Here is a 230,686-nt window from a genome sequence, read left to right as displayed (position 1 = left end):
AGTTTGCTTAAGACAGGAAAAGAGGCAGTATTCTGTAAACTCAATGCAGTGCTTACTTTCAGAGAATGGCTTGATGACTTTGCCTCTGAGCAGACAAAGGAGGCAGGAGAGAAAGTTATTCAGAAGGAGCTTGACGAGTTAAAGGCAAAAGTGCCTCATAAAGTTTACAACAAGCTCATTGAATACTACGGGAGGATTAAAAATGGCGAAAGAGACCTATATTTCTAAGGAGACTCTTCATTCTGAGCCATCCATTTGTCATTCTGAGCCGAAGGCTAAGAATCTCCTTCTTGAATTAAACAAAATAGCAGAGTTTGTCAAAGAAAAATACAATGCCCACATTTGGTTTGTAGAAATAATGGGAAAGAGACACTCATACATAGCCGGACACAAAGAAGACTCATTTCTTCCACCAGAGTTAATTTATATCAATGACAGATACGCTGCTGTCTCCAATGAATGGGAGAGAATCACCGAGAAAGATGAAATCATATCAACCATAAAAATGCTGCTTTCAAAGGAGACAACTCCATGAGTGTGCCAAAAAGTCAGAGACTTCATATAGCTCTCTTTGGAAGGACAAATGCAGGAAAATCATCCCTTATAAACGCTCTCACTGGTCAGTCTCTCGCGATTGTATCTGATGTTCCCGGAACAACTACAGACCCTGTAGCAAAAGCCATGGAGATTCTTCCTCTTGGACCGGTTGTTCTTATTGATACAGCAGGAATTGATGATGTGGGAAAACTTGGTGAATTAAGAAAAAAGAAATCCTATGAAGTGCTTGATAAGACAGACCTTGTTTTACTTGTAATTGACCCTGAAAAAGGGTTTGGAGAGTTTGAAAGGGATATAGTGAAAAAAGCAGAAGAAACAGGAACTCCTTTGATTTATGTTGTAAATAAAATAGATATCCATCCAGAAGCTAAGAAGTATGAGTTACCTGAACCTAAGGTTTTTGTAAGTGCTCTGACAGCTGAAGGCATAGTTGAGCTTAAACAGGCGATAGTAAATTATGCTCCAAAAGACTGGACTCTTCCTACAGTCTTGGGAGACTTGATAAATCCCGGAGATGTAGTAATATGCGTAATTCCCGTTGACAAGGCTGCTCCAAAGGGAAGACTTATACTGCCCCAGCAGATTGTAATAAGAGACATTATTGACAACGAGGCAATCGCTATGGTTGTAAAAGAAAGAGAGTTGCTTTATGCCCTAAGTTTACTCAATAAAAGACCTTCACTTGTAGTTACTGATGCCTCTGTTTACAATAAAGTTGCAGCAGATACACCCGCAGACATAAGGCTTACATCATTTTCAATTCTTTTTGCCCGTTACAAAGGAGATTTGCAGACACTTGTTGAGGGTGTTCTAACTGTAAAAAAACTAAAGCCAGGAGATAAAGTGCTCATAGCAGAGGCATGCACCCATCATCCTGTGGAGGATGACATTGGAAGAGTAAAAATTCCCCGCTGGCTAAGGGCACAGGTTGGAGGTGAGCTTGAGATTGAGGTAAAAGCTGGTAGTGGTCCACTTCCTGATAATCTCACTGAATACAGTCTCATTGTTCATTGTGGTGCCTGCATGCTCAATCGAAAGGAGATGCTTAGTAGAATTCTACAGGCTAAGCGGGCTGGTGTTCCTATTGTCAATTATGGTGTGATAATGGCTCACATTCACGGAGTTCTTCATAGGGCACTTTCTCCTTTTCCACACCTTCAGGGAATGATAGATGAAGCAGAAAAGGAGGTAAAAGCAGAGATAGAAATTTTAAAGAAAATAACAGAAAGAGCAATTTATGAATAGCCATGAAATTTCGGCTCTAACATCAAGTAAAGATAAAACCTCTCTTAAAGACTGGATACTTTATCTTTTAAGAGAGCTTCCTTTTGAGGAATTGGCTCGGATGGCTGATGATGTGAGAAAGCAAGTTCACGGAGATACAGTCCATCTTAGAGCAATAATAGAGTTTTCAAACTACTGTAAGTGTAACTGTCTTTTCTGTGGAATAAGAAGGGAAAACAGGAAACTCCCTCGTTACAGGATGAAAGAAGAAGAAATAGTTAAGGTAGCTACAGAGGCTGTAAAGGAAGGCTTCAAAACTATTGTTTTACAATCTGGAGAAGAGCCCTTCTGGAATGCTGAAAGACTGAGTAAAGTTGTAAGAGAGATTAAAAAACTCAATGTGGCAGTAACTCTGTCTGTAGGTGAGTTAAGTTACAATGATTACGTGGTTCTCAGAGAGGCTGGCGCAGATAGATATCTACTTAAGTTTGAAACTTCCGATGAAAAACTATTCAGGAGACTCAAGCCCGATACAACCTTAGACAGAAGAATTCAATGTCTGAGATGGCTTAAAAAGCTCGGCTATGAAACAGGCTCAGGCATCATAGTAGGACTTCCGGGACAAAGCATTGAGTCCCTTGCAGAGGATATAGCTCTTATGAAGGAGCTTGAACTTGACATGATTGGCATAGGACCATTTATCCCTCATCCAGACACACCTTTAACCTCATATCCTTTTGGTGATCCCCTCTTAACTCTAAAAGTTTTAGCCATCACGAGGCTTATCCTTCCCAAAGCAAATTTACCAGCAACCACAGCACTTGGAAGTCTTTCCTCCAGTATGAGGATTAAGGCATTTTACTGTGGAGCAAATGTTATTATGCCTGATGTCACTTCTGAAATATATAGAAATCTCTATGAAATATATCCGGGCAAAACTCAAGGTAAAAACTCTTACTCATACTGGAAAGACACTCTTAAGAGCGTAGGAAGAGATGTTTCATAAGTATCATTTCCATTTTAAGCCTCTTCAAAAACTCTTGTAGTTTATTGATTTCCAATAAATCACAAGTTTTTGAGCAGTCTCGGTAATTTTAAAAGAGATAAGACAAAAGTAGATGGCATCTATGTATTAAAAGTATCAGAAGTATTTGCGTTGATAAACTAAGAAAGCATGGTTATATAGATATGTAGATATAGAATTTTATTTTTATTAAATCATCAAATCAATAACATTTATTCAAAATTGTATTTTCCTACAAAAAACTCCTTTATACTCTACAAAAATGTAGATAATTTTGTTCCATATATTCTGAGAAATGAATAATTTCAGACATTTATATGCTGGCATGGAGTTTGATCACCAAATCTAATAAAAAGTTATTTGGAGGTCAAAAATGAGACAGATAGCAATTTACGGAAAAGGTGGTATTGGTAAATCAACAACCACTCAAAATACTGTTGCTGCTTTAGCAGAAGCAGGATATAAATGCATGATTGTAGGTTGTGATCCTAAGGCAGATGCTACGAGGCTGATTCTTCACAAAAAAAGTCAGGCAACAGTGATGGATTTAGCACGAGAGAGAGGCTCAGTAGAAGATCTTGAACTTGATGAAGTATTACTTGAAGGATTTAAAGGGGTTAAATGCGTTGAATCAGGTGGACCTGAGCCAGGAGTTGGCTGTGCTGGTAGAGGAGTAATAACGGCAATTAATTTCCTTGAGGAAAATGGAGCATATACCCCCGAGCTTGACTTTGTCTTTTATGATGTTCTTGGTGATGTTGTTTGTGGAGGCTTTGCAATGCCCATAAGAGAGGGAAAGGCAAGGGAAATTTACATAGTCACATCAGGTGAGATGATGGCAATTTATGCAGCAAACAATATTTCAAGGGGTATTTTAAAGTATGCCCAGAGTGGAGGGGTAAGACTTGGAGGCATAATCTGTAATTCAAGAAAAGTAGATAAAGAATATGACCTCGTTTCTGAGTTCGCAGTGAAACTTGGAACTCGACTTCTTCATTTTATTCCAAGAGACAATATGGTTCAGAAGGCAGAACTTAACAGGATGACTGTAGTTGAGTATGCACCTGCCCATCCCCAAGCTGATGAATACAGAGATCTGGCAAAAAAAATTGCTGAAAATAAGAATCTGTACATTCCAACTCCTCTTACAATGGATCAACTTGAGGGGTTATTAGCAAAGTATGGATTTTTAGAATAGAAAAGTAGGAGGAGAAAATGCTAAGAGTAATTGAGCAGGATACAGAAAAATTAATAGAAAAAATTATTGAAAATTATCCTGAAAAAACAAAGAAAGAAAGGAAAAAACATCTAATCTATAACGATCCTGAATGTACCTCTTCTATTTGCCAGATAAAATCAAATGTAAAGAGCCGTCCTGGTGTAATGACCTCCCGTGGATGTGCCTATGCAGGCTCAAAGGGTGTTGTATGGGGTCCTATAAAGGACATGATTCACATAAGTCACGGTCCTGTTGGTTGCGGTCAGTATAGTTGGTGGTCAAGAAGAAATTATTACACAGGTAAAACAGGCATAAATGCCTTTGGTGCAATGCATATTACCTCTGATTTTCAGGAAAATGACATAGTCTTTGGAGGAGATAAAAAGCTTGAACAACTATGCAGAGAGATTAGGGAGATTTTTCCATTGGCTAAAGGTATTAGTATCCAATGCGAATGTCCTGTAGGTCTTATTGGAGATGACATTGAAAGTGTTGCCCGTAAAATGACAAAGGAACTTGGAATACCCGTGATTCCAGTAAGATGCGAAGGCTTCCGTGGTATAAGTCAGTCCCTTGGACATCACATTGCCAATGATAGCATTAGAGATTGGGTTTTGGGTAAGGTTAAGGGAATTCTTGAAAAGGAAACTCCCTATGATGTTCTTATTCTTGGAGACTACAACATTAGTGGTGAGGCATGGTCTTCAAGAAAGATTCTTGAGGAGATGGGTTTGAGAGTTATTGCCCAGATTCCAGGGGATTGCACTCTCAATGAGCTTACAAACATGCCAAGACCGAAGCTTATTCTGGTTCACTGCTACAGGTCAACAAACTACATTGCCAGATATCTTGAGGAGAATTTTGGAATTCCCTGGATGGAGTATAACTTCTTTGGTCCCACAAAGATATACGAAAGCATGAGAAAGATTGCCAAAAGATTTGACGACAAAATAGTTGAGCAGACTGAAAGGGTCATTGAAAGATATAAACCCCTAATGGATTCAGTTATTGAACAGTATAGACCACGCCTTGAAGGAAAAAGAGTCATGCTCTATGTGGGAGGACTCCGTCCAAGACACATTGTCGGTGCCTATGAGGACTTGGGAATGGTTGTTGTTGCCACAGGTTATGAGTTTGCCCACAGAGATGACTATGAAAGAACCTATCCAGAGCTTCCTAAGAACTCTCTCATATACGATGACCCTCCCCATTACGAACTTGAGAACTTTGCCGATGCATTGAAGCCTGACTTGGTAGGCTCGGGAATAAAGGAAAAATATGTCTACCATAAGATGGGAATTCCTTTCAGACAGATGCATTCTTGGGATTACTCTGGTCCCTATCACGGCTTTGATGGTTTTCCTGTTTTTGCCCGAGACATGGACATGGCAGTAAATAACCCCTCATGGAAGCTTATAAGGAGGAAAGGAAGATGAAAGTTCAAGACCATGTAAAACTATACAGGAGAGAAGACTATGAAAAACTCTTCAGAGACAAAAGGGAGTTTGAATGCCCTTACTCTGAAGAGGAGGTAAAGAAGGTTGACGAGTATACAAAGACAGAGGAATACAAAGAGAAAAACTTTAACCGTAAGGCGCTTACAATCAATCCAGCTAAGGCATGCCAACCCCTTGGTGCAGTGCTATGTGCCTTAGGATTTAAGGACACTATGCCCTTTGTTCATGGCTCCCAAGGATGTGTTGCCTACTTTAGAAGCCACTTAAGCAGACATTTTAAAGAGCCTGTGCCTGCAGTTTCTACGTCAATGACTGAGGATGCTGCCGTATTCGGCGGCTTAAGTAACATGATTGAGGGGCTTGAGAATGCCTATGCCCTATATAAACCAAAGATGTTTGCAATTTCTACAACCTGTATGGCTGAGGTAATAGGGGATGACCTTAATGCCTTCATAAAAAAGGCAAAGCAGCAGGGTATTATTCCCGAAGACTTACCAACTCCTTATGCAAATACTCCAAGTTTTACAGGCTCTCACATAAACGGCTATGATGCCATGCTTAAAGGGATATTGAGTTACGCCACACAGGGATTGAGGACTATAAAGGGAGAAAAAATTAACCTAATTCTTGGCTTTGACACCTATTCAGGAAACTACAGAGAAATAAGGAGAATGCTAAATTTAATGGAAGTTCCCCATATAATTCTTGCAGACATAAGCGATAGCCTTGATTCTCCAAACTACGGTGATTACGAAATGTATCCAGGTGGAACTTCTCTCGAAGAATTAAAGGATTCTATAAACTCAAAGGCGACCATCGCCCTTCAGAAGTATTCAACCCTTAAAACAGGTGAATTCATAAAGGAATCCTGGGGACAGTCCTTTGTAAACATTCCCTATCCTGTAGGAATTAGAAACACAGACCTATTTATTGATACAGTGAAAGAACTCACAGGAAAAGAGATTCCTCAGGAACTAATTGAGGAGAGAGGTAGAGTAGTTGATGCAATTATTGACTCCTATGCCTATATTCATGGAAAACGATTTGCCCTTATTGGAGACCCTGACTTACTTCTTGGACTCCTTAGCTTTATTCTTGAACTTGGAGGAATTCCTGTTCATATTGTTTGCACTAATGGAGACGAAGACTTTGAAAGGGAAGCCTATGAAATTCTTAAGAGAGAACCACTCTTTGGTTCAGAAGGAAAGGTTTACATAAAAAAGGACATGTGGCATCTTAGGTCTCTTCTTTTTACTGAACCTGTTGACCTTCTGATTGGTAATTCTTACTGTAAAGCTCTCTGGAAAGACACTGGAATACCATTAATCAGAGTAGGCTTTCCGATTTTTGACAGACATCATATGCATAGATATCCAATCCTCGGTTATCAGGGAGCCCTCAACCTTCTTACATTAATGGTAAACACTGTTCTTGATGAGCTCGACAGGGAAACAAAGGATTCACCAAGCTTTGATGTAATTAGATAGGAGGATACTGTGTATCTTGAGACAATAGAAAAAAAGAGCGAAGAAAAACAGCGGAAACACAAAGTATGTCGCTCAAGGGGTGGTGAGTCCTGTGCCTTTGATGGAGCAATGATTGTGCTACAGCCCATTGCCGATGCAGTCCATTTAGTTCACGGTCCCATATCCTGCTCAGCTAACTCATGGGAAGGAAGGGGAACTCTATCAGACAGGGGTTCTTTCCATAAAAGGGGATTTACCACAGACCTAAGGGAGCTTGACCTTATCGTAGGAAGTGAGCAGAGGCTTCTTAAAGTAATAGAGGAGATTATAGAAGAGACTAATCCTCAGGCAGTATTTGTTTACTCAACCTGTGTTACAGGTTTACTCGGTGAGGACTTAGAGAGAATTTGTAGAGATGCCGAGAAAAAATTTGGAGTAGACATAATCCCCGTCAATGCACCTGGTTTCATCGGACCTAAGAACTTGGGAAACCGTATTGCCGGAGAGGTTTTGCTCGATTACGTAATAGGCAGAGAAGAGCCATCCTTTACAACTGATAGAGACATTAACATAATTGGCGAGTATAACATTGCCGGAGACCAATACCTTATTGAACCCCTACTTGAGGAAGCTGGATTTAGGATTCTTTCAAGAATAACTGGTAACTCTACCTACAGAGAGATAAAATGGGCACATAGAGCAAAGCTAAATGTGATTGTCTGTAGCCGAGCCCTTGTAAACATTGGAATTGAAATGGAGAAAAAATATGGAATTCCCTATGTGGAAGTCTCCTTTTTCGGAAAAACCGAGACTACTCAGGCATTAAGAAAGATAGCGAGTTTTCTCGATAAAGAGGGAACTTTAACTGAAAAAGTAGAGAGACTGATTCAGAGGGAGGAGGAAAAGCTTGAAGAGGGCTTAAAGAGATATGGAAACCTGATTGGTAAAAGGGCAGTCCTATACACAGGTGGAGTTAAGTCCTGGTCTATGGTTTCAGCTTTAAAGGACATAGGTATAGAGGTTGTAGGAGTAGGCACAAAAAAGAGCACCTATGACGATGAAGAGAAGATAAAGGAACTTGTAAGTGAAGACTGCCTGCTCTTTGAGGATACTTCGCCGGCAAATATTTTGAAAATTATGAAAGATAAGAAGGCAGAGATTCTTGTTGCCGGTGGAAGAAACCTATATCTCGGCGTTAAAGAGGGAATTCCTTTTGTTGACGTCAATCAGGAACGTCATAGGGCATACGCAGGCTACAGAGGACTCCTTAATCTTGCCGAAGATATAAGTAGAGCCATTGAATTTTACTCAAAAGATAAAAGTAATAGGAGACCACTATCAATAAAGTTAAAGAAGGGCTTTATAGACCCCCTTAAGAACTCTCCTTTTGTTGGTGCTGCTATGGCTTTGCAGGGAATAGACAGGACGGTGCCACTTCTACATACTGCACAGGGATGTAACTTCATTGGAAAGGTATTGCTTATAAAGCATTTTCGGGAACCGATAGTGATGAACACAACAAAGCTCTTTACTGAAGAAGTGGTCATGGGAGGAGAGGAAAAGCTAAAGAGCAATATTCTGAACTTTAAAAATAAGGGTGCCCAATTAGTTGCTGTAATTACCGGAGCTCTATCCCACATGAAAGGAGAGGACATTGAGGCTGTAATAACTCCACTAAGGGATGAGACCTTTAAAGTCCCACACATACCAATTCCTGATTATGAGGGTTCTCTTGAGTATGGTTATGCAAAGGCAGTTGAAGGAATTTTGAGTCTTATTCCTGAGTGTGCTTGCAGAAAGAAAAGGGGACAGATAAACGTTGTTACAGGAGGACATCTTACACCTGCTGATTTTTCCGAATTAAGGGAGATTGTTGAACTTTTCGGCTTAAAACCTCTTATTTTACCAGACCTTTCTCAGCTTGATGGAAGCAGAGGCTTTTCAGGAATTACTAAGGGAGGTATAACTCTCTCAGAGATAGAAGATATGGCTTCCTCAGAATTTACCGTAGTAATAGGAAGAAGCTTGAAGGGTGCAGGAGAGATACTTAAAGAAAAATTTGGAATTGAATACAAAGTCTTCGATAGCCTTATGGGAGTAAACTCAAATGATGAATTTTTCGAGTTTCTTTCCTTTTTAATCGGCAGGGAGGTACCTGAGAAGATTAAAAGACAAAGAAGAATACTAATTGACGGTATGAGAGATGCCCAGTTTTATGTGGCAGGAAGGAAGGCTGCAGTAGCTACAGAGCCTGATTTGGCATTAGGGCTTTCTGAAATTCTAAATGAAGCAGGATTAGATTTAGAGCTTGTTGTGCTTCCAATAGGCGGTGAAATTTTAGAGAAAATTCAGTCTAAGGAAGTCCTAATTGGAAGTCTCTATGACCTTGAAGGTGATTTTGAACTCCTTCTTTCAAACAGTCATGCCGAGGAGAAAGCAAGGAAGTTGGAAGTAGTGCTACTTGAGATAGGTTTTCCTGTTTACAAGAGCTTGGGATTAACTCACAAGGTCACAATTGGTTACAGGGGTAGCCTGAATCTTATAAACGAAATGGCTAATTTGTTGCTAAGAAAGGAGGTGCACTGATGAAAGTAGCCTTTGCATCTACAGACGGAATAAGGGTGAATGAGCACTTTGGACGTTCTGGTCAGTTTGTGGTCTATGAAGTTGAGGAAGAGGGATATAAATTTATGGAGATAAGAAAGTTTTCAGAAGGTAGAGATAGGGCAATAGAGGAGAGCAAGGATACTCCAGAAGTTCACAATGACCTTGTATGGGATAAAGTGAAGGCTCTATCGGACTGTAAAATCATTTACATGACTGAGATAGGACCGCCTTCTGCTGCAAGGCTCTCTCAGAAGGGAATTATGCCCCTTAAAGTAAAGGAGGGAAGCTCAATTGAAGAATGCCTTGAAAAACTTTACGAAACAATAAAAACATCGCCGCCACCATGGCTAAAAAAATTACTCAATAAAAAGGAGGAATAACTATGAAAATGATTAGAGCATTCATAAGACCAGAGAAAGAGCAGGAAGTAGTCCTTGCCCTTGAAGGCGCAGGATATCCATCTCTAACAAAGATGCCAGTCTTTGGAAGAGGTAAGCAGAAGGGACTGCAGGTTGGACCAGTTCATTACGATGAACTTCCAAAAACGCTTCTAATGATGGTTGTAGACGATGAGGATGTCGATAAAGTAGTAAAAATTATTGAAGATAAGGCTCGCACAGGATTCATTGGTGATGGAAAGATTTTTATAAGCCCTGTTGAAAAAGCCTTTACAATAAGAACAGGAAAGGAGGGACTATGAAAGAGATTGTGGCAATAATAAGAAGAGATAAAACACCTGTAACAAAGAAGGCACTGGAGGAACTTGGCTTTCCATCTCTTACTCTTCAAGGTGTTGAAGGTAGAGGAAAACAGAAAGGTGATGCCTGCATAGAAGAGCTTGACTCTGATTTGCCTGAAAGCTACTGCACTGCTGTGAAACTGAAACCAACTCCCTCAACCTATGCCCTTGAACACAGTCTTCCTAAGGTAGCCCTTTTTGTGCCTAAGAGAATGCTTACAATAATTGCTCCAGATGAAGTTGTGGAACTAATCATAAAGAAAATAATTGAAGTTAATAGAACAGGAAAGCACGGAGATGGAAAAATATTTATATGTCCAATACAAAAGACAGTTAGAATAAGAACAGGGGAGGAAAATGAAAAAGCAATCTCTTGAGGAAGGAGTAATCAATACACATCCCTGCTTTTCAGAGAGAGGTCATGAAAGATATGGAAGATTGCATCTTCCTGTAGCACCAGTCTGTAACATAAGTTGCAATTACTGTAATAGAAATTATGATTGCGTAAATGAATCAAGACCTGGAGTATCAAGTAGAATTATTACACCATTGGAAGCTTTAAAAAGAGTGTTAGTAGCAACTGAGAGAGATAGAATCTCTGTTATTGGAGTAGCAGGTCCAGGGGATCCTCTTGCTAATGAGTCAACTTTTAATTTTTTTAAACTTGTAAGGAAAGAGTTTCCTAATATTTTTCTCTGTCTTTCAACCAATGGACTTCTTTTACCTAAGAAAGTAGAAGTTTTACAGGATTTAGGAATTTTTACGGTTACAGTGACAATTAATGCCATTAATCCTTCTACTGCAGAAAAGATTTATGCTTGGATTTTGTACGATGGGAAGTTAATGAAGGGCAGAGAAGCTTCTGAATATCTTCTTGAGAACCAATGGAATGGCTTGGAAATGCTTACGGACAGAGGTTTCTGTGTAAAGGTAAATTCTGTGTTAATTCCAGGAGTAAATGAGAGAGAGATTGAAAATATTGCCGAAAGAGCAAGAAGGCTTAAAGCTAAAGTGATGAACATCATTCCTCTTATACCAAACGGGAAAATGATTAATTTACAAAAGCCATCCTGTCAGGTATTAGAAGATATTAGAAAGGTTTGCGAAAAACATATAAGACAGATCAGACACTGCAGGCAATGCAGAGCAGATGCTTTTGGTAGTCTTGAAGAAGATAAAGATATTGAGCTTGAATTAATAAATAATGCTTTAGCTTTTGACTACTGTGAATCAGTTTAGTATTTTACCAGGCATAAAAGGATAAATTTTAAAACCTCTTCCCTCCAATCTTTTATCCTTTATGCCAGGTATTTAATTTTACAAAAATGCAAATTCATACAAAAATGTAGAATTTTTCACTACTAATCTTCTTGAATTTCTTAATTTTTTATATGGCATAACAATTGAAATAAAAAAAAGAAATATTTGAAGTTTTTAAAATGTATGAAATTTTAAAGGAGGGCTAAAATGTTTGGAACTTTATCAAAATTAATGAATAAAAGAAATGGAAAAAGCTATCAAAATCAACAAGGAAATAATAATGAATTAATGGAAAAAATTTTAAGTAAATCTATTGAACTTGTTGATCTTTCTCCTCTAATTGAAAAAGAAGCAGAGGTTTTAAAATCAGGCACAGAAAAAATTGATGGAGTAGTTAATCTTGTTTCAAAGGAGATGGATGCAGTCAGGACAGTATTAGAGGAAGTTTCCATTTCTGCTACCGAAAATTTAAAAAGAGTATTCAGGGTAAGTGAAAATATAACCCTTACTAAGGAGAGTTTTAAGGAAACAGAAACAAGCATGCTTTCAATTAAACAGGCTGTTGAAACTCTGGTATCTACTACATTGAGTGTATACGATGCTATTAAAATGATTTCATCTCTTGCCACAACAATAAAGGAAATCGCAGATAAAACCGAACTATTATCCCTTAATGCATCTATAGAAGCTGCTCGTGCTGGCGAACATGGTAGAGGCTTTGCAATCGTAGCAGAGGAAGTAGGAAAACTCGCCCATGCAACTATGTCAGCAACAAAAGATGTTTCATCAAAAACCAAAAATATATTCTCTCTTATTGAAAAAATAAAGATTGAAACTAATATTATTGAAAAACAGGTGCAGAAAACCTATGTTAAGGTTACTGAAAATAGAAAGAAATTTGAATCCATAGATACTCCTCTTGAAGAGCTTGTCCGAAATGCTGAAAAATTAGAAAATGTGTCAGATAATTTAAAAAATACAGTTGACAATGTGGAACAATCGTTATATGTATTGTCGAATTTCGTAAAAAATGCCGTGCTTTCCTCAAATAATCTAAAAGGATTTGCAAATAAACTCCATACATTATCGGAAGAACAGATTTTAGATATAGGAAAAGTAAGAAGCAGAATTCATAAATATGCCAGAGAGATTGTAGAAAACGCAACTCTTTCAAGGGAGCTTAAATCAATGTTTCATTTCACTATGGAGCAATATCTTAGAGAATTAATTTATCAATATGATATTTTTGAACTTCTCTATGTCACAGATGAAAAAGGTGTTCAAATAACTGAAAATGTGTCAAGAGGAGAGTTCAAAGCCCAATATGGTTCTACAGGATATGGTGAAGACTGGTCAAATAGAAAATGGTTTATAGAGGCAAAAAAAAGGCTTTCAACTTATATTTCCGATATTTATATTTCAGTTGCTACAAATTCTTACTGCTTTACAGTCTCTTCTCCCATATTTAATGAAAAAGGAGAGTTTATAGGAGTTTTAGGAGCAGATGTTGATTTAAGAAAAATAATTGAGTTTGGAAATCAGAGAATAGTTTAATAAAAGAATGCTTTCTCTATTATTATGAAAAGCGCCTGAATCTTCAATATTTTTTCATTTATCTTCCCTTTGTCATTCTGAACGAAGTGAAGAATCTCTTCACGTCCAAGGGAAAAGACCTTTCGCTTTACCTCAGTATGACTCTTTCAGGACAAGTTTTCGTATTCATCAAGGGGGACGAAATGGAATAGTTAATATAATTGAATAGCCTCTATGAAGATATTTACAAAATTGTAAAGTTCTACATAATTGTAATTTCTTTTGTTTTAAAAAATCTTTAAATTTCAAAGAGTTTTATCTGGCACGAATTTAGCTTTTATAAATAAAAAAACTCAATGGAGGTGCTGTTATGAGACATTTTAAGTATTTAGTATCGGTAGTCTTGGTTATTTTCTTTTCTTTTTCCTTGGCAATGGCAGAGGAAGTTAAAAAAGAAGAACCAAAACAGGAGGACAAAGTAACGGGTAGTGTTTCTGCAGGAATTTACAGCAGGTACATATTTCGTGGTTATGAACTTAGTTCAGGTAGCGTTGTAATTCAACCATCTGTTACAGTTTCTTACAAGGGTTTTTCTGTGAATTACTGGGGAAACATTGATACAAATGAAAGACAAACCCAGAGTTTTGTTCCAGACAGACCAAGCAGAAAAAGCTTTAATGAGTCTGACCTTACACTGAGTTATACTTATCCAATTGATAAACTTTCTTTGACAGGTGGTTATATCTACTATGGAACAAAATATACTGATGAAACAGAGGAAGTTTTTTTAAGTGCAAGTTATGATATTATTTCAAAACCTACACTTACAATTTACCGTGACATCTCTGCATATCCAGGCACCTATGTGAATCTGTCCTTTTCTCATTCTTTTGAGGTTTACAAAGACATAACCCTTGACCTTGCAGCATCCTTTGGCTATTTCAAGGGCGATGATTCTTACTGGAGAACCTATGACAGTAGCACAGGAGAATACACAGGCAAAAAATACAGTGCTTTTCACGATGGAAAGCTTCAGGCAGGCTTTACAATACCAGTTATGAAAAATGTAACTGTTCAGCCAGTGGTTCAATACTGGTTTCCTCTTTCAAACAAGGCAAAAAGAGTTGTTGATGGCAGTTCTTATAATCACAATGGACATCTTGATGACACATGGGTAGCAGGCGTAGGTATTACTTTTAGCTTTTAAAGGAGGGAAAAAATGAAACGATTGATTACAATATTTTTACTTATTTTGATGGTATTAGCGTTATCAACAAACATAATATTTGCTGAAGGAGATATTCCTCAGCCGCAAGCCCAACCTGGGCTAACAGGGCAGACAGCACAGCCTCAGCCAAAGCTTGATACAGGTGATACTGCATGGATGATTGTAGCAACAGCTCTTGTTATGCTGATGACAGTGCCAGGACTTGCACTGTTTTACGGTGGTTTGGCTAAAAGAAAGGATGTGCTTAACACTATTGCTATGAGCTTTGTAGCCTATTGCTTGGCAAGTTTCCTATGGATAGCCTATGGATACAGCTTAGCTTTCTCAGGTGATATTGGTGGAATAATTGGACAGTTTAATAAAGCTTTTTTGAGCGAGGTAAAGATTGATTCATTGCAGGGAACTATACCAGAGGTTTTGTTCTCAATATTTCAGCTTACCTTTGCTGCAATTACAGTAGCTTTGATTAGTGGAGCCTACATTGAAAGAATGAAGTTTTCAGCATGGGTGCTCTTTACAATTCTTTGGATGAGCCTTGTCTATGTTCCTATTGCTCACTGGGTATGGGGTGGAGGATTTCTTGCAAAGATGGGAGCTCTTGATTTTGCTGGTGGAACAGTTGTTCATATTAATGCAGGGGTCGCTGCTTTAGTTGGAGTTCTCATACTTGGTAAAAGAAAAAATACTCTGCTTGTTCCAAATAACCTTACTCTGGTTGCAATTGGTGCTGCGCTTCTTTGGTTTGGATGGTTTGGATTTAACGCGGGAAGTGCAGCTGCATCAAACGGGCTTGCTGCACAGGCATTCATAAACACAAATACAGCTACAGCAGTAGCAGCACTTGCTTGGATGTTTACAGAGTGGGCAGTGACAAAGAAACCTACTGTGCTTGGACTTGCATCAGGTATGATAGCAGGTCTTGTTGCAATTACTCCTGCTGCAGGCTTTGTAAATATCATTGGTTCAATAATAATTGGAGCTCTGGCAGGATTTATATGCTACTTCAGCGTAACAGCAATGAAACCAAAGCTTGGTTATGACGATGCCCTTGATGTATTTGGAATTCACGGTGTTGCAGGAATAATTGGTGCAATTTTAACAGGAGTTTTTGCAGACCCTGCAATTAATGAGGCTGGTAAAGGACTTCTTTACGGAAATCCAGAACAGCTATGGACACAGACAATTGCAGTGGTAGTAACAATAGTTTACACAGCAATAATGACTGCGTTAATATTCTTAGTGATTAGAATATTCATGAAGATTAGAGTTACTGAGGAAGAGGAAATTATAGGACTTGATTCATCTCAGCATAGTGAAAGGGCGTATAACCTATAAAAAGGAGGAATACGATGAAAAAGATTGAGGCAATAATTAAACCCTTTAAATTTGAAGAAGTAAAAGAAGCCCTTGTTCTCGCAGGTATTCAGGGAATGACAGTTACAGATGTAAAGGGTTTTGGTAGGCAGAAAGGACATGTAGAGATTTATAGAGGTAGTGAACTTGAGGTTTTATTTATACCCAAGATAAAGATTGAGGTTGTTGTGCCAGATAGCCTTGTAGAAAAGGTAGTTAAAGTCATACAGGAAAAAGCATACACTGGCAATGTGGGTGATGGTAAGATATTTATTATTCCTGTTGAAGATGCAGTAAGAATCAGAACAAAAGAAAAGGGTGAACAGGCAGTTTGATATTCGGTCTTTGCATTACAAGGCAGGCTCTACCATGCCTGCCTTTTTTATTGCTTTCTGCTTACAATTTTTTATTGTGCTATAATTTTATAGTATGGAGAAAATTAAAAAACTCTCAGGACTTTTTAGAAAATATAACGTAGCCCTTGCCTATGTGTTTGGTTCTCAAAAGAAAAGGGCTATAAATACTTTATTCAGATTTATATAATGAACTATCTGAATTTTTTAAGCCTTATACATTAGATTTAGTTTTTCTTTAGGAATGCCATAGCTTACTACAAATGGAAGCAATTGAAGGTGAGTGTATCTATAAGATTTCAGACCAATTCAAAGAAAATTACGAAATGCAGATTTTAAGGAAGTATCCAGATGTTAAATATTTATTTGATAAATATTTTGAAGAGGCTTTGGATGAATATTAAATAGATGGTAAATTGACTCCTATATCTATTGTCTCTTCCATTTCTTAACCGCAAATGTTATAATAGTTTATCGGCAATTGTTTGCCGTCCAATGTATGACCAGACATAAAAACATAGAATTGAAGGCACTTTTTGAGGTAAGCAGAGTTTTAACGTCTTCCTTTGACCTTGCGCAAAATCTATATTCTGTCCTTGAAATTTTATCAAAAGAGCTTGATATGAGAAGAGGTAGTATTTTTATCTTTGATAAAAAGACAGAAGAAATCAGTATTGTTGCTGCCTATGGATTAACTCAAGAAGAGATGAGCAGAGGAAGATATAGAATTGGTGAAGGTATTGTAGGCAAAGTTATAGAGACAGGGTTGCCGATGTTTATTCCAGATATAGAGAAAGAACCTCAGTTTCTTAATAAAACAGGAAGTAGACCTAATAAAAAAGGCATTTCTTTTCTTTGTGTTCCTATAAGAATAGAGGATGAAATACTTGGTGTTATATCTGCTGACAGAATTTATGCTGAAGAGCAAGGAGATGTGGATGATGACTTAAGAGTGCTTTCTGTGGTTGCCTCTTTAATTGGACAGTTTATCAAATTATGGGAAAGCTATAAAATCATGGAAGATGAAAATATTATTCTGAGAGCTCAGCTTAAGGACAGATACAATTTTCCCAATCTTGTTGGACAGTCACCTTCTTTTCAGGCAGTTCTTAAAACAGTAATGAAAGTTGCTTCAACAGATGCCACAGTGCTACTGTTTGGAGAATCTGGCACAGGTAAGGAGCTTATAGCAAAGACAATTCATTTTCAAAGTAAAAGAGCAAAGGGACCCTTTGTTGCAATAAACTGTGCAGCAATTCCAGAAAATCTTCTTGAGGCAGAACTTTTTGGTTCAGAAAAAGGTGCATTCACAGGTGCTGTAAAAAGAATTGGTAAATTTGAACAGGCAAATGGAGGCACTATTTTTCTTGATGAAATAGCAGAGTTACCACTCTCACTTCAGCCAAAGCTACTGAGGGTGCTTCAGGAAAGAACAGTTGAGCCTCTTGGTTCATCAAAAACTATTAGGGTAGATGTAAGACTCATATCAGCTACAAACAAAGACCTCTCAGAGGAAATAAGAAAGGGAAACTTCAGGGAAGACCTATTCTGGAGGCTTAATGTTATTCCAATTTATATTCCACCTCTAAGAGAAAGAAAAGAGGATATTCCTCTGCTTGTGGAGTACTATCTTAAGAGTTTCTGCAATATTTATAGAAAATCTGTTTCAATTGATGAAGAAGCCTTAAAAGTGCTTGTTTCCTATGATTGGCCCGGAAATGTAAGAGAACTTGCAAACACTATAGAAAGGCTTGTTGTCATGACAGAGAGTAGTAAAATAAAGGTCTACGACCTTCCTGATACTGTTAGAGGGGTTTTTAAATTAAAGCCCTATTCCTTAGGAGATTTAAAGCTTCCCACAGAGGTTGAGGAACTTGAAAGAATTAGAATAATGGATACGCTGCCAAAATTTAATTTCAATATAAGAAAAACCGCACAGGCTTTGGGTCTTACTGAAAGGCAGCTTAATTATAGAATAAAAAAATACGGAATTATTATAAAAAAGGGAGTAAATTTACATGATAGCGATAATTAAGAATATAAAGACAGAAGGTCCTGGCAGTATAGAGAATTATTTAGTTGAGAATTCCACGCCTTATAAAATTTTTGAATCAGAAGATGGCGATACACCCTCAACTCTTGAGGGCTATAGCGGTTTAATAGTAATGGGTGGACCTATGGGGGTTTATGAGATGGATAAATATCCCCATCTTAAGGTGGTTTCAAGGCTTATAAGAGAGGCAATAAATAGAAATCTAAAGGTGCTTGGAATATGTCTTGGCGCTCAGCTCATTGCCTATACACTCGGTGCAAAGGTATATAAAGGACATGGCGAAGAAATAGGCTGGCATGATATAGAACTTACCGGTGATGGTTTAAGGGACCCTGTAATGATTTCTCTTGCAAAGCATCCTTCTGTTGGTGATGTATGGAGAAAATTTAAAGTATTTCACTGGCACGGAGATACCTTTGATTTGCCTATTGGGGCAGTGCATCTTGCAAAGTCTTCAGTCTATGAAAATCAGGCATTTAGATACAAAGATAATGTCTATGCTTTGCAGTTTCATATTGAAGTAACAAAAGAGATGCTAATTGAATGGTTTGAAGACCATCCTTTAAAAGAGCAGATTCTTACTGAAGCAGAAAAAATGCTCTCCGAATACTCTCAGCGAGCAAAGAATTTTTATAAAGCTTTCTGGGGCGAATAAATTTTATTTGATTGAAAGCAGGTTATTGTCAAATGTGAGAATTTCTGCTTTAAGTTTGCCAGAATAATAAATTAATGAAGCATCTGTAAAACTTAAAAGAAATTGAGAATTTTCCATGATTTTTAATATTTCTTCCCTAGGTGGTATTTCATTAATTATCATTATTGTATTGAAAAAATCATTAATTATTCTGAATAAATTTGATGAGAGCATATTTTGTTCTCTTGCTCTTCTGCATATAACAGTTACTGTTTCTTGAAAAACTAAGAAATTAGAAGCAAATATACCTTCAGTTTGCACAAAAAGTTCTAAAGCTCTTTTATGGTGAACATCTTTTGAAGACAGAAAAGCAACAATAAAAGAGGTATCAAGAAGATAGAAATTTTCATTCATATATATTTTTCTTGTCCTCTATCGCATTCCCTTGAAGACTGAGGCTACCGATAAAGGATTTTAAAAGATTTTTGTTGCCTTTACCAACAACTATCGGAAACCCTAAGGCGCGAAAAATACGAACAGCATCATGTGTAACAAAATCAAGTATAGTAAAATCATGTCCTAAATCTTCTAAAACAAATAACAAAGCTTTTTTAATAGGAATAAGTTTTCCTTCTAAAACAAGATAATAATTGGAAGTTTGCCCTTTTTGCGGATAAGATTCTTCTTTGTATTTTGATAAAATTTTTAAAACATCATCTTTACATATAGTTATTTTTTTTCCCCGCAACGTAAACTCTTTTTTTTCTTCCACTATTAACAAATTAACACCTCCATAAAAGTTTTATTAATAAATATACTATATTTATTTTTGGAATGGCAAGATAAAACTTTAATGCCAGCCCGAGCCTAAAGAACTTCTGAAATAAAAAAAGAAATAAAATAATCTACTAACTAATAATTTTATCCAGCTCAAGTTCCTTTAATTTAGCCTCCGTAGGTTTGGTGGTTTCAGGATCCCAACCTCTTTCTTTGTAATATTGAGTTAGCATGTCACGGAACTTAGCCCTATCAAGTACAGCACCTTTTTTCGGTCCTATTGTGAAGGCATCTTCAAAAAAGCGGTCAGGTAACCAATCATCTTCTCTTCGGAAGCCCTCACAGTAGTTGAAGAGCTTTTCTAAGTTAAAGACTCTCTCTCCTGCCTTAAGAAACTGTGCTCTGTCATATTCAACTCCTGTTATTGCACTGAGCATGGAAATTATTGGTTCTTCATAGACTTTATCCATGGCAGCGAATAAACATACTCCTGTTGAGTCAATCATAGCCCTAAAATTCTGCGCTTCAACACTGTCACCATTTAAGTGACATCCACCCCTGTTTGCAGTAGCATAGCAGAGTGCTCTTGGCGGATTTGCTTGAATGTTGTGGGCAGCAAGCTCAAGTCCTTTTACATGTATGGCAAACTTTTCACTACCCTGACCAATTTTTTGAAATAATGCCTTTACACCCTTTGAGGCAAGGTCTCCGATCCCGTCTCTGTATGCAATTTTTTGTACTATGGCAAGGGTTGCATCAACGCTTCCCCATTTAAGCTCAATTCCGTCAAGGAATTTTCTATTAATCATTCCCTTTTCATAGGCTTCCATTAGAAATCCGATAACTGCTCCAGTTGAAATTGCGTCTAAACCAAGGTCATCAACATTATAGATTATCTTGAGTAAACCAGCCATGTCTGATATTAAAAGATTAGAGCCAAGCATTGTTCCGGTTTCATACTCTGGCCCATCATGAACAATACCACCATATTTACCCTTTGTGCGGCCGCTCTTTTTGCAGGCAAGTGGGCAATACATACAGGCAATATCCCTTACCCAGACATCCCTTCTTGCTGCCTCTGCACCAATTTTATATGCTTCCGGGAAAGTGCCTTCTCTGAAGTTACGCACTGTTTCTGTGCCTTGATCACTACTTTTTACAATATAGCCAGCTGTTCCATAGGATCTCCAGTTTTTTGTATTAGGAGAGTTGTTTAACACTAATCTGGCTTTTTCAAGAATTTCAATAAATTTTTTATGATGAGCAACATCGGGCTGCTTACTTCCCTTTACTGCAATAGCTTTTAAATTTTTTGAACCCATAACACATCCCACCCCGCCACGACCTGCTGCACGGGTAGAAGTGTGAAGTATGGAGGCATATCGGACAAGATTTTCACCAGCTGGTCCAATGTATACTGTTTTATATCTTCTGTCTTTGAGTTCTTCCAAAATTGCCTTGTCAAAGGCATCTGTCCGCATGCCTTTAAATTTCTTAGCATCACGAATTTCTACCTTATCGTCATCTATCACAATGTAGCAGAGAGAGTTTGCTTTACCAGTAATTACAATTCCATCATAACCTGCAAACCTAAGCTCAGGACCGAAGAATCCACCAATATTTGAGTATGTGAGAGTTGATGCATGTGGATAGGGAGAATGCACAGGAGATGTTATAGGTGATTTTGTAACCACACAGGTTCTTGATGAAGAAGGAACAGGAAATCCAGAAAAGGGACCTGTCATGAAAATGAGAGGATTTTCAGGGGAAAGTGGGTCAACTCCGGGTTTTTGCAGATGATTCCATAAAATTTTTACTCCTAAACCCCGTCCTCCGATAAATTTGGCAAGGTCTTCCTCAGGGATTTCCCTTTTTTCAATCTTGCCGGTCGTAAGGTTTATGTAAAGCAATTTACCATAATATCCCTTAATTGAACTCATTTTACGCCTCCTAAATTACTTTGCCATACCACTGTTTTGAAAGCTCAGTGGCAATCTTTTTGGGTGATTTACCGTAAAATTTGCTACTGGTTTTAACCTCAACAACAGAAAGAGCATTGAAGGGACAGTGTTTTACACATTGAGGCTCTCCTCCACAGAGGTTACATGTGGGGCGAGGTTTTCCTGTCTGAGGGTCAAGCTCAATAACACCAGTTCTTTGCTCAGCACAGGCTTTTGCACAGCTTCCGCAGGCAATACAGCGTTTGGGGTCATTCTGAATGGTTTGAGTTTTCTCATCCCTATAAATGGCTCTCCGCCCTGTCTTTGGCTCTGGCTCAACAGGACAGGCTTTAACGCAGGGTGCATCAGGACACATGTTGCACACATTGGGGATGTCCACGTCTGGATTAAAGCTATGCACACGTATTCTTGAATACACAGGGTTTCCAAGCCCTGGAAGACTTTTACCATTAACTATAACAGGATTGTGATAGGCTGAGCAGACTGCCTCACAGGTTCTACATCCAGTGCATTTAGTATAGTCAACAAGCACCATTTTTAAAGTTTTCTTTTTACTATCAGCCCATGCTAAAGAATGAATTCCAAATTTGTTAGCAAGCAAAAGAGTGGCACCAGCTCCAGCAGCCTTTATAAATTCCCTCCTTGTAAAGTTTTTTCCCTTCATCTTAGCCTCCTGAATGATGGAATCTATGATTAATTATACACTTTTTAGCATGAAATTAAATTAGAACACTTATTAGTTAACTAAATGTTCTGTTATAATGTTCATATGAAACTTTAAGGGAATGTTATGACGCCAGAACAACAGGCAAGAGAAAGGATTGATAATCTTCTTGAAAAAGCTGGTTGGGTTGTTCAGGATTATCGTAGAGTAAATCTTAGCGATTCCTTAGGTGTTGCTGTTCGTGAATTTCCCTTGAGTGAGGGCATCGCTGATTATCTACTCTTTGTAAATAGGGTTCCTGTTGGTGTCATTGAGGCAAAGCCTGAAGGGACAACCCTAAGCGGAGTTGCAGAACAAACTGCGAAATACATATTAAACCCTACCAACAATCTTCCGATAATATTAGAAACCCTGCCCTTTGCTTACGAAAGCACAGGTACAGAGACATTTTTCAGGAATTTAAAAGACCCTGAACCACGCTCAAGAAGAGTATTTGCCTTTCATCAACCAAAAACATTGCTTGAATGGTTTAATGAAAAAGATACCTTAAGAGGCAGACTGAAAAAGATGCCGCCACTATACACTCAAGGACTGAGAGAGTGTCAGATTGAAGCAATCAAAAATCTTGAGAAGTCTCTTTCAGAAGACAGACCAAGGGCACTTATACAGATGGCATCAGGTGGAGGGAAAACCTTTACAGCCGTGAGCTTCATCTATAGACTTATCAAGTTTGCAAACGCGAGAAGAGTTCTTTTCCTTGTTGACAGAAGCAATCTTGGCAGACAGACAAGAAATGAGTTTCAGCAATACATAACACCTGATGATGGACGAAAATTTACAGAACTCTACAATATTCAGCATCTTACCTCAAACACCATTGACCCTGTAAGCCGTGTATGCATCACTACCATTCAGAGACTCTATTCAATGCTCAAGGGAGAGACAGAGTTTTCCCCTGAACTTGAAGAATTTTCAGGTTTTGAATATCCTTCAGCAGATGAACCAAAGGAGATATCCTACAACCCTCAGATTCCTATAGAGACCTTTGATTTTATTGTTACAGATGAATGCCATAGGTCAATTTACCATATATGGCGACAGGTTCTTGAGTATTTTGATGCCTATATCATTGGACTTACAGCAACGCCCTCAAAACAGACGCTCGGATTTTTTAATCAGAATCTTGTTATGGAATACAGCCATGAAAGAGCAGTTGCCGATGGAGTGAATGTGGGATATGACGTTTATCGCATAAAGACAGAGATTACAGAGAAGGGGAGTAAAGTTGAAGCGGGCTTTTATGTTGACAAAAGAGATAAATTAACAAGGCAGCTTAGATGGGAACAGCTTGATGAAGACCTTGAATACACTCCCTCCCAATTAGACAGAGATATTGTTGCACCAGACCAGATAAGGACAATTATAAAAACCTTCAAGGAGAAATTATTTACAGAACTTTTTCCTGGAAGGACAGAAGTCCCAAAGACCCTTATCTTTGCAAAAGATGATTCCCATGCAGAAGACATTGTTCATATTGTGAGAGAGGAGTTTGGAAAGGGAAATGACTTCTGTAAAAAGATTACCTACAGGACAACAGGAGAAAAACCCGAAGACCTTATAGTAAGCTTCAGGAACTCCTATAATCCAAGGATTGCTGTGACAGTTGACATGATTTCCACTGGCACAGACATAAGACCCCTTGAATGCCTCATTTTCATGAGGGATGTAAAATCACGTGTTTATTTTGAACAGATGAAGGGAAGGGGTACGAGGGTTATTTCCCCTGATGACCTTCAGGCTGTTACACCCGATGCCCTTCATAAAACACATTTTATTATTGTAGATGCCGTTGGTGTATGTGAGAATGATAAGACAGACTCCCGCCCCCTTGAGAGAAAAAGAAGTATTCCCTTTGATAAGCTGATTCATTCAGTAGCTCTCGGAAACAGGGATGAAGATACCCTCAGCTCGCTTGTAGCCCGTTTGAGCAAGCTTGACAGAGAACTTAATGAAAAGGACAGAAGGGAGATTGAAGCTTTAGCAGGTGGAAGAAAAATAAAAGAGATTATTAACAGGCTTATTGATGCCATAGACCCTGACAAAAAGATTGAAAAGGCAAAGGAGATATTTAATACGGATAATCCCTCTAATGAGCAAATAAAGAATGCCTTAGAGAATCTTGTTGATGAGGCATGCAAGCCCTTTGATAACCCTGACCTAAGAGAGATACTCATTACAATAAAAAAGAGGAATGAACAGATTATTGATACAATAAGTAAAGACAGGGTCATACTTGCTGGATTTGATGATTCTGCTAAGGAGAAGGCAAAGACAATCATAGATACATTCAAGAGATTTATTGAAGAAAACAAAGACGAGCTTATTGCTATTGAACTTCTTTACAAAAAGCCCTATGGTAGAAGGCACATAACCTATGAAGAGATAAAGAGGCTTGCCGATGCAATTCAGAAACCACCCTATTACCTTACAACAGAGCTTGTATGGAAAGCCTATGAGCAACTTGAAAGGTCAAAGGTCAAAAAGGCAGGTCCTCAGAGACTGCTTACAGATATAATCTCCCTCCTCCGCTTTACTCTCGGCAGCACCGAGTTTCTTGAGCCCTTTCCAGAGATAGTTGAGGAGAGATTTAGCGATTGGCTAAGAGAACAGCAACGCTCTGGCAAAACCTTTACACCTGAACAACTTGAATGGCTCACAATGATAAAAGACCATATAGCCACCTCATGCTCCATAGAATTAGAAGACTTTGATTACGCCCCCTTTTACGAAAAGGGCGGACTCATGAGATTCCACTACCTCTTTGGGACAGAATCTGATATAATTTTAGAGGAATTAAATGAGGTATTGGTGGGATGAAAGTATATGATAGAAAGAGAAATTGAGAGATTAATAATAATGCCCAAAAGAATTATTGAGAGCTCTTCAAAGGAGTTTAGTGAAGAATATCAACACTTCAGAAGGGATTTTAAACTCCAATCTATTGATGGAAATTATAAATTCAGGATGTTCATAAGAAAACACAAGGAATTTCAGGAAAATTTTTCCATAGGACTTGATCTTCTTCCCTCTCCTGATAAAGGAATGCCTTTAATTAGGTGTAATGGACCTCATTATGTGACCGAAGACATCTTAAAACCTTCTCCTCATTATGATTATCACATTCATATGATAAAAAATGACGATATTGAAAAGGATATTCGTAAACTCTCTTTTGCTGAGATAACTGATAGATATAATTCTTATAAAGAGGCTCTTGATTATTTTATTAAAAGGACAAATATTATAAACGCTAATGATTATTTTGATTTTCAAAAGAGTTTATTTGGTGACTTATGAGAGAAATACTGGAGATACTTCAGAAACAATGTAGTCAGAAGATTGGTTTAAGAGAAAAAAGACCTAATGTCTGGCAGGTTTTGATACCTTTTTATCATGAAGATGGAGATATGGTTGAGGTCTTTATTACTCCACTTGGAAATAACCTCTTTAGGATATCAGATTATGGTTTAACATTAATGAGATTATCATATTCATATGACATTGATACACCGAATAAAGAACGTATATTTAACTCAATAATTTCATCATATAATATACAGAACGAGAGAGGAATTTTATTTCTTGATACAGAATTAGAACATCTTTATCCTGCATTAATGCAATTTATAGGCGTTATATTAAAAGTAAGTAATATGAAACTTTATAAAAGAGAGGTTATCCAGAGCCTCTTTTTTGAGATGCTTGATGATTTTGTTTTTACAAATCTTGCTCAATATGAACCGAAAAAAAACTTTCATCCTTTACCTGATATGCCTGAGTATGAAGTAAATTATTGTTTTAACCACAGTAGAGTTCCAGTTTATCTTTTTGGTGTGAATAATTCATCAACAGCGAGGTTAACAATAATCTCCTGTCAGAAATTTATTATAGAAAAGTTAAAGTTCAGAAGTGTTACTGTTTTGGAAAGCCTTGATTGTCTTAGCAGGAATGACCAGAAAAGACTAATGACTGCTGTTGATAAAGTTTTCCCAGAATTCACAGAGTTTGAGAAAAATGGGGTGGATTATATAAGGAGGGAGATGGAAATCTTGGGGTGAGGGGGGAGTAATATGTCATTTTTTAGATATCCCAAGGGCTCTGAATGGCGTAAGTGGGATTTGCATGTACATACTCCAGCATCTGTATTAAACAACCAATTTGACGGTATAAATGATGACGAAAAGTGGGAAAAGTATTTGGAAAAATTAGAATCTCTTACAGATATTTCTGTAATAGGATTAACTGATTATTTTTCCATAGAAGGATACAAAAAAGTAAAGGAATATAAAGATGCAGGCAATTTGAATAATATTGAGTGTTTACTGCCTAATGTAGAAATTAGAATCATTCCTGTAACCTCTACTGATTCTCCAATCAATTTGCATATAATTTTTTCGCCAGAAATTGTTGATGATCTTGACAGTAAATTTTTTTCAAGCCTTGAATTTAACTATCAAAATGAGGTCTATAAGTGTATCCGAAACGATCTAATAAAACTTGGAAGAAAATATAGAAATGACAACAGTCTTCAGGAAAATATTGCATATAAGATTGGAATTGAACAATTTAAGGTTTCTTTTGAGAAAGTAGAAGATATAATAAAGAAAGATAAGGCGTTGCGTGATAATTCAATAATTGTTGTATCAAACAGAAGTGGAGATGGTGCATCGGGAATTCAACATTCAAGCCTTGCTGCTACAAGAGAGAATATATACAGATTTGCTGACTGTATTTTTTCATCTAATCCAAATGATAGGGACTATTTTTTAGGGAAAAAAAGTGATAATTCAGACGTGATAACTAGAAAATATGGTAGATTGAAACCATGTATTCATGGATCAGATGCTCACAAAATCATTGAAATATGCTATCCTTGTATAAAGAGAAGTGAACCTGGTCATAATTGCAACAATCAATCGAATTGTTTATTAAGATATTGCTGGATTAAGGCTGATCCTACATTTGAAGGTTTAAAACAGATAATTTATGAGCCTGAGGAGAGGGTTTACATAGGCGAGGAGTCTCCACAAAAAATAGAAAGGAATAAAATAATTAAATCAATTACTATTTCTAATTCGAATAAGTGGTTTGACAGCAAACCTATTTTATTAAATGATGGTTTAGTCAGTATCATTGGAGGAAAGGGAACCGGTAAAACCGCTATTTTAGATTTAATTGCGTACGCAGCAGGAAGTTACAAGTGTTATGAGAAAGATGAGAATAAATCTAAGTCATTTTTGAAAAGAGCATTTAGAGATTTAAAAGGAACGAAAATAAAACTCGAGTGGGATGATGGAAGTTCTGTTGAAGAAGAGATTAAAGACAAATTGGAAGAATTCGATAAAGAAGGCAAAGTAAGATATTTGCCACAAGATTATGTTGAGCAACTATGTTCAGAAGTTGGTAAAAATGAACTTGAAAGGCAAATTGAAGATGTAATTTTTCAGAATATACCATCGGAACTTAAGGCAACATACGTAAATTTCAAAAGTTATAAAGATGCTCAATTGAAGATTATTCATAGCAATAAAGAAAGAGTCACTAAACAGATACAGAGCATAAATGTGCAAATATATAACTATAATGATTTAATTAACTCTAAGCCTTCCAAAGAGGAAAATATTAGAAAAGCTAAAGAAGAAATAGAAAACTTAGAGAATGAAATTAAGAAAATATCTGATGCTATAAAAGATTCTGATGAACAAAAACAAATTCTCCAAAAAATTCAATCTCTTACAGAACAAAAGTCAAACCTTGAGAAGACAATCTCAGAAATTGAAAGTAAGCTATTAAAAATAAAGGAGATAAATAATAAGGTATCTAACTTCCATGAGGATTCTAAAAAATTCTTAAATGAATTGAAACTTGACTTTTCGGCTGTAGGAGTTACTAAAGATCAAATTGATGAAATAAAGATTGTTTTATATCCTGAAGATTTAGAGCAGATACTGATTGCCAGGAAAAAACTTCTTGAAAATGATATAGAAGAAAAAAAAGAAGAATTAAAAGTAGTTAACACTAATTTTGAAAAAGAAAAAGATAAATTAGCACTTGAGAAATCAAAGCAGAATAAAATTGAAGAAATAAATAAGTCTTTATCAGAACTGAAAAAAAAGAGAGAATCTTTAATTTCTGATATACAAAAAATAGAAACTGCTGAACATCTTTTGCCACAATTATTAAAGGAAAGAGAAAATATTTTTATAAAGTTCTTTGAACTATTATTTGAGGAAAAAGATGTTCTTAAAAATATTTATTCGCCGTTAGAGAAAGTCTTAAAGGCAAGCGGAGAAATAAACGAAAAATTATTTGATTTTACAGTTAAATTTGATTTTGACTTAAACTCTATGTCAAGTGATGGGCATGAATTGATTGATTTAAGGGCAGATGGGGTGTTTCGCCAATCAAGACCTGAGGCGCTTAAAGAAAGATTAGAAGAGTTGAAGTTTAATTTAGATTTAGAAGGTGAAAAAATATCGGATAGCAATAAGGAATCTATCAGAAGATTTTTAAAAGAGGTTGAGGAGTTATTTACTAAAAATGATAGAACCCTTGCCTCTCAATTAAAAAAAAGAAGATATATTGAACTAGATTTTTATAATTGGCTCTATTCAACAAAATACTACAATATTAGTTATTCAATTAAGTTTAATGATATTGAGCTTAATCATTTATCGCCGGGCTTAAAAGGATTAGCACTTATTATCTTATTTTTAGAACTTGATCAGGAAGATAAAAGACCTATTCTAATAGATCAGCCGGAGGAGAATCTTGATAATAGGTCTGTTTATCATACGCTCGTTAGATATTTCAGGAATGCCAAGAAAAGAAGACAGGTAATTATTGCCACACATAATCCCAATCTTGTTGTGAATACAGACTCAGAACAAGTTATCGTGGCTAATTTTGATAGAGGTTTAGAAAGTCAGGAATCAAGAGTTTCCTATGTCAGTGGTTCTCTTGAAAATACATTTAAAGATGATGCATCAAATCTTCTATTAGAGAAACAGGGTATTAGAGAGCATGTCTGTGAAATATTAGAAGGTGGGAAGGATGCTTTCGAGAAAAGAGAACAGAAATATGGATTTGCATGATGAAGTTTCTAAAACTCTTCCAAATGGCTGGGTGTGGACGAGGTTGGGGGAGGTTGTAGAAATCTTAGATAATAAGAGGATACCTGTTAATACGGATGAGAGAGAAAAAAGAATTTCTGGTAAATCTCCGTCAGAATTAATACCTTACTATGGTGCTACAGGACAAGTTGGTTGGATTGATGATTATATATTTGATGAAGAACTTGTTTTATTAGGGGAAGATGGAGCTCCTTTTTTTGAGCCTACAAAAAACAAAGCATATATCATCAGAGGAAAAAGTTGGGTAAATAACCATGCACATGTTTTAAGAGGAATTAATGGAGTTATTTTGAATTCTTTTATATGTCATTACCTAAATATTTTTGATTATCATGGATATGTTACTGGTACAACAAGGCTTAAATTAAATCAATCATCAATGCAACAAATACCTATCCCTCTCCCTCCTCTCAATGAGCAAAAGCGGATTGTTGCGAAGATTGAGGAGTTGTTTACGAGGCTTGAGGCTGGAGTTGAGGCTTTGAAAAAGGTAAAGGCTCAGATTAGGCGTTATCGCCAGGCTGTCTTAAAGTATGCCTTTGAGGGCAAGTTGACTAATTCTTCATCCTGTCATTCCGAGCAAAGAAGTGGCGAAGGAATCTCAGAGATTGTCACGCAACCTTCAGTTGCTAACAATGACCTTCCTGAATTGCCTGAGGGGTGGAGATGGGTAAAGTTGGGGGAGGCAGCAGAAATTATCATGGGACAATCCCCTCCTTCCAAAACATACAATACTGTTAGAATTGGATTGCCATTTTATCAAGGGAAAGCCGAATTTGGTCTTATCTATCCAATTCCATCAAAATGGTGCTCAAAGCCCAAAAAGATTGCTGAGAAAAATGATATCTTACTATCTATCAGAGCACCAGTTGGTCCGACAAATATCTGTTTTGAAACTTCATGCATAGGCCGTGGATTAGCCGCAATTAGATTTGGAGGGCTTTATAAATTCCTTTTTTATTATCTGCGAAATGTTGAAAGAGAAATTAGTAAGATTGGAACAGGGAGCACATTTTCAGCAATCTCCAAATCCCAAATCTCAAATCTCAAATCTCAAATCTATTTATCCCCCTCCCCCTCTTCCAGAGCAGCAGCAGATTGTTTCAGAGATAGAGAGGCGATTTTCTGTGGTTGAGCAGATAGAAGGGATTGTTGACCAGAGTCTTAAGCAGGCAGAGAGGCTCAGGCAGAGCATCCTAAAGAAAGCCTTTGAGGGCAAGCTTGTGCCACAAGACCCTAATGACGAACCTGCTGAGAAATTGCTGGAAAGGATAAAAATTGATAAAGCAAAACAGACAAATAAAAATAAAATTAAATCTGTTAGAATAGGAATGTATGAATAAAAGAGCTTCAGAGTGGTTAAAACAAGCTGAGTATGACATAGATACAGCGAAATTTATGTTTAGTGGAGGCAGATATTTTTATGCTGTCTTCATGTGTCACCTATCTATTGAGAAGGCATTAAAGGGACTATATCAAGAAAAATTAAAAGAAATACCTCCAAAGGTTCATAATCTTGTTTATCTTTTAAACAAGATAGGTGTTAAACCACCTGAGGAAATTGGAAAATTTCTCGTAAAACTGAATGAAGCCCATGTGGTTACAAGGTATCCCGAGGATATAGAAAAACTTCAAAAACACTTCACCGAGCCTATTACAAAAGCTTTAATTGAGAAAAGTATTGAGGCACTTGAATGGAAAAAAAAGCAGTTTTAGAGATTATATATAGATTCAAAAAAGCCATAGAGTCTAAGGGAATAAAAGTGGATAGAATAATTCTTTTTGGTTCCTATGCTACAGGGACTTATCATGAAGGGAGTGACATTGATATAGTAGTTATATCTGAAGACTTTAGAGAAAAAAGTTACTGGGAAAGAATAGAGATTCTTTCCGATGCTATTTATGAGATATTTGAGCCAATTGAGGCTGTAGCTATGACACCTGAAGAGTGGGAAAGTAGGGATTCAATGATTGTTGATTATGCTGAAAAAGGAGAGGTAATTTAAAAGTAAACGACCAAAAAAGTCATGCCCAATGAATCTTCAACCATAGTACAACGATTATGGAATTACTGTAATGTCCTTCGAGATGATGGTGTAAGCTACGGAGATTATGTAGAACAGCTTACCTATCTACTCTTTTTAAAAATGGCTGATGAACAGACAAAGCCACCTTTTAATAAGCCTTCAATTATTCCAAAAGAGCTTGATTGGCAGAGCCTTATTGAGAGGGATGGAGACAGTCTTGAGGTTCACTACCGTCATATCCTTGAGAGTTTGGGAAAAGAAAAGGGCATGCTTGGAGTAATATTCAGAAAGGCTCAGAATAAGATTCAAGACCCTGCGAAACTAAAACGTCTCATAGAGCTTATTAATAATGAGACTTGGACTGGACTTGATATTGATATAAAGGGTGAGATATATGAGGGATTACTTCAGAAGAATGCAGAAGACGTCAAGGGTGGTGCTGGACAATACTTCACTCCGAGACCACTTATTAAGGCAATTGTAGAATGTATAAGTCCTGAGCCAGGACAGACCATTCATGACCCTGCCTGCGGGACAGGCGGTTTCTTGCTTGCTGCCCATGAGTACATCTCAAAGAATTATAGGCTGGACAAGGAACAAAAGAGATTTCTGAAATATAACACTTTTTCAGGTAGGGATATAGTTGATAGTGTTGTTAGACTCTGTGTGATGAATCTTTATCTCCATGGCATAGGTGGAGAGGAAAGCCCTATTGCTACAGGAGATTCCCTGATTTCTGATACAGGAGAGCGTTATGATATTATTCTTACAAATCCACCCTTTGGAAAGAAAAGCAGTATTACTATTGTAAATGGAGAGGGGAAGGCTGATAGAGAATCCCTCACTTATGAAAGGCGGGATTTTTGGGCAACTACATCAAATAAACAATTGAATTTTCTTCAGCATGTAAAAACTATCACAAAGATTAATGGAAAAGTTGCCATGGTTGTGCCTGACAATGTGCTTTTTGAGGGAGGTGCTGGAGAGACTATTAGAAGAAAGTTGCTTGCTGAATGCGATGTTCATACACTTTTGAGGCTTCCAACAGGAATATTTTATGCGCAAGGAGTAAAAGCAAATGTTCTTTTCTTTGACAGAAAACCTGCCAGTGAAAAGCCCTGGACAGAGAAACTCTGGATTTATGACCTGAGAACAAATATGCATTTTACACTAAAGACAAATCCATTGAGATATGAACATCTTGAGGATTTCATAAGGTGCTATAATCCTGAAAATAGAAGAAACAGAGAGGAGACAGAAAGATTTAGGGCATTTACCTATGAGGAATTAATTCAAAGGGATAAGGTGAGTCTTGACATTTTTTGGCTTAAAGATGAAAGCCTTGAAGACTCAGAAAACCTTCCTTCGCCAGATATACTCGCAAGGGAGATAACAGAAAATCTTCAATCCGCCCTTGAGCAGTTCAGCAGTATCTATGAGGAATTAGAAAACAGATAGTATTTTTAAATATTCTCTACCATCTCCCAGACGCCGCAGGGGCAGATTCCTACGCAGAAGCCGCAGGCAATGCATTTATTTTCATCTACTACGTATTCATATCTGCCATCGGGCTTTTCTACTCTGCTTATAGCACCCCAATAGCATGTCATCTCACACATGTGGCAGTCTCTACAAGAACCACAGGATAGACATCTTTCTGCTTCTTGTTCAAGGCTTGTTACAGCACGACATCTTTCATAGTAGTCAATTTTAACTTTTTCATAGGGTATTCTTGGTCTTAAATCTCTTGTTATTGGTGCATGCATGAGTTCTCCATGGAGATATTCTGCAAGAAGCCTTCCATGTCCTATTGCATGGGTTACAAGTCCAAGTCCTGTTACATCTCCTATGGCAAATACTTTTGGATTTGATGTCTGGAAAAACTCATTTATCACAACCCAGCCTCTCTCAGTATGAATCTGATGAGGAACAAAGTCTAAGTCAGGCATATCACCTATTGCAACTATAACGAAATCTGCATCTAAGCTTGTTCCATCAGTAAAATAGATTTTCTTTTCCTCGGGAACATATTTTTCTGTCACCTTAGGCCATATAATCTCTACTCCCCTTTGCTTTGCATATTGAAACTCAGCACCAAAGGCAGCTGGTTTTTGTATATCAACAGCGGTAACTGATGATGCACCACAAAGAAATGCTTCAACTCCTGTGTCCATTCCCACATTTCCAGCACCAATTATAACTACTTTTTTCCCCTTCAGGTCATAGGTCTTTCCTCTGTTTATATCTCTCATGAACTCATAGGCAGAAACTGTGTGCTCTGAGCCGGAGAAAGGTATTTTTCTTGGTTTGTGAGCTCCAACGGCAATTACTACAAACTCATATTCCTTTAAAATTTCTTCAAAAAGCTCTTTTGTCACTTTTGTGTTAAGCCTTATATCAGGAACAACTTCTTTGAATCTCTCTATTTCTTTATGAAGAATTTCTTTATTAAGTCTATGCTCTGGTATGCAAAGTTCTATTTTACCTCCAATTTTATCTGTTGCCTCATATATGGTAACCTCATGTCCCTTAAGGCTTAGTTGCCATGCCACAGACATTCCAGCAGGTCCTGCACCAATTACTGCTACTTTATGACCTGTAGGTTTTGGCTTCTTAGGTGCTGGAAGCTCCAGTGAAGCTTTACCGAACTCTTTGACCGATATTGGCATGTCAATTATGCCACGAGTGCATGCCTGCATGCATAGATTGGGGCATATCATTCCGCAGACAGTTGCAGGTAAGGGGCTATATTCAAGAACCATCTCAATGGCTTCTTTTACTTTTCCAAGCCTTATAAGTGCGGTTCTTTTATGAGTTGGTATGTGGGTTGGACAACTGTATGCACAGGGTGGTGCATACTTTTCATTTGCCCAAACTGGTTTATATCTACGATATTCACCTGTTACAATGTATGGGATTATCGTTGGTTCATGGTCAATGTATTCGGCAAAAATTCCTCCTTTGCCTACTTCCTTTTCCCAGTAGTTTTTTCTGAATTCTTCCATTGAGACTTTAAACCACCGTCTCTGTCTTCTTTCCTGAGGAGTATAGGGAATAAGCTTGTGCCATTCATTCGGGCTTTTTGTAAGTTCATCATAGAGTTCTACTCTCTCAATTGCTGTAAGATAGGGCTTTAAATGTTCACAGAGCCACTGCCAGTCCTGCTCAGTTATCTCAAGAAGTTTCACATCTCTTTCAGAATACCCGTCTATTCTCCCGCGGAAATAAATAACACCACCAACCATTCCAACACAGGGTCTGTATCCGAGAACACTTCTTGAATTACGGGGATTTACGCCGCACACTACAGCTATTCCTCCTGCCTTAAACTCAGCGAAAGAGTCTCCCACATCTCTTAGATACCATGACTGCGGTGGGTCAAAACGGGGATTGTGTTTTGTCATTGTGTCACAGCGGGCACCACCACTTCCCTGAACATATAGAATTCCCTGTGCAGCAGCATTCCATGCTCCGTTTGTAGCATCACCAAGCACTGTTATCTTAGCTCCACAGTTAAGCCATCCCACGTCATCGGAGACACCACCCTTTACAACTATCTCTGTTCCAAACATCCCCATTGAGCCGCATCTCTGCCCAACAGGACCTTCAATTGTAATCTTTATTGGCTCACCCTGAGGATATATTCTTCCGCCAATTCCGTGCTGTCCGTCTGCATATATATGAAGATTTCTTGCCCCATCCCTTACTGATTCCTGAATAAACTCCTCAAGAATTCGTGAGGGAACTCTTTTTCCGTTAATATTGCCGTATATGGTGACAGTTCTGTCATCAATCCATCTCACAGCATCTTGATAGGAAATCACTGATTCGTGTAAGCCAACTTTTGGCATTTCTTTTTGTTCTTTTTTCTTAGCAGGCATAGCTTATCTCCAACCTTTCTGCCATTGCTTTATCATCTATACTTAAACCATCAGACATTCCAATTGGAAGCTCTGTACTTCTTCCCATAGGTGCAAAAATTTTACGAAGCTCTACATCCGCAGCTTTGAATATCTCCACCACTCTTTCTGCTACTTTATCTGGGTCAAGACGTCTGTAAAGCTTAGGGTCTTGAGTTGTTATCCCTCTCGGACATTTACCAGTGTTGCATAGATTGCATCTATTATACTCATCTCCAAGACAATCAGCTGTTGCCTGCATTATGTATTTTCCTATTGCAACAGCTGATGCACCAAGCATTATAAGTGCTGCAGCATTTGCTGCAAGATTACCTTTTTTACCAATGCCTCCTGCAGCAATCAAAGGAAGTTCATTCTGTTTACCCTGCTTTACAAGGTCAAGGTAGCATTCTCTAATGTTTGATGCGATAGGATGTCCCATTTTATCAAGGGAGACATTGTATGCTGCACCAGTTCCACCGTCTTCTCCATCTATGCATAATGCAGCAGCATAAGGATTACGGGCTAAGTTGTTTAATACAGCTTTTGCTGTTTTTGTTCCTGAAATTTTTGGATATACTGGGATTCTGAATCCAAAAGCCATAGACATGGACTGAATCATCTTCATAACTGCCTCTTCAATAGAATACTTTGTCTGATGTGTTGGAGGAGAGGGAAGGTCAACATATTTGGGAACACCTCTTATTTCGGCAATAAGCTTAATTACTTTCGGTGCCATAAGAAGTCCACCATCACCTGGTTTTGCACCTTGACCGTACTTTATCTCTATTGCTGCTGGGTCTTCTGTCATGTAAGGCAATGTATGAATTATGCTATCCCATCCAAAATAACCTGAAGCAATCTGAAGGACAAAATATTTCACATATCTTGATTTAAGAAGTCTTGGAGGGAATCCTCCTTCACCAGAGCACATAACTACTGGAATTCCTTCAACTTCATTCAGATAAGCTACACCCATGGCAAGCCCTTCCCACATGTGAGGTGAGAGAGCTCCAATGGACATGCTACCAATCATTATGGGGAATATTTCTCTAACAGGTGGAATGAACTTACCTGAAGATTTATCAACAACAAGTTTACCATCTTCAACTTTGAGAGGTAACTCTTCTGGTGGTAAGATTCTTCCAATGTATGAGCGGACTCTAAATTCATGCCTTCCTGCATCTAAGGCAGGGTCAGTCAGCATGGATATTCTTGTAAATTTAATTCTGTCAAGAGTGGAAACTCCAGGGTCATTTCTTCTTCCACCCCTTTTGTATCCTTCACCGCCACGGTTTTTGTAAAAGAGAAATTTATTTTGAGGATTGTATTCAGGTTCAATGGCATTATTGGGACATACAAGGGCACACATGGCACAGCCTGTGCAATAGTTTTCCATGTTGTTAACCTGTTCAATCACATGAATGATTCTTCTTACAGGTCTTGGCTTAGGTGTGTCTCCCCCTGATTCAATAACCCTTGTGTATTTAACAGCAGGCTTTATTGCACCATTTGGACATACTGCTGTGCATTGACCGCAACGTTTGCAACGGTCTTCTCTCCATCTAACAATGTAAGGAAACTCTTTTATAGTTAATTTATGGTTATAGTCAAGCTTTAAGCCTGTAGCTGGTTCCATACCTTTACCTCCTTTGCATCAGGTGATACAATCACCATGTCATACTTCATTGGAAATATATCCTTTGATTTGTCTCTTTCAGGAATAACTTTATCAAGACCACAGAGTTCTGACATTAGGGCATATTTGCCCTTTACTCCTCCGACAACACCGGGTCTTAGCTTCTTTGCGTCCTGCACCATAAAGCATGTTCCATCAGGGATAAATCCTATAACCATGTTAGGTCCATCGATACATAAAGGTCTAAGTGATTGCTTTATTAGTGATAGTGCTTCTCTATCAGGTCTTTGTTCAATTTCCTGCCATTTGAGGGGGGTGATAACGTCTTTATAATATGTAAGCGGGAAACCGAGCCTCTTATTAGTGTAGTGAAGTATGTGGCAGAAAACTTCACTGTCTGAATTATATCCCATATAGCCCGGGAAACCTCTACTCATTAAGAATTCTCTTATGGGAACAAAGGCTGTATTTTCACCATTTGTCATTGTGCAGTAACCCTGTAAGAAAAAGGGATGACAGGCATAAAGATAAATTTGGTAGTTGGTGTTTTGTCTGCCCTGTGCAAAAATAACCTTTGCTTTAAGAATGTCTTTGTCAAGTCCAAAAAACTCGCCAATTTCAAGGGGGTCTCCCACTTCTTTAAGTGTGATCACATCAGGATAAAAAGAAAAAACGAAAATAGATTCATCAGCTTCACCCATTTTCCTAAGAGTTAATCTCGTGTTCATAAGAAGGTTTTCTTTTTCCCTAAACGATTTGTCCTTCCATTCATCAGGATAGTCATACACTGCTGCAAAATAATAATCTCTTTTTATAATTCCTTTCACAGGCTTAATTTTGGGTTTCCATTTATGGATGAGTTTAAAGCCTGTCTCTTCCATACAGGCATCAAGAATTTCTCTACCCTTTCTTGAACATATTCCTGAAAGGATAGGGTATTCCTTCAGGTCTTTAAACTCTCCTCCGAGATCTTTAAGAGTAAGCCCGAGCCCAGAGCCATCATGCCCTTCTTTCATTGTTTCAAGAGCAAGTATATTCTCCATCGGAGAAAAATATTTGGATGAAGTTATAGCTGCTAATCTACACATTCAAAATCTCCCTTCGGCAAATGGTTACCATATCATTAGAATATTACCAAAACAACATTTTTGTCAATGTTATTTTGCTTTGTATTAGGTTTGTTATCAGAATTTAATATTTATAATGTGTGAAATTTTGAAAATTACTATTCAAACTTTATCAAGTTTTTTCCTAATGTTTAAAATTTCATCCATGCCACTATTTGTCATTAAGTAAAATAATTGTTTTTTTAATTGGAAAAATTCAGATTTAAATCTAAGCTCTGATGTTCTTTCCCAAGTTTGCGGAAGATTGATTTCCTTTAATATTATCCCGGGATTTTTATCCAATACAATAATTCTATCGCATAAAAAAAGAACTTCTTCTATATTGTGAGAAACTATTATAAAACTTGTATTTTTTATTTCATAAATGTATCTCACAAGATGCCAACTTTTCAAAGCAGTTAAGGGATCAAGGGAACTAAAGGGTTCATCAAGCAACAGAATTTCTGGTTCTGGTATAAGCGCTCTACATAAAGCCACCTTTTGTTTAAGTCCTCCAGATAACTGATGGGGGAAATAATCTGTTTTATCTGACAGTTCCATTATATCCATTAAAGCATAGGCTTTATCAATAAAATTCATAATATTTGTGGTATTAATATTTTTCAATGCAAACATTATGTTCTCTTTTACTGTTAACCAGGGAAATATTCTATAATCTTGGAAAAGAAAACCAATTTTTAATGTTGGTTTTTTTATTTCCTCCCCATTAAGTTTTACCTTGCCTGTAGTAGGAGTTTCTAACCCAGCTATTATTTTCAAAAGAGTTGACTTTCCTGCTCCTGAGAAACCTATTAATCCAATAAATTCTTTTTTGTCTACTTTTATATTGATATCTCTTAAAATTTCTTTTTCTTCATATTTTTTGGATATATTTTCCAAAATCAGTTCCATTTAAGTTAACTCCCTTGAATTTTGTAAATATTTGAATAAACGAGGTTTTATAGATTTAAAAAGGAAATCTGAAAAAAGCCCAATGAGTCCAATAATAAACAAGTAACTAAATATTAAATCAGTCTGCAAAAATCTCTGTGCTTTTAAGATTCTAAATCCAAGTCCTTCATTAGCAGCAACAAGTTCTCCTACAATTAAATATGTCCATGCCCATCCAAGAGTAACTCTATAGATATCAAAAAGATTTGGTCTTATACCGCGTAAAATTATTTCAAATAGTATATCGTTTCTTGAATAGCCGAAAAGTTTGCCAACTTCAATGTAACCCCCAGGGAATCTTCTTATCTCATCTGAGACCATAACAAGAATTTGGACTATTGTACCTAAAAAAATTAAAAATATTTTCGAAAGTTCTCCAATTCCAAACCATGTTAGGGTCAGAGGTGTAAAAGCAGGTACTGGTAGATATCTGAAAAAATCATTAATAGGTTCAAGAAATTTAAAGTACTTATAATACCCAATTAATATACCCAATATTGTCCCAACAATTACAGCTATAGCCCATCCAATTAAGACTCTTATTACACTTACTGTAAAGTCTTTTAAGAAATAACCATGTATCCAGGATAATTTGAATGAAAGGAAGGTATTATATGGAGAAGGGAGAGCTATAGGGCTTACAAATAGGCTTAAAATTTTCCATATTATTACAAATATTGAGAAATATATAAAACACAATAAAAAATATTTGTAAAATTTTAAAAAGTTAATAGTCATTTTGTTTTACTCCTCTGAATAATTTCAGAGTCAATTGAGTTTGTTAAGTCTGGGATTTTTTCTATGCTTTTAATTTTTTGCAAGAATTCAGATATTAATTTTCCACTTATATAAAGAGAATAATTATTAGAATAATCGCTACTAAATGCTTTTATATTTTCATCATAGCCAAAGAGTTTAATTCCAGAGAGCATTTTTTTAAATTCTTCAGGCGGAACATTAACTACTTTAGCCATTATTGATGTAGCTTCATTCGGATTTTTATTAATAAAATCAACAATTTTAAACCAGCATTTACTTAATTTTACAAAAGCTTCTCTTTTTTTATTTAAACTTTCTGTCCGTGCTACAAGTAAATCAGGAACCAATCCTGGAGTATCCTTGCTGGAAGCAATTATATGCCCTTTTTTCTCGTTTAAAATTTTAGTAATCCATGGTTCCCAAATAGCAGCAGCATCAACTTTTTCTTGCATTAAAGCAACAGCAGCATCTTGAGTTGTCATGTTAATAATATTAATATCCTTGTCAGTTATTCCATTTTTGTTCAAAATATATAAAAGCAAAAAATGATCAATTGCTCCAACTTCAACTGCTATTCTTTTACCTTTTAAGTCACTGATATTTTTAATATCCTTTCTTGCAACAATTGCGTCATTCCCAAAAGAGTTATCATTTACGAGAATGATTTTTAGAGGAATTCCTTTTGCTAAAGAAGGTATGGTATCACTTAGAGTTTGGGAATTTGCATCAAGATTTCCTGTAGCTAATGCATTTATTGAATCACTATATGTATTAAACCAGACAAGTTCAACGTTTACACCTTCCTCATCAAAGAAACCTTTTTCTTTTCCAATATACCATGCCACCCATCCAGGCCAATCACTGACTCCGATTTTAATTTTTTCTGATTTTGAAGTTGATTTGCAGGATAAAGCTGTAAAAAGCAGTATTACGATTATCCCAATTATTAAATATATTCTTCTCATGATTTTCCTCCTATTTATAATGGTCTTACAGGATTTCCTTCTTTAAGTCCTATTTTTTTAATAGCCAGCCCACACATTACTTCTAATATTAATCTTGACGCAAATAATGACGTTATTCCTCCATTGTAAGAACTATTGTCACTGACATCATAAGTTGGAGCTACCTCAACAAGATCAAATCCAAATTTTTCTATATTTAATTCTTTTGATATGAGTCTTATCATGGCATAAACTTCTCTTGTTAATAATCCACCAGGTTCTGGTTCACCAGTTCCAGGGCATATGCTGGGATCCATTACATCAACATCAAATGTAAGCCAGATAGCATCTGTTCCATCCAACGCTCTTTCAATAGCTTCTTCAGCGACCTTTCTGTATCCAAGTTCCCATACATCAAAAGATGTAAACCATTTCATACCTATATCTCTCATCCATTCAAAAGTTTCTTTTTCAGGCCAGAATCCTCTTGGACCAATTAAAGTATAATTTTTGCCATCCAATATTCCTAAATCCCAAATTCTTCTAATATGTGCGCCATGGTCAAATTCAAAACCACATAAGCCTTTATCTGCAGTATCAGCATGACAATCAAAGTGAATTAATCCAACTTTTTTGTATCCTTTTGCTTCCGCCCATCCTTTTACATTTGCTGCTGTTATAGAGTGATCTCCTCCGATTATAAATGGACATATTCCATGTTTTGATATTTCAAATATCTTCTTTTCAAAGCTTTGTAGTGTGCCGAGTGTATCACCAGGAATTACCTGAATATCTCCATGATCCACTACTATAAATATTTCAAATGGATCAACTCCTACTTCTATGTTAAAATGCGAGTAAGGCGGAGATGGCACTGTTGAAGCAGTTCTTACTGCTCTTGGACCATATCTACTGCCAGGACGTATAGTTGTTGCCATATCCAGAGGTTCTCCAAGAATTACAATATCAGGTTTGATTTTTAAGAGTTCTTCCATAGATTGAATATACGGAAGTTTAAGAAAAGTAGGGATTCCCATAAAAATAGGTTCATTAATGTTTTTAAATTTTTCTCCATAAAAAAATTTCCCTCTACTTTCTGTCATCAGGCTTTCCTCCTAAAAAATTTTTTTAGACTGTTCAAAAACTTGTAATTTATTGAAAATCAATAAACTACAAGCACTTTTATTTTTCAATTACCTCCAATCTGTCATTCCAAGCCTTTCTCTAATGTCATTCCGAGCCGAAGGCGAAGAATCTCCTCTTTTCTAAATTAAGGAGGAGATCCTTCGGGCTCTGCCCTCAGGATGACCCTTTTCGGGTCAGATTCCTCAGGGTCATGGAGACCCCTCGGAATGACAGTTAGTAATTGAAGAACCTCAATTTTTTTATTTATTTTTTTTAACTGCAAAATATATGCCTAAAACAAAACATTTGAGATATAATGGTTTTTAGCTACCTTGTTAGAAACAAAAATTGTGTAGTACGACAAAAATGTAGAGTCTTAGTATTTTCTAATTTTTAAAGCAGGTCTATTTAGAAGGGTATTTCTGAGTATTGTCCAAATCTTCTGGATTGTTTCATTTATGTCTAAGTTATTAAAGCCAAGCATTCGGACTATAATTCCTATGTCATGAAAAAGGGAACTGCTTGCCTTTACAGAGTTACAATTTTGGAGAATAAAATGAATTTTATCACTTAGAGTTCTATCTATTTTTTCAGAGGTGCAAATAAGTTGCCCATAAAAGGAATATTTTTCAAAAATACAAATGTTGTTAAGATTATTCTCAGGTCTTAAAGCTACATTATCATAAAAAATCAATTTGTTTTCATAAAAAATTTTTGTTTTTCTTTCAAAATAATCATAAAGAAAGGTTTCTCCTCTTTCAAATCTTCCAGGGAAAATTATTTCACCCATAAATAAAGTAGCACCTTTTTCAATTTTAATATCTGTTTCAGTTCTAAACTTACTCCCAGCAAAGGGAATATAAGGATCAGGAAAGTACTCAAGTAAAGCATTTTTACCTAAATGAAAACTTTCCTTTAAATACGCTTCTTTCTCCCTCATTTTGTATATTTTTGTTGCCGACTGGGTTGTAATGAATGCCTCTGATTTTGATGAGAGATTTATTTTTATATCATAATTGTCATTCTGTAATAAACCTCCTGAAGGATTCATTATGAAGATAAAAGCCTCACCTGAATCATCAAGATATAGAGATTTAGCGATTTTAAGAGGTGATTTAGCATAGCAATCCTTTATATAGGTTTTACCATCTTTACATTCTAATTCCAAGTAAAGGAAACTCTTTTGGTCAATCATGTTTGTCGTAAGTCTTCAAATAGTGCATTTTTTTTAATCCATTTAATAATTTCTTCCAAGCCCTTTTCTTTCTTTAAATCTGTAAAGACAAAAGTACGGTCTCCCCTCATTTTTTTTGCATCGCGCTCCATTATTTTTAAATCCGCACCTACCATAGGAGCAAGGTCAATTTTATTTATAACAAGAAGATCTGATCTGGTTATTCCCGGTCCACCTTTTCTTGGAATTTTATCTCCTGCAGCTACATCAATAACATAGATGAAAAAATCTACAAGTTCGGGGCTGAAAGAGGCAGCTAAATTGTCCCCTCCACTTTCAATAAATATGATATCAAGAAAGGGAAATCTCTCTATTAGTGATTCTACTGCTTCCAAATTCATAGAGACATCCTCTCTAATAGCAGTATGAGGACATCCTCCCGTTTCAACTCCTATAACTCTCTCTGCCGGTAATTTCCCATTTTTTATTAAAAATTCTGCATCTTCCTTGGTGTATATATCGTTTGTTACAACAGCCATTTCATATTCATTAAGCATTCTTCTGGTTAATTTTTCAATTAACATGGTTTTTCCAGAACCCACAGGTCCTCCTACACCTATTTTTACTGGTTTCATAACCACCTCCTATGACATAAATAATCTGCTGTAAAGTCTCTCATGGCACATACATCTTATTTCATATGCAGGAGCAAAGGCTCCTATATCCTCTTCTGACAATTCCATAACTTCCTTAGCAGTTTTAATCATTATTTTATGAAGAGAACATACAATCTTTTGGGCTTCTTTTTGTCCTAAAGGTAAAAGTTTTAAGGCAACTGATATGAAATTAATAACTGTGTTATATATGAATAGAATCAATGAATGAAATTGAGGGATTTCTAAAACAGATGTTACCATTCCATACACAGAAGAATGATTTCCATGAGCCTCTCCATGTTTTACTCTTTTTGAGTATTGTTTTATAAATTTGTTTTCCCATAATTCAACTGCAACAGAGAGTAAAGTTTTCCCCATCTTTAGACTTGCTATTTTAGTCTCATAAGCTGACTTTGTAGCTGTTAAAGTTTGGTCAACTCTTATTACAGACTCAATATCTTCAATAGCTGTATATCTGTGAATTAGATATAGGGCAAGAAAATCTGAGTATTTTAAAATTTTTTCAACGATTGTAGTTAAAAATTCTCTCAAATCCTCTCCAGATTTTATGAGTCCTTCTTGTACATAGGTTTCAAGACCAAAAGAGTGATGGAATCCTCCTACAGGAAAAAAAGAATCACCTAATTGAAGAGAGAGGATAAAAGCTTTAGTGGTGATGATGTCCTGAGAGTTGCAAAGCATGTGGTGGTTTCCTCTTAACCTTTTCAATTTTGAAGTTAAATTTTTTCAGATAATTCCATAATAGAGATTCAAAAGGAGTAAAAACTATATTTTCTCTCTCATCAATGAAGATAGAAACATGTCTATTTCCAAGAATATAGCATATATGAGCCATCTCTTTCATATTGTCAGGTTTTATCGATATTAGTTCTATAGGTTGGATTTCGAGAATTATCACTTTATTTTCATCAATATAAATAATATCTCCATCTTTAATCTGCTCTCCTTTTTCAAAACAAATAGCGATTTCTGTACCCTTATCTGTTCTACCTCTTATCAATCTTTTCCCTCTATCAGTGTAATGAAGAAATAATCGCTCTAATGTCCTGCTTCCTATATCAAAGTCTTCTATGTTTCCTATTATTTTGTTTACTATCATGTTGTTTATTATCATGATTAAAATAAAAAGTATCTTTGAGCAAGGGGTAATTGTTTTGCAGGTTCTGATTTTATTAGTTCGCCATTAACTCTTACTTCATAGGTTTCAGGGTCAACTTCAATTTTATCAATTACGTCATTGTGAATCATGCTTTTTTTTGTTATATTTCTACAATTACTAACAGGTAGTATTTTTCTTTGCAGTTTTAGCTTTTCTGCTATTCCATTTTCAAAGGCAAATTTTGAGACAAAGGTAATACAAGTGGTATAATTAGCTTTTCCATATGCTCCAAACATTAATCTACTTATGAATGGCTGAGGAGTAGGAATGGATGCATTAGGATCACCCATCTGAGCTGCGATAATCATTCCTCCCTTGATTATTATCTCTGGTTTTACTCCGAAGAAAGCAGGTTTCCAAATAACTATGTCTGCTATTTTACCCCTCTCTAAGGAACCTACGTACTTTGAAATTCCATGAGTTATAGCGGGATTGATTGTATATTTTGCTATATATCTTTTAACTCTAAAATTATCATTATCTCCCTTCTCCTCAGGTAAATGTCCTCTTTCTTTTTTCATTTTATCTGCTGTTTGCCAAGTTCTCATTATAACTTCACCAACCCTTCCCATTGCCTGGGAGTCTGAACTCATCATACTTAAAATTCCCATGTCATGTAAGACATCCTCTGCTGCTATTGTTTCTGGTCTTATCCTGGAGTCTGCAAATGCAACATCTTCAGGAATTTTACTATTTAAATGGTGACATACCATTAGCATATCAAGATGTTCTTCAATAGTATTAACTGTATAAGGCATAGTTGGATTCGTAGATGAAGGAAGAACATTCATAAAGGAAGCTATTTTAATTATATCTGGAGCATGTCCTCCACCAGCACCTTCTGTGTGATAGGTATGTATTGTTCTTCCATTAATTGCAGCTATCGTATCCTCTACAAAACCTGATTCGTTTAAAGTATCTGTGTGAATTGAGACTTGCACATCAAAAGTATCAGCGACAGAAAGAGATGTATCAATTGTAGCTGGCGTTGTTCCCCAGTCTTCATGAAGTTTTAGTCCTATAGCTCCAGCTTTAATTTGTTCAATAAGAGGTTCTGGTGAGGAAGCATTACCTTTTCCAAGAAATCCCACATTAACAGGAAATTCTTCTGCAGCTTCAAGCATTCTGTGGATGTTCCAGGTGCCTGGAGTACAGGTTGTAGCTTTTGTGCCAGTAGCAGGTCCTGTTCCACCACCAATCATTGTAGTAATACCTGAAAAAAGAGCAGTTTTAATCTGTTGAGGACATATAAAATGAATATGAGTGTCTATTCCTCCAGCTGTTGCAATTAAACCCTCACCTGATATTACTTCAGTACCAGCACCAATTACTAAACAAGGATCGACTCCCTTCATTATGTCTGGATTACCAGATTTTCCAATTCCTGCAATTATTCCATCCTTTATTCCTATGTCGGCTTTAACTATTCCCCAGTAATCAATGATTATCACATTTGTTATAACAAGGTCTAATGTGCCTGTTATACTACTTACTTTTGAGCACTGTCCCATTCCATCCCGAACAACCTTTCCGCCACCAAATTTACATTCCTCTCCATAAACAGTATAATCTCTCTCTATCTCAATTATTAACTCTGTATCGGCAAGCCGAATTCTGTCTCCTATAGTAGGACCAAAAAGTTCAGCATATTCTTTTCTGCTAATTTTTAAACTCATAATTAATCCTCCTTTATAAAACCTTCATTTTTTGCTTTTTTTATACATTTTTCCTTTCTGCTTTTCCCTATAACGCTTCCTTCAGTAAGTCTGTTTAGACCATAAACAGATTTAAATCCTTCAATTGATACAAGGCTGATTTTCTTCTGTTCTCCCGGTTCAAATCTTACAGCTGTTCCAGCAGGAATATTCAGTCTCATTCCGAATGCTTTTTCTCTTTCAAATTTAAGACCTCTATTTACTTCAAAAAAATGGAAATGAGACCCAACCTGTATTGGTCTGTCACCAGTGTTACTTACAACTAGCTCTATAGTTTGTCTGTCAGTGTTGCAAATTACAGGATCATCTTTTAGAATATACTCTCCTGGTATCATCTCTTCCCTCCTATCTAATGGGATTATGTATTGTTACAAGCTTTGTTCCATCGGGAAATGTTGCTTCTACCTGAACTTCGTCAATCATCTCAGCTACTCCTGGCATTACATCTTCTTTACTTAAAATTTTAAACCCCATACTCATAAGTTCTGCTACTGTTTTTCCCTCTCTTGCACCCTCTAAAATCTCTGAGGTAATTAATGCTACAGCTTCAGGATAATTTAGCTTTAATCCTCTCTCTTTTCTTGACTTTGCCAATTGAGCAGCAACATAAATCAAAAGTTTTTCAATCTCTCCTGATGTTAAATGCATAAAAGCCCTCCCTTCTAATTAGAGACTGTTCAAAAACTTACAAATGCTTGAAAATCAAGCATCTGTAAGCTATCATTTTTTGTCTTTACCCCCAAATTAACAAACTCCTTATAAAGCATTCTTTCATGTATTCTCAATATGTTAAAATCCTTAAATCTCTCTTTGATGGAGGTCATTAAATGAGAAAAACCATTCAAAACTCCTTTGCTGACCTTACTATTGCAAGTATGATTTCTCCTGATGACCCTCTTAAAATTCTCTTTGACAGTATTGACTTTTCTTTTATCTACAAACTCTGCGAATCTAAGTATCACAGTGTGGGCAGACAGGGTTATAATCCTCAAAGTCTCTTTAAAGCACTTCTTCTTATTTATCTCGGTTATGCTTCCTCTGAAAGAGACCTTGCAAAACGCCTTGTATTTGATGGCAGACTCTGTTATCTCTGCGGTTTCTCCTATGGAAATACTCCTAAGCATAATACCTTCCATTACTTTAGAGAGAGACTTGGTGAGGATGCTTTTCATGAGATACTTCTTAATCTTATTGCTCAAGCTTTGTGTCTTGTTAAAAGCAAAAACCTTAAACTCTCTATAGATTCCTCTCACATAGAGGCTTTTCCTTCTGATAAAGATGCTCAGTGGGGATATAAGTCTAAGGATTTCAGCTTTTATGGATACAAAGTTCATCTTGAAGTTACAACAACACCTCTTCCTGTGGCTGTCTCTGTAAAAGTTACTGAGGCAAACAAGTGGGATGGACACTTTCTTGGTGAGCTTACAGATTCTGCCCGCAAAGAGATTGAAAATACAGGAAAAACTATAAAGGCAGTAATAGCAGATGCTGGTTATGATAGCACTGACAATGCTAAATATCTTCTTCAGCACAACATTACACCATATATAGCTGAAAATCCAAGAAATAGAAAAAATTCTATTTATACAGAACTGATAAAGGTTACTCCAGATGGAAAACTCCTGTGTCCTGGCAGTGTGGAGCTTTGTTACTGGGGAAGGGAACACAAAAGAGGAAGAGTTAAATTTCGTTGCGGACTTTTTAAACAAAAAGGTCAAGGGTGTCTTTTTAGACAGTGCTGTTTCCAAAAAAGTGAATATGGTCCTACTTTTTATTTTAAGGAAGACATAGATATTCAAAATGTACTGAAAGCAATTCGCAGTAAGAAAACTTTTAAGGAAATTTACAAAAGAAGAACTGTAGTAGAGAGATTTTTTAATGTTCTTAAGGGAGTGCATAAACTTACCAAGTTGAGATTTAGGGGAATCAGTAAGGTAAGCAGTCATGTTTTCATGAGTCTTTCTGCATATCTTAGCAGAGTTATTGCAGGATTGAAACTTAATGGGGAGTTGATACATATTTAATTGACTGACAGACAATAGAAAAGTTTCTACAAAACGGGATAATATTTTGTAAAAAAGTAGTAATACTTTATTTTTTAGATATGAAAGGAGCAATAAAGTATTCAACTTTTGATATAAAGATGAAAATTTTTTATTTATGACTTTCAAAACTGCCCCAAAAAATCTATAAGGTTTAAACTCTTTCATTTTTGAACAGCCTCCATTATATTGTCAGGTAATTTTTAATAACTTTTTCCTCAAGTTCTTTAACTTTTCCTTCAAAGACTATTCTCCCCACATCAATGACATATATGTAGTCTGCTACCTTAATTGCAAAGTCAAGATATTGCTCTACTAAAAGAATTGAAACTTTTTTCTCCTCATTTATTTTCTTTATGGCTTCCTGTATCTCAAAAACAACAGAGGGTTGAATTCCTTCTGTTGGTTCATCCATAAGTATAAGTTTTGGTCCTCTCAATAAAACTCTTGCGATAGCTAATTGCTGCTGTTGACCACCACTAAGGTTACCTCCTTGACGATTCATAATAGATTTAAGAGCAGGAAAAAAGCTTAAAACTTCATCCATCACTGTTTTCCCATAACTTCTTAGACCAACAGTCAGATTTTCAAATACAGTAAGATAAGGGAAAATCTCTCTTCCCTGAGGCACATAACCTATTCCTAAGTTTGCTCTTTCATTTGGCAAAAGATTGGTTATATCCTTTTCATGGAAGATAATCCTTCCACTACGAGCATTCAAAAGTCCCATCACAGTCTTAAGAAGTGTGGTTTTTCCAACTCCATTCTTTCCTATGAGTGCTATGATTTCACCGTCACTGACTTTCATGTTAATTTTTTTTAAAATTTCAGCTTCATTGTATGAAACTGTTAGATTTTCAATCAATAGCATTTCTAACCCTCGTTTCTTCCAAGGTAAACTTCTCTAACTTTTTCATCATTCTGCACTCTATCTATATTTCCTTCACATAGAATTTTGCCTTCATGCATAACAGTAATTCTTTTAGCAAATTGACGAACAAAGTTCATATCATGTTCAATAATTAAGATGGAGCAACTCTTGGTATCAAGGATATTCTTTAATAGTTGTCCCATTTGAAATCTCTCCTCTTTCGTTAATCCAGCCACAGGTTCATCAAGTAGAATTAGCTCTGGTTCTTGTACAAGAATCATTGCAATCTCTAAGAGTTGTTTTTCCCCATGCGATAAGAAGGCAGCCTTTAGATCTCTCTTTTTTCCCAACCCACAGAAATAAAGAATGTTCATGATTTTTTCTTCTTCTTTTTTGTCAACCTTTGAAAGAATTGATGTCCGTACGTTTTTCTTTCTCCTTAGCGATATGTCCATGTTGTCAAATACTGATAGGTCTGTAAATACAGAAGGGGTTTGAAATTTTCTTCCTATTCCTAATAAAACTAATTCATGTTCCTTTTTTCTCAGTATATCTATATTTTCTCTGAATATCACTCTTCCACTCTCTGGCTTTATTTTCCCACATATAACATCTAAGAGAGTTGTTTTACCTGCTCCGTTTGGACCAATAAGGAATCTCAGTTCGCCATAATCTACATAAAGGCTAAGTTTATCTATAGCTTTAAATCCATCAAAATCAACAGTGAGATCTTCAATATAAAGAAGTGTTGTCTGGCTCATTGCTGTCTCCTTCATTTCTCCTCACTTAACAAAATATTTTGTTCTTTTTTACTTTCCTTAAATAATTTTTTAATAAGACCAACTATACCTCCTGGAACAAATAGAACAACAACTATGAAGAGTAAGCCCTGAAAATATAGCCATAAATCAGGAAAAGATTCACTTAGGTATGTTTTTGCTACATTTACTAAAAGTGCTCCTGCACATGCTCCATAAAGATTAGATCTTCCTCCTACAGCAACCCAGATTACCATCTCTATAGATGGAACAATGCCTATCATAGCAGGAGAGATGATTCCAACCTGTGTAACAAAAAGTGCTCCTGCTAATCCTGTTAAAGTAGCTGAAAAGGCAAAAGCGAATGTTTTATACTTAACTGGGTCATATCCACAGAATCTAACTCTATCTTCCATATCTCTTATAGCAATTAATACCTTGCCAAATCTTGAATTGATTAATCTTTGAGAGATTAAGAAAGATAGAACGAGACAGATAGCAGTAATGAGATATAGAAAGAGTTGGGTATTTTTGTTAGAGAGTGAAAAACCCAAAATTGTAGAAAAATTAGTGATTCCATTTGTTCCACCAGTGTAAGGTTGCTGTCCAACAAGTAAAATAGCAGCAATCATTGCCATTGCTTGTGTTAATATGGAAAAGTAAACTCCCTTTATTCTACTTCTGAAAACCATATATCCAATCAATCCTGCAACAATTGCAGGAAGAATTAATGATGAAGTAAGGGCAAAAAAGAAATTTTGGAAAGGTTTCCATAAAAACGGAAGTTCTAACAGCCCACTCCACACCATAAAATCAGGTAGTTTTTCACCAGAGGCTTCCAATTTTAGATACATTGCAATTGAATATGCACCTAAGCCAAAGAAAATACCATGGCCGAGACTGAGCATTCCTCCAAATCCCCAGATAAAGTCCAGGGCGATAGCAACAATACAAAAAGTAAGAAATTTAGCAAGAAGATTGAGTCTAAAATCTGACAGGAATAGAGGCGCTAATGCAATAATTAAAAGAGATACTGTAATAAGTATTTTTTTTCTATTTACTTCCATTAAGTTCATTTTGTCTTCCTACTCAAGTGCTCTTGTTTTTAATGCTATAAGTCCTGATGGTTTCCATTGCAGAAAAATTATTACTATAATGAGAGCTAAGACCTTTCCCATTGTAGCTGTGCTGCTGAATTCAAAAGTTGTGTTCAAAAATCCTATTATAAAAGCAGCTAATATCGTGCCTGATATTTTACCTACTCCTCCGAGTACAACAACTAAAAAAGCATCAACTATGTAATAGGTGCCCAATGATGGACCTATAGGACCTAAAAGGCAGAGAACGCAGCCCGCAACTCCTGCTAAACCCGAACCAATGGCAAAATTAAAGGCATCAACTTTTTTTGTGTTTATTCCAATACATGAAGCCATCTGTCTATTCTGCATAACTGCTCTCATTGCACATCCTGATTTTGTTCTGTAAATATAAAGATAAATTCCACATACACTTAGAAATGCAATAAAGAGAATAAACAGTCTCGGAAAGGGTAACTGAAGAGAATCCATAATCTCAAGTCCTCCTTGAAGCCATGAAGGAGTTTTAACCTCTACATTTGGTGCTCCAAAAATATTACGCGCCATTTGTTGAAATATCAGACTTATACCCCATGTGACAAGAAGAGTATCAAGGGGTCGTCCGTAGAGAAATCTTATAATTCCCCTTTCTAATATAAAACCTGTAAATCCTGCTGCTATGAAGGAAGAGGGTAAGGCAAAAAAGTAAAAATAGTTCAAGTATTCAGGCATTGTTTTTAGAAACAGATTCTGGATTAAATAGGTCATATAGGCTCCTATCATTATTAATTCACCATGGGCCATATTAATTACCTTCATTATTCCAAATATTATTGACAGTCCTATTGCCACTAACAGAAGTATGGTGCCAACACTCAAACTGTTAAATATCTGTAGAATAAAGACTTCCATCATAACCTCCAAAGCCAGGTGGATAATCAACGGAGGTTATCCACCTGGTAATAAATATCCTTACTGGACTGATATTTCTTTTGCCCAGGGATAGCTCTTTAAATAAGGGTCTGGTTTAACAGGTTTCCCTGAGTTCCATATTTCCTTAAACTGTCCATCATCCATTACGACTCCTATTCTTACAGTTTTCCAAAGGTGTTGATTCTCTCCATCAATTTTTACATTTCCCTCTGGAGCTTTGAATTCAAGCTCTTTTGCTGCCTGTTTTACCTTTTCTATATCTGTTGAGCCTGCCTTTTCAACAGCTTTAGCCCAAAGATATACCTGGATGTATGCTGCTTCTATGGGGTCATCTGTAACTCTGTTCTGTCCGTATTGGTTTTTGAATTTCTGAACAAATTCTTTATTCTCTGGAGTATCTGTAGATTGGAAATAGTTCCAAACAGCGTAATGTCCTTTCATATACTCAGCACCAATTCCTCTAATTTCCTCTTCAGCAATACTTACAGACATTGTAGGAATATCCTTTGGTGTAATACCTGCTGCATGGAGTTGCTTGAAAAATGCCACATTACTGTCACCATTAAGGGTATTGAAAACCACATCTGGTTTTGTAGCCTTTATTTTATTTACAATCGTACTGTAATCAGTATGCCCAAGAGGAGTATACTCCTCTGCAACCACGCTACCTCCCATTGCTTTAAGCTGAGCCTTAATAATTTTATTTGCTGTTCTCGGGAAAACATAATCAGACCCTAAGAGGAAAAATTTCTTCTTACCCTGACTTATTAACCATTCAACTGCAGGAACAATCTGTTGATTAGCAGAGGCACCGGTGTAAAATATATTTGGAGAAGATTCAAATCCCTCGTACTGAACAGGATACCACAACAGTCCATTGTATTTTTCCACTACAGGCAAAACAGCCTTACGACTTGCCGATGTCCAGCATCCGAAAATTGTCGCAACTTTATCCTTTTCAAGCAACTTTTTAGCTTTTTCGGCAAAGGTTGGCCAGTCAGATGCTCCATCTTCAATTATAGGAACGATTTTTTTTCCTAATACGCCACCTTTACTATTTATCTCGTCAATTGCCATTAATTCAGCATCCTTAAGGGATGTTTCACTTATAGACATAGTTCCACTTAAAGAATGAAGAATACCCACTTTAATAACATCCTTTTGTTCCTCCTTTGCACCGCCCTTACAGCCAAATAGAATAAAGAGTGATACAAAAATAAGAACGAAACATTGATAAGAAATTTTCTGCCAGCTTCTTCTCATGATTTTCCTCCTATAAATCTTTTTTTGAGATTAAAAAGCAAACTTTATACCAAATATAAATCAAGAGAAATCAAAGGTAGAAAGAAAAAATATTAAGACAAAAATGTATTTTTATACAAAAATGTATTGATTTAGGTATTTTGTTTATTAAATTAAATATTATAAATGTCTGAATATTAAACAATTTTAAAATTGAAAAAAATTAGTAAGTTTTCAGGCATATATTTTGTTTAATGATTTTAAGGATTAACTTTTTAATAGTTCCTACAAAATTGTTGACAAAAATTTTTATTATTGCTATGATATGCTATATGGCAACCGTTAGCCGTTAAATTAAAAAATGATAGATTGAATAGAAGATATTTAGAAAAGTTTGTTAAAGTATATTTAGTTTAATTTTTGGGGTTAATCTTAAAGAGGCTTTGCCTCATAGAAAATAAAAAAATGGAGGATGTTATGACTTATTCAAAGCCAAGAGATGAAAAAGATGTTATGAAACTGGTCAAAGAAATGAATGTTAAATTTGTCAGGCTCTGGTTTACAGATATTCTTGGCCAGCTTAAAAGTTTTGCAGTTCCAGTGGAAGAGCTTGAGGTTGCTTTCTCTGAGGGGATGGGATTTGATGGTTCATCAATTCATGGATTTGCAAGAATTGATGAGTCTGATATGATTGCAAGACCTGATCCGACAACTTTTGCAGTTTTGCCATGGAGACCAAAAGAAAGTCCTGTTGCAAGAATGTTCTGCGACATCTATGAACCAGATGGAACACCATATAAAGGTGATCCAAGATATATTCTCAAGACAAATCTTGAAAAAGCAGCGAAGAAAGGCTTTACTTTCTATCTTGGTCCAGAACTTGAATTTTTCTATTTTAAAACCGATAAGGACCCAGAAATTTTAGATGAAGGGGGTTATTTTGATTATCCCTTAGATGCAGCTGAGGATCTTAGAAGAGATACTATCTTAGCACTTGAGCAGATGGGAATTAAGGTAGAATACTCACACCATGAAGTTGCACCCTCTCAGCATGAGATTGACCTTAGATACGCTGAAGCTTTGAATATGGCAGATATAGTGATGACTTACAGAGTAGTTGTTAAGGAAATAGCAAAAAGACACGGTGTCTATGCCACATTCATGCCAAAGCCTCTTTTTGGTGAGAATGGAAGCGGAATGCATACTCATCAGTCACTTTTTAAAGGTGATAAAAATGCTTTCTTCAATCCAAAGGATCCATATTATCTTTCAGATATAGCCAAGAGTTATATAGCAGGTGTCCTAACACATATTAAAGAAATTACGCTAGTGCTTAATCAATGGGTTAATTCCTATAAGAGACTTGTTCCAGGATATGAAGCTCCAGTTTATATTTGCTGGGCAAGAAGAAATAGATCAGCTCTTATAAGAGTGCCTCTTTACAAGCCCGGAAAAGAAAAAGCAACAAGGATTGAATTAAGAAGTCCTGACCCAGCATGTAATCCCTACCTTGCTTTTGCATGTATGCTTAATGCTGGATTAACTGGTGTTGAGAAGAAATATAAGTTACCTGAACCTATTGAAAAAGATGTTTATCATCTTGCTCCTGAAGAAAGAAAGTCTCTCGGTATTGATAGCCTTCCTGGTAGCCTTATTGAAGCTATTGAGTATGCTGAAAAGAGTACAATTTTAAAAGAGACGCTCGGAGAACATATTTTTACAAACCTAATTGAAAGTAAAAAGAAAGAATGGGATGATTATCGTATAAGAATTTTCCCCTATGAATTAGAAAGATATCTCCCAATTCTATAATTCTGAAGGATAGGGGTGACATAAACCGTCCCCCTATCTTCTACCATCTTCCCCATGCACAGTAGTAGTCAAAATGGTCATCATACATATGAAGTCTCTTTTTAATAACAAATAGCCTATGAAGGACTATACCAAAAATGAAGCCACCTACATGAGCCCACCAAGCAACTCCACCAACATCAGTTGGGCTAAGCAATGAACCGAGTCCTGAAAAAAGTTGAATGAAAAACCACATAAGTATATAAAAAATTGCAGGAAGTGCAAAAAAGAAGGGAAAAAATAAAATTGGGAATAGAGTTATAACTTTTGCATAAGGGAACATTATCATATAGGCACCTAAGACACCAGATATGGCGCCAGAAGCACCAACTGTTGGTATAGTTGATGTAGGATTAGTAAGACAGTGAATCCATCCAGCTCCAAATCCACATAGGAGATAAAATATTAAAAATCTAAAAGAACCCATTTTATCTTCCACATTGTCAGCAAAAATCCACATAATCCACATATTACTTATAAGATGGAACCACCCACCATGCAAAAACATACTTGTTAGAAAAGGAAGATAGTAAAGGGGATCAATAGGCAGAGTATCTATTAGCATATATCTTGCTGGAATTACACCGAATATATGGAAAAGATAGTCTAAATCTTCTTTGCTGAACATGAGCTCAAAAAGAAAAACAAAGCAGTTTAAAGATATAATTAGCCATGTCATATAAGGAGTATATCTTCTTGGAAGACAGTCTCTTATTGGTATCATGTTTTTTCACTCCTTTTAATCATCAAAGCTTTCCAGATAGTTGGTATAACTGAGATTATAATTATACCAAGTATGAACATTGAGAAATTTTGCTTTACAAAGGGAAGATTTCCAAAAAAGTATCCTGCAAAGATAAATGAACCACTCCAAAGCATGCTGCTAAAAATATTGTATATCTGAAATTTTGGATATCTCATTTTTCCTATACCTGCTACAAAAGGTGCAAAGGTTCTCAGAATAGGCAAAAATCTTGCAATTATTATTGTCTTTGCTCCATGCTTTTCATAAAAAAGCGCAGTTGTTTGCAGATGTTTTTTATTGAATAAAAGGGAGTTTTCTTTATGAAATATTTTCGGTCCTATAAACTTGCCAATGTGATAATTTAGAGTATTTCCTAAGACAGCAGCAATACTTATAAGAATAAAGGAACTCCATGGACAAATAAACTCTCTTGATGAAAGTGCTCCTACGGCAAACAAAAGAGAGTCTCCCGGAAGAAATGGTGTTATTACGAATCCTGTTTCTGAAAAAATAATGAAAAAAAGCACCACATATATCCAAATACCAATCTGGGAAAATAAAGCCTCAAGGTAAATATCAATATGAAGGAGAATATCTATTAAATCAGACATTGCCTTTAAGGAAAAAATCCATAAGCTTAAACCCTTCTTCTATTTTTATATCTGGAGAGTTTAGAATCTCTTCTGAAAAACCTCTTTTTATATCTGTAACTTCCTTTTTTCCATCATAAATGACAAAAGGCACAGGATCAGAGGTATGAGTTTTTAGTTTTATCGGTGTAGGATGGTCAGGAAGAAGTAATATTTTGAATTCTTTAAATCTCTCAGGAGCTTGTCTTAGAATTTTACCTACTACAATTTTATCAATATCCTCAATAGCTTTAATTTTGAGTTTATAATCTCCCTGATGCCCTGCTTCATCAGGAGCTTCTATATGAAGATAAACAAAATCAACACGCTCAAGAGCATTAAGTGCATATTCTGCTTTACCTTCATAATTGGTGTCAATCCAGCCAGTTGCCCCTGGAACATTTATTATATGAAAACCTGCAAGAATTCCCAGCCCTTTGGTAAGATCAACTGCTGAAATTAATGCACCACTGAGCTTATATTTATCCTGATAGGTTGGCAGATTTGGAGTTCTTCCCTGTCCCCATAACCATATACTGTTTGCAGATTTTTTCCCTTCAGCAATTCTTTTCTTATTTATAGGGTGGTCTTTCAATATTTCTACGGATTTAAAAATAAGCTCCTTGAGAAAATTAGCATTTTTCCCAATAGGAAGATATCTTGAAATCTCTTTGCCAGTAATATCATGTGGTGGAGTGCATTCCACATCCTCTGTGCCTCCTTTCCAAATCATGATATGCCTGTAGCTTACACCAGGATAAAATCTCAATAAATCATTTCCAAGCTTTTTATCAATTTCTTCTATTAAAATTTTTGCCTCATCACTTGTTATATGTCCTGCTGAGTAATCATCCATAATAATCTGCTTTTTGTCAGAGAATTTTAAAGTAACAAGATTGCATCTATAAGCTATATCATCCTTAGAAAGTGTAAGTCCCATGCTAACAGCTTCTAATGGTGCTCTGCCAGTATAGTAGACTCTCGGGTCATAGCCAAGAATGCTAAGATTGGCAACATCACTGCCGGGAGAAAATCCTTGAGGAATGTTTCTTACTGTTCCCACTATGCCCTTTGAAGCAAGAAAATCCATATTAGGTGTATGGGCAACCTGAAGGGGAGTTTTTCCTCCAAGTTCATCAATTGGATAATCTGCTGCACCATCGGGGATTATTACAATATATTTCATAAAATTTTCTCCACAAAGGCTTTAACACTTTCTAAATCAGCAGGCAATACAAGAGGCTCATCAGCAACTTTAAAAACAATGTCTGGATCTTTTAGTCCATTACCTGTAAGAGTGCATACTACTGTGCTTTGCTTTTTGAAATATCCTTGTTTATATAGTTTTATTACACCAGCTACGGAAGCAGCAGAGGCAGGTTCACAAAAGATTCCTTCACAAGAAGCAATCATTTTATAAGCATAAAGAATCTCTTCGTCTGTAACCATATCTATTGTTCCACCTGATTCATCCCTTGCTGCTACTGCTGTTTTCCAACTTGCTGGATTACCAATCCTTATAGCTGTTGCTACTGTTTCAGGCTTTTCAACAGGATGACCAAGCACAATTGGAGCTGCACCCGATGCCTGAAACCCGAGCATCTTTGGCAAGCTGTTTATTTTTCCCTTTTCTCTGTATTCTTTATATCCCTTCCAATAGGCAGATATGTTGCCTGCATTTCCTACAGGTAAAGCATGATAATCAGGAACTCTTCCTAACTGGTCACATACTTCAAATGCTGCTGATTTTTGCCCTTCAATTCTGTATGGATTTATGGAATTAACAAGAGTGATTGGATATTCATTAACTATAGCTCTTACAATGTTTAATGCCTGGTCAAAGTTTCCCTTTATCTGAATAACCTTAGCACCATGAATCATTGCTTGAACAAGCTTTCCTGTTGCAATTTTACCTTCTGGAATAAGCACTATTGCTTTAATTCCTGCCCTTGCTGCATAAGCAGAAGCACTGGCAGAGGTATTTCCTGTAGAAGCACATATAACTGCCTTTGAGCCTTCTTCAACTGCCTTAGAGATTGCTAAAGTCATACCTCTGTCTTTAAATGAGCCTGTAGGATTAGCACCATCAAATTTAAGATATAATTCCAAATCTATATTGAGTTTCTTTGTGAGATTGTTTACTTTTACAAGAGGAGTATTGCCCTCCAAAAGAGTAACTATAGGAGTTTTTTCGTTTACTGGGAAATGCTCAAAATACTCACTAATTATTCCTTTCCAATGTGATTTGGTATTCATGGCTATTCAATAATATCTCCTTCTATTAATTCAACAACAACTCCCTGCTCTCTGAGGGAGTTAATTCCTTTTTCAAGATTTTCTTCAAGTCCTTCAAGTTCAAGAATCATCTCTCCAAATGTATCTGTTACCCTTGCTCTGCGAATATTTGGCATAACATCATATTTTTTTGCCATTCTGAAAAGCACAGGCTCTTTGATTAATTCTTGTGGAAATGTGAGCCTTACTCTTAATTTTTTGACTTCAGACATGATGTCCTCCTTTAGAGTCTGCCTCCTGCTATTGCAGGAACAATTGAAACTTCATCGCCGTCTTTAACTATAGTTTCTTCTCCCTGAAGAAATCTTACATCTTCCTCATTTACATAAACATTGATAAACCTTCTTATCTTACCATCCTGACAGAGTCGCTCTGCAAGTCCGGGAAAACTTTTATCAAGAGCATTGATTATATCTATTATTTTACCCGGTTGTGTTTCAACAACATCCTTGCCACCAGTGATTTTTTGAAGTGGTGTTGGTATCAAAACTTTTACTGCCATTTTTATTTCTCCTCCTTTTGTTTGATTCTCTTTAAGGCTTCTTCAAAGGAAGCAAGATTTGGTTTAATCTGATAAACCTCAGCTGTTTTACCATTTAAAACCTCAGCTGTTTTAAGTCCATTGCCAGTGATACAGAGCACCGTGCAATCCTTTTTATCAATTTTGCCTTCCTTCAAAAGTTTAATATATGTTGCAAGTGTTACTCCTCCTGCAGTTTCTGCAAAAATTCCCTCAGTTCTGGAAAGTATTTTGATTGCTTCAATTATTTCATCATCAGATACATCTTCCATTGCTCCTCCGCTTTCTCTCACAGCCTGTAAAGCATAGTATCCATCTGCGGGATTACCAATAGCAAGAGACTTGGCTACTGTATTTGGTTTTACAGGTCTTATTACGTCTGTACCCTGCTTGAAGGCTGTTGATATGGGTGAACATCCAGTTGCTTGAGCACCGTATATTTTTGTGTCTACATCCTTAATAATGCCAATTTCTTTAAATTCCTTAAGAGCTTTCCATACTTTTGTAAGAAGTGAACCACTTGCACAGGGAACAACAATGCTATCAGGTGTGTCCCATCCAAGTTGTTCAACTATTTCAAATCCTATAGTTTTTGACCCTTCCGCATAAAAAGGACGAATATTTATATTTACAAATGCCCATCTGTATTTATTCGCAATTTCACTACATAGTCTGTTTACATCATCATAGTTTCCGTCTACAGCAACTAAATTTGGCTCATAAACAATGGATGCAAGAATTTTGCTCTGTTCAAGGGTAGCAGGAATAAAAATAAATCTATGAAAACCTGATTTTGCACCATGCGCAGATACAGCATGGGCAAGATTACCTGTTGAAGCACAGGCAACAGTATCAAAACCGAACTCCTTTGCCTTGGTGAGAGCAACTGCAACAACTCTGTCTTTGAAAGAAAGGGTTGGATGGGCAACTGTGTCATCCTTTATATAAAGTTCCTTTACACCAAGAAATTTTGCAAGATTTTCAGCTTTAACAAGAGGTGTAAATCCTGAATTAAGCCCCGCTTGTGGTTCTCCATCTATGGGTAGAAGTTCTTTATATCTCCAGAGTGTTTTTGGTCTTTTTTCTATAACTTTTCTTGATAAAGCTCTCTTTATTTTGGGATAATCATAGACTGCCTCAAGGGGTCCGAAACAGAATTCACATACGTATATGGGCTCAACAGGGTATTCTCTTCCACACTCCCTGCATTTAAGTCCCTTTACATATTTCATCTCCCACCTCCGATTTTAAAAATTAATTTTTTATTTTAAATCAAAAAGGTGAAATATGGCTATTGTTTTTGAATTAAATTATCTATTGACCTTGAAAAACAATTCCTTTATGAAATCTTTCACTGCAGGAATGTCTGTTAAAATTAACTCTTGTCTGTTACCATCAAATAAAATAGTCCCATCTTTGATGAAGATGAATCTATTACAGAGTTGCCATGCTACATATACAACATGGGTTATTATCATAAATCCTATGTTTTCTTTGTCTGCAAGGTCTTTTATTAATGCCATTATCCTTTCTGAATTTATGGGATCAAGACCTGCGGTTGGCTCATCATATAAAAACATCTTTGTTTTTCCTATAGCCAGAGCTCTTGCAATTGCCACTCTTCTGTGCATTCCCCCACTTAGCTCTTCTGGCATAAGTTCCTCTGCATCTGTTACCCCAACTCTATTAAGTAGTTCTCTTACCCGTTTATAAATTTGCTCATCAGGAAGCTTTAAAATCTCTCTCATGAAAAAAGCTACATTTTCCTTAACAGGCAATGAGTCAAAAAGTGCTCCTTCCTGAAAGACTATACTGAATTTTCTTCTTATCGGAATTAATTCTTCCTCGGTTAATTTGGTTATATCTACTCCATCAATAAAAATTTTCCCTCTATCTGGAGAAATCAAGCCTAAGATAAGTTTTAAAATGGTTGTTTTTCCCTCTCCGCTTTCTCCAAGAACTGCTATACGTTCATTAAATTTAGCGGAAAAACTAACTCCTTTTAGGACTTCTCTATCACCATATGAGAACCAAACATTGTCAAACACTATCATACGCTAAATCCCAATGCATAAAGCAGAATTCGTGTAAGCACAAAATCCATTGCAATAACAACCACAATTGATGTAACCACTGCCTTGGTTGTGGATGTTCTCAAACCCTTTGCTCCTCCTCGTGTTGTAAGTCCGTAAAAGCAACTTATGCATGAAATTAAATATCCAAAAATAAAAGGCTTTATTGAGCCTGAGAGCACATTTTGAAATGTAAGTTCCTTGATTATGCTTGACCAGTAAAAAGAGCCACTTTGATTACTTACAAATACTGCTATATAATAACCACCAAAAAGACATACTAAGTCACCTATAATTGTAAGACATGGCAACATAACAACAGAAGCAACTACTCTTGGAACTACCACTTTTTTTATCGGATCAATCCCATATACTCTTAGTGTATCTATCTGATGTCCCAGTATCATTGAGCCAATTTCTGCAGTCTGTCCAGCTCCGACTCGTCCAATGAAAACAAGTGCTGTCACAAGAGGACCTATTTCTCTGATTACTGCAATCCCGACAATTTTGCCTGTATACATTTTTAATCCGAGTCCACTGAGTTCAGCGCTTAGTTGAAGAGAAAGAGCCATCCCGACAAAAAGGCATACTAAAGAAACAATAAAAACTGAAGAAGAACCCGCATATTCCATTTGTTCTACAATATCATCAAAGTAAAGAGGTTTCCTAAAAAGTCTAATTATTGAATTTACACAGAGAATATAAAAATCCTGTAGGTCAGATATTATTTTTTGAATTTGTATTGTTGATTTCATATGAAACAAAAATATCTTACCATAAAATTAGGCTGTTCAATAAATAATAGGCTTTTGAAATGTCTTGTCTTAACTTATAATTTTTGACATTAAAGATGTGGTTTTGATAGTTTAAAGCATGAACAATTTTGGAAAACAAAAATTTGGGCATATAGATATTCCTCTTCAAAGAGTACATATTGAACTTACAAATATATGCGATTTTAACTGTATTTTTTGTCCAAAATCTGTTATGAAGAGAAATCGGGGATATATGGATAAAAAACTTGCAATGCAATTAATTTCAGAGATTCATGAAAATAATATCTGTGACAAAATAACATTCCATGTAATGGGCGAGCCTACACTCCATCCAGATTTTTTTGAGATTTTATCGTATTCAGATAAAACAGGAATAAAAGTAGGGCTTACAACTAATGGAGCAGGACTCGGAGGAGAAGTCGGTGAAAAGCTTCTTGATTATCCGCTTTATCAGATAGATATTTCACTTCAAACACCGGATGCAAAATCCTTTAATTTAAGAAAGGCTCACCTTACATTTGATGATTATTTAAAAGGAATTTTTAATTTTTTCACAGCATATTACTCAAAGCATAGTAATACTATTTTTAAGTTTCGTTTTTTAAATACAAGCTTTCGGAAAAAGGATATGGAAAGAAAAATAGGACCAATAAGAGTTATTTCATCTACAGATGAACTGAGAAATACTTTTAAATACTGGGCAGGAAAGATTTATGAAGCTTTGAATGTTAATACAAGCTTAATAGAAAATGCATACAAAAAAATAGATAAACTGGTCTCTTATAAATGGAATGTTGTAGAGGTTTATTCAAATGTTTTTTTTGAAACCTATATACTTGAAGACTGGGGAAATGCTTTTTATGATGGCAAAATATACAAAGCATGGGCAGGATACTGTTTTGGTATGAGAGACCATTTCAGTATTCTTTACAATGGTGATGTTACCCTGTGTTGTGTAGATTTTGATGGAAACACAAAAATCGGGAATGTTAAAGAATCGTCATTAAAAGAAATTCTCTCATCCGATTACTTAAGAGAAATAGTTGAAGGATTTAAAAAATTCAAAGTTATTCATCCTTACTGCAAAAGATGCATTGGAAGTAAATCATTACTTTCGTGGCTTCTAAAACCTTGTTTATCAATCTTAGCTTTGAAAACTCTTAAACCTTTCTTTTATAAAAAAATCAAACTTTACTGACTCTACAGTCTTAACTTTCAAGAAGTTGCAAATTTCAGGCTTTTGGGTTGGTTTGACATTTAGCTATTAATTCTTCTATATGAGTACAAAGTCCGTGAAGGAGTTTAAGTTCCCAGAATGTAAGTCCAGTTCGTCCGAAAAAATGCCTAAAATTATTTATTATTCTTTTTTCAATGTCAGGGTTATCAGGTATGTAGTCAATTTTTTTCAAAAGCTTAAAGAGCCTTTCATAAAGTTTATTAAGCTCTGTTTGACTTACATAAAACTGACGGTTCATATGAAAATCTTTCAACTCCTCGCACCTCATAAGTTCATATGCAACAATTAAAACTGCCTGTGCAAGATTTAAAGAGGGTTGTAACAGCGATGTAGGAATAGTTATAAGATATCCACATTTTTCAACTTCTTCATTGAAAAGCCCTTTGTCTTCTCTCCCAAAAAGTATAGCAACTTTATTATTCTGAGCTACTTCATAAACTCTTTTTACGCCATCTTTTACATCAATAATTGCTCCTCTTTTTGCTCCTCTTCTACGAGTTGTTCCAATGATTAATGCTTTATCTTTTAATGATTCATCAAGTTCTCTAAAAATCTGAGCTTTCTCAAGAACGTCTTTGCTTGCCCATGCCATCCAGTATGCTTCATCCTGAAGTGGGACAGGATTGATAAGTGTAAGATTTGTGAAACCCATATTTTTTATTGCTCTTGCAGAAGCGCCAATATTTCCTGATTCCTTTGGTTCAACTAAAACAAAATAAACATTTTCTTTCCAGGAATGATTTAGGGTAGGCATTTAAAATGGTTCTTCCTCCGTCAGATTAGAACCTTCAAGCTCAATAAGAGTTTTGTGAAGTTCCTCTTCAGCAGTTTTAAGTTTGCTTTTACAAAAACGAATAAGCTCAGTTGCTCTTTTTACTTTTTCAACAAGCACATCTACATCAACTTCTTGAGACTCTATGTACTTTAAAATTTCTTCTATTTCTTCAATAGCCTTAGAATAGCTTAGGTTCTCCATAATCTTCCTCCTTATTTATTACTTGTCCATATATTTTCCCTTTATAAAGTTGAATCTGAACTTTTGCGCCAATGGAAGCTTCTTGAGAGTTTTTCAAAACCTTTCCATTCAAATAAGTTATGCTGTAACCTCTTTTTAAAATATTTTCTGGGCTTAGAAGATGAAGTTTTTCCCGTAGTCTTTCTATCTCAATATTTTTTAATGCAAGAGTATTTTTTAATTTTGTAAAAAGCTTTTCTTTGTAAGATTTTATCGTGAAATTTCCTCGTGTAATATTCTCTCTCATTTTCATTTTTACTCTGTTACTGAGATTTGTGATTTCAACTTCTTTTGTTTTTAGTATATAATTCGTCTTTTTATGAAGATTCTGTTTAAGTGAGAATAAGAACTCCTTTTCGCTGTGAACTTTTTTCAAGATACCATTATGAATCTCGCTTACAATCAAGTTCATCTTTTGAGACAGTTTTTCTCCCGAGTTTCTCACAGCCAGTTTAAATCTTTCCTGAAGACTCTGATTTTTTGAAATTTCAGTATTCAGAAAAGCTTCAACTTTATGAAGAATTCTCTGTTTGAGATTGTCAATTTTTGAGTCAAAATCTAATGCTCTGTCAAGAATAAATTTTGCTACCTCAGAAGGTGTTTTAAAAGACATTGAAGCAACACAGTCCGCAACAGTTTCATCTCTTGTATGTCCTATCCCTGTAAACACTGGTATAGGCATTAAAGCCATTGTTTTTGCAAGTTCATAATCATTAAAAATTGCAAGGTCAGCAACAGAGCCTCCACCACGAATTAAAATAATAGCATCAAAATCTTTAAATTCAAGACTACATCTTTGAAAAGCGTTTATTAAGGAATTCACGGCAGTTTCTCCCTGAACAAAAGCATCAAAGAGTTTAGTATAAAATTTAAATCCGTATTTATTTTCTTTTAAAATCTTTAAAAAATCTTCGTATCCAGCCGCAGATTTACTTGATACAATTGCAATTTTTTGAATAATAAGTGGAATCTTAATAAACTTATTTTTATCAATAAGTCCTTCTTTGGTGAGTCTTTCAATTGTTTCTTTTTTCTTTAGAGCCATTTCCCCAATGGTGAAGGACGGGTCAATTTGAAGAATATTTAGTTTAAAACCATATTTCTCATGAAATGTAGCTTTTCCAATGAAAAGAATTTTTATACCCTTTTGAATTTCAATTCCTGTTTTAAGGTAAAAGTTAGAGATTGTTTCAACATTACCACGCCATATAACCGCACCACATTGGGCAATAATTTCATTGTCTTTTTTTTCAACAAGTTCAATCCAGTAATGTCCATTTTTATCGCAATCTATTTTTGCTATCTCAGCAATAATCCACTGATAATCAGAAACTTCCTGAATAAATTCTTTGATTTCGGTTAAATACTGGGAAAGAGTTTGATAAATTACATCTGTTTTAAGCATTAATACATGCCTCTTTGATGAGATTTTTCATCTCTCTTACAGCTTTCTCAATTCCTACAAGAACAGCTCTTGCAATTATACTGTGACCAATATAAAGTCCTCTTAGTCCTTTTATTGCTGCTATAGATTTTACATTATAATAGTTTAATCCATGTCCTGCATTTGTTTTGAGTCCAAGACTTATGGAGTAAGCTACTGCGTCTTTAATCCTTTCAAGTTCTTTAAGTTGAACATCTCCTCTGGATTCAGAGTAATATCCTGTGTGAATCTCAACCATATCTGCTCCGATATCCTTTGAACACTCTATGTCATTACGCTCTGGATTTATAAAAAGACTCACAGGAATTCCAGCGTCCTTTATTTTTTTTATTGCTTCTTTGAGAGAATCCTTAAGTTCAATTACATTGAGTCCTCCTTCAGTGGTAAGCTCTTGTCTTTTTTCAGGAACAATTGTGACCATATCAGGTTTAATATTTAAAGCAATATTAATCATCTCTTCTGTTGCAGCCATCTCTAAATTTAGCTCACAGGGAACTACTTCTCTAAGAATTTTTAAGTCTCTGTCTTGTATATGTCTTCTGTCTTCTCTCAAATGGATGGTTATGCCATCAGCACCACCAAGAATTGCCAGTGTTGCTGCCATTACAGGGTCTGGTTCAAAAGTTTTTCTTGCTTGTCTTACAGTTGCAATATGGTCAACATTTACGCCCAAAATAACCATACTTAACCTCCGGAGATTTGATTGATTTGATTATATCACTTTTTAAAAATAGTTGACAAAATCTGATTTGAGCCTGTTCAAAAACTTGTAATTTCTTATAAATCAAAGAATTACAACTCAGAATATTTTTCATTTACCTTCATTTGCCATTGTTCGCCTTTTTTCTGTTATTGCAAGCCGCAAACAAGGAATCTCCTCCGCTAAAAGGAGGAGACTCTTCCTTAAGCTCAGATTGACATAATAGGACTGTCATTCCAACCTCTCTTTCTGTTATTCTTACACCTTTTTTTGTCATTCCAAACAAAGTGAGGAATCTCATCCTTTAATGATGAGCAGGAAACCTTTCGGCTTTGCTTTAGTAATTCTCGCAGGGTAGATTTTTCGGAGTTGTTAAGACCCTTTGGAATGATAGTTAATAATTGAACAACTATGAAAAAACGTATAGCAATGGTAAATATAAAAACATCATGAATATAACTATTTGATTTATTTAGATTTTTTCGGGGGGGGGTAATAGATTTTTATTTGAATACCGAATTGGATCGGATTTAGTAATTTGAAACATTTAAAATAATATCAAAAAATTTTTTTAAAGTTCAAGAGGGTGGAACTTTGATTTAACATTTTTTACAGCGATGTTTAACAAAAATTTCCCATATTTATAGTTTTAAGTTCAGAGAATTCTCTAATTGTTTCATAATCATGATCTTTATGAATAATTGTAGCTCTATTTTCAATAGCTATAGAGGCAATAATGCAATCTATGGTTTTTCTTACTGTTTTACCCTTTTTCTTACAATTTCTAAAAATCTCTGATGCTCTAATATAGGTTTCTATTCCTTTTGGTTTCAATACTGGGAAATAAAGGAGATATTCCTTTATAAGATTGTAAAGTTTATCATCTTTAATGCCTTGAAGAATTTCAGTCAGTATTATTTCTGTAATATAAATCTCTTCTTCAGAATTAATAAGTTCACGCAGGGTTTCACAGGCTTTTGTTTTTTCTCCACGAAGAAAATCAATCCAGACACTTGTATCTACAATTAGCAAAATCTCCCCTTTCTCATTTCATCAAGATTCCCTTCCCATTGGACTTTACCTTCAAGTTCAAGTATTTTTTTTCTCTTGAGTTTTTTTACGAGTTCACTGATTGCAAAATTAACCACATCTTTTTTAGTTTTAATCTTTGTTAATTCCATCGCTTCTTTTAAAATGTCTTCGTCTAATTCAATATTGGTTCTACGCATAATTAAACCTCCTTTAATTTTATACACATATTATATCACTTTTTTGTGTATAAATTGCTGCTTTGAATCAACAAAAAAGTAGGCATTAGTCTGTCAGGGATTTTGGTCTGAAAATCAGGCTTGTGATTCAAAAAAGGAAACGAGGGCATTTTATTTCCAGTTTTTTCCTGGTTTTCCCCAGTCATATTTATCAAACTTACCAGAAGGATAGTCATAGGTGGCTTCAAGAGTTAAAAGTTCTTCATCGTCAGTTCCTTGGAGAGTATCTTTCCAATGAGAAAGTTTCTCCTCAGGATTAAGTCCCAGTTCAGCTTCAATATGGTCAGGTAGAGTATCTCCATCTTTGTCCTTTTCGGGATTGTATCCATCTGTCCAGAAAGTTAGTGCATTGTTGAAATGGGTAAACTCATGCATGATTATCACTGAAAAAGTATCTATGTGAGTATATGTGAGAAAATTTCTACTGGTTAAAGTTGATGAAATTGATAGTTTTATCGCTGGTAATCTAATAATAAAATTCTGCCGGTCTTGAGGTTCAAGATTTTTATTTAAATCGCAGACATTTATTGTTTTATGCTCAGAGTAATAGGGATTATATTGTCCTACCACTCCTCCATGCAAACAAACGCATTTATCAATTGGAATACTATCACAATGAAATGCCAATCTCACATTTTGTCCAAAGGGCATTGCTGCAGGAGTCTGCTTCCAGTAATAAAACCAGTTGGGATATCTGCCTTGAGGATTGTTTTTTTCGTCACGAGGATAAAAAATTAGAATCTCCCTTGTCTTCTCAAGTGAGCATCCTTCAATATTCAGACGAGCTTTAACTTTCTGTTTACCGAAGGATTCACTGTGTGTTGGTAATCCGTTATATGTTACCTTTACAGTCGGACCTTTTGGTTTGGACAAACCCGAAGATGGTTGAAATACCTTATGTGAGCCTTCCATCTCAGGAATTTCCCACTCTATTGATTCTTCATATTTAACAGGAGTAGTTTTTGCTCTAAGTTCAAGAGTAAGAGTTCCTGGATTTTGTTCTGTAAAAATATACCTTTCCCCCTCTGAAGGTGATAATATTTCTATATTAACGCTTTTGGGTTCTTTGCATTTTTCAGGTTCATCCTTTTTGACTTTGAGATACAGAGTGATGGTGGAACCAGTTATGCAGCTTGACGATTTGTCAACATTTCCAATATTTTTAGTTATTTTAAAGCTACCTATGTTTAATAATTTTTCAAGTTCATGATTAGTTAATTTCCACCTTCCACTTGTGCAACCTACTTTGGTAGAGTCTGAATAATGAAGTCCATCTTTTGTATAGAATATTATTTCTGGAGTATTGGCTACTATCTCTAATTGGTCTTTCTCTAATTGATCTATGCCCACCACTCCCGAGTAGAAATTAGGATAAATTTCTCCTTTATTGATTTCGTAGTGAATAAAATTTGCATATCTTGTGCAAAATTTTGGCACAAAATAACTCCATTTTATACAGGTTTTTCCATAAAAATTCTCCACTTTTATGTTTGTTGAAAGGCTATCAAGTTCATATTCTTTATTTTTCTCAAACTCTTTTTTATAAGTATTATATTTGCGAACAACTAATATATTACCTACAAAGGTCTCTTTAATTCGGTAAAATAGTTCTTTTTCTATATGACTACTGTCATAAAACCTTTTTTCTCCTCCGTTAATTACTATATAACCTTCAACTGGAATAGCTTCTACGATTTGAGGTTCTTCTTCCTGGTTTTCTAAATCTTCAAACCTTTGTTTTGCCTGTCCATACTGCATATTTAATATATCTCTCCGCCTCTTAATTTCCTTCTCCGGGGTGTCGGCAGGTCTTGATGTAATAACGGGAATTCCTAAAATTTCTTCAGTTTTTATATTAGCTTCATCAATAGTAATTATAGATTCCTTATATTTTTGCATGAGTTCATTAAAATCTATTGTTTCTTGAGCGAAAAGATTAAATTTGTTTTTTTCTTCAATGGGTGATTGAGCTGACGAGTTGCAATAAAAAGCGATTAGTAAAAAGAAAAGAGTTGAAAATAAAAAAATTTTCCTTTCTATCACTTTAACCTCAAGTTTCTCCTTTTCCCTCAAGTATAATGATTAACATAAATTTTTTCAATTGAAAGTTGAAAAAATAAAAGAATAAACCTTATTCAATAGAGAGTGGACACGGTCAATTAGTAGAGGTTAAACTTTCTGCATAAGCAGGAAGAAAAAATTTTATAGGGGCAGTATAAATAAAACAAAACAATGCAAAGCATTTTCCTGGGGACGAAGTCCGAAAGTATCAAACAGACCGCAGAAGAAAAAGTGGCAATAGTTTTGGAAGGAATTAAATGCGGTAAATCTGTAGCTGACATTTGCAGATAGCACAAAATTAGTCCACTTATTATCGTTGGAGACTCTTACACAGGAGTGAAACTCTGTAACCCCTTGAAAATACTTATCGGGGCGAGTGGATTTGAACCACCGACCCCCTGCTCCCAAGGCAGGTGCGCTATCCAAGCTGCGCTACGCCCCGATAAATTTTAATCTAATAGAAATCCTTGAAAAAAGTCAAATTGTTATCTGTGCTTAAAATTTAGTATTATATATCAAATACCTTTCCGGAGGTGTATTATGTTAGAAAATATTAAATGGTTTGGGCATGACAGCTTTAAAATTACAGGAGAAAAAGTTATCTATACGGATCCCTTTCAAATTAAAAAGCCTGATAAGGCTGATATTATTCTTGTTACTCATGAGCATTATGACCATTTCAGTCCTGATGATATAAAAAAACTTTTAGCTCCTCACACAGTTATTGTTCTTCCAAAGGATTGTTCAGGCAAGATTAAGGCAAAAGAAGTTATTGTTAAACCAGGAGATAAAATTAATATAGAAGGTGTGGAGATAGAGGTTGTTCCATCTTATAATTTGAACAAAAAGTTTCATCCAAAGGAGAAAGGTTGGGTTGGATATATTTTCAAAGTAATGGGGAAAAGAATTTATATTGCAGGAGACACTGATTATATTCCAGAAATGAAGTCTTTTAAAGATATTGATATTGCTTTGCTTCCAGTTTCAGGAACTTATGTAATGACTGCTGAAGAAGCGGTTCAGGCTGCGTTGGATATTAATCCTAAGATAGCAATTCCAATGCATTATGGAAGCATTGTTGGTTCTGAAAAGGATGCTCAGTATTTTGCTGAAAAACTCAAGGGCAAAATAGATGTTATAATACTTCAACCAGAGAGGTAAACTATGGAATTTACAGGAGAAGAGTTAAAAAAGTTATTGTCTTCAAAAATTCAGGAAATTGGTAAAGAAATTGTAGCTTATGATGAGGTTGAATCAACTAACAGCAAGGCAAATGAACTTTTAAAACAGGGATATCCCTCAGGAACAGTTGTTGTAGCAGATAGACAAATAAAAGGCAAAGGCAGATTGGGCAGAAAATGGATTTCGCCTTCAGGGAAAAATCTTTACATGAGCATTGGTATAAAACCGACTATTCCTCCAAAATATGCTACATTACTTACTTTAACCAGTGTTGTAGCATGCACAACAGCTTTGAGAAGATATGCAGATGTGCCTGTATTGATTAAATGGCCTAATGATATGCTTGTGGATGATAAAAAAGTTGGTGGAATTCTTACAGAAATGAAGATTGAAGGAGAAAAAATAAAGTCTGCCGTAGTAGGCATTGGTATTAATGTAAATATGACAGAAGAAGATATGCCAGAAGAGATTAAAGAAATAGCCTCTTCTCTTAAGATATGTAAAGGAGAAGATTTTTCAAGAAGTCTTCTTGCTGTGGAAATAATCAAAGAATTTGATAAGTGGTATCAATTACTTGAAAAGAGGCAGAGAAAAACAATTATTGACCGATGGATGCAGTTGAGTGGCACCATAGGAAGGCAAGTTAAAATTGTTTTATCTGACAGAGAGCTTATTGCTACAGCTGAAGCTATAGATGAGGAAGGTAGGCTAATTGTAAAGCTAACTGACGGAACATATGAAAAAATCTGCGCAGGGGATGTTACTTTACTCCGAGCAAAATAATGCTTGTTGCTGTTAAAATAGGAAATTCCACTATTAATCTTGCTTTTTTCAAAGATCCCTATCAATCTGATTTTAGAATTGTTTCATTTGATACACAGGAAGTATCAAGCTGGACTGATAATCAGAAACTCCTTAATTGTCCATTTCTCAGTGATAATTATAATTTTGACTGTATAATATGTTCTGTTGTACCTGAAATTACAGAGAAATTTCTGGATTTTTTTACAAATATCTCTCATAGAACAATTGTTATAGATTACAAAACTCCTTCAGGATTAAAGCTTAATCTTAATAAACCAGAAAGTTTTGGAGTTGACAGACTTGTTGCTTCTGTGGCTGCCTATGAATTATTCAAAGAAAATATCGCGGTTGTAGATGCTGGAACAGCTACTACAATCACAGTCGTTACCAGTGAAAAAGAGATTGTTGGTGGAGCAATAATGCCAGGAATAGGCACAATGAATTATGCTCTTAATGAAAAAACATCAAGTTTGCCACTGATTGATTTAAATAAGGATGTTGAAGTACTTGGCAAAGATACTCATTCAGCAATTCTAAGTGGAATAGTTTTAGGAACAATTTATGCAGTTGAAGGAATAATAAGCGAAATTGAGAAAAAAATAAACCGTGACCTTATAATTCTTTTAACAGGTGGATATTCTCAGTTACTATCAAAATACATGCATAAAAAACATTTATTGAATAAATATCTTGTAATTGAGGGTATGAGATTGATATACTTAAAAAACATTAAAAATTAGGAGGGTGTTATGAAATTTCAGAAGATTCTTTTACCAACAGATTTTTCAGATGAGTCTTTGTACGCTCTTTCTTATGCTGTAGATTTTGCGAAAATGTTTAATGCAAAATTATATCTTCTTCATGTTATCTATGATATTGAAAAAGCATCAAATCTTCATATTCCTCGTCCGTCAATAACCGAACTTTATAAGGACTTAGAATCTCATGCCAAAAGAAATCTTGATTCTTTTGGTATTGATATTCGTGAAGATTTCAAAAATGTTGAAACAGCTGTTTTAAGAGGAATTCCTTATGAGGAAATTATAAAGTTTGCTAAAGAAAATAGTGTTGATTTGATTATTATTGGAACGCTTCCAAGAAGTGGAGTAGAAAGATTTTTTGTTGGAAGCACAACACAAAGAGTTATAAGAAATGCTCCTTGTCCTGTTCTTGTTGTAACTAAAAAATAGTAAGAATGCAGTGTGAAGTTTTAGTTGTTGGTGGCGGACCCGCTGGTAGCACCGCTGCAAGATTACTTGCAGAAAAGGGAATAGAAACAGTTTTAATTGAAAAAGACCTTACATTTAATAAGCCCTGTGGAGGAGGGATTCCGTCCGCGGGGCTGAAAGAATTTAATATTTTAAATAAACTTCGGAATCAGATACCTTTTAACATAGTAACAAAGGTGAAAATATTCCCTCCTTTTTCAGAACCAATAGAGGTTTCACTCCAAGGTGGAGAAATACTGATTTTTAATCGTCAGAGCTTTGATTCATTTATGAGAAAGTTAGCTGAGAAAAGCGGAGTAAAAATTATTGAGGCAGAACTAATAAATATAGAAAATAGTGAGTTAACAGTTAGAAAAAAAACTGGTGAAGTTCTGGAAATTTATTCTAAATATATCATTGCTGCTGATGGAGTTAACTCAAGAGTATGCTCTATTAAAGGGTGGTCAAAACCTGAATACTACTGGACAGTTAGTCTACATATCCCTGAAAACTTTATAGATACAAAAGATACATGCGAATTCTGGTTTGGTAATTCTCATGCTTCATTTTTTTATTCTTGGGTTTTTCCTGGTTTTAACTATTTTTCAGTGGGAACAGGAGCAGAAGATATTAAAAAACTAAGAACTCTTATTAGTAACTTTGTTGAAAAAAGGTTTGCAGATAAGTTAAATATTAATTCTTTCAAGTTAAGAGCTTATAAAATACCAAAATGGAGTAGAAGGAGTTTTTTTAAAGAAAATGTTATTTTTTGCGGTGATGCTCTTGGAACTGTAATGCCTATTTCATTTGAAGGGATATATTATTCTATGAAATCTGCTCAATTTGCCTCTGAAGCAATAGTGCAAAAAGATTTAAATCTTTACAAAAGATTATGGGATGAAAATTTTCTAAAGCAATTTAGCATAATGAAAAAATTTCAGGATTACATGTTTGGCAATGATGAAAGAATAGACAACTGGCTTAATATTCATAGAAATCCTGCTATTCAGGAACTTGCGATGGCTTTATGGCTGAGGAAAGAACATGGTCGTAAACTTATTCCTCTTTATTTAAAAGCTTTTGGAAGTCTTATTTCAAGAATCACTACATTTAAGATAAAATAAAATTGTGAAGAAAGCTTTAATTTATTCTTTTATTTTCCATATTTTACTATTTATTTTTATACTGCTTTTACAGGATTATTTTAAGTCTCAACAGCCTTCAGAACCTGTTTCAGTTATAATTGTACCTTTGTCTCCGCAGGTGCCTAAAATACCACCTTCTGCCAAAGCTACCCCACCTAAGACATTAGAAAAACTTCCTCCTATAAGAGAATCAAAACAACCAAAATATTTAAGTGCTATTCCAAAAGGAAATCAAGGGCAGAAAGAAGAAAAACAGAAAGAAACTGCTTCTACAGGGAATTTAAAAACAGAGAAACATTTTACAGAGTTAACTCCTAAGCAGTCTCCTAATATTTTTGATAAAGATGTAATTGCCAGACTTTCAAGGAAATCTAAGGAGAAGCAAGAGTTAGAAACATCACGCGGTTTAAGTTTTTCTGCAAAAGAATTCAATGATTGGGGATACCTTGAAAGACTTAAGGAGAAAATAGAAAGAGTCTGGCAGTATCCTCCTCAGGCTGCTCAGAGAGGTATATATGGTGACCTTTATTTGAGATTTACAATTGATAAAAAAGGCAAACTCGTTTCTGTAGAACTTTTGAGAACATCTGGCTACAGAATGCTTGATGATGCAGCAATTAAAGCACTAAAAGATGCTGAACCATTCTGGCCATTACCTGATGACTGGCAGAAAAATACTCTTACAATAACAGGACATTTTATCTATACACTGCACGGCTTTTATCTGAGGTAATCTTTTCAATTTGAATTCTTGGTGCATCAAGCCATAATCTTTCAAGGTCATAGTAGCGTCTTGTTTCTTCAAGAAATATATGAACAATCACATCACCATAATCCATTAAAACCCAGTGAGCATGTGAAAAACCTTCTATTCCGTAAAGCTTATACCCTTCCTGTTGCATTATTTCTTGTAAATATTCTGCCAGTGCTTTCACTTGGGTTGTGCTTTCAGCAGAACAGATTACAAAGTAATCAGTTATTATGGTAAGCTCTTTCAGCTCAAGAATTTTTATATCCTGCGCCTTTTTGTCATGAAGGAATTCTGCTGTTTTTAAAGCCTTTTCTTTTGAATCCATTATTTTAATTATATCATAATTTATTTAGATTCGAAAATCACAATTTCCATTGAAGCAAAAAACTCACTAATGCAACTGAAACTATAGAAGCTGTTTCAGCTTTTAAAATTCTTTTGCCTAAAGAAGCTGTTTTTATATTCATTTTCTCTGCCTGGCTTACTTCTTCCTGACTGAATCCTCCCTCGGGTCCTATCAATAAAAATATGTTTTTATCATGATTTACTTCAGATATTGTTTGAATTAAAGGTGATGTAGCCTTTTCCCAGAAAAGAATTCCATTGTCTATGGTTTTAATCAATTCAGAGAAATTAATAACATTGTTTATCTCAGGAACGATGCTCCTATGTGATTGTTCTGAAGCTTCTTTAGCAATTTTTTCCCATCTTTCAATTTTACGAGTATGTCTTACAATACATCTGTCACTAACAAATGGGATAATTTTTTTTACACCAAGCTCTGTTGCTTTTTCTATAATCATATCCATTTTTTCACCTTTAAGTAGAGCTTGACATAAAATTATTGAAAATACATCTTCTGTATGAAGTTCTTCTTCCTGAAGAATCTCTATAGTTTTTAAGTCAACTATTTTTGCATGAAAGCTTTTTCCTTTACCATTAAAAATTGAGAGTGTATCTCCTGGATGACATCTTAAAACATTGAAAAGATATTTTCTGTCTTCATTTGAAAGTTCTAAAATTTTTCCCGGAAAAAATTCACAGTGTTGAACACAAAGTCTTATTTGACTCATTAGAAAATTAGTTCAGTGCCAATACCTTTTTGAGTAAAAATTTCAAGAAGTAAACTATGAGGAATCCTTCCATCTATTATGTGAGTTTTTCTGACATCTCCTTTAAGTGCATTAAGACAGGCATAAACCTTGGGAATCATTCCTCCGCTAATAATTTGTTGTTCTATCAATTTTAAAGCTTCCTCATTTTTAAGAGTAGGAATATGATTGTTGTTTTCATCGGTTATTCCTTTAACATCAGTAAGAAGTATAAGTTTTTCAGCTTTTACTGCTACAGCAATTGCAGAGGCTACTGTATCAGCATTTATGTTATAACTTTGACCTTTTTTGTCAAAGCCTATAGGTGCAACAACAGGAATAAAGCCTTTATCCTGCAAACTCTCCAACACATCCACACAGACTTCTTCTATTTCACCAACAAATCCGATATCTGTTTCTTCATTATTGATTTTTAAATATTTTTTCTTTGTTTTTAGAAGATTTCCATCTTTTCCTGTAAGTCCAACAGCTTTTCCACCATGAGAATTAATAAGTTGAACAATTTCTTTGTTTATTACTCCACCAAGAACCATCTCAACAATTTCCATGGTTTCTTTATCAGTTACCCTGTGCCCATGAATAAACTGAGGCTCTTTATCAAGTTTTTTCATAAATTCTGTAATTTTTGGTCCTCCTCCATGTACAACAATAGGTTTTATGCCTATAAAATTGAGCAAAACAATATCCTGAGCGAAAGCATCTTTAAGAAAAGGGTCTTTTTGAGCGGCGCCTCCGTACTTTATTACAAAAGTTTTCCCATAGAATTTTCTTATATACGGAAGTGCCTCAACAAGGATATTTGCCTTTTCAAGAAGTGTTTGTTCTATATCATTCATTTAGTTCTTCTCAGAAACTCTTCTATATCAAATGCAGTGCTAACAACTTCTTTTGCTTTTAGCGCTTTGTCTTTTTCTCTTATAACAGCCTTGCCCATAAGTTTTTCCATTTTGTCAACCGCTGTAAATGTATCCATACCAGTAACAATAATTGGGATACCTTTCGCTTTAGCAATTCCTGTTACAGTTTCATTAACATGCATTCCGCCGGTAAGTATTAAACACTTTGTGGAAGTTTCCATTGCAACTATCTGGATATCTGTTCTGTGGATGCCTGTTATAACCGCTTTGTTTGGAATTCTTAAGAAATAGGAAAGTGCTGTTTCAGGGTCCATTGCTCCGATGGATAGATTGTCAACAAATTCATCAAGTTTATCTTCGCAGCAGACAAGCCCGCCATTTACTGCTTCCATAAGTCTTCTTACTGTAACAGCTTCCAGAAATTTATCTTTTTTGAAAACTCCCAAGACTTTTATTCCCCTTCCTTCAATAAATGGAACTACCTTTTCTTTAACATGATGAAACTGTTCAGGAGGAACTTTATTTATAACTGCACCTATAAATTTTTCACTGCTTAACTGTCTTATACCGAATATGTCATCCATTGCAAGTTCGCTATCCCAGTGTTGAATGGCTATAACCTTCCCATTTGTCTCCTGTAGTAAACTTATAACATCAATTCCAAGTGTAAAGCCTTCAAATATGTTGTTAGGTCCGACAACTATTACAAAATCTTTATTACTTTGCTGTGAAAAGGAGTTAATAACTTTTTCTTTTATTTTTAAATCAGTGCCTTCAAGAAGTTTATACTGTGTTTCATAAGTAAAAACAAAAGGAGATATAACACTTAATGGTTCTTCAAGTCCTAATAACTCCTTTATAAAAACAGCTTCTTCATCAAATATTTCTTCACCTTTTTTTAAAGGAATTCTTCCGAGCGGTCTTATATAACCTGTTTTATAACCTCGTTCTTGAAGAGTGAGAGATAGTCCTAAAGCAAAAAAGTTTTTTCCTGTAAAGGCTCGATTTGATATTATAAAAATGGGTATCATGTTTGTCCTCCCTGTTTTTGCTACTAAATTATTATTCTTGCATCAAGTCCTATCCCACCATTATTGAATACCATATAAGGATTAATGTCAATCTCTTTAATTATAGGGAAATCCGTAACCAACTTGGAAAGTTTTCTTATACAGTTAGCTATATCAGTTTTATCGTAAGGTTTTTCACCTCTTACTCCATCAAGTATTTTGCTGCCTTTAATTTCAGTTATCATTTCAAGTGCTTCCTGTTCTGATACAGGAACTATTCTGAAAGAAACATCTTTCAGAACTTCCACATAAATTCCTCCCAGTCCAAACATAATCATGTGTCCAAATGTTCTATCATAACTTACGCCAAAAATAACTTCTTTGCCACCTGTAACCATTTCATAAATCATTATACCTTCTATGTATGCATCTGGCATAACTCTTTTGACATTTGTTGTTATTTCTACAAAAGCATTGTAAACAGCTTTATCATTGTTAAGATTGAGCTTAACTCCACCAACATCTGTTTTATGAAGAATATGAGGTGATGAAACCTTCATGACTACTGGATAGCCAATTCTTTCTGCAATTGCCACAGCTTCCATTGGTGTTTTTGCCAATGCTCTTTCTGGGAAAGAAAAACCATAAAGAGAGAGTATTTGCATTGCCTCTTCTCCACCAATTTCTGAAACTCCCTGGGATTGCAAACTTTGAATAATCTGTTTCACTTCTTCAATATTTTGTTCAGGTATTTTTATCTGAAGTTCGTCGGATATTTCTTTGCTTTTAAGTTGGACAAAATCAACAAGTTTTCTATAGGCATGAATTGCAATAGAAGGGTCAGTAAAACATGGAATTCTGAACCCTTTAAGTTTATTTATCGCATTTCTTACTCTCTGCCCACCAATAAAGGTTGCAAAAACAGGTTTATCTGTATTATTTGCTGAAGAAATTACAACATCTGCAATGTTATCAACGTCTGTTACTGCCTGAGGAGTAAGAATTACACAGATTCCTTCTACAGAATTATCTTTTATAGCTTGATCAAGAACAATTTTATACCTTTCTGAGGTAGCATCTCCAATTATATCAACAGGATTATAAAGAGAAGCAGTTGAAGGAAGTTTTTCAGCTATTGTATCTATTGATGTTCTGGTCATTGGATCAAGTTTTATCCCGAGTCTATCTGCTGTATCCGCTGCAATAATTCCAGGACCACCAGCATTTGTAATAATGAGAAGTTTTCTGCCCTTTGGGGTTTTTTTTGAAATAAACATCTCTGCTGTATCAAAAAGTTCCTGAATACCCGAAGTTCTGATTATTCCTGTTTTTCTAAAAGCTTCTGTAAAAGCTCTATCAGACCCTGCAAGTGCGCCTGTATGTGAAGAGGCAGCTCTTGCACCTGCTTCTGTTGCACCAGATTTGATTAATATTACAGGTTTTATTTTTGTAACTTCTTTAGCTATTTCAATAAATCTTTTGCCATCTATAACATCTTCAATATATCCCAGAATTACATCAGTGTCTGGGTCTTTTGCAAAGTATTCAAGGAAATCTGTTTCATTTAAGTCAGCTTTATTTCCGAAGCTTACAAATTTTGAAAAACCAAAGTTGTTCTCTATTGCCCAGTCTATGATTGCAACACCTAAAGCTCCTGATTGAGAAAAGAAAGCAACTCTTCCTTCAGGAGGCAACTCAGCAGCAAAAGAAGCATTCATCTTGTTTTTTGTATTCATAACACCAAGACAGTTTGGTCCAACCATTTTTATCCCTGCACTTCTTACAATCTCTACAATTTCTTTTTCTCTTGCAACCCCGTCTCCACCGACTTCTTTGAAACCTGCTGTAATAACAACAACACCTTTTACTCCTGCTTTCGCACAATCTTTTAAAGAGTCTGCAACAGCTTTAGCTGGAATTACTATTATAGCGAGGTCTACTCTGTCAGGTATTGCTGATACAGAAGGGTAGCAGGGCAGAGAAAGTATTTCAGTTCTTCCAGGATTTACAGGATATATTTTGCCTGTATAACCATTAATAAGATTTTTAAGGACAGCATTGCCCACTTTTTTTTCTTCTTGTGAAGCACCAACTACAGCAATGGAGGATGGATTAAAAATAAAATCAATCATATAATAATCTATCACAAAAAAATACTTGATGGAAAGAAAATTTATTTATTTTTATATAAGATTTTCTTTTACCTTTACAAGGTTTGTAATTGTTTCATTTACAGGTATGGATAAATTGCATTGCTTTGCAAGTTTTACAATTGCTCCGTTGAATGCATCTATCTCTGTTTTTTTACCGTTTTTTATATCATAATACATTGAAGGAAAATGTTTTGCTGTTGGCGGAACGAGTTTCTCATAGAAGTAATTAAGATATTCTTTATAATCTGCCCAGTTAAGTTTTATTTTCTTAAATTTTGCAACATTGAAAATTTCTTCAACTATTTTATTCATTATTTTTCTTGTCTCTTCATGTTTGGCAAGTGTACCATAATTGCATTCAAGAATTGCTCCTAAGGGATTTAATGCTGAATTATAAAGAATTTTATCCCAAAGTATTGCATAAACCTCCTTAGATACCCTTGTAGGAAGTCCTGCTTTGTTGAAAATGTCAGCAATTTCATTTAATTTTTTTTCTGGAATCATATTGTCAGGTTGTCCAATGACAATATCATCAGCAAAAACAGTTACTTCAGCTATTGCAGGTTCAACTATTTTTGCACCGAATATTATTCTTGAAAGTATAACTCTTTCTTTACCTATAACTGAGCTTGCTATTTCATAATTTCCATACCCATTCTGTGCAAGTAAAACAAGAGTATTTTGCCCGAGTAAGGGTTTAATTTGATTTATAACAATCTCAGTATCGTAGGCTTTAACTGAAACAATGATAAGGTCTAAATCTCTATCTTGAATTTGTTCAGAGCTTGTAAAAATATTATCCAGTTGTGCTCTTTTTTCTCCGAAAAGTCCTTTTATTTCTAATGTTTTATTTCTAATTTTTCCGATGTATTTATCTTTTGTTATTCCAAAAACAGTTTCACCTGATGCCTTTAGTGAAGTAGCAAAAACTGTTCCTAATGCACCCAAGCCAAAAATCAGTATTTTCATATTCAATTCCTTTTATCAATAGGATTAATCGTCTGATTAGAAGGATTTTTAGATGATTCAGGAGTTTTTAAATTATTTTTTGATTCTTCAGAGCCTGATGATAAAGTAAAATCTTGAGGTTCTTTATTTGAGAGAGCTTCTTTCATAAACTGTGCCCATATTGGTGCAGATACTCTTCCCCCTGCTTCTCCATGTCCGAGACTTTTTCTCATATCATCATAGCCAACCCATACTCCTGCGACAAGTTGAGGAGTATAACCAATGAACCAGGCATCTTTAAAATCATTGCTTGTTCCAGTTTTTCCTGCTACAGGCCTTCCGATGTTTGCTCTTGCTCCTGTACCGTAACTAATAACATCTTTAAGCATATCCGTGACTGTATAAGCAACCTCAGGTGAAATTACATTCTGAAGTTCAGGTTCATTTTGAAGCAAAATCTTCCCTGAAGCATCAGTTACATATTTTATTGCTATTGGTTTTATTTTTTTACCTCCATTTGCAAATATGGCAAATGCCGATGTTAGTTCCAATGGTGATACACTCAGACTACCAAGCGCTATAGTTAAGTCTGCTGGCATTTCTGATGTTATCCCAGCTCTTTTGGCAAGATTTATTATTGAATCAACTCCCAGCATTTCAGCTAATCTTACAGTAGGAACATTTCTTGAGAAAGCTAATGCTCTTCTTAAAGTTATTTCTCCCCAGAATTCTCCATCGTAGTTTGATGGTGACCATTCTTTAAGTCCTGTTTTATAACTAATTGGCTCATCAAGTATGGTATCCTCTGGTTTAAATCCTTTTTCAATGGCTGTGGCGTAGACAAAAGGTTTAAAAGAACTTCCTGGTTGTCTTTTGGCATAAACTGCTCTGTTGAACTCTCCTCTTTGAAAACTATATCCACCAACCATTGCTCTGATGTAACCTGTTTGAGGATCTACTGCAACTAATGCTCCTTCTATTTCAGGCTCCTGTTCAAGAGAGAATAAAATTTCTTTGCCAACAGATTTAACCCTCACCATTATTACATCGCCAGGTGATAGAATATCAGAGAGCTTAAAATTCTTGAATGTTTTAACTTTACCTGAAGAATCAACAACTTTATTTGCCCATTGAGCATCTTGTAAATTTAATTTACCTTTTAACCCTCTTGCCTTGATAATTGCTTGATTAGGTGTTACCGATAAAACCACTCCTTTTGCAATATCTCCTTGTGATGGAGTAAAAGATACTTTTTCTTCTTTTTCTTCATTTTTAATTGATATTTTTCCAACAGGTCCTCTCCATCCATTTCTTTTGTCAACATCTCTGAGCCCTTCCTGTAATGCTCTCTGCGCAGATACCTGAGCATGGGTATCAAGAGTAGTGTAAACTCTTAAGTTGCCTTTATAAATTTTTTCTATATCAAAGGTTTCTTCAAGCTGTTTTCTTACATATTCAAGAAAGTAATTATAGTTTTCAGTGGAAATTCTTAATGAACTTAAATGAATTGCCTGTAAGGAAGCTCTTTTTCTTTCCTGGGGAGTAATTAATTCTTCTTTTTCCATTCTTTCAAGAACAGTTTCCTGTCTTTGTTTTGCTTTAACTAAATCATTATAAGGAGAGTATGAATTAGGAGCTCTTATTAAGCCTGCAAGTAAAGCTGCTTCTGGAAGTGTTATATGAGTTATAGATTTACCAAAATAAATTCTTGATGCCATTTCAACTCCATAAGCTCCATGCCCAAAATAAACGTTATTAAGATAAAGTTCAAGTATTTTTTCTTTGCTAAGCTCTTTTTCTATTTTCATTGCTAAATAGGCTTCTTTAATTTTCCTTGAAATAGTTTTTTCTGGAGTAAGGAACATTATTTTAGCAAGCTGCTGAGTAATAGTACTTCCTCCTTCTTTAAGTTGCATATGAAGAACATCAGTAATTAGAGCTCTGCCTATTCCGATATAGTCAATTCCTTTGTGTTTCCAAAAACGCGAGTCTTCTACTGCTATAACCGCATCTATTAAATGTTTTGGTATTTGTTTTATGGGAATATAAATGCCTTTTTGAATTTTAAACTCTCCAATTAATGTTCCATCTTCAGCATAAACCTTTGTTCCATGAGGAGTTTTTACTTTATCAAAATCTTTTATTGAAGGAATATCTCTGAATAATGCAAAACCGGCACCTGCAACAAAAGCAATTATTACAATTACGGTAATTATGATTATCTTGAGTTTCATAAACTATATTATAACATGATAAGGTTTTTGATAAATTGAGACAAAATAATTTATAATAATTTTAATTTAATTTTAATTAAAGAGGGAGGATATTATGAAAAAGTACAAATGTAGTGTATGTGGTTATGTTTATGATCCTGCTCAGGGTGATCCTGACAATGGAGTGGCTCCGGGAACAGCCTTTGAAAATTTACCGGATAGTTGGAGTTGTCCAGTTTGTGGAGCTACCAAAGATATGTTTGAGCCAGAGGAGTAATTTAGGAGGATATTATGAAATCCGTTGAAATTGCCTTAAAGATGGAAACAGACGCTGTAAAATTTTACACAGAAGCATCTGAAAAAATTTCCCATCCTGTTGGCAAAAAAATGTTTCTTACCATCGCAGAGGATGAGAAGAATCATATAAAAATGATTGAAGAAGTTATTAAAGGACTTGACCTTACGATAAAAGAGGCTAATCCAATAAAAACAGTTAAAACAATATTTGAAGATATGAAAGACAAAATGATGGAAAGAATTAAAGCTCAGAGCGATGACCTTGAAGCATTTAGAATTGCAATGGAGATGGAAAAGGCAGGGATAGAGTTTTATAAAAAAGTTCAGAAGGAAGTTAATACGGAAAAGGAAAAAAAGCTTTTTGAAAGATTAATTTTTGAGGAAGAACAACATCACAAGATTTTTTCTGAAACATATAATTTCCTTAAGGATACAGGCAATTGGTTCATGTGGAAAGAGTTTTCAATTGTTGAAGGCTAAATTTGGGAGGGGACAACCCTCCCTTTTATTTAATTCCAAGAACATCTCCCATGTCATAAAACCCTGCAGGTTTTCCATAAAGCCATATAACCGCTCTTAAAGCACCTCTTGCGAAAGTATCTCTGCTGGATGCTTTATGAATTATCTCAATCCTTTCTCCTAATCCTCCGAAAATAACTGTATGCTCACCAACAATATCTCCTGCTCTGACGGTCTGGATTCCAATTTCTTTTTTTGTTCTTTCTCCGATAATTCCTTTCCTTGCATATACAGCCACGTCGTCAAAATTTCTATCCAATGCTTCAGCAATAACTTTTGCCATTTTTATAGCAGTTCCACTTGGTGCATCTTTTTTCATTCTGTGATGCGCCTCAACAATTTCAATATCATAGTCGTCTCCGAGAACTTTTGCCACATCTTTTAAGATTTTGAATAAAAGATTCACTCCAATACTCATATTAGGAGATAAGACTATAGGAATTTTCTTTGAAGCTTTCTGAATAATAGAAAGCTGTTCATTGCTAAAACCAGTTGTTCCTATGACCATTGATTTTTTGAATTTTTTAACTATTTCCAGATGCTCTAAGGTAGCTTCAGGAGATGTGAAATTAATAACTACATCGGCATTGGCAATAGCTTTTTCTAATCTATCGTCTATTCTTACACCTATTTCTCCTATGCCAGCTATTATTCCAGCGTCTATGCCTATCTTAGGATTTGTTTTTGATTCTATAGCTCCAGTAAGTTTTAATTCAGGGTAATCCCTTGAAAGTGCAACTATTCTACTGCCCATTCTTCCTGCTGCGCCACATACTGCTATTTTTATCATCTTTTCCCTCCTCTGTATTTATTTTTTCATCAACTTCCTCAACTTTTATTGAATAGTGCTCATGAAACCAATTCCATAAGTCAATAATTTTACAGTTTTTTGAACAGAAAGGTCTCCATGGATTGTTTTCATATTCTACAGCTTTTCCACATACAGGACATTTAATTTTCATGTTTAATTTTAATTTTTCATATCCTAAAGTTGCAACTTAATATGATAGACTATAATAAATGATTTTTACAGATAGAGCAAAAACAGTTCTTGAAATCAGGTATCTCTTAAAAAATGAAAAAGGAGAACCTATTGAAAATCCTGAACAACTTTTTCAGAGAGTCTCAAGTTATATTGCTCAGGCAGAAAAGATTTATAAAAAAAATTCTTTTGAGTGGGAAGAAAAGTTTCATGAACTTATAAGTTCCTTGAGATTTTTGCCTAATTCTCCTGCATTAATGAATGCAGGCAAACCAAAAGCTCAGCTTGCTGCATGCTTTGTCCTTCCCATAGAAGATTCAATAGAGTCCATTTTTAAGACACTTAAGGATGCTGCATTAATTCTTCAAAGCGGTGGTGGAACAGGATTTAATTTTTCCAGTTTAAGGCCTAAGGGTGATGTTGTTCGTTCCACAGGTGGAGTTGCAAGCGGTCCTGTGTCATTTATGAAGATATTTGATAAGGCTTCAGACATAATAAAGCAGGGTGGAGCAAGAAGAGGAGCAAATATGGGAGTTTTGAGAGTTGATCACCCTGATATTCTTGAATTTATAAGAATTAAAAGAATAGAAAGCCTTAGCAACTTTAATATATCTGTGGCTGTTACAGATTCATTTATGGAAGCTTTGTTTAAAAATGATTATTTTCCGTTGATAAATCCACGAACTAAAGAAGTTGTAAAAAAGGTGAAAGCAAAAGATATTTTTGATGAAATTGTTGAGTCTGCCTGGGAAACAGGGGACCCAGGAGTTATTTTTATAGATACCATAAACAGGTCTAATCCAACTCCTCATATTGGGCAGATAGATAGCACAAATCCTTGTGGAGAGCAGCCTCTACTTCCCTATGAGGCATGCATTCTTGGTTCACTTAATTTATCAAAGTATGTTAAAGAAGGTAAAATTGATTTTGAAAGACTTGAGCATGATGTAAAAACAGCTACGAGATTTCTTGATGACGCAATTGATGTTACTCATTATCCTGTACCTGAAGTTGAAAAAATGCACAAAGGAAACAGAAAAATAGGACTTGGAATAATGGGTTGGGCAGATTGCCTTGTTGAGCTTGGAATCCCATATAATCATAAAAAAGCTTTTATCTTAGCTGAACAAGTCATGCAATTTATCAGTGAAAAGTCTCACAAAGCATCTCAGGAACTTGTCCAAGAAAGAGGTGTTTTTCCTAATTTCAAAGGTTCTGTATGGGAGAAAAAAGGTATCCCAATGAGAAATGCTACCACAACAACAATTGCTCCAACAGGAACAATATCAATAATTGCAGACTGTTCAAGTGGAATAGAACCATATTTTTTACTTGCTTACAAGCAGAGAATACTTGATACAGAGTTTGAGATAATAAATAAATATCTTATAGAGATTGCACAAAAACAAGGCTTTTACAGTGAAAATTTTATAAATCAACTCAGACAAAAAGGGAACCTTAGAAGTATGAAAGAAGTTCCTTTGAAAATAAAAAAACTTTTTAAAACAGCCCTTGAAATCACTCCTGAAGAGCATATTCAGATGCAGGCAGCATTTCAGAAATATACAGATAATGCTGTATCAAAAACAATCAATCTTTCTCAAAGAACAAGAAAAGAAGATGTCGCAAGAATATTTCTTCTTGCCTATAAAAAGGGGCTTAAAGGAATTACGATATTCAGATATGGCTCAAAAAGGGGAACACTTCTTAAAATAAGCGATGCTCATCTTGCAGAATGCTGCGAAGTTAAAGGAAGAGCACCAAGAATAACCAAACTTCATGATGCAGTATGATAAAGATTGACAGTATCTCAAAAAGTTATGGAAAAGTAAAGGCATTGGATTTACTGAGTTTTGAGATAAAAAAAGGTGAAATATTTGGACTTCTCGGACCCAATGGTGCAGGTAAGACTACTACTGTAAAAATTCTCACCACTCTCACAAAGCCTGATAAAGGAACATGCTTTATTGATGAGGTAGATGTTATCAATAACCCTTTTGAGATAAAAAAAATCATAGGAGTTGTGCCACAGGAAAACAATCTTGAAAGGGAGCTTACGGTATATGAAAATCTTTTAATTTATGGAATGCTTCACAAAGTCAGGGATTTGAAAACGAAAATAGATGAAATACTTAAGATTATGGAACTTACAGAGAAAAAGCACTCTGTTGTATCAACTCTTTCAGGAGGACTTCAAAGAAGAACCCTTCTTGCAAGAGCTTTGTTGCCTGAACCAAAGGTATTGTTTCTTGATGAGCCATCTATAGGACTTGACCCTCATATAAGAAGGGAACTCTGGCAGATAATAAGAAAAATAAAGACTGAGGGTAGAACAGTCCTTCTTACAACACACTACATTGAAGAAGCAGAGGCATTGTGCGATAGAGTAGGGATTCTGTCTCACGGAAAATTAATTGCTCTTGGGACATCAGCAGAACTTAAAAAAGATGTTGGCGAATATGTTGTAGAGTTTATAGATAAAGAGGGAAGGTTAATTAGTGAAATATGTCATAGTAGAGAACAGGCATATGAAATTGCAAAACAGAGAAGTGATGGAGTGATAATTAGAAAATCCAATCTTGAAGATGTGTTTGTGAAGCTAACAGGAGAAAGAATTAAGGAGATTAAGGAAGAACAATGATAAGCTGGTATCCTGTTTTTCTCAAAGAGATGCTTCAGTTTAAACGAAAACTGCTGAGATTAGGATATATTTTCTCAGCAATGATGTCACCGATTATTTATCTTGTTACATTCGGACTTGGTTTAGGAAGAACAGTAAGATTGAGTGAAGGGATTGATTATTTAACATTTCTCTTGCCAGGGCTTGTTGCTATGAGTTCAATGAATAATTCATATTCTTGGGTTGCAAGCTCGCTCAATCTTAGCAGGCTCTATTTTAAGACATTTCAGGTTTATATTCAGTCACCGATAAAACCTTCTTCAATAATGATAGGAGAGGTTATGGCTGGTATGGTAAAGGGACTTTTTGCATCTTTGCTTATAATTGCTGTAGGTTTCGTAGTTCCATCAAGTTTTGCAATAACTCTGATTTTTGTCATAACTTTACTTTTAAACTGTTTTATGTTTGCCAGTCTTGGTGTGATAACAGGAATGATAACAAAATCACATGAAGATACTGCTACCTATTCTAATTTTTTTATAATGCCAATGGCTTTTTTCAGCGGAACTTTTTTTTCTATTGATAGAATTCCGATGATATTTAAACCAATTATTTATGTAATGCCTTTAACACATACAAACATTCTAATAAGGAAAAATTTTTTGGATATGGAGGCAATAGTTTCCTTGTTTGTTATAGTGTTTTACTGTTTTTGCTTTTTTCTTATTGGTTCAATTTTAATGAAAAAATATAATGAATGAAACAGTGGCTGTCAATTTCAGATTTATTTTATACTTAAAAAAATGGATATTCTTGAGTTAACGTTAATTTTGTCACAAAGGCTTGGCATTATAGCTACAGTGGCTTTTATTGTTTCAAGAATGCCTGTATTTGGAAGAGTTTTATCAAGAAAACCTACCATTAAAGATAAATTCATTCTTACATTTGTTTGTGGCGGTCTTGGCATTCTTGGAACTTTTGGAGCAGTGGAGATTCATGGAGCACTTGCTAATTCAAGAGTTGTTGGTGTTATGGTAGGAGGGCTGCTTGGTGGTCCTGTTGTAGGTGCTGGAGCTGGATTGATAGCAGGTATTCACAGATATTTTATAGGAGGATTTACAGCTTTTTCCTGTGGTTTAGCAGCGGTTGTTGAAGGTTTTTTAGGAGGAGTTGTTTACAGATACTGGAAAAAAGGTTTGATTCCATGGCATGTTGCATGGTTAGCAGGTTTTGTGGGTGAAATTGTTCAAATGCTTATTATTCTTACTTTTTCAAAACCTTTTTCAGAAGCTTTAGAGCTTGTAAAAATTATAGCTTTACCTATGATTACAGTCAACTCTATAGGAGTGGGAATATTTATGCTAATCATAAAATCCGCTGTTGAACATCAGGAAAGAGTGGCAGCAAATCAGGCAAGAGCTACTTTGAATATTACCAATCTTATCTTACCACATTTAAGACAAGGATTGAATGAATACTCTGCAAACAAGATTGCAACAATTATAATGGACAGTCTTGGTGTAGCAGCTGTGGCAATAACTGACAAGAAAAAAATACTTGCCCATGTTGGAATAGGTAGTGACCATCATCATGCAGGAAATCCTTTACTTACTAAAGCAACATTAAATGCGATTAGTTTAGGGGAAATACAGATTGCAAATAAAAAAGAAGAAATTGGCTGTAGAAATTCCAAATGTAAATTAAGCTCCGCGGTTATTGTTCCTCTGAAAAGAAGGGACGAAGTTATAGGCACATTAAAACTTTATCATGACAGAGAAAACAGTATCACCACTGTTAATCTTGAGGTAGCGAGAGGACTTGCTCATATATTTTCAACTCAGCTTGAAATAGTTGAACTTGAAACCCTTGCAAGACTTAAGACAGAGGCAGAGTTGAAATCACTTCAGGCACAAATTCATCCACATTTTATATTTAATGCTTTGAATACAATTATATCTCTTATAAGAATTGACTCTCTGAAAGCTAAGGATTTACTTCTTAATTTGGCGACATTTTTAAGATATAGTTTAAAAAAAGAAAAAGAAATTCCGTTGAGAGAGGAACTTTCATACGTAGAATCATATCTTGCAATAGAACAGGCTCGTTACAGGGATAAATTGACAGTTAATTATTATATAGAACCCACAGTAGATCTTAATGTAACCTTACCACCATTTACAATTCAACCCCTTGTGGAAAATGCTATAAAGCATGGATTAAAACCCAAACTTGAAGGTGGTGAGATTTTAATTAATATTCTGGATGATGAGGATAGCACAGTAATTTCAGTTGAAGACAATGGTATAGGAATAAATACTCATCCAAATAGAATGCCAGATAAAAAAGATTCTGGATTAGGATTATATCTTGTAAATGAGAGACTTAAAAAGTTTTATGGAGAAGAAAGCATGCTTCATATAGAAAGTTATCCCAATTTAGGCACAAAGGTGACATTTAAAATCCCTAAAAAATCTATTCTAAAAGATGTTGTTTTCAGCCATAGTAGTTGATGACGAACCATATGCAAGGGAAGAATTAATATATATTCTTTCCCATTTTCCTACATGCCAGATAATTGGAGAGGCTGGTAGCGCAAAAGATTGTATATTTTTATATTCAAAGGTTAAATCAGATGTAGTTTTTCTTGATATTGAAATGCCTGATATGTCAGGACTTGAAATTGCAAACATGCTTTCAACTTTTAATGAACCTCCTTTGATTGTATTTGCAACAGCTTATGATGATTATGCCATAGAAGCTTTTGAACTTGGAGCAATTGATTATATTCTCAAACCCTTTGAAGAAAAAAGAATTGCTAAAACAATTATGAGAATAGAAAATCTTAAAAATAATCAGACTGAATGGAATAACGCTGTAAATAAGCTTTCTCAGTTTCTTGGAAAGAAAAAAGTTTTTAAAAAACTTCCTGTTCAACAAAAGGCAGGTGTTATCAGTTTCATTCCTTATGTGGACATTCTTTACTGTGAGGCATACGAAGGAGGAGTAAAAATTTTTACATTAAAAGATGAGTATTATTTTGATGGAACTCTTTCAGAGCTTGAAATGAGGCTCAAAGAAGAGGGATTTATGAGAGTGCATAAAAGCTATATTGTAAATTTAAAAAGAATTGAGGCAGTATTACCATGGTTTAAAGGGACATACTGGCTTGTGATTGAAGGCAAAAAAATCCAACTCCCTGTAAGCAAATCAATTATTAAAGAACTCAAAGAAGTTCTTGGAATAAAATTTAGCAGTTAATTTCTATTCAACCTAAATATATTCAGTTCATCCCGAAATTATTTCTATTCATCAATTTTTTATTGTTGATAGCTTCATTTGCCTATAGAATTATTTCATAAAAATAGAGGCTGTTCAATTACTGAAGGTCATTCCGAGCACCCTCAATGGGTGCGAGGAATCTGACCCTTAGGGTCACCCTGAGCGTAAGCGAAGGGTCTCCTCCTTAAATCGGAAAGAGGAGATTCCTCGTCGCTAACGCTCCTCGGAATGACAGATGGAGGTAATTGAAAAATTTTAGGGCTTGTAATTTATTGAATTTCAATAGGTTACAAGTTTTTGAACAGTCTCAAAAATAAAAAAGGAGGTGTATTTTTATGCATGCATTGGTGCTGGTAATCATAGCAGCGTGCGTTTTTGTGCTTGCCTACAGGTTTTACAGCGCCTTTATTGCTGCAAAAGTTCTTGCCCTTGATCCTAATCGTCCAACTCCTGCAGTGAGACTTAATGATGGACGAGACTATGTTCCAACTAATAAATGGCTTATTTTTGGGCATCATTTTGCAGCAATAGCCGGTGCAGGACCGTTAATAGGACCTGTCCTTGCAGCTCAGTTTGGTTATCTCCCTGGTTTTCTATGGATTTTGATTGGAGGAGTTCTTGCTGGTGCTGTACATGATATGGTTGTTCTATTTGCATCTGTAAGACATAATGGTAAATCTCTTGCTGAAGTTGCCAAGGCTCAGATAGGACCTGTGTCTTACTGGCTTGTTCTTGTAGCAACTTTGTTTTTGTTGATTATTGTTCTTGCTGGCGCTTCTATTGCTGTTGTAAATGCACTTTTTAACAGTCCATGGGGAGCTTTTACGGTTGGTGTAACGATACCAATAGCGATTTTCATAGGAGCTTATCTTAAATGGTTAAGACCTGGTAAAATTGTTGAAGGTAGTATTATTGGTGTAGCACTTATTATTCTTGCCGTTGTTCTTGGTCCTGTCATTAAAGAATCAGCCCTTGCACCTTATTTTACATTCAGTAAAAAAGAGCTTTCAGTATTAATTCCTGTTTATGGCTTTTTTGCAGCTGTTTTACCTGTATGGTTACTTCTTGTCCCAAGAGACTATCTTAGTTCATATATGAAATTCGGAACGATGTTTTTACTTGCTATTGGTGTAATTCTTGTTAATCCTGTGCTTCAGATGCCTGCTGCAACGCAGTTTATTTCTGGTGGAGGTCCTGTGATACCAGGTAAGGTTTGGCCATTTATGTTTATTACAATTGCATGTGGTGCTATATCAGGTTTTCACTCTCTTGTGTCATCAGGAACAACACCAAAGATGGTATCAAACGAAAAAGATATAAGAACAATTGGCTATGGTGCTATGCTTACAGAAAGTTTTGTAGCACTTATGGCATTAATAGCAGCAACAGTGTTGCCTACAGCAGACTATTTTGCTATTAATAGTCCGCCTGCTGTGTTTCAGAAACTTGGTATGCAGGTTCAAGACCTTCCATATCTTTCTGCACTTGTAGGTGAAGAACTTGCAGGTCGTCCCGGTGGTGCAGTTTCTCTGGCAGTTGGTATGGCTGATATTTTCTCAAGAATTGGTGGATTAAGGCATTTAATGAGTTACTGGTATCATTTCGCAATCATGTTTGAAGCTTTATTTATTCTTACTCTTATTGATGCTGGCACAAGAGTTGGGAGATATCTTATGCAGGAAATAGGTGGAGCTTTTTATCCAAAACTTAGAGATTATAAATGGTGGCCCGGAGTAATTGCAACAAGTGGAATATTCACATTTTGTTGGGGATATCTCCTTTATACAGGAACAATATCCACAATTTGGCCTCTTTTTGGTGTAAATAACCAGCTTCTTGGAGGCATGGCTTTAGCAATAGCAACAACATTTCTTTTGAGGATGGGCAAAGCAAAATATATTTGGGTAACAATGGTACCTATGGTATTTCTCCTTGTGACTACGATTGTTGCTGGTTATCAAAATATTGTAAATAATTATCTTCCGAAGAATAACTATCTGCTTGCTGTAATCTCTGCAGTGATGATTGTAATGGTTGTATTGATTGTTGCAGATTCTGTAAGAGTATGGATAGGTATCCTGAGTGGTAGAACTCCATTAATTAAGGAGACAGAAGAGACATTTATGAAAGATGCGCCTACAAAATATCTATCAGAATAACGTTGGAGAAATTGGGTGGATTCAACAGCCACCCGATTTCAAATTTTTTAAAATAAACATTGAAAAATATGCAAACAATATGTAAAATATTCGCATGTTGTAATATTGATATGCCTTAAAAGGAGCATGATGGAAGAATTTCTTGAAGTTGTTGATAGAGACGGCAGAATTATATCTATAGCTCCAAGAAGTATTATTCATGGTAATCCATCAATGCTTCATAAAGTAGTTCATGTGCTTGTATTTAATTCAAAAGGCGAGTTACTTCTTCAAAAAAGGGCATCTCATAAAGATGTTGCACCAGGCAAATGGGATACATCTGTTGGTGGGCATATAATGCCTGGAGAGGATATTCTCACTGCAGCAAAACGAGAAATGCTTGAAGAATTGGGTATTGTTTCAGAAAATCTTCATTTTCTTTATACATATATTCATTCAAACAATTACGAAAGTGAATTGGTTTATACTTACTGCACAGTTCATGAAGGACCTTTTAGTTTCAATAAAAATGAGATTGAGGAGATTGCCTTCTGGAGCATTGAGAAAATGCAGCAATTGTTGAATTTTGATTTTTTTAGTGATAACTTCAAATATGAATTTTTGAGGTATCTTTCAATTTATGGATTCATGCCTTTCTGGTTTAGCAATTCGTTGAAGGAATTGACAGGGTCTCCCTTATTCTCAGGAGACCCGAATTTTTTAAAGAATTTCTAAGGTAGAAAAGAAATAGGGAATCTCATAGGCTGCTGACTGTTGGGAGTCAGAACCATGCACAGCATTTCTTTCAATGTTTTCTGCAAAATCTTTCCTAATTGTCCCTTCTTCTGCCTGAGCAGGATTCGTTGCTCCCATAATTTTTCTTACTTTTGTTATGGCATTTTCACCTTCCAAGACCATTACAACAATCGGTCCTTCAGACATAAAATCAGTTAAGGATTCGTAAAATGGTCTATCTTTATGAACAATATAAAAGCCTTTTGCCTCTTCTTTTGTCATTTTTATTTTTTTAACTGCTGCAACCCTTAATCCGTTTTTTTCAAATCTTGAGATTATTTCTCCAATAAGATTTTTCTTGACAGCATCTGGCTTGATAATAACAAGAGTTTTTTCCATTATATTCTGCCCTCCTCTTTAAGAATTTTTATCATATTTTTCACTTCTTCAGTAGAGTTTTCAAAGGCTTGTTTTTCTTCTTCTGTAAGCTCTAACTCAACTATTTTTTCAAGTCCCTGTTTGCCAAGCACAACAGGAACTCCGTTAAATACATCTTTTGCACCATATTCTCCATCAAGATAGACTGAGCATGGCAAAATTCTTTTTTCATCAAGTAATATAGCCTTGACCATCTCAAATGTGGACTGAGCAGGAGCATAATAGGCTGAGCCTGTTTTAAGAAGGGAAACAATTTCAGCACCACCTTCACGGGTTCTGTGAACAAGTGATTCAATCTTGTCCTGTGGAAGCCATTTTGAGAGAGGAATTCCTTTTACAGTGGTAAATCTTACAAGTGGAACCATGTAAAGTCCATGTCCTCCAAGAACAGTTGTTTCTATATCCTTAGGAGATACTCCCAATTCCATTGAGATAAATGTTTTGAATCTTGATGAATCAAGAATTCCTCCCATTCCAAGAACTTTTTGTCTTTTTGTGCCTGATATTACCATTGTTACATAAGCCATTACATCCATCGGATTAGTAACAACTATGTAATTTGTATCAGGACAGATTGGAGCAAGTTTATTTACAATATTCCCAACAATTTCAGCATTTGCCATGAGAAGGTCTTTTCTTCTCATCCCGGGTTTTCTTGCCAACCCTGCAGTAATTACAACAATATCAGAGCCTGCAAGGTCATCAAGATTGTTTGTCCCTGAAATGTTTGCCTTGATTCCAATTACAGCAGTATTTTGCAGGATATCAAGAGCTTTACCCTGAGGCATTCCTTCAACAATGTCATAAAGAACAACATCTGCTAATCCGCTATTTACAGCAAAAAGTGCAAGAGTTGCACCAACATTGCCAGCTCCTACAATCCCTAATTTTTTTCTCATTTTAGTCCTCCCGCATTATTATAATTCAACATTGTTCAAGATTTTTTCCAAATCATTCATATTTTCTACGTTGAAAACTTTAACAGTCTCATCAATTCTTCTTATAAGTCCTGCCAAAACTTTTCCTGGTCCAATCTCTATAAAGGTATTAACTCCCTTTGAAATCATATATTTTACAGAGTCCTGCCAGTAAACAGGGCTATAAAGTTGTTTTATAAGAGCATCAACAATTTCTGAAGCACCGGATTTTTCTTTTGCATCAACATTGGTGACAACTGGAATTTTTGCATCATTGAATTTAAATTGGGAAATAAACTCTTTCAATTTCTCAGAAGCTTCCTTCATAAGTAAACAATGACTTGGCACGCTTACTCCCAACATGATTACTCTCTTTGCACCCTTTTGTTTAGCTACCTCAGAAGCCTTTTTAACCGCTTCTGATTCACCTGAGATAACAACCTGTCCTGGACAGTTAAAATTTGCTACATCAACATATCCTGCGGTAACATTTTTACAAATTTCTTTAACAATATTATTGTCAAGTCCTAAAACAGCCGCCATTGCTCCTTTGCCTTCAGGTTGAGCTTGTGCCATCAGTAAGCCTCTCTGCCTTACAATTTTTACTGCGTCACCAAAATCTAAAACATTTGCTGCAACTGCTGCTGTATATTCTCCAAGAGAATGCCCTGCTACATACTGTGGATTGATACCAAATCTTAATGTTTCTCTTAACAAAGTATATGAAACCGTAAGAATTGCTGGTTGAGTATTTTCTGTCTTTTGTAACTCTTCAGCCGGTCCTTCATTGCAGAGTTTGTAAATATCAAATCCAGCAAACTCACTTGCTTTATCAAATAAGTCTTTTGCTATTGAAATAAGTTCCTTCCCCATTCCAACATACTGTGAACCCTGTCCAGGAAAAACAAAAGCTATCACAGTGACACTCCTTCCTGAATCTTTTTGATCAAAAGTGGCAGGATAATTTTAACATCACCAACTATTCCGTAGGTAGCAATATTGAATATAGGAGCATTTGGGTCCTTATTGATTGCTACGATTATATCAGAGGATTGCATTCCTACAAGATGTTGAACAGCACCTGAAATACCGCAGGCAATATAAAGCTTTGGACAGACAGTTTTTCCTGTTTGCCCAACCTGATGAGCATAGGGTATCCATCCTTCATCAACCGCTGCACGAGATGCTCCAACTGTTCCACCAAGTAGATTTGCAAGCTCCCATAGTGCTTTAAATCCTTCAGGACCACCGATACCTCTACCACCTGAGACAATGACTTTTGCATCCTGAAGATTAACTTTACAAAAAGAAGTGTCTTCAACTCTTTCAAGAATTTTAATCCTTCCAGAAGGTTTCAAAGGCTCTACTTCTATTATTTCTCCTTTACGCTCTGGATTATACTCACCGCGTTTCATGACTCGTGGTCTTACAGTTGCTATTTGAGGACGACTATTAGGAGAAACAATTGTTGCCATAATATTTCCGCCAAAGGCAGGACGAATCTGGAGCAAGTTCCCTGTTTCTTTGTCAATTTCAAGCCCTGTGCAGTCTGCTGTTAAGCCAACTCTTAGTTTTGCTGCAACTCTTGGAATAAATGAACGACCTATAGCAGTGGCACCAGCAAGCATTATTTCTGGTTTATAATCATTAACAAGTTTTACAAGTGTTTTTGAATAAAGTTCATCATCAAGACATATATAGTCTGGAGAGTTAACATAGTAAACTTTATCTGCTCCCCATTTAATAAGTTCCTGGACTTCATCTGAATTACCGAAAAGCACGGCACAGAGTTCTGATTTTAGTTCATCAGCAAGCTTTCTTCCTATTCCAAGAAGTTCATAAGCTACAGATGCAATCTTGCCCTGTGATTGTTCAGCAAATATCCAGACACCTTTAAAATCCTTAGGCTTTTCAACTTCTTTATCTCTTGCATCTATAATTGCTCCTTCAGAACATGACTCAACACAGGCACCGCAAAGTGTACAGCTTTCTGTAATAAAAGCTTTATCTTCTTTAATTATTATTGCTCCGAAAGGACATACATTTACACATGTTGCACAACCTGTGCATTTTTCTATGTTAATTTTTATAAGCATCCTAACCTCCTTAGTTCTTTGAGAAGTATATCAACTTGTTCTTCAGGAGAACCTTCTAAAATTCTTCTCTCACCTCTCGGTGGTGGAGCAAAGATATTTTTAACCATTGTGGGAGAGCCTTTAAGTCCGATTTTTTCTTCCTCTGCATTAATGTCATCAGCATTCCATCTTGGGATTACAGCTTTTTTAGCTGCCATTTTACCTCTTATTGAGGGTGGGCGGGGATTGTTTAATTCTTTTACTACTGTTATCAATGCTGGTAAACAGACCTGTATTTTTTCGTAACAGTCATCCATAAGTCTTTCAATGGTCATTTCTTGAGAGGAGACGTTATGAATCTTTCTTACATAAGAGACATGAGGGATATTGAGAAATTCAGCCATTTCAGGTCCTACTTGAGCAGTATCACCGTCAATTGCCTGTTTGCCACATATTATTAAATCAAAACCAATTTTTCGTGCTGCCATTGAAAGGGTATAAGCAGTTGCCCATGTATCTGCTCCCGCAAATCTTCTATCTGTAAGTAAAATAGCATCATCAACACCCATAGATATTGCTTCTCTCAGCACCTCTTCAGCCTGAGGAGGTCCCATTGTTATTGCTGTGACTTTACCAGCTGTGGCTTCTTTAAGCTCTAATGCGGCTTCAATAGCATGCAAATCATAGGGATTCATAATACTTGGAACGCCTTCTCTTATAAGGGTATTTGTTTTTGGATCAATTTTTACTTCCGTAACATCTGGAACTTGTTTAATACATACGATAATCCTCATTAGCACCTCCAATTTTTGGCAGATAAAGCTCTGCACAGAAGTTTAAATTAAAATTATACCTCACAAATCAGATAGCTTTCAATTTAAAATTACCGATATAAAAGTTAAGCTATGTTTCAAACTTTTATAAAAGACAAAATAAACTTTAAAAATAACTCAATTCAGATTAACAAGCTCAATGGTCGTTTGAGGTATAAAATAGCTTGACATAATTCTATCAAAACTATTTAGTATAAAAACATGATTTATAAAATACATCCAATTGTTATGGGTGCAAAGATATTTGATAAGGGTATGATGACTTATCAGCATGATTATGGAAAACCTTTTGTAATACCTATATTTTCATGGTATATAGAGGGTGGCGATAAAAATATTTTGATTGATACAGGAGAGTTCGCGCCCAGAAGTTCTACTGAAATTGAAAAAGCTATTGGCAAAGTTTACACCTTTGAAGAAGGGCTTGCAAAATATGGCTTAAAGCCTGAAGATATTGACATTGTGCTTCATACCCATCTACATAATGACCATTGTGAGAATGACTCAAAGTGCATTAATGCCAGATTTTATGTTCACGAAAAAGAATTAGAACAAATTCATAATCCTCATGCTCTTGATTTTAGATATAACGAAGACTTTATATCAGAAGTTGAAAACAATGAGCAGATTATTGCTTTAAAAGAAGATGCAGAGATTCTTCCTGGAATAAAAATGATTCAAGCACCCGCCCATACTCCAGGTGGAATGTCCATTCTTATAGATACTGAAAAAGGTAAGGCATTAATAACAGGATTTTGTGTAATTGAGGAAAATCTTAATCCACCACCTAAAATACTCGGGATGGGTATGGAGGTAATACCTCCTGGAACTCTGGTGAATTCCTATGAAGCCTATGATATCTTATTGAAAACTAAGGAACTGGCGGATATATTAATCCCTCTTCATGAACCAAAATATGCTTTTATTGAAACAATTCCATAATTGAATATGTCTGCGGCTTAGACAAATAGATAGCTATTTTCCTTGAAACAAGGACAAAAGAGTTCTAAATTTGACAAATAAATATTTTTTAAGGTAATTTATAATTTTAAGTCTTGGTTAATAATTTTTCTGAAGAGAGGGATAAATATGAAGACAGTTTTTGTAAAAAAGGAAGAAGTAAACAGACGTTGGTTTATTTTTGATGCTAATGGGCAAACGCTGGGAAGATTTGCCTCAAGAATTGCAAAGGTTTTAATGGGTAAAAATAAGCCAACCTACACTCCAAATGTAGACAATGGTGATTTTGTAGTGGTTATCAATGCAGAAAAAATTAAAGTAACAGGGAAAAAACTTACCGATAAGATTTATTATCATCATACCGGTTACATGGGTAATTTGAAAGCAGAAACTCTAAAGGAAAGACTTGAAAAAGAACCTGAAGAAGTTATAGTTGATGCTGTCTGGGGTATGCTTCCTAAAACAAGATTGGGTAGAAAAATGATAAAAAAACTAAAAGTTTACAGAGGTTCGGAACATCCTCATATTGCTCAAAAACCTGAACCTCTTAAATTAAGTTAAAGTTTGAGGTGATAGGAATGTCTGAGAATTTAGCCACAGGAAGAAGAAAAAGGTCAGTTGCCAGAGTTATTTTATTACCAGGCTCAGGTAAAATTACAGTAAATAACAAGCCAATTGAAGAGTATTTTTCAAGAGAAACATTAAGAATGCTTCTTTATCAACCATTTCATGTAGCTGGTGTAACAGGTAAATATGATGTAGTGGTTAATGTAAGTGGTGGTGGTTTGAGTGGGCAAGCAGGTGCTATAAGGCATGGCATTGCAAGAGCTCTTGTTAATCTTAATCCAGACCTCAAGCCAAAACTTAAAAAGGAAGGACTTCTTACAAGAGACCCAAGAGAGGTAGAGAGAAAGAAATACGGTCAACCAAAGGCAAGAAAGAGATTCCAGTTCTCCAAGAGATAAAATGCTTAAAGCTTTCATATGTGGTGGAAGTGGTTATACAGGAAGTGAACTCCTGAGAATTCTTGCAGGACATGATGAAGTTGAAATAGTAGGTGTTACAAGTGAAAAATCAGCAGGGTTAAGCGTTTCAGAGCTTTTCCCTGCTTTTTTTATCTATAAGAACCTTAAATTTGAAAACCTTCATATTGAAAAAATAAAAGATAGAGCTGACGTTTACTTTCTTGCTCTTCCTCATGGAAAATCTCAGGAAGTAGGAGCATTACTTGTAGAGGCTAACAAAAGAGTCATAGACCTTTCTGCTGACTTTAGGATAAAAGATTCAAAGGTTTATGAACAATGGTATAAAACTCCCCATTCCTATTCTGAACTCCTTAAAGAAGCAGTATATGGATTGCCAGAAATATACAGGGATAAAATAAAAAAAGCGAGACTTATTGCCAATCCTGGCTGTTATCCTACAAGCGCAATTTTACCCCTTTATCCTTTTTTGAAAAAAGAGTTGATTAACTTAGATACAATAGTGGTGGATTCAAAATCTGGAACTTCTGGGGCTGGGAGAAAAACGGAGGTAACTTTAAGCTACTGCGAAGTAAATGAGGATTTTAGAGCTTACAATGTGGCAAAACACAGACACACTCCTGAAATTGAACAAGAGTTAAGCTTTGCCTCTGGCAAAGACATAACAATAGATTTTACCACCCATCTTTTACCATTAAACAGAGGAATTTTATCAACTATCTACGGAAAATTAAACAAAAATATCACAACCAAAGAAGCCATAGAAGTATTGGAAGAAGCCTATCAAAATGAGCCCTTTATTAAAATTATGCCAGAGGGACAGGTTCCTGCTATAAAATATGTAAGAGGCACGAATTACTGCTATATAGGCGTTGTTGTTAATCAAAGAACAGGAAGAATAATTCTTATCTCTGCGATAGATAACCTTGTAAAAGGGGCTTCAGGGCAGGCAGTTCAAAACATGAATATCATGTTCGGAATTGATGAGACAAAAGCCCTTAAAAACCTTGCATTATCTCCTTAATTACTCCTCCCCCTAAAACAATATCCCCATTATAAAAAACTGCACTCTGACCAGGGGTAGGTGCAAATTGAGGTTTTTCAAAAACAACATTGGCTCTGTCTTTATTAATTAGGGTAACTGTAGCTTTTTCTGGATTCATTGCATAGCGAATTTTTACTTGGCAGCTAAATTCTTCTTTTTCTATATCACAAAGCCAGTTAAGCTCATTTACAACAAACTCTCTCATAAAAGCCTTTTCCTTAGAATCCACATAAACGGCATTTTCAGAAGGCTCTATCTTGACAACGTAAAGAGGATGGGGTGAGGCAATACCTAATCTTTTTCTTTGCCCAATAGTATAGAGATGAATCCCCCTGTGTTGCCCTATGATTTTTCCCGTAGACATTTCAATTATCGGACCTCCTTTTGTAGGTCTGATACTTTCGTAGTACCTTTTATCTCTAAGGAAGCATACCTCTGTGCTTTCTTCTGCTACCTTTGATGGAATCCCCACTTTTTCTGCTATTTCTCTTATCTTATATTTCGTGTATTCTCCCAATGGAAAAATAATATGAGATAACAAAGTCCTTTCAATTCCATATAGAAAATAGGACTGGTCTTTTTTGGGGTCAATTCCCTTCATTAAAAGGGGAATATTGTTTATTCTTACAATTCTTGCATAATGACCTGTTGCTATGTAATTCGCCTTAACTTTTTCTGCTAAGAATTTCAGCAGGGGAAATTTTATCTTTTTATTGCATATCACACAGGGATTTGGTGTAATTCCTTTTTTATAGCCTTCAAAAAAAGGTGTAATTACATCAGCTTTAAACTTTTCTCTTAAATCCTCTATATGAAGCTTTATATTGAGGAAATTAGCTGTCTGCTTTGCGAGTTCAATATTTGCAGGTTCATCAAAGAGAATAAAAAAAACTCCCTCCACAGCCATTCCCTTTTCTCTCAGTAAATAGGCTGCTACGGATGAATCAATGCCTCCACTCATTGCTAATAGAACTTTTTCCATAAGTCAGCTTTTGGTGATATAATTTATTATAAACTTTCTGGAGAGGTGCCAGAGTGGACGATTGGGGCGGTCTCGAAAACCGCTGTGGGGGTAACCTCACCGAGGGTTCGAATCCCTCCCTCTCCGTTATCCGATAAATTTTTGAAGTATTTTGTCTTCGTATTCTGGAAAATCCTCAAGATAAAAGGGACGCTTTCTGCCTATATTGAATTTGAGTAGTTTAAAATTGAGTTCTCTGATTTTTTTAATTCTCTCCTCATCGTTATCTATTGTTTTGAGTAAATCTTTTAAGTCTATTATCTCTTTTCTTATCTCCATCTCAGGAGGTATGCATCCTGCATTTTTAAGGATTTTATATGCGAGTCTTAAGTCTTCAGGAACAAAGCTCATGTCTTCAAATTTCAGGGGCTTTCCTTTATTTGGAAGGTCATCAAATAGCCCCTGTTCCATTGCTTCACGAATTTTTTCTTCAGCAATTTTTTCAAATATATTCATCATATTTTATGATGCCAGAAAAAACTCTATAAATGTCAAATCAGATTGAATTTCCGAAAAAACAATCTATATAATAAAAACAGTGAAAATTAATCTCAAAAAACTCTTAATAGTTTTTGTTATTTTGATTTTTATTTTTTCTTTAGTTTACATAGTCATAACAAAAACAACCAAATTTCCAGAAGGACTTATTATCCTAAGTGGACGAATAGAAGGCAGAGAAACAAATATATCCCCAAAAATTCAGGGTAGAATTACTAAACTTTACAAAGATGAAGGAGATACTGCCAGACAGGAAGAACTTCTTTGCGAGATTGACTCCGAACAACTTACAGCAAGATATAGAAATGCGGTTGAGACGGCTCAGGCTTATTATTCTTCAATTGCTCAGGCTCGAGCAAATCTTATAAAGGCTCAGGCTTCTTATGAGAAGGCAAAGAAGGATTATGACCGTTACAGTAGCCTTCTTAAAGAGGAACTTGTTTCAAAAAGCGATTTTGATAGAGTTAAAATGCAGTATGAATCAGCACAGGCTGAAGTTGAGGCAGCAGTTAAAGCTATAACTCAAGCAGAGTCAAGCTACAGAGCAGCTGAACAAAGAATAAAGGAAGCTCAGGCTGATTTGAATGAGACAAAGATTTACTCACCAGCTGGAGGAGTGATTTTAAGTAGACCTGTAGAGGTTGGCGAGGTTGTAAATCCAGGGACTGTGCTTTATGTAATGGTTGACCTAAACAAGCTTTATGTCAAGGTTTATATTCCTGAACCAGAAATAGGAAAGCTAAAGATAGGGCTACCAGCAAGAGTGTATATAGATGCCTATCCTGACAAATATTTCAATGGCAAAATCACAAAAATTTATGAGCAAGCAGAGTTTACTCCGAAAAATGTTGAAACAAAAGAAGAGCGAGTGAAACTTGTTTTTGGAGTTGAAGTTTCAGTTGAAAATCCTGAAGGATTGCTTAAGCCAGGAATGCCTGCTGATGTTGTAATAAAGTGGAAAGATGACGCACCTTGGATAAAGCCACGATAATATTTATCAAAAGCAAATGTCCACATCCTTTTTTGTCATTCCGAGGGACTAAATGTCCCGAGGAATCTCTAACAAAAAAAGAGCATCCTTTAAGTTTTTCATGCCATAAGAATAATAAAAAAGTGGCACATGATTGAGAAAAATTTTGTCATAAAAGTTGAAAATCTCTGTAAAAGCTATAAAAAAATCAAAGCAGTTGATAATGTTTCTTTTTCTGTTAACAAAGGCGAAGTTTTTGGTCTTATTGGTCCAGATGGTGCTGGAAAAACCTCAATAATACAGATTTTAGCGGGGGTGCTTAAGGCAGATGGTGGCAAAGCCTTTGTAAATGATATAGATGTTACAAAAAACCCAGAGAAAGTTAAAGCTCTTATTGGCTACATGCCTCAGGGATTGGGACTTAATCTTTATGACTCCCTTTCAATTGAGGAAAATATTGAGTTTTTCAGAGGACTTAGACTAATTCCTGATGAGGTATTTGAAAAAAACAAAAAAACATTACTTGAAATAACAAGGCTAACTCTATTTCTTCAAAGACAGGCAAAGGCACTTTCTGGTGGAATGAGACAAAAGCTTGCCCTTGTATGTACTCTGCTACATCTACCAGACATAATTCTTCTTGATGAACCAACAACAGGAGTTGACCCCCTTTCAAGGCAGGATTTCTGGAATATTATTCACGGACTTGTAAGACAAAGAGGTGTGACTGTTTTGCTTTCCACATCCTACATGGATGAGGCAGAGAGATGCCACAGGATTGCTTTAATGCATGAAGGAAGGATACTTCTTCAGGACAGACCTGAGGAACTGGGTAATCTGGAAAAGGTTTTCATAGAGAAAGTAGCAGAAGCAAAGCAAAAGGCTGAACTGAATATTAGTTATCCTTCATCATTCCGAGCCGAAGCGAAGCGTAGCCCTGAGCCGCAGGCGAAGGGTCTGCGAGGAATCTCCATAGAGGGTGGAAAAATTATCATTTCATGCCATTCAGTAACAAAAACATTTGGAAAGTTTAAGGCGGTTGACTCAGTTAACTTAGAAGTAGGGCAGGGAGAGATACTTGGACTTCTTGGACCAAATGGTGCAGGCAAAACAACTCTAATAAAGATGATGTGTGGACTACTTGAGCCAACAGAGGGAGAAATTAAAATTGCTGGCTATGATGTAAAAAAGGCCAGAAGCAAAGTCTGGGGTATTATCGGCTATATGTCTCAGAGATTCTCTCTTTACAGAGACCTTACAGTAAAGGAAAACATGAGGCTTTATGCAGGACTTTACAGTGTAAAAAATAATGACTTCAGCGGAGTAATTGAAATGCTTGGACTGAAAGGATTTGAGGAAAGACTAACCAAAGACCTTCCACTTGGAATAAGGCAGAGAGTTGCTCTTGCCTGTGCACTTTTACATGAACCACCTGTATTATTTCTTGATGAACCAACAAGCGGAGTTGACCCAGTTGCAAGGAGAAGTTTCTGGAAGATTATTTTTAAGCTTTCAAGAGACAAAAATGTAACAGTGATTGTTTCAACTCACTACATGGATGAAGCTGAAAACTGTGATAGCCTCTGTCTTATGCATCGGGGAAGAGTAATAGCAGAAGGAAGCCCTGAAGAAATAAAGAAAAACTCTGAAAAAATCTCTGGAAGCCTCATTCAGGTAAAGAGCGAAGAATTTATGGAAGTGTATGATTTACTCACGAAAAATTTTAAAGAAATCTCAATCTATGGTAGTAAAATATTCATAAGAAGTTTTGAACCTGAGGCTACCCAACAAAAGATAAATGAGATATTAAAAAATGCAGGGATTAAACAGTTTGAAACCACCCTTAGTCATGTTCCCCTTCAAGAAGCCTTTGTGGATTATATAAGGGAGAGTGAAAAAGATTAGGATTTTTGAATAAAATCCAGAATATGTTTGACATATTCAATAAAGTCGTCTTTATTTTTTCTGATTAAATTCAAGAGGAGATCCAGATCAATTTTTTCGTATCTGTGAACAAGCCTATTTCTCAATCCAACAACAGGTGCGATTTTTTTTGCGAAAGACTCTGGAAGAATATTATTTTCGGCAAGAATCAAGAAACTACTTTGAAAGTCAATGGATAATTTTAATGGCTGATATCTCATAATATGAGTATTAATATCAATAATTTCATCCACAATGAGCTGAATTAATCTTTCTATAGCTCTCAATCTTATGAAATCCTCTTTTATTTCTGAATCAGAGAAGGAAAGTATCTGTTCAAGCTCCTCGTAATATGATTTAATCAGAAAAAGTTTTGTTTTTATGAACTCCTTATCAATCACGGGCAAACTCCTTAACCCTTTCATTCAATATTTCACGGAGTATTTTACTTTCCTCATATTCATGTAAAGCGGACAGTTCAGCTTGATATAGTAGAAAACTATCTTTTACAAACAGGAGTTTATAATTATCAAAAATTTTCTTTTTAAGTAATGGTGAAGCAGTTTTTAAATCAACAAGATCAATTTTTTCAGTCCTTAGGATAGAGGAAAGTTCAAAGATAATATTTATTTTTTCCTCTTCAGAAAGCACATGGTCTGCATATACAGCAATATCAGTGTCACTTTCAGGGCTTTCCTTGCCTTCAGCCTTTGAGCCAAAAAGCAGGATAAAATGGATTCTGAATTTTTTTGCCAGTTCCTCAAATTTTTCCCTGTCTGAAGCATTCATATTTAAAGTATAGCATAGGACAACCCAATTTCAAGCATCCTTCTACTGTCCCCGATGATTATTTTAGTATGGGATTTCATGTATTTAAATTGATTTATTATATCAAAATTCATTACTCTAAAACCTATGAAAATGCCCAAACGTCTCCTTGCCATACTTAAAAAGGAATTCAGAGAGCTACTTCGCGACCCTCTTTATCTTAGTTTGGCTCTTTTTGTGCCTGTAGTAATAATGTTACTGATGGGATATGGATTGATTCTTGATGTAAAGAACATTCCTGTGACATTTCTTGATTTTGATCGTTCAGCTTTAAGCAGGGATTATAGATACTCATTTACAAACTCAGAGTATTTCAGGTTTTATGCACTTATAGATAGCTATGATGAAGCCTATGAATTAATTCAATCAGGTAAATGCAGGGTTGTCGTAGTGATACCTCCTGATTTTTCAAGGAAACTTTACAGCAGACAGAAAACTCAGGTGCAGTTTCTCATTGATGGCTCATTTCCATCACGTGCAGAAGTAATAAAAGGATATGTATCCGCAATTAAAAATCAGTTCAATCAAAGAATTCTTGAGGAGTATACTTCAATGAAAGGAGTATCAATACGATTTCCAATAGAAACTGAAATGAGAGCCTGGTATAATCCAGCACTTGAAAGTAAAAACTTTATACTTCCTGGAATGCTTGTCATAACTCTTATGTATTACCCTGTCTTGATTGCCTCATTGGTTGTTGTTAGGGAAAAGGAGTCAGGCAGTATTTTTAATCTTTACTGTTCACCTGTAAAAAAATGGGAGGTTGTCTTTGGTAAAGCAATACCTTACATAACTATATCTTTTATCACATACATTATTCTTTTCATAATCACAGTTGGGTTTTTTAAAGCCAAATTTATTGGAAACTTTTTTTTGCTTACTATTGCTACTCTGCTTTATCTTTCCTGCACAATTGGAATCGGGATATTTATATCAATGATAGCAAAGACTCAGATTTCAGCAATGCTTATTGCATTCTTGGGCACAATTACACCTTCATTTATGTATTCAGGATTTTTCTCACCAGTTACAAGCATGCCACTTACAGGTCAAATAATGAGCAAATTTATTACTGCAACATACTTTATCGGAGTTGTAAGAGGGGTGTATCTTAAAGGGCTTGGATTCAGTTATTACCTGCCTAATCTTCTATCACTTTTTCTCTATGCTGTTTTTGTATATTCTTTAACAATTCTATTTTTCAGGAAAAGAATAGGATGAGACTTCTTTCACTTATAAAAAAAGAGATGACCCATCTTATGCGCGACAGAGTCTTACTTTTTATTCTTCTATGGGGATTCACAGGCATGATATATACTGCGGGGCATGGAGTATCAATGGAAGTAAGAAATTTTCCAACAATTGTTTATGACATGAGCCATAGTCCTGAAAGTAGAGAACTGATTAGCAGGTTTCAAAAACCCTATTTTAAAATCCTTGCCTTTGTCCAGACTGACAGAGAAATCATTGATTGGCTTGACAGCGGGAAAGCCTCCATGGCTATTGTTATCCCTCCTGATTTTAAAAGAAAGATTGACAGCGGAGGAGCAAAAATTCAGGTAATTATTGATGGAACAATGTCTATGTCAGCAACTATGGCTGTTGCTTATGTATCATCAATAACATATAACTATGCCATAGAGGTTTTTGAAAGGAAATTGGGAGTAACTAATAGATTTTTCAATGAAATTCCATTTATAGATGAAAGAACAAGGGTTCATTTTAACCCAAATATTTTAACGGCATGGTTTATGAGCCTTCTTGAATTCTTTAATGTAACCACTATGGTTTCCCTTCTTGTAACTGCAGCAGCCCTTGTAAGAGAAAAGGAATATGGAACTATTGAGCAGCTTCTTGTAACACCTGCCAGGACATGGGAGATATTTTTTGCAAAGATAACTCCTACAATCTTTGCAGTGGGGGTTCTGTCTTTTTTAAGCATTTTTTTCGTGATTAAAGGAATTTTTAAAGTTCCAATAAGAGGTAGTTTATTTTTGTTTTATCCTGTGATGCTTTTTTATGTTTTCACCATGTCATCCTTAGGTATAGCCATTGCAACTGTGGCAAGAAATCTTGCTCAGTCAATGATGCTTATGCTTGTAATTCTTACACCGATGCTTATGCTTTCAGGTGCATGGACCCCTCCAGAGTCAATGCAGCCACTGATGCAGTATTTAAGCCTTATTTCACCAATGAGATATTTTATTGATTTTGGCTACAGTGTCCTTTTTAAAGGTAATGGAATAAAGTATGTCTGGCATGATATAGTGGGGATAATTCTTCTTGGTGCTGTTTTATTTGGTTTTTCAGTTTACCGTTTCAGAAAAACCTTTGCTAAGTAAATACTAAAAACTAAATGACAAAATCAGATAATGAGAGTTTAATCCTTCATTTGGCGAATATAATCCTCCATTAGAAAGATGCCTGAATCTATAAGAAATTTTTATTCCTGATTTAAACTCAACTCCTGCACCACCCATTAGACTAAATATAAAACAGCCACCGAATCTTTTATTTTCAACTCCATTGCGGGTTGTTATGTTTGCTCCAGCACCGGCCTCAATAAATGGTTTTATTTGTATACTTTCTGAAAAAATTTGTCTCAACATAGGTGCTACTCCTACCACCACTGTGGTGTTATTATCATTAATTATTTCAATATTTCCTTCAAGATGTAGCCAGAGATTTTTCATCTCAGGAATTTTGAAATTTACTGCTGGAGCAATAAGAAACTGATTTGTAGATAAACTTTCAAGAAGATTTCTTCCGTAACCAAATCCTAATTCAAAATTTTTATCCTGTGAATAAGAATAAAAGGGTAAAAATAGAATAGATGAAGATAAAAAAATGGCAAATAAATAAATTCTGCATATCATTTTTATACCTCCAAGAGAAAATATTATATTATCTATTTGTGAGTAGAATTCTATTAAATTTGAATTGTTTTCTAAAATAAAATCATAGGAGAGGGTATCAATAAATTTTTCCATAGGATGAACTGCTAATGGGTCAGGGGAGGGTTTAATAATTTTTATGAGTTTGCCATGAAATAGTTTTATTAACTCTACTTCATTTTCAAATTTCACATCTTCAATAACTATTTTTTTATGCCCATTAGACAACAACTCACCAATTTTCCGTAGCATTTTTTTTACAAGATAATTTTCATCAACATATTCTCTTAATATTTGCATTAATTTCAATGTAAGCCATCTTGAGTACATGGTTTTTTCAATATATAATTCATTTATACTGCACATTTTTGACATAACTAATATGTTTTTAATAAAAGTCTCAAAAGAATACTTTATAAATCCATGTTTCATTGCAAGATAATCTGCTGCTATCGTTTTTCCTGAACCTTCTTCCCCAATTAAGCCAATTACAGTTATTTTTTTCATGACTGCTTTATTGTTTACATATTTATAATTGCAACTGTTGGCTCAAGACATCTGTTTATTACTGCTGAACTTACACCACCAAAAATTAGACTTTTCAATGCAGAACGACCTTTTCTTCCCATGATTACAAGATTGTAATTATGTTCCTGTATATCTCTGACTATTTCTTCAGCAGGTAATCCAACGAGGATTTTAGTTTTAATCAATTCAGGAGAGATACCTTCTTTAAGAAAAACATTTTGGGCTTTTATGAGAATATCTTTTGCTTCTTCCTCTGGGTCTATACCCTGTCGTATTCTTTCAAGATATAAAGAAATATTGACTACTCGTAAAATGGTAATTTTTTTTATTCCTTTAACAAAGTTTGCAAGACATGCACCATGCTCAACTGCTTTCATAGAATATTCCGAGCCATCAACAGGAATAAGGATATAAGGAACTGGGCAATGATTTTCTTCATAAATTTTTTGTCCTACGATATATATATTTTGATTTTTTAGACTGCAGATAACTTTGTTTGAAACACCGCCAAGAATAAGACTTTTTATTTCTGACATACCCCTTCGGGACATCATGATAGCAGAGAATTTTTGTTCCTTTGTAATTTCAATTATTTTGTTTCCTGCATCTCCTTCTTCTATTTCTTGTTTTATTTCTCCTTTAAAACCTGCTTCTTTTAATATTTCTGCATATTCATGTAAAAAAGGCTCAATGAATTCTTTAATATATTTTTCTTTGCTTTTTTTAAAAAATTCATAATCCTTAATATCCTTTTCTTTCAAATGTATACTTTTTAAAATTTCACTTAAATGTTGACCTGTAATGACATGAAAAAGAGTTACTTCAGGGAGAATATTTTCCATTTTTGAAAGTAATAAGCCAGTAAAATTAACTGCCCTTCTTGAATGCTCACTTCTGTCCACAGGAAGTAAAATTTTTTCAAAAAAACATTTTTTCATTTTTATTCTCCTCCTCCAATAACTTTATATAAGGTTAATAGATTTGCATATTTTTGAAGCTTTACACTGTTAAGCTGCTGTTGTGCTTGAAACAATGACCTCTGCGCATCAAGGACACTCATGTAGCTGTCAATTCCGTTTTCATATCTTATTTTTGCAAGCCTGTAGGTTTCACTAAGAGAGTGCACAAGAGATTCAATTGCCTGTAGCTGTTCATCTACTGTGCCCTTTACTGCTAAAGCATCGGATACTTCTTTGAAAGCTGTCTGAATGGTCTTTTCATAATTAACAAGAGCAATCTGTCTTTCAACCTTTGCAGCTTCATGGGCTGCCCATACTCTTGCATCAAAGATTGGCATTATTGCCTGTGGTTGAATACTCCATGCCTTAGAACCTCCTTCAAATAGGCCTGAAAGTTCAGCAGATGCTGTCCCCAAGAGTGTTGTAAGTGAAATCCTTGGGAAAAAGGCTGCTCTTGCTGCACCTATCTGGGCATTGTATGCCTTGAGTGTGTGTTCTGCTGCCATAATATCAGGACGATTAAGGAGTATATCAGAAGAAAGACCCGGTGAAATATCCTTTGGAGAGGCTAAGCTGTCAAGCCCTTCTGGCAAGAGCTCTTCAGTAAGTATTTCCCCAGCAAGAAGGTCAAGGTTGTTTTTATCCTGAGCCAATGCCTGTGTATATCGTGCTAAAGCTTCACGGGCTGTATCTACCTGTGTCCTTACTCTGTGAAGGTCTATTTCTGAAATTACTCCCACTTCATATCGTTTTTTCATTAATTCATAGTATTCCTGTTGAGCTTTAAGGGTTTCCTTTGCCAGTTTGAGATTCTCTTTATCAGTTGCATAGGTATAGTAGGCAGTGGCAACAGCAGAGATTAAAGCAAGTCTTACTCCTCTATGCGTCTGTTCTTGGGCAAGATACTGCTCAAGTGCCATTTCTTTTAGACTCCGAAGCCTTCCAAATAAATCAATCTCCCATGCGGTAATACCAAGACTTACACTGTATTTTGAAGTTGTCTCTGCCTTGCCTGTGCGTGAAAGGTCTGCAGGGGTTCTCTCTCTATAACCTGTGCCTATTGCATCAACTGCTGGAAGAAGTTCTGCCCTTTGAATACCATAATAGGCAGCTGCTCTTTCAACATTAAGGGCTGAAAGTCTCAGGTCTCTATTGTTGGATAGAGCCTTTTCAATGATTTTCTTAAGTTTTGCATCGGTAAGAAACTCATTCCATTTAAGTTCTGTGGCTTTTGGTGATTTTTCATAATTAATGGAACTATAGGCATCACCATGAGGCCATTCTTTAGGCACAGGTGCATCAGGCCTTTTGTATTCGGGAATCATTGTGCAGGAAAGAAGTAACAGGGGCAGTATGAAAATTACAGTCTCTTTCGTCATTCTGAGCTTGCAAATCAGGCTAAGAATCTCTTCCTTTCTCTCTTTGAAAAAAAGAGAGATTCTTCGCACCCATTGAGGTTGCTCAGAATGACAGATTGGAGTAACTCTTTCGGTTAACACAATAGATTGGCAAAAGTGTTCCTTAATCTTTCTTAACCTCATTTCACTGTCCTTACCTTGTTTCTGTTCCCTTTGTCATTCCGAGCCGAGCTGAGCCTTAGGCGAAGGGTCTGCGAGGAATCTCCTCCTTTGTAAGAGATTCCTCGGGACATCGAGTCCCTCGGAATGACAGCAAAAAAACTGTCAATGCCTTCATAACGAAAAAAATGTTTCATGACCCTTTTTGTTTTCATTTCACTGTCCTTACTTTGAAAAACTTCAAAATAAGCACGAAGAACAGAGGAACAAAAACTATGCTTATGAATGTTCCTGCAAGAACTCCGCCTTCAATAGCAACTCCGATTGCATTCATCGCTCCTGAACCTGCGCCTCTTGCTATGGCAAGTGGAAGAATTCCAAAGAAAAGTGCAAGGGATGTCATGATTACCGGTCTGTATCTTATTGTTGCTGCCTCCACTGTTGCTCTCTGAAACTCCTCTCCCTGTTTGATTCTATCTCTTGCAAACTGAATTATAAGAATGGCATTCTTTGAAGAAAGCCCCATTGTTACAAGAAATCCTATCTGGAAATAAACATCATTATGAAGTCCCATAAGCCATGTTGCCAATGCAGAACCAAATATACCAAGAGGAAGCAGTATTAAGTTTGTAATAGGAATTGTCCATGACTCATAAAGGGCTGCAAGACAGAGAAATATGACAAAAACTGAGAAAGCATAGAGAATAGGTGCCTGTCCTGTGGCAAGTCTTTCCTGATAGGATGAACCTGTCCATGCATAACCCACACCCTTTGGAAGCTTTGAGACGATTTCTTCTACTGCCTTCATAGCCTCTCCTGAACTTGTTCCTGTAGCAGGCTCACCCCATATATTCATAGAGGGAAAGCCGTTGTATCGCTCAAGTCTTGGCGAGCCATAGATCCATCTGCCTGAGGCAAAGGAGGAAAAGGGAACCATTTTCCCATCGTTATTACGCACATAAAGGCGGTTCATGTCTTCTGGAAGCATCCTGTAGGGAGTGTCTGCCTGAACATAAACCCTTTTTACTCTACCACCTTTTATAAAATCGTTAACATAGCTACTTCCAAAGGCTGCGGATATGGTGTTATTGATTGAAGTAATAGGCACGCCAAGTGCTCCAGCCTTCTGCCAGTCTATATCAACCTTATACTCAGGGATATCATCCATACCATTGGGTCTTACATTTTTAAGTCTTCTGTCTTGATTGGCAAGATACAGGAACTGATTTCTTGCCTCCATAAGTTTCTGATGCCCAAGTCCACCCATATCCATGAGTTGAAGGTCAAAACCTGTTGCATTACCAAGCTCTATAATTGATGGTGGAGGGAAAACAAATATCATAGCTTTCTTATTCTGTGAAAAATGCATCATTGCCCTTGCCTGAAGAGCCTTAACCCTCAAAGCTGAACTATCTCTTAAATGCCAGTCTTTGAGTTTTATAAATGCTATTCCTACAGATTGAGCCCTGCCTGAAAAGCTTATTCCTCTTGCAGTCATTATGGAATCCACTGCATCCTTTTCTTTTTGAAGAAAATAGTCCTTTACCTCTGATAAAACTTCTTCTGTCTGCTCAAGAGTAGAACCTGAGGGTAGTATTACCTGAGCAAGCATTATTCCCTGGTCTTCTTCAGGAAGATAGGCAGTGGGAAGTTTCATTAAAATAAGCCCCAGTACTACAACGATAATTATATAGACGAATATATAAACAGGAACTTTTCTGAAAGAGTTTTCCACTACCTTTGTATAGACAAAGCGGGATTTGAAAAAGAAGCTATAAAATTTTTCATAAACTAAGTTAAAGTAGTAAAAAATATTTTTTCTTTCCCTCTGCTTTTCACTGTGAGGTCTAAGAAAGGTAACACAGAGTACTGGTGCAAGAGTGAGTGCAACAAAAACAGAAAGCAACATAGCTGAAATGATTGTGATGGCAAACTGCCTGTAAATTATTCCTGTTGAGCCCTTAAAAAATGCCATCGGTGCAAAAACAGCAGAGAGAACCACACCTATTCCAATAAGTGCACTTGTAATCTGATCCATTGATTTTATAACAGCCTCTCTTACAGGAAGCTTTTCTTCTCTCATTATTCTTTCCACATTCTCTACAACAACTATAGCGTCATCAACAAGAAGCCCAATTGCCAGCACCATGGCAAACATGGTAAGCATATTTATTGAATAACCCGCTAATCCCAGCACAGCAAAAGTGCCAAGAAGGACTACCGGAACAGTAATTGTAGGTATAAGAGTGGCTCTCAGGCTTCCTAAGAAAAGCCACATTATGAGAAAAACAAGAACTATCGCTTCTATGAGTGTTTTTACAACTTCATTTATAGCAACCTTCGTGAAAGGCGTTGTATCATAGGGATATACAACCTTTACTCCTGCTGGAAAATTTCTGCTTAACTCATCTATCTTTTTCTTTACTTTATCAGCCACATCAAGGGCATTTGCTCCTGGAAGTGGTCTTACAGCTAAGGCAGCAGCAGGTTTACCATTGTAAAAGGCCTCTATATCGTAATAGTCTGTGCCGAGCTCAACTCTTGCAACGTCCTTTATCTTTACTGATGAACCATCTGGATTAATTCTTACAGGGATTGCTGCAAACTCATCGGGCTCTTTGAGCATGCTCTGAACTATTATGGGAGCATTAAGTCTCTGTCCTTCCTTTGCTGGTGCACCTCCGAGCTGTCCACCTGAGACCTCCACATTGTAAGCTTTTATTGCTGAGACTACATCACTAATTGTGAGCCCATAGCTTACAAGTTTGTGAGGCTCTATCCATATTCGCATTGCATAGGGAAAGCCAAAGGTTTCAACCTCTCCAACCCCTTCTATCCTTGCAAGCACTTTTTCTACATTGGATTTGAGATAGTCCCTCAGGTCATAGGCATCAAGCCTTCCATCCTCTGAAATGAGTGAGACAATCAAAAGATAGTTTCTTGTTGCCTTCCCTACACTTATTCCTGTCTTCTGAACAGCCTCTGGCAGGCTTGGCATAGCAAGTTGAAGCTTGTTCTGAACCTTTGCCCATGCAAGGTCTGGGTCTGTGCCTGGTTCAAAGGTAAGCTCTATTCGGCAAGAACCTGAAGAGTCACTCACAGCAGACATATAGAGGAGTCTGTCAAGTCCTGTCATTTTCTCTTCAATAATCTGGGTGACACTGTTTTCAACAGTTTCAGCAGAAGCACCAGGATAGGTTGCTTGAATATAAATTGACGGAGGAGCTAAAGATGGATACTGGGCAATGGGAAGATTGTAAATGGCAAGGCAGCCAGCACCCATTATGGCAATTGCAATAACCCATGCAAAAACTGGTCTGTCAAGAAAGAATTTAGATAGCATTATCTACTCTGCTCCTTCTTTTGTTCGGCATAAGGCACAGGTTTAACAGTAGCACCAGGCATTATTCTCTGAACACCCTCAATAACAACCTGCTCACCCACCTCAAGTCCCTCTGAGACAAGCCATCTGTCACCTATTGCACGGTCAACTTGAATTGGTCTTATCTGAACCTTGTTTTCCTTGTCAACTATATACACAAATGGATTACCCTTTGTATCACGGAAAACAACCTGCTGAGGAACAAGAATAGCTTTTTTGTTAATACCTTCCCGTATAACTGCCCTTACAAACATTCCAGGCAACAAAACTCCCTTTGGATTTGGAAATATTGCCCTCAGAGTAACCGAGCCTGTTGTTGGATCAACTGTTACATCCTTGAACTGCAATGTTCCTTCAAGAGGATAGGCTGTTCCATCCTCAAGAATGAGCTTAACTTTATTCTGCTCTTTGCCAGCATATTTAAGCCTTCCCTGCTCAAGCCTTTTCTCAAGCTCTCTTAGTTCTTTTGTTGACTGAGGAATGTCAACGTAAATTGGGTCAAGTTGCTGAATCCTCGTGAGTTCCTGTGCCTGATAGGCAGTGACAAGAGCACCTTCTGTAACATTTGATTTGCCGATCCTGCCTGATATGGGCGCAGTTATCTTTGTATATCCGAGATTAATCTGAGCATTCCTTACCTGTGCTTTCAATGCCTCAATCTCAGAAAGGGTCTGCTCATACTGAGCTTTAACATCATCAAACTCCTGCTTGCTTATGGCATTTACCTTTATTAGTTCCTGATAACGCTCATATCTTGCCTTTACTGATTGAAGATTTGCCTCTGCTCGGGAGAGTGCTGCTTTAGCATTGTCATAGGCTGCTTTGTACTGAGCAGGGTCAATCTGATAGAGAACTTCTCCAGCCTTAACATTGCTTCCTTCAGTAAAGTATCTTTTAAGAATTATTCCGCTTACCTGAGGCCTAATCTCAGCAATCTTGTAGGGAGACGTTCTTCCGGGAAGTTCTGTAGTAAGAAGAATCTCCTCTGGGTCTATTTTAATAACCGATACTTCAGGTATCTGAGGCATAGGCTTTTTCTTTTCACATCCTAAAAGAAATAAGGCAAACAAAATAGGAAACAAAACTAACATTATCTTTATCCGCATTCTAACACCTCTTTATTTAAGCTTCAACTTTTTCTGTCATTCTAATCATAGTTTTTCATTTTCCTCATGTCATTCTGAGGGACTCAATGTCCCGAAGAATCTCTCTTTACTTTCAGTAACCCATTGAAAATAATCTTTACGCATTCATCGGGGTCAATGAGATTTTCAGGGTCAACGACAACAGAAAGCACATATCCTCTTAGAATATGCATAATTAACTTTGCAACCTCCTCTGAATTACATTCAGTAAAATCACCTGAGTTTATGCCTTCATTAATCAATTTTTTTAACAGCATTTTTTCCGTTTTAAAAAATTCTCTTTTAATCTCCACCCCAAAAGTAAATCCGTGCTCTTTGCTGTGCATCAATATAAGTTCCCTATTTTCTCCTGCAAATTCAATGACTTTTTTAATATATTCCTTCAATGCCTCCCCGGGGTTGGCAGTATCCTGAAGAATAGGAGAAATCCTATCGTGTAATTCTCTCATTTTCTCCTTAATCAGAAAAAGAGAAAGTTCTTCTTTATTCCTGAAATAAAGATAAACCCCTCCCACGCTTATACCTGCTTCTTTAGCAATCATTCTCATAGTAGCACCATTGTAGCCATATTGGGAGAATACCTTTATGGCTGCATCAATTATTCTCTTCTTTGATTCATATCCTGAACGCCTGCTTATGTTAACTACCTCCAATTTTAAAAATTATTTTTTAGATTTCTTTTATAAGATATTGCCATACATTTCTTTCAAAAAAACTTCCCTCAACATTTTCTTCCATCTCAAGAAACATTTTAAAAGGAACAGTAAAAGTAAGAAGATTATCTCCAAGCTGTTTTTTTACATGTTTTCTTGCTGAAAGGTCTGTAAGACCAATAACTGCTCTCTGGAAATCTGATTTTGCTTCTCTGTAGGCGTATATTCCTATTGTTTGACAGCCTGCACCCCATGGAACTACTACATTCTCAAAGCTTTCTCTTCCATAACCGGAAAGAACAACAAGGGCTGAAAGCTGAAGTGGATTAACAGGAAATACAACAACCACAGGTTCTTTTTCCTGTAGATTTACATCCTTTAAGGGTTTGAAAATCACATATCTTGCAGGAACTTCCATTATTGGAAGCTGTTCAACAAATTTTTTAACATTTTCAGGAGTTTTTAAATATCTCTCTCCTTCAAGAAACTCCTCATAGAATTCTTTAGTTACATGGGGTTTAATTTGTTCAGCTACATTTTTCCCAATCTCCCATTCTTTGTTACCTGAGGATAAAAAATAATAAAAACAATCTATGCCTCCCAAAAAATCTAAATATTTATTTCCGAAACCAAGACCAACCGCACCACCCCAGCAACCATATGTGTTTTTATCAAAAACAGCTACTTTACCCTTTACAGCATTTGCAAACAACCACATAACACAGCCCCATTTACCTTCTCTAAATTGCAAGGCATTTTCTGGTCTTTTATCTGACCATATGATTGCCACAGGATTTAATTCCATTTTTAAAGCCTTTGCTATTTTGCTTTCCATATTTCAGCCCTCCTTTTTTATTTTTGAGACTGTTCAAAAACTTGTAACCTATTGAAATTCAATAAATTACAAGCCCTAAAATTTTTCAATTACCTCCATCTGTCATTCCGATGAGCGTTAGCGACGAGGAATCTCCTCTTTCCGATTTAAGGAGGAGACCCTTTGCTTACGCTCAGGGTGACCCTAAGGGTCAGATTCCTCGCACCCATTGAGGGTGCTCGGAATGATCATTAGTAATTGAACATCCTCATTTATTTCAAAAATTTTAGTTCTTCATTTTGTATTTACAACTGAACATCTGTTCATGTGAACTGATGTTCAGTTTATCAGAAAAAAATTAATTATGTCAAGAAAGTATTGAACTCTTATTAAAAAATAGGTTACACTTCATTATAAATTGCTTTATAAATTTTAAGGAGGGCATTATGGATACAGCATTAGTAGTAAGCGAGAAAAAAACAGGCGGAGATATAAAAATTCTTCAACTTGTGACCTTTACTCTTGGTGGTGAAGAATATGCTGTTGACATCCTTAAAGTTCAGGAAATAAACAGAATGAAAGAAATAACAAGAGTTCCAAATGCTCCATACTATGTTGAAGGAGTGATTAATCTTAGAGGTAAAGTTATTCCTGTTATTAGCTTAAGAAAGAAATTTGGATTGCCTGAAGAAGAAGAAACTTCAAAACAGAGAATTATGATAATGGATATTCAGGGTATAACTATCGGACTTATTGTTGACTCAGTTTCTGAAGTTTTAAGAATATCAACTGATATAGTTGAGCCACCACCTCCGATGACTTATTCTGTAAGTTCAGAATTTATATGGGGTATTGCAAAACTTGAAGACAGGCTTATCATATTGCTTGATATGGATAAACTTATTGGAAGAGAAGAAACTGAAGGAATGGTTGAGGCTACAGAAAAAGCGGCTATTGAGGGATAAAGTTTCTATTTCCTTTGCCTCGCCAGCATGGTTTCATAAATTCGTCACGGAAAGAATATATTTTCCCGTTTGATATGTTATGAATTGACCTTGCGATGAGAAAAAGTTCTCCATTTTTTGAAAAAAACTTTGCACCATGCACTACTACTTCATCACCAAGTTTAAGTTCTATTTTTTCCTGCGCAATATACCAGCCTGGAGCTGTCAAAACATGATATATTTTATCTTGCTTTAAAATACCTATTACTATAGGTCCATGCTGTCTTTGAATAACTTCAGCAATTTTACCTTTAATAGTTATTTCTGTATTTAGATCATAGCTTTCCTCAAATTGCTGAGCCATTGCAAATTTTCCTATGGTTATTAAGAAAAACATTATGAATATACTCCATCTCATCATTTTAGCCCTTTAAAAGGGGGCTTTATGCCCCCTTTATTTTTACCATCCACAGATTCTTCTGATATTTAAGCCTTTTTTACCACCGGGTGCATATGGGAGACCCATTTCATAAGCCTTTTTGTGCATTTCAACTCTTAAGTTTGCTCTTTCTTGCTCTTTTTGCTTGATAGCATTCCAATCAGGATTTGGCTGTGCCCAGAGGGTTAAAAGCTCTCCTCTTAGTTGTAAGTCTTTCTGATAAAGTGGTTGAACTTCCTTGCAATATTGCTGTGCTTTAGCAGAGTCAATGCCAGGAGGATACTGAGGTCCCATCATTCCTTTCTGAGCAAAGGATACACCAACTGCAAATACTGTTAATATAGCCATTAGTGTAAATACTGTTAAAAACTTTTTCATCTTTAAGCCTCCTTAATTTTTAATAGAGGGGCAAAGCCCCTCTTATTTTACCAACATTTACCACAATTTCCAAATCCATGCATTCTACCAAATCCTGGTCCATATCCAATTCCGTATTCCTGTGCTTTCTTCTGAAACTCTGTCATAACTTTTGCCATTTCCTGTTTTTTCTGAGATATAGCATTCCAGTCAGGATTTGGCTGTGCATAAAGCTGCATCAACTCTCCTCTTAATTGGAGCTGCTTCTGTCTGAGAGGGAGAGTATCATTATAAAAATTTTGAGCTTTTTGAGGATCAACTGACGTATAAGCAGGACAGCCATATCCACCATAACCAGCACCTTTCCATGCGTAAGCTGCTCCACCTATCAGGGCAATTATAAATGCGACCACCATTATCATTGTAAGTGTTTTTTTCATCATCCTTCACCTCCTTTCATGAATTTTTTTATTTATTAAATAACAATTTATATGCCAGAATTGAAATGCTTTGAATTTAAAAGGATTTTTTAAAAATTATTAGTATAGAGAAGACTTTATTTTTGCAAAAATTGCATTATTTTTTGCAAATTTTGCAAAGCTCATTGGAAATAAAAGCAAAATCCTCAATTGAAAGTTCTTCGGGTCTTTTTATTGGGTTTATTCCAATTTTTATTAAAAACTCCTTAGGTTCATCAATAATTGATTTCAAAGAGTTGGATATCATTTTTCTTCTTTGCCCAAAAGCTGATTTTACAATTTTGAAAAAAAGTTTTTCATCTATCACTTCAACAGGTGATTTATCTCTTCTGTCCATTTTTATTACAGCAGATTCAACCTCAGGAGGAGGATTAAAAAAACTTGCAGGAATATAAAACTTTATCTCAGCCTGTGTATAATACTGAGCTATTATGCTTAAAGCAGAGTAAGCTTTTGTAGATGGTTTTGCTGCCAATCTCTCTGCGACTTCTTTCTGAATGGTAAGAGTCATAGATATTAGATTCTTTAGTTTTAGAAGTTTGAAAATTATAGGTTTTGTAATGTAATAAGGGATGTTAGCAACAACTTTAAATTGTCCAATTTCTTCGTATGGGAATTTTAAAGCATTCTCATTGATAAGCACAAGATTCTCTTTTCCATAAAATCTCTCTTTAAGAATTTTATAAAGAACAGGGTCAATTTCTATTGCAATTACTTCTTTAGCATTTTTTAATAGAATTTCTGTTAAATCTCCCATTCCAGCTCCAATTTCAACAACTTTGTCATTGCTATTGATTTCTGAAACTTTTACTATTTTTTCAAGAATCTCAGCATTTCTTAAAAAATGCTGTCCAAGTTTTGGTTTTTTCTTGCTTATAGTTTTATGCATTTTTGATCTTTATTTTCTCTATTTTTATTTTGAGAGTTCTATTTTTGTAATAAACAGATATGCTTGAAGGCATATTAAGTGTAGTGCCATCTTCAGTTTGAATTTTTTTATATTCATTATAGATGATTAATATTGTCTGATTATCAACAGTAAGGGTTTGTTTTAAAGGCATAAAGCCATCTTTTTTTAAAATAATAATTCTTTCTCCATCCTTTAAAAAAAAGTTTTCAGAGTCTTCACTTACTGTAAAATTACCATTCCACCATATAAAGCCTTTTCTGATTCCAATTGCGAGTTGCTTTAATCGGTCTTTTTCAATCAGAAGATTTGATGAAACTTCTCCATTTTCTTCATAAATCTCACCTGCTGGAAACCCCATATAGTAAACTCTTAGCAGAAGCTCATTCTTTGAAATCCTTAATGAGGCATCCCCATTTAACACACTGTTTTTTGTTTCATACTGAAGATTTAATACTCCCTCAAGAGAATCATAAATCTGCATTTTTTTAATGAAATCTGCAATATTTTCAGCATAAAATTCCTTGACTGTAATAGGCTTTTTTTCAGCACAGCCCCAAAATAGAAAGATAATCAGGCTAACTGCCAATAATTTCAATAAGTTCATTTATTGACCCTACACCTTTTATTTTTAAATTGAATTTTTCTTTAAGTCTTTCAAGATTACTCTTAGGTATTATGGCATGTTTCATTCCTATTCGTGAGGCTTCTTTTAGTCTCATTTCTGTCTGAGAGATTGCTCTAATCTCTCCACTTAATCCAACCTCACCAAAAATAACCATTCCTTCATGTAAAGGAATATCTCTGAAAGAAGAAACAATTGCTGAAATAACAGCTAAATCAGAAGACGGTTCTGTAATTTTAAGTCCACCGACAACATTTACAAATATGTCTGCTCCTGCGAGATTAATTCTGCCCCTTTTTTCTAAAACAGCTACAAGTAGATTAACTCTCTGATAATCAACTCCAATAAAATTTCTTCTTGGCATACCAAAGTTTGACGGAGCAACAAGTGCCTGTATTTCTGTAAGAATTGCTCTTGTTCCTTCTATAGTTGCTGTGATAGCAGAACCACTGTTTTGAGAATGCTCGGAAAGAAAAATTAGTGAAGGATTTTCCACCTCAATTAATCCTGTTCCTGTCATCTCAAATACACCTATTTCATTTGTTGGTCCGAATCTGTTTTTTACGCTTCTTAAAATTCTGTATGCATATCCTCTGTCCCCTTCAAAATAAAGAACTGTATCTACAAGATGCTCAAGCACTCTCGGACCTGCAATTGCTCCTTCTTTTGTTACATGTCCTATAAGAAAAACAGGAATACCTTTCTGTTTAGCAAAATTTATGAATTTTGTAGCAGACTCCCTTATCTGACTCACTGAACCCGGTGCTGACATAGCGTCTTCTGTATAAACTGTCTGAATTGAATCAACTACTAAAGCATTCAATTCTTCTTCTGAAGCCCAATCAAGAATTTTTTCCACAAGTGTTTCACTGAGAAGAAGAATATTTTCTGAAATAGCTCCAAGTCTTTCAGCCCTTAATTTAATTTGTGTGAGAGATTCCTCTCCTGAGACATAAAGAACCCTGCCATATTTTTTCGCAAGATTATCAGTTGCCTGTAGCAGTAGTGTGGATTTTCCAATTCCCGGATCCCCGCCAATTAAAACAAGAGAACCTCTTACAACTCCTCCTCCAAGAACTCTGTCAAGTTCTGAAATGCCTGTTGATAGTCTGTCTGAGAGAGTGATTTTGATTGAACTAATAGGAACAGGTTGAATATCTTCTAAAGTTTTCAATCTCGCTGTTTCTGCTTTCTTACTTATGCTTTCAGCTTCTATAACTTCTTCAACAAAACTGTTCCATGCTCCGCAATCAGGGCATTTGCCTATCCATTTAGGTGAAATATATCCGCAACTTTGGCATTGAAAAACTCTTTTTAATTTTGGCTTCATGAGTTAATGATAATTTATTTTATTTACTTTTTACAAAACTTGGAAAACCTTTTAGTTTTCTCTCCTTTGAAATTAAAAGTATATGTCATAAATATTTTCATTTAAATAAATGGTCATTCTGAGCATGGTTAAATGCTCAGAATGAATTCCGTGAGTAATTGTCCACCTCTGTTTGTTATTCTGAAGCTCTGAAAAAGGTGAGCAATCTATTTTTTAAGATGAATGAGCCTCTTTTATACTTGTTATAAATAGACAATTACCATAAGCATAGCTCCTGTAATAACACACATGAGCAAGACAGGTACTAAAACTGCTTTGATAAACTGCGCTTCTTCTTTTCCACCTACTCCTATTGTTGCAGCAGCATTTGTTATTTTGGACGGTGTTATAGCGGATGCTATACCTCCACCTACTGCATGAGCAGCATAAATCCACATAAAAGCATTTGCTCCAACTGTTGAAAGAGTTGCTTCCCATTGAATCTTTGCAAAAAGAACATTTGAAGCTGTCTCACTTCCACCAACAAAGGCTCCAAACAATCCCAAAAACGGAGCTATAAAGGGATAGGCAGGACCAAAAATATTTGCAAGTGTTATTCCTATTATTCTATCCATGTTATATTGGGCAAAATACTGTGATGGAACAAGTTTTCCATTAACCACCTCCATTGCAGACCATGCCATAATAAATGCTACAGCAAAGAAAAGAGAGTATGCAAGAAAAGGTCCCCATATTCTTGTTATCCAAAGTTTGAAAACATTGCCTAATTGTTTGCCTGTTGGTTTCAATATAAATATTGAAATAATTGAAACAACCATTATCCAGAACCATACATTTCCGAGAATATTCAAGTCTTCCTTTTTATCTGCTATGATTCTGATTACTTCTGTCTGACCTAAAATGTTTTCAAGATTCATTTTTAAAGAAGGGATATTCACAATGAGAGATATTATTATTAGCAAAATAAATGGTAGGCAAGCTTTGAACATTTCTTTATTAAAAGGAAGATTGGTATCTGTTGCTCTATTATTATGCTTGCGATAAATAAAATAAACTGTAATCATGGTGATTAATCCTGATATAATTCCTATTATCTCTACAGGAAGAATTCTGAAACCAGCAATTACTAAAGCAGAACCTGATAACACAAGCCCTGAAATCAATGCTGCTTTCCAGTTTTTCTTTATAGCTTGTTTCCCGCCAACAACTTTCAACATTAAAAAAGCAAATATTATGGATATAACAGGTAAAAGAACCGTTACTTTAAAAGTATAATCCCAAATAAATTCATTTAAATTTTCTATTCCTGGAGGTTTAATGCCAAATGCCATTGCAACTTTTGAAGGTAATGTTAAAGGAATTGTAAAAAGAGCAAATGAAGTAAGAGGGTCATAACAGAGTATGCTTACACCAATGGCTGCAATAGGAGAGAATCCTAGCAATAAAAAAATTGGTGGAAACATTGCAGGAGTTACCATACCCAATGATGTACTTAAAGAACCAAATCCCATACCAATGAAAAGAGTCTGCTCTTCTTTGTTTCGGGCAATTCCTTTTACGTATTCAATAATTTTCTTTAATGCTCCTGTTTCTCTCATTAAAAATATAAGAAACATTGTAAAAACAACAGCAAGAGAGATTCCAAATGCTTTAACAATTCCTGTTAGTGTGGCACCCATTATAACATTCCATGGAGTTTTAAAGTAGTAAGCAGCTACAATTACAGCAAGAATCCATCCAATAACAGAAACAAAACTGCCTGAACGATAAAAAACAAGCATACCGATCAGAACAACAAGAATCGGGAAAAGCGATAAAAAGAAATCCATTTTAACCTCCTACGAATAATTTTTGTTATAAACTTTATATGTATGGGTTTTACCCAGATAAGATGCTGGCAGAGAAGGACAGCTCCATTTCACCTGGACTTTTAAGTCCTTTCGGGAGTTTGTTGCCTCTCTGCCTAAATCATGATAAGTTGGTTGGGCTTTGTAGCCCTCGTCATCATGGAGGATTGGTAGGCAGATGCCCTTCTCTGCTTTATTACTTAAATTGGAGGTGCCCATATGAGCAATTTTAAAGTTTTTGTCGGTATTGATATCTCCAAAGAAAGTTTCTCTGCCTGTGCTATCCACTCCCCAGAGGAAATCATCTTTGAAGAAAAATTCCCTATGGACTCCCACGGATTTAAAGCTTTCATCCGCAAACTTAGTGCTTTCCCTAAGGAGTCTATTCTTATCGGTAAAGAATCCTCTGGCTGCTACTATGTTAATCTTTTTGTCTACCTTAGTCAAAAAAACTTCAACTGTGTCGTTCTTAATCCTCTTATCGTTAAAGGTGTTCAGAGTATGGAAATCAGAAAAACCAAGACTGACCGCTCCGATGCCCGTAGAATTGCCTTTGCTCTTTATACTGCTCAACATAGCCTTCCTCAGAAGTCCTTCCTGTCTCATGAGTTTCGTGAGCTTGCTCGTGAAAGAGAAAGACTCTCTCAGCAGATTGCAAGGCTTAAAAATGATATCGAAAAAGCTCTGGTTGTCCTCTTCCCTGAGCTTGAAAGAAGAGTAAATATCTACACTGAAGGCATCCTGAGGCTTCTTGAAAAATATCCTTCTGCATGGGCACTTAAAGCTGCTAAAACCTCTGATATAGAAAGACTCCTTTGCTTTAAGAGGGGTAGAGCACTGAGTGTTACTGCTCAACAGATTAAACAATGGGCTCAAGACTCTATTGCTCAGTTCTTCCCTGTAAGAGAGATACTTCTTCAGAGTAAGATTAAAGAGCTTTTCTTCCTTGAAGAGCAGCTTGAGGTAATTACTGAGCAACTTAAACGTTCCTGTGAGGAAGCAGCCCTCTGTCAGGATATTGAAATTCTTAAATCTATCAAAGGAATAGGTGACACTACTGCAATGCATTTTATTGCTGAAATTGAAAATATCAATAGATTTAGCTCTCCGAAGAAACTGATTGCCTACTGTGGAGTTGACCCCACGGTTTATGAATCTGGAAAGTTCAAAGGTAGTAGCAGACTTTCTAAAAGAGGGAATAGACATCTCAGAAGAGTGCTCTGGCTTATGGCTGTCTCTGTAGTGATGTATAACAGTTACTTCAGGGAGTACTTTAACCGTAGAAGGCAACAGGGACTTCCTTACAAGAAAGCAATCCTTGCTGTTGCTCATAAGCTTTTGAGAGTAATCTATGCCATGCTTAAGAAGAAAACTACCTTTAAAGTTTCTCATTTGCCTTCACCATGTATGTAAGGAGGTGCATTTTTCATAGTTGACTCCTGAAAAGTTTTGAGAAATTAAAAAACGTGATATTTTAAACAATTTTTTATAATAAAAATCAACCCATGTTATAATTTTAGATAAGTATAAAAGGGAGGAATTATGAATCGTACACTGCTTTCTATTTTAAAAATCCTTTCAAAAGAAAATAAAATTATTGGTTCAAAGGAAATTGCCAAAAAACTTAAAATGTATGGGGTAAATTTATCAGAAAGGACAGTAAGGTATCATTTAAAAATTCTTGATGAAAGAGGACTAACAAAAGTTTATGGAAAAGAAGGAAGAAGAATTACTGAGAGAGGCAGAAAGGAACTTGAAACAGCAAGTACAGTTGAAAAAGTTGGTTTTATAATAAATAAAATTGAGACCTTAAGCTATCTTTCAGATTTTGATATAAATGCTATGAAAGGCCGTCTTATTTTAAATATCACATATATACATAAAAATAAATTTAGAAAAGCTCTTAAAGCAATGGAGAATGTTTTTACTTCTCCTTATGTTATGAGTGATAGAATTCTTGTTCTTGAGAAAGACAGCGAAAACATACTTGTGCCAGAGGACCATGTATGCATTGGTACTGTTTGTAGTGTAACTTTAAATGCTATTTTATTAAAACATGGCATTCCTATAATATCAAGATTTGGAGGGGTACTTGAAATAAGAGAAGGTGAACCATATAGATTCGGAGCACTTATAAGTTATGATGGTACTTCATTAGACCCTCTTGAAATATTTATAAGAGGTAAGATGACAGATGTTTTAGGAACTATAAAAAATGGTTTTGGTCGAGTCCTTGCAAGTTTCAGAGAGGTGCCGATTGTATGTCTTGATAAAGTGAAAGAGATTTACTCAATTATGCAAAAAAGAGGCTTTCAGGGAATAATGATGTTTGGCGAACCAAATCAGCCTCTACTTGATATCCCTGTAGGAATGGATAGAGTAGGTATTATAGTTGTTGGAGGACTTAATCCAATTGCTGCAATTGAAGAGAATAATATTCAGACATATACAACTGCTATTTCAGTTCTTTATGATTGTAGAGAACTTGTTGTTTTTGAAGAAGTTTTAGAAAAATTTAAATAGATGCAGATAATTACTACTCATCTTAATGCAGACTTTGATGCTATCGCATCCTGTATGTCAGCTAAAAAACTTTATCCAGAGGCAGTTGTTGTACTGCCCGGTTCAATGGAAAGGAGAGTAAAGCTTTTTTTTGAAAGTTTCCATCCCTTTGAAATAAAAAAAATTAAAGAGATTGAGCCAGATAAAGTTAAAACTCTGATAGTTGTTGATACAAGAAGTATTCAGAGAATTGGAGAACTCTCTCAGTTTTTAAAAAAAGGAGTAAAGGTTCATCTTTATGACCATCATCCAAGGGGTGAGGATGATATAAAAGCAGACTTTGAAATAACAGAGCAAATCGGAGCGCTTGCATCACTTTTTACAGAGATTTTTCGGAAAAAAAATATATCAATAACACCTCTTGAGGCAACACTTTTATGTCTTGGAATATATGAGGAGACAGGTTGCCTTCTTTTCCCGTCTACAACATCAAGAGATGTAGAAGCGGTGGCATATTTACTTAAAAGAGGAGCAAATTTAAATATTGTTTCTCAATTTCTTAAAGAAGAACTTTCAAGAGAAGAAATATTCTTACTTAATGAATTACTCAACTCTTTACAGGAGCATCTAATCAATGGAGTAAGAATTAATATAGGATATGGTGTTCAGGAAGAGCCTCAGGATATTTCTCATATTGCACACAAAGTAATGGATATTATTGACACAGAAGCTCTTTTTCTTATCATTGAGATGCAGGATAAAATCTTAATAATTGGAAGAAGTAATACCCCTCAGGTTGATGTTGGTCTGATACTGAGTCAGTTTGGCGGTGGAGGACATTGGGCTGCTGGTAGTGCTACTTTGAAAGAGATGCCTGTAACTTTATTGATTGAGGAACTTTTGAAATTTATAAAGGGATATATAAAACCTCAGAGCATTGCCAGAGATTTGATGACAACTCCTGTAATATCTGTGCAATGGAACAGAACAATAAAAGAAGTTGAAGAAATGATGACAAAATACGGGATAAATGCTATACCTGTGCTTAAAGGAGAAAGTTTTATTGGAGTAATAACCAGAGGAGTGGTTGAAAAAGCTATATTTCATGGACTTAAAAATTCAAAGGTTGTAGATTTTGCTACAACAGATGCTTATACAGCGGAAGAGGATACACCTTTGTGGGAAATAGAAAAAAATATGGTTGAACTCAATCAGAGATTTGTTCCAATTTTAAAAGAACAAAAAGTAGTTGGAGTGATTACAAGAACTGATATATTACGAAATTTATATGAAGAACTTATAAGAAAATTTAAGATTTCAAAGCCTAAGGAAGAATCTGAAGAATCCAGAAGAAATGTGGCGAATTTAATGAAAGAATTTTTATCTGAGGAAGTTTATGAAATCCTGCGCATTGCTGGAAATCTTGCTGAAGAGATGGGATCTGGAGCTTATTTAGTAGGTGGAACAGTAAGAGATCTCCTTATGAGAAGACCCAGTCCAGATATAGATATTGTAGTTGAAGGAGATGGAATAGCTTTTGCGCATGAACTTGCAAAAAAAATAGATGGCAAGGTGACTCCACATCCAAGATTTGCTACAGCAAAAATTTTAAAGGAAATAAAAAAAGATGGTGAAATAAAAAGATTTTATATAGACATTGCAACTGCAAGAACAGAATACTATGAATCACCAGCGGCTTTGCCAAAAGTTGAAACATCATCAATAAAAAAGGATTTATACAGAAGAGATTTCACAATAAATGCTCTCGCAGTTAAACTCAATACAAAAGATTTTGGATTGCTCATAGATTTTTTTGGAGGGCAGAGAGACATAAAAGATAAAAAAATAAGAGTGCTTCACAATTTGAGTTTTGTTGAAGATCCCACCAGAGCTATAAGAGCTATAAGATTTTCAGAGAAATTAGGATTTAAAATATCAAAACATACTGAAAATCTTATAAAACTTGCGGTTAAAATGAACATTTTTGAAAAGCTTAAAGGACCAAGACTTTATGAAGAGCTTATTTTATTATTAAAAGAAACTTTACCGCATCATTCAATAAAGAGACTCGGAGATTATGGTTTGCTTAAATTAATCCATCCAGCTATTGAAGAAAGAACAATTTATAATGATCTTGCGAAGGCTTATGAAACAATACAAGGCATAGAACTTCTTTTCTTAAAAGAAGAATACAGGAAAGAATTTATTTATCTAATGGTTATTCTTTGGAATCTTAACTTATCTGAAAGAGAAGAACTCCTTCATAGAATATGCGCACCTGTTAATATTAAGAGAGAACTTATTGAAAATATTAGTTCTGCTCAGAAAGCTTTGCAATTGTTTACTGCAGAGAACTCTCAGGAGTTTAATGTGCAGATATATAATCTTTTAAAGCCTTTGAATATAGAAACAATTATTTTGATGATGATTTATGCGAAGGAGTGGCAAAAAAAAGCAATTTTCAATTATTTAACAAAACTTAAAGACATAAAACCTTTAATAACAGGAGAAGATTTAAAAAAACTTGGAATTCAACCAGGACCAGTTTATAGAAAAATTTTAGAAAGTATACTAAGAGAAAAACTTCAGGGAAGACTTTTATCAAAGGAAGAAGAGATAGAGTTTGCAAAAAAGATTGGAAGCTGACAGAATTGTATGATATTATAAGTTTATGGTTGAGATGAACATTGAAGAAGTCAAAAAAATAATTAAGAATGAGTTGCCTAAAATTTTAAAGAGTGATCCCTCTTTCCGCAGGTATATTCTGCAAGTAACAAAACTGTATTATCCTCCCAAGAAAAAAACAGAAGACAGAATAGAACAGATTTATCAGCAAATCTTGCAGGTTGAAGAAAGATTTGAGAAAAAATGGGAAGAGTGGAGCAAGAGATGGGAAGAGACACAAGCAGAGTGGAATAGAAAATGGGAAGAGAGTCAGAAGAGATGGGAAGAGACACAAGCAGAGTGGAATAGAAAGTGGGAAGAGAACCAAAAAACAATTAATCAAATTTTACTGAGACTGGAAAAAATTGATAGAAGACATCTCTATACAATTGGTGCACTTGGTGCAAGATGGGGACTTTACTCAGAAGAGTCCTTCCGCAACGGACTTAAAGCAATCATTGAGGAGTCTTTCGGTATAGAAGTTATGAGATACATTGATTATGATCATACGGGTGAAGTTTTCGGTCATCCTGATCAAATAGAGCTTGATTTAATAATAAGAAACGGAATGGTAATTGCATGTGAGATCAAATCTTCTATGAGCAAATCTGATATGTATACTTTATGGCGGAAAAAGGAGTTTTACGAGAGGAAACATCAAAGAAAAGTTGATAGAGTTATAGTAATTTCACCTATGGTAGATCCTCGTGCTAAACCTGTGGCAGAAAAGCTTGGAATAGAGATTTATACCCATTCAGATGAATTCGTAGAGACTGAAGAAAAAAACATAGAAGATATAACCAAATAAATTGATTCTCTACGACTCTATACCTGTTTTAATGTATCATCACGTAATGCCTGTTACAAGTTCACTCAATATTACTCCAGAGCTTTTTGAAGAACAGTTGAGTGGATTAAAAACAAATGGCTGGAAAACACTTGACAGTAAAGAGTTTTTATATTTCCTGCAAAATCCAAAAGAATCAAGAAAAAAATGCGTTCTTTTAACATTTGATGATGGGTTTGTGGACAACTATCTTTATGCATATCCAATTCTTAAGAAATATAGAATGAAAGCACTACTTTTTATAGCAACTGATTTTATAACTGACTTAGACATTAAACGAGAAAATTTTATAGCAATGCCTCACAAACAAATGTGGAAAATTGCTTTTTCAGAAAGAAACTATGAGGTTATGTGCACATGGAATGAACTTAAAGAGATGGAATCTGAAGGAGTTTTTGATATACAGAGTCACGGACACACTCATAAAATTCCTGATTTTATAGAAAAAGCGAATTATGCAGCAGTTGAAAATGATTTATTTTTGGGGCAAGAGTTTTTAATGAAGTATCTCAATAAGCAACCTCTTCATCTTGCATGGCCTAAAGGCGTTTATAATGATAAAGTAATGAGAATTGCAGTAAAACTTGGATTTAAGGCTCTTTATACAACTCAGAGAGGAGCTAATGTATATGACACATTCCATATAAAAAGATTAGCTGTAAAATGTAAAGGTAGAAGATGGCTCAATAAGAAGTTAATGATATACAACTCTTCACTGCTTACAAAAATATATTCTAAAATAAGATTTTGATGAAAATAGCTTTCATAAAAAGAAACTTTTCATATCATGGTGGTGCAGAGAGATATCTTGCTACACTTATAAAGTCTTTAAAAAAAAAGAAATGCGAAATTCATATTTATTCAAATAAGTGGATAAAAAATGAGGAGATTGTATTTCATAAAGTGCCAATTTTACAATTTGGTTCTTTATTAAAGGCTTATACATTTAACCATAATCTTAAAAAAGTTAATTTTAAGGATTTTGACTGTGTAATAAGTTTTGAAAGAACAACATCTCAGCATATTTATAGAGCTGGGGAGGGCTGTCATATCAGATGGCTTGAATTACGCTCTAAGATTGAACCTATGTTTAAACGGATTTCATTGAAGATAAATCCCTTACACAGATACTATCTCAAACTTGAAAAAGAAATTTTTGAGAAAACTCCCATAATTATTGCAAACTCCAGCATGGTAAAAAATGAAATAATTAATTATTATGGTGTTTCTCCAGAGAAAATTACAGTAATTTATAATGGGGTTGATGTTGAGAATTTTTCACCAAAAAATAGAAAAAAACAGGACTATTTTAAGCAAAAATTTAATTTACCACTTAAATCAAGGATTCTACTTTTTGTTGGCTCAGGATTTAAAAGAAAAGGAGTTGATACTCTTCTTAAAGCTTTGACAATTTTGAAAGATCAGGAAATTTTTCTTATTGTTATAGGAAAAGGTGATATAAAACAATATTTAAAAATGTGTAAAAATCTTGATATTGAAAAAAAAGTGTTATTTTTGGGTATTAGAAAAGATATTGAAAACTTTTATGCATTAGCTGATTTATTCATACTTCCCACAATTTATGATCCTTTTAGCAATGCGACTCTTGAGGCAATGGCAACAGGACTTCCTGTTATTACAACGAAAAATAATGGTGCTTCAGAATTAATTGAAGAAGGTAAAGAAGGGTTCAGTCTGGAAGATCCATTTAACCATTTAGAACTTGCAGATAAGATAAATCTCGCTTTAAAGGATATTGAAAGAATGGGAGATTTTGCAAGAAAAAAGGCAGAACAATTTCCAATTGAAAGAGCTACAGAGGAGTTTATGGAGTGTATAAAAAGATTCTTGTAATAAAACTTCGTCATATAGGAGATGTTTTGCTCACAACTCCGGTTTTCAAAGCCTTAAAAGAAAACTTCCCTGATTCATTTGTTGCCACTCTTGTAAACAAAGGAACAGAGGATGTGCTTGAAAATAATCCTTATTTAGATGAAATTATTACCTATGATAGAAGCATAAAAGAATTACCAGCTTTTAAAAGGTATTTAGAGGAAGTAAAATTTTTAAGGAAAATACGGAAAATGGGATTTGATACCAGCATAGACCTTACAGGAGGGGATAGAGCAACAGTGATATCATATTTATCAGGTGCTAAAATAAGAATCGGTATAAAATCCAGAGGGTTTTTAGGTAAACAATATTTTTATACTAAACTTTTTGAGATAGATGGATGTAAACATACTGTATTACAGAATCTTGAAGTACTTGCAAGGATTGGAATAAAAACTACAAGACCTGAAGTTATTCTTAATGTTACAGAAAATGAGAAAAAATGGGCAAGAGAATTGATTTTTTCTTGTCATTCTGAGACATATATTCAGCCTGTTCCAAGCAAACTTAATACCGAAAAATCTCCCTATATAAAAAAAGTTGTTCATATTCATCCCACATCCCGATGGCTTTTTAAATGCTGGAAAGATGAATACATGGCTGAGGTTATAAGATGGTTTATGGATAAAGGCTTTAACGTGGTAATCACCTCTGCTCACGCTGAAAAAGAGATAAATAAAGTTAATTCTATACTTAATTTTTTGAGGACATCTACTGAGTTCAATTCCTGTAATAACTCTCAAATAGTGAACACCCAAGATAACCTATGTCATTTTGAGTGTAGTAAGGAGTTTCCTTTTTTAATCAACCTTGCAGGCAAATTAACATTAAGACAACTAATAGCAGTCTCATCTGTCTGTGACATGTATTTTGGGATAGACACCGCACCAATGCATATAGCAGCAGCATTGGGAAAACCAGTAGTTGCTCTTTTTGGCCCAAGTGGAGCATTTCATTGGGGTCCATGGGATAATAGTGCTGAAAAGGATGCGTACCCAGAAAGAAATGGAATCCAGAAATTTGGTAAAAACATAGTTATCCAGAGAGACTGGCAGTGCATTCCATGTGGACAGGATGGCTGTAAAGGAAGTAAAATAAGCAACTGTCTTTTTGATATAAAACCTGAAGAAGTGATAAAAATACTATCAACAATAGAATTATGAGTGGAATGGTGTAATTTTTGATATTCTTCTTAATGCTGAGATTTTTTCTATTCTGCCAATCTTTGCATCTTCAATAGCTTTTTTCATTACATCAATTGTTTTGTCATAAAGTTTTCTGTTAACTGGATATGGAATTTTGTCTTTACCACCATGAGCAAAACTGTATCTGGCAGGGTCTTTAAAGGTGATAGGAGTTCCATATATAAGTTCTGATGTTAGTGCAATTGCTCTCAAAGCCTTTGCTCCAAGTCCTTTGATTTCAAGGAGTTCTTCAAAATTAGCAGGTTGTTTTTCATAAGTCCTTAAAAAAATCTTATAGAAATTTTCTGGGTTTACATCATTGATTATTATAGAATGTCTTCGCGGGAGTTTAAGTTCTCTGAACTTTTTAATTTCTCTTATTATTTTTTCAGGATTTTCTTGCGAAACCATCACTGAGGTTTTTCTAAGTTCTGATGCTTCCTTTGCTGTAAAGTTTAATGTTTTAGTTTTTATGTCACAGCAAACTGCTTCATGAGGCTCTTCAACAAAACTTTTAAGAGAAAAACTTAACCAGTGATATCTTCTTGCTGTTGAAAGATTTTCATTCATTCCCTGCTGAATAACACACCAGTGTCCTTCTTGAGTGAAGATGATTGTATGATGATATAAATTAAATCCGTCCTGCACAGCTACATTATCTACTTTTGCAGAGAGTCTGCTTGCATAAATGAAACTATCAGGATTAAAGCCAATTTTTTCAGCATATTGCATTATCTCATGAGGTGTGTTGAGTGCTCTTTTTGCTTTTCCTCCAGCAACAAATAAACCTAATTCGTGTTCAATGCCGCGCAATCCCTCTTTTATAGCACCAGTTACAGTTGTAGTAACTCCGCTACTATGCCAGTCAAACCCTAAAATACATCCAAAAGCCTGAAACCAGAAAGGGTCTGAAAGTCTTCTTAAAACTTCTTCTTTTCCAAGTTCAATAACCATTAATTCCATAATAGCTCTTGACAGTGCAATCATCCGTTTAAAAAGCCACTGAGGAGCTTTTCCACTATGAAGGGGAAGATTTGCAACGCCAGTTTTATACATTATTTAATTATAACTTATTAAACTTTTGTATCTCTAACAGCCTCAGAGTGACTCTTATGGGGCAGATTTTTCATGGCATCAACACCTCCAGATGACAGTAACAGTCAGCAATTGAACAGCTTTTTAAAACTGTTTAACCTGAGAGTGCCTTAATTAGCATTAAAAATTGATGTTATAATTTTAAACTATGGTAAACATTAAGATGACCATTCAGTATGATGGAACTAACTATTTTGGATGGCAGAGGCAAAGAAAAGGCCGGACTATTCAGGCGACTATAGAAGAATGTTTAAGAAAAATTTTTCAAAGAGAGATTAAAATTCGCGGTGCTGGAAGAACAGATGCAGGAGTTCATGCTTTAGGACAGGTTGCTACATTTAAAGCTGAGCTTAAAATGTCATTGGATATTCTTAAAAAGGTTTTAAATTCTTTGTTGCCTAATGATATAAAAATAATAAAACTTGAGAACGTTGAAGACAGTTTCCATCCTCAGCATTCAGTAAAAAGAAAGTCTTATATTTACTACTTATGCTTTGATGAAGAATGTTCCTGTTTTATCCAAAGATATGTATGGCATTATCCCTGGAAATTGGATTTGTCTTTAATGGAGGAGGCTTTGAGTTTATTTACAGGGACAAAGGATTTCACAGCTTTTTCAGGTAGCACTGATATTAAAAATAAAATAAGAACTGTGCATGATTTTACAATGCAACTACTTACCAAGCTTTGCTTTATGGATATGTGTCTGAATGGTAATTTTATCAAATTTCGCATAGAAGCAGATGGATTTTTAAGATACATGGTAAGAAACTTAGTTGGATGTATTATTGAAATTGGAAAAGGAAAATTAAGGATTGAATCAATTCAAGAGGCTTTTGAGTCAGGAAAGAGGCCATCTACTATGCAGACAGCCCCTTCAAATGGTCTTTTCTTAGAGAAAGTAATTTATTAACCTTCTTCACTTTCAAATTTTTCTATCATCTCTATCTTTTCCTGACAATCCCTACAATATATTGCAAAGGGAAGAATTTTCAGCCTTTCTTCGGGAATCTCATCTCCGCACATCTCGCATATTCCATATGTGCCTTCCTCAAGCTTTCTTAAAGCTTCTTCAATTTTTTTAAGAATATCTCTGTGCGTACTTAGTTGTTTTAAACTTATATCTTCTGAAAGATCAATTACGCTTAAATCAGCATCATCCATCACAGCTTCCACAATTTGTCTTTTTTCTCCTGTCTGAAATTTTTTTATCTCTTCACGGGCTTCTTTCAGAATCTGTTCTTTCATTTGATTGAGCATCTTTTTAAGTCTATTTTTTCTTTCCTGTTCTATATTCATTTAAACCTCCATAATTTCTTTCTCTTTCTGTTCAAGAGCATGGTCAATCTTTTCAATAAAGGAGTTTGTTATTTTCTGTATCTCTTCCTGTATTCTGCGAGACTCATCCTCACTCAATTTTTTTTCTTTTTCAGCTTTTTTTATTTCTTCAATTATGTCTCTACGAATATTTCGTATAGCTACTCTGGCTTCTTCAGTTCTCTTGCGGACAACTTTAACAAGCTGTTTTCTCCTTTCTTCTGTTAAGGGCGGAATAACTATTTTAATCATTTTTCCATCATTAATTGGTGTAAGTCCAAGATCTGATTTCATTATAGCTCTTTCTATCTCAGATATCATTTTTTGTTCCCATGGCTGAATTGTAATCATTCTTGGTTCAGGAATTCCAAGCGTTGCAACCTGATTAAGTGGTACTGTACTGCCATAATATTCAACTTTAATGTTGTCAAGAATTCCTAAGGAAGCCCTTCCTGTTCTAAATGTAGATAAATCTTTTTTAAATACTTCCAATGCTTGATTCATTTTTTCATTAGCTTTCTTCTTGAATTCCTGTATCATTTTTCACCTCTTTTAAAACAATACTCCCTATTTTTTGCCCTAAAATTATTTTCTTTAAATTGTCTGATTTTCGGATATTAAATACAATAATAGGAAGATTATTATCCATGCAAAGGGTAATTGCTGTAGAATCCATCACTTTAAGAGAATTTCTTATTACATCCATATAAGTAAGTATATCAAATTTTTTTGCCTTAGAATTCTTGACAGGATCTGATGAATAAATGCCATCTACCTTTGTTCCCTTCATAATAACGTCCGCACCGATTTCAATTGCTCTTAGGGCAGCTGCTGTATCAGTTGTAAAATAAGGATTGCCTGTGCCTGCAGCAAATATTACTACTCTACCTTTTTCAAGATGTCTGATAGCTTTTCTTCTTATGTAGGGTTCAGCAAGCTCTCGCATCTCAATTGCTGACTGAACTCGGGTATCAACTTCCTGCTTTTCAAGAGCATTTTGAAGTGCCAGTGCATTGATTACTGTTGCAAGCATTCCCATATAGTCTGCTGTTGCTCTTTCAATTCCCTGTGCCTGAGCTTCAGAGCCTCTCCAAATATTTCCTCCACCTATTACAACAGCTATTTCAACTCCCAGTTGATAAGCTTTTTTTATCTCTTCTGCCATGTAGTTTACAGTAAAGGGATCAATACCATATCCCTTTTCTCCCATAAGGGCTTCTCCACTGAGTTTTAAAAGCACTCTCTTGTAGAAAGGTTTATTCATCCTGTGTTTGTCCTACTTGAAATCTTACAAATCTTCTTACCATGATATTTTCACCAAATTTGGCAACTTTTTCAGTAATAAGGTCTTTTATCTTTTTTTCAGGTTCCTTGATAAAAGGTTGGTCAAGAAGGCACATTTCTTCAAAGAATTTTTCAAGTTTTCCTTCAACAATTTTTTCAATAACCTGGGGTGGTTTATTGCCTTTTATTTGAGATTTATAAATCTCTTTTTCTTTTTCTATGACCTCTTGAGGGATATCTTCTCTCTGTATATATTGAGGATTTGATGCTGCTATTTGCATTGCAATATCTTTAGCAAGTTGACGAAATTCCTCATTTCTTGCAACAAAATCTGTCTCACAGTTAAGTTCAAGCATTACCCCAATTTTATCCATATGAATATAAGAAGTTATGATTCCTTCCTTAGCTTCTCTTGATGCTTTTTTCTGCGCAGTTGCAAGCCCTTTTTGTCTTAAAATGTCAATTGCTTTATTAAAATCTCCTCCTGAGGTTTCAAGTGCTTTTTTACATTCCATCATTCCAGCACCTGTTTTTTCTCTGAGTTCTTTTACCATCTGAGCAGTTATTGCCATATAATTCCTCCTTTATTCTTCAATGTATTCATCCATTGATTTTTGATACTCCTCTTCCTGAAGTATCTTTTCTTTTATTGCTGCTTTTTCAGCTTCTTCTTCAAGTTTCTTCATAAAAATTTCTTTGCCCTCCAATATAGCATCAGCCATCTTTGATGTAATGAGCTTTATTGCTCTGATCGCATCATCATTGCCAGGTATTACATAATCAACAAGATCAGGGTCACAGTTTGTATCAACTATTGCAGCTATGGGAATTCCAAGTTTTATTGCTTCTTCAACAGCTATTTTTTCTTTTTTTATGTCTACAATAAAGATTGCCTTTGGAATCTCCATCATGTCTTTAATTCCGATCAGGTTTAATTCAAGTTTCTGTCTTTCTTTCTCATATTTTGCAATCTCTTTTTTAGTGTGTAAATATAATGTCCCGTCTTCTTTCATCTGTTCAATTCTTTGCCATTTTTCAACACTTTTTCTTACTGTGGCAAAATTAGTAAGCATTCCTCCAAGCCAGCGATGATTTACATAAAAAACTCCAGCTCTTTTAGCTTCCTCCTGAATTGCGTCTTGAGCCTGTTTTTTTGTGCCAACAAAAAGAATGCTTCCTCCTTCTGCTGAAACAGTTTTTAAAAATTCATAAGCCTCCTCAATGCCTTTAACAGTTTTTTGAAGGTCAATAATGTGAATACCATTTCTCTCTGCAAAAATATACTTTTTCATTTTCGGATTCCATCGTTTGACCTGATGTCCGAAATGAGCACCTGCTTCAAGAAGCTCTTTCATTGTGACTACTGACATAAAAACCTCCCAAAATGGTTTTTCCTCCGCCTTTTCTCCTTAACCCTGAAAGGACCATCGGAGAATTTTTAAGGCGTGTGTTTTATAAGAGTCAAAGACTCTTTACATTAAGTTTAAAATTTATCATATTTTTTTATTTTGTTTCAATTATTTCTATTGTATCTCTTGTTTTTTTTGCTTTAAACAATACTTTGTCTAATTCCTTAAAAAATTCTTTATAGTCTTTATAGAATCTGAAAAGCTCGCCCTTACCAATACAGCATAAAGCACCGCTAACACTAACAGGAGCTTTTTTATATCTTTTTTTAAGTTCTTCTTTTATTCTTTCCGCAGTTTTTTTTGCTCCTTCCAGAGAAGCTCCAATAAAGATGCATCCAAATTCATCTCCACCGATTCTTGCAGCAATATCCTCTTTTCTTTTATTGGTCTTTAAAATCTTAGCAAAAAGCTTGATAAGTCTATCTCCTTCAGGATGTCCGAATGTATCATTGATTTTTTTGAGATTATCAAGATCAAAGAGAATAAGGCAGAAACTGTTTCCATATCTTAAAGTCCTTGCATATTCTTCCTCAAGCCGTTGGAAAAAGAATCTTCTGTTGTATATTCCTGTAAGAGAATCTGTTATAGAGGCTTTATAAAGTTTTTTGTTTATTTTTTGCAACTCCAATGTCTTTCTGTTCACTTCTTTTTGTAGTTGTTCATTAAATGTTGAGTTTTCATGATAAAGCTTAAAAAGCGTTATTATGGCAGAGAATAATTGAACCATTGAAACAAAAAAGAAAATACAAAATTCATCAAAGGCATTAACTTCTGGATGGGAAAAGTTTATTACTCCAATGATTTTATTTTGTATTTTTACAGGAACTGCAAGAACTGACCTTATTGAAACTAATGTAGATAGCTTTGAATTATATTTTTCATCTTTTGTTATATCAGGGACATAAATAAAATTTCCTTCTTTAAAAACCTCTCCTGCAAGTGTGTTGTTAATATTAAATAATTTACTTTTGAAATCTTTTAGCTTAATCTTCCCTGAAGCAACCTTTAAAATAAGCCAATCCCATTCAGGATGTTTTTCCATAAATGATATATTTTCTGCTGGAAGTAGTTTTATGAACTCATCAAAACAGTACGAGATAAAATTATAGATATTTTTCTCATTATAAACCCTATCAATAATACGATTAATAGAAGACATAATTTTTATTGAGATTTCAGCCCCGCAGGAGAAATCTTCACTTAATTGAAAGAGAGAGTTTTCAAGCATAAGTCTTTTTTTAATATGTTGTAATATTAAATTGCTCAATTGCTCATCATCAAATTTTTCAAGATTCTTAAGTTCTAAAACATTACCGATTTTCAATAATAAATCTCTCATAAGTTTTCCACGTTTTTAATAATTTCTTTTAATTCTAAAATTAGTTCATCCACATCTGGAAGATTTAAAATTTTGTAAACTCTTTCTTTGTAAAATGGAGACTCTATCTTAATCTCAAAGGGATAATAACCCAGTTGATGAGCAATAAAATTTGAAAGATGAACCAAAGCAACAGTTTTTGAATATTTTACAGATTTCTGAGGTAAATCATTATGGTAAAGAATAACATCACATACTATCTCAGGTAACCCCCATATCTCAGCAAGCCATTTTCCTATTTCTGAATGAGTTGTTCCCAAAATTTTCTCTTCTGCTTTTTTTAAAGAATGTTCTTCTGTAAGAGTTTCTTCAATTTTTTTAAATTGGTCGTAGAAAGCATAATGAAGGGCAAAAAGACCTATATCATGAAGAACTCCAGTTGTAAAATTTTCATCTGAAGGTTCTTTCAAAAATTTTTCCGAAATAATCTGAGATATTGTTCCTGTAGCAATAGAGTGTTTAAAAAGGTTCATGTAACTTTTTTCTTTTTCTTCAGATGATTTAAAGAGGCTAAATATTGACACACTTAAAGCAATATTTTTTAAAGTTTTGAACCCTATTTTTAACAGCGCATCTTTAACAGTTGTAATAGGTTTATATAGCCCAAGATAAACTATATTGGCAACTCCTAAAACTTTTGACATGATTGGTGGGTCTTTTTCAATAATATTTACAAGCTCGTCAAGATGTGTAAGTTCTTTTGAAGTGAGATTAATTATTTTTTCAGCAGTATAAGAAAGCGTTGGAAGTTTTTTGAGTTTTTGAATATCAATTCTTATGTCATGAGTTGATGAATTCATTGTTATTTCTTGCTTTAAAATTATTCTAAATAATACAATATAAACTATGGAGTTTTCAATAGATTTAAATAATTTAATTGGAATCATAGCAGGAGCTATTACAACTTCTGCTCTTATTCCGCAGGCATTAAAAATTTATAAAACAAAATCTGCCAGAGATGTTTCTCTTGCAATGTTTATTTTTATGGCAATAGGAATAACACTTTGGTTTTTCTACGGAGTTTTGATTAAAGAGATTCCCGTAATTTTAGCAAACCTAATTTCTTTAATTTTAATTTTTTTAATTATTTTTATGAAAATCCGTTATGGCTAAATCTTTTCTGCTATTGAGGCAAACTGCCTTAACTTTTCAACCATTTTACCGAAAGAGTTAAAATTCAAAGATTGTGGACCATCTGAAAAAGCTTTCTCAGGTTGTGGATGAACCTCAATCATTAATCCATCTGTTCCAGCAGCAACCGCAGCATAAGCCATACAAGGAACATATTTTGCAAAACCTGTTGCATGAGATGGATCAACAATTACAGGAAGATGTGTTTCTTCTTTAAGTACAGCAATTGCTGATAAATCAAGAGTATTTCTTGTTGCAGTCTCAAAAGTTCTGATTCCTCTTTCGCACAAAATAACATTTCTATTGCCTTCGCTTAGGATATATTCAGCACTCATAAGCCATTCTTTAATAGTCATTGACATTCCTCTTTTTAAAATAACAGGTTTATCCGTCTGTCCAACTCTTTTTAGAAGCTCAAAATTTTGAGAATTACGTGTTCCTATCTGAAGAATATCAACATATTCACAAACAAGATCAACATGTTCAGGGTTTACGACTTCTGTCACCACAGGCATATTAGCTATCTCTCCTGCTTTTTTAAGAAGTTTTAGCCCTTCTTCTCCAAGTCCCTGGAAGGTATAGGGAGAGGTTCTTGGTTTGTATGCACCACCTCTTAAAATATGTGCACCCATTGATTTTACAGCTTTTGCAGTATTAATAATCTGTTCTTCATTTTCAATAGCACATGGACCGGCAATTATAATAAGTTCTTTTCCGCCTATTGATACATTTCCAACTTTGATAATACTTTTTTCCTTTTTTACTTCCTTTGAGGCTAATTTGTACGGCTTTAATATGGGGATAACAGATTCAACTCCGTCCATAACTTCAAGGCTTTGAAGAACAAACTTGCCTCTTTCATCGCCTACAGCTCCAATTACACTTCTTGTAGTGCCATAGATTACATGGGGTTTATACCCAAGTTCCTCAATTTTGGATATTACTTCTTGAAGCTGCTCTGCTGTTGCTTCTGGTTTCATTACAATTACCATCTTAAAACCTCCAGTTTTTTTATTATCAATGGTTTCAAATAAAAAGGCAGACAATACAGAGGCTAAATCCGCCCCTGTGTTGTCTGCCTTGAAATATTTAAGCCAGACTAAACTGCCAGAGGCAGATTAGTTAAAGTAAAAGCTAAAACAGAAATAATAATTTTTGTGTGGCATTCAATCTCCCTTTTTGATTCCTATCGGGGTGAGAGGATTTGAACCTCCGACACCACGGTCCCGAACCGTGCGCGCTACCAAACTGCGCTACACCCCGTTTTTTTTATTATAACATTCCTATTATTCCGTATTGTCTTCCTGCTTTTTTACCATGAAATCTGTAAGAGGCATATTCATCATGTTTGCAGTAAGTGCAGTCTTTTGAAATCCATATATTTTCTTTTTTTACTCCTGCTGATAGAGCCTGAATAAAATTTGCTATACCAATATCAATATGTTTTTTACCATTTATTCTAAAAATATATTCTTCCTCAGGGGTTTCTTTTTTTATTTCTTCAATTACTTCATCACCAACTTCATAACAGCATCCTTTAATGTGAGGTCCAAAAGCAATTAATAGATTTTTAGAATCACATCTGTAAATTTCCTTCATCTTGTTAATTGTTTTTTTTAAAATTCCTCTGGCTGTTCCTCTCCAGCCAGCATGAACTGCTCCAATCACTTTATTTATAGGATCAAAAATCAATACAGGTAAACAATCTGCGGTTTTTATAGCTATAAATAAATTTCTTTTATCTGTAATTACAGCATCTGCTATAACGGGCTCGGTATAATTATTAAGGATTTGTATATTGTCAGTATGTTTTTGAATTGGTATATAAAATTTAAAGGATAAGAGCTTTTTAAAATCTTCAAATTCTTTTATCTTTTTTGTGAAGAAAGCCTCTATTTGATGCCCTTTAAATATTTCTGGATGTTCTATCATGTCTTATTATACATAGTTAATAAAAACATATTCCATTTTATAGGCATTTTTTGAAATAATTAGATAGTGGCATATAAATCAAAAATAATAGAAGTTCCTGAAAAAGAGTTGTTTAAAATTGATGTTAACAGATTACAATTAAATAAACCCCTTCCATTTGATGTTTATATCCAGGAATCAGGGACATATAAAAAATTTTTTAATAAAGGGATTGTATTTTCAAATATTTTTCTTGAGATACTGAAAGAAAAGAATATAGACAGTGTTTATATATATGAGTCAGAGAAAAAACAATTAAAAGCTTACTCGTCAAAATTATTATCTGAAACAGCCTTAGAATCACCTATAGATTTTAAAAATTATTCTTTCTATAAAGAAAATCTATATCAGATAGAGAGAATGTTTCTAATACCAGGGATGGAAGTTGATTTTTCTATTTACCTATTAAAAAATTTTAAAATTACCAAGATTGTTGATGCTTCACCAGAAAAACTGTTTATGATTTATGAAGATACAATTCCTGAAGAAGGCGATATTTTAATTGAAAAAAAGGACTTGCCTTTATATAAGGAATACATTGAATTTTTAAGTAAAAAGCTTGATAAGATAGCTGAAGAAAATGATGAAGAAATCAGACACGTAGTAATAAGAGAATCTGCAAAAATTTTGATGACCGAAGTTTTAAATGAGCCAAGAAGCGGAGAAAATATAAAAAAAGTAGGTGAAGTTGTAAATAGTGTTATAGAAATTATGCTTAATAAGCCTGATTCAATTTATAATCTTTTAAATTTGAAAAACTATGATTATTATACCTATATTCACTCTGTTAATGTGGGAGTTTTATCAATAGGACTTGGAATACAGATAGGCATGGACAGAGATAATTTATATAAATTGGGAATTGGTGCGATGTTGCATGATATAGGAAAATCCCAGATTCCTCATGAAATACTCAATAAACAGGGTAAATTGACCGATACAGAATACAACATTATAAAACAGCATGTTGTATTAGGTCATGAACTTCTTGAGAAACAAAAAGAATTTCCTACAGAATCATTGCCAGCAGTGCTTCAACATCATGAAAAGCTTTCAGGTAGAGGATATCCTTTTGGGTTGAAGGCAGAAGAGATAAAGCTTTTGGGAAGGATTACAGCAATCGCAGACTGTTATGATGCTTTAACAACCAAGAGACCATATAAACCTGCATTAACTCCCTATTTTGCACTCTCTATAGTTGTCAGAGAAAAAGGAGACCATGACCCTGAACTTTTAAAAACTTTTATAAAAATGCTTGGTAAAATAAAATGAGTGATTTATTTGATAGTCCTTCAGAGACTTACAAAACAGAGCCTCTTGCTTATAGAATGGCACCAAGAAATCTTGACGAGTATGTTGGGCAGTCTCATATTATTTCAGAAGGAAAGCTTCTTCGTAGAGCAATTGATTCGGATAAAATAACATCGCTTATTCTATACGGACCTCCAGGAACTGGAAAAACAGCACTTGCAAGAATAATCGCTAATAAAACAAAAGCATATTTTCAATGGCTAAATGCAACAACACTGAATATTGAGGAAATAAGAAAGCAAGTTTCACTGGCAAAACAGAGACTTAGTAGAGGTGAAAAAACAATTCTTTTTATTGATGAGATTCATAGGCTTAACAGGATTTCTCAGGATGCTTTACTTCCAGATATTGAAGAGGGCACTATTATACTTATTGGAGCAACAATTGAAAATCCTTTTTTCTATCTTAATTCAGCTTTGCTATCACGTAGCCATGTATTTGAGCTTAAACCTTTGACTGAGCAAGAAATTATTACGATTCTCAAAAGAGCTATAGTTGATACAGAGCGTGGATTTGGAAGCTTAAAAGTTGAAATTACATCTGAAGCTCTATCACATCTTGCAAAATCTTCAGATGGTGATGCAAGAAAAGCTCTTTCAGCTCTTGAGATTGCTGTATTGACTACTGAGCCTGATAAAGAGGGTGTTATCAGAATTGATATTAAGGTTGCTGAAGAAAGCATTCAGAAAAAACATATTGTTTATGATAGAGCAGGAGATGAACATTATGATACTGCTTCAGCATTCATCAAGAGTATGAGAGGCAGTGATCCTGATGCAACAGTCTACTGGCTTGCAAAGATGATATATGCTGGAGAAGACCCCCGTTTTATTGCAAGGAGAATAATAATTGCAGCAAGTGAAGATGTTGGAAATGCTGACCCTATGGCTTTGATTTTGGCAACCTCTGCTGCAAGAGCTGTTGAAATTGTTGGAATGCCAGAGGCAAAAATAATTCTCTCTCATGCAGCAATTTATGTTGCTTTAGCACCTAAAAGCAATGCCTGTTACAGAGCAATTGAAGAAGCTCTAAAGGATGTAGAAAAAGAACGGACATTTGCTGTTCCAGAACATCTTAAGGATGCTCATTACCCAGGAGCTAAAAAGCTCGGTCATGGGAAAGGTTATAAATATCCACATGATTATGGAGGATATGTAGAACAGAATTATCTTCCTGAAAAGAAAAAATATTACAAACCCTAAACACCTCTTATATTACCAAAAATGTATTTATGAATCTGAAGATTTAACCTTACTGAAATTCCGTCATTAATTAGCCATTTTGCAAGCTCTGCTGGATTGAGTATTCCATAAGCAGGAGAAAATAGAATTTCATTAGCTTTTATTTGGTGATTTTTTATAAAATTCTTTGCCCATTCATAGTCATCCCTGTTTGTTAAGACAAACTTAACTTCATCAATATTTTTAAGAAATCTCAAATTTTCAATGTAATTTTTTTCACTCATTCCGCTTCCTGGAGTTTTTATATCCATAATTATTTTTACTTCAGGATTGACTTTTTCAATAGGGATAGAACCATTTGTTTCAATAAGGACATTATGACTTTTTACAAGTTCATTTATGAGCTTGTATGTTTCATCCTGTAAAAGAGGTTCTCCTCCGGTGATTTCAACATATTGAAAGGTAAAAGAGTGAATTTTTTCTAAAACTTTATTTACTGAAAGTTCTTCTCCTTCATAATAGGCATATTTTGTATCACAGTAACTGCATCTGAGATTGCATCCTGTCAGCCTTACAAAAACCATAGGAATTCCAGCAAGAGAACTCTCTCCTTGAATACTTGCAAAGATTTCGCAGACTTTCATATTCTTAGGTTAGCATTTATTATTTTATAACCTTGCGGAGATTCTTTCAGCCAGACCTTAGCAGTAAATCTGTCATCAGGTAAAAATCCATAGGATAGCTCTCGCCAAAGCACCACAGTTACGTCTCCTTCATGTTTAATTTCTGCCACTGGATGTTTTGCAAAGGAAAGCAATGCTTTTACAGATTCGGATTCTTTTGATTTTACAATTGCAGGGTCATTCTTAATTTTATATCTTTCATCAAAATACACTTTTTTTGTAAACAAGTCAACAAATCCTGTTATATATTCATCTGAATGTCTTGCTATAAACCACCATCTTAAAAAATCATTTGGAAGAGGATAAACTCTGTATTGATGGGCTTCTATTTTTTGTTTCAGAAAATTTTTTGCCTCTGTTTTAAGATATGCCTTAGTTCCTATGTATATGGCAATAAATATCATTGAGAATATATACAGAAATTTTGCCTGCTTTTTGAATTTGATTGAAAATACAACTGATAATAAAAGAGGCAGTAAAACATAGGGGTCAATTATGAAGGTTAAAGAAAGATTATAAGAGTTCCAATCAAAGGGAGAAAGAATTTTTGTTCCATATTGATTTGTAAGGTCAAAAAAAAGATGAAGTGCATAAGCTATGAAAGAGGTGATATATGCTTTAAAAAAACCTAACTTTCTGCGAAAAATTATTGCAGGTAAAAGAGGAAATAAAAATAAAGCTCCAATTCCGTGAGTAATTCCTCTATGATACATTAGAAAAAGCTCTTTACTATGTAATCTTAGAAGGATATCTAAATCAGGAATTAATGAAGTAACAAGAATGATGGCAAGAATTGTTTTATTTTTAGTTATAGTTTTACTCAAGACAAATCCAGAAAGAGTATGTGTAACAGGATCCATAAAAAATTGTAACAGAATTTGAAGAATTTTCTCGAGATGAAGCCGAAGAATAAGAAAATCAAATAAATAAAAGAAGTCTTATTTTATGCTTGACATTTGAAAAATTTTTATGTATTATAACTTAATCAAAAAATAAGAAAGGAGGCTTAAAGTGGAAGCACCAACTTTTTTAGGAATGTTAATACCCTCAATTCCTCCCTTTGTTAGTTATTCATGGTTAGCAATTATATTAATTATTATTGTGTCTTTAATTGTTAGAAGTAATCTTAAAATGGTTCCAGCAGGTCTGCAGAATTTGATGGAAGTTCTGGTAGAATTTCTTCAAGGACAGGCAAGAACAAGCATAGGACATCATTGGGGAGACAAATTTTTACCTCTTTTGGGGACTCTTTTTATTTATATTTTAGTCGGCAATCTTTTTGGTCTTATTCCTGGATTTGAGTCTCCGACTTCTAATGTTAATGTTACTTTTTCAATGGCTATTCCTGTATTTTTTATTTATCAGTATATGGGATTTAAAGTACATGGCATTCGTTATTTAGAATTTTTCTTTGGTCCAATAAGAAGTATTTATGCTATTCCATTTATGTTGTTTATGTTTGTTGTTGAGTGGATCACCCATTTAGCAAGACCTCTTACACTGGGTGTCCGACTTTTTGGTAACATGTTTGGAAAACATCTACTGTTAATGGTACTGGGAATTCTTGCTCCATTGATAGTGCCAGTTGCTTTTCTGTGTTTGGGAACACTGGTTAGCGTACTTCAGGCATATGTTTTCATGTTATTAACCGCTGTTTATATAGCAGGTGCAGTTGAAGAAGCTCACTAAATAATAAAAAGAAAGGAGGGAAGAAGCAATGAGAAAATTTTTCGTAATTCTTATGGTAGCTCTTGTGGTTGTTTTAACAGCCTCAGCAGTATTTGCAGCTGATTCTGATCCTGCAAAGCTTAACTATTATGGATATGCTACAGCCGGTGCATTGATTGGACTTGGTGCAGCAGCTGGTGGTGGTGGAGCTGGAATGGGACAGGGTCTTAGAGGTATTCTTGAGGGTTCTGCAAGAAATCCTGGAGTCACAGGAAAGCTCATGACACTCTTTATCGTAGGTCTTGCATTAATTGAGTCTCTGGTTATTTATGTTCTCGTATTTGTTCTTATTACCTTCTATGCAAATCCTTTTGTAAAGTAATTTTTCTTATTTTTTGCAGAGGGGAGCAAATTTGCTCCCCTTTTTTATTGAAAGCCTGAGGAATCCCCCTTTTTATTTAAAGGGCTAAGACTTTTAGCTACAGTTGTGAATTTCTTTGCTTTTTAACTTTCTTCTTCCTTATTTTTTCTATTTCTATTTGCTTTTTTGTAGGAATCCCTATGAATTCTTTTATTTTTTCCACCAACATTCTGCGCGCAAAAAAACGATTTAATCCCTGCGATCTTTCTTTTGTGCATTTTACTTCAATGGCAGAGGGTATGTGTTTTAAATAAACTCCTGTTGATGTTTTATTAAGTTTCTGCCCTCCATGTCCTGAACATTTGATAAATTTCTCTTCAATATCTGATTCCTTTATGCCCAGCTTTTGCATTTCTTCTAAAAGCTCTTTTTCTTTTTTTTCAGTTACAGGAAATTTCCCCATTTTAAGAAAGCAGTGTTAAAATTTTAGTGGTTTCCGATAGGCTTTCAACCACAATGTCTGCATCTGTTGTTTGTAAATCTTTTACACTATAAGGACCTGTAGCAACAGCTATCACCTTTGCTCCGTATGGCTTTGCACAGGCTACATCTCTTGGGGTATCGCCGATAACAATACATTGATGAAAATCTATGGAATATTTAAATTTTTTTGAAAATCTGTCAATTGCTATAGGTAAAAGCTGATTTCTATCTTCATGATCACTTCCAAAGGCACCCACAGGGAAAAATAAATTAAGTCCGAATGGTTCAAGTTTGATTCTCGCTCCTTTTTCAAGGTTGCCTGTAAGAAGTCCTAATGGATAATTTAATTCGTAATAAATAAACTCTATAAATTCTTTTACTCCAGGTTTTAGGTGTTTTGAGTTGTTATTAATTTCAACTTTGAGATTATTAAGATAGCTCTCAATTAGTTCATTAACCAAAGACATGGAAGGTTCAATTCCTGCAAACATGAGCCCTTCTTTTATTATCTGGATATCAGTTTTGCCTGCCATTTCAAAGTTTTTGAACGCGTCTTTAATTCCTAAAATTTCTTCAAAGGCTTTATTAAGCGAACGCGTTCCAGCGCCACCAGCGCTAATTAAAGTGCCATCAATATCAAAAAGAATTAGCTTCATATTTTACCTCGGTATAAGTTTTTCTTTTAAAAACTTTGCTGTTTTTGATGTAAATTCAAAATCTCTATCCCATTTGTTTGTAAGGGTTTCCTTCTGGACCGCCTCTTTCAGCAAAATGAGAAAAACTGAACGAGGTATTTCGTAAGCTCCAAGCCGAATGAGATGTTTATTTGTAATCTGGCAGTCAATAAAATAAAAATTATTTAAAATCAAATGCTCAACAAGACATGAGATAGCAACCTTTGAAGCATCTTTCATGAGTGTAAACATTGACTCTCCAAAAAAGGCTCTTCCAATAGAGATTCCGTAAAGTCCTCCAACAATTTTATCATTAAACCACACTTCTACTGAATGTGCAAATCCAAGCTTGTGAAGTAGTGTATAAGCTTCTATCATTTCCTCTGTAATCCATGTTCCTGTTGAATCTTTTCTTGGAGCAGTGGCGCATCCTTTAATAACAGTGACAAAGTCTTTATCAAAGCTTACTCTATAAATATCTTTTTTTAAAGTCTGATAAAGACTTCTTGACATCTTAAAGAGTCTCGGAAATATCAGTGGCCTTTTAGAGGGTGACCACCAGAGAATTGGTTTGTGATTATACCATGGGAAAATTCCTGATTTGTATGCAAGTATAAGTCTGTCGGGACTGAGGTCTCCTCCAATTGCAAGCAATCCATCAGGGTCTGCGTATTCTGGATGAGGAAAAATTAATTCATCATGAAGCAAATATGCTGTCATCTATCTCAAAGAAAAGCCTGTCTTCATGGATATTTACAAGAACTTTACCACCATTTTTAAGTTTTCCAAACAGAATCTCTTCAACCAAAGGTGCTTTTATCTCTTTTTGTATAAGTCTTTGAAGAGGTCTTGCTCCAAATTTTATGTCAAATCCTTTTTGAGCAAGCCACTTTCGCGTTTCGTCAGTAATTTCAACATAAATATTTTTTGATAAAAGCTGCTCATTAAGTTCATTTATAAACTTGTCAACTATTTTTAAAACAGTCTCTTCAGGCAATGAATTGAATGTCACTACTGCATCCAATCTATTACGAAATTCAGGACTAAAAAGTCTTTCTATTGCATCTTTAGTTTTTTGAAGTTGCTCAGAAGTTCTATCTCCAAAGCCTATTACAGCTTTTTCCATTTCTCTTGCTCCAACATTTGAAGTCATAATAAGGATAACATTTCTCATATCTGCTTTTCTTCCTGTGTTATCTGTTAGGGTTCCGTAATCCATAACCTGAAGTAATATATTGAATATTTCTTCATGAGCTTTTTCTATCTCATCAAGCAAAAGCACACAGTGAGGATTTTTCCTGATTTGTTCTGTAAGAAGCCCACCTTGTTCAAAACCAATATATCCTGGCGGAGCACCTATAAGCTTTGCAACGGAATGTTTTTCCATATACTCACTCATATCAAATCTTATAAAACCAATGCCAAGTATCTTTGCAAGTTGACGTGCCAGTTCTGTTTTACCAACACCTGTTGGACCTGTAAAAAGAAAACAACCTATTGGTCGCTGAGGTTCTTTTAGTCCAGCTTTGGCAAGTTTAATTACCCTTACAACTGCTTTGACTGCTTCATCCTGTCCAAAAATTACAGACTTTAATTCAGATTCAAGATTTTTTAAACGCTCAACTTCATTTGAAGTTACCTCTTGAGAGGGTATTCTTGCTATTTTTGCAATTACTTGCTCAATTATTTTCTCATCAACCACGGGATTCTCATTGTGATAGAGTCTTACAACCGCACCTGCTTCATCAATAACATCAATTGCTTTATCAGGTAAAAACCTTTCATTTATATATTTTGCTGAAAGATGCGCTGCTGAGCGTAATGCTTCATCAGTATATTTAACTTCATGATACTCTTCATAGTAAGATTTAAGTCCTTTAAGAATTTCAAATGTTTCTTCTTCTGATGGTTCAGAAATATCTATTTTTTGAAATCTTCTTGAAAGGGCTCTGTCTTTTTCAAAGTAGTTTCTGTATTCTTCATAAGTTGTAGCTCCAATGCAACGAATTTTACCCTCAATCAAAACAGGTTTTAAAAGATTGGATGCATCAATTGTGCTTCCACTTGCGGAACCTGCACCAACAATTGTGTGAATTTCATCTATAAAAAGTATACAGTCTTTGATTTTGTAAAGAGAGTTTATTAAAGCCTTCATTCTTGCCTCAAAATCTCCTCTGTATTTTGTCCCGGCAAGCAAAGAACCCATATCAAGTGCAAAGATTTTGATATTTTTAAGATGTGATGGAACATCTCCATCAGCGACTTTTAGAGCAAGTCCTTCTACAATTGCTGTTTTGCCAACTCCGGGTTCTCCAACCAGAACAACGTTATTTTTCCTTCTTCTACTTAAAACTTGAATAACTCTTTCAAGTTCAAGATGTCTTCCAATTATTGGGTCAATTTCACCCTTGCGTGCTTTTTCTACAAGTTCTATCGTAAAGGTTTTAAGAGGGTCTTCTTTTTTATCCTCTTTTTTAAGAGATTCTTCAAATCCTGTTTTAGGAATTCCATGAGAAATGTAATTTAAAATGTCAATTCTTGTTATGCCATATGATTTAAGAAGATTTACAGCATATGCATCTTCTTCAAGGAACATGGAAGCAAGAAAATCTCCTGCATCAGCTTCTTTTTTTTCTGCACTTTTTATATGATTCAGTGTTCTTTCCATTACCCTTTGAAAACTTACTGTTGGATGTGTCTGTCCTTTATTTTTTCTCTTAGGAATCTGTTCTTCAAGAAATCTTTCAAGATTTCTTTTAATTTGCTCAGGATCTCCACCACAGTTTTTAATGATTTCTATACCAAATTCATCATGAAGAATAGCATAAAGAAGATGTTCAACTGTAAGATATTGGTGTCCTCTTTCAATGGCATCTTCAACAGTAGCTGATATTATGATTTGTAAATCTTTATTGATCATTTCTTTCTATACTGCATTTTAACGGAAAACCTTTTGCTCTTGCAAGGCTTTCAACCTGATATACCTTTGTCTCTGCGATCTCCTTTGGATATATACCTGCAAGACCTTTTCCGTGTTTGTGAACATGAAGCATAATTGCAGTGGCTTCTACTTTTGATTTATCAAAAATTGTCATTAAAACATACACAACAAAATCCATTGTAGTGTAATCATCATTTAGAAGATAAACTCTGTAGAGTTCTGGTCTGTCAATTGAAATTTCTTCTTTTTCATCAAAGAAGATTTTTTCTTCCATATGTATCAGTTTATGTTCTGTATGCTGAGTTTATTCTGACATATTCTTCTGATAAATCAGTTGTAAATATTTTTGTCTGTCCTTTCCCTGAATTCAGGTTTATCAAAACTTCAATCTCTTTTTGTTTTAAAGATTCTTTTAATTCTTCTTCTTTCATTGTTGGCAGTCCTTTCTGAAAAAGGCATATGCCATTTATATAAATTTCAATTCTTTCTTCTTTCACAGGAACTCCAGAGTATCCAACTGCAGCAATTATTCTTCCCCAGTTGGGGTCATTCCCGTAAAGAGCTGTTTTAACAAGAAGAGAGTTAGCTACTGCTCTTGCCACTCTTCTTGCTTCTTGAGTTGTTTTAGCCTCTTTGACAATAATGGTCACAAACTTTGTTGCTCCTTCTCCGTCTTTTACTATCATCTTAGAAAGCTCACTACATAGGTCGCTAAGAGCACTTTTGAACTGTTTCCATAAAGCAGTTTTCCTTTCTATCTTGATATCAGATTCTCCATTTGCAAGCATTAGCACTGTATCATTGGTTGACATATCTCCATCAACTGTGATTGAGTTAAAACTCTGTGCCACAGCATCTTTTAATGCTTCTTTCATTAAATCTGAACTGATTTTTGCATCGGTTAAAACTGTGCATAACATTGTTGCCATATTTGGAGAAATCATTCCTGCGCCTTTACATATCCCAAGAATTGTTATTGGTGATGGTGTTTGAATTTGCCTGAATGTAATCTTTGGAAAAGTATCAGTGGTCATTATTGCCTCTGCAACCTGCATTGGTTGGGCATTACCAAGATTTTTTATAAGGTCATTCAATGCGTTAAGTATTCTATCAACTGGCATGGGCATTCCAATAACTCCTGTAGAAAGAGGGAATATGTAATGTGTATTGATGTTAAGTTTTTCAGCTAAATAATCTGTTATTTTTAAGGCATCCTCAATTCCTTTTTTGCCTGTGCATGCATTGGCATTTCCACTGTTTAAAACCACTGCCTGAGCGATTCCTGAACGTATTCTTTTCATGCAAATTTTTACAGGAGCAGCTTTGATTTGGTTTGTAGTAAAAACTCCTGCTATCTGAGCGGGTTTTTTAGAATAAATTAATGCAATATCATATCTATCAGGATATTTAATTTGAGCTTTTGCTATTGAATACAAAAAACCCTTTGGTGAAACAATATCCATTACTGTTCACCCAATTTAAAGGTATCATGAAGCACTCTTATAGCAAGTTCAGTATATTTAGCATTGATAAGACATGAAATCTTTATCTCTGATGTGCTTATTGCCATTATGTTTATCCCATGATTTGCAAGAGCTTCAAACATTTGTGCTGCAACACCTGAGTGAGTTCTCATTCCGACTCCTACAATGGAAATTTTTGCTATGTCTTCATTCAAAAGAACACCTTCAGCTCCCAGTTCTTTAGAAATTTTTTCAGTAAGTTCTAAAGCCTTTTTAGCATCTGTTTTTGGAACAGTGAAAGAAATATCAGTTGCTTTGCCATCACTACTTATATTCTGAACAATCATATCAACAACAATATTGGCATCTGCAACCGCTTTGAAAAGTTTTGCTGCTATTCCAGGTCTGTCAGGGACTTTAAGAATTGTAATCTTTGCCTGATTTTTGTCATGGGCAATGCCTGAAACTACAACTTTTTCCATATCTTTATCCTCCTTTGTAACTAATGTTCCAGGATTCCAGTTAAAACTTGAACGAACTACTACAGGAACATTGTATTTCATAGCAAATTCAACAGAACGAGTCTGTAAAACCTTTGCTCCAAGAGAAGCAAGCTCAAGCATTTCTTCATAGGAAATTTTCTCAAGTTTCCGAGCATTTGGAGCAATATTAGGGTCAGCTGTAAATACGCCATCAACATCTGTGTAAATTTCACATAAATCAGCATTTAATGCTGCTGCTATTGCTACGGCTGTTAAATCTGAACCGCCTCTTCCAAGTGTAGTTACATCTTCATCTTCTGTAATACCCTGAAATCCTGCAACCACAACAATATATCCTTCTTCAAGAGCTTTGACTGCTCTTGTTGCAATAATTTTCTCAATTCTTGCCTTCGTATGTACTGCATCTGTAATTATTCCCATCTGCCTTCCAGTAAGAGCAATAGCTTTATGTCCAAGTCCATACAAAGCCATTGCAGTCAATGCAGCTGTAACTCTTTCTCCTGAAGAAAGAAGAAGGTCCATTTCTCTTTCTGGTGGGTCTGAACATACCTGATGGGCAAGACCTATAAGTTTATCAGTTTCTCCAGCCATTGCAGAGACAACAACTACTACTTTGTTTCCTTCTTTTGCTGTTTTTGAAACTCTTTCAGCAACAGCCTTTATTCTTTCAATATTTGCAACAGAAGTGCCACCATATTTTTGAACAATTAGCATATTTATGCCTCCGATATAAAGTTAAGTGTTATTTATTATGTAAAAATTGCTGAAAATTTTACAATAGAAATTGAAAGTTGATAAATTTCTTTAAGAGATGGTGTGTTTTCTTATTATTTTAATAGACTAAATAAGCAATTCATTTATAATGCCTTTTGGTTGACATGCTGAGAATGTTTTGATATTCTAAAAAAGAGAAATGTTTTGGAGGGAAAAATGCAAACTGTTGAAGAAAGAGTTTACAGATTAGAAAAAGTGCTTGAAGACTTTATATTAAGTGTTGGTATAGAGTTTAATAAACTATATAATTCTCAGATGCGCACTGAGGCTGAGATGAGAGCTTTCAAGGAAGAGATGAGAGCCTTCAAGGATGAAATGAAAGCCTTTAAGGAAGAGATGAGAGCCTTCAAGGATGAAATGCTTGAATTTAAGAAAAATCAGGAAGAGGAAAACAGACGCAAAAATAAAGAATGGAGCAATCTTGCAAAAAAGCTTGGTACCCTCTATGAAGACCTTATCGCACCTGCTCTTGATTCAGTGCTTTCCAAGTACTTCAATTGTGAAGCAATACTTGAAGGGCAGAGAATGCTGAGAAGGAAGAAGGGAGAAAACTATGAAGTAGATGCAATAGCAGCATGCAAGGACAAGGTATTTATGATAGAGGTAAGGTCTACACCAAGAATACAGTATATAGATGAAATAAAAGAGAAAAGCCAGAGATTTTTTGAATTTTTCCCTGAATTTAAGACTAAAAAGCTTTATTTAATATTGGGAAGCATAACTTTTCCAGAAGAAGTGATCAAATATGCAAGCAAACAGGGCATCTATGTAATGGGCTGGAGAAATTGGGATTACATGGATATTTTAAACTTTGAAGAAATAAGAGAATAAAAGGAATTGATTGACTTAGTATTATAATTTATTTTTACTTAACTTAGTATTATAATTTATTTTTACTTAAAAAATTTAATATCGTGTTAAAAATAAATTCAGAATTTAAGTCAAATTTATCTCTAATATGGTATTGAGTTCCAATATAATGGGAATATTCATCAGGTAAAGAAAATTTTTTAAAAATGGGTTTATATTTAGATTCTGCAATATATTCAGATACAATGCTACCTAATCCACCGATACTACTATGTTCTTCTATTGTAAATACGTATTTTTTGGTAGAAATAATAGTTTCTAAGGTTTTATAATCAAACGGTTTTATAGTATGCATACTAATTAAATCTGATTCGAAAGCGGATTTTTTAAGTTTTTTATTTACTTCTATAGCAATATCAGAAGCGTTACTTGTGAATAAAATTGCTATATTACTATTTTTATTCTTTTGAATATAATTTGCCTTACCAATTTTTATTTTATTGGAAATATTACTTATAATAGGCTCGCCTTTTTTTGCCAATCTCATATAAATAGGACCTTTATGCTCAATGGTTTGGATGGTTAATTTTTCCACTTCATAAGGGTCTGAAGGACATAAAACTGTCATATTAGGTAAAGCTCGCATGATAGCAATATCTTCAATAGCATGATGTGTTGCTCCTTGAGCACCATAAGTTAAACCAGCACCTACACCTACAAGTCTAACATTAGTGTTCATATACGCCACATCTACTCTAATTTGTTCAAACGGTCTCATTGTAACAAAAGGTATTATGCTGTATACATATACTATTTTGCCACTCAAGGCTAAACCCGCGGCAATACCTATTGCATTTGCTTCTGCTATTCCTACATTTAAAAACCTATCCGGAAATTTTTTTTCAAACTCTTCTAAAACTGAAAAACCCAAATCTGGTGTTAGTAAAAATATTTTTTCATTTTTTTCAGCTAATTTAATTAAAGTTTTAATGAATGTATCTCTCAATTACTCCTCACTGAAAATATATTTACTTATCATTAAGTTCATATAATGCTTGTTGTAATTGTTCTTTATTAGGGGATTTATAATGCCATTCTAATTTATTCTCCATAAAACTAACTCCTTTCCCTTTTATAGTATGAGCTATAATTGCCTTTGGTTTATCAAGTTTTATGAGTAATGCTTTTTCTATTTCTTTAAAATCATGACCATTAATTTCAATTGCGTACCAGTTAAATGCTAAAAATTTATCTTTCAAAGGTTCTAAATTAACAACTTCATTTGTTTTTCCAAAAGCTTGGAGTTTATTATAATCCACTATTAAAGTTAGGTTATTTAACTTTTTATGAGAAGCAAACATGATTGCTTCCCAGACAGAGCCTTCGTTTAATTCTCCGTCACCACATAATACATAAACATGACTGTCAAGATTATCAATTTTATTTGCAATTGAAAAACCAACCCCAATTGATAAACCATGTCCCAAAGAACCTGAAGAAACTTCTATACCTGGCACACTTTCTTTATCCAAGTGCCCTGGCAATTGCCCATGATCCATATAAAAACTCTCTAATAAAGCTTTGGCAAAAAAACCTCTTTCAGCTAATGTTGCATATAATGCAGAACTGGCGTGTCCTTTACTTAAAATAAATTTGTCTCTATTTTTAAAATTGGGATTCTTAGGATCAATATTCATTACTTTGAAATACAAAATAGTTAAAATGTCAACTATTGAAAGTGCTGAACCGATATGAGATGCATTTGCACGAGCATGCATAATAACTATCTCTCGTCTTATGTTTCGGGCTATTTGCTCAAGTTCCATTCTTTCTTATACTCATTTATCATTTTAAGTAATCCTTGCCAATAATCATATTTAGGTTTCCAACCTAATAGTTGAGATATTTTTGAAATATCCGCTTCCATATTCATTACTTGGTCTTCTCTGTAAGGTATTTTGCCGAAATTAATTTTAGAATCCGATTGTGTCAATTTTTTCGCCAATAAAACAAGATCCTTTAGTCTAATACTATTACCAGATGCTAGATTGATTATTCCTAAACCCTTTTCAACGGTGATTAATTTCATCAACGCATCAACTGCGTCATCAATATATAAGTAATCCCACTTTTGTTCTCCTAAGGTCATATCAATTTCTTCATTTAACAATAATTTCTCAATTAAATAATTGATAAACCATTTATGATTATCATTGGGACCATAAAGTGAAAATATTCTTAACCAAGTATATTCAATTCCATATGCAGTACAAAGTATATTAGCAATTTGTGAACAAATATATTTTGCTTTTCCATAAAGTGTTGTTGGATTACAGGGTGTTTCTTCTGAAATTTTATAGTTATGAATACCATACTCGGCTTGTGAACCAAATCCTATCCAATGTTTTGAATGTAAATGTTTTGCTATTTTGATTGAATTTATGATTAAGGGTATATTAATAGTAAGCTGTTGTGGATCATTTCTTTTATCATTAAAAACACCATACCAGGAAAATTCAAAAAAAATATTATAATTTAGGTTGCTCAATATTTTTTTCTGTAATATTTCTTCAATATGGTTATATCTAAATATTTTAATTTCTTTTTTATTGGGCAAAAATGAAAGATTTGAAGAAGGCCGTGATAAAATAAAAATTTCATATCCGTTCTCTATTAATGATTTTGTAAAATTTTTGCCTAAAAAACTACTGGCACCATGTATAATAATTTTGGGATTCATGAAAAATCCAGTAACGAAACAAATTGTTTTTTACTGTAACCGTATTTAGATAGTTCTTGAATAATCTCTTTAAAATAACCATAACTAAAAACAAAAATATAATCAACTCTGGTATTGATTAAAAATTCAGGTTTTTTTATAGGAATATGAGTTTTTGGTAAATAAATATTGTCACCTTTAGGATTTTTATCAATAATTACATTGAAATATTTATAATTTTTTAATGCTGCAATGGTCATAACTCCCCGTCCACCAGCACCATAGGCAACTATTTTATACTTAGAATTATTAAGAAGCCAGGCATCAATTTTATTAATCAGTTCAGTAATATTCTCTTTTAATCCTGAAACTTTCTTTAATTCAATTTCAAGGTTTAGATTAATATAATTATCATCATATTTTGGTTCAGCTACAATAAGAAGTGAATTAGCCCTTCTTTCTTCATTTCTTAGTAAATTAAAATCAATTATGTTAAACCCATTTTTATTAAATACAAACTCAGCTGTTTCTTTATTTAAATAAAAGTAATGCTCATGTTCAAACAAACAGAATTCTTTACGTTTTATTATTAGGTCTAAATCGTGAATTTCTATAATGAGTTTGCCATTTTTATTGAGTATTTTTCTACATGCTTGGAGTGCATCATTAATATCTGGCAAGTGATCAAATGTGTAACATGAAATGATACAATCAACAGTTTTGAAATCTGCAGGGATATTTTCTACCATATCGTAACAAAAAAAGCTGTTTAAAGTTGGAATACCTTTTTTATTGGCAAATTTACATAAGGATGAAGAAGGCTCAATTCCCAAAACAGAAACCCCACATCTTTTAAACTTCTCTAACAGTTCACCACTACCTGAACCAATTTCTAATACTTTAACAGATTGTAAGTTTTTTTTAGAAAAAAATTTTATTGTTTTTTCAACCAATTTTTCCATAAAATGATTAAATAATGGAGAATATCCAACAGAATATTCATATTTATCATAGTATAGTGACATATTCAGATCATTACAATTTTGAGTTATCCCGCAATTACTACATATTCCAATAACTATATCTGATAAAAATTCTTTCCCAAAATCATCTTGTGTAATAAATTCATCTGTCAATGGCATTTTTTCTAAGGTAATAACTTCGTATAATCTTTTTGAACCGCATATTCTACACTTACAATTTAAAATTTCTTTCATTAATGCACCCCATTTTTTTATACCATTTTATTGTAAGAGTTAGTCCTTCATCAAGGCTATAAATCGGCTTCCACCCAAGAATTTCCCTTGCTTTTTTTGCATTCAAATACTGTTTTGGTATCTCATAGCAAACCTCATTTAGTATCACAGGTTTTAATTCTGACTTCATAAGCCTTAAAATTCTCTCTGTAATTTCCAATACACTTAGCGGTTCTTCATTGGAAAAGTTAAAAGCCTCACCGGTGAGTTTTCTGTCTTCTGCTAATTTTTCAGCAAGCATTATGTATGCTAATACCGCATCCTCCACATAAAAGTAGTCTCTCACGAGAGTTCCATCAGAGCGAATAATGGGATTTTCTCCCTTTAACACTGAGCGGATTGTTCCAGGAACAATCCTATTCCAGTTTAGGTCTCCTCCACCATAGAGGTTTCCACATCTTGTTATTACAACTGGAAGGTTGAATGTATAGGCATACATCTGAGAAATTAAATCAGCGCAAGATTTACTCACATCATAGGGATGTCTGCCCTGTAGGGGTGTATTTTCATCATAGGGTAACACTCCCTGTTCTCCGTAAGCTTTATCAGAGGATGCAATAATAATTTGTTTTACAGTGGGAGAACGCCTGCATGCCTCAAGTAAAGCCCATGTTCCCTGTATATTTGTCTCAAGTGTTGAGATAGGATTGCGATTTGCAATTGTGACAATTGTCTGAGCTGCAAGATGAAAAACTGTGTCTATTTCATATTCTCCCAGGACTCTTTCAAGCAGGGTTTCATCCCTTATATCACCTCTGACTATTTTAACTTTTTCTATAGTTTTTGAAAGCACTAACTCACTTTGAGGTACCCAGTCTCTCACAAGACAGACAACATCTGCTTTTAACTCTAAAAGCTTCTTTACAAGCCAGCTTCCAAGAAGTCCTGTCCCACCTGTGACAAAGGTGGGTCTGTCAATCCAGAAAGATTTATTTACCATACTTTCCATGGTGCCTTGCCACTTTTCCATAGTTCTTCAAGATAGTTTTTATCTCTTAAAGTATCCATGGGATGCCAGAAACCTGTGTGTTTATAAGCAACAAGCTCTCCTTTTTCAGCCAGTGTTTGCATAGGTTTACTTTCCCAGCTCATATGGTCTCCTTCAATAAGCTCTATTACTTTTGGTGAAAGAACAAAAAATCCTCCGTTTATCCATCCACCGTCTCCAGAGGGCTTTTCCATAAAATCCCTGACATAGTCTCCATCAGTAACGAGAGCACCAAATCTTCCAGGCGGTTGAACAGCAAGAACTGTTGCCAGTTTTCCATGAGCTTGATGAAAGGTTATTTCGTCCTTGATATTTACATCACTTACTCCATCACCATATGTAAAGCAAAACAGTTCCTCTCCTTCAAGATATTTTGCAACTCTTTTGAGCCTTCCCCCTGTCTGAGTGTGTTCTCCTGTATCTACAACAGTAACTTTCCATGGTTCTGCTTCGCAGTTGTGAACAATCATTTGGTTAAATTTCATATCAAACGTAACATCTGCCATGTAAAGAAAGTAGTTTGCAAAGTATTCTTTAATCATGTATCCCCTGTATCCACAGCAGATAATAAAATCATTAACTCCATGAGCAGAGTATATTTTCATAATATGCCAGAGGATTGGCTTACCACCGATTTCAATCATTGGTTTTGGCTTAAGGTGAGTTTCTTCAGCTATTCTTGTCCCAAGCCCTCCTGCAAGGATTACAGCCTTCATTTTTGTCCTCCTGCCCAGCCCATCTCAAATATTTGTTTATTTGTTTCATTAATTATACCATTCAGAATCGTATTTATTGCTGTAATCTGATTAATAAGAGTATTTCTTGTAGCGCAGAGTTGATAGGCAGAGATTGTATTACTTCTGATTCTTTTTGCCATGTCAGGGTCATCAATCATATCTGCCATAGCAAGTATAAGATCCCATCCCTTTGAAGGAAAAGGTTTTCCTATTAGTTCCTGAGCTATCATATTGGTAATGAATCTATCCCACAAATAATAGGTAAGATACTTAAAAAACATAGGTTTCAGTTTCTCCTTCAGTATGCCAAGTTGAAAAAGTATCTGTAATCCCTCCACAGTAATGAAATATCTCCATCCAATGTTTTCCATTTCCCATCTTTTAATATCTTCTGTTGTTTGAGTCTCCATAGGCTGACAGATGGGAAAGTCAATAACAACAGCAGGTTCATGATAAGCTACATGAAGGATGCCGAGAACATGTGTATATGCGGCTTCTTTATATTTAGTATAATTAGGCAGTTCAACCATTTCATTAATTTTTTCCTTTTTTAATATTACTGAAGTTGCCCACCCAATAAATTGATTGAATCCCATTTTATTAGCAAATTCCAAGACATTTCCTTCATAAATTTTGTGACTGTGAGGCTTTAGCCAGCCGTTTCCAGCATGAATTACAGTTGCTGGTTTTGTATTTACATTGTGCCAGACAATTCTTAATCCGTCTTTTAATAAAATATCATCATCGCCAAAAAGCCATAAATATTCTCCTTCTGCACGACGCATTACAGCTTCAATGCTGTCAGCGGAATCAACATGTTTTTCCAATCTGCAATAATCCAGAAAAGGATACTCTTTTTTCAGTTTTGCAAGCACTTTTGGAGTATCATCATCGGAACAATTATCAGAAACAAATATTCCAATTTCATCCTGTTTGCCAAGTTCAATGATCTGCCGTGCCATTTCTCTTACACATATCTCAAGCTTTTTTGCCCTGTTCCATGTAGGAATTGCAAAACATAGTTTTTTCATAGTTTCACCTTTTATATCGTCTTATTTTTTGTTTTTTACAGATTCTTTAATTTTTTCAACCATGTAATCAATCATTTCTTCAGTAATCCCAGGATATACTCCAACCCAAAAAGTATCTTTCATTGTTTTATCTGTCCATTTGAGGTCTCCTACAACTCTATACTCTTTACCGTCTTTCTCATTTCAGTATTTTGCTCCAAGAGAGTCACAGTTATCCTCAATGAGCTAGAGGTTGTATTTTTCGCAAAAAGCCTTGACCTTTTCAATATCAAAGGGATTTCCCATTGTGTGAGCAAGCATTACAGCCTTTGTTTTTGGAGAAATAGCTTTTTCAAGCATTGAGCAATCAATATTATATGTGGGAAGTGTTATATCAACAAAAACAGGGATAGCACCATACTGAATTATGGGTGACACTGTTGTTGGAAAAGACGCAGCAACAGTAATGATTTCATCTCCTCTGTTTATTTTTCTTTCTCCCAGTTTTGATGAAGTGAGTGTCATGAAAGCTAAAAGATTTGCTGATGAACCTGAGTTAACAAGGCTACAATATTTTACTCCCAAAAACTGAGCAAATTTATGCTCAAAAGCTTGAGCATATTTTCCAGCAGTCAACCAGAAATCAAGGGCACTCTCAATGAGATTGGAAATCTCTTGCTCATTAAAAACTCTTCCACCGTAGTTTATCTTTATCTTGTCAGTGGGAAAATGCGATTGCATTGGAACATGAATTGTTTCATAGTAAGTTTTTGCAAGCATTTTTCCCCAATATTTAAGAATTAAGCCTATCTTTTGAGGCTTAAGAAGTCCTACTGTCTCAACAATCTCTGCTCTCTTAATTGTCTTAATTTCGTCAATTTTTGCGATAAGAGGTTTATTAAGAATACCTGCAATCATGTCATCCACTAAAATTTCAAAGAGAAAATCTATGTCATTATAATCAGATTTTGTTTCCACAGAGGCAGTAATATAACTTGTTTTAGTAGGTTTTGAAATTATGAGCCCAAATCTTAAATTAGAGCCTTCTTTGTATTTAATAATTTGTCCTACATCATATTTACCCACCATTTTTAGGCTAATTCTCCTTAAATAAGTTTTATATAAGATACAAAAAATTGATATTTAGGTCAATAGACGTTATACTACCCAAATTTCCCAAGCAAAGATGGGCAACAGGATAAATTATTATCTGTTGGTAATTTAAAAGTGAGATTTTACTTGCCTAATTGGTAAAAAAGGTATAAGATATTAGGATTGTCTCTCACCTTCGGATGCTCGCGATGACATCATAGGGGGTTGTTTCTCCAAATGCCTCAATAAAATCAACAATTTGCCTGAACTCTGATTTTTTTCACTAAACTTTTTATGGAATCCACCGATTTACATAATTAAGACAGCAGGATGGGAAGGAGGTGAAAGAGTCCAGATATTCATCCAGTGCTGTCTGGATGCAGGAGGCATCCTTAATAAAAAACATGGAGGTTTAAACCATGGCATTAAGAGTTAATTTTAACGCAGAAGCCGCAACAACACACACAGCCCTTCTCAGAAACGAGAAGGCAATGAACAAGTCCCTTTTAAGAATTTCAACAGGGCAGAGAATTCTTTCAGCAGCTGACGATGCAGCAGGTCTTTTTATTGCAGACCAGCTTGCAACAGTTGGAGCAGCACTTGACCAAGGTAATCGTAATATTCAGACCGGTATCAGTGCTCTCCAGATTGCAGAAACAAATGTAGGACAGATTTTTGACAAACTTCAGACAATCTACACAAAAGCTCAATCTGCAGCAAATGACATCAATGACCCGAATGCCCGTGCAGCTTTACAGAGAGATATTGCAAATCTTGTTGATGCAATTCAAAAACTTGGGACAGACACAGAATATAATGGAATTAAGCTTCTTGATGGAACATTCGCAAACAAGGTTATTCATTACGGAGCAAGAGCAGACCAGACAATTACAACAAGTATAGGCAATGTAAAAGCAACAAATATTGGTGCATTTGTTGTTCAGGGAAGTGGACAGGTTACATCAAGTGCTACAGCCTATACATCATTGATTGCTGGAGACTGGCAGTATAATTCTGCTTCTGATACAGTGACAGTTGCTGGAGTTAATTTAAAGAATTATAGCGCGCTTTCAAGTGTAACAGGAGCAGTTGATGCAAAATCAATTGCAGATGCAATAAACAATAACGCTACATTACAGGGAGTTGGTATTTCAGCAAGAGCTGTAAATACCAGCACAGCAGATACTGAATGGACTAACATTCAGAATAGTGGTACAGCTGCAGTTACTATAAAATTTTATGTTGGTTCAACCACAGATTCTGCAAGCGCTATTTCTATCACAGTGGATGCAGGGAAAACCCTTACTCTTGATGAGTTAGTTTCACAGATTAATACCCAGGCATCCACAAAATCTCTCAATATAACAGCGACAAATTCAGGAAATAAGCTTGCTCTTACAACAGAAGGTGAAACCATAGGACTTGAAATTGCATCTGCTACAGGTGCTGTAGCTGTTAATATGGCACAGTTTCTCCAGAGTGCAACAGGTAGTGTAACAGCTGGTAGTACAGGCTCCGCAGTCAAAGTTGGTAATCTTATAGTAACAGGAACAGACTCATATAACTATGATTTTACAGGAATAAGCACTGCATCAGAAGGCCTCGGAGTAGCAGCTACTGGTTCTGGAGGTTTCAATAATCTTTATAGTATTGATGTTACAGATAATTCAGGAGCAGAGTTGGCTATAGATATTGTTAATACTGCAATAAAGAAGGTTGATAAGGTCAGGACTCAGATTGGTTCTGTAATCAATAACCTACAGGCTATATATGATGGACAAAAAACATCTTATGACAATACAAAGGAAGCTGAAAACGTCATTCGTAACACAGACTTCGCAGCTGAAATGAGCACATTTACCACAATGCAGATTAGAATGCAAGCAGGTGTTGCAATGCTTGCGCAGGCAAATGCCTTACCTCAGCTTGTGCTTCAGCTCCTTCGTTAGTAAGAAAGGGGAGGGGATACCCTCCCCAAAAAATTTTTTAGGAGAATAGAAAATGAAGCTGGATGGGATAGAAAAAGAAATTATAATGATAAATCCTTACAGACAGGCTAAGTCAGATATTATATACCCACAGTCCCTCCAGAAAGAAAGTTCAAGTAATTTGAACAATCAGAAAAATCTGTTACAAGAGAATTCAGATAATTTTGGAAAAATAACAATGTCCCAAGAAGAACTTAACAGAATAATGGATGAGATAAAACACAAATTTAGCATGCTTGAAAAATATCTTAAAATAGACATTGATGCAGAGCTAAAAATGCCTATTTCAAAGATTATTGATATGAGAACAGAAGAAGTAATTCGTCAGATTCCTCCAGAATGGCTTGTTGATATTTTAAAAAGAATGGAAGAATTAAAGGGTGTTTTTTATTATGAGGAGGTTTGACAATGGCTGATCTTTATGTGTCAGGACTTACAGGAGCATTAGATACAGAGACCATAATAAGCAATCTTTTAAAGATAAAACAACAGCCTTTAACGCAACTTACACAGCAAAAAGCTTTAACACAGGCAAAAGTTTCAAGCCTGACTAATCTTTACAGTGCTCTTAATGGAATGCAGAGCTTTTTTACTAATCTTAATATAAGCAGTATTTTCTCAACAAAGAAAGCAACTTCATCAAATATATCAGTTCTTACAGCAACAGCAACTTCTAATACACCAAATCTTACAATGAGCCTTACTGTTAATAAACTTGCTCAGACAGAAATGAGAGCAAGTACAGATGGGATGTCATCCCTTACAGATACATTTACATCCTCTGGAACAATAACACTTAAATACTGGAAAGACAATTCAAACTTTGTTACTTACGATGTAAATTACTCAGCAGGGCAGACTCTCCAAGACCTTGTAAACAGTATAAATTCAGCACAGAATGATATTAAAGCATCAATTTACTATACAGGTACAAGTTATCGCCTGCTTTTAACAGAATCAGATGCTTCAAATTCAACCAAAGAGACTGATACAGCAAGTTCTTCCTATGTTATTGAAGCAAGCGGATTGCCCACAGAGCTTAATAGCCTTGAAACCCTTCAAAATGCTCAAAATGCTTCATTAACTATTGGTAGTTCAACCACGCCTGTTACATCTGCCTCAAATACTTTTAGCAATATCGTAACAGGACTTGATATAACTGTAAAGGATACAGGTTCTGCGACAGTGACCATAAGCGAGGATTACTCCCAGATAGACAGTACACTCAATAGCTTTGTATCAAACTATAATTCTATCATATCTCTGATAAACTCAATGACAGGCAAGGGAGCACAGTTTCAGGGTGATAGTACAATTACTACGATTAAGACAGGTATGGTAAGAATGCTTAATCCATTAATTAATGCAGGATTAATTAACTATTCTGATACAGACGGAACAATCTCTATAAACAGTGATACATTGAGTTCACTTAAATCATCAAATCCTGAAAAATTGAATGAAATATTGACAACCTTAAAAGACTCTTTTACTAATCAACTCAATGGTTGGACAGGTGCTATAAATACCTATAAAAAAATTGGCGAGAACCAAATTACAAATATTAATAATAAGATAACAAATCTTCAGGAATATCTTACCAAATATGAAGAACAACTTCGTAAAGAATATGCTCAGCTTGAATCATTTATAAATGAGATGAACCAAATCAGTTCAAGGCTTGAAGATTTTATGACTTCACTTTCAAAAATGACATCAGGAGGTAAATAGAAATGACCTATGTAGATTCCTATCTGCAGAGCAAAGTTATGGGCGCAGATGGAGTTGAGTTGATAACAATGCTCTATGACAGGGCAATTGTTTCTCTCAATATTGCTAAAGATTCAATAATGAAAGGACTTGATGACCCAGAACTTGTTAAGAAAAAAGCTGTAGAACTAAGCAGAGCAACTGATATTTTATATTATCTGAATGATATCCTTGATAAACAAAGAGGTGGACAGATTGCAGAAAATCTAAGCCTCATATATACAACTCTTGCAGGTGAGCTCGTAAAGGCGAATCTTTTTAACGATACGGAAATTATTTCAAAATCTATAGAAATTCTGAATAACATTAAATCAGCATGGGAAGATGTAAGAAATCAGTTAAAGGAAAAACAGAATGAACCAAAGAGAACCTTTGCAGGAGCAGTCTAAGATAAGGAGCCTGCTCATACAAGCAGAACTTGCTCTTAAAGAAAATCGCTTTGAGGAAGCCCTTGCTATGTTGTCAGGGATAAGCGTTGAAGATATGTCAACTCTTAATCTTGAAGAATTACAGGCAATAGGTGCTCTTCTTAATTACCTTAGAGAACTTGCTGAGGAAAAAAAGAACAATCTTGCAGAGCAGTTAAAGGTTATTCAAGTGGGGAAAAATTATTTGGGATAACTTTGAGAGATTCCTACTGTCTGTATCCTAAGTTCTGTCACAGGAACGTCTTGAAATAATCTCCCATGTTTCTTCATCAATATCCTCAAGATATTCAGACACTTTGAATTCTGCTCCGCATTCACTACAGCAGAGCACAACTCTACTTCAATAAAAAAATATTAAAACTGTGTTTTTGCAATATTTACATTTTGCATTTTTCAGAATTTTTTTTCGCATAATTTTAAATTCTATAGAATAGCAAAAAAAACTGTCAATTTTAGAAATTTTCCAGAAAGGTTGTTCACTTTCTTTCTGTCATTCAGGGGGCGTGATGTGCCGAGGAATTTCTCTTGCTGTTTCAGAAAAAAAGGAGGAGATTCCTCACTTCGTTCGGAATGATAGATAAAAGGCTCGGATGACAGTCCTATTCTGTCACCCCGAGCGTTAGCGAGGGGTCTCCTCTTTTAATCAGAAGAGATTCCTCGGCTGCTTGCATAGTCTCGGAATGACAGGATATGACCACTCCGTTTGTAATGACAGAAAAGAAACGGCTATCGGAATGACAGGGGAAAAGGCTTGGAATGGCAATCGGGAAAATCTATGAAAGTTTAAATCATTTATTGAAAAAAACAATTTTACATATTGGCGATATCTAAGTAAAATATTCAAAAAATTCTGGAGGAGGGTATGGAGGGTTTTAAAAATTTTCTTGCCACGCGAGGAGGTATTATTTTTGTTGGTTTAGTTATTGGAGTTCTTGCTCCTGTGCTTCAGAATCTTGGAAATCCACCTAATATGGGTATATGTGTTGCCTGTATGGAAAGGGATATTGCTGGCTCATTGGGACTTCACAGAGCAGCAGTTGTTCAGTATATGAGACCTGAAATACTCGGGTTTGTGCTCGGAGCATTTTTGTCTGCATTGGCATTTAAGGAATATAGACCTCGCGGAGGCTCTGCACCATTTATAAGATTCATTTTAGGTGTTTTTGCAATGATAGGTGCGTTAGTGTTTTTGGGCTGTCCATGGAGAACTCTCCTTAGGCTTGCTGGTGGAGACGGAAATGCAATCTTTGGTTTGCTCGGTCTTATTTTTGGTATATGGGTTGGAACAAGATTTTTAAAGGCTGGTTACTCTCTGGGAAGAACTCAAACAGCTCCGTCAAAGGCAGCAGGGCTTGCCTTTCCTCTTTTGATGCTCGGATTTCTTATTCTTCTATTTATTGATCCTCAACCAGAAGGAGAAGGAAGGGGAATGTTACTTTTTTATAGTTTAAAAGGACCAGGGGCTCAGCATGCACCTTTATTTATATCACTTGTTGTGGGTTTATTAATAGGTGTTCTTGCTCAAAGGAGCAGATTTTGCACTATGGGAGCTTTCAGAGACCTTTTACTTTTCAAACAAGGGCATTTATTTTCAGGTGTGGCAGCATTTTTTATAGCAGCATTGATAACAAATCTAATACTTGGTCAATTTCATCCAGGATTTGAGAAACAACCAATTGCTCATACAATGCAGTTCTGGAATTTTCTGGGTATGACACTTGCGGGTTTAGCATTCACTCTGGCGGGTGGTTGTCCTGGTAGACAGCTTTTTATGTCTGGAGAAGGTGATGCAGATGCTGCTGTTTTTGCATCTGGTATGATTGTCGGTGCAGGAATTGCTCATAACTTTGGTCTTGCGAGCTCACCAGCTGGTATAGGTCCAAATGGGGCAGTGGCAACAATAATAGGGTTAATAGTCTGTGTAATTATTGGATTAACAATGAGAAGGAGGTAAAAATGGCTGAAATTGTTGACGCAAGAGGACTTTCATGTCCTGAGCCTGTGCTTTTAACTCTTGAAACAATAAAAAAACTTGGTAAGGGTGAGATAGAGATTCTTGTTGATACCGATACTTCAAGAGAAAATGTATCCCGTGCAGCTCAATCAATGGGCTGGCAAATCGTTGAAGTTCAACAGGAAGAGGCATGGTATAAGGTTAAAATAAGCAAAGATTAAAAAGAAACAATTTATAATGACAAATATTCAGGTGGTATTAGATGAAATTTTTTAAAAAATTGTTCAGAAATAATAAAAAAAATTCTTTTAACAGAGGAATTCTTATTTTTGAAAATACCTCTGAGGTAATAAGAGCAGAAAACATTCTTAAAAAGCATGGATATGAGATTAAAGTTGTTGGACCACCTCCACATGTAAGAAAAGGCTGTGACCTTGCAATAGATTTTCCAATCGTTGAGACCGTAGGAATTTTAAAGCTTCTTAAAAATTACGAATTGTCACCGATTGATTATATGCCTTTAAACGATGGTAATTTAAAGCCTGTTGACCTTTTTCATATAAAAGATTTTGGAAGATTTATAATGGTCAGGGCAGCTAATATGAAAATAACTGTTCATAAAGGCAGCTTGACAATTGTTAATGTTTCAGGTGGGGGTTGCCCGGATGTTCCTTATTTAGCTGCCATGTTAGTTGGTAAAAATATTTATGAAGTTCCAGAGCCCAATGAAATTGGGCATACTTTATGTGGATATGCTCTTCAGTTAGCCTATGATAAAATAAAAGAATTATGCTTGCAATCATAGGAACTGTGCCAGAGGAAGATTTTCCCATTACTTTCGGAAAAGCCAAGTTAGAAAACGATTTTTTATTTATTGATAGCAAAAGAGTCCCAGTCCAAAGAGGAACACCAGCTCTTGTTGCTTCTGCATGTAAAATCTTTGAAGTTTTAAAAAAAGATTATCCCTATGTATATCTCGCAGGAGACATCGGAAAAGGAACAGGCAGTAAGAAGCTTTATGAATATTTTATCAAGGATATAAGACAAAGAGAATTTCAAACACTTACCTTTCACTATCTTATGCCTGATGCTGACTGGTGTAATAAAATTTTGCTTGTTATTGAGGAATTGCATAAACATCCTTTTTTAATTGCTGATGCAGGTTTTATGTATGCAGCAAAGATGAGCGGAAACGCTAAATATTTTAACCTTTTTACACCAGACACTGGAGAGCTTGCTTTTCTGGCTGATGAAGAAGCACCTCATCCTTTTTATACAAGAGGTTTTCTTCTCCAAGATGAAAGCAGAGTTGAAGAACTTATTAGGCGAGCTTATGAGTATGAAAATGCGCCAGAATATCTTCTTGTTAAAGGGAAAACAGATTACATCGTAAAAAAAGGGGAAGTTGTAGATATGGTATCAGAGCCTGTTATAGAAGCACTTGAGCCTATTGGAGGCACAGGAGACAGCATAACAGGTATTGTATCTGCTTTAATTGATTCTGGCTACGAGATACAGACAGCATGCGTATTTGCTTCAAAAATTAACAGAATTGCTGGTAAACTTGCCAACCCAGACCCTTCAACTCAGATCTCAGACATTATAAAATTAATTCCCCAAGCAGCACTTAATATAATTTAAACAATGTTTTCTAAATTATTTTATATATGACCTTACTCTTTCAATTGCTTCTGCTGCCTGAGAATCGCCAAGCTGATATAGTTTTTCGTATAGTTTTAATGCTTCTTTATATTCTTTTTTCTTTTCTTTTAAAAGGGCAAGATTATAAAGTGCAATTTTATTTTCAGGAGAGACAGAAAGAACTTTTCTAAAACATTCTTCTGCCTTTAATAGATTTCCCATTTTAGCATGAATTACTCCATAATTAAGGAGCACTGCTAAGCTATCAGGGGCTTGCTGTAAAGCTATCTCAGCATAATGAGACGCTTCTGTGAGATTACCAATTAAAAGATAAAGCGTTGCAATTTTGTTTAAAATTTTAGGTTCTTGTTTGCCTGTGACTTTAAGATATTCTTTATACTCAGAGATTGCCTCACTATAATTCCCTTTTGTTTCCAAATCTTGAGCTCTGTAAAGATAATCTGCTGCCCGGACTGTTTCTGTATTAAACTGTTCCAATGGAATTTCAGCAGGTTTATTTGCTTTTTTTTCTGAAGCAGTTTGTTTTAATGATTTTTCTTGAGTTGAAGTTTCATGTTTTTCTATAGGGTTTTTTACATTTTTGGTAGGTGGTTCGGTAAGCTTTGTTTTAGTAGTTTGCTCAGGAATCTCTGGTTCTCCAGATTTTACCTGTGTTGAGGTTTGTTGCATCTCAGCTTGAACAGGTTCTGTTTGCTGAGTTTTTTCAATCTGTGCCATTGAATTTTGCTGGACAGGTTTATTAGATTTTTTAAATTCTGGTATTAGGTAATAGTTATAAACAAAAACAGCAACAAAGCCTATAGCAACAATTAATGCTGAAGCCCCCATTAAAAGGAGGGTTTTTTTTGAACTCTTTTCTGTTCTTATGGTTGCTATAAGACCTGGCGGTATATCCTTTTTAGTTTTGGATAACATTTATCTCCTCTATCCTCCTAATTTTATTAGAGACTGTTCAAAAACTTGCAATTTACTGAAACTCAATAAATTACAAGTTCTATAATTTTTCAATTACCTCCGTCTGTCGTCCTTCTTCTTGTCATTCCGAGGAGAATAAGCGACGAGGAATCTCCTTGCCTCCTAAGGAGGAGACCCCTCGCTTACGCTCGGGGTGACAGAATAAGACTGTCATTCCGAGCCGAGCGAAACGAGCCCTGAACTGTAGGCGAAGGATCTGCGAAGAATCTGACCCTTTCGTGTCAAATTCCTCAGGGCATCGGACACCTCAGATGACCCTTAATAATTAAATAGCCTTCTATTAATTAGCAGTGCAACTACTACCTGAACATGATACATTAACAATACAATTTCCGTTAGAGTCAAGACTCTGTATTGTGCCTTGTAATAAAATAGTATCCCAGCACCAGGAATTTCTGTATATCGTTAATATACTTCCTCCGCTTAGACCTCCCAAATAACTACTTCCCCCATTTTCTAAATTTATACATGTTCCTGAATCAATTCTAAAAGATTTTTCATTTCCTTGATTGGAAATACTGAGAGAATATGAGGCACAGCCACCACCTCCGCCACCACCGCCGCCTCCTCCACTGCCACCCCCACAATCTGAGTCATTTACAGTTATAGAAAAAGCTTTATAAGTAGGTTGTCCGCAGTTATCATCCAGTTTAACAACAAAATTTGATATATAAGAGGAGTCACAACCTGTAGAAGGATTGCTAATTGAACCAGAAATTATTCCATTTGTTGAAAGATTTAATCCACTTGGTAGACTTCCACTATATAAACTCCATATATAGTTACTTCGCCCTCCTGAACCTGAAAGTGAAACATTATAGGTAGTCCCCATATATCCTGTTGGTAAATTTTCTGTTATTATCTTTAAAGGCTTTGGTTTAACAGGTATTGTGCCTGTATAGGTTTGAGATTGTGAACCAGCTGAATCATTTACTGTGGCATTTATGGTTAGAGAAGAAGAACAATCTGTAAGTTCTCCTGTATTTGGAGGTTGATTATTAACATTTATAGTTCCTGAGATTAATCCTGATTGTGAAATGGTTAATCCGTTACCAACTGAACCTGTCCATGTATATGGGGGTTTTCCTCCAATTGCCTGCAATGAATAGGAATAAAAGGAATCTTCCTGTCCTTCAGGTAATACAGTAGGTGAGACAATTGTTAGAGGCTGTGGGCATCCTCTTAATGCTCTTATTTCATCAAGGGAAACATAAGCTACAATATCATCATAATTATATTGAGGATTAGTTAAGGTATAACTACATGGAGGATTATACGGCATACCCTGTTCTCTCACATAAAAAGGAGAAGAAGTTCCTGTGCAACTACCATTTCCATCTTCGCCTGTGCTATAGATTATAAAAGCAATATTAGATTTTGTGAGATATACTGAACAATTTGTGTTTGTGCATTCATTTATTTGAATAGAAGTTGTATTTTTACCACATATATCACCAGAAACTATTTCAGAAGCTTTAAAATACTGAATATCCCTTGCCCATGCATCAAGTTTTCTTGCTCCTGCTTCTTCAAGAGTTGAAGGCAGATAACCATTCTTCACAACATAACCTAACACTGCTTCTTTTGCCTGTTTTACAGCCTCTCTTGTTTCTGTTACTTTTGCTCTTTTTGTAAGTGGACCTATAAGGCTTGCCCCAAGCCCGATAAGTAAACCAATTACTATGAGAACAATAGCAAGTTCAATAAGAGTAAATCCCTGATTTTTTATACGAGGTAACATAAATTTTTATATAATAAAAAAGTCCTTTTTTTCAAGCATTTTCAAATTTTTATAAGACATCATTTTGTGGTAATTACGACCCTTTCTTTGTCTTCCAATGCTTTTTTGTCATTCCAAACGGAGCTTCTTTTTTTCATTCCGATGAGCGCTCTTATTCTGTCATCCCGAGCCGAAGGCGAGGAATCTCTTCCGATTAAAAGGAGGAGACCCTTCGCTTAAGCTCAGGGTGACAGTATGGGCATTCAGGGTGACAGAGAGTTGTCATTCTGAACGGAGCGAAGCGGAGTGAGGAATCTCATCTTTTTTCTCCAAAGGAATAGAGAAATTCCTCCCACCAATTGAGGGTGTTCGGAATGAAAGAGAGAGGAGGAGACCTTTCAGTTCAGATTCTTCCAGGCATCAGTCTAATCAGAATGAGAGTTATTAAGTGAACAACCTCATAAAGATTTAGCATGTAAAAAATTGTTATAATATGCCTATGCTTCAATCTATAAAGTGGGAAAATAATACTGTTTATATACTTGACCAGAGATTGCTGCCAGATAAAGTTGAATATTTGAAATGTACTCACTATGAACAGATAGCAGGAGCAATTGAAAATCTATCAATAAGAGGCGCACCTGCAATAGGAATTGCGGCAGCATGGGCAGTGGCAGTTGCTTCAATGAGTTTAAATGCATCATCTTCTGAGGAGCTTTTTTCAGATTTAAATCCTGTTTTCCAGAGACTTATCAATACAAGACCTACGGCTATAAATATAAAATGGGCTATTGATAGAATGCAAAATTTAATTAAAAATAATCTTTCTCTCCCTGTTTCAGAACTTAAAGATATGATACTGAATGAAGCAATAAGAATCCACAATGAAGATATACAGGTAAATAAACGAATAGGTGAATATGCTTTAGCATTTTTTAAAGAAGGATGCACTGTTATAACTTATTGTAATGCTGGAGCATTAGCAACAGGAGGTTATGGAACAGCCACTGCACCAATGTATCTTGCAAAAGAAAAAGGAATAAAGTTCAAAGTCATTGCCTGCGAAACAAGACCTGTTTTACAGGGTGCTCGTATTACAGCTTTTGAACTTATGAAAGCAGGTATAGATGTTACACTTATATGTGACAATACTGCTGGAGCACTGCTTAGAAAGGGAATGATTGATTTTGCAATTGTTGGGACAGACAGAACTGTAAGAAATGGAGATGTAGCAAATAAGATTGGAACATATTCTCTTTCTGTTCTTTGCAAAGAAAACAATGTTCCTTTTTATGTTGCAGCACCTACTTCAAGCATTGATTTAAGCATTCCTTCAGGAGATATGATTCCTATTGAAGAAAGAAGCTTTGAAGAAGTTACCACAATCAAAGGCGTTAAAATTGCTCCTGAAGGAATTAAAGTGATAAACTTTGCCTTTGATGTAACACCCGCAAAGTATGTAACAGCAATAATTACAGAAAAAGGTATTTTTAAACCTTCAGAGATAAAGCACTTGAGGCTCAGACAGTGAATTTTCAGGATATATTCAAAACATATGAAGCTGAATTAAGAGAGGTAGAAAAAGAACTTATAAATATATTCAAATCAGATGCAACACTTATACCAACAATCGGAGCATATATTATAAATTCAGGTGGGAAAAGGCTTCGCCCCTTATTTTTACTCATCAGTGCAGACCTTGCTGGTTACAGGGAATATAAAAGAGTTATCATGGCTGCGGTAATTGAGGCACTTCATACAGCAAGTCTTTTACATGATGATGTTGTTGATGAAGCAGAACTAAGAAGAGGTCAGGTTTCTGCAAACAGAATATGGGGGAATCAGGTTACAGTTTTGCTTGGTGATTATCTATATGCAAAGGCACTGCATGTTTCTGTTGCACAGGAAAGTCTTCAGATAATGGAGGCTCTTTCTTGGGCAACATCTCAGATGGCTGAAGGAGAGATTCTTCAGTTGATGAAAGCAGGAGATCCGACAATAACTTTTAATGAATACATAAAAATTATAACAGGGAAAACAGCAGGTTTAATTAGAGCTGCTTGCAGGATAGCAGGAATTCTGGCAAAGCTATCAGAAGAAAAAATACAGGCTTTAACAGATTTTGGACATAATATTGGAGTTGCCTTCCAGATGATAGATGATATTCTTGACTATGTTGCAGATGAATCCGAGCTTGGTAAAAAACTTGGCAAAGATTTAATGGAAGGGAAAATCACTCTTCCACTAATTGAACTGATTAAAAAAACTCAGGGAAAAGAAGAAATCATTAATACAATAAAATCTGATGGCTTTTCAGAAGAAAATCTTTTGAAAATTTTAAACTATTTAAGACAATACAATTGTATTGAATCATCCATGGAAATAGTGAAAAACTATGTAGATAAAGCAAAAAAAGCACTTGAAATATTTCCAGATTCAGATGCCAGACAAAGACTTTTTAGAATCGCAGATTATATTCTTCTAAGGAGTAAATAGTGGCACTTGTTTTGGTGACAAATGATGATGGTTTTTTCTCAAAAGGAATTCAATATCTGGCAGAAGCTTTAAAAGAACTCGGTGAAGTTTATATTGTTGCACCAGACAGAGACCGCTCTGCAGTAAGTCATGCTTTAACTATGCATAGACCTTTGCGTGTAGATTTGATAAGAGAAAATTGTTACAGTGTTAATGGCACTCCAACAGATTGCGTTGTTGTAGGAGTTAAAAAGCTTTTACCCCGTGAGCCTGATTTGATTGTATCTGGCATAAATAAGGGTGCAAATCTCGGCGAAGACATTACATATTCTGGAACTGTTTCAGCAGCAATTGAAGGAACAATTCTTGGTGTACCATCTTTTGCAATTTCCCTTGTTGGAGAAAGACCTTTCAGATATGAAACAGCAAGTTATTATGCAATTAAAATTGCTAAATTTATTCTTGAAAAAGGACTCCCCCCAGATACACTTTTAAATGTTAATCTGCCCAATAAACCTTTACAGGAGATCAAAGGAATAAAAATAACAAAACAGGGGAAAAGGTCCTACGAAAACTCAATCCATGAAATTTTCTCCCCTTGGGGAGAGAAACAATACTGGATTGGAGGAGGAGTTGTATCATGGCAAAAAATGGAGGGAACAGATATTCAGGCAATAATGGAAAACTGCGCATCAGTAACTCCCCTTCATATTGATTTGACAAACTATCAGGCATTAGACTATTTAAGAAAACATGGTATTGAAGAATAAATATGATATTGTTATTGTTGGTGCAGGACCCGCAGGTATATTTACAGCCTTAGAGATAGTTCAGAGTTCATCCCTAACAGTTTTAATCATTGAAAAAGGAAAAGACATTGAAAAAAGAGTCTGCCCAATGGAACACCATAAAAGATGTCTCAACTGCTCTGTGTGTGATATTTTAAGTGGCTGGGGAGGAGCGGGTGCTTTCAGCGATGGAAAACTAAATTTATCTCCGCAAATAGGCGGTTTTTTAGATAAATATGTAAATAGAGACAAACTTATTGAGCTTATTGATTATGTTGATAAAATTTATCTTAGATATGGTGCTCCAGATAAAGTTTACGAACCTGACTATAAAATGGTTGAAAAAATAAAAGCTCAGGCTGCAAAAAATGGACTTTTATTTATTCCGTCAAAGATAAGACATATTGGCACAGAAAGATGTGCACAGGTGCTTAAAACATTAAAAGATGACTTGTCAAAAAAAATTGATGTACTTTTTGATGTTTCAGTAGAAAAAATTATTGTAAACAGAGGCAAAGTTTCAGGAGTTGAACTAAATGATAGAAGAAAAATTTATGGAAAATATATTGTTATTGCACCTGGAAGAGCTGGAAGTAGCTGGCTAAGTAAAGAAGCGAAAAGACTTAAATTAACTACAGAACTCAATCCTGTTGATATAGGTGTCAGAGTTGAAGTTCCTGCAATAGTTTGTGAGGAGCTTACCAGAGTTTGCTATGAACCAAAGTTTATTTATTATTCAAAAACCTTTGATGATACAGTAAGGACTTTCTGCGTAAATCCTTATGGAGAAGTGGTAAGAGAAAATATAAATGGGATATGGACTGTAAATGGGCACAGTTATTACGATCACAAAACAAATAACACAAATTTTGCGATTCTTTCAAGTACATACTTTACAGAACCATTCCGTGAACCAATTCTTTATGGACAGAGCATTGCAAAACTTGCGAATTATCTCGGTCAGGGAGTTTTAATACAGAGACTCGGAGACCTTAAAAAAGGCAGAAGGTCAACTGAAGAAAGAATTATAAGAAATCCTATTCAGCCAACCCTTAAGGATGTAACTCCAGGAGATTTAAGCTTTGTTTTACCTTATCGTTATCTTGTTAACATTGTTGAAATGCTTGAAACTCTTGACAGTGTAATGCCTGGGATTAATTCTAATCATACCCTTTTGTATGGAGTTGAGGTTAAGCTTTACAGTATGAGACTTAAGCTTACCAAAAATCTGGAGACAGAAATAGAAAACCTTTTTGCAGCAGGAGATGGAGCAGGAGTAAGTAGGGGCTTGATTCAAGCTTCTGTATCTGGTATTCTTGTAGCAAGAGAGATATTAAAACGGGAGTTAAGATGATAGATAAATATAAAAAACTAAGAGAATGGATGGTTGATACTCAGATTGTTGAAAGAGGTATAAGGGATGAAAGAGTGATTAAAGTGATGAAGAAAATCCCGAGACATCTTTTTGTCCCTGAAAACATTATGGATGATGCTTATGATGATAGAGCTCTTCCAATTGGCTATGGACAGACAATTTCTCAACCCTATATTGTTGCTCTGATGACAGAACTTCTTGAACTTAAAGGCGATGAAAAGGTTCTTGAAATAGGGACAGGCTCAGGATATCAGGCTGCAATTCTTGCCGAACTTGCAAAAGAAGTTCACACAATAGAGAGGGTAGAGCCTCTTGCAAAGGAAGCAGAGAAAAAATTTGAAAAACTTAGTATTAAAAACATAAAAGTTTATGTCAGAGATGGTACAGAAGGGATACCAGAGGAAGCTCCCTTTGATAGAATAATAATAACAGCAGCAACTCCTGATATACCCGAACCATTGATTGAGCAGCTTAAAGAAGGTGGGATTATTGTTGCTCCTGTTGGAGAAAGATACTCTCAGTATATGCTCAAAGCAATTAAGAAAGGTAAAGAACTTGAAAGACATTACCTTATTCCTGTAGCCTTTGTTCCATTAATTGGTAAATATGGATGGAAAGAGGAGTGACTACTCAATACCGAATTCTTTAATTTTATAGTAAAGAGTTCTCAGAGAAATTCCCAGAAGTTGAGAAGCCTGTTTCTTGTTTCCTCCTGTTTTTTTCAATGCCTCTATTATTGCCTTTTTTTCTATGCTTTTTAGGTTTTCATTTTCAGTAAAATTTTCTTCAATTTTTACTTCTATCTCCTCTGAGTTAGACATAATGATGCTTCTTTCTAAGATATTTTCAAGCTCTCTAATATTCCCTGGAAATTGATAATTTATTATTGTTTCTATGGAGTCTTTGCTAAGTTTTTTAACTGGCTTTCCAAGTTTAGCAGAAATTCTCTCTATCAAGTATTCTGCAATTCTAACTATATGATGCCTTCTTTCACGTAATGGAGGAATAGTGATTGGGAAAACATTGAGTCTGAAGTATAAATCCTCTCTGAATTTACCCTCTCTGACCATCTGTTTTAAATCTTTATTGGTAGCAGTTATAAATCTTGCATTTGTTTTAATAACTTCAAGTCCGCCAAGACGCTCAAAGCTTTTGTCCTGTAAAACTTTTAAAAATTTTGTCTGAACATTGGCAGTAAGCTCTCCAATTTCATCAAGAAAAAGGGTTCCATTATGAGCAAGCTCTATTTTACCTGGTTTCTGTTTTATCGCTCCTGAAAAGGCACCTTTTTCATATCCAAAAAGTTCGCTTTCTATTAAGCTTTCCGGAATTGAAGCACAGTTTATCTCAACAAAAGCACCTTTTTTAGCACTCATAATATGAATTGCCTTAGCAATTGCTGATTTTCCTGTGCCTGTTTCTCCATAAAGTATTAAGGTTGTATCAGTTTTTGCGACTTCCTTGATTGCTTTGTAAACATCTTCAATCCCTGCAAATAGGATTTCATATGGAGGTAGGTCAGGATGTTCAGTATAGTATGGCGTAGCTTTTTTAGTTAAAAATTTTTTCACACGTTCTAACAAATCTTCTGGTGAAGGAAGAGGTTTTGTAATGTAATCTATAGCCCCTTTCTTAATTGCTTCAACTGCGGATGGAATACTTCCAAAAGCTGTAATTACTATAAACTCAGTGTGAGGAAGAATTTCCTTTGCTTTTTCAATAAACTTTATCCCATCCATTTTAGGCATTTTCAAATCTGTGATTATAAGAATGGGGGAAAAATTTAGTATGTTTTTTAAAGCAGTTTCAGGGTCATGAAATACTGCTACATCGTAACCTTCTTCTTCAAGAATAGTCCTTAAGAAAGAAGCAAAAGAAGTATCATCTTCAACTATGGCTACTCGGAGATGATTAAGCATGTTTTTGTTCCCTGCCCCTTTTTGCTTTTTATCTGTAAATCAATCTTTAAAACTTCGCAAAGTCTCTCTACTATTGCAAGACCAAGCCCTGTTCCCTTTGGTTTTGTTGTAAAGAATGGCTCTAATGCCCTCTTCAATGTTTGTTCATCCATCCCGATTCCGCTGTCTTCAATCTCAATTTTTATTTTACCATTGGTTTTATATGCCCTGATAGTAATTATTTTGTCCTTTGTATCTGTCAATGCATCAACGGAATTTTGAATAATATTGCTAAGAATCTGTTTCATTTTATCAATGTCTGTTTTAAAATAAATGTTGTCTGTCTGCTGTATAAATTTTATTTCTTCATGCTGATTTATAAAGGGCAAGATAACTTCATGAATAATCTCCTTGAGATTAACTTCTTTTAGATTGACATTTTCTGGGTTAGCATATATTGAAAGTTCATTTGTCAACCTCTCAAGTCGCATACTTTCTTTAATGATGATATCTAAGTATTCCTTTAAGGAAATATCTGGAATTTTTTTAAAAAGATACTGAGCAAAACCTTTTATGCTTCCAAGAGGATTTCTTATCTCATGAGCTAAAACTTTTGAAAGAAGTGAAAGATTTTCAAGTTCTCTCATTTTAATTTGCATTTTTTCAATCTTCTTAAATATGAATATTGTGGTTATGCCTGCAAAAATTACAATAAATGCGGACAAGAATATAAAAATAAGATGTATTTTTGAGGCTCTCAAAAGGGTTTCTGCTGGATAAAGATGAAGGGCAACTCTTAATATGTATTGATTCTTATTTATATTGATTTTTGTATCAGATAAAAAAACTTCTTCTCCTGTACCAAGTATAACTTTGTGATAGTATGGACTTTCTTTATTGAATAAATCCTCTATTCCATTAATCTTGCTTCCAATAAGATTGGGATTTGAATGAAGAACAATTTTCCCTTTTTTATCATAAAGGGAAAGAAAAGCTACACCCTGCCATCTTTCGTCAAGAAGTATTTGAGACATTATTAGGCTTCCTTCAATCTGTAATTTTTCCATACTTAAATTCTGTATTAAGCTATTTAGAGTTATAGTTATCCCCAATGCCTGCATCTTAAGTGCTTCTTCTGTGGCTTTATGTGCATTTTTATATAGAAGATATCCGCTTATAATAAGGCTTGCGGAGGAAAGCAGAACAATAATTAAAATCAATGCTTTTACAGTAAAACGCCTGATCTTGATAGTTCCACCTCTTTATAAATCTCTTGAGGATTTTCAATATATTTGGGAGAAATGTGAAGTATTACAAGCTCTTCAACCTTTGCTTCTCTGGCAATTGTTCCTGCAACTGCTGCTGTTAGATGATTTCTTTCAAGTGCTCTGTCTTTGTCTTTATTAAGGAAATATGCTTCACAGAAAAGGATATCAGAGCCTTTTACAAATTCAACTATTTTTTCAATATTTTCTTCTGTAGGAGAGACATCCATGACATAGGAAATTTTCTCACCCTTTGTAATTTTTAAAAGAGAAAAAAGTTCTTCAATTTTAAACTTTCCCTTTGGAGTTTCTACTATGATATTTGAAGATTTATTTTTGGGTTCAAGCATTTTTATTGGTTCATATTCATAATTCTGTTTTATTAATTTTTTTAACTCTCCAAGCCATGGTCCTATCTGAAATCCTGAATTTTGAAGTTCTACTTTGTTGATATTTATATGAAAATCTTCTTCTATGGAATAGGCAATAACAGGTATGCCATGAGAAAGCTCAATTGCTTTAACTTTAAACAAAGGCTCTTGAACTATTATATTATCTTTTATTGACAAATCTTTTAGTTTTTCAATTTTAAAACTATTTGAAGCTACAAATTTTGCTCTTTTAAGCCTATTTTCTGTAATAGCATAGGCTTCAATCTGAAGGGGATAATCAGCAACAAGATTCCATGTATATCCTTTAAGCTTTCCATGAACGCATTCAATGAGGTTTTTAGGTCCAAAAACTCTAAGAGGTTCCTGTCTTCTTAAAACAGCTCGTATAACTTGGTCAAATCCTATGAAGTGGTCAATATGAGTATGGGTAACGAAGATATCACTTACTTTAAGAATTTCATTAAATGGAATTTTTCTTATATCTCCTACATCAAACAGGAAGGCTCTTCTTTCTCTAAGAAGTCGCAAAAAAACACAAGGGTCTCCAAAGGCATTGTTTATAACTCTATAATGAAAAAGTCTTGCCACAATGGTATAATTATACAAAATTAACTATAGATTTTATTAATTTGGAGGACAACATGTCAGAACTGAGAAGAGATCCTATATCTGGAAGATGGGTTATTATTGCAGTTGAAAGAGGTAAAAGACCTTCTGATTTTGCATCCGTAAGTCAAAAAAGAAAAATTAAAGGATTCTGTCCTTTTTGTCCAGGTAATGAATATACAGCACCACAGGAAATAATTGCTTTCAGACCACCAAATACAGCTCCAAATACACCTGGCTGGACATTAAGGGTGGTTCCGAATAAATTTCCTGCATTGCAGATTCATGGAGAACTTAACAAAAGAGGTGAAGGGATTTATGATAAGATGAACGGTATCGGTGCTCATGAGGTAATTATAGAAACACCTGACCATCTTTTGTCTCTTTCTACAATGTCACTTAAAGCAGTTGAAGATGTTTTATGGGCTTACTATTTTAGAATTACAGACCTTAAAAAAGATGTTCGTTTTAAATATGTTCTTGTTTTTAAAAATGAAGGTGAAGCAGCAGGTGCATCAATTGAACATACTCATAGCCAGTTAATTGCTTTACCAATTATTCCTCATATTGTAAAAGATGAAATGAATTCAGCTAAAAGATATTTTGAATTAAGAGACAGATGTATATTCTGTGACATAATAGCGCAGGAACTTGAGTTTGAAAAAAGAATAATTTATCAAAATGATGCTTATATTGTTTTAGCACCATTTGCACCAAGAGAACCATTTGAAACATGGATATTACCCAAAAGACACGAATCCCGTTTTGAACCAAGAGAAAAAAGCTTTAGCCTTCTTGCAGAAACCCTTCAGACAACTCTTAAAAAGCTGGATGCAGTTCTTGAAACTCCTCCATATAACTATGTAATTCACACTTCTCCCTTTCAGGATGAGATAAATGAATACTATCACTGGCATATTGAGATAATTCCAAAACTTACAAAGACAGCAGGATTTGAATGGGGTTCAGGATTTTTTATAAATCCAACTCCGCCCGAAGAAGCTGCTAAGTTTATGCGGGAGGCTAAAATATGAAATTAGCTCTTGTTTCTGCAGAAGCCTATCCTTTTTCAAAAACAGGAGGACTTGGTGATGTAGTGGGTTCACTCTTTAAAGAGTTTATTAAAGCAGGTATTGATGTTACCCTTTTTCTTCCATTTTATAAAATAACAAGAGATAATTTTTCCAATTCCGTAGTAAATGCTGAAATAGTTTATGGCGCTCCTATCGGTTTAAACACTCTTTTTGGTGCTGTAAGAGTTGCAAAGGTTTCTGTTGACTCTGATGATAATTTAATTATTGAGCCTTCCAAAAAAGGAAACTTATTTTTTATTGAACATAATAATTTTTTTGATAGAAACGAACTTTATGGAACAAACCATGGTGAGTATCTTGATAATGCTGAAAGATTTGTATTTTTTTCAAGAGCAGTTCTTGAAATATGCAAAATTATGAATTTAAATTTTGATGTTATTCATTGCCATGACTGGCATACAGCTTTAATTCCTCTTTATTTAAAAACGCTTTACAGAGAATGTTCATGCTTTGAAAAAACAAAAACCGTCCTTACAGTTCATAATCTTGGATATCAGGGGATATTCCCTCGCGAGAAACTTGAACTGACAGGTTTTGGACAGGAGATGTTTCATATAGACGGACTTGAATTTTATGGGATGGTAAATTTTCTTAAAGGGGGTCTTTTCAATGCAGATATTATTACTACTGTAAGTCCTACCTATGCAAAGGAAATATTAACTCCAGATTATGGAGCAGGACTTGATGGAGTCTTGCGGAAAAGAAAAGAAAATCTTGTAGGTATAATAAATGGCATTGATTATAAAATATGGAATCCTGAAGAAGACCCGTTTATTGCTAAAAAGTATGGTTTACAAAACATCAATGATAAACAGAAAAATAAAGAAGATTTGATAGCCCTTGCAGGGATAAACTCTTCTTTACAAGATCCCATCATTGCATTTATAGGGCGAATGGTTTATCAAAAGGGCATAGATATAGTTGTTGATGCAATGCCGAATTTAATTAAAAATGGAATAAGTTTTATATTTGAAGGAACTGGAGAGAGTTATTATGAGCACAAAATTAGAGAACTTCAAAACAGTTATCCTTCAAAGGTATTTGCATTTATTGGATTTGATGAAGCTTTAGCTCATAAAATATATGCAGGTGCAGATAGCTTACTTGTTCCATCAAGATATGAGCCATGTGGTTTGAGCCAACTTATTGCCATGCGATATGGAACTATTCCTATATGCAGAAAAACAGGTGGTCTTTCAGACACAGTTGAAGACAAGGTAACAGGTTTTCTTTTTAGTGAATACAGTAGTAGTGCTTTAACTCATGCAATTTCTCGTTTTATTGAAATATATAACAATAAACAGAAATTTTTGGAGATGATTCGTGAAGCTATGAAAAGAGATTTTTCCTGGAGTAATTCCAGCAAAAAATATATTGAACTATACAGAGGACTGATAGGTGAAAGAGAAAGAAAGACAGGCACTATTTGAATTATTAAAACTCCTTGAGATATATGAAGATATTGATATTCTGCTTGAAAGACTTATCTATTATGTTTGTGAATTAATGAATGCTCAGGGAGGGATTATAAGACTTATCAAAAACGGATATTTACATATTACTGCCACCTATAACATTAGCTCAGACAAAACTATCCTGAAATCTGATGAAGGAATATGTGGCGAAGTTTTAAAAGAAGGTAAAGTAAAAACATTTAATAAAGCTCAACTTGAAGGAAAACAACTTGACATTCCTGCTTATTCAGCAATATGTATCCCATTAAAGATAAAAGAAGAAAATATTGGAACAATTGCTGTTTACAATAAAATGCAAAAATATTTTTCTGATGACACAGCTACAAAGAATTTAACTGTTTCTGAAAAAAATTTTGGTGAATTTGATGAAGAAGACGTAGCAATTGGAGAACTTTTTTCAGCAATTGCCTCTCTAATCATTCTTAAATCTTTAAAATTTAATGAGTTAAGAGAAAGAGAAATTCACACTATGAAAGTAATGGCTCAAATTGAGGAACTCAAAAGTTATCTTGAGAGCCTTATTCAGAGTTCTGCTGATGCTATTATAGCTACTGATATGGATAATATTGTAACAGCGTGGAATAAAGGTGCAGAGAATATTTTTGGTTATACAAATGAAGAAGTTATTGAAAAACCTCTGCCTATTATCCCTGATTTTTTACGAGAAATGGAAAAAATATATTTTGAAAGGATTAAGAATGATGAAATCTTAAAAGACATAGAAACAATAATGGTAACCAAAGAGGGCAAACTCGTAGAGGTAAGCCTTACTATGTCGCCTATAAAAAGCTCAAATGGAGAAATAATAGGTGTCAGCCGAATAATAAGAGATATTACAGAAAAGAAAAGACTTGAAAGAGACTTAATAAGAAGAAATGAAGAACTTACAAAAATTCTTTTTATAAGCTCTGCTGTAAGAAGCACCTTAGACCTCAATAAACTTTTAAGAATGATACTTACAGTAATTACAATGGGTGAAGGACTCGGCTTTAACAGGGCAGTTCTTTTTCTTGTAGATGAGGAAAATAATGTTTTAAAAGGAGTTATGGCTGTAGGTCCTTCAAGTTACGAAGAAGCATGGCAGATATGGTCAAGTATGGCAAGGGAAAAGAAAACTCTCTTTGAAGTTCTTGATGAATTGAATAAAAGAGAGTTTGAACAAGATAGTTTCCTTGAAAGACTTTGCAGGAATATTTCAATTCCTTTGAGTGACAACACGCCAATTGTGAGAGCTGTAAAAGAAGGGAAAATTTTTAATATCAAAGATGTTCACAAAGAAGAAGCAGACCCAGTGATAATTCAGCAACTTGGAAGTTTTGCTTATGCTGTAATCCCGCTTTTTTCAAAGGACAAAGCAATAGGAGCGGTCTGGGTTGACAATTTGTATACAAGAAAACCGATTACTGAACAGGATATCCATTTTTTAAAGGGATTTGCTGACCAAGTAGCAGGTGCAATAGAGAATGCTTGGATATTTGACAAAATAGAAAAGGCAGAAAAAGAGCTTGAAATGCTTTTCAATTCAATAACAGACCTAATTTATTACACTGACGAAAATTATACAATCAAAAAAGTAAATCACTCATTTCTAAATGCAATTGGACTAAAGGAAAATGAAGTAGTTGGCAAGAAATGTTTTAAACTCATTCACAGAACTAATTCCCCATTACAGGAGTGTCCACATAGAAAAGCCATTGAAACAGGCAGACCTCAGGTTGGAGAACTTGAAGAAAATTATCTTGAAGGGGTTTATCTCATATCAAGCTCTCCAATATTTGATAAAAACAATAATGTTATAGGAACCATCAATGTAGCAAAAAATATAACAGAACTCAGAAACTTAAAAGAAAAAATCATATCAATGGAGAAAATGGCAGCTCTTGGAGAAATGGCAGCAAAGGTTGCTCATGAGATAAGAAATCCTTTGCTTGCAATTGGTGGTTTTGCAAAAAGACTTGATAAAGACTTGAAAGAGGAAAAGTCTAAGGAGTATATAAAAGTCATAATTGAGGAAGTAAAAAGACTTGAAAGAATTTTAAATGAAATTTTAAGCTTTGTAAAACCTTATCCAATCGGCAAGGAATCATTTAAAATTAAGGGGCTTGTGGATAACGTGATTAATTTTGTTGAGTCCACCTTAAAAGAGAATAATAACGAATTTAAAGTCATAGTTAAAGAAGATTTTTCAGTGCCTGGTAATTATGATAAATTGAAAGAAGTGCTTTTGAACTTGATTTCTAATGCAAATGAAGCAACAAAAGATGGATTAATAACACTAAAAATAGAAAAAGCAGATAAACTACCAGTAGAAATACCCGATATCCAAAAAGAGTATCTTTTAATTGAAGTTGAAGATACAGGATGCGGAATACAGAAAGAAAATCTGAAAAGAATTTTTGACCCATTTTTTACAACAAAAATTAGTGGAACAGGATTAGGGCTTGCTATCTCAAAAAGAATTGTTGAGGAGCATGGTGGTATAATCAAAGTAGAAAGCGAAATTAATAAAGGAACAATATTCAGAGTTTATTTGCCATTACATAAAGAAGGAGGAGAGAATGAAGATTTTGGTGGTTGATGATGAAAAAAACATATTGATGCTTTATAAAGCTGAGCTTGAAGATGAAGGATATGAAGTTATTACAGCAAACTCAGGCAAAGAAGCTATTGAACTTTTTGAAACTCAGAATCCAGATATAGTAACACTTGATATAATGATGCCAGACATTGATGGAATTCAAGTTCTAAGACAGTTAAAGCAGAAAAATCCTAATATTCCTGTAATAATGCTTACTGCTTATGATTACAGAGATGATTTTTCCATATGGGCATCAGATGCCTATGTTGTTAAATCATCTGATTTGACTCCTTTGAAGGAGACGATTAAAGAAATTGCAGAAAAATTTGGAATAAAATGAAACATCTTGTATTATCTTTGATTTTTATTTTAATATTTCCATTTATGGGATTCTCTGAGATTAAGGAAGAAGTCTTAAACAATGGTCTGAAGGTGATATATATTGAAGACCATTCATCGCCTGTTGCAACTTTTCAGGTATGGTATAAAGTTGGAGCTATAGATGAGCCAGAAGGCAAATCAGGGATAAGTCATCTTCTTGAACATTTAATGTTCAGGGGAAGTAAAAATTACCCAGGCAATGTTTTCTCAAAAATAGTTCAATCACAGGGTGGAATTGATAATGCCTTTACAACAAAGGATTATACTGTTTATTTTCAAAAACTTTCTCCTTCAAAGCTTCAAACATCAATTGACCTTGAATCTGACAGAATGGCAAATTTGCTATTTAATCTTGAAGATTTTGAACTTGAAAAAAAGATTGTTCTTGAAGAACGCAGACAGCGATATGAAGATGATCCTGAAAGTCTTATAATTGAAGAAGTTCTTGGAATAGCCTTCAAACAACATCCATATCGCAAGCCTGTGATTGGCTGGAGCGAGGACATTCAAACTATTACTCTTAATGACATAAAAAATTATTATCATAAGTATTACTGCCCTCATAATGCATTTATTATTGTTGCAGGAGATATAAAAGTAACCGAAGTCAGAGAAAAAATAAAAGAAAAATTTGAAAATATTTCTTCTTGTGATGTTCCTTCCAGAAAGATTCTTTATGAACCAAAGCAATACGGAGAAAAGAGAGTTATCCTGAAAAGACAAACTCATCTGCCAATGCTTGTAATGGCTTATAAGGTTCCTGCTTATCCTAATAGAGATAGTCTTTATCTTGAGGTTTTGAGCACAATACTTGGAGAAGGTAAAAGCTCAAGACTTTACAGAAAGCTTGTAAATGAAACTGCTTTAGCAGTTGATGTCTCAACAGGTAATTCAGCATTAAGCAGGGATGGATTTTTATTTTTTATTGTTGTATCAGTAAAAGACGTGGGTAAAATTAATGAAGTGGAAAAAATTGTAAAAGAAGAGATTGAAAAAATAAAAAACGAAGCTCCTTCTGACATAGAAATTGAAAAAGCAAGAAATCAGGTAGAGGCTTCTTTCCTTTTTAGTCAGGATTCTGTTTTTGGACATGCTCTTTATATAGGCAAATTTGAGATTCTTGGAAGTTGGAAAATGATTGACAGATACAGAGAAGATATAATGAAAGTGACAGCAGATGATGTTCAGAAAGTAGCTAAAAAATACTTTAATTTTGACAATTTAACAGTAGGAGAACTTCTACCAAAATGAACAGAGTGAATATTTTCTTTGCAGTTTTTTGTTTCATTGTTTTATTTTTTAATTCTATTGCAGGAGCTGAGAGGATGGATTTTAAAACATTTAAATTACAAAACGGAGCAAAAATTAAATATCTTTATCGTGATAATATTCCCATTGTCTATGTGTCTGTTTTAATTCCTGCTTCTCCTCTTGATGAAGCAAAACCTTCAATTGCTTATCTTACAGCTCGTTTGCTTACTCATGGAACAAAAACACGCACTGCAACGCAGATTGAAGATGAGATTGATTTTTTAGCAATATCAATTGATAAAAAAGTTACTCATGACTATACAATACTAACTCTGAGCACTACCAAGAGGCACTTAAAAGAAGCGTTAAATCTATTTTTTGATATTCTTATAAATCCTGTGTTCCCTGAGGAAGAAATAAAAAAAGAGGTTTCCAGAGTTGAAAAATCATTAAAACAGATGGAACAAGACCCTTCGTTCATAGCTCATAAAACTTTTCTTAAGGAACTTTTTGGGCAGCATCCTTATGGAAGAGCAGTTGAAGGCGAACCTGAGGGACTCAAAAATATAACAAGGCAGGATATATTGAATTTCTATAACAAATACTACAGTCCTAACAATATGATTTTTTCAGTTGTTGGATATATAGATGAAAATGAATTGAAAAATTTAATTGAAAATCCTATTACAATGTGGCATGGTAATACGATAACACGAAATATAAATCCTCCTTTATTTGTTAAAAGGAATGAGCCTTTAAAAATTTTTATAAAAAGAGATGATTTAACTCAATCAACCATAGTTCTTGGATTTGAAGGAATTTCAAGAAAGGATACTGATTTTTATGCCTTAAGTATAATGAACTACATTCTTGGCGGAGGAGGGCTTACATCAAGACTTGCAAAACAGGTTAGAGAGGAACGAGGGCTTGCTTATTCAATTTACAGTACATTTTATCCATATCTTTTCCCTGGAGCTTTTTATATAGAAGTAAAGACAAAAAATGAGAATACTCAGAATGTCATAAAATTGATTATGGAAGAACTAAAAAAAATGAAAGAAAAGGCAGTAACTTCTGAGGAAATGAAAGAGGCAAAAGCATTTCTTTCAGGAAGTTTTCCATTGAGAATTGATACGATGAAAAAAATAAGTGAATTTCTACCAGTTATAGATTTTTACGGACTTGGAGATGACTATATAAATAAATATTCGGAATATATTGAAAAAGTAACAATGGAAGATATTAAAAAGGTTGCCCGAAGAATTCTCAATACTGACTCATATATTGTTGTAGTTGTAGGAAAAGATTGAAATTTTACATTTTTATAAATTCAAACTATTGCCTGAGAATACATTAACTTCAAGAGGAACTGAAAGGGAAAAATCTTTCATTTCATTTTGAACAATTTCACTTACTTTTTCAATAACTTTTTGTTCAACTTCAAGCACAATTTCATCATGAATCTGAAGTATGATTTTTGCATTTAGTTTTTCTTTTTTTAAGCGATTATATATTCTTATCATTGCAATTTTTATAATATCTGCTGCTGTTCCTTGAACTCTTGCATTTACTGCCATTCTTTCTGACTGCATTCTCAGGAATTGATTTGGACTGTTAATTTCTGGAAGGGGACGAATTCTTCCAAAAAGTGTTCTTACATAACCATTTTTTTGGGCAAAACTGATTGTTTCCTCAATGAATTTCCTAACCATTGGATATCTTAAAAAATAAAGTTCAATTAGTTCTTCGGCTTTCTCATATGGAATTTTAATTGACTCAGAAAGTCCGAATGGACTTATTCCATAAGAGATACCAAAGTTTACAGTTTTTGCAATTCTTCTATGTTCATCTGTAACAGCGTTCTCAGGTATTGAAAAAATTTCAGATGCTGTAGCAGTATGAATATCTTTCCCATCCAAAAATGCTTTGATTAAAGCAGGGTCTTCACTCATGTGTGCTAAAAGTCTTAACTCTATTTGAGAATAATCAGCGCTGAGGAACATATATCCATTTTCAGGAATAAAAACTTCTCTTAAAAACTCTGCCCATTCACCTTTTACAGGGATATTCTGTAAGTTTGGCTCACTGCTTACTATTCTTCCTGTTCCTGCTACAGTTTGAGACCATTTTGTATGAATTCTTTTGGTTTCAGGATTTATATAGTCTCTTAGTGGAATCAAATAACCTGTTAAAAGTTTATTAAGAGTCCGATAATTAATTACTTCATGAGGCAGTTCATGTTGAATAGCAAGTTCTTCAAGTACTTCCATTTCTGTTGAACGGGCTTTTTTACCTCTTTTTCTGGTTTTAAGTCCCAGTCTGTCATATAAAACTTCTGCAAGCTGTTTTGGTGAGTTAATGTTGAATTCTGTGCCTGCAATTGTGTAAATTTTTTCTTTAATTTTATCAAGTTCCATAGATATATGTTTGGTAAGAGTTTCAAGTTTTTCAATATTAACCTTTATACCTGTTTCCTCCATATCAAAAAGGACTTCTATGAGAGGCATTTCAATATCAAAATAAAGATTTTCAAGCTCTTTTTCTTTTAGTTCTTTATTTAATTTCTCATAAAGTTCAAACATGTAAAAATTTATATTTTCAGCGTTTTCGTAAAACTTTCCAGTGTATTCAAGGATAAGTTCATCAATATTATATTTGCCTCTATTTGGATTTATAAGATATGCAACTATCATAAGATCAAAGTAAGGAGGTGAAAGTTTAAGTCCCGAATTCTTAAGCTTTTTTAATGCCTCCTTTGCATTATATATAATTTTTAATATTTCAGAGGATAAAATCTCATTAACTCTTGTATCATTAAAAGCTATCTCGTAAAGAGTTCCATTAACGCCTGCAATTATGCTGTCTTTATTAAATGTTACTGAAAATTTTCCATATTCCTTTATTTTTTCAATTAGTTCAATAGTATTTCTTCTATTTTCTGACGCCAAGTTGAGTTGAAGGACTGAACAAGACGAATGGTTTGGAAAATCTTTTATTATCTGCTTTAGAAGCGTGTTAAATTCAAGCTCTCTGAAAATCTGAACAAGTTTTTCTCTATCCTGTTGTTTTATTTTCAAGTCATCAAGTTTAATCTCAATCGGCGTATCCTTTCTCAATATTACAAGTTCCTTACTAAGCTGAAGAGATTTAATATTTTTCTTTATAATGTCCGATACTTTTAAAGGTTTTATAATATCAAGATTTTTTAATATATTTTCAATAGAGCCGTATCTTTTTATAAGATTTGCAGCTGTTTTCTCTCCGATTCCTTTGACTCCTGGTATGTTATCAATTGCGTCACCAACCAGAGCCATAAAATCATTAAGTTTTTCAGGTGGAACTCCATATTTTTTTATCACATATTCTCTATCAATAATAAGTTCATTAATAGGGTCATAAATCTTTACATTATCAGAAACAAGCTGAAGCATATCCTTGTCAATGCTAATTATTATAAAGTTCAAAGGTGCAAACTGATTAATAACCCCAACTGCGGTAGCTATTATATCATCTGCTTCATATCCTGGAACCTCTATTCTTGTAATACCAAGAGCATCAATAATCTGTTTTATATAATCAATCTGAACTGGCAAGTCCTTGGGTGTCTCGGGTCTTGTTATTTTGTATTCTTCATAGATTTTGTGTCTTTTTGTTGGATGAGGGCTGTCAAAGGCGCATAGTATATATTTGACATTTTTTTCCCTGAGAAGTTTAAGAAGCATCCTTGTAAATCCATAAATAGCATTCGTTGGAATACCCCGAGATGTGCTTAATCCTTTTATGGCATGATAGGCTCTGTAAATAAAACAGCTTCCATCAACTAAATAAATTTCATGCATATTTTTAGAATACCATACGAGATGTCTTTTTTTATGATTTTGATTTATAATTAAAAAATTAATTAAAAATTTGAGGTGGAATGGTGGTAGATATAGAATTTTTAGAAGAGAAAGCAAGACAAATAAGAATTGAAATTGTTAAAATGTTGACGAATGCAGGTTCTGGACATACAGGAGGAAGTCTCTCAGCTACGGATATTGTAACTGCTCTATATTTTTACAAGATGAAGCACAATCCAAAAAATCCTCAATGGAAAGAACGCGATAGATTTGTTCTTTCAAAAGGACATGCTGCACCTGTTCTTTATGCAGCATTGGCTCTTTCTGGTTATTTTGATAAATCCTTGCTTAATAGCTTAAGAAAACTTGGCTCACCTTTACAGGGACATCCCTGTTGTAAGAATTTACCAGGTGTTGAGGTTTCTACAGGTTCACTTGGACAGGGACTATCTGTTGCATGTGGAATGGCTTTAGGGCTAAGACTTAGCGGGATAAACTCAAGAGTTTACTGCCTTTTAGGAGATGGAGAACTTCAAGAAGGACAAGTCTGGGAAGCTGCGATGACAGCTTCTCACTATAAAATAGATAATCTATGTGCAGTAGTAGACCATAATAATCTGCAGATTGATGGACATTGCTCTGATGTAATGAATATTAAGCCAATAGAAGATAAATTTATTGCTTTTGGTTGGAATGTGTTTACAATTGATGGTCACAATATGCAGGAAATTGTTGATGCCTTTGAGGAAGCTGAAAAAACAAAAGGAAAACCAACAATGATTATAGCAAACACTGTTAAAGGTAAAGGGGTTTCAATATTTGAAGGAAAAGTTCAATATCATGGAGTTGCTCCAACACAGGAGGAGCTTGAAATCGCTCTTAAGGAGTTAAAAAATGGGAAAAAATGAATGCACATGTGCATTAAATGAACTGTCTGAATTCTATTCAAAAGAAATGGCAACAAGAGATGTTTATGGTATCACACTTGTTGAAATGGGAAAGAAAAATCCTAATATTGTTGTTCTTGATGCGGACTTAAGCTGTTCCACAAAAACCGCAAAGTTTGCAAAAACTTTTCCAGATAGGTTTTTCAATATGGGAATTTCTGAGCAGGATATGATTGGTGTAGCTGCAGGATTGGCTCTTACAGGTAAAATTCCGTTTGCATCAACATTTGCAATATTTGCTACAGGAAGAGCATGGGAACAGATTAGACAGACTGTTTGCTATTCAAATGCTAATGTAAAAATTGTTGCTACACATGGAGGGATTACAGTAGGAGAGGATGGAGCAACACATCAGGCACTTGAGGATGTTGCACTTATGAGAGTTATACCTGGCATGACTGTTATTGTTCCAGCAGACGCATATGAGACTGCACAGGTCATAGTTTCGGCTACAGAATATTATGGACCTGTTTATATCAGGCTCGGAAGAGCAAAAGTTTCACCGGTAATGCCTGAAGACTATAGGTTTGAGATTGGTAAGGCTCATATTTTCAAACTTGGCAAAGATGTCAATATAATAGCCAATGGATTAATGGTCGCAGAAGCATTAAAAGCTTCAGAGATTTTAAATAAAGAAGGAATTGATGCTGGGGTTGCAAATTTTTCTTCAGTGAAGCCTATTGATGTAGAAGCATTATTGAAAATTGCTAAATCTTCAAAATTGATTGTGACAGCAGAAGAACATTCTATAATTGGCGGACTTGGTTCTGCTGTGGCTGAATTTGTCTGTGAAAATCATCCTGTTCCTATAAAAAGAATTGGGATAAAAGATACATTTGGTTGCTCAGGTTCTTGGAAAGAATTGCTTAAATTTTATGGACTTACATCTGAAAATATCATTCATACAGTCAGAGAATTTTTTAAAAAATGATAACATTTCAGGGAGTTTATAAATATTACAGTGGAATAGCAGTCCTACAAAATGTTTCGTTTAATATAGAAAAAGGGCAACTGGTATTCATAACAGGCCCTTCTGGAGCTGGAAAAACCACACTTCTTAAATTAATTTTTGGAAGTGAATTTCCAGATGAAGGTGAAATAAAAGTTGCAAATTTTGAACTCTCTAACATAAAGCAAAGAGAAATACCACAGTTAAGAAGAGCTGTTACCTTTGTTTTTCAGGATTTTAGATTAAGACAGGATTTAACAGTATTTGATAATGTAGCTCTTCCTTTGAGAGTTATTGGAGAGAAGGAAAAAGATATAAAACAAAAAGTTATGGATGCACTCAAAGATGTTGCTCTCAGGCACAAAGCAGACAGCATTGTTAAAACCCTTTCAGGTGGAGAACAGCAAAAAATTGCGATAGCAAGAGCGATTATAACAAATCCTCAGATTGTCCTTGCGGATGAACCCACTGGAAATCTGGACCCCGAAGCATCACAGGATGTTATTGCTCTTTTTAAAAGAATAAATACCAAAGGATGCACTGTTGTAATTGCAACCCATAATTCAGATTTTTTTAGAAATAAACAATATAGAGTTTTAACTTTGAAAGAGGGAAAAATCCATGAAGATGCATCTTCATTCAGCAATTAAAGGACTATGGTTTAATAGATGGTCAACTCTTTTATCCATAATCAGTATAGGCATATGTTTTTTTATTTTTACAGGATTTTTTTTGCTCCTGTATAATGTTGAAATTTTTACGAAAAAGCTCTCAACAAAAGCTGCTATAGTTATTTATTTAAAAGATGACACGGGCAGAACTGAAATTTCTTCAATGATTGAACAACTTAAAAAAATGGGAGTTTTTTCTCGTATTCAATATATTTCAAAGGATGAAGCTATAAAAGAAATGAAAAATCTTATTGATCCTGCACTTATAGAGCTTATCGGATATAATCCTCTATCTGATACAATAGAAGCTTTTATAAAAGAGGAAAGTCTTCAAAATATTGAACAGATTACGAAAAATATAAAAAAAATGCAAATTGTTGATGATGTTTATTATCCTGCTAAAATTATAGTGGGTTTAAAAACAATAAGAGTAACTTTATGGAATCTTGCTATTGCAGGATTCTGTCTTATTTCAATTGCAATTTTGTTTATAATCTATGCCACTGTAAAAAGTTTTTACTGGAAAAAAACTGAGGAAATTGAGATTTTAAAACTTCTTGGTGCAACTCCTTCCTATATAAGATTTCCATTTTTAGTTGAAGGTGGAATTATAGGACTCGGAGGAACTATTTTCGCAGGTATTTTAATCTGTTTGGTATACTTTGTTTTACATTCAAAAAGTTTTTCAGAATTTTTACCTGCAGTTACTCAGATAGAGTTTCCTGTTGAGATTTTTGGGCTATTACCTGTTTTGGGTGTGTTTCTTGGTATAATTTCTTCATTTTTTGCACTTGGTAAGATAAAGTATCAATAAAAATGCTAAAAAAAATAAGGATTATAATAATTCTATTTTTTATTGCTTTAAGTTTTCCCACTTTAGCTGCTCAGCCAAAAGAGGAATTACAACAGATAAAAAAACAGCTTGATATTCATAAAAAAAAGCTGAGAGAAACCAAAAAAGTTGAACAGAATGTTCTTGAAGATTTAAAAAAAGTTTCAAAAGAACTTGATGAGATAGAAACAAAAATAAAGAGTCATCGTATGAAAATAAAAAATCTGCAAATAAAAATTAGTCAAACAGAAAAAGGGATAAAAACTTATAGTAATCAGCTTGAAACAAGAAAAAATTATCTTATAAGTAGAATAAAAGGAATCCAGAGATTAAACAATCAACCTGATCCTGTTTTAATAATTTTAATGGAAGAAGATACTACAAAAGCATTTCGCCTTATGAGAAATACTCAGAAAATTATGAATGTTGACAAAAAACTTATCCAGCAATACAAAGCAGAACTTAATATTCTAATTGTTCAACAGGCAGAACTGAAAAAGCTTTACGCGTCATTAAAACAAGAAGAAGAAGCTCTTAAAACAGCAGAAGAGACTCAAAAACAAAAGAAAAAAGAAAAGGAAATTTTACTTGCTAAAGTTAGACAAAATAAAGCTATATATGAGAAAAAAATAAAAGAACTTGAAGAAAATGCAAAAAGACTTGCAAGGCTTCTTCAGGAAACTGAAAAAAAAGAAAAAAGAACTGGGAAACCAGGAATTTCTCTACCTGAAGGAGAGTTTACAAAAAGAAAGGGAACTCTTGTATGGCCTGTAAGCGGTCCTGTTATTGCACATTATGGTAGTCAGAAAGACCCTGTTTTTAATGTTCCTATGTTTAGAAGTGGAATTTATATTCAGGCATCACCTGGCACACAAGTGAAAGCATCTGCTGAAGGCAAGGTTGTTTATGCGAAATATTTTAAAGGATATGAAAACCTTGTTATAATAAGTCATGGAGATGGATATTATACAGTATATGGAAATCTTGGTTCTATAGGAGTAAAAGAAGGAGCTTATGTAAAAACAGGACAGATTTTAGGTAATGTTGGAGAAAAATCCAGTATAGATACAACAGCAGTTTATTTTGAAATAAGATATAGAGGAAAACCACTCAATCCAGAACAGTGGTTAAGAAGATAAAAGGGAGGAAAAAATAAAAAAATGAAGAAAAAAATTACGATTTCAGCATTGATTTTGATTATTGCCTTTATGGGAATAATAATAGGAAGATGGTCAGCAGCTCAGAATACAGATTCTGTTTATGAGGATTTACGAACATTTACTGAGGTTTTTACCACAGTCAAGAAGAGTTATGTAGAGGATATTAATCCAAGAGAACTTATTCGTTCAGCAATAAAAGGAATGATTAATTCTTTGGACCCGCATTCTGCATATTTAACCCCGGAGGCTTACAAAGAGTTTCAGACTGAAACAAAAGGAGAATTTGGTGGGATTGGAATACAAATAGGAATAAAAGAGGGGATTTTAACAGTGATTGCTCCAATTGAGGATACTCCTGCATGGAAAGCAGGAATCAAAGCGGGTGATAAAATAATAAAAATTGATGGGCAATCAACAAAGGATATGAATATAAATGATGCTGTATCAAAGATGCGAGGACCTAAAGGAAAATCTGTTATTCTCACAATTCAGAGAGATGAGTGGAAAGAGCCAAGGGACATAACCATTGTTAGAGATATCATTAAAATCAAGAGCGTAAAATATAAAATGATTGATAAGGAAATCGGCTATGTAAAACTGGTTCAATTCCAGGAAGGAACAGCGCAAGACCTTGCAAATGCATTACAGAACCTTAAAGATTCAGGAATGCGCAGTCTTATTCTTGATTTAAGAAATAATCCTGGAGGACTTCTTCAAAGTGCTGTTGATGTTTCTGAGCAGTTTTTACCTCCAAAACATCTTGTTGTATCAATACAGGGAAGAGTTGGAGAAAAAATGCAGTATTATACAGAACAATTGAGACCTTCATATACTGAGATTCCCATGATTGTTCTTGTAAATCAGGGTTCTGCTTCAGCCTCAGAAATTGTTGCAGGAGCGTTACAGGATTGGGGAAGAGCTTTAATTCTTGGAGTTCAAACTTTTGGTAAAGGTTCTGTTCAAAGTCTTATTCCTTTAAGTGACGGTTCAGCATTAAAACTTACAACAGCAAAATATTACACACCCAAAGGAAGAAGCATTCATGCAGTTGGAATAATGCCTGATATAGTTGTAAAACTTGAAACTAAAAATGGCAAAGAAGTTCCCGTAATTAGAGAAAAAGACCTTGAACAACATTTGAAGGGAGAAAAAGTTGAACCCCAGGAAAAAGTTCCACAGGAAGTTGATGAAAAGGAAGATACCCAACTGCAAAGAGCTATTGATATTTTAAAGAGCTGGAAAATAATGGAAAAACTGAAAAAAGCAGCATAGAGACTATAAAGAAAGTTTAATTTTTTGTTAAAATATTTTAACTCCCGTAAGGGAGAATTTTATTTTTGAGGTTTTTAGATGAAAATTGAGGTCTTTGAAATACCTGAAGAAGGACTAAATATTGAGCTGGAGGAAACTCCAAAAATAGATGGTGTGAAAATCACCCAGCCATTCAAAGCTATTTTAAGAATAGAGAAAAACGGGCAAGAGGTATTTGTAAAAGGAGTTGTCAGTGGAGAAGTTGAACTTCAATGTAGTAGATGTTTGAAGGACTATAAAATGCCAATTAGAAGTTTAATAGAATTGAGCTATCATCCTATAGAAGAATTGAATAAAGAAGAACTCGTTGAACTAAAACGAGATGAGATGGAGGTAGATTTCTACAGAGAGGGATTAATTGATACAGAAGACATAATTCGTGACCAGATTTTGCTCAGTATACCTATGAAGCCTTTATGTTCTGAAGATTGTAAGGGAATATGCCCTGTCTGTGGTACAGATTTAAATGAATTTAGCTGTGGATGTACAGTTAAAGAAATAGACCCAAGAATGGCAGTATTACAATCACTTTTAAGGAGGATGAAGAAAAATGGCTAATCCAAGACATCGTCATACCCCTTCAAGAAGGGATAAAAGAAGAGCTAACTGGAAGGCAACAGCTCCCAATCTTGCTTTATGCCCTGAATGTAAGGAGCCCAAGCTTCCACACAGGGTATGTCCTAATTGTGGCACCTATAAAGGCAGAAAAATTTTAGAGGTTGAAGAGTAATTCTAAAAATGTTAAAAATTGCTGTTGATGCAATGGGGGGCGATTTCGCCCCTGAAGTAAATATCTTAGGTGCCTATGAAGTAGTGCAGGATATTGAAGTTGAGATTATTCTTGTTGGGGATGAAAAAAAAATAAAAAGTTTCTTGCCTGAAAAGAAAGAAACAAAAGGTATCATATCCGTTATTCCAGCTGATGATGTAATCCAAATGGATGAAAATATATCTTCAGCACTTAGAAGAAAAAATACCTCAATGAGAAAAGCTGTTGAACTGGTAAAAGCAGGCAAAGCAGATGCTGTTATAAGTGCTGGACATTCAGGTGCTATGATGGCTTTAAGTTTTCTTTTACTCGGAAAACTTCCAAATGTGGAACGTCCTGCAATAGCTACTGTAATGCCCTGTCTAAAGGGACATTTTATTTTACTTGATGCAGGAGCAAATGTTGATTGCAAACCTGAACATTTAGTCCAGTTTGCTTTCATGGGAGAAGCTTATCATAAAGCACTTTTTAATTCACAATCCCCCAAGATAGCTCTTTTAAGCATAGGAGAAGAAGGTTCAAAGGGAAATGAACTTACAAAAGAAGCCTTTAAACTCCTCAAGTCTTCAAGGTTAAATTTTGTCGGAAATATTGAAGGAAAAGATATTTTCTTCGGACAGGCTGATGTGGTGGTATGTGATGGATTTGTTGGAAACATTGTGCTAAAAGTCGGTGAAGGACTTGCTGAAGCATTGATGAAGATGCTTAAAAGAGAAATTGCAGATATAATAACAGGAAAGCTTGGCTATATGATGATAAAGCCTGCAATAAAAAGTTTCCGTAAAAAAGTAGACTACTCTGAATATGGTGGTGCTTTATTACTTGGCATTAATGGCACAAGCATAATATGTCATGGAAGGTCTTCAGCAAAAGCAATAAAAAATGCAATAAAAGTAGCTACAGAAATGGTAAAAAAACAGATATATACAAGAATTTCAGAAAGCTTAAACCAGACGGAGGAGAGAGATGAAAGCCAGAATAGTGTCAACAGGCTCTTATGTTCCTGAAAAAATTTTAACAAACCATGACCTTGAAAAAATGGTTGAAACATCAGATGAATGGATAACTGAGAGAACAGGAATAAAAGAAAGAAGAATAGCAGCACCTGAGCAGGCAACAAGTGACCTTGCCTTTGAGGCTTCAATAAAAGCATTGAAAAACGCTAACTTAACTGCAAAGGATATTGATTTGATAATTGTAGCAACAGTCTCTCCTGATATGCTTGTTCCATCTGCTGCCTGTATTCTTCAGATGAAACTCGGAGCAAGTAATGCAGTAGCTTTTGATATTAATGGTGCATGCACAGGCTTTATTTATGCTTTATCTGTTGCAGAAAAATTTATAAAAACAGGTGCGTCAAAAAGAGCTCTTGTTATAGGTGCTGAAATGCTTTCACGATTTACAGACTGGACTGACAGAAGCACCTGTGTTTTACTTGCTGATGGTGCTGGAGCAGTCATAGTTGAGCCAACAAAAAAAGATGAAGGAATTCAGATAATAGATATTTTTTCAGATGGGACAATGTGGGATTTTATTCACATGCCTGCAGGTGGGTCACAGATGCCTGTTACAGAAGATGTAATTAAAAAGAGACTTAATTTTATAAAGATGAGAGGCAATGAAACATTCAAAGTTGCAGTAAAAACTCTTGAAGAAGTTGTGGATGCTACATTAAAAAAAGCTGGTATTACATCTTCGGAACTTAGCCTTTTAGTTCCTCATCAGGCAAACATAAGAATTATTCAGGCAATGGCTAAGAGACTTTCTCTACCGATGGAAAAAGTGATGGTAAATATCAATAAATACGGTAATACCTCTGCAGCATCAATTCCCATTGCATTAGATGAAGCAAATGAGCAGGGTAAAATCAAGAGAGGTGATTATGTAATGCTTGCTGCATTTGGTGCAGGACTTACATGGGGTGCATCTTTGATAAAGTGGTAGCTACTTTTTCTGCTTATTTTTTCTGTATCTACTTATATGCCAGATTCTAAGTAATCGTTCAATTTTATCTTTAAATAACCAAACTATTACCATTATTACTGCTGCTATGCCAGCAAGTCCTAAAAATTTTCCATACTCATGGTGTCTGAGGTAATCTCCGCCAAAAGAAAGAAGAATAGTTCCGAGAAGTCTTCCAACTCCTGCAATTACTGTAAACTCCAACAAAGAAAGCCTACTTAATCCGAGAAAATAGCTCAAATAGTCCTTTGGAAAACCTGGGATAAGAAAAAGAAAAAATACTAAAAAAGCACCTTTATGATGAAGTAAATAATCAAACTTATTTAATACCATTGGATCAACAACTCTTTCAACAAAGGGTTTTCCGAAAATTCTTCCAAGAATAAATGCAATTACTGAACCAAGTGTAAGTCCTGCTGTTGAAAGAACTACCCCCCAAAATGTTCCATATAAATATCCACCAAGCAATCCTGTAACTTCACCAGGAATAGGAGCTGCAACAACCTGAAAAGCCTGTAAAAGAACAAATCCCACAACACCGAAAGGTCCGAGGGATTTAATAAAATTCTTAAGTTTTTCTTCATTCAGGAATAATTCAATAATTCCAAATTCATAAGCTAAAAATACAGATAAAGCAATAAGCACTGCTAAAGCAGAAAATCTTAGCAGTGCTTTAAAGGTTAGTTTATTTTTTGTCACGAGATATGAGCTCCATGAATGGAGTTATTAAATCTATTGGTAGCGGAAAGAGAATTGTTGAATTTTTTTCAGAGGCGATTTCTTTTAATGTTTGCAAATATCTTAATTGAAGAGCTGCTGGTTCAGATGATATAATTCTTGCTGCTTCTGTAAGCTTTTCCGCAGCCTGAAGTTCACCTTCTGCATGAATAATTTTAGCTCTTCTTTCTCTTTCAGCCTCAGCCTGTCTTGCCATTGCTCTTAACATTTCCTGTGGAAGGTCAACATTTTTAACTTCAACTGCTGTAACTTTAATTCCCCATGGTTCGGTCTGTGAATCAATAACCTGCTGCAATTCAGCATTAATCTGTTCACGGTTTGTGAGCAAATCCTGAAGTTCGCTCTGTCCAAGAATGCTTCTAAGCGTTGTTTGAGCAATCTGGCTTGTAGCATAATAAAAGTCTTCAACTGCTGTTACTGCCTTGATTGGATCAATTGGTCTGAAATAAACAACAGCGTTGACTTTTACTGAGACATTATCTTTGGTAATTATGTCTTGAGCAGGAACATCCATTGTAACAATTCTCAGGCTTACTTTGACCATTTTGTCAATCACTGGCCATATAAGCACAAGTCCTGGTCCTTTAACTGGAATAACTCTACCCAGTCTAAAAACAACTCCTCTTTCGTATTCTTTTAGAATTTTAATTGCGCTGCTAAGAATGTAAACAGCTAAAAAAATAATTACAATTAAAGTTAAAAGCGATGTTTCAAAAAACATAAACTCCTCCTTTTACTTATTTAATTTGCATTGCTACAAAATTATTTTGTAATTCTTTCAGATTTATACTTTAAATTTATCAATGGCTGTTTTTAGTTCTCCACCCAATCTTGCAATATCACTTGCTGTCTGAGCTGATTGATCTACTGCAAGCGATATCTCCTTTGAACCCTCTGCTATGCTTCCTATATCCTGTGTTATATGGTCTGTTACTGAAGACATCTCCTCTGTTGCAGATGCTATCTGTTGTATCATTGACTGAAGTTCTTGTGCTTTGCTTAATATCTGCCCAAGTATCTCAGCTGACTTGTTGCTTAGCTCAACTCCACTTGCCACCTTTTTCGTTGCATCTTCCATTGAACCTCCTGCTATATCTACCTCTGTCTGTATTCCCCTTATCATCTCCGCTATCTCATCTGTTGCCTTTGTTGTCCTCTCTGCTAATTTCCTTACTTCATCTGCAACTACTGCAAAGCCTCTTCCTTGCTCTCCTGCCCGAGCTGCCTCTATTGCTGCATTCAATGCAAGTAGATTTGTCTGGTCTGCTATGTCTTTGATCACTGTGACTATCTCTCCTATCTGACGAGAACGGTCTCCTAATACATTGATTACTTCTGAAAGTTTCCCTATTGCTCCTTCAATTACTTTTATCTCTTGTGCTGTGTTCATTGTCATGTCTTTTCCTTCTTTTGCAACACTGGCTGTTGTTACACTTACTTCTGCTATGTTTGATGCATTCTTTGCTATGTCAACTACTGTCTGGCTCATTTCTTCTGCTGCAGAGGCTATCTGACTTGCTCTCTCTGTCTGGGATTTGAGGTTTCTTGATATCTCTTCTGTTGTTGCTGAAAGTTCTTCAGAGGAGGAGGCAAGAGAGCTTGAGATTGTCTTTGACTCTGCTATAAGGCGTTTAATGCTTGTTATTGCTTCATGCACTGATTGTGCAATCATTCCAAGTTCATCTTTACTTTCTACTTTTATATCAACTGAGAGGTCTCCCTGTGCTACTTTCCCTAAAACTCCCTTGAGCTCTGTTACAGGTTTCTTGACTGAACGAGAAATGAAGAGAGCAAAGAAAATTCCTATAGCTATACTTATAACTGACAGAATTATTGAAATGATTAATTCATAATTAAAAGACTGATTGATATCAACTGTTGTTTTAGTTGCAGTTTTATGATAATAATTCACTAACTCATTCAAAGCCTTTTCTCTATTACCTGCCTTTGATTCAACTTCCTTGAGATAAAGCTCTATAGCTTCCTGATTTTTACCAGCAAGAGCAAGTTGAATAGCTTTATTATTAGCATCTCTTGTTTCATTAGAGGCATTTATAAGGTTTTGAAGTTTTTGTTTTCCTTCCTGATTACGGGTAATTTTTCCTAATTCTTCCATTCTTTTTCTGTAATATTTCCTATGTTCTTCAATTTCTTTCATTATCTCTTGTTTCTTTGATATGTCATTAATTAAAAACATTTTTCTTGCTTTTAGATGTATGGCATTTACTTCTCTTTGGATTTCAGCAGCATAAAGAAGTTTATCAAATCTTTCTTCAAGGTCGTGAACTTTTGTAGCTGATGAAATTATAGAAAAAACAGTATAAGCTGCAAGTACTACTAAAAGAAAGATAATAATTCCAAACCCTACCATGAGTTTTTTACCAATTGTAAGGTTCTTAAACATGATTTAACCCTCCTTTTTATTAGAGTCATTGTTCTGTTATTTTTTAATTATCCATCTATCTACCAAGGCTTTTTTCATGTTATTCCGCCTTTCTTTCTGTCATTCCTCGCCTCCAATGTAGGAGACCCTTATCTTATGCTCGGGTGACAGAGATAAATGTCATTCGCCTTTTCCTCTGTCATTCCGAGCCGAGCGAAGCGAGCCCTGAGCCGTAGGCGAAGGGTCTGCGAGGAATCTCATAGCCTCCAGAGGAGACCCTTCGGCTTTGCCTCGGGGTGAGAATAGAACTGTCATTCTAAGGAGCGTTAGCAACAAGGAGTCTCCTCTGTTTCCATAATGGAACAAATCAAAGATTCCTCGGGGTCATTAAGTCCCTTCGGAATTACAGCTAAGAATTGAACAACTTCTTTCATATTTTGCTTATCTATAATTTTAAATGAATATTGTCTATTTTGCAATCTTTTTAGTAAATAGAGATTTCTTAAACTTAAATTCAAATCGGACTACAATCAAAATTACTGAAAAATTTTAGGAAATTAATAAATTATGTTAAAATTTTTTATTAAACTTCTACCGGAGGAACATATGCTTATTATTGGCGAGCGTTTAAGTGTTGTTTCAAAAAAAGTTCGTGAAGCCATTTTAAAAAAAGACAAAAAACCAATTCATGAGATAGCTATTGAGCAGTGGAAGACTGGTGCTCATATGATAGAGGCAAACATAGGTCCTGCAGAGGATGAAGGAGAGGGAGTAATGGAGTGGATGGTAACAACTATTCAAGAAGTTGTTCCTCTTCCTGTATCACTTGATACAACAAATTCTAAGGCAATGGAGGCAGGTCTGAAAGTACACAATAATCAATGGGGCAAACCCTTAATTAATTCAACTTCTCTTGACCCTGAAAGATTTGTTATGTTTGAACTTGCAGCAAAATATAGTGTTCCAATCATTGCACTTACTGTTGGTAAAGGTGGACTTCCAAGAGATGCTGAAGAAAGGGTTGAAATAGCTGTTCAGCTCATTGAAAAGGCTGTAGAATTTGGAGTATCACTTGAAGATGTATATCTTGACCCACTGGTGCTTCAGATATCAACTTCTCAAGAGCAGGCTAAGGAGGTTTTGCGTGCCATAAAACTTTTTCAGCAGCTCAATGATCCTCCTATGAAAACAATAGTTGGACTGAGTAATATTTCAAATGGATGTCCAAAGCATTTAAGACCCATTTTAAATAAATATTTTTTTGCTCTTTTAATGTATGAAGGGCTCAACGCTGCAATTGCAAATCCTGCAGAGATAATAGAAGTAGTGAAAACAATTAGTATAATCAATGGCAAAACTCTTTATGCTCATTCCTATCTTGAAATTTAGGAGTTAAAAAATGAATTTTTCAATACCAAAAGAAACATATACAGGAAGGATTCCAGAAATTGTTTTTGGAAAAGAGAAAAAGGCTTATTTTGGAGGGGAATCGGCACTACCTTTCCATTTTTTTGAGGGAGAATTTCCATATAAGCCCTTGATTGCTTTTGAGATTCAGGATGATATTCCTGAAGACTATCCAGAAGAACTTGCGAAAGTTTATTCTTCAGTGTGGGATAGTCCAATAAAATGGGTAAAATTTTGCGAAACTCTTGGTGCAGAAGCAATTGCTTTACGGCTTATGAGTACACACCCAGATAGCAAAGATTCCAAACCAGAAGAGGCTGCTGATAAAGTAAAAAAAATTCTCTCTGAAATAGATTTACCTCTGATAATCTTGGGAAGCAATCATTCTGAGAAGGACGCTGAGGTTCTTCCTGTGGTATCAGATGCTTCAAGGGGATATAACTGTATAATTGGAAAAGCTCAGGAAGGCAATTATAAAACTATTACTGCTTCTGCAATGGCTGGCGGTCATAGTCTTATTGCAATGTCTGAACTTGATGTAAATCTTGCAAAGCAGCTTAATATTTTAATTACCCAGATGGATTTTCCAAGAGAAAAAATAATCATAGACCCTATGTGCTCTGCTCTGGGATACGGCTTTGAATATACCTATTCAGTAATGGAAAGAATCAGAATTGCAGGGCAAATTCAGGGAGATAACATGCTTTGTGTTCCAATGGTTGCTGATGTTGGTTTTTATGTCTGGAAAACAAAGGAATCACAGGCATCTGAATCTGATATTCCTGAGTGGGGAAGTCTACATGAAAGAGCTGTTATGTGGGAAGCAGTAACAGCCTGTTCATTTTTACTTTCAGGGGCAGAACTATTGATAATGAGACATCCTGAAGCTATAAATACTGTCAAAAGATTTATCGGTGATTTATTTTCCTAAAGGGAGTGAAAAATGGCAATTACAGGAATAGAAATTTTTAAGCTTCTTCCAAAGACGAATTGTAAAAAATGCGGATTTCCAACATGTCTTGCTTTTGCTATGAAGGTTGCACAGGGTCAGGCAGATATTGAACAATGTCCTGAAGCATCTGAGGAAGTTAAAGCAAAACTTAAGGAAGCAGCTACGCCTCCTATTCGTGGATTTGTTTTTGGCTCAAAAAATATAAAAATTAAAATCGGAGAAGAAACAGTTTTATTCAGACATGAAAAAAAGTTTTTTAATCCTACGGTTTTAGCCCTTGAAATTAAAGATACAGAATCAAACATAGATGGATTTATAAATGAAGTTTTGGAGTCTTCCATTGAAAGAGTTGGTCAAATACTTAAAGTTGATGCAATATTTTTAAAGAACGAATCAGAGAATTCTGAAATATTCAATCAGGTGTTAGATAAAATAATAAATAAAGCTTTTGATTTACCTCTTATTCTTGGGATATCAAAGCCTGAAGTAGCAGCTAAGGCACTTGAAAAGTTGAAAGAAAGCAGACCAATACTTTCAGGAGCAACCCCTGAAAATATTAATGAAATGTCTGAAATAGCCAAAAAATACAACGTTCCTCTGGTTATAAGTGATAAAGGGATAGAAAAAGTTCTAAAACTTGTAGAAATTGCGCGTTCAGTGGGTGTTCAGGATTTATTAATTGATACTCAGCCAAACAGTGCTAAAGAACTTCTTATGGATAACACATTAATAAGAAGAGCAGCACTTAAAAAAGGCATCAGATTATTGGGATATCCAATAATAACATTTGCAAATAGGGATGATAATTTTTATGAAACTGTTATTGCTTCTTTAGCAATTTTAAAATATTCTTCAATTGTTGTATTAAGTAGTATCCCTAAATGGAAAAATCTTGTGCTTTTCACATTGAAACAAAATATCTACTCAGACCCGCAGGTTCCTATGCAGGTAAAGCAGGATATATACAAAGTTGGAGAGCCTGATGAAAATAGCCCAATAATAGTTACTACTAATTTTGCTTTGACTTATTTTCTTGTAAAAGGTGAGATTGAAAACAGCAAAGTCCCTGCATGGCTTGCTATTATGGATTGCGATGGACTGAGTGTCTTGACTGCTTGGGCAGCAGGAAAGTTTTCTGCAAGCAAGATTGCTCAGTTTATAAAAGAAAGTGGGATAGAAGAAAAGCTTAATCATAAAGAGCTTATAATTCCAGGATATGTTGCGATGCTTAAAGGAGCAGTTGAAGATAAACTTCCTGGCTGGAAGGTAATAGTGGGGACAAAGGAGGCAAGCGGAATTCCAGCATTCTTAAGAAACTATGTAAGGAGTAAAAAATGATAGAAAAATTAGTAGAATTTACAAAAAAAGCATCAGAAGAATTGTTAAAGGAAACAGAGGCACTTTTAAATAAAACAATATCAGAAAAAGGCAAGGCTTTTTCTTTTGAGCTTCCAGATACAGCCTATGGTCTTCCTCTGATTTATGCTCTTGAGGGATTAAAAATAACAGAACTTTCAGAGCTTGAAAAGTTTTATGAAACTATAAAAGACAAATTTTCTCAGTCCCTTGATGCGATGAATCTTGCATTAAACTACCTTTATCTTGCAGAGATTTATCTTGCTTTGCTGTTTTGTCATTCCGAGCGAAACGAGGAATCTCCTTTTTATGGCTTTCTCAGTGACACAATTCAGAGAACTCTCGGAGTTCAGCTTGTTGATGGTAGAATCCCTGCTGTAGCAGTTTTAGTTGGGAAAATTGAGCAAGAAAAGCTTTTGCCAATTATAAAAGAACTTCAGGAAAAAAGAATTCTTGCTTTTCTTATAGGTCCTCTGGCAGAAGAGTTTATAAAAACAGGTGAAAGACAAGGTTTTGAAGCTTATGTAGTTCCTGTAGGTACAAAAATAGAAGAGACAGTCTATGTCATTGACTGGGCAGTAAGAGCATCTCTAATTTTCGGAGGACAGACAGCTGGAGATAAAAATGCGATAATTGATTATGTAAGAAAGAGAGTAAATACCTTTGCTATCGCTTTTGGAAGCATTGATGAAAAGGCAGTAGCAGTAGCACTGGGTGCAGCAGTATTTGCAATTCCTGTTATAACAGATCAGAGTCTTCCAGAAATTTCAATCCCTGAAATTGCTGCATATCCCCTTATTGTATCAGAACCTAATTACGAAAAGATTGTTAAAAAAGCAATTGAGACAAGAGGATTAAAAATAATTGTTGAAAAACCACCAATTCCTGTAGCTTATGGACCGGCTTTTGAAGGTGAAAGAGTAAGAAAAGAGGATACTTTTATAGAGTTTGGAGGGCAAAAAACACCAGCTTTTGAATGGGTTAGAATGAAGGAGATACAAGAGCTTGAGGATGAAAAAGTTGAGATAGTGGGTGCTGATTGGCAAGCAAAATATGAGGCAGGTGGGAAAATGCCTCTTGGAATCGTTGTAAATGTTGCAGGGAAAAAGATGCAGAAGGATTTTGAGCCTGTTATTGAGCGACAGATTCATACTTTCATAAATGAGGCAGAAGGTCTTTGGCATATAGGGCAGAGAGATATAAACTGGATAAGAATTAGCAAAAAAGCAAAAGAGTCAGGCATAACCCTCAACCATTTGGGAATAATAATATCAAGCATGATTAAGTCAAAATTTCGTAGCATTGTTGATAAAGTAGAGGTTTATCTTTATGTTGATGAAAAAGAAGTTTTAGAATTAAGGGAACAGGCAAGGAAAGAATACAGACAGAGAGATTTAAGGCTCGCTACACTAACAGATGAGGAGGTTAAAGAGTTTTATTCATGTCTTCTCTGCCAAAGTTTTGCACCGAAGCATGTATGCGTAATTACACCAGAACGTCCAGGACTTTGTGGTGCATTTACATGGCTTGATGCAAAAGCAGCATACGAGATTGAGCCAACGGGTGGAAATCAGCCTGTTCAAAAAGGTGAATTATTTGACCCAATTTATGGAAGATATAGCGGAGTTGATGAATATGTAAAGAAACACTCAGGAGGAGAAATAGAAACAATAAATCTTTACTCAATTATGGAAAATCCTATGACTTCCTGCGGTTGTTTTGAATGCATTGTAGCAGTTGTTCCCGAGGCAAATGGGGTTTTAATTGTAAACAGAGGCTACAGTGGAATGACTCCGATTGGGATGAAGTTTTCTACCATTGCAGGAATGATAGGGGGAGGTATTCAGACTCCTGGATTTATGGGAGTTGGTGTAAACTATATTACTTCAAGGAAGTTTCTTAAAGGTGACGGAGGTATCAGAAGAATTGTCTGGATGCCGAAGGAACTTAAGGAAAGAATAAAAGAGAGTTTTCAGAAAAGAGCAGAGGAAGAAGGAATTCCTGAACTAATTGAAAAAATTGCTGATGAAACAGTTTGTGAAGATATTGAATGCCTTCTTGATTATCTTAGCCGAATAGAGCATCCTGCTTTAGAGATGGAGCCCATTATAAAATAAAAAATGGCGGCGAAGGGATTTGAACCCCTGACACGACGGATATGAGCCGTCTGCTCTGACCAACTGAGCTACGCCGCCGAACAATACTAATATATCAAAATCAGTATTTTTTTGGCAAATATCAACACTCTTGAGAAAATAAAATCTAAATGATGTATAATTAATTTAAAAACAGCAGGAGGATATTGATGATTGAAAAAGCCAAAGTTGAGCAGGTTTTAGGTAAAATTAGAGTTGGTCTTATGGCAGATGGAGGTAATATTGACCTTGTTGATATTAAAGATAATATAGTTTATGTGAAGTTAAAGGGAGCCTGTGGAACATGTCCGATGGCGACTCTAACACTTAAAAACTGGGTTGAAAAGACACTAAAAAGTGAAATTCCAGAGGTTAAAGAAGTTGTAGCTGTTTAAGGTAATGTTTAAATTTTTAATCATTTTATTTAACTTTCTGTTTCCTTTAATTTTGTCTTCTTTGTCTTTAACATGGGCAGAAGATAAAATTCAAATTAAGGATATAAGATATTATGAACTCTCTCAAGGATTAAGAGTAGTAATTGAAACAAGTGGAGTTACTGAATTTATAAAGGGAGAACTTAAAAACCCAGAAAGACTTTTTTTTGATATAAAAAATGCTACACTCAACAAGGAGATAAAAAAAGAATATTTAGTAAATGACCCTATTGTAAATAAAATCCGAATTGGACAGTTTGATATTAATACAGTAAGAATTGTCTTTGATCTTAAAAAGTCTGGCTATGAGTTCAAAATTATTCAACTTGAAGATCCTTTTAGAATAGTGATTGATATATATTCACAGGGAAGCCTTAAATCATCAAAAAATCTTGAAGAAAAGGAAACAAAAATTACACTGAAGCGGAAAATTGTTATTGATCCAGGACATGGAGGTAAAGACCCCGGTGCAATAGGTCCGTCAGGATTAAAAGAAAAAGATGTCACACTTGATATTGCTCTAAAAGTTAGAGAAATTTTAAAAACTGATCCCTCCTTTGAAATAATTTTAACAAGAGACAAAGATATCTTTATACCACTGAACGAAAGAACAGAAATTGCAAACCGAGTTGGTGCTGACCTTTTCATTTCAATTCATGCAAATGCTTCTCCAAACTCATATGCTCGGGGTATAGAAACATATATTTTGAACTGGACAGATGATGAAGAAGCAATAAGAGTTGCAGCAAGAGAAAATGCAATTTCTATAAAAAAGATGAAACAGTTAAAGGGAGAACTTGGCTTTATGCTTGCTTCATTAGAAAGGGAAGCAAAAAGAGATAGTTCTGTCAGACTCGCAGGATATGTCCATAATTCTATGACAGGCAGTTTAAAAAACTCTTTTTTAAGACATGACAATGGAGTAAAACAGGCTCTTTTTTATGTTTTAGTTGGTGCTCAGATGCCATCATGCTTGCTTGAAGTTTCTTATATAAGTAATCCTGAAGAGGAAAGACTTCTTAATCAAGAATCATACAGAATGGAAATAGCCCAATCAATTGTTGATGGAATCAAAAATTATTTTCTTAAAACAGAGCAGATTAAGAAAGTGAAATATACAAAAAATAACTCTACAACAAATAAAGTAAATATCAAAAAAGTCAAAAATACGCGACAGAAGGCGAATCTATAAATGGATTTATTCATAGAGAATGCTTTTATATTTGACGGGCTTGGTAATTCTCCATTTAAAGCCAATATAGGCATACAAAAGGATAAAATTATATACATTGGCAAGGAAAAATTCCGTGCAACAAAAAAGATAAATGCAAAGGAGTTAGTACTCACGCCAGGTTTTATTGATACACACTCTCATTCTGATTTTACAATTCTTGCAGACCCAAATGCAGAAGGAAAAATCACCCAGGGTATTACTACTGAAATAAATGGAAACTGCGGAATATCAGGCTTTCCAATGCTTGGTGAAGCTTTTGAAAGAAGGCTGCCTGAGCTAAAAAGTCTTGGACTTAGTCCTTGGAATACCTGTCAGGAATATATAAAATTATTGAAAAAAGCTAAGCCTGCAATCAACTTTGCTACCATGTTGGGTCATGGAAATCTGAGAGGGGCTGTGGTTGGTTATAAAGATGTAAAATCGCGGAAAAAAGAAATAAACAAAATGAAAGAACTTTTAAAAACAATGCTTTCTTATAATGTAAAGGGGCTTTCAACAGGATTAATATATCCCCCAGGAATTTTTGCTGATACAGAAGAGATTATTGAACTTGCAAAGACTTTAAGACAATTCAAAGGTATTTACACAACTCACATGAGAAGCGAAGGTGATAGAGTGATCGGAGCTTTAGAAGAAACTATTTTAATTGGGAAGAAAGCAAAAATACCTGTTCATATTTCCCATCTCAAGACATCTGGTAGAGACAACTGGTGGAAGATTGATGTAATTTTAAAAATAATAAAAGACGCACAAAATAAAGGGATACAAATAACAGCGGACAGATATCCCTATATTGCTTCTCAAACAGACCTTGATGCTTTCTTGCCCTCATGGATAATTGAAGGAAACAGAGAGGATATTATAGAAAGACTAAAAAACAAAAATGTAAGACTCAAAATTAAAAAATATTTTAAAGAGCGAGGAGAAGATTTTCTAAACAGTCTTTTGATTTCTGATATTGCCTCTGATAAATATAAATCATTAGAAGGTAAAAGATTAGGAGAAATTGTTACCCTTGAAAATGCTGCTCAATTTACATGTGATTTATTGATTCATTCAAATCTTATGGTAGGAGTAATATATTTTGGAATGAGTGAAGAAAATCTTGAAAAAATTTTATCTCAACCTTATGTTATGATAGGCACTGATAGTTCTGCCAGATGTACAAGCGGAATTACCAGAAATGGTAAACCACATCCAAGAGGATTTGGTAGTTTCCCGAGATTTATAAAAAAATATATTTTAGACAAGGGATTATTAAAACTTGAGGAAGCAATAAGAAAAATAACATCTTTACCAGCACGAACCTTCAGGATTGAAAAAAGAGGAGTTATAAAAGAAGGCTATTTTGCAGATATTGTTATCTTTGACCCAGCCGAGATTGAAGATAGAGCCACTTTTGAAAAACCATTCAATGTTTCAAAGGGAATTAAATATGTTATTGTAAACGGCGAAATTGCTGTATTGGAAGGCTCAATGACAGGGAAAAGAAACGGAAGAGTTCTTTTATGAAAATTGTTGGAATCACATGTAGCATTGATGAAAAAAAACTTTATCTAAACAGGGATTATACCACAGTTATTATTAATCTTGGTTTTATTCCACTAATAATCTCGCCTGATATGACAGAAAAAATAGTAACTCATATTAATAAAATCTCAGCCTTGATAATTTCTGGAGGAGGAGATATAAATCCTAATTTTTATGGAGAAAAAAATAAAGCCTGTAAAAATCTTGTGCCTGATGAAAGAGTTTTATCAGAAATGAAACTTCTCAAAGCATTTATTGAAACAGGTAAACCAATTTTAGGAATATGTTATGGAATGCAACTTATGAATATATTTTTAGGTGGAAATCTTTACCAGAATATTGAGACACAGATAAAACATAGTTCAGATAATCATGAAATTCAAGTAACTGATAATTTTTTATTTGAAAAAGGGCAGTATATTGTAAATAGTTCTCATCATCAGGCTATTAAAATTTTAGGCAATGGACTTGAAATATTTTGTATGGCAAGGGATGAAGTTATAGAAGGTGTTTATCTTAAAGAACATCCTTTTTTTGTCGGGGTGCAATGGCATCCAGAAAGACACATGGGAGAAATTTCTTTAAACCTTTGGAAGAGTTTTGCAAAAAAGATAAAATAGAATATGAGTCCATCCAAAAAATATAGAATTTCTCTTGAAAGAAGCTTTTACATCTGGATTTTACTACTTTTTATTGGCATTCTGGGTTATCTTAATTATCAAATACTTAAATCTTTTTTTGCTTCTGCAGGGTGGGCTATAGTGATTGCTTTAGTGTTTCATCCTGTTTTTGATTATTTAAAAAAATTTCTAAAATACAGAGGACTTACAGCTGTAGTAACGATAATTTTAGTAATAGTTCTTTTTCTTTTCCCCTTTGTCTATGTTTCTTATCAGATCATTCTTGAAGCAGGAGAACTCATAAAAGGCGTTAATCTTCCTGAGCTTATAAATGAAATAATGTCTCACCCATTACTTTCAAAAATTCTTGAGAAATTAAGTTTTATTACAGGAGGTGACATTGCATCACTTGAGATTATAATTAAAAATGAACTCAGCGGATTATTGAAAGAAGGGGCACTTAGAATTGCTCATGGATTTGGTGATATACTGAGCCTTTTTCTTAATTTGATACTGACTTTTTTTATTGCTTTTTTCTTTCTGAAAGATGGACATCATTTTGTAAAAAAAATTGAAGAATTCTTGCCTTTCGCGGAAGTTGATAAAACTTCTATCAGAAATCAAATTAGAAATATAATTTATACAACTTTTTATGGTGGTATTTTGATAGCCATGCTTCAGGGAACAATTCTTGGAATAACTTTTTATTTTCTTGATATGCCTTCATCAACACTCTGGGGCTTTGCAACTGCGGTTGCGTCCTTCATACCTGTTTTAGGAGCTTTTGCTGTATGGGGACCGGCTTCTATTTATTTACTGGCTAAGGGATTAATTATAAAGGGGTTGATTCTTGCAATGGTAGGAGCATTTATAATAAGCCTTATTGATAATGTTTTGAAGCCTCTAATTATAAAAGGCAAAGTTAAATTGCCCCTTATATTTATATTTCTTTCTGTTCTTGGTGGAATTAAAATTTTTGGACTTATTGGTTTTATAATTGGACCTCTTGTTTTTAGCCTTTTTGTCTCATTCTTAGAAATTTTAAAGAACTTTATAGGAGGTAGTGAAAATGTTTGAAAGGAAGGATTTAGAAAAACTTGAAAAATTTAATTTTAACGATGCTTATGTTGTAAGCCTTTTTCTTAATGTTTCTCCAAATGAAAGGAAAAAACAGGCTTACTTATCAAAGTTTAAAAATCTTGTAAAGAGTTTACCAGAAAATATTCAGAATGCTTGCAAAGATGATCTTGGCAAGATGGAAGCTTTTTTACAAAGTGAAAGAGAATCTTTTAAAAAATCTATTGTTATTTACAGTTGCACGGCTAAAAACCTTTGGATAAGATATGATTTAAATGTAGAGCTTAAGGATGATTTAGTTGTTGATAGAACTCCTTGTACAAGCCCTCTTTTTGATTTACTTGATAATTATCAGAAATATGGCGTTCTTCTTGTTGATAAACGCGCAGCCAGAGTATTTTTAGTTTTTCTGGGTGATATTGAGGAATACGGAATGGTTCAACATGAAGATGTCCCGGGAAAGCACAAAAAAGGTGGATGGTTTGCTCTTGCAGAAAAAAGATATGAAAGACATATTGATTATCATGTAAAGATGCATCTAAAGGATGCAGTTGATAAGTTTGATAGCTTTCTTAAGGATAAAAATATCAGAAGACTTATTGTTGCAGGACCTGACGAGGCGATTTCTGAATTAATGAATATACTCAATGATGAAATAAAGCTCAAAATAGTGGGAAGAGCAAACATTGAAAAATATGCTTCAAAAGAAGAGGTTTTAGAAAAAGTAATTCCAATCGTTGAAGAATATGAAAGGTCTAAAGAAAAAGAAACAGTTTCTGAGCTTATTACAAGGTCATTGAAAAATAATAATGCAGTTATGGGAATTGATGATGTATTTAAATATCTGAGAGATAGAAGAGTTATGAAACTCGTTATCGCAAAAAATTACATAGTAGAAGGTTTTATCTGTCAGAATTGTGGATTTGCAACAACTCAAAATGTTGAATGCTGCATGGAATGTGGAGGTTGTGTTATGAAAAACGATAACCTTGTAGAAAAAGCTACAGAGATGGCAATTGAGCAGTCTGCTTTAGTTGAAGTTATAAAAGATGAAAAAGACAGACAAAGACTTCTTGAATATGGTGGTATAGGAGCTTTTTTAAGATTTTAAATATTCTCGTAAATATTTAGCAGTATAGGAGTTTTCAAGTTTTAAAAATTCAGTGAGGTCGCCTTCATAAAGAAGGTGGCCTCCTTTATCTCCACCTTCAGGTCCAAGGTCAATTATCCACTGAGCCTCTGAAATTACCTGAAGATTATGTTCAATTATGATTACTGTTGCTGATTTATCAAGCAATCTTTTTACGATGTTAAGAAATTTTTTAATATCTTCATAGTGTAGTCCAACAGTAGGTTCATCAAGTATATAAACAACCCCTTTAAGAGTTGATTTTTTTCCTGTGATAGAACTAAGAATTTCTTCACAGATTTTAATTCTCTGTGCTTCTCCTCCAGAAAGAGTTGTTGCAGGCTGCCCTAATCTGAGATAACCAAGACCTAATTCTCTGATAAGATTTATTTTTTCTCTTAAAATGTTATCCTCATAAAAGAATTCATAAGCTTCATCAAAACTCATTGACAGAACTTCATGTATGTTTTTATCTTTATATTTTACTTCCAGCACTTCTTTCCTAAATCTTTTGCCTTCACAGTCTTCACAGGGCAAAAAAAGGTCCTCAAAAAAAAACATCTGAACTCTTATATAACCTTCTCCCTTACACTGAGGGCAATAACCCTGTGGACTGTTTACAGAAAAAGCTCCTGAAGAAAATCCTCTTAGTTTAGCTTCTTTTTGAGAGGCAAAAATATCCCTAATCTTACCATAAAGTCCAAGATATGTAACGGGCATGGATTTTGGTGTTCTTCCAATAGGAGACTGATCAATGAGTTTTATTGCTTTAATATTTTTTACACCTTCAATGTCTTCAAAAGCAAGAGCTTTTTGAGTATCTATTCCGAGCTGATTTGCCACCGCTTTATAAAACGTATCAACTACAAGTGAACTTTTGCCAGAACCAGAAATTCCTGTTACTACTGTAAGGGCATTCATTGGAAAATGAACTGTTATATTTTTAAGGTTGTGTCCATGAGCATTTTTCAAAGTGATGAAATTTTTAAATAAATTTTTATAATTTTTAATTGCAAGGCATTCAGATTTTTTCAGGTAATTAGCCGTAACAGTATCAAGATTTAAAAACTTTTTTAATTCTCCAGAATAAACCACTTCGCCTCCAAGACTACCACCCCCAGGTCCAAGTTCAATTAACCAGTCTGCATTTTTGATTACATCTTTATCATGCTCAACCACTACAACTGTATTTCCATACTCTGTAAGATCCTTTAAAACTGCAATAATTCTGTCTGTATCTTTTGGATGAAGTCCTACAGTTGGTTCATCAAGAACATAAAGAGTTGCTGTAAGCCTATTTGAAAGCTGATTTGATATATTAAGCCTTTGATATTCACCGCCAGAAAGAGTTTTAATTTGCCTATCCAATGTTAAGTAACTCAGTCCTACTCTTTCAAGAAACTCAAGTTTTTCAGAAATCTGCCTTAAAGGTTCTTCTGAAATTTTTGCTTCTTCCTGAGAAAGCTTTAATGATTGAATCCATTCTTTTAGTTGGCTTATGGACATAAAATTTATATCTCCAATGTCCAATCCATTTATTTTAAACATCAGTGCGGTATCTTTAAGTCGCTTGCCTTTACAATGAGGACACACAACAGGTTTCCTAATTCTTGAAAGGAAAACTCTTACATGAACCTTATATCTCTTCTTTTCAAGTTCTTCAAGAAAATCGTTCACTCCATAGAAATATTGATTTCCTGTAAAGATGAGATTTTTTTGCTCTTGAGACAGCATTCTATAAGGAATATTTACATTTATACCTGAAAGCTTTGCTCCTTTTAGAAGTTGCTGTTTCCACCATTTAAGTGTTGGTTTTTCCCATATCTCAATAGCTCCTTCAGCAAGTGAAAGCTCTTTGTCAGGAACAATGATGCTTTCATCGTATTTTAAGAGATAACCAAATCCTTTACACTGAGGGCATGCTCCATGCGGATGATTGAATGAAAAAAGAAGAGGAGAGGGTTCTGAGGTTTTCATTCCGCAATAAGGACATATTGGTTCAGAAAAAAAGTGAAGCAAATTAGCATCTTCAACAATATAAATCTTTACTTGACCCATCCTGAATGCTATCTCAAGTGAGTCATTGAGTCTTGAAGCATTGCTGAGGACTAATCTATCAACGATTACCATTTTCAATTTTTCATCAGATTTTGTGAGTTCTTTTACTATGGGATTGTTATTTTCAAATATCAAAGCTCTTGAAAATCCAAGTTGAATAAGTTTTTCTTTAGATTCGTCAGTTTCAAATACTATGAATGCTCTTTTACCAGCATATTTTTCTAAAAGTTCTTGGGTAAGTTTTGAGGAATTCCATGATTTTATTTCTTCGTTACATTTAGGACAAACAGGTTTTGCTACTTTTGAAAAAATTATTCTCAGATAATCATAAATTTCAGTATGAGTTCCAACAGTTGCCCTTGAGCCTTTAATCGGATTTCTCTGCTCAAGTGCTATTGTAGGTCTTAAGTTATCAATCAGATCAACATCAGGTCTTGGAAGTTTTTCAATGAAAACCCTTGCATAACTTGACATACATTCAATAAATCGCCACTGTCCTTCAGCATAAATCGTATCAAAAGCAAGGGATGATTTGCCAGAACCAGAGATTCCAGTTATTACAGTTAATTTGTTGTGAGGGATGATAACGTCTATATTCTTTAAGTTATTTTGTCTGGCTCCTTTTATTATGAGATAGTCTTCTTTTCTGCTATTGTGCATCTTTTATTCTAACTGTATGATAAAATATTAAATCAATATTGTTTGAGGAGGTGTAATAATGAAGCTTAATCCAGAAAAAGAAGCAATTGAAACTGTCGCAAAATTAATGCTTATTTCAGCAAGGACAGCACCTAAAGCAAAGGGAGATGATGAAATTGTTACAGGAATTGTATCCCAAGAAGAAAAAGAAGCAATTGCTCAGGAGATGGAATTAATTGGACAAAAAGAAACTCATAAATTTTTCAAAAGAGATGCTCAAAATGTAAGGGATGCTGAAGCAGTAATACTTATTGGACTTAATTTTAAAAAACCTGCAGGAGTAAACTGTGGAGCATGTGGCTATGACTGTAATACAATTCTTAAGCAAAAAACATTTAAAGTTGAATATTCAGGACCTATATGCACAATAAGAGCAATAGATTTAGGAATTGCAATAGGTTCACTGGTTTCTGTTGCCAAAGAACTCGGAGTTGACAATAGGGTAATGTATTCTATAGGTGCTACTGCTAAAAAACTTGGACTTATGGATGCTCAAATAATACTTGGTATTCCTTTAAGTGTAAAGGGTAAAAATATTTTCTTTGATAGAAAGCCTGTTTAAGTTCTAATTGAATTCTTCAGTTTATTGATTTTCAAGGGGTTATAAAAAAGTTCCCTCAATGTTTTATTGAACAATTTTTTTATTTATCTTCATCTGTGAATCTGAACTTTTCCCTGCCATGCCTGTCATTCCGAGGCTGCGTAAGCAGCCGAGGAATCTCCTCCATTTTTCATAGGACGCACTCTCAGAATGACTGTTATAAAAAATCTTCATTTTTTGTAAAAAAATTGATATAATTCAATTGGAGCATGAAGCTCTAAAAAAACCTCATGAAGGGGTTTACATCCCTATGAAAGGGAGGTGCTGACCATGATTAAGAAAGTTTCAGGGAAGCCAATGCCTACCTGTAAGTGCAAAGGTTCCTGCTAATTGAAAAGGGGGAGAATTTCTCCCCCTTTCTTTATTATTCCAGAGTGTGCCATAATATTTTATGCGTTATATTTTATTGTTTGTTCTTATTTCATTTTTTTTTATGCCTTTTTCAGCAACTGCTGAAGAAGAAAATGTCTATTTTAATTTTATGGCTGGATATTATGCCAGTATAAATGGAGATTTAAATAAAGCAATTGTCTTTTACAAAGAAGCATTAAAAGAAAATCCTCAATCAAAATTTCTAAAAATAATTTTAGCTGATACTTATTTAAAAATTGATGAACTGGAAACAGCAAAAAACTATATTACTGATGTATTAAAAGAAGATACCGAAAATATAGATGCTTTACAGGTGCTCGCTTCTGTTTATGTAAAAGAAAAGAAAATTAAAGAAGCGATTGAAGTTTATGAAAAGATTCTTCAGCAATCACCAAATAAAATTGAAATACTTTCAAAAATTGGAAATTTATATCTTATCTCAGGTATGTATGATAAAGCCATTGAAACATTTAAAAGAATACTGAAAGAAGACTCAGAAAACATAATGGCTCTGCATTTTCTTGGGATAATTTATATTGAAAAAAAGGATTTTAAATCAGCACGTGAAAGTTTTAAGACAATTCTTAAGCTTAATCCTGATTATGAACCTGCATATACAAATCTCGGAGCAGTTGAAGAACTCGCGGGTAACTTGAAAGACGCAGAACTTTATTTTAAGAAAGCATTAGAACTAAATCCTGAAAATCTTTTTGCAAGAGAACGTTTAATAAACCTGTATCTTTCTCAGAAGTCATATAAAGAAGCAATAAAAGAACTTGAAACACTAAAAGAGCAAAAATCAGAGTCAGAACAGATTCATGAAAAACTTGCACTGCTTTATTTGCAAATAAAGCAGTATGATAAAGCCACTGAAGAGCTTAAATATCTTCTATCAAAACATCCAAAAGATCTGAATCTTATGTATTATCTATCTTTAATCTATATTGAAACAGGAAAATTAAGCGAAGCAGAACATTTGTTAAAACAGATTATTTCAATAAATCCAAAACAGGTTAATGCGTTTCTGAATCTTGCTACAGTTTATTTAAAACAGAAAAAACTTATAGAGGCTTTAAATATATACGATGAGATTCTTCAATTTGCTGGTGACGTACCTGAAATTTATATTTATGCTACAGAGACTGCTATGGATTTAAAAGATTATCAGCGGGCAAGACAGTATATTGAAAATGCTTTGTCAAGGTTTCCTGAAAATCCAGATGTAAATTTTATAGCAGGAGTTGTGTTTGATAAACTTGGAAAGTTTGAGGAAACTGAAAAATTAATGAAAAAAACTTTGTCTTTAAAACCTGACCATGCGGAAGCTCTTAATTATCTTGGTTATAGTTATGCTGATAGAGGTATTAATCTTAAAGAAGCACTATCTCTGATACAAAAAGCAGTTCAATTAAAACCAAACAATGGATATTATCTTGACAGTCTTGGATGGGTTTATTTCAAACTTGGCGATAAAAAAAATGCTTTGCAATATCTTCTTGAAGCGATAAAATATGTAAAAGATGACCCTGTTATTCTTGAACATCTTGGAGATATATATAAAGAGCTTGGTAATTATAAAGAGGCTTTACAGACATGGCAAGAAGCTATGAACTATCATGAAAAAGAAGAGGGTTTAAAAGAAAGATTGGAAAAAAAGATAAAGGAAGTCCAATCACTCATAAAAAAATAATGCTCACCTGCAAGGCATTTGCAAAAATAAACTGGGCAATCTCTGTCCTAAAAAAAAGAGACGATGGATATCACGATATTATTTCACTAATGCAAGCCATTGATTTGCATGATACCCTGATTTTTAAATCTTCTCAGAAGATAGAAATTGAAACGGATTTGCCTATAAAAAAAGAAAACAATTTAGTATACAAAGCAATTAAAGCTTTGCAGAATTATACGGGAATAAAAAAAGGAGTAACTGTTATTCTTAAAAAAGAAATTCCCTTAGGAGCAGGTCTTGGAGGAGGGAGTTCTGATGCAGCTACTACTTTAAAAGCTTTAAATGAGTTATGGCAACTTAATCTGGATATAAAAACATTACATGAAATAGGTGCTTCAATTGGCAGTGATATACCTTTTTTCTTTTATCTTCCAATCTGTATTGTTGAAGGAAGGGGTGATGTAGTTAAACCTCTAAAAATCTCAAAATCTTATACACTTTTATTAGTTAAACCTGATTTCAGTATTTCTACAGAATGGGCATATAAAACTTTAGATTTAAAAACTGAATTGACAACAGAATATGAAAAAATAAATAATAATATTTGGCAATTATATAATCATTTCTGTAGCGGAGATGTTGATAATTTTTATTTATGGAATGATTTAGAAAAATCTGTTTTAGAGAAATATCCTGAAATAGATAAAATTAAAAGAAAACTAATAGAAGCTGGAGCGAAAAGCAGTCTTTTGAGTGGGAGTGGCTCTACAGTATTTGGTTTATTTAACAATAAAACAGATGCTCAAAGAGCTTTAAAATTTTTTGAAGGATACTGGTGCAGGGTGGTTCAGACCCTTGTTGAACCCTTGAAATGAGATGAACAATATTGAAATATTTTAATTTGGGGAGTCGCCAAGTGGCAAGGCAGCGGATTTTGGATCCGCCATTCGCAGGTTCGAATCCTGCCTCCCCAGTAATGAAACCCTCAGAAAGAGGGTAATTTTATTTTTAAGGAGTTGAGAATGCCTGATGGTATCAAGTTGATAACAGGAAATGCAAATCCTGAGCTTGCAAAAAAGGTTAGTGATTACTTGCAAATTCCTTTAACTGAAACCATGGTTAGCACTTTCAGCGATGGTGAAATAATGGTCCAGATCAAGGAGAATATTAGAGGCTCTGATGCATTTGTTATACAGCCTACTTGTACTCCTGTCAATCACAATATTATGGAGTTACTTTTAATTATTGATGCATTAAAGAGAGCATCTGCTGGAAGAATTACCGCTGTTATTCCCTATTATGGATATGCAAGACAGGATAGAAAAGTTCAGCCCAGAGTTCCTATATCAGCAAAGTTAATTGCAAACTTAATCACAGTTGCTGGAGCAAACAGGGTTTTATCTATTGATTTACACGCAGGTCAAATTCAGGGATTTTTTGATATTCCTGTTGACCATCTTTTTGCTATTTCTGTAATTTTAGATTATTTAAAGAAAAATAATCTTTTAAACAACATTACTGTTGTTTCACCTGATGCAGGTGGAACAGAAAGAGCAAGAGCTTTTGCTAAAAAAATTAACGCACCTCTTGCAATAATAGATAAAAGACGAGATGCTCCAAATGTTTCAAAGGTAATGCATGTTATTGGAGAAGTTAAAGATAGAGATGCTCTAATAATTGATGATATGATTGATACAGGTGGAACATTGGTCCAGGCTGCAAATGCCTTGAAAGAAAAAGGTGCGCAAAGAGTATTTGCTGCATGTACTCATGCAGTGCTTTCGGGTCCAGCAATTGAAAGGCTTAATAATTCTGTGCTTGAAGAAGTTATAGTTACTGATACAATTCCTGTTTATGATAAAAAAGATAAATGTCCAAAAATAAAAGTTCTTACTGTTGCTCATCTTTTAGGTGAAGCAATAAAAAGAATACATGAAGAAACTTCAATAAGTTCATTATTTGTATAAGGAGGAGAGGTAGGATGGAAAAATTTATTCTAAATGTAGAAAAAAGAGAAAGAACAGGAAAAGGTATTGCAAGACAGTTAAGAAGTAAAGGAATTATACCCTGCGTGATTTATAAAAATGGACAATCAACTCCTGTTCAGATACCTACAAAGGAACTTTACACATTTATGAATATTGCTACGAGGGAAAAATTATTTGTCACTCTTAAACTGGATGGGCAAGAAAAACAGGCAATACTTCAGGATTATCAAGTTGATCCAGTAACTGGAAAACTTTTGCATGTTGATTTTATGGAAGTAAGCGCAACTGAAAAAATTAGAGTTACCATTCCTGTTGTTCTTATTGGTGAACCTATAGGAGTTAAACAGGATAAAGGAGTTCTTCAGCACGGAATTTCAGAGATTGAAATTGAGGCAATTCCCGAGAAAATACCTGGTCATATTGAAGTTGATGTTTCTCACTTAGAGGTTGGAGATGCGGTTCATGTAAGTGACATTAAATTTGAAGAAGGAATAAAAGTTATATCCAATCCTGAAGAGGTTATTGCCACAGTGACTGTGGAAGAAGAGGAGGCAGAAGTTGCTCCTTCTATAGAAGAAACTGTTGAACCCGAAGTTATAAAGAAAGGTAAAAAAGCTGAAGAAGAGGAAGAAAAATAAACAACTGAATGATTGTAATTGTTGGACTTGGCAATCCCGGTAGAAAATACGCAAAAACAAGACATAATGTGGGTTTCATGGTTGTTGATGAGTTAGCAAGAAAATATGGATTGGTATTTAAAGAAAAAAATGATTACTATATCACAGAGTGGAGATTAGAAAATAAGGATATTACTATTATAAAACCGACTACATATATGAATTTAAGTGGAACTGCTGTAAAAAAGGTTGTAAATGAAAAGATTCTGAAGAATTTGCCTGAATCTTTAATTGTAATTCATGATGATGTGGACATGCCTTTAGGGAAGATAAAAATAAAGAAAAATGGTTCTTCAGGAGGGCATAAAGGAGTTCAGTCAATCATTGATAGTCTCGGAACTAAAGATTTTATAAGAATAAAGATAGGAATTGGCAAAAACCCTTATCAAGATGTTTCAGAATATGTTTTGAGTCCATTTACATCAGAACAAAGAGCTAAAATTCAAGAAAAAATTTCTGAGGCAGTAGAGTCAATTGTTGTTATAATTAATGAAGGTGTGAATAAAGCCATGAATATTTATAACAGGTTGTGAGGATGGTCTGGTTTTTGTTGTTTTTTATAATTTTTATATTTCCAGAAAATTCCTATGCATGGGGACCACTGACTCATGCGTATCTTTCAGGGCAAATATTTTCTTTTTCAGGATTAGTTCCTGCAGGAGTATTAACAATAATCAAACTTTATAAAGAATATTTTATGTACGGTAATATTATTCCAGATACTGTATTTGGCAAAAAATATTTACCAGAGGATAAAAATCCTCATTCATGGAAAACAGGGCTTTGTCTTCTTAATGAAGCAAAAACACCAGAGGAAAAATCCTTTGCCTACGGATATTTAACGCATTTAGCTGCTGATGCTGTGCTTCATAATGATATTAAAAATTTGACAACTCTTCAACATGCATTGTTTGAGCTCAAAGCAGACAGAGTTATTGATAGATATTACTGGATTCAAATTATGTCCATCAATAAAAAAGTTAAAAAGATAAGCGAAAAATTTTTTGAACAAGCTGTTGCACAATCATTTTTGTCTTTAAAAACAAGCACAAAAATTTACAAATCTTTAATATTTCTTTCAGCCTTTAATACTGGAGAGTTGAAAAATGTAGAATTATTTGAATCATTGCATTTTAAATCTTTATCTGCAATGATAGAATTATTAAATAATACAGAGCATTCAAAAATAATTAATCTTCCTCCAAACAATTAAATAAGACTGTTCAAAAACTTTTAAGTGTCAGCTCATTTTTTATTAGATATTTTCCAGTTGCTTTTTTAAAGGAAAATTAGTTAAATTATTTTTTACATATTTCAATTTTTAGGCTATTTATTTACTTGACAGAGTTTTTATTTTTTGATAAACTAAAAAGTCTTGTCTGCAAATGTTAAAACTTTGTTAAAGTAAATTTAAGTATATTATATGAGGTGAAAAGGTGCCGACAATTTCGCAATTAGTAAAAAAAGGCAGGGAAAAGGTTGAAAAGAAAACAAAATCACCTGCTTTGCAGTCATGTCCTCAAAAAAGAGGGGTGTGCGTAAGAGTATACACTACAACTCCTAAAAAGCCTAATTCAGCTTTAAGAAAGGTTGCAAAAGTTAGGCTTACAAATGGAGTTGAGGTAATAGCTTACATACCTGGAGAAGGACATAATTTACAGGAGCATTCAATAGTTCTTGTAAGAGGTGGAAGAGTGAAGGATTTACCAGGTGTTAGATATCATATTGTAAGGGGAACCTTAGATTGTGCAGGCGTTAATAATAGAAGACAGAGTCGTTCAAAATACGGCACTAAAAGACCAAAATAAGTAGGAGTATAAGATGCCAAGAAGAGGTTATGTACCAAAAAGAGAAGTTTTGCCTGATCCAAAATATCAGAGTAAACTTGTATCAAAATTAATAAATGTGATTATGGAAGATGGAAAGAAATCCATTAGTGAGAAAATATGTTATGGTGCATTTGAGATAATTAAAGAAAAAACAGGTCAGGACCCTTTAAAGGTCTTTAAGCAGGCAATTGAAAATATTAAGCCTGTTCTTGAAGTAAGGCCTCGTAGAGTCGGAGGTGCTACATATCAGGTTCCAATGGAGGTAAGACCTAATAGAAGATTAAGTCTTGCTTTGAGATGGCTTACAACATATGCCAGACAGCGAAAAGAAAAAACTATGAAAGAAAGGCTTGCTGGCGAAATATTAGATGCCTACAATAATGTAGGTTCTTCAATAAAAAAGAGAGAAGAAACCCACAAGATGGCAGAAGCCAATAGGGCATTTGCTCATTATAGGTGGTAATTTAGAGGAGTATATGGAAAGATTCCCACTTGAAAAAACGAGAAATATTGGTATTATGGCGCATATTGATGCTGGTAAAACAACAACTACTGAGCGAATTCTGTATTATACCGGCGTTACATATAAAATAGGCGAGGTCCATGAAGGCACAGCGGTAATGGACTGGATGCCTCAGGAACAGGAACGTGGTATAACAATAACTGCGGCATCTACAAGCTGTATGTGGAAGGAACATAAAATTAATATAATAGATACTCCAGGACATGTTGACTTTACAATTGAAGTTGAGAGATCTTTAAGAGTTCTTGATGGTGCTATTGCTGTATTTGATGCCTCAGCAGGAGTTGAGCCTCAGAGTGAAACTGTATGGAGACAGGCAGACAAATATAAGGTGCCAAGAATAGCCTTTATGAACAAGATGGATAAAATAGGAGCAGATTTTTTCATGTCTGTAGAAAGCATGATAGAAAAACTCGGTGCAAATCCTGTTGCTGTTCAGATTCCGATAGGTAAAGAAGATACATTCAGAGGTCCTATAGATTTAGTTGAAATGAAAGCTTATTATTTTGATGATGAAACTCTTGGAGCTAAATTTGTAGAAGATGAAATTCCTTCTGAATATATTGAAGAGGCAAAAAAATATAGAGACAAAATGATAGAGACGCTTTGTGATATAGATGACAGGATTATGGAAAAATATCTTTCTGGTGAACCTATTTCATCTGATGAAATAAGGGCTGCGATAAGAAAAGGTACGGTGGAAATGAAGATTACTCCTATTCTCTGTGGTTCCGCATTTAAAAACAAAGGGGTTCAGATGCTTCTTGATGCTATTGTCTATTATTTGCCTTCTCCTCTTGATGTTCCTCCTGTAAGAGGAGTGAATCCTTTAGATGGGACCGAGGTAGAAAGGAAGCCTTCAGTAGATGAGCCATTGACAGCTTTAGCATTTAAAATTATGGCAGATCCATACATGGGTAGTCTTACCTATGTAAGGGTCTACTCTGGTGTTTTAACATCTGGTAGTTATGTATATAATTCTACAAGAAATATAAAAGAAAGAGTCGCAAGAATTTTTAGAATGCATTCAAACCGTAGAGAAGAAATAAAAGAAATTTGCGCAGGAGATATTGCTGCGATTGTAGGTTTGAAAAATACTTTAACTGGAGATACTCTTTGCGATGAGAGTAATCCTGTTGTTCTTGAGGCTATAGAATTTCCTGAGCCTGTTATCTCTGTTGCTATAGAACCTAAAACAAAAGCTGATCAGGAAAAATTATCTCTTTCATTGCAAAAAATTTCTCAGGAAGACCCTTCTTTTAGAGTGAGTTTTAATGAAGAGACTGGACAGACAATTATTTCAGGAATGGGAGAACTGCATCTTGAGATAATTGTTGATAGGCTTACAAGAGAGTTTAAAGTTGGAGCAAATGTTGGCAAACCACAGGTTGCTTATAAAGAAACAATTAAACTGCCCGCCAAAGCAGAAGGTAAGTTTATCAGACAGACAGGTGGACGTGGTCAGTATGGACATGTCTGGATTGAGATAGAGCCATTAGAGAGAGGCAAGGGTTTTGAATTTGTAAATAAAATTGTTGGAGGAACCATTCCAAGGGAGTTTATTCCAGCTGTTGAAAAAGGAATTGTTGAAGCAATGGAAGGAGGAGTTCTTGCTGGATATCCTGTGGTTGATGTTAGAGTAACACTTTTTGATGGTTCATATCATGAGGTTGATTCTTCAGAACTTGCATTCAAAATCGCTGCTTCAATGGCATTTAAAGATGCTTGTAAAAAAGGTGAAATTGTTTTGCTGGAACCAATTATGGACGTTGAGGTTGTTGTTCCTGAAGATTATATGGGTGAGGTAATAGGAGACATAAATTCAAGACGTGGAAAGATTCAGTCTATGGAAAAAAGAGGAAAAGCCCAAGTTATTAGGGCAATGGTTCCATTAGCAGAAATGTTCGGATATGCGACTGATTTAAGATCAAAAACGCAGGGTAGAGGTACATACACAATGCAGTTTTCACATTATGACGAGGTCCCCAAGAATCTTACAGAGCAGATAATTGCTAAGATAAAAGGAAATAATAAATAAAAGTTTAAGGAGAATTTTAAGGAGGAAGATAATGGGAAAGGCAAAATTTGAGAGGAAGAAGCCGCATGTAAATGTAGGGACGATAGGGCATATTGATCATGGCAAGACCACGC

Annotated in this window: 226 protein-coding genes, 5 tRNA genes and 1 pseudogene (1 of these 232 cut by a window edge); 121 read left to right on the top strand and 111 right to left on the bottom strand. The window is 34.9% G+C overall.

Annotation, left to right across the window (positions count from 1 at the left end):
- From hydG to FLY87_RS01085, 19 genes are all read left to right on the top strand, one after another.
- A protein-coding gene (gene hydG, locus FLY87_RS01180) for a [FeFe] hydrogenase H-cluster radical SAM maturase HydG (RefSeq protein WP_012546878.1) crosses the window boundary here: on the top strand, window positions 1–228 show its final stretch. The gene continues 1,278 nt to the left of window position 1, outside the view; only the last 228 of its 1,506 coding nucleotides appear in the window; the start codon falls outside the window, past its left edge; it ends in the stop codon at window positions 226–228.
- Entirely contained in the window at window positions 203–535 is a 333-nt protein-coding gene (locus tag FLY87_RS01175) for a hypothetical protein (protein ID WP_012545578.1), read from the top strand. The genes hydG and FLY87_RS01175 overlap by 26 nt, the downstream gene beginning before the upstream one ends.
- Entirely contained in the window at window positions 532–1,803 is a 1,272-nt protein-coding gene (gene hydF, locus FLY87_RS01170) for a [FeFe] hydrogenase H-cluster maturation GTPase HydF (protein WP_141266133.1), read from the top strand. The genes FLY87_RS01175 and hydF overlap by 4 nt, the downstream gene beginning before the upstream one ends.
- Window positions 1,796–2,788 carry a [FeFe] hydrogenase H-cluster radical SAM maturase HydE gene (hydE, locus tag FLY87_RS01165; RefSeq protein ID WP_141266132.1) on the top strand — a complete coding sequence of 331 codons (993 nt, stop codon included), beginning with the start codon at window positions 1,796–1,798 and terminating at the stop codon, window positions 2,786–2,788. The genes hydF and hydE overlap by 8 nt, the downstream gene beginning before the upstream one ends.
- A gap of 391 nt (window positions 2,789–3,179) precedes the next feature.
- Window positions 3,180–4,004, top strand: coding sequence for a nitrogenase iron protein (nifH, locus tag FLY87_RS01160; RefSeq protein ID WP_012546613.1), 825 nt, complete (start codon window positions 3,180–3,182; stop codon window positions 4,002–4,004).
- Between the two features lie 17 nt (window positions 4,005–4,021).
- Window positions 4,022–5,461 carry a nitrogenase molybdenum-iron protein alpha chain gene (gene nifD, locus FLY87_RS01155; RefSeq protein ID WP_141266131.1) on the top strand — a complete coding sequence of 480 codons (1,440 nt, stop codon included), beginning with the start codon at window positions 4,022–4,024 and terminating at the stop codon, window positions 5,459–5,461.
- The gene (gene nifK / locus FLY87_RS01150) at window positions 5,458–6,969 is read left to right on the top strand and encodes a nitrogenase molybdenum-iron protein subunit beta (protein ID WP_012545394.1); all 1,512 of its coding nucleotides are present in this window, start codon (window positions 5,458–5,460) and stop codon (window positions 6,967–6,969) included. Before nifD ends, nifK begins: the two co-directional genes overlap by 4 nt.
- Window positions 6,970–6,978: 9 nt before the next feature.
- The gene (gene nifE, locus FLY87_RS01145) at window positions 6,979–9,534 is read left to right on the top strand and encodes a nitrogenase iron-molybdenum cofactor biosynthesis protein NifE (RefSeq protein ID WP_141266130.1); all 2,556 of its coding nucleotides are present in this window, start codon (window positions 6,979–6,981) and stop codon (window positions 9,532–9,534) included.
- Entirely contained in the window at window positions 9,534–9,935 is a 402-nt protein-coding gene (gene nifX / locus FLY87_RS01140; protein WP_012545689.1) for a nitrogen fixation protein NifX, read from the top strand. The genes nifE and nifX overlap by 1 nt, the downstream gene beginning before the upstream one ends.
- Window positions 9,936–9,937: 2 nt before the next feature.
- The gene (locus FLY87_RS01135; RefSeq protein ID WP_012546547.1) at window positions 9,938–10,255 is read left to right on the top strand and encodes a P-II family nitrogen regulator; all 318 of its coding nucleotides are present in this window, start codon (window positions 9,938–9,940) and stop codon (window positions 10,253–10,255) included.
- Entirely contained in the window at window positions 10,252–10,671 is a 420-nt protein-coding gene (locus FLY87_RS01130; RefSeq protein WP_012545421.1) for a P-II family nitrogen regulator, read from the top strand. Before FLY87_RS01135 ends, FLY87_RS01130 begins: the two co-directional genes overlap by 4 nt.
- Complete coding sequence (gene nifB / locus FLY87_RS01125) at window positions 10,652–11,533, top strand: nitrogenase cofactor biosynthesis protein NifB (protein WP_012545348.1); 882 nt, start codon at window positions 10,652–10,654, stop codon at window positions 11,531–11,533. Before FLY87_RS01130 ends, nifB begins: the two co-directional genes overlap by 20 nt.
- Before the next feature lie 228 nt (window positions 11,534–11,761).
- Complete coding sequence (locus tag FLY87_RS01120; protein WP_012545572.1) at window positions 11,762–13,108, top strand: methyl-accepting chemotaxis protein; 1,347 nt, start codon at window positions 11,762–11,764, stop codon at window positions 13,106–13,108.
- Between the two features lie 349 nt (window positions 13,109–13,457).
- Entirely contained in the window at window positions 13,458–14,294 is an 837-nt protein-coding gene (locus tag FLY87_RS01115; protein ID WP_012546145.1) for a TorF family putative porin, read from the top strand.
- A gap of 12 nt (window positions 14,295–14,306) precedes the next feature.
- Complete coding sequence (locus tag FLY87_RS01110; protein ID WP_028842530.1) at window positions 14,307–15,650, top strand: ammonium transporter; 1,344 nt, start codon at window positions 14,307–14,309, stop codon at window positions 15,648–15,650.
- 14 nt (window positions 15,651–15,664) lie between these two features.
- Window positions 15,665–16,003, top strand: coding sequence for a P-II family nitrogen regulator (locus tag FLY87_RS01105; protein ID WP_012545312.1), 339 nt, complete (start codon window positions 15,665–15,667; stop codon window positions 16,001–16,003).
- Window positions 16,004–16,284: 281 nt separating this feature from the next.
- A complete protein-coding gene (locus FLY87_RS10210; RefSeq protein ID WP_012546560.1) occupies window positions 16,285–16,425 on the top strand; it encodes a hypothetical protein in 141 nt (46 codons plus the stop codon).
- 95 nt (window positions 16,426–16,520) lie between these two features.
- On the top strand, window positions 16,521–18,056 hold the full coding sequence (locus FLY87_RS10355; RefSeq protein ID WP_012546159.1) for a sigma-54-dependent Fis family transcriptional regulator: 1,536 nt from the start codon (window positions 16,521–16,523) through the stop codon (window positions 18,054–18,056).
- Window positions 18,040–18,729 (top strand): type 1 glutamine amidotransferase, encoded by a 690-nt coding sequence (locus tag FLY87_RS01085; protein ID WP_012545422.1) that lies wholly within the window; start codon window positions 18,040–18,042, stop codon window positions 18,727–18,729. The genes FLY87_RS10355 and FLY87_RS01085 overlap by 17 nt, the downstream gene beginning before the upstream one ends.
- Window positions 18,730–18,732: 3 nt before the next feature.
- Here FLY87_RS01085 and FLY87_RS01080 read toward each other — a convergent pair whose 3' ends face one another.
- From FLY87_RS01080 to FLY87_RS01065, 4 genes are all read right to left on the bottom strand, one after another.
- On the bottom strand, window positions 18,733–19,122 hold the full coding sequence (locus tag FLY87_RS01080) for a PIN domain-containing protein (protein ID WP_012546554.1): 390 nt from the start codon (window positions 19,120–19,122) through the stop codon (window positions 18,733–18,735).
- On the bottom strand, window positions 19,115–19,480 hold the full coding sequence (locus tag FLY87_RS01075) for a hypothetical protein (protein ID WP_164924865.1): 366 nt from the start codon (window positions 19,478–19,480) through the stop codon (window positions 19,115–19,117). Before FLY87_RS01075 ends, FLY87_RS01080 begins: the two co-directional genes overlap by 8 nt.
- A gap of 136 nt (window positions 19,481–19,616) precedes the next feature.
- Entirely contained in the window at window positions 19,617–21,425 is a 1,809-nt protein-coding gene (locus tag FLY87_RS01070) for an aldehyde ferredoxin oxidoreductase family protein (protein WP_012545213.1), read from the bottom strand.
- A gap of 10 nt (window positions 21,426–21,435) precedes the next feature.
- Window positions 21,436–22,110, bottom strand: coding sequence for a 4Fe-4S dicluster domain-containing protein (locus FLY87_RS01065; protein WP_012545542.1), 675 nt, complete (start codon window positions 22,108–22,110; stop codon window positions 21,436–21,438).
- Window positions 22,111–22,236: 126 nt separating this feature from the next.
- On the opposite strand from FLY87_RS01065, the gene FLY87_RS01060 reads away from it, so the two are divergent.
- From FLY87_RS01060 to FLY87_RS01020, 9 genes are read left to right on the top strand one after another with little or no spacing between them, the layout of a single operon-like run.
- On the top strand, window positions 22,237–24,987 hold the full coding sequence (locus tag FLY87_RS01060; RefSeq protein WP_012546856.1) for a type I restriction-modification enzyme R subunit C-terminal domain-containing protein: 2,751 nt from the start codon (window positions 22,237–22,239) through the stop codon (window positions 24,985–24,987).
- Window positions 24,988–24,993: 6 nt separating this feature from the next.
- Window positions 24,994–25,467, top strand: a complete 474-nt coding sequence (locus tag FLY87_RS01055; protein ID WP_012545772.1) for a hypothetical protein — start codon at window positions 24,994–24,996, stop codon at window positions 25,465–25,467.
- Entirely contained in the window at window positions 25,464–26,228 is a 765-nt protein-coding gene (locus FLY87_RS01050) for a DUF1828 domain-containing protein (RefSeq protein WP_012546132.1), read from the top strand. The genes FLY87_RS01055 and FLY87_RS01050 overlap by 4 nt, the downstream gene beginning before the upstream one ends.
- A gap of 12 nt (window positions 26,229–26,240) precedes the next feature.
- Window positions 26,241–29,264 (top strand): TrlF family AAA-like ATPase, encoded by a 3,024-nt coding sequence (locus FLY87_RS01045; protein ID WP_012544913.1) that lies wholly within the window; start codon window positions 26,241–26,243, stop codon window positions 29,262–29,264.
- On the top strand, window positions 29,251–30,438 hold the full coding sequence (locus FLY87_RS01040) for a restriction endonuclease subunit S (RefSeq protein ID WP_200855665.1): 1,188 nt from the start codon (window positions 29,251–29,253) through the stop codon (window positions 30,436–30,438). Before FLY87_RS01045 ends, FLY87_RS01040 begins: the two co-directional genes overlap by 14 nt.
- Window positions 30,431–30,646: a hypothetical protein gene (locus FLY87_RS01035; RefSeq protein ID WP_200855664.1), complete on the top strand. Its 216-nt coding sequence runs from the start codon at window positions 30,431–30,433 to the stop codon at window positions 30,644–30,646. Before FLY87_RS01040 ends, FLY87_RS01035 begins: the two co-directional genes overlap by 8 nt.
- Window positions 30,639–31,019: a HEPN domain-containing protein gene (locus FLY87_RS01030; protein ID WP_012545820.1), complete on the top strand. Its 381-nt coding sequence runs from the start codon at window positions 30,639–30,641 to the stop codon at window positions 31,017–31,019. The genes FLY87_RS01035 and FLY87_RS01030 overlap by 8 nt, the downstream gene beginning before the upstream one ends.
- The gene (locus FLY87_RS01025; RefSeq protein ID WP_012546474.1) at window positions 30,998–31,309 is read left to right on the top strand and encodes a nucleotidyltransferase domain-containing protein; all 312 of its coding nucleotides are present in this window, start codon (window positions 30,998–31,000) and stop codon (window positions 31,307–31,309) included. Before FLY87_RS01030 ends, FLY87_RS01025 begins: the two co-directional genes overlap by 22 nt.
- A gap of 21 nt (window positions 31,310–31,330) precedes the next feature.
- Entirely contained in the window at window positions 31,331–32,788 is a 1,458-nt protein-coding gene (locus FLY87_RS01020) for a class I SAM-dependent DNA methyltransferase (protein ID WP_012545613.1), read from the top strand.
- A gap of 5 nt (window positions 32,789–32,793) precedes the next feature.
- Here FLY87_RS01020 and FLY87_RS01015 read toward each other — a convergent pair whose 3' ends face one another.
- The 14 genes from FLY87_RS01015 to ureA all read right to left on the bottom strand — a co-directional run bounded on the left by FLY87_RS01015 (window position 32,794) and on the right by ureA (window position 47,126).
- Complete coding sequence (locus FLY87_RS01015; protein ID WP_051345845.1) at window positions 32,794–35,211, bottom strand: FAD-dependent oxidoreductase; 2,418 nt, start codon at window positions 35,209–35,211, stop codon at window positions 32,794–32,796.
- Complete coding sequence (locus tag FLY87_RS01010; protein WP_028842517.1) at window positions 35,201–36,868, bottom strand: glutamate synthase-related protein; 1,668 nt, start codon at window positions 36,866–36,868, stop codon at window positions 35,201–35,203. The genes FLY87_RS01015 and FLY87_RS01010 overlap by 11 nt, the downstream gene beginning before the upstream one ends.
- On the bottom strand, window positions 36,847–37,956 hold the full coding sequence (locus FLY87_RS01005; RefSeq protein WP_141266129.1) for a glutamate synthase: 1,110 nt from the start codon (window positions 37,954–37,956) through the stop codon (window positions 36,847–36,849). The genes FLY87_RS01010 and FLY87_RS01005 overlap by 22 nt, the downstream gene beginning before the upstream one ends.
- A 141-nt stretch (window positions 37,957–38,097) precedes the next feature.
- Window positions 38,098–38,886: an ABC transporter ATP-binding protein gene (locus FLY87_RS01000; RefSeq protein ID WP_141266128.1), complete on the bottom strand. Its 789-nt coding sequence runs from the start codon at window positions 38,884–38,886 to the stop codon at window positions 38,098–38,100.
- Window positions 38,887–39,663 (bottom strand): ABC transporter permease, encoded by a 777-nt coding sequence (locus tag FLY87_RS00995; RefSeq protein ID WP_141266127.1) that lies wholly within the window; start codon window positions 39,661–39,663, stop codon window positions 38,887–38,889. It abuts the gene before it with no gap.
- Complete coding sequence (locus FLY87_RS00990) at window positions 39,660–40,649, bottom strand: ABC transporter substrate-binding protein (RefSeq protein WP_141266126.1); 990 nt, start codon at window positions 40,647–40,649, stop codon at window positions 39,660–39,662. The genes FLY87_RS00995 and FLY87_RS00990 overlap by 4 nt, the downstream gene beginning before the upstream one ends.
- 14 nt (window positions 40,650–40,663) lie before the next feature.
- Complete coding sequence (locus tag FLY87_RS00985) at window positions 40,664–41,731, bottom strand: agmatinase family protein (RefSeq protein ID WP_141266125.1); 1,068 nt, start codon at window positions 41,729–41,731, stop codon at window positions 40,664–40,666.
- A 398-nt stretch (window positions 41,732–42,129) separates the two neighbouring features.
- Window positions 42,130–42,948: an urease accessory protein UreD gene (locus FLY87_RS00980; RefSeq protein WP_141266124.1), complete on the bottom strand. Its 819-nt coding sequence runs from the start codon at window positions 42,946–42,948 to the stop codon at window positions 42,130–42,132.
- Window positions 42,945–43,562 (bottom strand): urease accessory protein UreG, encoded by a 618-nt coding sequence (ureG, locus tag FLY87_RS00975; RefSeq protein WP_141266123.1) that lies wholly within the window; start codon window positions 43,560–43,562, stop codon window positions 42,945–42,947. The genes FLY87_RS00980 and ureG overlap by 4 nt, the downstream gene beginning before the upstream one ends.
- A gap of 9 nt (window positions 43,563–43,571) precedes the next feature.
- On the bottom strand, window positions 43,572–44,285 hold the full coding sequence (locus tag FLY87_RS00970; RefSeq protein WP_141266122.1) for an urease accessory protein UreF: 714 nt from the start codon (window positions 44,283–44,285) through the stop codon (window positions 43,572–43,574).
- Window positions 44,251–44,703 carry an urease accessory protein UreE gene (locus FLY87_RS00965; RefSeq protein ID WP_181405954.1) on the bottom strand — a complete coding sequence of 151 codons (453 nt, stop codon included), beginning with the start codon at window positions 44,701–44,703 and terminating at the stop codon, window positions 44,251–44,253. The genes FLY87_RS00970 and FLY87_RS00965 overlap by 35 nt, the downstream gene beginning before the upstream one ends.
- A 17-nt stretch (window positions 44,704–44,720) precedes the next feature.
- Window positions 44,721–46,439, bottom strand: coding sequence for an urease subunit alpha (gene ureC, locus FLY87_RS00960; protein WP_141266120.1), 1,719 nt, complete (start codon window positions 46,437–46,439; stop codon window positions 44,721–44,723).
- A 2-nt stretch (window positions 46,440–46,441) separates the two neighbouring features.
- Window positions 46,442–46,813, bottom strand: a complete 372-nt coding sequence (locus tag FLY87_RS00955) for an urease subunit beta (RefSeq protein WP_141266119.1) — start codon at window positions 46,811–46,813, stop codon at window positions 46,442–46,444.
- Between the two features lie 10 nt (window positions 46,814–46,823).
- Window positions 46,824–47,126 carry an urease subunit gamma gene (ureA, locus tag FLY87_RS00950; RefSeq protein WP_141266118.1) on the bottom strand — a complete coding sequence of 101 codons (303 nt, stop codon included), beginning with the start codon at window positions 47,124–47,126 and terminating at the stop codon, window positions 46,824–46,826.
- Between the two features lie 179 nt (window positions 47,127–47,305).
- Here ureA and FLY87_RS00945 point away from each other — a divergent pair, with 179 nt between their 5' ends.
- Complete coding sequence (locus tag FLY87_RS00945) at window positions 47,306–48,502, top strand: transposase (RefSeq protein WP_141266117.1); 1,197 nt, start codon at window positions 47,306–47,308, stop codon at window positions 48,500–48,502.
- 202 nt (window positions 48,503–48,704) lie between these two features.
- Here the strand turns inward: FLY87_RS00945 and urtE are convergent, their stop codons facing one another.
- From urtE to urtA, 5 genes are read right to left on the bottom strand one after another with little or no spacing between them, the layout of a single operon-like run.
- Window positions 48,705–49,391: an urea ABC transporter ATP-binding subunit UrtE gene (gene urtE, locus FLY87_RS00940; protein WP_141266116.1), complete on the bottom strand. Its 687-nt coding sequence runs from the start codon at window positions 49,389–49,391 to the stop codon at window positions 48,705–48,707.
- Window positions 49,392–49,393: 2 nt separating this feature from the next.
- On the bottom strand, window positions 49,394–50,167 hold the full coding sequence (urtD, locus tag FLY87_RS00935) for an urea ABC transporter ATP-binding protein UrtD (protein ID WP_219994995.1): 774 nt from the start codon (window positions 50,165–50,167) through the stop codon (window positions 49,394–49,396).
- Window positions 50,164–51,225 (bottom strand): urea ABC transporter permease subunit UrtC, encoded by a 1,062-nt coding sequence (gene urtC / locus FLY87_RS00930; RefSeq protein WP_141266115.1) that lies wholly within the window; start codon window positions 51,223–51,225, stop codon window positions 50,164–50,166. The genes urtD and urtC overlap by 4 nt, the downstream gene beginning before the upstream one ends.
- 9 nt (window positions 51,226–51,234) lie before the next feature.
- On the bottom strand, window positions 51,235–52,137 hold the full coding sequence (gene urtB, locus FLY87_RS00925; protein ID WP_141266114.1) for an urea ABC transporter permease subunit UrtB: 903 nt from the start codon (window positions 52,135–52,137) through the stop codon (window positions 51,235–51,237).
- A 60-nt stretch (window positions 52,138–52,197) separates the two neighbouring features.
- On the bottom strand, window positions 52,198–53,421 hold the full coding sequence (gene urtA / locus FLY87_RS00920) for an urea ABC transporter substrate-binding protein (protein ID WP_141266113.1): 1,224 nt from the start codon (window positions 53,419–53,421) through the stop codon (window positions 52,198–52,200).
- A 456-nt stretch (window positions 53,422–53,877) separates the two neighbouring features.
- On the opposite strand from urtA, the gene glnA reads away from it, so the two are divergent.
- Window positions 53,878–55,212 carry a type I glutamate--ammonia ligase gene (glnA, locus tag FLY87_RS00915; protein ID WP_012545065.1) on the top strand — a complete coding sequence of 445 codons (1,335 nt, stop codon included), beginning with the start codon at window positions 53,878–53,880 and terminating at the stop codon, window positions 55,210–55,212.
- 40 nt (window positions 55,213–55,252) lie between these two features.
- Here glnA and FLY87_RS00910 read toward each other — a convergent pair whose 3' ends face one another.
- The 9 genes from FLY87_RS00910 to FLY87_RS00870 form a co-directional block, all read right to left on the bottom strand.
- A complete protein-coding gene (locus tag FLY87_RS00910) occupies window positions 55,253–55,975 on the bottom strand; it encodes a rhomboid family intramembrane serine protease (RefSeq protein WP_141266112.1) in 723 nt (240 codons plus the stop codon).
- The gene (locus FLY87_RS00905) at window positions 55,972–56,607 is read right to left on the bottom strand and encodes a DedA family protein (RefSeq protein ID WP_012546518.1); all 636 of its coding nucleotides are present in this window, start codon (window positions 56,605–56,607) and stop codon (window positions 55,972–55,974) included. The genes FLY87_RS00910 and FLY87_RS00905 overlap by 4 nt, the downstream gene beginning before the upstream one ends.
- Window positions 56,600–57,811, bottom strand: coding sequence for a cofactor-independent phosphoglycerate mutase (locus tag FLY87_RS00900; protein WP_012545558.1), 1,212 nt, complete (start codon window positions 57,809–57,811; stop codon window positions 56,600–56,602). The genes FLY87_RS00905 and FLY87_RS00900 overlap by 8 nt, the downstream gene beginning before the upstream one ends.
- Window positions 57,808–58,881, bottom strand: coding sequence for a threonine synthase (gene thrC, locus FLY87_RS00895; protein ID WP_012546273.1), 1,074 nt, complete (start codon window positions 58,879–58,881; stop codon window positions 57,808–57,810). The genes FLY87_RS00900 and thrC (FLY87_RS00895) overlap by 4 nt, the downstream gene beginning before the upstream one ends.
- A gap of 2 nt (window positions 58,882–58,883) precedes the next feature.
- Window positions 58,884–59,132 carry an NIL domain-containing protein gene (locus FLY87_RS00890; protein WP_012545388.1) on the bottom strand — a complete coding sequence of 83 codons (249 nt, stop codon included), beginning with the start codon at window positions 59,130–59,132 and terminating at the stop codon, window positions 58,884–58,886.
- 11 nt (window positions 59,133–59,143) lie between these two features.
- Complete coding sequence (locus FLY87_RS00885; protein WP_012545583.1) at window positions 59,144–59,422, bottom strand: MoaD/ThiS family protein; 279 nt, start codon at window positions 59,420–59,422, stop codon at window positions 59,144–59,146.
- A 2-nt stretch (window positions 59,423–59,424) separates the two neighbouring features.
- Window positions 59,425–60,672, bottom strand: a complete 1,248-nt coding sequence (gene thrC, locus FLY87_RS00880) for a threonine synthase (RefSeq protein WP_012546459.1) — start codon at window positions 60,670–60,672, stop codon at window positions 59,425–59,427.
- A 78-nt stretch (window positions 60,673–60,750) separates the two neighbouring features.
- Window positions 60,751–61,494 (bottom strand): ABC transporter ATP-binding protein, encoded by a 744-nt coding sequence (locus FLY87_RS00875; protein ID WP_141266111.1) that lies wholly within the window; start codon window positions 61,492–61,494, stop codon window positions 60,751–60,753.
- The gene (locus FLY87_RS00870; protein WP_012545754.1) at window positions 61,491–62,267 is read right to left on the bottom strand and encodes an ABC transporter permease; all 777 of its coding nucleotides are present in this window, start codon (window positions 62,265–62,267) and stop codon (window positions 61,491–61,493) included. Before FLY87_RS00870 ends, FLY87_RS00875 begins: the two co-directional genes overlap by 4 nt.
- Window positions 62,268–62,385: 118 nt before the next feature.
- Between FLY87_RS00870 and FLY87_RS00865 the strand changes: the two genes are divergently transcribed.
- Window positions 62,386–63,486, top strand: coding sequence for a radical SAM/SPASM domain-containing protein (locus FLY87_RS00865; protein WP_141266110.1), 1,101 nt, complete (start codon window positions 62,386–62,388; stop codon window positions 63,484–63,486).
- 34 nt (window positions 63,487–63,520) lie between these two features.
- Here FLY87_RS00865 and FLY87_RS00860 read toward each other — a convergent pair whose 3' ends face one another.
- From FLY87_RS00860 to FLY87_RS00820, 8 genes are all read right to left on the bottom strand, one after another.
- The gene (locus FLY87_RS00860) at window positions 63,521–64,279 is read right to left on the bottom strand and encodes an RNA methyltransferase (RefSeq protein ID WP_141266109.1); all 759 of its coding nucleotides are present in this window, start codon (window positions 64,277–64,279) and stop codon (window positions 63,521–63,523) included.
- Complete coding sequence (xseB, locus tag FLY87_RS00855) at window positions 64,280–64,501, bottom strand: exodeoxyribonuclease VII small subunit (RefSeq protein ID WP_012545195.1); 222 nt, start codon at window positions 64,499–64,501, stop codon at window positions 64,280–64,282.
- The gene (gene xseA, locus FLY87_RS00850) at window positions 64,479–65,945 is read right to left on the bottom strand and encodes an exodeoxyribonuclease VII large subunit (protein WP_141266108.1); all 1,467 of its coding nucleotides are present in this window, start codon (window positions 65,943–65,945) and stop codon (window positions 64,479–64,481) included. The genes xseB and xseA overlap by 23 nt, the downstream gene beginning before the upstream one ends.
- Window positions 65,938–66,666, bottom strand: coding sequence for a pyridoxine 5'-phosphate synthase (locus FLY87_RS00845; protein ID WP_012546437.1), 729 nt, complete (start codon window positions 66,664–66,666; stop codon window positions 65,938–65,940). The genes xseA and FLY87_RS00845 overlap by 8 nt, the downstream gene beginning before the upstream one ends.
- A 639-nt stretch (window positions 66,667–67,305) precedes the next feature.
- Window positions 67,306–67,716: a PIN domain nuclease gene (locus FLY87_RS00835; protein WP_028842504.1), complete on the bottom strand. Its 411-nt coding sequence runs from the start codon at window positions 67,714–67,716 to the stop codon at window positions 67,306–67,308.
- A complete protein-coding gene (locus tag FLY87_RS00830) occupies window positions 67,710–67,913 on the bottom strand; it encodes a type II toxin-antitoxin system VapB family antitoxin (protein WP_028842503.1) in 204 nt (67 codons plus the stop codon). The genes FLY87_RS00835 and FLY87_RS00830 overlap by 7 nt, the downstream gene beginning before the upstream one ends.
- Before the next feature lie 150 nt (window positions 67,914–68,063).
- Window positions 68,064–69,995, bottom strand: coding sequence for a hypothetical protein (locus FLY87_RS00825; protein WP_255446950.1), 1,932 nt, complete (start codon window positions 69,993–69,995; stop codon window positions 68,064–68,066).
- Window positions 69,996–70,380: 385 nt separating this feature from the next.
- Window positions 70,381–70,455: transfer RNA gene (locus FLY87_RS00820), tRNA-Pro, on the bottom strand.
- A 98-nt stretch (window positions 70,456–70,553) separates the two neighbouring features.
- Here FLY87_RS00820 and FLY87_RS00815 point away from each other — a divergent pair.
- Genes FLY87_RS00815 through FLY87_RS00790 form a run of 6 tightly spaced genes read left to right on the top strand, consistent with a single transcriptional unit; the run spans window position 70,554 to window position 75,085 of the window.
- Window positions 70,554–71,174: an MBL fold metallo-hydrolase gene (locus FLY87_RS00815; protein WP_028842501.1), complete on the top strand. Its 621-nt coding sequence runs from the start codon at window positions 70,554–70,556 to the stop codon at window positions 71,172–71,174.
- 3 nt (window positions 71,175–71,177) lie between these two features.
- Window positions 71,178–71,978: a biotin--[acetyl-CoA-carboxylase] ligase gene (locus FLY87_RS00810; protein ID WP_038059180.1), complete on the top strand. Its 801-nt coding sequence runs from the start codon at window positions 71,178–71,180 to the stop codon at window positions 71,976–71,978.
- Complete coding sequence (locus FLY87_RS00805; protein WP_141266106.1) at window positions 71,978–72,739, top strand: type III pantothenate kinase; 762 nt, start codon at window positions 71,978–71,980, stop codon at window positions 72,737–72,739. The genes FLY87_RS00810 and FLY87_RS00805 overlap by 1 nt, the downstream gene beginning before the upstream one ends.
- A gap of 9 nt (window positions 72,740–72,748) precedes the next feature.
- Window positions 72,749–73,189: a universal stress protein gene (locus FLY87_RS00800; protein WP_141266105.1), complete on the top strand. Its 441-nt coding sequence runs from the start codon at window positions 72,749–72,751 to the stop codon at window positions 73,187–73,189.
- Window positions 73,190–73,194: 5 nt separating this feature from the next.
- Complete coding sequence (locus tag FLY87_RS00795) at window positions 73,195–74,331, top strand: NAD(P)/FAD-dependent oxidoreductase (protein ID WP_141266104.1); 1,137 nt, start codon at window positions 73,195–73,197, stop codon at window positions 74,329–74,331.
- Between the two features lie 4 nt (window positions 74,332–74,335).
- Complete coding sequence (locus FLY87_RS00790; RefSeq protein ID WP_141266103.1) at window positions 74,336–75,085, top strand: energy transducer TonB; 750 nt, start codon at window positions 74,336–74,338, stop codon at window positions 75,083–75,085.
- On the opposite strand, the gene rsfS is transcribed toward FLY87_RS00790, so the two are convergent.
- Genes rsfS through FLY87_RS00755 form a run of 7 tightly spaced genes read right to left on the bottom strand, consistent with a single transcriptional unit; the run spans window position 75,051 to window position 83,417 of the window.
- Window positions 75,051–75,428: a ribosome silencing factor gene (gene rsfS, locus FLY87_RS00785; protein ID WP_141266102.1), complete on the bottom strand. Its 378-nt coding sequence runs from the start codon at window positions 75,426–75,428 to the stop codon at window positions 75,051–75,053. The two genes, FLY87_RS00790 and rsfS, sit on opposite strands and share 35 nt — an antisense overlap.
- A gap of 37 nt (window positions 75,429–75,465) precedes the next feature.
- Window positions 75,466–76,176, bottom strand: coding sequence for a 16S rRNA (uracil(1498)-N(3))-methyltransferase (locus FLY87_RS00780; RefSeq protein ID WP_141266101.1), 711 nt, complete (start codon window positions 76,174–76,176; stop codon window positions 75,466–75,468).
- A complete protein-coding gene (gene argB, locus FLY87_RS00775) occupies window positions 76,176–77,051 on the bottom strand; it encodes an acetylglutamate kinase (RefSeq protein ID WP_141266100.1) in 876 nt (291 codons plus the stop codon). The genes FLY87_RS00780 and argB overlap by 1 nt, the downstream gene beginning before the upstream one ends.
- Window positions 77,048–78,103 carry a DRTGG domain-containing protein gene (locus FLY87_RS00770; protein ID WP_141266099.1) on the bottom strand — a complete coding sequence of 352 codons (1,056 nt, stop codon included), beginning with the start codon at window positions 78,101–78,103 and terminating at the stop codon, window positions 77,048–77,050. The genes argB and FLY87_RS00770 overlap by 4 nt, the downstream gene beginning before the upstream one ends.
- Window positions 78,104–78,126: 23 nt before the next feature.
- The gene (acs, locus tag FLY87_RS00765; RefSeq protein ID WP_141266201.1) at window positions 78,127–80,214 is read right to left on the bottom strand and encodes an acetate--CoA ligase alpha subunit; all 2,088 of its coding nucleotides are present in this window, start codon (window positions 80,212–80,214) and stop codon (window positions 78,127–78,129) included.
- Between the two features lie 51 nt (window positions 80,215–80,265).
- Entirely contained in the window at window positions 80,266–81,204 is a 939-nt protein-coding gene (locus tag FLY87_RS00760; protein WP_141266098.1) for a ketopantoate reductase family protein, read from the bottom strand.
- Between the two features lie 2 nt (window positions 81,205–81,206).
- Window positions 81,207–83,417, bottom strand: a complete 2,211-nt coding sequence (locus tag FLY87_RS00755) for a penicillin-binding protein 1A (RefSeq protein WP_141266097.1) — start codon at window positions 83,415–83,417, stop codon at window positions 81,207–81,209.
- Between the two features lie 94 nt (window positions 83,418–83,511).
- On the opposite strand from FLY87_RS00755, the gene rd reads away from it, so the two are divergent.
- Together rd and FLY87_RS00745 are read left to right on the top strand one after the other, a co-directional pair.
- Complete coding sequence (rd, locus tag FLY87_RS00750; protein ID WP_141266096.1) at window positions 83,512–83,673, top strand: rubredoxin; 162 nt, start codon at window positions 83,512–83,514, stop codon at window positions 83,671–83,673.
- Between the two features lie 14 nt (window positions 83,674–83,687).
- On the top strand, window positions 83,688–84,173 hold the full coding sequence (locus tag FLY87_RS00745) for a ferritin family protein (RefSeq protein WP_141266095.1): 486 nt from the start codon (window positions 83,688–83,690) through the stop codon (window positions 84,171–84,173).
- 25 nt (window positions 84,174–84,198) lie between these two features.
- On the opposite strand, the gene dapB is transcribed toward FLY87_RS00745, so the two are convergent.
- On the bottom strand, window positions 84,199–85,002 hold the full coding sequence (gene dapB / locus FLY87_RS00740; RefSeq protein ID WP_141266094.1) for a 4-hydroxy-tetrahydrodipicolinate reductase: 804 nt from the start codon (window positions 85,000–85,002) through the stop codon (window positions 84,199–84,201).
- Window positions 84,956–85,174 carry a DNA gyrase inhibitor YacG gene (locus tag FLY87_RS00735; protein ID WP_141266093.1) on the bottom strand — a complete coding sequence of 73 codons (219 nt, stop codon included), beginning with the start codon at window positions 85,172–85,174 and terminating at the stop codon, window positions 84,956–84,958. Before FLY87_RS00735 ends, dapB begins: the two co-directional genes overlap by 47 nt.
- A 58-nt stretch (window positions 85,175–85,232) precedes the next feature.
- Between FLY87_RS00735 and FLY87_RS00730 the strand changes: the two genes are divergently transcribed.
- The 7 genes from FLY87_RS00730 (at window position 85,233) to FLY87_RS00700 (ending at window position 93,966) form a co-directional block, all read left to right on the top strand.
- On the top strand, window positions 85,233–86,987 hold the full coding sequence (locus FLY87_RS00730) for an adenosylcobalamin-dependent ribonucleoside-diphosphate reductase (RefSeq protein WP_141266092.1): 1,755 nt from the start codon (window positions 85,233–85,235) through the stop codon (window positions 86,985–86,987).
- Window positions 86,984–87,835 carry an ABC transporter ATP-binding protein gene (locus FLY87_RS00725; RefSeq protein ID WP_141266091.1) on the top strand — a complete coding sequence of 284 codons (852 nt, stop codon included), beginning with the start codon at window positions 86,984–86,986 and terminating at the stop codon, window positions 87,833–87,835. Before FLY87_RS00730 ends, FLY87_RS00725 begins: the two co-directional genes overlap by 4 nt.
- Window positions 87,832–88,575: an ABC transporter permease gene (locus tag FLY87_RS00720; RefSeq protein WP_141266090.1), complete on the top strand. Its 744-nt coding sequence runs from the start codon at window positions 87,832–87,834 to the stop codon at window positions 88,573–88,575. The genes FLY87_RS00725 and FLY87_RS00720 overlap by 4 nt, the downstream gene beginning before the upstream one ends.
- A 42-nt stretch (window positions 88,576–88,617) precedes the next feature.
- Window positions 88,618–90,324, top strand: a complete 1,707-nt coding sequence (locus tag FLY87_RS00715) for a sensor histidine kinase (protein WP_084205618.1) — start codon at window positions 88,618–88,620, stop codon at window positions 90,322–90,324.
- Window positions 90,299–91,072 carry a LytTR family DNA-binding domain-containing protein gene (locus FLY87_RS00710; RefSeq protein WP_012545056.1) on the top strand — a complete coding sequence of 258 codons (774 nt, stop codon included), beginning with the start codon at window positions 90,299–90,301 and terminating at the stop codon, window positions 91,070–91,072. Before FLY87_RS00715 ends, FLY87_RS00710 begins: the two co-directional genes overlap by 26 nt.
- Window positions 91,073–91,428: 356 nt before the next feature.
- Window positions 91,429–93,252: a carbon starvation protein A gene (locus FLY87_RS00705; protein WP_012545972.1), complete on the top strand. Its 1,824-nt coding sequence runs from the start codon at window positions 91,429–91,431 to the stop codon at window positions 93,250–93,252.
- A gap of 126 nt (window positions 93,253–93,378) precedes the next feature.
- Window positions 93,379–93,966, top strand: a complete 588-nt coding sequence (locus FLY87_RS00700; protein ID WP_164924863.1) for an NUDIX domain-containing protein — start codon at window positions 93,379–93,381, stop codon at window positions 93,964–93,966.
- Here FLY87_RS00700 and ndk read toward each other — a convergent pair.
- The 5 genes from ndk to FLY87_RS00675 are packed head-to-tail and all read right to left on the bottom strand — an operon-like array spanning window position 93,952 to window position 98,190.
- Window positions 93,952–94,365, bottom strand: coding sequence for a nucleoside-diphosphate kinase (gene ndk / locus FLY87_RS00695; RefSeq protein WP_141266089.1), 414 nt, complete (start codon window positions 94,363–94,365; stop codon window positions 93,952–93,954). The genes FLY87_RS00700 and ndk overlap by 15 nt on opposite strands.
- Window positions 94,365–95,303 carry a malate dehydrogenase gene (gene mdh, locus FLY87_RS00690; RefSeq protein WP_141266088.1) on the bottom strand — a complete coding sequence of 313 codons (939 nt, stop codon included), beginning with the start codon at window positions 95,301–95,303 and terminating at the stop codon, window positions 94,365–94,367. Before mdh ends, ndk begins: the two co-directional genes overlap by 1 nt.
- Window positions 95,304–95,321: 18 nt before the next feature.
- Window positions 95,322–96,239 (bottom strand): ACP S-malonyltransferase, encoded by a 918-nt coding sequence (gene fabD / locus FLY87_RS00685; protein WP_012546099.1) that lies wholly within the window; start codon window positions 96,237–96,239, stop codon window positions 95,322–95,324.
- The gene (locus FLY87_RS00680; protein ID WP_012545166.1) at window positions 96,236–97,417 is read right to left on the bottom strand and encodes an electron transfer flavoprotein subunit alpha; all 1,182 of its coding nucleotides are present in this window, start codon (window positions 97,415–97,417) and stop codon (window positions 96,236–96,238) included. The genes fabD and FLY87_RS00680 overlap by 4 nt, the downstream gene beginning before the upstream one ends.
- The gene (locus tag FLY87_RS00675) at window positions 97,408–98,190 is read right to left on the bottom strand and encodes an electron transfer flavoprotein subunit beta/FixA family protein (RefSeq protein WP_141266087.1); all 783 of its coding nucleotides are present in this window, start codon (window positions 98,188–98,190) and stop codon (window positions 97,408–97,410) included. The genes FLY87_RS00680 and FLY87_RS00675 overlap by 10 nt, the downstream gene beginning before the upstream one ends.
- A gap of 240 nt (window positions 98,191–98,430) precedes the next feature.
- Between FLY87_RS00675 and FLY87_RS00670 the strand changes: the two genes are divergently transcribed.
- The 4 genes from FLY87_RS00670 to argC all read left to right on the top strand — a co-directional run bounded on the left by FLY87_RS00670 (window position 98,431) and on the right by argC (window position 101,196).
- Entirely contained in the window at window positions 98,431–99,171 is a 741-nt protein-coding gene (locus tag FLY87_RS00670) for an N-acyl homoserine lactonase family protein (protein WP_012545445.1), read from the top strand.
- A 147-nt stretch (window positions 99,172–99,318) separates the two neighbouring features.
- Window positions 99,319–99,750, top strand: a complete 432-nt coding sequence (gene rplM, locus FLY87_RS00665) for a 50S ribosomal protein L13 (protein WP_012544931.1) — start codon at window positions 99,319–99,321, stop codon at window positions 99,748–99,750.
- A gap of 11 nt (window positions 99,751–99,761) precedes the next feature.
- A complete protein-coding gene (gene rpsI / locus FLY87_RS00660; protein ID WP_373920408.1) occupies window positions 99,762–100,154 on the top strand; it encodes a 30S ribosomal protein S9 in 393 nt (130 codons plus the stop codon).
- A gap of 1 nt (window position 100,155) precedes the next feature.
- Window positions 100,156–101,196 (top strand): N-acetyl-gamma-glutamyl-phosphate reductase, encoded by a 1,041-nt coding sequence (argC, locus tag FLY87_RS00655; RefSeq protein ID WP_141266086.1) that lies wholly within the window; start codon window positions 100,156–100,158, stop codon window positions 101,194–101,196.
- On the opposite strand, the gene mnmA is transcribed toward argC, so the two are convergent.
- Window positions 101,171–102,199: a tRNA 2-thiouridine(34) synthase MnmA gene (gene mnmA, locus FLY87_RS00650; RefSeq protein ID WP_012545186.1), complete on the bottom strand. Its 1,029-nt coding sequence runs from the start codon at window positions 102,197–102,199 to the stop codon at window positions 101,171–101,173. The two genes, argC and mnmA, sit on opposite strands and share 26 nt — an antisense overlap.
- A 39-nt stretch (window positions 102,200–102,238) precedes the next feature.
- On the opposite strand from mnmA, the gene FLY87_RS00645 reads away from it, so the two are divergent.
- Window positions 102,239–102,325 (top strand) — tRNA-Ser (locus FLY87_RS00645).
- Here the strand turns inward: FLY87_RS00645 and FLY87_RS00640 are convergent.
- Window positions 102,326–102,694 (bottom strand): DnaJ family domain-containing protein, encoded by a 369-nt coding sequence (locus tag FLY87_RS00640; protein WP_028842486.1) that lies wholly within the window; start codon window positions 102,692–102,694, stop codon window positions 102,326–102,328.
- An 82-nt stretch (window positions 102,695–102,776) separates the two neighbouring features.
- On the opposite strand from FLY87_RS00640, the gene FLY87_RS00635 reads away from it, so the two are divergent.
- On the top strand, window positions 102,777–103,727 hold the full coding sequence (locus tag FLY87_RS00635) for an HlyD family secretion protein (RefSeq protein WP_012545543.1): 951 nt from the start codon (window positions 102,777–102,779) through the stop codon (window positions 103,725–103,727).
- A 129-nt stretch (window positions 103,728–103,856) separates the two neighbouring features.
- The gene (locus tag FLY87_RS00630) at window positions 103,857–105,611 is read left to right on the top strand and encodes an ATP-binding cassette domain-containing protein (RefSeq protein WP_141266085.1); all 1,755 of its coding nucleotides are present in this window, start codon (window positions 103,857–103,859) and stop codon (window positions 105,609–105,611) included.
- Here the strand turns inward: FLY87_RS00630 and FLY87_RS00625 are convergent.
- Window positions 105,608–106,030: a DUF86 domain-containing protein gene (locus FLY87_RS00625; RefSeq protein WP_038059172.1), complete on the bottom strand. Its 423-nt coding sequence runs from the start codon at window positions 106,028–106,030 to the stop codon at window positions 105,608–105,610. The two genes, FLY87_RS00630 and FLY87_RS00625, sit on opposite strands and share 4 nt — an antisense overlap.
- Window positions 106,023–106,418, bottom strand: coding sequence for a nucleotidyltransferase domain-containing protein (locus FLY87_RS00620; RefSeq protein WP_141266084.1), 396 nt, complete (start codon window positions 106,416–106,418; stop codon window positions 106,023–106,025). Before FLY87_RS00620 ends, FLY87_RS00625 begins: the two co-directional genes overlap by 8 nt.
- 132 nt (window positions 106,419–106,550) lie before the next feature.
- Between FLY87_RS00620 and FLY87_RS00615 the strand changes: the two genes are divergently transcribed.
- Window positions 106,551–107,678 (top strand): ABC transporter permease, encoded by a 1,128-nt coding sequence (locus FLY87_RS00615; protein ID WP_255446949.1) that lies wholly within the window; start codon window positions 106,551–106,553, stop codon window positions 107,676–107,678.
- On the top strand, window positions 107,675–108,799 hold the full coding sequence (locus tag FLY87_RS00610) for an ABC transporter permease (RefSeq protein WP_141266082.1): 1,125 nt from the start codon (window positions 107,675–107,677) through the stop codon (window positions 108,797–108,799). The genes FLY87_RS00615 and FLY87_RS00610 overlap by 4 nt, the downstream gene beginning before the upstream one ends.
- 3 nt (window positions 108,800–108,802) lie before the next feature.
- On the opposite strand, the gene FLY87_RS00605 is transcribed toward FLY87_RS00610, so the two are convergent.
- The 7 genes from FLY87_RS00605 to FLY87_RS00575 form a co-directional block, all read right to left on the bottom strand.
- On the bottom strand, window positions 108,803–109,858 hold the full coding sequence (locus FLY87_RS00605; RefSeq protein WP_141266081.1) for an acyloxyacyl hydrolase: 1,056 nt from the start codon (window positions 109,856–109,858) through the stop codon (window positions 108,803–108,805).
- Window positions 109,859–109,872: 14 nt separating this feature from the next.
- Window positions 109,873–110,817: a universal stress protein gene (locus FLY87_RS00600; protein WP_141266080.1), complete on the bottom strand. Its 945-nt coding sequence runs from the start codon at window positions 110,815–110,817 to the stop codon at window positions 109,873–109,875.
- 2 nt (window positions 110,818–110,819) lie between these two features.
- Window positions 110,820–112,217 carry an efflux transporter outer membrane subunit gene (locus tag FLY87_RS00595; protein ID WP_141266079.1) on the bottom strand — a complete coding sequence of 466 codons (1,398 nt, stop codon included), beginning with the start codon at window positions 112,215–112,217 and terminating at the stop codon, window positions 110,820–110,822.
- A gap of 349 nt (window positions 112,218–112,566) precedes the next feature.
- A complete protein-coding gene (locus FLY87_RS00590) occupies window positions 112,567–115,698 on the bottom strand; it encodes an efflux RND transporter permease subunit (RefSeq protein WP_141266078.1) in 3,132 nt (1,043 codons plus the stop codon).
- On the bottom strand, window positions 115,698–116,843 hold the full coding sequence (locus FLY87_RS00585; RefSeq protein WP_141266077.1) for an efflux RND transporter periplasmic adaptor subunit: 1,146 nt from the start codon (window positions 116,841–116,843) through the stop codon (window positions 115,698–115,700). Before FLY87_RS00585 ends, FLY87_RS00590 begins: the two co-directional genes overlap by 1 nt.
- Window positions 116,844–116,926: 83 nt before the next feature.
- Window positions 116,927–117,535: a TetR/AcrR family transcriptional regulator gene (locus FLY87_RS00580; RefSeq protein WP_141266076.1), complete on the bottom strand. Its 609-nt coding sequence runs from the start codon at window positions 117,533–117,535 to the stop codon at window positions 116,927–116,929.
- A 16-nt stretch (window positions 117,536–117,551) separates the two neighbouring features.
- On the bottom strand, window positions 117,552–118,370 hold the full coding sequence (locus tag FLY87_RS00575; RefSeq protein ID WP_141266075.1) for a DUF169 domain-containing protein: 819 nt from the start codon (window positions 118,368–118,370) through the stop codon (window positions 117,552–117,554).
- A gap of 425 nt (window positions 118,371–118,795) precedes the next feature.
- On the opposite strand from FLY87_RS00575, the gene FLY87_RS00570 reads away from it, so the two are divergent.
- Window positions 118,796–119,314: a chemotaxis protein CheW gene (locus FLY87_RS00570; protein ID WP_028842473.1), complete on the top strand. Its 519-nt coding sequence runs from the start codon at window positions 118,796–118,798 to the stop codon at window positions 119,312–119,314.
- Here the strand turns inward: FLY87_RS00570 and FLY87_RS00565 are convergent.
- From FLY87_RS00565 to FLY87_RS00535, 7 genes are all read right to left on the bottom strand, one after another.
- The gene (locus FLY87_RS00565; protein ID WP_141266074.1) at window positions 119,301–119,690 is read right to left on the bottom strand and encodes a hypothetical protein; all 390 of its coding nucleotides are present in this window, start codon (window positions 119,688–119,690) and stop codon (window positions 119,301–119,303) included. The genes FLY87_RS00570 and FLY87_RS00565 overlap by 14 nt on opposite strands.
- Before the next feature lie 63 nt (window positions 119,691–119,753).
- Window positions 119,754–120,110 (bottom strand): Spy/CpxP family protein refolding chaperone, encoded by a 357-nt coding sequence (locus tag FLY87_RS00560; RefSeq protein ID WP_012546564.1) that lies wholly within the window; start codon window positions 120,108–120,110, stop codon window positions 119,754–119,756.
- A gap of 47 nt (window positions 120,111–120,157) precedes the next feature.
- Window positions 120,158–120,529, bottom strand: coding sequence for a Spy/CpxP family protein refolding chaperone (locus FLY87_RS00555; protein WP_181405953.1), 372 nt, complete (start codon window positions 120,527–120,529; stop codon window positions 120,158–120,160).
- Between the two features lie 136 nt (window positions 120,530–120,665).
- Window positions 120,666–121,457: a 16S rRNA (adenine(1518)-N(6)/adenine(1519)-N(6))-dimethyltransferase RsmA gene (rsmA, locus tag FLY87_RS00550; RefSeq protein ID WP_141266072.1), complete on the bottom strand. Its 792-nt coding sequence runs from the start codon at window positions 121,455–121,457 to the stop codon at window positions 120,666–120,668.
- Window positions 121,450–122,082, bottom strand: coding sequence for a hypothetical protein (locus FLY87_RS00545; protein WP_028842469.1), 633 nt, complete (start codon window positions 122,080–122,082; stop codon window positions 121,450–121,452). Before FLY87_RS00545 ends, rsmA begins: the two co-directional genes overlap by 8 nt.
- Complete coding sequence (gene radA, locus FLY87_RS00540; protein WP_141266071.1) at window positions 122,054–123,430, bottom strand: DNA repair protein RadA; 1,377 nt, start codon at window positions 123,428–123,430, stop codon at window positions 122,054–122,056. The genes FLY87_RS00545 and radA overlap by 29 nt, the downstream gene beginning before the upstream one ends.
- Before the next feature lie 242 nt (window positions 123,431–123,672).
- Window positions 123,673–125,259 carry an L-lactate permease gene (locus FLY87_RS00535; protein WP_141266070.1) on the bottom strand — a complete coding sequence of 529 codons (1,587 nt, stop codon included), beginning with the start codon at window positions 125,257–125,259 and terminating at the stop codon, window positions 123,673–123,675.
- Window positions 125,260–125,496: 237 nt separating this feature from the next.
- Here FLY87_RS00535 and FLY87_RS00525 point away from each other — a divergent pair, with 237 nt between their 5' ends.
- The 7 genes from FLY87_RS00525 (at window position 125,497) to FLY87_RS00495 (ending at window position 134,346) form a co-directional block, all read left to right on the top strand.
- Window positions 125,497–126,690, top strand: a complete 1,194-nt coding sequence (locus FLY87_RS00525) for an IS110 family transposase (protein ID WP_141266069.1) — start codon at window positions 125,497–125,499, stop codon at window positions 126,688–126,690.
- 129 nt (window positions 126,691–126,819) lie between these two features.
- On the top strand, window positions 126,820–127,800 hold the full coding sequence (locus FLY87_RS00520) for a DUF128 domain-containing protein (protein ID WP_028842870.1): 981 nt from the start codon (window positions 126,820–126,822) through the stop codon (window positions 127,798–127,800).
- On the top strand, window positions 127,801–130,425 hold the full coding sequence (locus tag FLY87_RS00515) for a CBS domain-containing protein (RefSeq protein WP_012546426.1): 2,625 nt from the start codon (window positions 127,801–127,803) through the stop codon (window positions 130,423–130,425).
- A 25-nt stretch (window positions 130,426–130,450) separates the two neighbouring features.
- On the top strand, window positions 130,451–131,251 hold the full coding sequence (locus FLY87_RS00510; RefSeq protein ID WP_141266068.1) for a PD-(D/E)XK nuclease family protein: 801 nt from the start codon (window positions 130,451–130,453) through the stop codon (window positions 131,249–131,251).
- Window position 131,252: 1 nt separating this feature from the next.
- Window positions 131,253–132,041, top strand: coding sequence for a polysaccharide deacetylase family protein (locus tag FLY87_RS00505; RefSeq protein WP_141266067.1), 789 nt, complete (start codon window positions 131,253–131,255; stop codon window positions 132,039–132,041).
- Window positions 132,041–133,144, top strand: coding sequence for a glycosyltransferase family 4 protein (locus tag FLY87_RS00500; protein ID WP_141266066.1), 1,104 nt, complete (start codon window positions 132,041–132,043; stop codon window positions 133,142–133,144). The genes FLY87_RS00505 and FLY87_RS00500 overlap by 1 nt, the downstream gene beginning before the upstream one ends.
- Window positions 133,123–134,346 (top strand): glycosyltransferase family 9 protein, encoded by a 1,224-nt coding sequence (locus tag FLY87_RS00495; RefSeq protein WP_141266065.1) that lies wholly within the window; start codon window positions 133,123–133,125, stop codon window positions 134,344–134,346. Before FLY87_RS00500 ends, FLY87_RS00495 begins: the two co-directional genes overlap by 22 nt.
- Here FLY87_RS00495 and FLY87_RS00490 read toward each other — a convergent pair.
- Window positions 134,341–135,423, bottom strand: a complete 1,083-nt coding sequence (locus tag FLY87_RS00490; RefSeq protein WP_141266064.1) for a DUF763 domain-containing protein — start codon at window positions 135,421–135,423, stop codon at window positions 134,341–134,343. The genes FLY87_RS00495 and FLY87_RS00490 overlap by 6 nt on opposite strands.
- Window positions 135,424–135,610: 187 nt before the next feature.
- On the opposite strand from FLY87_RS00490, the gene truA reads away from it, so the two are divergent.
- Window positions 135,611–136,375, top strand: a complete 765-nt coding sequence (truA, locus tag FLY87_RS00485; protein ID WP_141266063.1) for a tRNA pseudouridine(38-40) synthase TruA — start codon at window positions 135,611–135,613, stop codon at window positions 136,373–136,375.
- Here truA and FLY87_RS10350 read toward each other — a convergent pair.
- The 7 genes from FLY87_RS10350 to FLY87_RS00450 all read right to left on the bottom strand — a co-directional run bounded on the left by FLY87_RS10350 (window position 136,372) and on the right by FLY87_RS00450 (window position 141,650).
- A complete protein-coding gene (locus FLY87_RS10350) occupies window positions 136,372–136,761 on the bottom strand; it encodes a TraR/DksA C4-type zinc finger protein (RefSeq protein WP_012546011.1) in 390 nt (129 codons plus the stop codon). The genes truA and FLY87_RS10350 overlap by 4 nt on opposite strands.
- Complete coding sequence (gene frr, locus FLY87_RS00475; RefSeq protein ID WP_012545660.1) at window positions 136,762–137,319, bottom strand: ribosome recycling factor; 558 nt, start codon at window positions 137,317–137,319, stop codon at window positions 136,762–136,764.
- Complete coding sequence (gene pyrH / locus FLY87_RS00470) at window positions 137,291–138,043, bottom strand: UMP kinase (RefSeq protein ID WP_012546671.1); 753 nt, start codon at window positions 138,041–138,043, stop codon at window positions 137,291–137,293. Before pyrH ends, frr begins: the two co-directional genes overlap by 29 nt.
- Window positions 138,036–138,635 (bottom strand): translation elongation factor Ts, encoded by a 600-nt coding sequence (tsf, locus tag FLY87_RS00465; protein WP_012545220.1) that lies wholly within the window; start codon window positions 138,633–138,635, stop codon window positions 138,036–138,038. The genes pyrH and tsf overlap by 8 nt, the downstream gene beginning before the upstream one ends.
- 12 nt (window positions 138,636–138,647) lie before the next feature.
- Complete coding sequence (rpsB, locus tag FLY87_RS00460) at window positions 138,648–139,433, bottom strand: 30S ribosomal protein S2 (protein ID WP_012546300.1); 786 nt, start codon at window positions 139,431–139,433, stop codon at window positions 138,648–138,650.
- 133 nt (window positions 139,434–139,566) lie between these two features.
- Complete coding sequence (locus FLY87_RS00455) at window positions 139,567–140,811, bottom strand: sensor domain-containing diguanylate cyclase (RefSeq protein WP_141266062.1); 1,245 nt, start codon at window positions 140,809–140,811, stop codon at window positions 139,567–139,569.
- Complete coding sequence (locus tag FLY87_RS00450) at window positions 140,808–141,650, bottom strand: HDOD domain-containing protein (protein WP_141266061.1); 843 nt, start codon at window positions 141,648–141,650, stop codon at window positions 140,808–140,810. Before FLY87_RS00450 ends, FLY87_RS00455 begins: the two co-directional genes overlap by 4 nt.
- Before the next feature lie 46 nt (window positions 141,651–141,696).
- On the opposite strand from FLY87_RS00450, the gene FLY87_RS00445 reads away from it, so the two are divergent.
- A complete protein-coding gene (locus tag FLY87_RS00445; protein WP_012546808.1) occupies window positions 141,697–141,963 on the top strand; it encodes a SemiSWEET family sugar transporter in 267 nt (88 codons plus the stop codon).
- Here the strand turns inward: FLY87_RS00445 and aroF are convergent.
- From aroF to pgeF, 3 genes are all read right to left on the bottom strand, one after another.
- The gene (gene aroF / locus FLY87_RS00440; RefSeq protein ID WP_012545770.1) at window positions 141,960–142,973 is read right to left on the bottom strand and encodes a 3-deoxy-7-phosphoheptulonate synthase; all 1,014 of its coding nucleotides are present in this window, start codon (window positions 142,971–142,973) and stop codon (window positions 141,960–141,962) included. The genes FLY87_RS00445 and aroF overlap by 4 nt on opposite strands.
- A gap of 197 nt (window positions 142,974–143,170) precedes the next feature.
- Window positions 143,171–143,244, bottom strand: a tRNA-Pro gene (locus FLY87_RS00435).
- A gap of 9 nt (window positions 143,245–143,253) precedes the next feature.
- Window positions 143,254–143,913, bottom strand: a complete 660-nt coding sequence (gene pgeF / locus FLY87_RS00430; protein ID WP_012545414.1) for a peptidoglycan editing factor PgeF — start codon at window positions 143,911–143,913, stop codon at window positions 143,254–143,256.
- Between the two features lie 66 nt (window positions 143,914–143,979).
- Here pgeF and FLY87_RS00425 point away from each other — a divergent pair, with 66 nt between their 5' ends.
- Together FLY87_RS00425 and FLY87_RS00420 are read left to right on the top strand one after the other, a co-directional pair.
- On the top strand, window positions 143,980–145,224 hold the full coding sequence (locus FLY87_RS00425) for an HD-GYP domain-containing protein (protein ID WP_012546548.1): 1,245 nt from the start codon (window positions 143,980–143,982) through the stop codon (window positions 145,222–145,224).
- On the top strand, window positions 145,221–146,465 hold the full coding sequence (locus FLY87_RS00420) for a replication-associated recombination protein A (RefSeq protein ID WP_012546821.1): 1,245 nt from the start codon (window positions 145,221–145,223) through the stop codon (window positions 146,463–146,465). Before FLY87_RS00425 ends, FLY87_RS00420 begins: the two co-directional genes overlap by 4 nt.
- On the opposite strand, the gene FLY87_RS00415 is transcribed toward FLY87_RS00420, so the two are convergent.
- Together FLY87_RS00415 and FLY87_RS00410 are read right to left on the bottom strand one after the other, a co-directional pair.
- The gene (locus tag FLY87_RS00415) at window positions 146,462–147,088 is read right to left on the bottom strand and encodes a radical SAM protein (protein ID WP_028842853.1); all 627 of its coding nucleotides are present in this window, start codon (window positions 147,086–147,088) and stop codon (window positions 146,462–146,464) included. The two genes, FLY87_RS00420 and FLY87_RS00415, sit on opposite strands and share 4 nt — an antisense overlap.
- Complete coding sequence (locus FLY87_RS00410) at window positions 147,085–147,987, bottom strand: metal-dependent hydrolase (RefSeq protein WP_028842852.1); 903 nt, start codon at window positions 147,985–147,987, stop codon at window positions 147,085–147,087. Before FLY87_RS00410 ends, FLY87_RS00415 begins: the two co-directional genes overlap by 4 nt.
- Window positions 147,988–148,138: 151 nt before the next feature.
- Between FLY87_RS00410 and atpB the strand changes: the two genes are divergently transcribed.
- Together atpB and FLY87_RS00400 are read left to right on the top strand one after the other, a co-directional pair.
- Window positions 148,139–148,816: a F0F1 ATP synthase subunit A gene (gene atpB / locus FLY87_RS00405; RefSeq protein WP_028842851.1), complete on the top strand. Its 678-nt coding sequence runs from the start codon at window positions 148,139–148,141 to the stop codon at window positions 148,814–148,816.
- A gap of 28 nt (window positions 148,817–148,844) precedes the next feature.
- Window positions 148,845–149,177: an ATP synthase subunit C gene (locus FLY87_RS00400; RefSeq protein ID WP_012546507.1), complete on the top strand. Its 333-nt coding sequence runs from the start codon at window positions 148,845–148,847 to the stop codon at window positions 149,175–149,177.
- Window positions 149,178–149,274: 97 nt separating this feature from the next.
- On the opposite strand, the gene FLY87_RS00395 is transcribed toward FLY87_RS00400, so the two are convergent.
- The 7 genes from FLY87_RS00395 to FLY87_RS00365 are packed head-to-tail and all read right to left on the bottom strand — an operon-like array spanning window position 149,275 to window position 155,934.
- On the bottom strand, window positions 149,275–149,619 hold the full coding sequence (locus FLY87_RS00395) for a peptide chain release factor-like protein (protein WP_012545585.1): 345 nt from the start codon (window positions 149,617–149,619) through the stop codon (window positions 149,275–149,277).
- A 1-nt stretch (window position 149,620) separates the two neighbouring features.
- Window positions 149,621–150,295: an HAD family hydrolase gene (locus FLY87_RS00390; protein WP_012545169.1), complete on the bottom strand. Its 675-nt coding sequence runs from the start codon at window positions 150,293–150,295 to the stop codon at window positions 149,621–149,623.
- Window positions 150,296–150,298: 3 nt separating this feature from the next.
- On the bottom strand, window positions 150,299–151,033 hold the full coding sequence (gene aat / locus FLY87_RS00385; RefSeq protein WP_012546338.1) for a leucyl/phenylalanyl-tRNA--protein transferase: 735 nt from the start codon (window positions 151,031–151,033) through the stop codon (window positions 150,299–150,301).
- The gene (gene clpA / locus FLY87_RS00380; protein ID WP_012546336.1) at window positions 151,011–153,233 is read right to left on the bottom strand and encodes an ATP-dependent Clp protease ATP-binding subunit ClpA; all 2,223 of its coding nucleotides are present in this window, start codon (window positions 153,231–153,233) and stop codon (window positions 151,011–151,013) included. The genes aat and clpA overlap by 23 nt, the downstream gene beginning before the upstream one ends.
- Entirely contained in the window at window positions 153,223–153,528 is a 306-nt protein-coding gene (clpS, locus tag FLY87_RS00375; RefSeq protein ID WP_012545154.1) for an ATP-dependent Clp protease adapter ClpS, read from the bottom strand. The genes clpA and clpS overlap by 11 nt, the downstream gene beginning before the upstream one ends.
- Window positions 153,529–153,538: 10 nt before the next feature.
- A complete protein-coding gene (argJ, locus tag FLY87_RS00370; protein WP_012546755.1) occupies window positions 153,539–154,717 on the bottom strand; it encodes a bifunctional glutamate N-acetyltransferase/amino-acid acetyltransferase ArgJ in 1,179 nt (392 codons plus the stop codon).
- Window positions 154,717–155,934: an aspartate kinase gene (locus tag FLY87_RS00365; protein ID WP_012545682.1), complete on the bottom strand. Its 1,218-nt coding sequence runs from the start codon at window positions 155,932–155,934 to the stop codon at window positions 154,717–154,719. The genes argJ and FLY87_RS00365 overlap by 1 nt, the downstream gene beginning before the upstream one ends.
- A 216-nt stretch (window positions 155,935–156,150) precedes the next feature.
- Between FLY87_RS00365 and FLY87_RS00360 the strand changes: the two genes are divergently transcribed.
- Window positions 156,151–156,825, top strand: coding sequence for a hypothetical protein (locus FLY87_RS00360; protein WP_012546133.1), 675 nt, complete (start codon window positions 156,151–156,153; stop codon window positions 156,823–156,825).
- Between the two features lie 49 nt (window positions 156,826–156,874).
- Here the strand turns inward: FLY87_RS00360 and FLY87_RS00355 are convergent, their stop codons facing one another.
- The 8 genes and pseudogenes from FLY87_RS00355 to FLY87_RS10375 all read right to left on the bottom strand — a co-directional run.
- A complete protein-coding gene (locus FLY87_RS00355; RefSeq protein WP_012545278.1) occupies window positions 156,875–157,810 on the bottom strand; it encodes a transketolase family protein in 936 nt (311 codons plus the stop codon).
- Between the two features lie 22 nt (window positions 157,811–157,832).
- The gene (locus FLY87_RS00350) at window positions 157,833–158,630 is read right to left on the bottom strand and encodes a transketolase (protein ID WP_012546302.1); all 798 of its coding nucleotides are present in this window, start codon (window positions 158,628–158,630) and stop codon (window positions 157,833–157,835) included.
- Window positions 158,612–159,544: an NAD(P)-dependent oxidoreductase gene (locus FLY87_RS00345; RefSeq protein WP_012545190.1), complete on the bottom strand. Its 933-nt coding sequence runs from the start codon at window positions 159,542–159,544 to the stop codon at window positions 158,612–158,614. Before FLY87_RS00345 ends, FLY87_RS00350 begins: the two co-directional genes overlap by 19 nt.
- Window positions 159,541–160,740, bottom strand: coding sequence for a class I SAM-dependent methyltransferase (locus tag FLY87_RS00340; RefSeq protein WP_012545547.1), 1,200 nt, complete (start codon window positions 160,738–160,740; stop codon window positions 159,541–159,543). Before FLY87_RS00340 ends, FLY87_RS00345 begins: the two co-directional genes overlap by 4 nt.
- Window positions 160,718–161,728, bottom strand: coding sequence for a GDP-mannose 4,6-dehydratase (locus FLY87_RS00335; protein WP_012546520.1), 1,011 nt, complete (start codon window positions 161,726–161,728; stop codon window positions 160,718–160,720). Before FLY87_RS00335 ends, FLY87_RS00340 begins: the two co-directional genes overlap by 23 nt.
- The gene (rfbF, locus tag FLY87_RS00330; RefSeq protein ID WP_012545825.1) at window positions 161,713–162,483 is read right to left on the bottom strand and encodes a glucose-1-phosphate cytidylyltransferase; all 771 of its coding nucleotides are present in this window, start codon (window positions 162,481–162,483) and stop codon (window positions 161,713–161,715) included. Before rfbF ends, FLY87_RS00335 begins: the two co-directional genes overlap by 16 nt.
- Entirely contained in the window at window positions 162,480–163,535 is a 1,056-nt protein-coding gene (locus tag FLY87_RS00325; RefSeq protein WP_012546658.1) for a glycosyltransferase family A protein, read from the bottom strand. The genes rfbF and FLY87_RS00325 overlap by 4 nt, the downstream gene beginning before the upstream one ends.
- A gap of 228 nt (window positions 163,536–163,763) precedes the next feature.
- Window positions 163,764–164,255 (bottom strand): annotated as a pseudogene (locus FLY87_RS10375) (DegT/DnrJ/EryC1/StrS family aminotransferase); the annotation flags it as partial.
- A 770-nt stretch (window positions 164,256–165,025) separates the two neighbouring features.
- Here FLY87_RS10375 and FLY87_RS00315 point away from each other — a divergent pair.
- The 9 genes from FLY87_RS00315 (at window position 165,026) to FLY87_RS00275 (ending at window position 172,387) form a co-directional block, all read left to right on the top strand.
- Window positions 165,026–166,555, top strand: coding sequence for a flagellin (locus tag FLY87_RS00315; protein WP_141266059.1), 1,530 nt, complete (start codon window positions 165,026–165,028; stop codon window positions 166,553–166,555).
- Window positions 166,556–166,607: 52 nt separating this feature from the next.
- Entirely contained in the window at window positions 166,608–167,000 is a 393-nt protein-coding gene (locus FLY87_RS00310) for a flagellar protein FlaG (protein ID WP_141266058.1), read from the top strand.
- A 2-nt stretch (window positions 167,001–167,002) separates the two neighbouring features.
- Window positions 167,003–168,325 (top strand): flagellar filament capping protein FliD, encoded by a 1,323-nt coding sequence (gene fliD, locus FLY87_RS00305; RefSeq protein ID WP_141266057.1) that lies wholly within the window; start codon window positions 167,003–167,005, stop codon window positions 168,323–168,325.
- Between the two features lie 2 nt (window positions 168,326–168,327).
- Entirely contained in the window at window positions 168,328–168,753 is a 426-nt protein-coding gene (gene fliS / locus FLY87_RS00300) for a flagellar export chaperone FliS (RefSeq protein WP_012546221.1), read from the top strand.
- Window positions 168,719–168,985, top strand: coding sequence for a hypothetical protein (locus tag FLY87_RS10050; protein WP_164924860.1), 267 nt, complete (start codon window positions 168,719–168,721; stop codon window positions 168,983–168,985). Before fliS ends, FLY87_RS10050 begins: the two co-directional genes overlap by 35 nt.
- 669 nt (window positions 168,986–169,654) lie before the next feature.
- Window positions 169,655–170,746 (top strand): YedE family putative selenium transporter, encoded by a 1,092-nt coding sequence (yedE, locus tag FLY87_RS00290; protein ID WP_141266056.1) that lies wholly within the window; start codon window positions 169,655–169,657, stop codon window positions 170,744–170,746.
- Between the two features lie 2 nt (window positions 170,747–170,748).
- Entirely contained in the window at window positions 170,749–170,967 is a 219-nt protein-coding gene (locus FLY87_RS00285; protein WP_028842838.1) for a sulfurtransferase TusA family protein, read from the top strand.
- Window positions 170,968–171,008: 41 nt separating this feature from the next.
- Complete coding sequence (locus FLY87_RS00280) at window positions 171,009–171,551, top strand: DUF3343 domain-containing protein (protein WP_028842837.1); 543 nt, start codon at window positions 171,009–171,011, stop codon at window positions 171,549–171,551.
- Window positions 171,536–172,387 carry an NAD(P)H-hydrate dehydratase gene (locus FLY87_RS00275; RefSeq protein WP_012545741.1) on the top strand — a complete coding sequence of 284 codons (852 nt, stop codon included), beginning with the start codon at window positions 171,536–171,538 and terminating at the stop codon, window positions 172,385–172,387. The genes FLY87_RS00280 and FLY87_RS00275 overlap by 16 nt, the downstream gene beginning before the upstream one ends.
- Before the next feature lie 15 nt (window positions 172,388–172,402).
- Here the strand turns inward: FLY87_RS00275 and FLY87_RS00270 are convergent, their stop codons facing one another.
- Both FLY87_RS00270 and FLY87_RS00265 read right to left on the bottom strand, forming a co-directional pair.
- Window positions 172,403–173,323, bottom strand: a complete 921-nt coding sequence (locus FLY87_RS00270) for a tetratricopeptide repeat protein (RefSeq protein WP_028842836.1) — start codon at window positions 173,321–173,323, stop codon at window positions 172,403–172,405.
- A gap of 340 nt (window positions 173,324–173,663) precedes the next feature.
- Window positions 173,664–175,124 (bottom strand): putative Ig domain-containing protein, encoded by a 1,461-nt coding sequence (locus tag FLY87_RS00265; protein WP_012546121.1) that lies wholly within the window; start codon window positions 175,122–175,124, stop codon window positions 173,664–173,666.
- A 472-nt stretch (window positions 175,125–175,596) separates the two neighbouring features.
- On the opposite strand from FLY87_RS00265, the gene mtnA reads away from it, so the two are divergent.
- Genes mtnA through FLY87_RS00240 form a run of 5 tightly spaced genes read left to right on the top strand, consistent with a single transcriptional unit; the run spans window position 175,597 to window position 180,367 of the window.
- Window positions 175,597–176,634: an S-methyl-5-thioribose-1-phosphate isomerase gene (gene mtnA / locus FLY87_RS00260; protein WP_028842835.1), complete on the top strand. Its 1,038-nt coding sequence runs from the start codon at window positions 175,597–175,599 to the stop codon at window positions 176,632–176,634.
- Window positions 176,631–177,599, top strand: a complete 969-nt coding sequence (locus tag FLY87_RS00255; RefSeq protein WP_012546623.1) for a polyprenyl synthetase family protein — start codon at window positions 176,631–176,633, stop codon at window positions 177,597–177,599. Before mtnA ends, FLY87_RS00255 begins: the two co-directional genes overlap by 4 nt.
- Window positions 177,599–178,348: a 5'/3'-nucleotidase SurE gene (gene surE / locus FLY87_RS00250; protein WP_012545452.1), complete on the top strand. Its 750-nt coding sequence runs from the start codon at window positions 177,599–177,601 to the stop codon at window positions 178,346–178,348. The genes FLY87_RS00255 and surE overlap by 1 nt, the downstream gene beginning before the upstream one ends.
- Complete coding sequence (locus FLY87_RS00245) at window positions 178,332–179,720, top strand: NAD(P)/FAD-dependent oxidoreductase (RefSeq protein ID WP_181405952.1); 1,389 nt, start codon at window positions 178,332–178,334, stop codon at window positions 179,718–179,720. The genes surE and FLY87_RS00245 overlap by 17 nt, the downstream gene beginning before the upstream one ends.
- Entirely contained in the window at window positions 179,717–180,367 is a 651-nt protein-coding gene (locus FLY87_RS00240) for a protein-L-isoaspartate(D-aspartate) O-methyltransferase (RefSeq protein WP_012545748.1), read from the top strand. The genes FLY87_RS00245 and FLY87_RS00240 overlap by 4 nt, the downstream gene beginning before the upstream one ends.
- Here the strand turns inward: FLY87_RS00240 and FLY87_RS00235 are convergent, their stop codons facing one another.
- The 3 genes from FLY87_RS00235 to FLY87_RS00225 are packed head-to-tail and all read right to left on the bottom strand — an operon-like array spanning window position 180,368 to window position 183,884.
- The gene (locus tag FLY87_RS00235) at window positions 180,368–181,660 is read right to left on the bottom strand and encodes a sigma-54 dependent transcriptional regulator (protein WP_141266055.1); all 1,293 of its coding nucleotides are present in this window, start codon (window positions 181,658–181,660) and stop codon (window positions 180,368–180,370) included.
- The gene (locus FLY87_RS00230) at window positions 181,639–182,859 is read right to left on the bottom strand and encodes a PAS domain-containing sensor histidine kinase (protein ID WP_012546003.1); all 1,221 of its coding nucleotides are present in this window, start codon (window positions 182,857–182,859) and stop codon (window positions 181,639–181,641) included. The genes FLY87_RS00235 and FLY87_RS00230 overlap by 22 nt, the downstream gene beginning before the upstream one ends.
- 5 nt (window positions 182,860–182,864) lie before the next feature.
- Window positions 182,865–183,884 (bottom strand): ribonuclease Z, encoded by a 1,020-nt coding sequence (locus tag FLY87_RS00225; RefSeq protein ID WP_012546428.1) that lies wholly within the window; start codon window positions 183,882–183,884, stop codon window positions 182,865–182,867.
- Between the two features lie 53 nt (window positions 183,885–183,937).
- Here FLY87_RS00225 and galT point away from each other — a divergent pair, with 53 nt between their 5' ends.
- The 6 genes from galT to FLY87_RS00195 are packed head-to-tail and all read left to right on the top strand — an operon-like array spanning window position 183,938 to window position 191,991.
- On the top strand, window positions 183,938–184,936 hold the full coding sequence (gene galT / locus FLY87_RS00220; protein WP_012546259.1) for a galactose-1-phosphate uridylyltransferase: 999 nt from the start codon (window positions 183,938–183,940) through the stop codon (window positions 184,934–184,936).
- A complete protein-coding gene (gene glgA, locus FLY87_RS00215; RefSeq protein WP_012546609.1) occupies window positions 184,933–186,426 on the top strand; it encodes a glycogen synthase GlgA in 1,494 nt (497 codons plus the stop codon). Before galT ends, glgA begins: the two co-directional genes overlap by 4 nt.
- Window positions 186,395–189,049 (top strand): PAS domain S-box protein, encoded by a 2,655-nt coding sequence (locus tag FLY87_RS00210; protein ID WP_141266054.1) that lies wholly within the window; start codon window positions 186,395–186,397, stop codon window positions 189,047–189,049. The genes glgA and FLY87_RS00210 overlap by 32 nt, the downstream gene beginning before the upstream one ends.
- Complete coding sequence (locus tag FLY87_RS00205) at window positions 189,030–189,389, top strand: response regulator (protein WP_012546385.1); 360 nt, start codon at window positions 189,030–189,032, stop codon at window positions 189,387–189,389. The genes FLY87_RS00210 and FLY87_RS00205 overlap by 20 nt, the downstream gene beginning before the upstream one ends.
- Complete coding sequence (locus tag FLY87_RS00200; RefSeq protein WP_012545053.1) at window positions 189,386–190,681, top strand: pitrilysin family protein; 1,296 nt, start codon at window positions 189,386–189,388, stop codon at window positions 190,679–190,681. The genes FLY87_RS00205 and FLY87_RS00200 overlap by 4 nt, the downstream gene beginning before the upstream one ends.
- A complete protein-coding gene (locus FLY87_RS00195; protein ID WP_028842826.1) occupies window positions 190,678–191,991 on the top strand; it encodes a pitrilysin family protein in 1,314 nt (437 codons plus the stop codon). The genes FLY87_RS00200 and FLY87_RS00195 overlap by 4 nt, the downstream gene beginning before the upstream one ends.
- A 12-nt stretch (window positions 191,992–192,003) precedes the next feature.
- Here the strand turns inward: FLY87_RS00195 and polA are convergent, their stop codons facing one another.
- Entirely contained in the window at window positions 192,004–194,520 is a 2,517-nt protein-coding gene (polA, locus tag FLY87_RS00190; protein WP_012545544.1) for a DNA polymerase I, read from the bottom strand.
- Between the two features lie 80 nt (window positions 194,521–194,600).
- Here polA and FLY87_RS00185 point away from each other — a divergent pair, with 80 nt between their 5' ends.
- From FLY87_RS00185 to FLY87_RS00140, 10 genes are all read left to right on the top strand, one after another.
- Entirely contained in the window at window positions 194,601–195,428 is an 828-nt protein-coding gene (locus tag FLY87_RS00185; protein ID WP_181405951.1) for a transketolase, read from the top strand.
- Window positions 195,415–196,398 (top strand): transketolase family protein, encoded by a 984-nt coding sequence (locus tag FLY87_RS00180; RefSeq protein WP_141266053.1) that lies wholly within the window; start codon window positions 195,415–195,417, stop codon window positions 196,396–196,398. The genes FLY87_RS00185 and FLY87_RS00180 overlap by 14 nt, the downstream gene beginning before the upstream one ends.
- Window positions 196,395–197,066: a cell division ATP-binding protein FtsE gene (gene ftsE, locus FLY87_RS00175; protein ID WP_012544942.1), complete on the top strand. Its 672-nt coding sequence runs from the start codon at window positions 196,395–196,397 to the stop codon at window positions 197,064–197,066. The genes FLY87_RS00180 and ftsE overlap by 4 nt, the downstream gene beginning before the upstream one ends.
- Window positions 197,038–197,901, top strand: a complete 864-nt coding sequence (locus FLY87_RS00170; protein ID WP_141266052.1) for an ABC transporter permease — start codon at window positions 197,038–197,040, stop codon at window positions 197,899–197,901. Before ftsE ends, FLY87_RS00170 begins: the two co-directional genes overlap by 29 nt.
- A gap of 2 nt (window positions 197,902–197,903) precedes the next feature.
- Entirely contained in the window at window positions 197,904–199,058 is a 1,155-nt protein-coding gene (locus tag FLY87_RS00165) for a murein hydrolase activator EnvC (RefSeq protein WP_012546667.1), read from the top strand.
- A 21-nt stretch (window positions 199,059–199,079) separates the two neighbouring features.
- Entirely contained in the window at window positions 199,080–200,351 is a 1,272-nt protein-coding gene (locus FLY87_RS00160) for a S41 family peptidase (protein ID WP_028842822.1), read from the top strand.
- Between the two features lie 78 nt (window positions 200,352–200,429).
- Window positions 200,430–200,948, top strand: a complete 519-nt coding sequence (locus tag FLY87_RS00155; protein WP_141266051.1) for a DUF177 domain-containing protein — start codon at window positions 200,430–200,432, stop codon at window positions 200,946–200,948.
- On the top strand, window positions 200,941–201,120 hold the full coding sequence (gene rpmF, locus FLY87_RS00150) for a 50S ribosomal protein L32 (protein WP_012545520.1): 180 nt from the start codon (window positions 200,941–200,943) through the stop codon (window positions 201,118–201,120). Before FLY87_RS00155 ends, rpmF begins: the two co-directional genes overlap by 8 nt.
- Before the next feature lie 8 nt (window positions 201,121–201,128).
- Complete coding sequence (plsX, locus tag FLY87_RS00145; RefSeq protein ID WP_012545117.1) at window positions 201,129–202,166, top strand: phosphate acyltransferase PlsX; 1,038 nt, start codon at window positions 201,129–201,131, stop codon at window positions 202,164–202,166.
- On the top strand, window positions 202,126–203,103 hold the full coding sequence (locus FLY87_RS00140) for a beta-ketoacyl-ACP synthase III (RefSeq protein ID WP_012545989.1): 978 nt from the start codon (window positions 202,126–202,128) through the stop codon (window positions 203,101–203,103). The genes plsX and FLY87_RS00140 overlap by 41 nt, the downstream gene beginning before the upstream one ends.
- Here the strand turns inward: FLY87_RS00140 and FLY87_RS00135 are convergent, their stop codons facing one another.
- The 3 genes from FLY87_RS00135 to FLY87_RS00125 all read right to left on the bottom strand — a co-directional run bounded on the left by FLY87_RS00135 (window position 203,104) and on the right by FLY87_RS00125 (window position 206,263).
- On the bottom strand, window positions 203,104–203,820 hold the full coding sequence (locus FLY87_RS00135; protein WP_012545867.1) for a TVP38/TMEM64 family protein: 717 nt from the start codon (window positions 203,818–203,820) through the stop codon (window positions 203,104–203,106).
- Window positions 203,807–204,580, bottom strand: a complete 774-nt coding sequence (locus FLY87_RS00130; protein ID WP_012546761.1) for a slipin family protein — start codon at window positions 204,578–204,580, stop codon at window positions 203,807–203,809. The genes FLY87_RS00135 and FLY87_RS00130 overlap by 14 nt, the downstream gene beginning before the upstream one ends.
- Before the next feature lie 63 nt (window positions 204,581–204,643).
- The gene (locus tag FLY87_RS00125; RefSeq protein ID WP_141266050.1) at window positions 204,644–206,263 is read right to left on the bottom strand and encodes a methyl-accepting chemotaxis protein; all 1,620 of its coding nucleotides are present in this window, start codon (window positions 206,261–206,263) and stop codon (window positions 204,644–204,646) included.
- Between the two features lie 585 nt (window positions 206,264–206,848).
- Between FLY87_RS00125 and FLY87_RS00120 the strand changes: the two genes are divergently transcribed.
- Genes FLY87_RS00120 through acsB form a run of 4 tightly spaced genes read left to right on the top strand, consistent with a single transcriptional unit; the run spans window position 206,849 to window position 212,074 of the window.
- On the top strand, window positions 206,849–207,631 hold the full coding sequence (locus tag FLY87_RS00120) for a dihydropteroate synthase (RefSeq protein ID WP_141266049.1): 783 nt from the start codon (window positions 206,849–206,851) through the stop codon (window positions 207,629–207,631).
- Window positions 207,632–207,641: 10 nt separating this feature from the next.
- On the top strand, window positions 207,642–208,580 hold the full coding sequence (locus tag FLY87_RS00115) for an acetyl-CoA decarbonylase/synthase complex subunit delta (RefSeq protein ID WP_141266048.1): 939 nt from the start codon (window positions 207,642–207,644) through the stop codon (window positions 208,578–208,580).
- 12 nt (window positions 208,581–208,592) lie between these two features.
- Complete coding sequence (gene acsC, locus FLY87_RS00110; RefSeq protein WP_028842817.1) at window positions 208,593–209,939, top strand: acetyl-CoA decarbonylase/synthase complex subunit gamma; 1,347 nt, start codon at window positions 208,593–208,595, stop codon at window positions 209,937–209,939.
- Complete coding sequence (acsB, locus tag FLY87_RS00105) at window positions 209,936–212,074, top strand: acetyl-CoA decarbonylase/synthase complex subunit alpha/beta (protein ID WP_051345895.1); 2,139 nt, start codon at window positions 209,936–209,938, stop codon at window positions 212,072–212,074. The genes acsC and acsB overlap by 4 nt, the downstream gene beginning before the upstream one ends.
- 4 nt (window positions 212,075–212,078) lie before the next feature.
- Here the strand turns inward: acsB and FLY87_RS00100 are convergent.
- Window positions 212,079–212,152: transfer RNA gene (locus FLY87_RS00100), tRNA-Met, on the bottom strand.
- Between the two features lie 110 nt (window positions 212,153–212,262).
- Between FLY87_RS00100 and FLY87_RS00095 the strand changes: the two genes are divergently transcribed.
- The 6 genes from FLY87_RS00095 to FLY87_RS00070 are packed head-to-tail and all read left to right on the top strand — an operon-like array spanning window position 212,263 to window position 218,098.
- Window positions 212,263–212,487: a NifU family protein gene (locus tag FLY87_RS00095; protein ID WP_012545802.1), complete on the top strand. Its 225-nt coding sequence runs from the start codon at window positions 212,263–212,265 to the stop codon at window positions 212,485–212,487.
- Between the two features lie 4 nt (window positions 212,488–212,491).
- Window positions 212,492–213,718 carry an N-acetylmuramoyl-L-alanine amidase gene (locus FLY87_RS00090; protein WP_012545784.1) on the top strand — a complete coding sequence of 409 codons (1,227 nt, stop codon included), beginning with the start codon at window positions 212,492–212,494 and terminating at the stop codon, window positions 213,716–213,718.
- Entirely contained in the window at window positions 213,719–215,272 is a 1,554-nt protein-coding gene (locus FLY87_RS10045; protein WP_181405950.1) for an amidohydrolase family protein, read from the top strand.
- Window positions 215,269–215,910, top strand: coding sequence for a gamma-glutamyl-gamma-aminobutyrate hydrolase family protein (locus FLY87_RS00080; protein ID WP_141266047.1), 642 nt, complete (start codon window positions 215,269–215,271; stop codon window positions 215,908–215,910). The genes FLY87_RS10045 and FLY87_RS00080 overlap by 4 nt, the downstream gene beginning before the upstream one ends.
- Before the next feature lie 3 nt (window positions 215,911–215,913).
- A complete protein-coding gene (locus FLY87_RS00075) occupies window positions 215,914–216,987 on the top strand; it encodes an AI-2E family transporter (protein WP_012546360.1) in 1,074 nt (357 codons plus the stop codon).
- The gene (locus tag FLY87_RS00070) at window positions 216,980–218,098 is read left to right on the top strand and encodes a Vms1/Ankzf1 family peptidyl-tRNA hydrolase (protein WP_012546631.1); all 1,119 of its coding nucleotides are present in this window, start codon (window positions 216,980–216,982) and stop codon (window positions 218,096–218,098) included. Before FLY87_RS00075 ends, FLY87_RS00070 begins: the two co-directional genes overlap by 8 nt.
- On the opposite strand, the gene uvrA is transcribed toward FLY87_RS00070, so the two are convergent.
- The gene (gene uvrA / locus FLY87_RS00065) at window positions 218,087–220,834 is read right to left on the bottom strand and encodes an excinuclease ABC subunit UvrA (RefSeq protein WP_141266046.1); all 2,748 of its coding nucleotides are present in this window, start codon (window positions 220,832–220,834) and stop codon (window positions 218,087–218,089) included. The two genes, FLY87_RS00070 and uvrA, sit on opposite strands and share 12 nt — an antisense overlap.
- 58 nt (window positions 220,835–220,892) lie before the next feature.
- Between uvrA and FLY87_RS00060 the strand changes: the two genes are divergently transcribed.
- From FLY87_RS00060 to fusA, 11 genes are all read left to right on the top strand, one after another.
- Window positions 220,893–221,435 (top strand): ferredoxin domain-containing protein, encoded by a 543-nt coding sequence (locus FLY87_RS00060; RefSeq protein ID WP_028842810.1) that lies wholly within the window; start codon window positions 220,893–220,895, stop codon window positions 221,433–221,435.
- Between the two features lie 430 nt (window positions 221,436–221,865).
- On the top strand, window positions 221,866–223,536 hold the full coding sequence (locus tag FLY87_RS00050) for a tetratricopeptide repeat protein (protein WP_181405949.1): 1,671 nt from the start codon (window positions 221,866–221,868) through the stop codon (window positions 223,534–223,536).
- The gene (ispE, locus tag FLY87_RS00045; RefSeq protein WP_141266045.1) at window positions 223,536–224,393 is read left to right on the top strand and encodes a 4-(cytidine 5'-diphospho)-2-C-methyl-D-erythritol kinase; all 858 of its coding nucleotides are present in this window, start codon (window positions 223,536–223,538) and stop codon (window positions 224,391–224,393) included. The genes FLY87_RS00050 and ispE overlap by 1 nt, the downstream gene beginning before the upstream one ends.
- Before the next feature lie 27 nt (window positions 224,394–224,420).
- Window positions 224,421–224,492: transfer RNA gene (locus FLY87_RS00040), tRNA-Gln, on the top strand.
- A gap of 48 nt (window positions 224,493–224,540) precedes the next feature.
- Window positions 224,541–225,485 carry a ribose-phosphate pyrophosphokinase gene (locus tag FLY87_RS00035; protein ID WP_141266044.1) on the top strand — a complete coding sequence of 315 codons (945 nt, stop codon included), beginning with the start codon at window positions 224,541–224,543 and terminating at the stop codon, window positions 225,483–225,485.
- A gap of 14 nt (window positions 225,486–225,499) precedes the next feature.
- The gene (locus FLY87_RS00030) at window positions 225,500–226,144 is read left to right on the top strand and encodes a 50S ribosomal protein L25 (protein ID WP_012546254.1); all 645 of its coding nucleotides are present in this window, start codon (window positions 225,500–225,502) and stop codon (window positions 226,142–226,144) included.
- 8 nt (window positions 226,145–226,152) lie between these two features.
- A complete protein-coding gene (gene pth, locus FLY87_RS00025; RefSeq protein ID WP_012545410.1) occupies window positions 226,153–226,716 on the top strand; it encodes an aminoacyl-tRNA hydrolase in 564 nt (187 codons plus the stop codon).
- Between the two features lie 2 nt (window positions 226,717–226,718).
- On the top strand, window positions 226,719–227,396 hold the full coding sequence (locus FLY87_RS00020; protein WP_028842806.1) for a zinc dependent phospholipase C family protein: 678 nt from the start codon (window positions 226,719–226,721) through the stop codon (window positions 227,394–227,396).
- Between the two features lie 223 nt (window positions 227,397–227,619).
- Entirely contained in the window at window positions 227,620–227,991 is a 372-nt protein-coding gene (gene rpsL / locus FLY87_RS00015; protein WP_012545079.1) for a 30S ribosomal protein S12, read from the top strand.
- 13 nt (window positions 227,992–228,004) lie between these two features.
- Complete coding sequence (gene rpsG, locus FLY87_RS00010) at window positions 228,005–228,475, top strand: 30S ribosomal protein S7 (RefSeq protein WP_012545233.1); 471 nt, start codon at window positions 228,005–228,007, stop codon at window positions 228,473–228,475.
- 13 nt (window positions 228,476–228,488) lie between these two features.
- Complete coding sequence (fusA, locus tag FLY87_RS00005) at window positions 228,489–230,573, top strand: elongation factor G (RefSeq protein ID WP_028842805.1); 2,085 nt, start codon at window positions 228,489–228,491, stop codon at window positions 230,571–230,573.
- Window positions 230,574–230,686 lie beyond the last annotated feature (113 nt).

The sequence above is a fragment of the Thermodesulfovibrio sp. Kuro-1 genome (assembly GCF_006538445.1).
In the GTDB taxonomy this organism is placed as follows: Bacteria; Nitrospirota; Thermodesulfovibrionia; order Thermodesulfovibrionales; family Thermodesulfovibrionaceae; genus Thermodesulfovibrio; species Thermodesulfovibrio yellowstonii.
The sequence above is the reverse complement of the archived record's forward strand: the minus strand, read 5'-3'. Positions and strand labels throughout refer to the sequence as shown.

Excerpts from the sequence above, each read along its gene's own strand:
- FLY87_RS00805 (WP_141266106.1), top strand. The coding sequence starts at position 71,978 with ATGCTTGTTGCTGTTAAAATAGGAAATTCCACTATTAATCTTGCTTTT.
- FLY87_RS00990 (WP_141266126.1), bottom strand. The coding sequence starts at position 40,649 with ATGAGAAGAATATATTTAATAATTGGGATAATCGTAATACTGCTTTTT.
- FLY87_RS00035 (WP_141266044.1), top strand. The coding sequence starts at position 224,541 with ATGCCTGATGGTATCAAGTTGATAACAGGAAATGCAAATCCTGAGCTT.
- rsfS (WP_141266102.1), bottom strand. The coding sequence starts at position 75,428 with ATGGATTCAAAAGAAAAGGCTTTAAAAACAGCAGAATTCCTTCATGAC.
- FLY87_RS01085 (WP_012545422.1), top strand. The coding sequence starts at position 18,040 with ATGATAGCGATAATTAAGAATATAAAGACAGAAGGTCCTGGCAGTATA.
- FLY87_RS00630 (WP_141266085.1), top strand. The coding sequence starts at position 103,857 with ATGATTGAGAAAAATTTTGTCATAAAAGTTGAAAATCTCTGTAAAAGC.
- FLY87_RS00955 (WP_141266119.1), bottom strand. The coding sequence starts at position 46,813 with ATGATACCAGGAGAGTATATTCTAAAAGATGATCCTGTAATTTGCAAC.
- galT (WP_012546259.1), top strand. The coding sequence starts at position 183,938 with ATGTCAGAACTGAGAAGAGATCCTATATCTGGAAGATGGGTTATTATT.
- FLY87_RS00170 (WP_141266052.1), top strand. The coding sequence starts at position 197,038 with ATGAAGATGCATCTTCATTCAGCAATTAAAGGACTATGGTTTAATAGA.
- fusA (WP_028842805.1), top strand. The coding sequence starts at position 228,489 with ATGGAAAGATTCCCACTTGAAAAAACGAGAAATATTGGTATTATGGCG.
- FLY87_RS00725 (WP_141266091.1), top strand. The coding sequence starts at position 86,984 with ATGATAAAGATTGACAGTATCTCAAAAAGTTATGGAAAAGTAAAGGCA.
- yedE (WP_141266056.1), top strand. The coding sequence starts at position 169,655 with ATGGAGGGTTTTAAAAATTTTCTTGCCACGCGAGGAGGTATTATTTTT.
- FLY87_RS00490 (WP_141266064.1), bottom strand. The coding sequence starts at position 135,423 with ATGTATAAAACTGGCGTTGCAAATCTTCCCCTTCATAGTGGAAAAGCT.
- rd (WP_141266096.1), top strand. The coding sequence starts at position 83,512 with ATGAAAAAGTACAAATGTAGTGTATGTGGTTATGTTTATGATCCTGCT.
- nifH (WP_012546613.1), top strand. The coding sequence starts at position 3,180 with ATGAGACAGATAGCAATTTACGGAAAAGGTGGTATTGGTAAATCAACA.
- FLY87_RS00640 (WP_028842486.1), bottom strand. The coding sequence starts at position 102,694 with ATGAATATATTTGAAAAAATTGCTGAAGAAAAAATTCGTGAAGCAATG.
- FLY87_RS00605 (WP_141266081.1), bottom strand. The coding sequence starts at position 109,858 with ATGAAAAAAATAACTGTAATTGGCTTAATTGGGGAAGAAGGTTCAGGA.
- FLY87_RS00745 (WP_141266095.1), top strand. The coding sequence starts at position 83,688 with ATGAAATCCGTTGAAATTGCCTTAAAGATGGAAACAGACGCTGTAAAA.
- acsC (WP_028842817.1), top strand. The coding sequence starts at position 208,593 with ATGGCAATTACAGGAATAGAAATTTTTAAGCTTCTTCCAAAGACGAAT.
- FLY87_RS00910 (WP_141266112.1), bottom strand. The coding sequence starts at position 55,975 with ATGATACCAATAAGAGACTGTCTTCCAAGAAGATATACTCCTTATATG.
- FLY87_RS00240 (WP_012545748.1), top strand. The coding sequence starts at position 179,717 with ATGATAGATAAATATAAAAAACTAAGAGAATGGATGGTTGATACTCAG.
- FLY87_RS00075 (WP_012546360.1), top strand. The coding sequence starts at position 215,914 with ATGAGTCCATCCAAAAAATATAGAATTTCTCTTGAAAGAAGCTTTTAC.
- FLY87_RS00900 (WP_012545558.1), bottom strand. The coding sequence starts at position 57,811 with ATGAAATATATTGTAATAATCCCCGATGGTGCAGCAGATTATCCAATT.
- clpS (WP_012545154.1), bottom strand. The coding sequence starts at position 153,528 with ATGGAAGAAAAAATCTTCTTTGATGAAAAAGAAGAAATTTCAATTGAC.
- FLY87_RS00810 (WP_038059180.1), top strand. The coding sequence starts at position 71,178 with ATGGAATTTACAGGAGAAGAGTTAAAAAAGTTATTGTCTTCAAAAATT.
- radA (WP_141266071.1), bottom strand. The coding sequence starts at position 123,430 with ATGAAGCCAAAATTAAAAAGAGTTTTTCAATGCCAAAGTTGCGGATAT.
- FLY87_RS00845 (WP_012546437.1), bottom strand. The coding sequence starts at position 66,666 with ATGGTTATTTTGGGCGTAAATGTTGACCATATTGCAACTGTAAGACAA.
- FLY87_RS00510 (WP_141266068.1), top strand. The coding sequence starts at position 130,451 with ATGGTTGAGATGAACATTGAAGAAGTCAAAAAAATAATTAAGAATGAG.
- acs (WP_141266201.1), bottom strand. The coding sequence starts at position 80,214 with ATGATTGATTTTATTTTTAATCCATCCTCCATTGCTGTAGTTGGTGCT.
- FLY87_RS00395 (WP_012545585.1), bottom strand. The coding sequence starts at position 149,619 with ATGGGGAAATTTCCTGTAACTGAAAAAAAAGAAAAAGAGCTTTTAGAA.
- pth (WP_012545410.1), top strand. The coding sequence starts at position 226,153 with ATGATTGTAATTGTTGGACTTGGCAATCCCGGTAGAAAATACGCAAAA.
- FLY87_RS00600 (WP_141266080.1), bottom strand. The coding sequence starts at position 110,817 with ATGAAAAAATGTTTTTTTGAAAAAATTTTACTTCCTGTGGACAGAAGT.
- FLY87_RS00060 (WP_028842810.1), top strand. The coding sequence starts at position 220,893 with ATGAAGCTTAATCCAGAAAAAGAAGCAATTGAAACTGTCGCAAAATTA.
- FLY87_RS00365 (WP_012545682.1), bottom strand. The coding sequence starts at position 155,934 with ATGCTAATTGTTCAAAAATATGGTGGCACTTCTGTTGCAAATATTGAA.
- FLY87_RS01080 (WP_012546554.1), bottom strand. The coding sequence starts at position 19,122 with ATGAATGAAAATTTCTATCTTCTTGATACCTCTTTTATTGTTGCTTTT.
- FLY87_RS00415 (WP_028842853.1), bottom strand. The coding sequence starts at position 147,088 with ATGAAAGTCTGCGAAATCTTTGCAAGTATTCAAGGAGAGAGTTCTCTT.
- FLY87_RS00125 (WP_141266050.1), bottom strand. The coding sequence starts at position 206,263 with ATGTTTAAGAACCTTACAATTGGTAAAAAACTCATGGTAGGGTTTGGA.
- FLY87_RS01005 (WP_141266129.1), bottom strand. The coding sequence starts at position 37,956 with ATGTGTAGATTAGCAGCTATAACTTCATCCAAATATTTTTCTCCGATG.
- FLY87_RS00970 (WP_141266122.1), bottom strand. The coding sequence starts at position 44,285 with ATGCTTTGCAACTCTCAGGACATCATCACCACTAAAGCTTTTATCCTC.
- FLY87_RS00870 (WP_012545754.1), bottom strand. The coding sequence starts at position 62,267 with ATGAAATCAACAATACAAATTCAAAAAATAATATCTGACCTACAGGAT.
- FLY87_RS00675 (WP_141266087.1), bottom strand. The coding sequence starts at position 98,190 with ATGAGGATTATCGTATGTATTAAACAAGTTCCAGATGTTACGGAAGTA.
- rplM (WP_012544931.1), top strand. The coding sequence starts at position 99,319 with ATGAAGACAGTTTTTGTAAAAAAGGAAGAAGTAAACAGACGTTGGTTT.
- FLY87_RS01065 (WP_012545542.1), bottom strand. The coding sequence starts at position 22,110 with ATGAAGGGAAAAAACTTTACAAGGAGGGAATTTATAAAGGCTGCTGGA.
- ispE (WP_141266045.1), top strand. The coding sequence starts at position 223,536 with ATGCTCACCTGCAAGGCATTTGCAAAAATAAACTGGGCAATCTCTGTC.
- aroF (WP_012545770.1), bottom strand. The coding sequence starts at position 142,973 with ATGGTAATTGTAATGAAACCAGAAGCAACAGCAGAGCAGCTTCAAGAA.
- FLY87_RS10350 (WP_012546011.1), bottom strand. The coding sequence starts at position 136,761 with ATGAATATAGAACAGGAAAGAAAAAATAGACTTAAAAAGATGCTCAAT.
- ftsE (WP_012544942.1), top strand. The coding sequence starts at position 196,395 with ATGATAACATTTCAGGGAGTTTATAAATATTACAGTGGAATAGCAGTC.
- ureC (WP_141266120.1), bottom strand. The coding sequence starts at position 46,439 with ATGAGTTTAAAAATTAGCAGAAAAGAATATGCTGAACTTTTTGGTCCT.
- hydE (WP_141266132.1), top strand. The coding sequence starts at position 1,796 with ATGAATAGCCATGAAATTTCGGCTCTAACATCAAGTAAAGATAAAACC.
- ureG (WP_141266123.1), bottom strand. The coding sequence starts at position 43,562 with ATGAAACCAGTAAAAATAGGTGTAGGAGGACCTGTGGGTTCTGGAAAA.
- FLY87_RS00335 (WP_012546520.1), bottom strand. The coding sequence starts at position 161,728 with ATGGAAAGTATGGTAAATAAATCTTTCTGGATTGACAGACCCACCTTT.
- FLY87_RS00730 (WP_141266092.1), top strand. The coding sequence starts at position 85,233 with ATGATTTTTACAGATAGAGCAAAAACAGTTCTTGAAATCAGGTATCTC.
- FLY87_RS01175 (WP_012545578.1), top strand. The coding sequence starts at position 203 with ATGGCGAAAGAGACCTATATTTCTAAGGAGACTCTTCATTCTGAGCCA.
- nifB (WP_012545348.1), top strand. The coding sequence starts at position 10,652 with ATGAAAAAGCAATCTCTTGAGGAAGGAGTAATCAATACACATCCCTGC.
- argC (WP_141266086.1), top strand. The coding sequence starts at position 100,156 with ATGCTTAAAGCTTTCATATGTGGTGGAAGTGGTTATACAGGAAGTGAA.
- rpsB (WP_012546300.1), bottom strand. The coding sequence starts at position 139,433 with ATGTCAGTAGTCACAATGAAAGAGCTTCTTGAAGCAGGTGCTCATTTC.
- FLY87_RS00515 (WP_012546426.1), top strand. The coding sequence starts at position 127,801 with ATGCAGATAATTACTACTCATCTTAATGCAGACTTTGATGCTATCGCA.
- FLY87_RS01010 (WP_028842517.1), bottom strand. The coding sequence starts at position 36,868 with ATGGAACCAGCTACAGGCTTAAAGCTTGACTATAACCATAAATTAACT.
- FLY87_RS00275 (WP_012545741.1), top strand. The coding sequence starts at position 171,536 with ATGCTTGCAATCATAGGAACTGTGCCAGAGGAAGATTTTCCCATTACT.
- FLY87_RS00245 (WP_181405952.1), top strand. The coding sequence starts at position 178,332 with ATGGTATTGAAGAATAAATATGATATTGTTATTGTTGGTGCAGGACCC.
- FLY87_RS00780 (WP_141266101.1), bottom strand. The coding sequence starts at position 76,176 with ATGAGTCAAATAAGACTTTGTGTTCAACACTGTGAATTTTTTCCGGGA.
- FLY87_RS00560 (WP_012546564.1), bottom strand. The coding sequence starts at position 120,110 with ATGAAAAAGTTTTTAACAGTATTTACACTAATGGCTATATTAACAGTA.
- FLY87_RS00770 (WP_141266099.1), bottom strand. The coding sequence starts at position 78,103 with ATGATACCCATTTTTATAATATCAAATCGAGCCTTTACAGGAAAAAAC.
- FLY87_RS00455 (WP_141266062.1), bottom strand. The coding sequence starts at position 140,811 with ATGAGAGATTTATTATTGAAAATCGGTAATGTTTTAGAACTTAAGAAT.
- FLY87_RS01115 (WP_012546145.1), top strand. The coding sequence starts at position 13,458 with ATGAGACATTTTAAGTATTTAGTATCGGTAGTCTTGGTTATTTTCTTT.
- FLY87_RS00200 (WP_012545053.1), top strand. The coding sequence starts at position 189,386 with ATGAAACATCTTGTATTATCTTTGATTTTTATTTTAATATTTCCATTT.
- acsB (WP_051345895.1), top strand. The coding sequence starts at position 209,936 with ATGATAGAAAAATTAGTAGAATTTACAAAAAAAGCATCAGAAGAATTG.
- mtnA (WP_028842835.1), top strand. The coding sequence starts at position 175,597 with ATGCCTATGCTTCAATCTATAAAGTGGGAAAATAATACTGTTTATATA.
- FLY87_RS00120 (WP_141266049.1), top strand. The coding sequence starts at position 206,849 with ATGCTTATTATTGGCGAGCGTTTAAGTGTTGTTTCAAAAAAAGTTCGT.
- FLY87_RS01045 (WP_012544913.1), top strand. The coding sequence starts at position 26,241 with ATGTCATTTTTTAGATATCCCAAGGGCTCTGAATGGCGTAAGTGGGAT.
- FLY87_RS00400 (WP_012546507.1), top strand. The coding sequence starts at position 148,845 with ATGAGAAAATTTTTCGTAATTCTTATGGTAGCTCTTGTGGTTGTTTTA.
- urtC (WP_141266115.1), bottom strand. The coding sequence starts at position 51,225 with ATGAACTTAATGGAAGTAAATAGAAAAAAAATACTTATTACAGTATCT.
- FLY87_RS00095 (WP_012545802.1), top strand. The coding sequence starts at position 212,263 with ATGATTGAAAAAGCCAAAGTTGAGCAGGTTTTAGGTAAAATTAGAGTT.
- FLY87_RS00875 (WP_141266111.1), bottom strand. The coding sequence starts at position 61,494 with ATGATAGTGTTTGACAATGTTTGGTTCTCATATGGTGATAGAGAAGTC.
- FLY87_RS00115 (WP_141266048.1), top strand. The coding sequence starts at position 207,642 with ATGAATTTTTCAATACCAAAAGAAACATATACAGGAAGGATTCCAGAA.
- FLY87_RS00575 (WP_141266075.1), bottom strand. The coding sequence starts at position 118,370 with ATGGAAAGCAAAATAGCAAAGGCTTTAAAAATGGAATTAAATCCTGTG.
- FLY87_RS00070 (WP_012546631.1), top strand. The coding sequence starts at position 216,980 with ATGTTTGAAAGGAAGGATTTAGAAAAACTTGAAAAATTTAATTTTAAC.
- FLY87_RS00700 (WP_164924863.1), top strand. The coding sequence starts at position 93,379 with ATGATGGAAGAATTTCTTGAAGTTGTTGATAGAGACGGCAGAATTATA.
- FLY87_RS00390 (WP_012545169.1), bottom strand. The coding sequence starts at position 150,295 with ATGAAGCTAATTCTTTTTGATATTGATGGCACTTTAATTAGCGCTGGT.
- FLY87_RS00420 (WP_012546821.1), top strand. The coding sequence starts at position 145,221 with ATGAGTGATTTATTTGATAGTCCTTCAGAGACTTACAAAACAGAGCCT.
- urtB (WP_141266114.1), bottom strand. The coding sequence starts at position 52,137 with ATGGAAGTCTTTATTCTACAGATATTTAACAGTTTGAGTGTTGGCACC.
- FLY87_RS00620 (WP_141266084.1), bottom strand. The coding sequence starts at position 106,418 with ATGAATGCTTCAGACAGGGAAAAATTTGAGGAACTGGCAAAAAAATTC.
- FLY87_RS00130 (WP_012546761.1), bottom strand. The coding sequence starts at position 204,580 with ATGTTTTTTGAAACATCGCTTTTAACTTTAATTGTAATTATTTTTTTA.
- FLY87_RS00185 (WP_181405951.1), top strand. The coding sequence starts at position 194,601 with ATGGTGGTAGATATAGAATTTTTAGAAGAGAAAGCAAGACAAATAAGA.
- FLY87_RS00195 (WP_028842826.1), top strand. The coding sequence starts at position 190,678 with ATGAACAGAGTGAATATTTTCTTTGCAGTTTTTTGTTTCATTGTTTTA.
- FLY87_RS00445 (WP_012546808.1), top strand. The coding sequence starts at position 141,697 with ATGGAGTTTTCAATAGATTTAAATAATTTAATTGGAATCATAGCAGGA.
- ureA (WP_141266118.1), bottom strand. The coding sequence starts at position 47,126 with ATGCATTTAACATCAGGAGAGATTGAAAAACTTTTGATTTATGTTGCT.
- rpmF (WP_012545520.1), top strand. The coding sequence starts at position 200,941 with ATGGCTAATCCAAGACATCGTCATACCCCTTCAAGAAGGGATAAAAGA.
- FLY87_RS00585 (WP_141266077.1), bottom strand. The coding sequence starts at position 116,843 with ATGCGGATAAAGATAATGTTAGTTTTGTTTCCTATTTTGTTTGCCTTA.
- FLY87_RS00160 (WP_028842822.1), top strand. The coding sequence starts at position 199,080 with ATGAAGAAAAAAATTACGATTTCAGCATTGATTTTGATTATTGCCTTT.
- FLY87_RS00280 (WP_028842837.1), top strand. The coding sequence starts at position 171,009 with ATGAAATTTTTTAAAAAATTGTTCAGAAATAATAAAAAAAATTCTTTT.
- pyrH (WP_012546671.1), bottom strand. The coding sequence starts at position 138,043 with ATGAATAAACCTTTCTACAAGAGAGTGCTTTTAAAACTCAGTGGAGAA.
- FLY87_RS00885 (WP_012545583.1), bottom strand. The coding sequence starts at position 59,422 with ATGGCAGTAAAAGTTTTGATACCAACACCACTTCAAAAAATCACTGGT.
- FLY87_RS00760 (WP_141266098.1), bottom strand. The coding sequence starts at position 81,204 with ATGAAAATACTGATTTTTGGCTTGGGTGCATTAGGAACAGTTTTTGCT.
- pgeF (WP_012545414.1), bottom strand. The coding sequence starts at position 143,913 with ATGATAGAACATCCAGAAATATTTAAAGGGCATCAAATAGAGGCTTTC.
- urtE (WP_141266116.1), bottom strand. The coding sequence starts at position 49,391 with ATGCTATTGATTGAAAATCTAACAGTTTCATACAATGAAGCTGAAATT.
- FLY87_RS00865 (WP_141266110.1), top strand. The coding sequence starts at position 62,386 with ATGAACAATTTTGGAAAACAAAAATTTGGGCATATAGATATTCCTCTT.
- fliD (WP_141266057.1), top strand. The coding sequence starts at position 167,003 with ATGGCTGATCTTTATGTGTCAGGACTTACAGGAGCATTAGATACAGAG.
- FLY87_RS00030 (WP_012546254.1), top strand. The coding sequence starts at position 225,500 with ATGGAAAAATTTATTCTAAATGTAGAAAAAAGAGAAAGAACAGGAAAA.
- nifK (WP_012545394.1), top strand. The coding sequence starts at position 5,458 with ATGAAAGTTCAAGACCATGTAAAACTATACAGGAGAGAAGACTATGAA.
- FLY87_RS00340 (WP_012545547.1), bottom strand. The coding sequence starts at position 160,740 with ATGAAAGAAATTTTAAATTGTAAGTGTAGAATATGCGGTTCAAAAAGA.
- frr (WP_012545660.1), bottom strand. The coding sequence starts at position 137,319 with ATGATACAGGAATTCAAGAAGAAAGCTAATGAAAAAATGAATCAAGCA.
- FLY87_RS01050 (WP_012546132.1), top strand. The coding sequence starts at position 25,464 with ATGAGAGAAATACTGGAGATACTTCAGAAACAATGTAGTCAGAAGATT.
- FLY87_RS01030 (WP_012545820.1), top strand. The coding sequence starts at position 30,639 with ATGAATAAAAGAGCTTCAGAGTGGTTAAAACAAGCTGAGTATGACATA.
- FLY87_RS00590 (WP_141266078.1), bottom strand. The coding sequence starts at position 115,698 with ATGCTATCTAAATTCTTTCTTGACAGACCAGTTTTTGCATGGGTTATT.
- FLY87_RS00410 (WP_028842852.1), bottom strand. The coding sequence starts at position 147,987 with ATGGATCCTGTTACACATACTCTTTCTGGATTTGTCTTGAGTAAAACT.
- FLY87_RS00315 (WP_141266059.1), top strand. The coding sequence starts at position 165,026 with ATGGCATTAAGAGTTAATTTTAACGCAGAAGCCGCAACAACACACACA.
- FLY87_RS00890 (WP_012545388.1), bottom strand. The coding sequence starts at position 59,132 with ATGTCTGAAGTCAAAAAATTAAGAGTAAGGCTCACATTTCCACAAGAA.
- aat (WP_012546338.1), bottom strand. The coding sequence starts at position 151,033 with ATGACAGCATATTTGCTTCATGATGAATTAATTTTTCCTCATCCAGAA.
- FLY87_RS00995 (WP_141266127.1), bottom strand. The coding sequence starts at position 39,663 with ATGACTATTAACTTTTTAAAATTTTACAAATATTTTTTATTGTGTTTT.
- FLY87_RS00735 (WP_141266093.1), bottom strand. The coding sequence starts at position 85,174 with ATGAAAATTAAATGTCCTGTATGTGGAAAAGCTGTAGAATATGAAAAC.
- FLY87_RS00670 (WP_012545445.1), top strand. The coding sequence starts at position 98,431 with ATGATTTATAAAATACATCCAATTGTTATGGGTGCAAAGATATTTGAT.
- FLY87_RS00525 (WP_141266069.1), top strand. The coding sequence starts at position 125,497 with ATGAGCAATTTTAAAGTTTTTGTCGGTATTGATATCTCCAAAGAAAGT.
- urtD (WP_219994995.1), bottom strand. The coding sequence starts at position 50,167 with ATGAAGGAGACAGCAATGAGCCAGACAACACTTCTTTATATTGAAGAT.
- FLY87_RS00265 (WP_012546121.1), bottom strand. The coding sequence starts at position 175,124 with ATGTTACCTCGTATAAAAAATCAGGGATTTACTCTTATTGAACTTGCT.
- FLY87_RS00555 (WP_181405953.1), bottom strand. The coding sequence starts at position 120,529 with ATGAAAAAAACACTTACAATGATAATGGTGGTCGCATTTATAATTGCC.
- ndk (WP_141266089.1), bottom strand. The coding sequence starts at position 94,365 with ATGGAAAAAACTCTTGTTATTATCAAGCCAGATGCTGTCAAGAAAAAT.
- FLY87_RS10210 (WP_012546560.1), top strand. The coding sequence starts at position 16,285 with ATGGAAGCAATTGAAGGTGAGTGTATCTATAAGATTTCAGACCAATTC.
- FLY87_RS00945 (WP_141266117.1), top strand. The coding sequence starts at position 47,306 with ATGAGAAAAACCATTCAAAACTCCTTTGCTGACCTTACTATTGCAAGT.
- hydF (WP_141266133.1), top strand. The coding sequence starts at position 532 with ATGAGTGTGCCAAAAAGTCAGAGACTTCATATAGCTCTCTTTGGAAGG.
- FLY87_RS01135 (WP_012546547.1), top strand. The coding sequence starts at position 9,938 with ATGAAAATGATTAGAGCATTCATAAGACCAGAGAAAGAGCAGGAAGTA.
- FLY87_RS10355 (WP_012546159.1), top strand. The coding sequence starts at position 16,521 with ATGACCAGACATAAAAACATAGAATTGAAGGCACTTTTTGAGGTAAGC.
- FLY87_RS00500 (WP_141266066.1), top strand. The coding sequence starts at position 132,041 with ATGAAAATAGCTTTCATAAAAAGAAACTTTTCATATCATGGTGGTGCA.
- FLY87_RS00755 (WP_141266097.1), bottom strand. The coding sequence starts at position 83,417 with ATGAAACTCAAGATAATCATAATTACCGTAATTGTAATAATTGCTTTT.
- FLY87_RS00720 (WP_141266090.1), top strand. The coding sequence starts at position 87,832 with ATGATAAGCTGGTATCCTGTTTTTCTCAAAGAGATGCTTCAGTTTAAA.
- thrC (WP_012546459.1), bottom strand. The coding sequence starts at position 60,672 with ATGAAATATGTAAAGGGACTTAAATGCAGGGAGTGTGGAAGAGAATAC.
- fliS (WP_012546221.1), top strand. The coding sequence starts at position 168,328 with ATGACCTATGTAGATTCCTATCTGCAGAGCAAAGTTATGGGCGCAGAT.
- FLY87_RS00985 (WP_141266125.1), bottom strand. The coding sequence starts at position 41,731 with ATGACAGAAAGTAGAGGGAAATTTTTTTATGGAGAAAAATTTAAAAAC.
- FLY87_RS00520 (WP_028842870.1), top strand. The coding sequence starts at position 126,820 with ATGAATCGTACACTGCTTTCTATTTTAAAAATCCTTTCAAAAGAAAAT.
- FLY87_RS00615 (WP_255446949.1), top strand. The coding sequence starts at position 106,551 with ATGCCCAAACGTCTCCTTGCCATACTTAAAAAGGAATTCAGAGAGCTA.
- FLY87_RS00815 (WP_028842501.1), top strand. The coding sequence starts at position 70,554 with ATGTTAGAAAATATTAAATGGTTTGGGCATGACAGCTTTAAAATTACA.
- FLY87_RS00155 (WP_141266051.1), top strand. The coding sequence starts at position 200,430 with ATGAAAATTGAGGTCTTTGAAATACCTGAAGAAGGACTAAATATTGAG.
- glgA (WP_012546609.1), top strand. The coding sequence starts at position 184,933 with ATGAAATTAGCTCTTGTTTCTGCAGAAGCCTATCCTTTTTCAAAAACA.
- FLY87_RS00360 (WP_012546133.1), top strand. The coding sequence starts at position 156,151 with ATGCAAACTGTTGAAGAAAGAGTTTACAGATTAGAAAAAGTGCTTGAA.
- FLY87_RS00080 (WP_141266047.1), top strand. The coding sequence starts at position 215,269 with ATGAAAATTGTTGGAATCACATGTAGCATTGATGAAAAAAAACTTTAT.
- urtA (WP_141266113.1), bottom strand. The coding sequence starts at position 53,421 with ATGAGAAGAAGCTGGCAGAAAATTTCTTATCAATGTTTCGTTCTTATT.
- rfbF (WP_012545825.1), bottom strand. The coding sequence starts at position 162,483 with ATGAAGGCTGTAATCCTTGCAGGAGGGCTTGGGACAAGAATAGCTGAA.
- polA (WP_012545544.1), bottom strand. The coding sequence starts at position 194,520 with ATGCATGAAATTTATTTAGTTGATGGAAGCTGTTTTATTTACAGAGCC.
- FLY87_RS00165 (WP_012546667.1), top strand. The coding sequence starts at position 197,904 with ATGCTAAAAAAAATAAGGATTATAATAATTCTATTTTTTATTGCTTTA.
- FLY87_RS00860 (WP_141266109.1), bottom strand. The coding sequence starts at position 64,279 with ATGCCTACCCTAAATCATTCCTGGAAAGAAAATGTTTATTTTGTTTTA.
- xseB (WP_012545195.1), bottom strand. The coding sequence starts at position 64,501 with ATGGAGAACCTAAGCTATTCTAAGGCTATTGAAGAAATAGAAGAAATT.
- FLY87_RS00710 (WP_012545056.1), top strand. The coding sequence starts at position 90,299 with ATGTTGTTTTCAGCCATAGTAGTTGATGACGAACCATATGCAAGGGAA.
- nifX (WP_012545689.1), top strand. The coding sequence starts at position 9,534 with ATGAAAGTAGCCTTTGCATCTACAGACGGAATAAGGGTGAATGAGCAC.
- thrC (WP_012546273.1), bottom strand. The coding sequence starts at position 58,881 with ATGAATACCAAATCACATTGGAAAGGAATAATTAGTGAGTATTTTGAG.
- FLY87_RS00140 (WP_012545989.1), top strand. The coding sequence starts at position 202,126 with ATGAAAGCCAGAATAGTGTCAACAGGCTCTTATGTTCCTGAAAAAATT.
- nifD (WP_141266131.1), top strand. The coding sequence starts at position 4,022 with ATGCTAAGAGTAATTGAGCAGGATACAGAAAAATTAATAGAAAAAATT.
- FLY87_RS00270 (WP_028842836.1), bottom strand. The coding sequence starts at position 173,323 with ATGTTATCCAAAACTAAAAAGGATATACCGCCAGGTCTTATAGCAACC.
- mnmA (WP_012545186.1), bottom strand. The coding sequence starts at position 102,199 with ATGGAAAAAGTTCTATTAGCAATGAGTGGAGGCATTGATTCATCCGTA.
- FLY87_RS10050 (WP_164924860.1), top strand. The coding sequence starts at position 168,719 with ATGAACCAAAGAGAACCTTTGCAGGAGCAGTCTAAGATAAGGAGCCTG.
- FLY87_RS00830 (WP_028842503.1), bottom strand. The coding sequence starts at position 67,913 with ATGCGTAGAACCAATATTGAATTAGACGAAGACATTTTAAAAGAAGCG.
- mdh (WP_141266088.1), bottom strand. The coding sequence starts at position 95,303 with ATGAGAAAAAAATTAGGGATTGTAGGAGCTGGCAATGTTGGTGCAACT.
- FLY87_RS00235 (WP_141266055.1), bottom strand. The coding sequence starts at position 181,660 with ATGCTTAATCATCTCCGAGTAGCCATAGTTGAAGATGATACTTCTTTT.
- FLY87_RS00680 (WP_012545166.1), bottom strand. The coding sequence starts at position 97,417 with ATGCTTATAAAAATTAACATAGAAAAATGCACAGGTTGTGCAACATGT.
- FLY87_RS00090 (WP_012545784.1), top strand. The coding sequence starts at position 212,492 with ATGTTTAAATTTTTAATCATTTTATTTAACTTTCTGTTTCCTTTAATT.
- FLY87_RS00205 (WP_012546385.1), top strand. The coding sequence starts at position 189,030 with ATGAAGATTTTGGTGGTTGATGATGAAAAAAACATATTGATGCTTTAT.
- glnA (WP_012545065.1), top strand. The coding sequence starts at position 53,878 with ATGACTTATTCAAAGCCAAGAGATGAAAAAGATGTTATGAAACTGGTC.
- FLY87_RS00285 (WP_028842838.1), top strand. The coding sequence starts at position 170,749 with ATGGCTGAAATTGTTGACGCAAGAGGACTTTCATGTCCTGAGCCTGTG.
- FLY87_RS00450 (WP_141266061.1), bottom strand. The coding sequence starts at position 141,650 with ATGAATTCATCAACTCATGACATAAGAATTGATATTCAAAAACTCAAA.
- FLY87_RS00595 (WP_141266079.1), bottom strand. The coding sequence starts at position 112,217 with ATGACGAAAGAGACTGTAATTTTCATACTGCCCCTGTTACTTCTTTCC.
- FLY87_RS01000 (WP_141266128.1), bottom strand. The coding sequence starts at position 38,886 with ATGGAACTGATTTTGGAAAATATATCCAAAAAATATGAAGAAAAAGAA.
- FLY87_RS00545 (WP_028842469.1), bottom strand. The coding sequence starts at position 122,082 with ATGAACTTATTGAAATTATTGGCAGTTAGCCTGATTATCTTTCTATTT.
- FLY87_RS01015 (WP_051345845.1), bottom strand. The coding sequence starts at position 35,211 with ATGCCTGCTAAGAAAAAAGAACAAAAAGAAATGCCAAAAGTTGGCTTA.
- FLY87_RS01025 (WP_012546474.1), top strand. The coding sequence starts at position 30,998 with ATGGAAAAAAAAGCAGTTTTAGAGATTATATATAGATTCAAAAAAGCC.
- FLY87_RS00980 (WP_141266124.1), bottom strand. The coding sequence starts at position 42,948 with ATGATTGACCAAAAGAGTTTCCTTTACTTGGAATTAGAATGTAAAGAT.
- FLY87_RS00325 (WP_012546658.1), bottom strand. The coding sequence starts at position 163,535 with ATGAAAAAACTATGTTTTGCAATTCCTACATGGAACAGGGCAAAAAAG.
- FLY87_RS00020 (WP_028842806.1), top strand. The coding sequence starts at position 226,719 with ATGGTCTGGTTTTTGTTGTTTTTTATAATTTTTATATTTCCAGAAAAT.
- FLY87_RS00180 (WP_141266053.1), top strand. The coding sequence starts at position 195,415 with ATGGGAAAAAATGAATGCACATGTGCATTAAATGAACTGTCTGAATTC.
- rpsG (WP_012545233.1), top strand. The coding sequence starts at position 228,005 with ATGCCAAGAAGAGGTTATGTACCAAAAAGAGAAGTTTTGCCTGATCCA.
- FLY87_RS01055 (WP_012545772.1), top strand. The coding sequence starts at position 24,994 with ATGATAGAAAGAGAAATTGAGAGATTAATAATAATGCCCAAAAGAATT.
- FLY87_RS01110 (WP_028842530.1), top strand. The coding sequence starts at position 14,307 with ATGAAACGATTGATTACAATATTTTTACTTATTTTGATGGTATTAGCG.
- FLY87_RS00050 (WP_181405949.1), top strand. The coding sequence starts at position 221,866 with ATGCGTTATATTTTATTGTTTGTTCTTATTTCATTTTTTTTTATGCCT.
- FLY87_RS01020 (WP_012545613.1), top strand. The coding sequence starts at position 31,331 with ATGCCCAATGAATCTTCAACCATAGTACAACGATTATGGAATTACTGT.
- xseA (WP_141266108.1), bottom strand. The coding sequence starts at position 65,945 with ATGCTTAAAACAGATGTAATTTATCAAACTCTTTCCCAGTATTTAACC.
- plsX (WP_012545117.1), top strand. The coding sequence starts at position 201,129 with ATGTTAAAAATTGCTGTTGATGCAATGGGGGGCGATTTCGCCCCTGAA.
- FLY87_RS00965 (WP_181405954.1), bottom strand. The coding sequence starts at position 44,703 with ATGATAGTAAACAAAATAATAGGAAACATAGAAGACTTTGATATAGGA.
- FLY87_RS01070 (WP_012545213.1), bottom strand. The coding sequence starts at position 21,425 with ATGAGTTCAATTAAGGGATATTATGGTAAATTGCTTTACATAAACCTT.
- tsf (WP_012545220.1), bottom strand. The coding sequence starts at position 138,635 with ATGGCAATAACTGCTCAGATGGTAAAAGAACTCAGAGAAAAAACAGGT.
- dapB (WP_141266094.1), bottom strand. The coding sequence starts at position 85,002 with ATGATAAAAATAGCAGTATGTGGCGCAGCAGGAAGAATGGGCAGTAGA.
- FLY87_RS00350 (WP_012546302.1), bottom strand. The coding sequence starts at position 158,630 with ATGGAACTTGAGCAAATAGCCCGAAACATAAGACGAGAGATAGTTATT.
- FLY87_RS00610 (WP_141266082.1), top strand. The coding sequence starts at position 107,675 with ATGAGACTTCTTTCACTTATAAAAAAAGAGATGACCCATCTTATGCGC.
- FLY87_RS00905 (WP_012546518.1), bottom strand. The coding sequence starts at position 56,607 with ATGTCTGATTTAATAGATATTCTCCTTCATATTGATATTTACCTTGAG.
- FLY87_RS01105 (WP_012545312.1), top strand. The coding sequence starts at position 15,665 with ATGAAAAAGATTGAGGCAATAATTAAACCCTTTAAATTTGAAGAAGTA.
- FLY87_RS01130 (WP_012545421.1), top strand. The coding sequence starts at position 10,252 with ATGAAAGAGATTGTGGCAATAATAAGAAGAGATAAAACACCTGTAACA.
- uvrA (WP_141266046.1), bottom strand. The coding sequence starts at position 220,834 with ATGCACAATAGCAGAAAAGAAGACTATCTCATAATAAAAGGAGCCAGA.
- truA (WP_141266063.1), top strand. The coding sequence starts at position 135,611 with ATGGTAAACATTAAGATGACCATTCAGTATGATGGAACTAACTATTTT.
- FLY87_RS00565 (WP_141266074.1), bottom strand. The coding sequence starts at position 119,690 with ATGTTTTTCTTAATAACCATAGGAAAATTTGCAATGGCTCAGCAATTT.
- FLY87_RS01120 (WP_012545572.1), top strand. The coding sequence starts at position 11,762 with ATGTTTGGAACTTTATCAAAATTAATGAATAAAAGAAATGGAAAAAGC.
- FLY87_RS00795 (WP_141266104.1), top strand. The coding sequence starts at position 73,195 with ATGCAGTGTGAAGTTTTAGTTGTTGGTGGCGGACCCGCTGGTAGCACC.
- clpA (WP_012546336.1), bottom strand. The coding sequence starts at position 153,233 with ATGATCAATAAAGATTTACAAATCATAATATCAGCTACTGTTGAAGAT.
- argJ (WP_012546755.1), bottom strand. The coding sequence starts at position 154,717 with ATGGATATTGTTTCACCAAAGGGTTTTTTGTATTCAATAGCAAAAGCT.
- FLY87_RS00535 (WP_141266070.1), bottom strand. The coding sequence starts at position 125,259 with ATGGATTTCTTTTTATCGCTTTTCCCGATTCTTGTTGTTCTGATCGGT.
- FLY87_RS00345 (WP_012545190.1), bottom strand. The coding sequence starts at position 159,544 with ATGAATCCCAAAATTATTATACATGGTGCCAGTAGTTTTTTAGGCAAA.
- FLY87_RS01040 (WP_200855665.1), top strand. The coding sequence starts at position 29,251 with ATGGATTTGCATGATGAAGTTTCTAAAACTCTTCCAAATGGCTGGGTG.
- argB (WP_141266100.1), bottom strand. The coding sequence starts at position 77,051 with ATGAATGATATAGAACAAACACTTCTTGAAAAGGCAAATATCCTTGTT.
- FLY87_RS00310 (WP_141266058.1), top strand. The coding sequence starts at position 166,608 with ATGAAGCTGGATGGGATAGAAAAAGAAATTATAATGATAAATCCTTAC.
- FLY87_RS00570 (WP_028842473.1), top strand. The coding sequence starts at position 118,796 with ATGGATACAGCATTAGTAGTAAGCGAGAAAAAAACAGGCGGAGATATA.
- FLY87_RS10045 (WP_181405950.1), top strand. The coding sequence starts at position 213,719 with ATGGATTTATTCATAGAGAATGCTTTTATATTTGACGGGCTTGGTAAT.
- FLY87_RS00705 (WP_012545972.1), top strand. The coding sequence starts at position 91,429 with ATGCATGCATTGGTGCTGGTAATCATAGCAGCGTGCGTTTTTGTGCTT.
- rsmA (WP_141266072.1), bottom strand. The coding sequence starts at position 121,457 with ATGCATAAAACTATAAGCAAGAAAAAACCAAAACTTGGACAGCATTTT.
- FLY87_RS01060 (WP_012546856.1), top strand. The coding sequence starts at position 22,237 with ATGACGCCAGAACAACAGGCAAGAGAAAGGATTGATAATCTTCTTGAA.
- FLY87_RS00715 (WP_084205618.1), top strand. The coding sequence starts at position 88,618 with ATGGATATTCTTGAGTTAACGTTAATTTTGTCACAAAGGCTTGGCATT.
- FLY87_RS00800 (WP_141266105.1), top strand. The coding sequence starts at position 72,749 with ATGAAATTTCAGAAGATTCTTTTACCAACAGATTTTTCAGATGAGTCT.